This is a genomic window from Mycobacteroides abscessus ATCC 19977 (assembly GCF_000069185.1).
Classification (GTDB): domain Bacteria; phylum Actinomycetota; class Actinomycetes; order Mycobacteriales; family Mycobacteriaceae; genus Mycobacterium; species Mycobacterium abscessus.
Genome location: NC_010397.1, coordinates 3770700 through 4001385 on the forward strand (window position 1 = coordinate 3770700; position 230686 = coordinate 4001385).

The 230686-nt window shown below is 64.8% G+C and carries 241 protein-coding genes and 4 tRNA genes (2 of these 245 only partly in view); 79 read left to right on the top strand and 166 right to left on the bottom strand.

Annotated features, from left to right (window positions below; all coding sequences use genetic code 11):
* Positions 1–371 carry the start of an ATP-binding protein gene (locus MAB_RS18830; protein ID WP_021268753.1) on the bottom strand. It extends 907 nt beyond the left edge of the window, so the window shows 371 of its 1278 coding nt (coding positions 1–371); it begins with the start codon at positions 369–371; the stop codon falls past the left edge of the window.
* 84 nt (positions 372–455) lie between these two features.
* On the opposite strand from MAB_RS18830, the gene MAB_RS18835 reads away from it, so the two are divergent.
* Both MAB_RS18835 and MAB_RS18840 read left to right on the top strand, forming a co-directional pair.
* Positions 456–1625, top strand: coding sequence for a PspC domain-containing protein (locus MAB_RS18835; protein WP_005111981.1), 1170 nt, complete (start codon positions 456–458; stop codon positions 1623–1625).
* On the top strand, positions 1618–1911 hold the full coding sequence (locus MAB_RS18840; RefSeq protein ID WP_005091526.1) for a hypothetical protein: 294 nt from the start codon (positions 1618–1620) through the stop codon (positions 1909–1911). Before MAB_RS18835 ends, MAB_RS18840 begins: the two co-directional genes overlap by 8 nt.
* Before the next feature lie 4 nt (positions 1912–1915).
* On the opposite strand, the gene guaA is transcribed toward MAB_RS18840, so the two are convergent.
* The 4 genes from guaA to guaB form a co-directional block, all read right to left on the bottom strand.
* Complete coding sequence (gene guaA, locus MAB_RS18845; protein WP_005080654.1) at positions 1916–3496, bottom strand: glutamine-hydrolyzing GMP synthase; 1581 nt, start codon at positions 3494–3496, stop codon at positions 1916–1918.
* Between the two features lie 55 nt (positions 3497–3551).
* On the bottom strand, positions 3552–5309 hold the full coding sequence (locus MAB_RS18850) for an FAD-dependent oxidoreductase (protein ID WP_005080653.1): 1758 nt from the start codon (positions 5307–5309) through the stop codon (positions 3552–3554).
* Positions 5310–5402: 93 nt separating this feature from the next.
* Entirely contained in the window at positions 5403–6539 is a 1137-nt protein-coding gene (locus tag MAB_RS18855; RefSeq protein WP_005094436.1) for a GuaB3 family IMP dehydrogenase-related protein, read from the bottom strand.
* Positions 6540–6565: 26 nt separating this feature from the next.
* The gene (guaB, locus tag MAB_RS18860) at positions 6566–8089 is read right to left on the bottom strand and encodes an IMP dehydrogenase (protein ID WP_005080651.1); all 1524 of its coding nucleotides are present in this window, start codon (positions 8087–8089) and stop codon (positions 6566–6568) included.
* A 174-nt stretch (positions 8090–8263) separates the two neighbouring features.
* On the opposite strand from guaB, the gene MAB_RS18865 reads away from it, so the two are divergent.
* Complete coding sequence (locus tag MAB_RS18865) at positions 8264–8668, top strand: DUF5319 domain-containing protein (protein ID WP_005056069.1); 405 nt, start codon at positions 8264–8266, stop codon at positions 8666–8668.
* A gap of 27 nt (positions 8669–8695) precedes the next feature.
* Here the strand turns inward: MAB_RS18865 and MAB_RS18870 are convergent, their stop codons facing one another.
* From MAB_RS18870 to MAB_RS18880, 3 genes are all read right to left on the bottom strand, one after another.
* Entirely contained in the window at positions 8696–10060 is a 1365-nt protein-coding gene (locus MAB_RS18870; RefSeq protein ID WP_005080648.1) for an anti-sigma-D factor RsdA, read from the bottom strand.
* Positions 10053–10631: a sigma-70 family RNA polymerase sigma factor gene (locus MAB_RS18875; RefSeq protein WP_012296687.1), complete on the bottom strand. Its 579-nt coding sequence runs from the start codon at positions 10629–10631 to the stop codon at positions 10053–10055. Before MAB_RS18875 ends, MAB_RS18870 begins: the two co-directional genes overlap by 8 nt.
* Positions 10632–10720: 89 nt before the next feature.
* Positions 10721–11548, bottom strand: a complete 828-nt coding sequence (locus tag MAB_RS18880) for a hypothetical protein (protein WP_005080646.1) — start codon at positions 11546–11548, stop codon at positions 10721–10723.
* A gap of 360 nt (positions 11549–11908) precedes the next feature.
* Here MAB_RS18880 and MAB_RS18885 point away from each other — a divergent pair, with 360 nt between their 5' ends.
* Complete coding sequence (locus MAB_RS18885; protein WP_005056056.1) at positions 11909–12199, top strand: WhiB family transcriptional regulator; 291 nt, start codon at positions 11909–11911, stop codon at positions 12197–12199.
* Positions 12200–12267: 68 nt separating this feature from the next.
* Here the strand turns inward: MAB_RS18885 and MAB_RS18890 are convergent, their stop codons facing one another.
* The 17 genes from MAB_RS18890 to glmS all read right to left on the bottom strand — a co-directional run bounded on the left by MAB_RS18890 (position 12268) and on the right by glmS (position 28142).
* Positions 12268–12597, bottom strand: coding sequence for a DUF4333 domain-containing protein (locus MAB_RS18890; protein WP_005077518.1), 330 nt, complete (start codon positions 12595–12597; stop codon positions 12268–12270).
* 218 nt (positions 12598–12815) lie between these two features.
* Positions 12816–13262: a hypothetical protein gene (locus MAB_RS18895; protein WP_005098397.1), complete on the bottom strand. Its 447-nt coding sequence runs from the start codon at positions 13260–13262 to the stop codon at positions 12816–12818.
* A complete protein-coding gene (locus MAB_RS18900) occupies positions 13259–14449 on the bottom strand; it encodes a hypothetical protein (protein ID WP_005091538.1) in 1191 nt (396 codons plus the stop codon). Before MAB_RS18900 ends, MAB_RS18895 begins: the two co-directional genes overlap by 4 nt.
* Positions 14446–14745 (bottom strand): hypothetical protein, encoded by a 300-nt coding sequence (locus tag MAB_RS18905; protein ID WP_005094441.1) that lies wholly within the window; start codon positions 14743–14745, stop codon positions 14446–14448. Before MAB_RS18905 ends, MAB_RS18900 begins: the two co-directional genes overlap by 4 nt.
* Positions 14746–14867: 122 nt before the next feature.
* On the bottom strand, positions 14868–16487 hold the full coding sequence (groL, locus tag MAB_RS18910; RefSeq protein WP_005080608.1) for a chaperonin GroEL: 1620 nt from the start codon (positions 16485–16487) through the stop codon (positions 14868–14870).
* 107 nt (positions 16488–16594) lie between these two features.
* Positions 16595–16897, bottom strand: coding sequence for a co-chaperone GroES (gene groES, locus MAB_RS18915; RefSeq protein ID WP_032668542.1), 303 nt, complete (start codon positions 16895–16897; stop codon positions 16595–16597).
* Between the two features lie 180 nt (positions 16898–17077).
* Positions 17078–17533: a nuclear transport factor 2 family protein gene (locus tag MAB_RS18920; RefSeq protein WP_005080606.1), complete on the bottom strand. Its 456-nt coding sequence runs from the start codon at positions 17531–17533 to the stop codon at positions 17078–17080.
* The gene (gene tsaD, locus MAB_RS18925) at positions 17533–18567 is read right to left on the bottom strand and encodes a tRNA (adenosine(37)-N6)-threonylcarbamoyltransferase complex transferase subunit TsaD (RefSeq protein WP_005080603.1); all 1035 of its coding nucleotides are present in this window, start codon (positions 18565–18567) and stop codon (positions 17533–17535) included. Before tsaD ends, MAB_RS18920 begins: the two co-directional genes overlap by 1 nt.
* A 12-nt stretch (positions 18568–18579) precedes the next feature.
* Positions 18580–19047: a ribosomal protein S18-alanine N-acetyltransferase gene (gene rimI / locus MAB_RS18930; RefSeq protein WP_005056042.1), complete on the bottom strand. Its 468-nt coding sequence runs from the start codon at positions 19045–19047 to the stop codon at positions 18580–18582.
* Positions 19044–19667, bottom strand: a complete 624-nt coding sequence (gene tsaB / locus MAB_RS18935) for a tRNA (adenosine(37)-N6)-threonylcarbamoyltransferase complex dimerization subunit type 1 TsaB (protein ID WP_005094445.1) — start codon at positions 19665–19667, stop codon at positions 19044–19046. Before tsaB ends, rimI begins: the two co-directional genes overlap by 4 nt.
* Positions 19664–20131 (bottom strand): tRNA (adenosine(37)-N6)-threonylcarbamoyltransferase complex ATPase subunit type 1 TsaE, encoded by a 468-nt coding sequence (gene tsaE / locus MAB_RS18940; RefSeq protein WP_005080598.1) that lies wholly within the window; start codon positions 20129–20131, stop codon positions 19664–19666. The genes tsaB and tsaE overlap by 4 nt, the downstream gene beginning before the upstream one ends.
* Complete coding sequence (locus tag MAB_RS18945) at positions 20128–21219, bottom strand: alpha/beta fold hydrolase (RefSeq protein WP_005080596.1); 1092 nt, start codon at positions 21217–21219, stop codon at positions 20128–20130. Before MAB_RS18945 ends, tsaE begins: the two co-directional genes overlap by 4 nt.
* Complete coding sequence (alr, locus tag MAB_RS18950) at positions 21212–22429, bottom strand: alanine racemase (RefSeq protein ID WP_005091545.1); 1218 nt, start codon at positions 22427–22429, stop codon at positions 21212–21214. Before alr ends, MAB_RS18945 begins: the two co-directional genes overlap by 8 nt.
* Before the next feature lie 15 nt (positions 22430–22444).
* A complete protein-coding gene (locus tag MAB_RS18955; RefSeq protein ID WP_005123053.1) occupies positions 22445–23875 on the bottom strand; it encodes a glutamate decarboxylase in 1431 nt (476 codons plus the stop codon).
* Between the two features lie 10 nt (positions 23876–23885).
* Entirely contained in the window at positions 23886–25322 is a 1437-nt protein-coding gene (locus tag MAB_RS18960; RefSeq protein ID WP_005080591.1) for an NAD(P)H-hydrate dehydratase, read from the bottom strand.
* On the bottom strand, positions 25322–26254 hold the full coding sequence (locus MAB_RS18965; protein WP_005080589.1) for an alpha/beta fold hydrolase: 933 nt from the start codon (positions 26252–26254) through the stop codon (positions 25322–25324). Before MAB_RS18965 ends, MAB_RS18960 begins: the two co-directional genes overlap by 1 nt.
* A 22-nt stretch (positions 26255–26276) precedes the next feature.
* Entirely contained in the window at positions 26277–28142 is a 1866-nt protein-coding gene (gene glmS / locus MAB_RS18970; RefSeq protein WP_005077531.1) for a glutamine--fructose-6-phosphate transaminase (isomerizing), read from the bottom strand.
* A 65-nt stretch (positions 28143–28207) separates the two neighbouring features.
* On the opposite strand from glmS, the gene MAB_RS18975 reads away from it, so the two are divergent.
* Positions 28208–29074, top strand: coding sequence for a dienelactone hydrolase family protein (locus MAB_RS18975; RefSeq protein ID WP_005094450.1), 867 nt, complete (start codon positions 28208–28210; stop codon positions 29072–29074).
* Here MAB_RS18975 and MAB_RS18980 read toward each other — a convergent pair whose 3' ends face one another.
* Genes MAB_RS18980 through MAB_RS18990 form a run of 3 tightly spaced genes read right to left on the bottom strand, consistent with a single transcriptional unit; the run spans position 29075 to position 31240 of the window.
* Positions 29075–29305 carry a hypothetical protein gene (locus MAB_RS18980; protein ID WP_005077533.1) on the bottom strand — a complete coding sequence of 77 codons (231 nt, stop codon included), beginning with the start codon at positions 29303–29305 and terminating at the stop codon, positions 29075–29077.
* Positions 29302–30942 (bottom strand): hypothetical protein, encoded by a 1641-nt coding sequence (locus MAB_RS18985; protein WP_005111989.1) that lies wholly within the window; start codon positions 30940–30942, stop codon positions 29302–29304. The genes MAB_RS18980 and MAB_RS18985 overlap by 4 nt, the downstream gene beginning before the upstream one ends.
* Positions 30935–31240, bottom strand: a complete 306-nt coding sequence (locus MAB_RS18990) for a WXG100 family type VII secretion target (RefSeq protein ID WP_005070535.1) — start codon at positions 31238–31240, stop codon at positions 30935–30937. Before MAB_RS18990 ends, MAB_RS18985 begins: the two co-directional genes overlap by 8 nt.
* A 103-nt stretch (positions 31241–31343) precedes the next feature.
* Here MAB_RS18990 and MAB_RS18995 point away from each other — a divergent pair, with 103 nt between their 5' ends.
* A complete protein-coding gene (locus MAB_RS18995) occupies positions 31344–32381 on the top strand; it encodes an LLM class F420-dependent oxidoreductase (protein ID WP_005091562.1) in 1038 nt (345 codons plus the stop codon).
* Between the two features lie 60 nt (positions 32382–32441).
* Positions 32442–33956, top strand: coding sequence for an alkaline phosphatase D family protein (locus MAB_RS19000; protein ID WP_005111991.1), 1515 nt, complete (start codon positions 32442–32444; stop codon positions 33954–33956).
* Here the strand turns inward: MAB_RS19000 and glmM are convergent.
* The 7 genes from glmM to MAB_RS19035 all read right to left on the bottom strand — a co-directional run bounded on the left by glmM (position 33953) and on the right by MAB_RS19035 (position 42737).
* A complete protein-coding gene (glmM, locus tag MAB_RS19005; protein ID WP_005111993.1) occupies positions 33953–35269 on the bottom strand; it encodes a phosphoglucosamine mutase in 1317 nt (438 codons plus the stop codon). The two genes, MAB_RS19000 and glmM, sit on opposite strands and share 4 nt — an antisense overlap.
* A gap of 93 nt (positions 35270–35362) precedes the next feature.
* The gene (rpsI, locus tag MAB_RS19010) at positions 35363–35812 is read right to left on the bottom strand and encodes a 30S ribosomal protein S9 (RefSeq protein ID WP_425476061.1); all 450 of its coding nucleotides are present in this window, start codon (positions 35810–35812) and stop codon (positions 35363–35365) included.
* A gap of 74 nt (positions 35813–35886) precedes the next feature.
* Positions 35887–36330, bottom strand: a complete 444-nt coding sequence (gene rplM, locus MAB_RS19015) for a 50S ribosomal protein L13 (RefSeq protein WP_005056000.1) — start codon at positions 36328–36330, stop codon at positions 35887–35889.
* Positions 36331–36618: 288 nt separating this feature from the next.
* On the bottom strand, positions 36619–36909 hold the full coding sequence (locus MAB_RS19020) for a WXG100 family type VII secretion target (protein ID WP_005055998.1): 291 nt from the start codon (positions 36907–36909) through the stop codon (positions 36619–36621).
* Positions 36910–36962: 53 nt separating this feature from the next.
* On the bottom strand, positions 36963–37241 hold the full coding sequence (locus MAB_RS19025) for a WXG100 family type VII secretion target (protein ID WP_005055995.1): 279 nt from the start codon (positions 37239–37241) through the stop codon (positions 36963–36965).
* Positions 37242–37383: 142 nt separating this feature from the next.
* On the bottom strand, positions 37384–38757 hold the full coding sequence (locus MAB_RS19030; protein WP_005111994.1) for a type VII secretion-associated protein: 1374 nt from the start codon (positions 38755–38757) through the stop codon (positions 37384–37386).
* The gene (locus MAB_RS19035) at positions 38754–42737 is read right to left on the bottom strand and encodes a type VII secretion protein EccC (protein WP_005055990.1); all 3984 of its coding nucleotides are present in this window, start codon (positions 42735–42737) and stop codon (positions 38754–38756) included. The genes MAB_RS19030 and MAB_RS19035 overlap by 4 nt, the downstream gene beginning before the upstream one ends.
* A 280-nt stretch (positions 42738–43017) precedes the next feature.
* Between MAB_RS19035 and eccD the strand changes: the two genes are divergently transcribed.
* Both eccD and mycP read left to right on the top strand, forming a co-directional pair.
* Complete coding sequence (eccD, locus tag MAB_RS19040; RefSeq protein WP_005055988.1) at positions 43018–44553, top strand: type VII secretion integral membrane protein EccD; 1536 nt, start codon at positions 43018–43020, stop codon at positions 44551–44553.
* Positions 44550–45989 carry a type VII secretion-associated serine protease mycosin gene (mycP, locus tag MAB_RS19045; protein WP_005111995.1) on the top strand — a complete coding sequence of 480 codons (1440 nt, stop codon included), beginning with the start codon at positions 44550–44552 and terminating at the stop codon, positions 45987–45989. The genes eccD and mycP overlap by 4 nt, the downstream gene beginning before the upstream one ends.
* Before the next feature lie 39 nt (positions 45990–46028).
* Here mycP and eccB read toward each other — a convergent pair whose 3' ends face one another.
* Positions 46029–47510 carry a type VII secretion protein EccB gene (gene eccB, locus MAB_RS19050; protein ID WP_005077544.1) on the bottom strand — a complete coding sequence of 494 codons (1482 nt, stop codon included), beginning with the start codon at positions 47508–47510 and terminating at the stop codon, positions 46029–46031.
* A 219-nt stretch (positions 47511–47729) separates the two neighbouring features.
* On the opposite strand from eccB, the gene eccE reads away from it, so the two are divergent.
* Positions 47730–49364, top strand: coding sequence for a type VII secretion protein EccE (eccE, locus tag MAB_RS19055; RefSeq protein ID WP_005094468.1), 1635 nt, complete (start codon positions 47730–47732; stop codon positions 49362–49364).
* A 10-nt stretch (positions 49365–49374) separates the two neighbouring features.
* Here the strand turns inward: eccE and MAB_RS19060 are convergent, their stop codons facing one another.
* On the bottom strand, positions 49375–49929 hold the full coding sequence (locus tag MAB_RS19060) for a CGNR zinc finger domain-containing protein (protein ID WP_005080565.1): 555 nt from the start codon (positions 49927–49929) through the stop codon (positions 49375–49377).
* Positions 49930–50001: 72 nt separating this feature from the next.
* On the opposite strand from MAB_RS19060, the gene MAB_RS19065 reads away from it, so the two are divergent.
* The 5 genes from MAB_RS19065 (at position 50002) to MAB_RS19085 (ending at position 54146) form a co-directional block, all read left to right on the top strand.
* Entirely contained in the window at positions 50002–51054 is a 1053-nt protein-coding gene (locus tag MAB_RS19065; protein WP_005111996.1) for an EamA family transporter, read from the top strand.
* Between the two features lies 1 nt (position 51055).
* Positions 51056–51706, top strand: a complete 651-nt coding sequence (locus MAB_RS19070; RefSeq protein ID WP_005077548.1) for a cutinase family protein — start codon at positions 51056–51058, stop codon at positions 51704–51706.
* Between the two features lie 10 nt (positions 51707–51716).
* Complete coding sequence (locus tag MAB_RS19075) at positions 51717–52706, top strand: alpha/beta fold hydrolase (protein ID WP_005111998.1); 990 nt, start codon at positions 51717–51719, stop codon at positions 52704–52706.
* Between the two features lie 132 nt (positions 52707–52838).
* Positions 52839–53390 (top strand): cutinase family protein, encoded by a 552-nt coding sequence (locus tag MAB_RS19080; RefSeq protein ID WP_005080558.1) that lies wholly within the window; start codon positions 52839–52841, stop codon positions 53388–53390.
* A 42-nt stretch (positions 53391–53432) separates the two neighbouring features.
* Positions 53433–54146, top strand: coding sequence for a cutinase family protein (locus MAB_RS19085; protein ID WP_005091579.1), 714 nt, complete (start codon positions 53433–53435; stop codon positions 54144–54146).
* Positions 54147–54158: 12 nt separating this feature from the next.
* Here MAB_RS19085 and MAB_RS19090 read toward each other — a convergent pair whose 3' ends face one another.
* The 10 genes from MAB_RS19090 to MAB_RS19135 form a co-directional block, all read right to left on the bottom strand.
* A complete protein-coding gene (locus tag MAB_RS19090; RefSeq protein WP_005112000.1) occupies positions 54159–54860 on the bottom strand; it encodes a hypothetical protein in 702 nt (233 codons plus the stop codon).
* Between the two features lie 9 nt (positions 54861–54869).
* Positions 54870–55754 carry a tRNA pseudouridine(38-40) synthase TruA gene (gene truA, locus MAB_RS19095; protein WP_005112002.1) on the bottom strand — a complete coding sequence of 295 codons (885 nt, stop codon included), beginning with the start codon at positions 55752–55754 and terminating at the stop codon, positions 54870–54872.
* A 3-nt stretch (positions 55755–55757) separates the two neighbouring features.
* Positions 55758–56303, bottom strand: a complete 546-nt coding sequence (rplQ, locus tag MAB_RS19100) for a 50S ribosomal protein L17 (protein WP_005112004.1) — start codon at positions 56301–56303, stop codon at positions 55758–55760.
* Between the two features lie 101 nt (positions 56304–56404).
* Positions 56405–57457, bottom strand: a complete 1053-nt coding sequence (locus MAB_RS19105) for a DNA-directed RNA polymerase subunit alpha (protein WP_005055961.1) — start codon at positions 57455–57457, stop codon at positions 56405–56407.
* Between the two features lie 74 nt (positions 57458–57531).
* Positions 57532–58137, bottom strand: coding sequence for a 30S ribosomal protein S4 (gene rpsD / locus MAB_RS19110; protein WP_005080548.1), 606 nt, complete (start codon positions 58135–58137; stop codon positions 57532–57534).
* A gap of 27 nt (positions 58138–58164) precedes the next feature.
* Entirely contained in the window at positions 58165–58581 is a 417-nt protein-coding gene (rpsK, locus tag MAB_RS19115; protein ID WP_005055956.1) for a 30S ribosomal protein S11, read from the bottom strand.
* A 6-nt stretch (positions 58582–58587) separates the two neighbouring features.
* The gene (rpsM, locus tag MAB_RS19120; RefSeq protein WP_005055954.1) at positions 58588–58962 is read right to left on the bottom strand and encodes a 30S ribosomal protein S13; all 375 of its coding nucleotides are present in this window, start codon (positions 58960–58962) and stop codon (positions 58588–58590) included.
* A 171-nt stretch (positions 58963–59133) separates the two neighbouring features.
* Positions 59134–59247 (bottom strand): 50S ribosomal protein L36, encoded by a 114-nt coding sequence (gene rpmJ / locus MAB_RS19125; RefSeq protein WP_003886927.1) that lies wholly within the window; start codon positions 59245–59247, stop codon positions 59134–59136.
* 21 nt (positions 59248–59268) lie between these two features.
* The gene (gene infA / locus MAB_RS19130; RefSeq protein WP_003418601.1) at positions 59269–59490 is read right to left on the bottom strand and encodes a translation initiation factor IF-1; all 222 of its coding nucleotides are present in this window, start codon (positions 59488–59490) and stop codon (positions 59269–59271) included.
* 204 nt (positions 59491–59694) lie between these two features.
* Entirely contained in the window at positions 59695–60978 is a 1284-nt protein-coding gene (locus tag MAB_RS19135) for an FAD-dependent oxidoreductase (protein ID WP_005112008.1), read from the bottom strand.
* 138 nt (positions 60979–61116) lie between these two features.
* Here MAB_RS19135 and MAB_RS19140 point away from each other — a divergent pair, with 138 nt between their 5' ends.
* The 6 genes from MAB_RS19140 (at position 61117) to MAB_RS19165 (ending at position 66714) form a co-directional block, all read left to right on the top strand.
* Positions 61117–61653 (top strand): hypothetical protein, encoded by a 537-nt coding sequence (locus tag MAB_RS19140; RefSeq protein WP_005112010.1) that lies wholly within the window; start codon positions 61117–61119, stop codon positions 61651–61653.
* A 9-nt stretch (positions 61654–61662) separates the two neighbouring features.
* On the top strand, positions 61663–63207 hold the full coding sequence (locus MAB_RS19145; protein ID WP_012296689.1) for a flotillin family protein: 1545 nt from the start codon (positions 61663–61665) through the stop codon (positions 63205–63207).
* Positions 63208–63236: 29 nt separating this feature from the next.
* Positions 63237–64061 carry an LLM class F420-dependent oxidoreductase gene (locus MAB_RS19150; protein ID WP_005080538.1) on the top strand — a complete coding sequence of 275 codons (825 nt, stop codon included), beginning with the start codon at positions 63237–63239 and terminating at the stop codon, positions 64059–64061.
* A gap of 20 nt (positions 64062–64081) precedes the next feature.
* Positions 64082–65077 carry a dTDP-glucose 4,6-dehydratase gene (rfbB, locus tag MAB_RS19155; protein ID WP_005080535.1) on the top strand — a complete coding sequence of 332 codons (996 nt, stop codon included), beginning with the start codon at positions 64082–64084 and terminating at the stop codon, positions 65075–65077.
* Positions 65078–65172: 95 nt separating this feature from the next.
* Complete coding sequence (locus MAB_RS19160) at positions 65173–65790, top strand: dTDP-4-dehydrorhamnose 3,5-epimerase family protein (RefSeq protein WP_005080532.1); 618 nt, start codon at positions 65173–65175, stop codon at positions 65788–65790.
* A gap of 45 nt (positions 65791–65835) precedes the next feature.
* A complete protein-coding gene (locus MAB_RS19165; RefSeq protein ID WP_005114615.1) occupies positions 65836–66714 on the top strand; it encodes a DUF4190 domain-containing protein in 879 nt (292 codons plus the stop codon).
* On the opposite strand, the gene map is transcribed toward MAB_RS19165, so the two are convergent.
* The 5 genes from map to MAB_RS19190 form a co-directional block, all read right to left on the bottom strand.
* The gene (gene map / locus MAB_RS19170; protein WP_005112014.1) at positions 66715–67509 is read right to left on the bottom strand and encodes a type I methionyl aminopeptidase; all 795 of its coding nucleotides are present in this window, start codon (positions 67507–67509) and stop codon (positions 66715–66717) included. It lies immediately after the preceding gene.
* Between the two features lie 14 nt (positions 67510–67523).
* Positions 67524–68069: an adenylate kinase gene (locus tag MAB_RS19175; protein ID WP_005055741.1), complete on the bottom strand. Its 546-nt coding sequence runs from the start codon at positions 68067–68069 to the stop codon at positions 67524–67526.
* Positions 68066–69397, bottom strand: coding sequence for a preprotein translocase subunit SecY (secY, locus tag MAB_RS19180; RefSeq protein WP_005055739.1), 1332 nt, complete (start codon positions 69395–69397; stop codon positions 68066–68068). Before secY ends, MAB_RS19175 begins: the two co-directional genes overlap by 4 nt.
* 129 nt (positions 69398–69526) lie before the next feature.
* Complete coding sequence (locus MAB_RS19185; RefSeq protein ID WP_005112017.1) at positions 69527–70801, bottom strand: HAD family hydrolase; 1275 nt, start codon at positions 70799–70801, stop codon at positions 69527–69529.
* Complete coding sequence (locus tag MAB_RS19190; RefSeq protein ID WP_005080524.1) at positions 70798–71664, bottom strand: hypothetical protein; 867 nt, start codon at positions 71662–71664, stop codon at positions 70798–70800. Before MAB_RS19190 ends, MAB_RS19185 begins: the two co-directional genes overlap by 4 nt.
* A 169-nt stretch (positions 71665–71833) precedes the next feature.
* Here MAB_RS19190 and MAB_RS19195 point away from each other — a divergent pair, with 169 nt between their 5' ends.
* Entirely contained in the window at positions 71834–72751 is a 918-nt protein-coding gene (locus tag MAB_RS19195) for a class I SAM-dependent methyltransferase (RefSeq protein ID WP_005080522.1), read from the top strand.
* Here the strand turns inward: MAB_RS19195 and MAB_RS19200 are convergent.
* Entirely contained in the window at positions 72748–73887 is a 1140-nt protein-coding gene (locus MAB_RS19200) for an AI-2E family transporter (protein WP_005080520.1), read from the bottom strand. The genes MAB_RS19195 and MAB_RS19200 overlap by 4 nt on opposite strands.
* Positions 73888–73963: 76 nt before the next feature.
* Positions 73964–75715, bottom strand: coding sequence for a signal peptide peptidase SppA (gene sppA, locus MAB_RS19205; RefSeq protein WP_005080518.1), 1752 nt, complete (start codon positions 75713–75715; stop codon positions 73964–73966).
* Positions 75716–75820: 105 nt separating this feature from the next.
* Here sppA and MAB_RS19210 point away from each other — a divergent pair, with 105 nt between their 5' ends.
* Genes MAB_RS19210 through MAB_RS19220 form a run of 3 tightly spaced genes read left to right on the top strand, consistent with a single transcriptional unit; the run spans position 75821 to position 79161 of the window.
* Positions 75821–77404, top strand: coding sequence for a sensor domain-containing protein (locus MAB_RS19210; protein ID WP_005094503.1), 1584 nt, complete (start codon positions 75821–75823; stop codon positions 77402–77404).
* 7 nt (positions 77405–77411) lie between these two features.
* Positions 77412–78215 (top strand): hypothetical protein, encoded by an 804-nt coding sequence (locus MAB_RS19215; RefSeq protein WP_005080514.1) that lies wholly within the window; start codon positions 77412–77414, stop codon positions 78213–78215.
* 19 nt (positions 78216–78234) lie between these two features.
* Complete coding sequence (locus MAB_RS19220; RefSeq protein WP_005112020.1) at positions 78235–79161, top strand: LLM class flavin-dependent oxidoreductase; 927 nt, start codon at positions 78235–78237, stop codon at positions 79159–79161.
* Between the two features lie 120 nt (positions 79162–79281).
* Here MAB_RS19220 and rplO read toward each other — a convergent pair whose 3' ends face one another.
* From rplO to MAB_RS19305, 17 genes are all read right to left on the bottom strand, one after another.
* The gene (gene rplO, locus MAB_RS19225) at positions 79282–79722 is read right to left on the bottom strand and encodes a 50S ribosomal protein L15 (protein WP_005055720.1); all 441 of its coding nucleotides are present in this window, start codon (positions 79720–79722) and stop codon (positions 79282–79284) included.
* Positions 79722–79904, bottom strand: a complete 183-nt coding sequence (gene rpmD, locus MAB_RS19230) for a 50S ribosomal protein L30 (RefSeq protein WP_005055719.1) — start codon at positions 79902–79904, stop codon at positions 79722–79724. Before rpmD ends, rplO begins: the two co-directional genes overlap by 1 nt.
* Positions 79897–80562, bottom strand: coding sequence for a 30S ribosomal protein S5 (gene rpsE, locus MAB_RS19235; RefSeq protein WP_005055717.1), 666 nt, complete (start codon positions 80560–80562; stop codon positions 79897–79899). Before rpsE ends, rpmD begins: the two co-directional genes overlap by 8 nt.
* A gap of 37 nt (positions 80563–80599) precedes the next feature.
* Positions 80600–81007 (bottom strand): 50S ribosomal protein L18, encoded by a 408-nt coding sequence (gene rplR / locus MAB_RS19240; protein WP_005080509.1) that lies wholly within the window; start codon positions 81005–81007, stop codon positions 80600–80602.
* A gap of 2 nt (positions 81008–81009) precedes the next feature.
* Positions 81010–81549, bottom strand: a complete 540-nt coding sequence (gene rplF / locus MAB_RS19245) for a 50S ribosomal protein L6 (protein ID WP_005055712.1) — start codon at positions 81547–81549, stop codon at positions 81010–81012.
* Between the two features lie 13 nt (positions 81550–81562).
* Positions 81563–81961 carry a 30S ribosomal protein S8 gene (gene rpsH, locus MAB_RS19250; RefSeq protein ID WP_005055710.1) on the bottom strand — a complete coding sequence of 133 codons (399 nt, stop codon included), beginning with the start codon at positions 81959–81961 and terminating at the stop codon, positions 81563–81565.
* 279 nt (positions 81962–82240) lie between these two features.
* Entirely contained in the window at positions 82241–82732 is a 492-nt protein-coding gene (locus tag MAB_RS19255) for an MBOE_33420 family protein (RefSeq protein ID WP_005089050.1), read from the bottom strand.
* A gap of 55 nt (positions 82733–82787) precedes the next feature.
* Positions 82788–84140 carry an NADP-specific glutamate dehydrogenase gene (gene gdhA / locus MAB_RS19260; RefSeq protein WP_005080503.1) on the bottom strand — a complete coding sequence of 451 codons (1353 nt, stop codon included), beginning with the start codon at positions 84138–84140 and terminating at the stop codon, positions 82788–82790.
* Positions 84141–84196: 56 nt separating this feature from the next.
* Positions 84197–84724 (bottom strand): hypothetical protein, encoded by a 528-nt coding sequence (locus MAB_RS19265; protein WP_005094509.1) that lies wholly within the window; start codon positions 84722–84724, stop codon positions 84197–84199.
* A 335-nt stretch (positions 84725–85059) separates the two neighbouring features.
* A complete protein-coding gene (locus MAB_RS25430) occupies positions 85060–85506 on the bottom strand; it encodes a hypothetical protein (protein ID WP_005094512.1) in 447 nt (148 codons plus the stop codon).
* 125 nt (positions 85507–85631) lie between these two features.
* Positions 85632–87152 (bottom strand): carboxylesterase/lipase family protein, encoded by a 1521-nt coding sequence (locus MAB_RS19275; RefSeq protein WP_005080499.1) that lies wholly within the window; start codon positions 87150–87152, stop codon positions 85632–85634.
* 115 nt (positions 87153–87267) lie between these two features.
* Positions 87268–87453, bottom strand: a complete 186-nt coding sequence (locus MAB_RS19280; RefSeq protein WP_005055692.1) for a type Z 30S ribosomal protein S14 — start codon at positions 87451–87453, stop codon at positions 87268–87270.
* Position 87454: 1 nt separating this feature from the next.
* Positions 87455–88018 (bottom strand): 50S ribosomal protein L5, encoded by a 564-nt coding sequence (rplE, locus tag MAB_RS19285; RefSeq protein WP_005055683.1) that lies wholly within the window; start codon positions 88016–88018, stop codon positions 87455–87457.
* Positions 88018–88335, bottom strand: coding sequence for a 50S ribosomal protein L24 (rplX, locus tag MAB_RS19290; protein WP_005055682.1), 318 nt, complete (start codon positions 88333–88335; stop codon positions 88018–88020). The genes rplE and rplX overlap by 1 nt, the downstream gene beginning before the upstream one ends.
* Positions 88336–88704: a 50S ribosomal protein L14 gene (rplN, locus tag MAB_RS19295; protein WP_005055680.1), complete on the bottom strand. Its 369-nt coding sequence runs from the start codon at positions 88702–88704 to the stop codon at positions 88336–88338.
* A gap of 227 nt (positions 88705–88931) precedes the next feature.
* A complete protein-coding gene (locus MAB_RS19300) occupies positions 88932–90278 on the bottom strand; it encodes an MFS transporter (protein ID WP_005089046.1) in 1347 nt (448 codons plus the stop codon).
* A 6-nt stretch (positions 90279–90284) separates the two neighbouring features.
* Positions 90285–91286 carry a cutinase family protein gene (locus tag MAB_RS19305; RefSeq protein WP_005094516.1) on the bottom strand — a complete coding sequence of 334 codons (1002 nt, stop codon included), beginning with the start codon at positions 91284–91286 and terminating at the stop codon, positions 90285–90287.
* Between the two features lie 173 nt (positions 91287–91459).
* On the opposite strand from MAB_RS19305, the gene MAB_RS19310 reads away from it, so the two are divergent.
* Entirely contained in the window at positions 91460–92320 is an 861-nt protein-coding gene (locus MAB_RS19310; RefSeq protein ID WP_005055673.1) for an alpha/beta fold hydrolase, read from the top strand.
* 78 nt (positions 92321–92398) lie between these two features.
* Here the strand turns inward: MAB_RS19310 and rpsQ are convergent, their stop codons facing one another.
* From rpsQ to rpsJ, 11 genes are read right to left on the bottom strand one after another with little or no spacing between them, the layout of a single operon-like run.
* The gene (rpsQ, locus tag MAB_RS19315; protein WP_005055665.1) at positions 92399–92716 is read right to left on the bottom strand and encodes a 30S ribosomal protein S17; all 318 of its coding nucleotides are present in this window, start codon (positions 92714–92716) and stop codon (positions 92399–92401) included.
* A complete protein-coding gene (gene rpmC / locus MAB_RS19320) occupies positions 92713–92949 on the bottom strand; it encodes a 50S ribosomal protein L29 (protein WP_005080491.1) in 237 nt (78 codons plus the stop codon). Before rpmC ends, rpsQ begins: the two co-directional genes overlap by 4 nt.
* Entirely contained in the window at positions 92949–93365 is a 417-nt protein-coding gene (gene rplP, locus MAB_RS19325) for a 50S ribosomal protein L16 (RefSeq protein ID WP_005055656.1), read from the bottom strand. Before rplP ends, rpmC begins: the two co-directional genes overlap by 1 nt.
* A 2-nt stretch (positions 93366–93367) precedes the next feature.
* Positions 93368–94201, bottom strand: a complete 834-nt coding sequence (gene rpsC, locus MAB_RS19330) for a 30S ribosomal protein S3 (protein ID WP_005080488.1) — start codon at positions 94199–94201, stop codon at positions 93368–93370.
* A complete protein-coding gene (gene rplV / locus MAB_RS19335; protein ID WP_005055650.1) occupies positions 94201–94671 on the bottom strand; it encodes a 50S ribosomal protein L22 in 471 nt (156 codons plus the stop codon). Before rplV ends, rpsC begins: the two co-directional genes overlap by 1 nt.
* Positions 94668–94949: a 30S ribosomal protein S19 gene (gene rpsS / locus MAB_RS19340; protein WP_005055647.1), complete on the bottom strand. Its 282-nt coding sequence runs from the start codon at positions 94947–94949 to the stop codon at positions 94668–94670. The genes rplV and rpsS overlap by 4 nt, the downstream gene beginning before the upstream one ends.
* 9 nt (positions 94950–94958) lie before the next feature.
* Complete coding sequence (rplB, locus tag MAB_RS19345; RefSeq protein WP_005055646.1) at positions 94959–95795, bottom strand: 50S ribosomal protein L2; 837 nt, start codon at positions 95793–95795, stop codon at positions 94959–94961.
* 26 nt (positions 95796–95821) lie between these two features.
* Positions 95822–96124, bottom strand: a complete 303-nt coding sequence (gene rplW, locus MAB_RS19350) for a 50S ribosomal protein L23 (protein ID WP_005055645.1) — start codon at positions 96122–96124, stop codon at positions 95822–95824.
* Positions 96124–96765 (bottom strand): 50S ribosomal protein L4, encoded by a 642-nt coding sequence (gene rplD, locus MAB_RS19355; RefSeq protein ID WP_005077603.1) that lies wholly within the window; start codon positions 96763–96765, stop codon positions 96124–96126. Before rplD ends, rplW begins: the two co-directional genes overlap by 1 nt.
* Before the next feature lie 14 nt (positions 96766–96779).
* Positions 96780–97433 (bottom strand): 50S ribosomal protein L3, encoded by a 654-nt coding sequence (rplC, locus tag MAB_RS19360; protein ID WP_005055632.1) that lies wholly within the window; start codon positions 97431–97433, stop codon positions 96780–96782.
* Between the two features lie 14 nt (positions 97434–97447).
* On the bottom strand, positions 97448–97753 hold the full coding sequence (gene rpsJ / locus MAB_RS19365) for a 30S ribosomal protein S10 (protein WP_003883485.1): 306 nt from the start codon (positions 97751–97753) through the stop codon (positions 97448–97450).
* A gap of 387 nt (positions 97754–98140) precedes the next feature.
* Between rpsJ and MAB_RS19370 the strand changes: the two genes are divergently transcribed.
* From MAB_RS19370 to MAB_RS19380, 3 genes are all read left to right on the top strand, one after another.
* Complete coding sequence (locus MAB_RS19370; protein ID WP_005112028.1) at positions 98141–98809, top strand: pyridoxine/pyridoxamine 5'-phosphate oxidase; 669 nt, start codon at positions 98141–98143, stop codon at positions 98807–98809.
* A gap of 58 nt (positions 98810–98867) precedes the next feature.
* Entirely contained in the window at positions 98868–99338 is a 471-nt protein-coding gene (locus MAB_RS19375) for a hotdog fold domain-containing protein (protein ID WP_005055627.1), read from the top strand.
* A 68-nt stretch (positions 99339–99406) separates the two neighbouring features.
* Positions 99407–100663 carry a cytochrome P450 gene (locus MAB_RS19380; protein ID WP_005080481.1) on the top strand — a complete coding sequence of 419 codons (1257 nt, stop codon included), beginning with the start codon at positions 99407–99409 and terminating at the stop codon, positions 100661–100663.
* Between the two features lie 7 nt (positions 100664–100670).
* On the opposite strand, the gene MAB_RS19385 is transcribed toward MAB_RS19380, so the two are convergent.
* The 11 genes from MAB_RS19385 to mftA form a co-directional block, all read right to left on the bottom strand.
* Positions 100671–102173, bottom strand: a complete 1503-nt coding sequence (locus MAB_RS19385) for an acetyl-CoA acetyltransferase (protein WP_005112031.1) — start codon at positions 102171–102173, stop codon at positions 100671–100673.
* A 47-nt stretch (positions 102174–102220) separates the two neighbouring features.
* Complete coding sequence (eutC, locus tag MAB_RS19390) at positions 102221–103006, bottom strand: ethanolamine ammonia-lyase subunit EutC (protein ID WP_005114622.1); 786 nt, start codon at positions 103004–103006, stop codon at positions 102221–102223.
* Positions 103003–104406, bottom strand: a complete 1404-nt coding sequence (locus MAB_RS19395; protein ID WP_005112037.1) for an ethanolamine ammonia-lyase subunit EutB — start codon at positions 104404–104406, stop codon at positions 103003–103005. The genes eutC and MAB_RS19395 overlap by 4 nt, the downstream gene beginning before the upstream one ends.
* A gap of 7 nt (positions 104407–104413) precedes the next feature.
* Complete coding sequence (gene eat / locus MAB_RS19400; RefSeq protein ID WP_005112038.1) at positions 104414–105877, bottom strand: ethanolamine permease; 1464 nt, start codon at positions 105875–105877, stop codon at positions 104414–104416.
* A gap of 60 nt (positions 105878–105937) precedes the next feature.
* A complete protein-coding gene (mftG, locus tag MAB_RS19405; protein WP_423251348.1) occupies positions 105938–107353 on the bottom strand; it encodes a mycofactocin dehydrogenase MftG in 1416 nt (471 codons plus the stop codon).
* A gap of 8 nt (positions 107354–107361) precedes the next feature.
* The gene (mftF, locus tag MAB_RS19410; protein ID WP_005112043.1) at positions 107362–108810 is read right to left on the bottom strand and encodes a mycofactocin biosynthesis glycosyltransferase MftF; all 1449 of its coding nucleotides are present in this window, start codon (positions 108808–108810) and stop codon (positions 107362–107364) included.
* Positions 108807–109553: a mycofactocin biosynthesis peptidyl-dipeptidase MftE gene (mftE, locus tag MAB_RS19415; protein WP_005112045.1), complete on the bottom strand. Its 747-nt coding sequence runs from the start codon at positions 109551–109553 to the stop codon at positions 108807–108809. Before mftE ends, mftF begins: the two co-directional genes overlap by 4 nt.
* A gap of 158 nt (positions 109554–109711) precedes the next feature.
* Positions 109712–110890 (bottom strand): pre-mycofactocin synthase MftD, encoded by a 1179-nt coding sequence (gene mftD / locus MAB_RS19420; RefSeq protein WP_005112048.1) that lies wholly within the window; start codon positions 110888–110890, stop codon positions 109712–109714.
* A complete protein-coding gene (gene mftC / locus MAB_RS19425; protein WP_005112050.1) occupies positions 110891–112135 on the bottom strand; it encodes a mycofactocin radical SAM maturase in 1245 nt (414 codons plus the stop codon). It lies immediately after the preceding gene.
* The gene (gene mftB, locus MAB_RS19430; RefSeq protein WP_005077617.1) at positions 112132–112437 is read right to left on the bottom strand and encodes a mycofactocin biosynthesis chaperone MftB; all 306 of its coding nucleotides are present in this window, start codon (positions 112435–112437) and stop codon (positions 112132–112134) included. Before mftB ends, mftC begins: the two co-directional genes overlap by 4 nt.
* Before the next feature lie 14 nt (positions 112438–112451).
* Entirely contained in the window at positions 112452–112556 is a 105-nt protein-coding gene (gene mftA / locus MAB_RS19435) for a mycofactocin precursor MftA (RefSeq protein ID WP_100226026.1), read from the bottom strand.
* A gap of 104 nt (positions 112557–112660) precedes the next feature.
* Between mftA and mftR the strand changes: the two genes are divergently transcribed.
* On the top strand, positions 112661–113257 hold the full coding sequence (mftR, locus tag MAB_RS19440; protein WP_005112053.1) for a mycofactocin system transcriptional regulator: 597 nt from the start codon (positions 112661–112663) through the stop codon (positions 113255–113257).
* Positions 113258–113261: 4 nt separating this feature from the next.
* On the opposite strand, the gene MAB_RS19445 is transcribed toward mftR, so the two are convergent.
* Both MAB_RS19445 and MAB_RS19450 read right to left on the bottom strand, forming a co-directional pair.
* Positions 113262–114437 carry an NAD(P)/FAD-dependent oxidoreductase gene (locus MAB_RS19445; protein WP_005094533.1) on the bottom strand — a complete coding sequence of 392 codons (1176 nt, stop codon included), beginning with the start codon at positions 114435–114437 and terminating at the stop codon, positions 113262–113264.
* 64 nt (positions 114438–114501) lie between these two features.
* Positions 114502–114954, bottom strand: a complete 453-nt coding sequence (locus MAB_RS19450) for an Rv2324 family transcriptional regulator (RefSeq protein ID WP_005055607.1) — start codon at positions 114952–114954, stop codon at positions 114502–114504.
* A gap of 135 nt (positions 114955–115089) precedes the next feature.
* Between MAB_RS19450 and ddaH the strand changes: the two genes are divergently transcribed.
* Genes ddaH through MAB_RS19470 form a run of 4 tightly spaced genes read left to right on the top strand, consistent with a single transcriptional unit; the run spans position 115090 to position 119567 of the window.
* Positions 115090–115947, top strand: coding sequence for a dimethylargininase (gene ddaH / locus MAB_RS19455; protein WP_005089035.1), 858 nt, complete (start codon positions 115090–115092; stop codon positions 115945–115947).
* Positions 115948–115967: 20 nt separating this feature from the next.
* Complete coding sequence (rocD, locus tag MAB_RS19460) at positions 115968–117188, top strand: ornithine--oxo-acid transaminase (protein WP_005112056.1); 1221 nt, start codon at positions 115968–115970, stop codon at positions 117186–117188.
* A 25-nt stretch (positions 117189–117213) separates the two neighbouring features.
* Entirely contained in the window at positions 117214–118689 is a 1476-nt protein-coding gene (locus tag MAB_RS19465; protein WP_005080450.1) for an APC family permease, read from the top strand.
* Entirely contained in the window at positions 118686–119567 is an 882-nt protein-coding gene (locus MAB_RS19470) for a universal stress protein (RefSeq protein ID WP_005055603.1), read from the top strand. The genes MAB_RS19465 and MAB_RS19470 overlap by 4 nt, the downstream gene beginning before the upstream one ends.
* Positions 119568–119575: 8 nt before the next feature.
* On the opposite strand, the gene MAB_RS19475 is transcribed toward MAB_RS19470, so the two are convergent.
* Both MAB_RS19475 and MAB_RS19480 read right to left on the bottom strand, forming a co-directional pair.
* On the bottom strand, positions 119576–120397 hold the full coding sequence (locus MAB_RS19475; protein WP_005080449.1) for a mycofactocin-coupled SDR family oxidoreductase: 822 nt from the start codon (positions 120395–120397) through the stop codon (positions 119576–119578).
* A 128-nt stretch (positions 120398–120525) separates the two neighbouring features.
* Positions 120526–121326, bottom strand: a complete 801-nt coding sequence (locus MAB_RS19480) for a membrane protein (RefSeq protein ID WP_005112059.1) — start codon at positions 121324–121326, stop codon at positions 120526–120528.
* A gap of 111 nt (positions 121327–121437) precedes the next feature.
* On the opposite strand from MAB_RS19480, the gene MAB_RS19485 reads away from it, so the two are divergent.
* Positions 121438–122820: an oxygenase MpaB family protein gene (locus tag MAB_RS19485; RefSeq protein ID WP_005080445.1), complete on the top strand. Its 1383-nt coding sequence runs from the start codon at positions 121438–121440 to the stop codon at positions 122818–122820.
* A gap of 96 nt (positions 122821–122916) precedes the next feature.
* Positions 122917–124266: an oxygenase MpaB family protein gene (locus tag MAB_RS19490; RefSeq protein WP_005080443.1), complete on the top strand. Its 1350-nt coding sequence runs from the start codon at positions 122917–122919 to the stop codon at positions 124264–124266.
* A gap of 108 nt (positions 124267–124374) precedes the next feature.
* On the opposite strand, the gene tuf is transcribed toward MAB_RS19490, so the two are convergent.
* From tuf to MAB_RS19515, 5 genes are all read right to left on the bottom strand, one after another.
* The gene (gene tuf / locus MAB_RS19495) at positions 124375–125568 is read right to left on the bottom strand and encodes an elongation factor Tu (RefSeq protein WP_005055596.1); all 1194 of its coding nucleotides are present in this window, start codon (positions 125566–125568) and stop codon (positions 124375–124377) included.
* A gap of 101 nt (positions 125569–125669) precedes the next feature.
* Positions 125670–127775 (bottom strand): elongation factor G, encoded by a 2106-nt coding sequence (gene fusA / locus MAB_RS19500; protein WP_005055595.1) that lies wholly within the window; start codon positions 127773–127775, stop codon positions 125670–125672.
* Positions 127776–127850: 75 nt separating this feature from the next.
* Complete coding sequence (rpsG, locus tag MAB_RS19505) at positions 127851–128321, bottom strand: 30S ribosomal protein S7 (RefSeq protein WP_005055588.1); 471 nt, start codon at positions 128319–128321, stop codon at positions 127851–127853.
* The gene (gene rpsL / locus MAB_RS19510; RefSeq protein WP_003929602.1) at positions 128321–128695 is read right to left on the bottom strand and encodes a 30S ribosomal protein S12; all 375 of its coding nucleotides are present in this window, start codon (positions 128693–128695) and stop codon (positions 128321–128323) included. The genes rpsG and rpsL overlap by 1 nt, the downstream gene beginning before the upstream one ends.
* Positions 128696–129017: 322 nt before the next feature.
* Positions 129018–129626, bottom strand: a complete 609-nt coding sequence (locus tag MAB_RS19515) for a TetR/AcrR family transcriptional regulator (RefSeq protein WP_005055561.1) — start codon at positions 129624–129626, stop codon at positions 129018–129020.
* 207 nt (positions 129627–129833) lie between these two features.
* Between MAB_RS19515 and MAB_RS19520 the strand changes: the two genes are divergently transcribed.
* Together MAB_RS19520 and MAB_RS19525 are read left to right on the top strand one after the other, a co-directional pair.
* The gene (locus MAB_RS19520) at positions 129834–130214 is read left to right on the top strand and encodes a DUF3060 domain-containing protein (RefSeq protein WP_005080439.1); all 381 of its coding nucleotides are present in this window, start codon (positions 129834–129836) and stop codon (positions 130212–130214) included.
* A gap of 229 nt (positions 130215–130443) precedes the next feature.
* On the top strand, positions 130444–130905 hold the full coding sequence (locus MAB_RS19525; RefSeq protein ID WP_005089029.1) for a DUF3060 domain-containing protein: 462 nt from the start codon (positions 130444–130446) through the stop codon (positions 130903–130905).
* 7 nt (positions 130906–130912) lie between these two features.
* Here the strand turns inward: MAB_RS19525 and MAB_RS19530 are convergent, their stop codons facing one another.
* From MAB_RS19530 to MAB_RS19555, 6 genes are all read right to left on the bottom strand, one after another.
* On the bottom strand, positions 130913–131455 hold the full coding sequence (locus tag MAB_RS19530; protein WP_005080436.1) for a DUF3558 domain-containing protein: 543 nt from the start codon (positions 131453–131455) through the stop codon (positions 130913–130915).
* Complete coding sequence (locus MAB_RS19535; RefSeq protein ID WP_005080434.1) at positions 131452–132015, bottom strand: DUF3558 family protein; 564 nt, start codon at positions 132013–132015, stop codon at positions 131452–131454. The genes MAB_RS19530 and MAB_RS19535 overlap by 4 nt, the downstream gene beginning before the upstream one ends.
* Before the next feature lie 65 nt (positions 132016–132080).
* Entirely contained in the window at positions 132081–132857 is a 777-nt protein-coding gene (locus MAB_RS19540) for a crotonase/enoyl-CoA hydratase family protein (RefSeq protein WP_012296694.1), read from the bottom strand.
* Positions 132854–133597, bottom strand: coding sequence for a PaaX family transcriptional regulator C-terminal domain-containing protein (locus tag MAB_RS19545; RefSeq protein ID WP_005080431.1), 744 nt, complete (start codon positions 133595–133597; stop codon positions 132854–132856). Before MAB_RS19545 ends, MAB_RS19540 begins: the two co-directional genes overlap by 4 nt.
* Before the next feature lie 4 nt (positions 133598–133601).
* Positions 133602–134510, bottom strand: a complete 909-nt coding sequence (locus MAB_RS19550) for a crotonase/enoyl-CoA hydratase family protein (RefSeq protein ID WP_005080429.1) — start codon at positions 134508–134510, stop codon at positions 133602–133604.
* A complete protein-coding gene (locus MAB_RS19555; RefSeq protein ID WP_005112064.1) occupies positions 134510–136144 on the bottom strand; it encodes an acyl-CoA dehydrogenase family protein in 1635 nt (544 codons plus the stop codon). Before MAB_RS19555 ends, MAB_RS19550 begins: the two co-directional genes overlap by 1 nt.
* Positions 136145–136228: 84 nt before the next feature.
* Between MAB_RS19555 and MAB_RS19560 the strand changes: the two genes are divergently transcribed.
* The 3 genes from MAB_RS19560 to MAB_RS19570 all read left to right on the top strand — a co-directional run bounded on the left by MAB_RS19560 (position 136229) and on the right by MAB_RS19570 (position 137828).
* Positions 136229–136930 carry a hypothetical protein gene (locus MAB_RS19560; RefSeq protein ID WP_005089023.1) on the top strand — a complete coding sequence of 234 codons (702 nt, stop codon included), beginning with the start codon at positions 136229–136231 and terminating at the stop codon, positions 136928–136930.
* A gap of 67 nt (positions 136931–136997) precedes the next feature.
* Positions 136998–137339, top strand: a complete 342-nt coding sequence (locus MAB_RS19565; protein WP_005089022.1) for an ArsR/SmtB family transcription factor — start codon at positions 136998–137000, stop codon at positions 137337–137339.
* 3 nt (positions 137340–137342) lie between these two features.
* Positions 137343–137828: an SRPBCC family protein gene (locus tag MAB_RS19570; RefSeq protein WP_005112067.1), complete on the top strand. Its 486-nt coding sequence runs from the start codon at positions 137343–137345 to the stop codon at positions 137826–137828.
* On the opposite strand, the gene MAB_RS19575 is transcribed toward MAB_RS19570, so the two are convergent.
* Positions 137825–138646, bottom strand: a complete 822-nt coding sequence (locus tag MAB_RS19575; protein ID WP_005112070.1) for a hypothetical protein — start codon at positions 138644–138646, stop codon at positions 137825–137827. The two genes, MAB_RS19570 and MAB_RS19575, sit on opposite strands and share 4 nt — an antisense overlap.
* A gap of 58 nt (positions 138647–138704) precedes the next feature.
* Here MAB_RS19575 and MAB_RS19580 point away from each other — a divergent pair, with 58 nt between their 5' ends.
* Positions 138705–138995: a DUF1905 domain-containing protein gene (locus MAB_RS19580; protein ID WP_005080416.1), complete on the top strand. Its 291-nt coding sequence runs from the start codon at positions 138705–138707 to the stop codon at positions 138993–138995.
* Here the strand turns inward: MAB_RS19580 and MAB_RS19585 are convergent.
* Positions 138992–140395 (bottom strand): amino acid permease, encoded by a 1404-nt coding sequence (locus tag MAB_RS19585; RefSeq protein ID WP_005112071.1) that lies wholly within the window; start codon positions 140393–140395, stop codon positions 138992–138994. The genes MAB_RS19580 and MAB_RS19585 overlap by 4 nt on opposite strands.
* A 167-nt stretch (positions 140396–140562) precedes the next feature.
* Between MAB_RS19585 and MAB_RS19590 the strand changes: the two genes are divergently transcribed.
* The gene (locus MAB_RS19590; protein ID WP_005112073.1) at positions 140563–140961 is read left to right on the top strand and encodes a hypothetical protein; all 399 of its coding nucleotides are present in this window, start codon (positions 140563–140565) and stop codon (positions 140959–140961) included.
* Between the two features lie 85 nt (positions 140962–141046).
* On the opposite strand, the gene MAB_RS19595 is transcribed toward MAB_RS19590, so the two are convergent.
* The 7 genes from MAB_RS19595 to MAB_RS19625 form a co-directional block, all read right to left on the bottom strand.
* Entirely contained in the window at positions 141047–145006 is a 3960-nt protein-coding gene (locus MAB_RS19595; RefSeq protein ID WP_005077661.1) for a DNA-directed RNA polymerase subunit beta', read from the bottom strand.
* A 49-nt stretch (positions 145007–145055) separates the two neighbouring features.
* Entirely contained in the window at positions 145056–148571 is a 3516-nt protein-coding gene (rpoB, locus tag MAB_RS19600; RefSeq protein WP_012296696.1) for a DNA-directed RNA polymerase subunit beta, read from the bottom strand.
* A gap of 305 nt (positions 148572–148876) precedes the next feature.
* Entirely contained in the window at positions 148877–151057 is a 2181-nt protein-coding gene (locus tag MAB_RS19605) for a molybdopterin-dependent oxidoreductase (protein WP_005112075.1), read from the bottom strand.
* A gap of 92 nt (positions 151058–151149) precedes the next feature.
* Entirely contained in the window at positions 151150–152277 is a 1128-nt protein-coding gene (locus tag MAB_RS19610; protein ID WP_005055457.1) for an ABC transporter ATP-binding protein, read from the bottom strand.
* Between the two features lie 150 nt (positions 152278–152427).
* The gene (locus tag MAB_RS19615) at positions 152428–153807 is read right to left on the bottom strand and encodes an MFS transporter (RefSeq protein WP_005080404.1); all 1380 of its coding nucleotides are present in this window, start codon (positions 153805–153807) and stop codon (positions 152428–152430) included.
* 80 nt (positions 153808–153887) lie between these two features.
* Positions 153888–154484, bottom strand: a complete 597-nt coding sequence (locus MAB_RS19620) for a DUF4126 domain-containing protein (RefSeq protein ID WP_005080402.1) — start codon at positions 154482–154484, stop codon at positions 153888–153890.
* An 87-nt stretch (positions 154485–154571) separates the two neighbouring features.
* On the bottom strand, positions 154572–156083 hold the full coding sequence (locus MAB_RS19625; RefSeq protein WP_005080400.1) for a carotenoid oxygenase family protein: 1512 nt from the start codon (positions 156081–156083) through the stop codon (positions 154572–154574).
* 46 nt (positions 156084–156129) lie between these two features.
* On the opposite strand from MAB_RS19625, the gene MAB_RS19630 reads away from it, so the two are divergent.
* A complete protein-coding gene (locus MAB_RS19630) occupies positions 156130–156885 on the top strand; it encodes a TetR/AcrR family transcriptional regulator (RefSeq protein WP_005094569.1) in 756 nt (251 codons plus the stop codon).
* A gap of 172 nt (positions 156886–157057) precedes the next feature.
* On the opposite strand, the gene rplL is transcribed toward MAB_RS19630, so the two are convergent.
* The gene (gene rplL, locus MAB_RS19635; protein WP_005055422.1) at positions 157058–157447 is read right to left on the bottom strand and encodes a 50S ribosomal protein L7/L12; all 390 of its coding nucleotides are present in this window, start codon (positions 157445–157447) and stop codon (positions 157058–157060) included.
* 55 nt (positions 157448–157502) lie between these two features.
* Complete coding sequence (gene rplJ / locus MAB_RS19640) at positions 157503–158033, bottom strand: 50S ribosomal protein L10 (RefSeq protein WP_005055400.1); 531 nt, start codon at positions 158031–158033, stop codon at positions 157503–157505.
* Positions 158034–158320: 287 nt separating this feature from the next.
* Between rplJ and MAB_RS19645 the strand changes: the two genes are divergently transcribed.
* From MAB_RS19645 to MAB_RS19660, 4 genes are all read left to right on the top strand, one after another.
* Positions 158321–159253: an alpha/beta fold hydrolase gene (locus MAB_RS19645; RefSeq protein ID WP_005112079.1), complete on the top strand. Its 933-nt coding sequence runs from the start codon at positions 158321–158323 to the stop codon at positions 159251–159253.
* A gap of 141 nt (positions 159254–159394) precedes the next feature.
* The gene (locus tag MAB_RS19650; RefSeq protein WP_005089011.1) at positions 159395–160699 is read left to right on the top strand and encodes an ABC1 kinase family protein; all 1305 of its coding nucleotides are present in this window, start codon (positions 159395–159397) and stop codon (positions 160697–160699) included.
* A gap of 1 nt (position 160700) precedes the next feature.
* A complete protein-coding gene (locus tag MAB_RS19655) occupies positions 160701–161645 on the top strand; it encodes an alpha/beta fold hydrolase (protein WP_005080389.1) in 945 nt (314 codons plus the stop codon).
* 179 nt (positions 161646–161824) lie between these two features.
* Positions 161825–162685, top strand: a complete 861-nt coding sequence (locus MAB_RS19660) for a cyclopropane mycolic acid synthase family methyltransferase (RefSeq protein ID WP_005094575.1) — start codon at positions 161825–161827, stop codon at positions 162683–162685.
* Here MAB_RS19660 and MAB_RS19665 read toward each other — a convergent pair.
* On the bottom strand, positions 162664–164109 hold the full coding sequence (locus tag MAB_RS19665) for a glycerol-3-phosphate dehydrogenase/oxidase (protein ID WP_005094578.1): 1446 nt from the start codon (positions 164107–164109) through the stop codon (positions 162664–162666). The genes MAB_RS19660 and MAB_RS19665 overlap by 22 nt on opposite strands.
* A gap of 23 nt (positions 164110–164132) precedes the next feature.
* Complete coding sequence (locus MAB_RS19670) at positions 164133–164750, bottom strand: TetR/AcrR family transcriptional regulator (protein ID WP_005089008.1); 618 nt, start codon at positions 164748–164750, stop codon at positions 164133–164135.
* A gap of 46 nt (positions 164751–164796) precedes the next feature.
* Here MAB_RS19670 and MAB_RS19675 point away from each other — a divergent pair, with 46 nt between their 5' ends.
* Together MAB_RS19675 and MAB_RS19680 are read left to right on the top strand one after the other, a co-directional pair.
* Positions 164797–166389, top strand: coding sequence for an FAD-binding oxidoreductase (locus MAB_RS19675; RefSeq protein ID WP_012296700.1), 1593 nt, complete (start codon positions 164797–164799; stop codon positions 166387–166389).
* Between the two features lie 2 nt (positions 166390–166391).
* The gene (locus MAB_RS19680) at positions 166392–167270 is read left to right on the top strand and encodes a diacylglycerol kinase (protein ID WP_005112080.1); all 879 of its coding nucleotides are present in this window, start codon (positions 166392–166394) and stop codon (positions 167268–167270) included.
* Here the strand turns inward: MAB_RS19680 and MAB_RS19685 are convergent.
* Positions 167267–168211 carry a class I SAM-dependent methyltransferase gene (locus tag MAB_RS19685; RefSeq protein ID WP_005112081.1) on the bottom strand — a complete coding sequence of 315 codons (945 nt, stop codon included), beginning with the start codon at positions 168209–168211 and terminating at the stop codon, positions 167267–167269. The two genes, MAB_RS19680 and MAB_RS19685, sit on opposite strands and share 4 nt — an antisense overlap.
* A 145-nt stretch (positions 168212–168356) precedes the next feature.
* Between MAB_RS19685 and MAB_RS19690 the strand changes: the two genes are divergently transcribed.
* From MAB_RS19690 to MAB_RS19700, 3 genes are all read left to right on the top strand, one after another.
* A complete protein-coding gene (locus tag MAB_RS19690; protein WP_005077681.1) occupies positions 168357–169055 on the top strand; it encodes a YciI family protein in 699 nt (232 codons plus the stop codon).
* A gap of 6 nt (positions 169056–169061) precedes the next feature.
* The gene (locus MAB_RS19695; RefSeq protein WP_005089001.1) at positions 169062–170288 is read left to right on the top strand and encodes an RNA polymerase sigma factor; all 1227 of its coding nucleotides are present in this window, start codon (positions 169062–169064) and stop codon (positions 170286–170288) included.
* 488 nt (positions 170289–170776) lie between these two features.
* Positions 170777–172852 carry an esterase/lipase family protein gene (locus tag MAB_RS19700; protein WP_005112083.1) on the top strand — a complete coding sequence of 692 codons (2076 nt, stop codon included), beginning with the start codon at positions 170777–170779 and terminating at the stop codon, positions 172850–172852.
* A gap of 16 nt (positions 172853–172868) precedes the next feature.
* Here MAB_RS19700 and MAB_RS19705 read toward each other — a convergent pair whose 3' ends face one another.
* From MAB_RS19705 to MAB_RS19770, 14 genes are all read right to left on the bottom strand, one after another.
* Entirely contained in the window at positions 172869–174572 is a 1704-nt protein-coding gene (locus MAB_RS19705) for a sensor histidine kinase (RefSeq protein WP_005080372.1), read from the bottom strand.
* A 45-nt stretch (positions 174573–174617) separates the two neighbouring features.
* Positions 174618–175268: a response regulator transcription factor gene (locus tag MAB_RS19710; protein WP_005077716.1), complete on the bottom strand. Its 651-nt coding sequence runs from the start codon at positions 175266–175268 to the stop codon at positions 174618–174620.
* Positions 175269–175487: 219 nt separating this feature from the next.
* A complete protein-coding gene (rplA, locus tag MAB_RS19715) occupies positions 175488–176195 on the bottom strand; it encodes a 50S ribosomal protein L1 (protein WP_005061480.1) in 708 nt (235 codons plus the stop codon).
* A gap of 139 nt (positions 176196–176334) precedes the next feature.
* Positions 176335–176763, bottom strand: coding sequence for a 50S ribosomal protein L11 (rplK, locus tag MAB_RS19720; RefSeq protein ID WP_005061484.1), 429 nt, complete (start codon positions 176761–176763; stop codon positions 176335–176337).
* 83 nt (positions 176764–176846) lie between these two features.
* Positions 176847–177641, bottom strand: a complete 795-nt coding sequence (gene nusG, locus MAB_RS19725; protein ID WP_005080371.1) for a transcription termination/antitermination protein NusG — start codon at positions 177639–177641, stop codon at positions 176847–176849.
* Between the two features lie 38 nt (positions 177642–177679).
* Positions 177680–178099, bottom strand: a complete 420-nt coding sequence (secE, locus tag MAB_RS19730; protein ID WP_005061491.1) for a preprotein translocase subunit SecE — start codon at positions 178097–178099, stop codon at positions 177680–177682.
* Between the two features lie 48 nt (positions 178100–178147).
* Positions 178148–178220: transfer RNA gene (locus MAB_RS19735), tRNA-Trp, on the bottom strand.
* 160 nt (positions 178221–178380) lie between these two features.
* On the bottom strand, positions 178381–178851 hold the full coding sequence (locus MAB_RS19740; protein WP_005077718.1) for an FAS1-like dehydratase domain-containing protein: 471 nt from the start codon (positions 178849–178851) through the stop codon (positions 178381–178383).
* A 2-nt stretch (positions 178852–178853) separates the two neighbouring features.
* A complete protein-coding gene (hadB, locus tag MAB_RS19745; RefSeq protein WP_005061496.1) occupies positions 178854–179285 on the bottom strand; it encodes a (3R)-hydroxyacyl-ACP dehydratase subunit HadB in 432 nt (143 codons plus the stop codon).
* On the bottom strand, positions 179285–179755 hold the full coding sequence (gene hadA, locus MAB_RS19750) for a (3R)-hydroxyacyl-ACP dehydratase subunit HadA (protein ID WP_005061499.1): 471 nt from the start codon (positions 179753–179755) through the stop codon (positions 179285–179287). Before hadA ends, hadB begins: the two co-directional genes overlap by 1 nt.
* Before the next feature lie 87 nt (positions 179756–179842).
* Positions 179843–180010: a 50S ribosomal protein L33 gene (gene rpmG / locus MAB_RS19755; protein ID WP_005061501.1), complete on the bottom strand. Its 168-nt coding sequence runs from the start codon at positions 180008–180010 to the stop codon at positions 179843–179845.
* Positions 180011–180049: 39 nt separating this feature from the next.
* Positions 180050–180126 (bottom strand) — tRNA-Met (locus tag MAB_RS19760).
* Between the two features lie 38 nt (positions 180127–180164).
* Positions 180165–180237, bottom strand: a tRNA-Thr gene (locus MAB_RS19765).
* A gap of 104 nt (positions 180238–180341) precedes the next feature.
* Positions 180342–180899 (bottom strand): Dps family protein, encoded by a 558-nt coding sequence (locus tag MAB_RS19770; protein ID WP_005080369.1) that lies wholly within the window; start codon positions 180897–180899, stop codon positions 180342–180344.
* A gap of 154 nt (positions 180900–181053) precedes the next feature.
* On the opposite strand from MAB_RS19770, the gene MAB_RS19775 reads away from it, so the two are divergent.
* Positions 181054–181611: a type 1 glutamine amidotransferase domain-containing protein gene (locus MAB_RS19775; RefSeq protein WP_005112092.1), complete on the top strand. Its 558-nt coding sequence runs from the start codon at positions 181054–181056 to the stop codon at positions 181609–181611.
* A 1-nt stretch (position 181612) separates the two neighbouring features.
* On the opposite strand, the gene MAB_RS19780 is transcribed toward MAB_RS19775, so the two are convergent.
* Entirely contained in the window at positions 181613–183172 is a 1560-nt protein-coding gene (locus MAB_RS19780; RefSeq protein ID WP_005080367.1) for a bifunctional aminoglycoside phosphotransferase/ATP-binding protein, read from the bottom strand.
* Between the two features lie 174 nt (positions 183173–183346).
* On the opposite strand from MAB_RS19780, the gene MAB_RS19785 reads away from it, so the two are divergent.
* The 3 genes from MAB_RS19785 to MAB_RS19795 all read left to right on the top strand — a co-directional run bounded on the left by MAB_RS19785 (position 183347) and on the right by MAB_RS19795 (position 185634).
* Positions 183347–184339, top strand: coding sequence for an Acg family FMN-binding oxidoreductase (locus MAB_RS19785; RefSeq protein ID WP_005080366.1), 993 nt, complete (start codon positions 183347–183349; stop codon positions 184337–184339).
* 9 nt (positions 184340–184348) lie between these two features.
* Positions 184349–185206 (top strand): universal stress protein, encoded by an 858-nt coding sequence (locus MAB_RS19790; RefSeq protein ID WP_005080365.1) that lies wholly within the window; start codon positions 184349–184351, stop codon positions 185204–185206.
* 119 nt (positions 185207–185325) lie between these two features.
* A complete protein-coding gene (locus MAB_RS19795; RefSeq protein WP_005080364.1) occupies positions 185326–185634 on the top strand; it encodes a hypothetical protein in 309 nt (102 codons plus the stop codon).
* Positions 185635–185637: 3 nt separating this feature from the next.
* On the opposite strand, the gene MAB_RS19800 is transcribed toward MAB_RS19795, so the two are convergent.
* The 3 genes from MAB_RS19800 to MAB_RS19810 form a co-directional block, all read right to left on the bottom strand.
* A complete protein-coding gene (locus tag MAB_RS19800; protein ID WP_005080363.1) occupies positions 185638–185871 on the bottom strand; it encodes a hypothetical protein in 234 nt (77 codons plus the stop codon).
* 134 nt (positions 185872–186005) lie between these two features.
* The gene (locus tag MAB_RS19805; RefSeq protein ID WP_005070771.1) at positions 186006–188621 is read right to left on the bottom strand and encodes a LuxR C-terminal-related transcriptional regulator; all 2616 of its coding nucleotides are present in this window, start codon (positions 188619–188621) and stop codon (positions 186006–186008) included.
* Positions 188622–188712: 91 nt separating this feature from the next.
* Positions 188713–189837 carry a catalase family protein gene (locus tag MAB_RS19810; RefSeq protein WP_005061524.1) on the bottom strand — a complete coding sequence of 375 codons (1125 nt, stop codon included), beginning with the start codon at positions 189835–189837 and terminating at the stop codon, positions 188713–188715.
* A gap of 217 nt (positions 189838–190054) precedes the next feature.
* Here MAB_RS19810 and MAB_RS19815 point away from each other — a divergent pair, with 217 nt between their 5' ends.
* The 3 genes from MAB_RS19815 to MAB_RS19825 are packed head-to-tail and all read left to right on the top strand — an operon-like array spanning position 190055 to position 194647.
* The gene (locus tag MAB_RS19815) at positions 190055–191857 is read left to right on the top strand and encodes a peroxidase family protein (protein WP_005094611.1); all 1803 of its coding nucleotides are present in this window, start codon (positions 190055–190057) and stop codon (positions 191855–191857) included.
* Entirely contained in the window at positions 191854–193374 is a 1521-nt protein-coding gene (locus tag MAB_RS19820; protein ID WP_005094614.1) for a S8 family peptidase, read from the top strand. Before MAB_RS19815 ends, MAB_RS19820 begins: the two co-directional genes overlap by 4 nt.
* Before the next feature lie 16 nt (positions 193375–193390).
* A complete protein-coding gene (locus MAB_RS19825; RefSeq protein WP_005094616.1) occupies positions 193391–194647 on the top strand; it encodes a hypothetical protein in 1257 nt (418 codons plus the stop codon).
* Between the two features lie 72 nt (positions 194648–194719).
* On the opposite strand, the gene MAB_RS19830 is transcribed toward MAB_RS19825, so the two are convergent.
* A tRNA-Tyr gene (locus MAB_RS19830) sits at positions 194720–194802 on the bottom strand.
* 91 nt (positions 194803–194893) lie between these two features.
* Here MAB_RS19830 and MAB_RS19835 point away from each other — a divergent pair.
* Entirely contained in the window at positions 194894–195385 is a 492-nt protein-coding gene (locus MAB_RS19835) for a YajQ family cyclic di-GMP-binding protein (RefSeq protein ID WP_005077736.1), read from the top strand.
* A 12-nt stretch (positions 195386–195397) separates the two neighbouring features.
* The gene (locus MAB_RS19840; RefSeq protein WP_005080357.1) at positions 195398–196039 is read left to right on the top strand and encodes a LysE family translocator; all 642 of its coding nucleotides are present in this window, start codon (positions 195398–195400) and stop codon (positions 196037–196039) included.
* Positions 196040–196091: 52 nt separating this feature from the next.
* Here the strand turns inward: MAB_RS19840 and MAB_RS19845 are convergent, their stop codons facing one another.
* A complete protein-coding gene (locus tag MAB_RS19845) occupies positions 196092–197114 on the bottom strand; it encodes a TIGR03617 family F420-dependent LLM class oxidoreductase (RefSeq protein WP_005097227.1) in 1023 nt (340 codons plus the stop codon).
* A 57-nt stretch (positions 197115–197171) separates the two neighbouring features.
* On the opposite strand from MAB_RS19845, the gene MAB_RS19850 reads away from it, so the two are divergent.
* On the top strand, positions 197172–198194 hold the full coding sequence (locus MAB_RS19850) for an NAD(P)H-dependent glycerol-3-phosphate dehydrogenase (protein WP_005061547.1): 1023 nt from the start codon (positions 197172–197174) through the stop codon (positions 198192–198194).
* On the opposite strand, the gene MAB_RS19855 is transcribed toward MAB_RS19850, so the two are convergent.
* The 7 genes from MAB_RS19855 to MAB_RS19885 form a co-directional block, all read right to left on the bottom strand.
* Positions 198195–199001, bottom strand: a complete 807-nt coding sequence (locus tag MAB_RS19855; protein ID WP_005088986.1) for an RsiV family protein — start codon at positions 198999–199001, stop codon at positions 198195–198197.
* A gap of 21 nt (positions 199002–199022) precedes the next feature.
* Positions 199023–199514 (bottom strand): hypothetical protein, encoded by a 492-nt coding sequence (locus MAB_RS19860; protein WP_005061551.1) that lies wholly within the window; start codon positions 199512–199514, stop codon positions 199023–199025.
* Positions 199515–199549: 35 nt separating this feature from the next.
* Complete coding sequence (locus MAB_RS19865) at positions 199550–200617, bottom strand: ferredoxin--NADP reductase (protein ID WP_005088985.1); 1068 nt, start codon at positions 200615–200617, stop codon at positions 199550–199552.
* 10 nt (positions 200618–200627) lie between these two features.
* Positions 200628–201491: an SDR family NAD(P)-dependent oxidoreductase gene (locus MAB_RS19870; RefSeq protein ID WP_005061558.1), complete on the bottom strand. Its 864-nt coding sequence runs from the start codon at positions 201489–201491 to the stop codon at positions 200628–200630.
* Positions 201492–201517: 26 nt separating this feature from the next.
* Complete coding sequence (locus MAB_RS19875; protein ID WP_005080352.1) at positions 201518–203122, bottom strand: flavin-containing monooxygenase; 1605 nt, start codon at positions 203120–203122, stop codon at positions 201518–201520.
* A gap of 92 nt (positions 203123–203214) precedes the next feature.
* Positions 203215–204198, bottom strand: coding sequence for an AurF N-oxygenase family protein (locus MAB_RS19880; protein ID WP_005061562.1), 984 nt, complete (start codon positions 204196–204198; stop codon positions 203215–203217).
* 107 nt (positions 204199–204305) lie between these two features.
* Positions 204306–205289, bottom strand: coding sequence for a diiron oxygenase (locus tag MAB_RS19885; RefSeq protein WP_005112097.1), 984 nt, complete (start codon positions 205287–205289; stop codon positions 204306–204308).
* A gap of 135 nt (positions 205290–205424) precedes the next feature.
* Between MAB_RS19885 and MAB_RS19890 the strand changes: the two genes are divergently transcribed.
* Positions 205425–205790: a DUF4873 domain-containing protein gene (locus tag MAB_RS19890; RefSeq protein ID WP_005080347.1), complete on the top strand. Its 366-nt coding sequence runs from the start codon at positions 205425–205427 to the stop codon at positions 205788–205790.
* Between the two features lie 13 nt (positions 205791–205803).
* On the opposite strand, the gene MAB_RS19895 is transcribed toward MAB_RS19890, so the two are convergent.
* Complete coding sequence (locus MAB_RS19895; protein WP_005080346.1) at positions 205804–206403, bottom strand: TetR/AcrR family transcriptional regulator; 600 nt, start codon at positions 206401–206403, stop codon at positions 205804–205806.
* Between the two features lie 49 nt (positions 206404–206452).
* Between MAB_RS19895 and MAB_RS19900 the strand changes: the two genes are divergently transcribed.
* Both MAB_RS19900 and MAB_RS19905 read left to right on the top strand, forming a co-directional pair.
* Positions 206453–206893 carry a PaaI family thioesterase gene (locus MAB_RS19900; RefSeq protein ID WP_005061570.1) on the top strand — a complete coding sequence of 147 codons (441 nt, stop codon included), beginning with the start codon at positions 206453–206455 and terminating at the stop codon, positions 206891–206893.
* Positions 206894–206952: 59 nt separating this feature from the next.
* A complete protein-coding gene (locus tag MAB_RS19905) occupies positions 206953–207552 on the top strand; it encodes a TIGR03086 family metal-binding protein (RefSeq protein ID WP_050546857.1) in 600 nt (199 codons plus the stop codon).
* Between the two features lie 72 nt (positions 207553–207624).
* Here MAB_RS19905 and htpX read toward each other — a convergent pair whose 3' ends face one another.
* Both htpX and MAB_RS19915 read right to left on the bottom strand, forming a co-directional pair.
* A complete protein-coding gene (gene htpX / locus MAB_RS19910; protein ID WP_005094627.1) occupies positions 207625–208494 on the bottom strand; it encodes a zinc metalloprotease HtpX in 870 nt (289 codons plus the stop codon).
* A gap of 85 nt (positions 208495–208579) precedes the next feature.
* The gene (locus tag MAB_RS19915) at positions 208580–209566 is read right to left on the bottom strand and encodes a polyprenyl synthetase family protein (protein WP_005094629.1); all 987 of its coding nucleotides are present in this window, start codon (positions 209564–209566) and stop codon (positions 208580–208582) included.
* A gap of 38 nt (positions 209567–209604) precedes the next feature.
* Between MAB_RS19915 and MAB_RS19920 the strand changes: the two genes are divergently transcribed.
* Entirely contained in the window at positions 209605–210834 is a 1230-nt protein-coding gene (locus MAB_RS19920; protein WP_005112101.1) for a geranylgeranyl reductase family protein, read from the top strand.
* Between the two features lie 16 nt (positions 210835–210850).
* Here MAB_RS19920 and MAB_RS19925 read toward each other — a convergent pair whose 3' ends face one another.
* From MAB_RS19925 to MAB_RS19955, 7 genes are all read right to left on the bottom strand, one after another.
* On the bottom strand, positions 210851–211534 hold the full coding sequence (locus MAB_RS19925; RefSeq protein WP_005061581.1) for a demethylmenaquinone methyltransferase: 684 nt from the start codon (positions 211532–211534) through the stop codon (positions 210851–210853).
* A 109-nt stretch (positions 211535–211643) separates the two neighbouring features.
* Positions 211644–212786 carry a glycosyltransferase family 4 protein gene (locus tag MAB_RS19930; protein WP_005080341.1) on the bottom strand — a complete coding sequence of 381 codons (1143 nt, stop codon included), beginning with the start codon at positions 212784–212786 and terminating at the stop codon, positions 211644–211646.
* 61 nt (positions 212787–212847) lie between these two features.
* Positions 212848–213288, bottom strand: coding sequence for a DUF3592 domain-containing protein (locus tag MAB_RS19935; RefSeq protein ID WP_005061585.1), 441 nt, complete (start codon positions 213286–213288; stop codon positions 212848–212850).
* Positions 213285–214907, bottom strand: coding sequence for a 2-succinyl-5-enolpyruvyl-6-hydroxy-3-cyclohexene-1-carboxylic-acid synthase (gene menD, locus MAB_RS19940; RefSeq protein WP_005080340.1), 1623 nt, complete (start codon positions 214905–214907; stop codon positions 213285–213287). Before menD ends, MAB_RS19935 begins: the two co-directional genes overlap by 4 nt.
* 12 nt (positions 214908–214919) lie before the next feature.
* A complete protein-coding gene (locus tag MAB_RS19945; protein ID WP_005061589.1) occupies positions 214920–215756 on the bottom strand; it encodes an alpha/beta fold hydrolase in 837 nt (278 codons plus the stop codon).
* Between the two features lie 11 nt (positions 215757–215767).
* Complete coding sequence (locus MAB_RS19950; RefSeq protein ID WP_005080339.1) at positions 215768–216736, bottom strand: o-succinylbenzoate synthase; 969 nt, start codon at positions 216734–216736, stop codon at positions 215768–215770.
* Positions 216737–216754: 18 nt separating this feature from the next.
* Complete coding sequence (locus tag MAB_RS19955) at positions 216755–217393, bottom strand: histidine phosphatase family protein (protein WP_012296703.1); 639 nt, start codon at positions 217391–217393, stop codon at positions 216755–216757.
* Positions 217394–217531: 138 nt separating this feature from the next.
* Between MAB_RS19955 and MAB_RS19960 the strand changes: the two genes are divergently transcribed.
* The 3 genes from MAB_RS19960 to MAB_RS19970 are packed head-to-tail and all read left to right on the top strand — an operon-like array spanning position 217532 to position 219107.
* Positions 217532–217864: a hypothetical protein gene (locus MAB_RS19960; RefSeq protein WP_005080337.1), complete on the top strand. Its 333-nt coding sequence runs from the start codon at positions 217532–217534 to the stop codon at positions 217862–217864.
* Between the two features lie 59 nt (positions 217865–217923).
* A complete protein-coding gene (locus MAB_RS19965; RefSeq protein ID WP_005112104.1) occupies positions 217924–218625 on the top strand; it encodes a Clp protease N-terminal domain-containing protein in 702 nt (233 codons plus the stop codon).
* A 32-nt stretch (positions 218626–218657) separates the two neighbouring features.
* Positions 218658–219107: a nitroreductase/quinone reductase family protein gene (locus tag MAB_RS19970; RefSeq protein ID WP_005097236.1), complete on the top strand. Its 450-nt coding sequence runs from the start codon at positions 218658–218660 to the stop codon at positions 219105–219107.
* On the opposite strand, the gene MAB_RS19975 is transcribed toward MAB_RS19970, so the two are convergent.
* Positions 219104–220285: a GGDEF domain-containing protein gene (locus MAB_RS19975; protein ID WP_005112106.1), complete on the bottom strand. Its 1182-nt coding sequence runs from the start codon at positions 220283–220285 to the stop codon at positions 219104–219106. The genes MAB_RS19970 and MAB_RS19975 overlap by 4 nt on opposite strands.
* On the bottom strand, positions 220282–221298 hold the full coding sequence (locus tag MAB_RS19980; RefSeq protein ID WP_005094641.1) for a pirin family protein: 1017 nt from the start codon (positions 221296–221298) through the stop codon (positions 220282–220284). Before MAB_RS19980 ends, MAB_RS19975 begins: the two co-directional genes overlap by 4 nt.
* Before the next feature lie 49 nt (positions 221299–221347).
* Between MAB_RS19980 and MAB_RS19985 the strand changes: the two genes are divergently transcribed.
* From MAB_RS19985 to MAB_RS20000, 4 genes are all read left to right on the top strand, one after another.
* Positions 221348–221692, top strand: coding sequence for a GNAT family N-acetyltransferase (locus MAB_RS19985; protein WP_005094643.1), 345 nt, complete (start codon positions 221348–221350; stop codon positions 221690–221692).
* Positions 221689–222147 carry a carboxymuconolactone decarboxylase family protein gene (locus MAB_RS19990; protein ID WP_005080331.1) on the top strand — a complete coding sequence of 153 codons (459 nt, stop codon included), beginning with the start codon at positions 221689–221691 and terminating at the stop codon, positions 222145–222147. Before MAB_RS19985 ends, MAB_RS19990 begins: the two co-directional genes overlap by 4 nt.
* A 114-nt stretch (positions 222148–222261) precedes the next feature.
* Positions 222262–222948, top strand: coding sequence for a hypothetical protein (locus tag MAB_RS19995; RefSeq protein WP_434089298.1), 687 nt, complete (start codon positions 222262–222264; stop codon positions 222946–222948).
* Positions 222949–223003: 55 nt separating this feature from the next.
* Positions 223004–223948 (top strand): 1,4-dihydroxy-2-naphthoyl-CoA synthase, encoded by a 945-nt coding sequence (locus tag MAB_RS20000; protein WP_005094646.1) that lies wholly within the window; start codon positions 223004–223006, stop codon positions 223946–223948.
* Between the two features lie 91 nt (positions 223949–224039).
* On the opposite strand, the gene MAB_RS20005 is transcribed toward MAB_RS20000, so the two are convergent.
* Positions 224040–224870, bottom strand: coding sequence for an SDR family oxidoreductase (locus MAB_RS20005; protein ID WP_005080329.1), 831 nt, complete (start codon positions 224868–224870; stop codon positions 224040–224042).
* Between the two features lie 133 nt (positions 224871–225003).
* Here MAB_RS20005 and MAB_RS20010 point away from each other — a divergent pair, with 133 nt between their 5' ends.
* Entirely contained in the window at positions 225004–225891 is an 888-nt protein-coding gene (locus MAB_RS20010; protein ID WP_005061787.1) for an SDR family oxidoreductase, read from the top strand.
* 27 nt (positions 225892–225918) lie between these two features.
* Entirely contained in the window at positions 225919–226305 is a 387-nt protein-coding gene (locus tag MAB_RS20015; RefSeq protein WP_005080328.1) for a VOC family protein, read from the top strand.
* A gap of 30 nt (positions 226306–226335) precedes the next feature.
* On the opposite strand, the gene MAB_RS20020 is transcribed toward MAB_RS20015, so the two are convergent.
* Genes MAB_RS20020 through MAB_RS20030 form a run of 3 tightly spaced genes read right to left on the bottom strand, consistent with a single transcriptional unit; the run spans position 226336 to position 228166 of the window.
* Positions 226336–226617, bottom strand: coding sequence for a hypothetical protein (locus tag MAB_RS20020; protein ID WP_005077815.1), 282 nt, complete (start codon positions 226615–226617; stop codon positions 226336–226338).
* 29 nt (positions 226618–226646) lie between these two features.
* Positions 226647–227966, bottom strand: coding sequence for an inorganic phosphate transporter (locus MAB_RS20025; protein WP_005098430.1), 1320 nt, complete (start codon positions 227964–227966; stop codon positions 226647–226649).
* The gene (locus MAB_RS20030) at positions 227951–228166 is read right to left on the bottom strand and encodes a hypothetical protein (protein ID WP_005094654.1); all 216 of its coding nucleotides are present in this window, start codon (positions 228164–228166) and stop codon (positions 227951–227953) included. Before MAB_RS20030 ends, MAB_RS20025 begins: the two co-directional genes overlap by 16 nt.
* Before the next feature lie 63 nt (positions 228167–228229).
* On the opposite strand from MAB_RS20030, the gene MAB_RS20035 reads away from it, so the two are divergent.
* From MAB_RS20035 to MAB_RS20045, 3 genes are read left to right on the top strand one after another with little or no spacing between them, the layout of a single operon-like run.
* Entirely contained in the window at positions 228230–228571 is a 342-nt protein-coding gene (locus MAB_RS20035; RefSeq protein ID WP_005094656.1) for a DUF3349 domain-containing protein, read from the top strand.
* Positions 228568–229716 (top strand): o-succinylbenzoate--CoA ligase, encoded by a 1149-nt coding sequence (menE, locus tag MAB_RS20040; RefSeq protein ID WP_005098433.1) that lies wholly within the window; start codon positions 228568–228570, stop codon positions 229714–229716. Before MAB_RS20035 ends, menE begins: the two co-directional genes overlap by 4 nt.
* A 35-nt stretch (positions 229717–229751) precedes the next feature.
* Positions 229752–230270, top strand: a complete 519-nt coding sequence (locus tag MAB_RS20045; protein WP_005094660.1) for a cupin domain-containing protein — start codon at positions 229752–229754, stop codon at positions 230268–230270.
* On the opposite strand, the gene MAB_RS20050 is transcribed toward MAB_RS20045, so the two are convergent.
* Positions 230271–230686, bottom strand: partial view of an SRPBCC family protein gene (locus MAB_RS20050; RefSeq protein ID WP_005080323.1) — the 3' portion only. It continues 43 nt past the right edge of the window; only the last 416 of its 459 coding nucleotides appear in the window; its start codon lies beyond the right edge, outside the window; it ends in the stop codon at positions 230271–230273.

The following is a 230686-nucleotide window of genomic DNA, read 5'->3' on the forward strand; positions in this document are numbered from 1 at the left end:
GCCGAGCCGCTGACCGTCGACATCAGGATGATCAACGCGGCAAGGCTCAACAGCAACAGCCCGGTGGCCCGCCTGCGGTCGGTGGCGCTGACGGCGGCGACGTCGTCACCCGGCGGCATCAGCATCCACAGCAGTCCGTACGCCACGATGCCCATCCCGCTGGCGGCTCCCAGCACCGCGAAGGCCAACCGCACCCGGAACACCGGGACGTCGAGATGGTCGGCAAGCCCTCCGGCGACACCGGCCACCACTCGCCCACCGGTCCGCCGGCGTAACGGCGGCGCGGCGGTCAGCCGATTTCCGCCCGCGAAGGCATTCCGGAACCTGGGACTCACCTCTGCGATACTGCCATGGCAAAGCTCCCCCGGCATCGGGCTTGTCCCTGAAGCCCCTATTTCAAAGATCAGGGTGAATCCTGATGGCGGACATGCGCGCGGCTGGGCACCATAGCTTTCATGGACACGGATACCACCACCAAACGGACCCCGTCCTCCACGCTGTCAGACATGTGGCGGACTCGCCCGTTGCGGCTGCCCGGACACGGCAAGCTCGCCGGTATTGCCGCGGGAATCGGCTACCGCTACAACGTAGATCCGCTCCTGGTACGCGTAATTTTCGTGGTGACAACGATTTTCGGCGGCGCCGGCGCCATCATGTACGTAGCGTGCTGGCTGCTCATGCCCACCGCCCGCTACACCACCCCGTATCACGAGTCCAAGGTGAAGATGGTCTTCTGGATCATCGTCCTGCTGCTCATCGGCGGGCCCTTCATCGACCCCGACCGCGATCCGTGGGGATTCGTCAGCGCCGCAGTCCTGCTCGGAGGCTGGTATCTGCTCTACCAGCGCCAGACCGAGCCCCCGTCGGCTCCGCCGGTCGCCACTGACCAGCCTCCCGCCCCGGATGCCCAGCCGGACACCACGACAGCCCCGGTCGATGTGGGCAAACCGGAAACCGAACCGCTATCGGCGCCCTTGCCGCCGCCCCCGCCCACCTGGAGCCCACCGGGGATGTCACCCTTCACCTGGGATCTGCCCGACCCGACCCCGCTGCCGGCCCCACCGGCCAAACCCAAGTCACGCGTGGCCCCGGTAACCATCGGCGCCATGCTGATCGTCAGCGCCCTGCTCGTGGCTGTCGGGCTCCTGGGCGGCAGCTGGGTGACTCCGGTGGTGGTCGCCGCGGCGGCGCTGGTGATTGTCGGCATAGGGATGTTGGTGGGAGCGTGGTTTCGCAGTGGCTATTCGTTGCTCTTCCTGGCCGTGCCGCTGGCCGGATTCGTCATCGTCGCGTCCTCGATAGGGCCGTTGGAGGTGTCTCTCAACATCGGTGACCAAAGCTACCGCCCCACAGAGACTTCCGAGATCGATGACTATTACGAGGTCGGCATCGGCACCATAACTCTCGACCTGACCGGGGTCACGCTCACCAGCGACAAGACCGTGAACATCGATGCCGGGATGGGCGATATCGAGGTGCTGATTCCGTCGGCCATGAATGTGCGCACCAGATGCGAGGTGAGCGTCGGCAGCTTCGACTGCCTGCCCACGCCAGTCGGTACCGGTCCGGTGCTGACCATCAACGCCACGGCCAATGTAGGGAGTATTGAGGTGCGACGTGTCTGAGAACACCAACGAACCAGTGACCAACACCGACATCACCGGCATCGCCGCCGAGGCGGCAGATCAGACCGAATCCGCGCCCGAAACAGCCAGCGAGGAAAAGACCCGGCCCTCTGTTGTTCTTGCCCTATCCGGGCTGGTGGCCGTGCTGGTCGGAGGATGGGCCCTCACTGGCGAAGACTTCGTCGCATTGATACACAGCGACCTGCTGGGCTGGCTCGCGATCGCCATCGCTATCGCCATCGGCGTTGCGCTGGTGGCAGTTCCGACCAGGCGCGGCCGTAGCTAGTGGATCACTCCCATTCGATGGTGCCAGGCGGCTTGCTGGTGATGTCCAGCACCACCCGGTTCACCTCGGGGACCTCGTTGGTGATCCGCGTCGAAATCCGCTCCAGTACCTCGTAGGGCAACCGAGTCCAGTCGGCGGTCATCGCGTCCTCGCTGGACACCGGTCGCAGCACGATGGGATGTCCGTACGTGCGTCCGTCGCCCTGTACTCCGACCGAGCGCACATCGGCCAACAACACCACCGGGCACTGCCAGATATTGCGGTCCTGTCCCGCAGCGGTAAGTTCCTCGCGCGCAATGGCATCGGCGCGGCGCAGGGTGTCCAGCCGATCGGGCGTGACCTCGCCGACGATCCTGATGGCCAGGCCTGGTCCCGGGAAGGGCTGACGGCCGACGATTTCCTCGGGCAGCCCCAGTTCACGGCCCACCGCGCGGACCTCGTCCTTGAACAACAGCCGCAGCGGCTCCACGAGAGTGAAGGTCAGGTCTTCGGGCAACCCGCCCACATTGTGGTGGCTCTTGATGTTGGCCGTACCGCTGCCGCCGCCAGACTCGACGACATCCGGATACAGCGTGCCCTGGACCAAGAATTGGATACCCGCAGTGTCGTCGCGTCGCGAGTCGCCGACGACATCGGAGACCGCGCCCTCGAAGGACCGGATGAATTCGCGGCCAATGATTTTGCGTTTGGCCTCCGGATCGGTGACCCCGGCCAGCTCGCCCAGGAATGTCTCCGACGCGTCCACGGTCACCAACGTGGCGCCGGTCGCCGCCACGAAATCATGCTCGACCTGAGCCCGCTCACCACTGCGCAGCAGACCGTGATCAACAAATACACAGGTCAACCTGTCGCCGATGGCACGTTGCACCAAAGCCGCCGCCACCGCGGAATCGACCCCGCCCGACAACGCGCACAGCGCGCGTCCCTCACCGATCTGCGTGCGCACCTGCTCGACGAGTGTCTCGGCGATATTGGCTGCGGTCCATGCCGATTCGATGCCGGCGAACTCATGCAGAAAGCGGCTCAGCACCTGCTGTCCATGCGGCGAGTGCAGCACCTCGGGGTGGTACTGCACCCCGGCCAGCCGTCGTTCCCGATTCTCGAACGCCGCCACCGGGGCGCCCTCGCTGCTGGCGACGACGGTAAAACCCTGTGGTGCCTCGGTAACCGCGTCGCCATGGCTCATCCACACCGGCTGCACATCGGGCAGGCCTTCATGCAGGTCTCCGCCGGCGACCGTTAGCTCGGTACGGCCATACTCGCTGGTGCCGGTGTGCGCGACGGTTCCGCCGAGCACCTGCGCCATGGCCTGGAAGCCGTAGCAGATGCCGAAAACCGGGACATCCAAATCGAATACGCCGGGATCGAGCTGAGGCGCGCCCTCTTCGTAGACGCTCGACGGACCACCGGAGAGCACGATCGCCCGGGGGTTGCGTCCCTTGATCTCCTCGACACTCGCCGAATGCGGGATCACCTCAGAGAACACCCGCGCCTCACGCACGCGACGTGCGATCAGCTGCGCGTACTGTGCCCCGAAGTCGATGACCAGAACCGGTCTGTCGCCATGCTGCTCCGTTTGCGCCACCGGCTTAGCTTAGTGGTGCTGGGGGCACCTCCCACGTGGGGGGATTGGCCCGGATCTAACTGGCCGAGCTCACCGGTTCGATCGGCAGACGCCGCAGCGCCCCCGGGGCATCGGCGGGGACCACCGGGTGCACCGGGGGCACCGGGGCCATCCGCTGATACGGCAGGCCCTGCTCCGGACGCAGATCCGTCTCACCCTTGTTGGGCCACAACGACGCCGCACGCTCGGCCTGTGCGGTAATGCTCAGTGACGGGTTGACGCCCAGGTTGGCCGAGATCGACGCTCCGTCCACCACGTACATGGTCGGGTAGCCGTACACCCGGTGGTAGGGGTCGATGACGCCGTTCTCCGGGCTGGTACCGATCACGGCACCGCCCAGGAAGTGCGCGGTCAGCGGAATGTTGAACAGCTCGCCCCAGGTGCCGCCGGCAACGCCGTCGATCTTGGCGGCCAGGCGCCGCGTGGCCTCGTTACCCGCGGGAATCCAGGTGGGGTTGGGCTCCCCGTGGCCTTGCTTGCTGTCCAGACGCCGCCAGAACAACGTCTTCTTGGTGAAGGTGGTGATCGAGTTGTCCAGGTGCTGCATGACCAGCGCGATAACGGTGCGCTCGCTCCACTGCGTCACGTTGAACATCCGGAACGTGCCCCGCCAGTCGGCACGGGCGTTCTCAATAAGCTGGCGCCACCTCGACTTCGGCCCATCGCCGTCGGTCATCAGGGTCTGCAGCAGCCCCATCGCGTTGGAGCCCTTGCCGTAACGGACCGGCTCGATATGGGTGTCGCTGGTCGGGTGGAAGGAAGACGTGATGGCCACACCGTGGGTGAGGTCCAGGTCGTCCTTGTACTCCAACCGGCCCGCGCCGACGATGGATTCGGAGTTTGTGCGGGTCAGCACGCCCAGCCGCTGTGACAGCTTGGGCAGCAACCCCTTGTCCTTCATCTTGAACAGCAGGTTCTGCGTGCCCCAGGTGCCGGCGGCCAACACCACGTACTTGGCCGTGTAGGTCTTGCGCTGCTTACGCACCCAACGGCCGGTGGACTTGGTGGAGACGCGCCAGACACCGTCCGCGCCCTGCTGCACCGCGGTCACGGTGGTGAGCGGAATGACCTGGGCACCATTGGATTCAGCCAGTCCCAGGTAGTTCTTGACCAGAGTGTTCTTGGCGCCGACCCGGCAGCCGGTCATGCAGGATCCACACTCGGTGCAGCCCACCCGGTCGGGTCCGGCCCCGCCGAAGTATGGATCGGGAACTTTGACGCCAGGGGTCTTGGTGCCGTCGGGCCCGAAGTACACACCCACTGGTGTCGCGACAAAGGTGTCGCCGGCACCCATGTCGTCGGCAACCTCCTTGATGAGCCGGTCGGCGTCGGTGAAGGTGGGGTTCTTCACCACACCGAGCATCCGCTGGGCCTGCTCATAGTGGGGTGAGAGTTCGGCGCGCCAGTCGGTGATGCCCTTCCACTGCGGATCGTTGAAGAACGGGTCCGGTGGCACGTAGAGGGTGTTGGCGTAGTTCAGCGAGCCTCCACCCACCCCGGCACCGGCCAGGATCATGCAGTTGCTCAGCAGGTGGATCCGCTGGATGCCGAAGCACTTGAACATCGGCGCCCATAGGAACTTGCGCAGATCCCATGAGGTCTCGGCGAATTCCTCGTCCGCGAACCGTCGGCCCGCCTCCAGGACACCTACGCGATAACCCTTCTCGGTCAGGCGCATGGCGGTGACGCTTCCGCCGAATCCGGATCCGACGATCAGTACGTCAAAGTCGGTATCTGCTTCGGGCTTTACAGGGACTGCTGCCGGTGATGACATCGTTGGCCTACCTCCGCGTGGTCACGTTACCGACCAGTATGAAATACAACCAGGGGGGTATTGTAAATTAGGTCACCCTAAATAGACACATGTCTAAGAGTTGACGGTCAGTCCGACCTTCTGGAACTCCTTGAGATCGCAATATCCGGACTTGGCCATCGAACGGCGGAGCCCACCAACAAGATTCAAGGTGCCAAACGGATCGTCGGAGGGCCCCGCGAGTACCTCGCTCAATGGCGGCCGCTCCCCCACCGCCACCTGCAGCAGCGCGCCGCGCGGCAGGGATGGATGCGCGGCCGCGTTCGGCCAGAACCATCCGTCACCGGCGGCTTCCTGCGCCGCGGCCAGCGGGGTCCCCAGTACGACGGCATCGGCGCCACAGGCGATCGACTTGGCCAGGTCTCCAGAGGTGTGGATGTCACCGTCGGCCAACACGTGCACGTACCGGCCGCCGGTCTCATCGAGGTACTCGCGGCGGGCAGCAGCGGCATCGGCAATGGCGGTCGCCATGGCGACGCTGACGCCCAGCACCTCACTGCTGGTGGTCGCGCCCGCGGTCTGCCCATACCCGACGATGACGCCCGCGGCTCCGGTTCGCATCAGGTGCAGGGCCGTGCGGTGATCGATCACGCCACCGGCAACAACGGGGATATCCAGTTCGGAAATAAAGGTTTTCAGGTTCAGCGGCTCGCCGTCGCGGGCCACCCGCTCGGCCGACACGATGGTGCCGTGAATGACCAGCAGGTCGATGCCCGCGGCAATCAGATGCGGGGTGAGTAGCTGCGCGTTCTGCGGACTCACCCGCACCGCGGTGGTCACCCCGGCCCCGCGCACCTCGGCGATGGCCGCAGCCAATAGATCGGGATCGATTGGGGCCGAATGCAATTGCTGCAACAGGCGAATAGCGGCGGAGGGCTCCGGCTCCTTCTGCGCGACCTCGACCACCTCGGCGATACGGGCCTCGACATCGGCGTGCCGGCCCCACAGTCCCTCGCCGTTGATGACGCCGAGCCCGCCGGCCTTACCCAGTTCGATGGCAAAGCGCGGCGAAACCAGCGCATCGGTCGGATGCGCCACCACAGGAATCTCGAAACGGTAGGCATCGAGCTGCCACGCCGTCGACACGTCCTGCGAGGAACGCGTGCGGCGCGACGGGACGATGTTCACATCATCGAGTTCATAGGTGCGACGGGCGGTTCTGCCCATGCCGATTTCGACCAGGTCACGCATGTTGACTTCCTTTGCCGTGCCGACAGTTAACGCACGTAGTAGTTCGGCGCTTCGGCCGTCATGGTGATGTCATGCGGATGGCTCTCCTTGAGCCCCGCCGCGGTGATCTGTACGAACTGAGCGCGCTGCAGTTCCTCGATGCTCGACGCCCCGGTGTACCCCATGGCCGCGCGCAGACCGCCCGTCAGCTGATGCATGACGGTCGACAACGGACCACGGAAGGGAACCCGGCCCTCGATGCCCTCCGGCACCAGCTTGTCCTCGGACAGCACGTCGTCCTGGAAGTAGCGGTCCTTCGAATAGGACTTGGTCGCACCACGGCCCTGCATGGCACCCATGGACCCCATGCCGCGGTAGCTCTTGAACTGCTTGCCGTTGACAAAGATCAGCTCACCGGGCGACTCGGCCGTACCGGCCAGCAGCGACCCCAGCATCGTGGTGGACGCACCCGCCGCGAGCGCCTTGGCGATATCGCCCGAATACTGCATGCCGCCGTCGGCGATCACGGGAACACCGGCCGGATGACACACCGTCGCCGCCTCCAGGATCGCGGTGATCTGCGGTGCACCCACACCAGCAACCACACGCGTGGTGCAGATGGAGCCGGGGCCCACACCGACCTTCACCGCGTCGGCGCCCGCCTCGACCAGCGCGGCCGCCGCCGATCGGGTCGCCACATTTCCACCGACCACGTCGACGCGCTCGCCGACCTCGGCCTTGAGCTTGCCCACCATGTCGAGCACCTTGCGGTTATGCGCATGGGCGGTATCCACGATCAGCACGTCGACACCCGCGTCCACCAGCGACATGGCACGCGTCCAGGCATCTTCACCCACGCCGACCGCCGCACCGACCAGCAGGCGCCCGTCGCTGTCCTTGGTGGCGTTGGGGTGCTGCTCGGTCTTCGCGAAGTCCTTGACGGTGATCAGTCCGGTGAGCCGGCCCTCGCCATCGACGATGGGCAGCTTCTCGATCTTGTTGCGCCGCAACAGGCCCAGCGCCGCGTCCGCGGTGACACCTTCACGAGCGGTGATCAACGGAGCCTTGGTCATCACCTCGGCGACGGGCTTGGACAGGTCGGCCTCGAACCGCATATCGCGGTTGGTGATGATCCCCACGAGTGCGCCCTGCGCGTCCACCACCGGCAGGCCCGAAATACGGAACCGCGCGCACAGCGCGTCCACCTCGGCGAGGGTGTTCGCGGGCGAGCAGGTCACCGGGTTGGTCACCATCCCGGCCTCCGACCGCTTCACGGTCTCCACCTGGCCCGCCTGGTCTTCCACCGAGAGATTGCGGTGCAGCACACCCATGCCCCCGGCGCGAGCCATCGCGATGGCCATCCGCGCCTCGGTCACCGTGTCCATCGCCGAACTGACCAGCGGAACGTTCAGTCTGATCCGCTTGGTCAGTTGCGACGAGGTGTCCGCACCCGCCGGAAGCACATCCGATGCCGCCGGCAGCAACAGCACGTCGTCAAACGTCAACCCGAGCATCGCGACCTTGTGCGGGTCGTCGCCGCCGGTGTGGACGGACCCTGCCGCAATGGTCATTCACGCCTCCATGCCAGATAGCCGTCGGATACATCCCGGTGCGCAACGGGCGCGCAACGAGGAAGGAGTGCATCCATCCTATCGGCTCGCTGAGACTCCGATCGCCCGGATATGTGCTGGGACATGCCCCACGTGAGCTGGCGCGTGAACCGGCGAACTGCGTACTCTAAGAGTGTGCGCGACCACTTTCCGCCGGGACTGCCACCGGACCCGTTCGCCGATGACCCCCACGATCCATCGGCCGCGCTCGATGCTATCGAGCCGGGTCAGCCGCTCGACCCGCAGGAGCGGATCGCGGTCGAAGAGGATCTCGCCGACCTCGCGGTCTATGAGGCACTGCTGGCCCACAAGGGAATCCGCGGCCTCGTGGTTTGCTGTGATGAATGCCAGCAGGATCACTACCACGACTGGGACATGCTGCGCGCGAATCTGCTGCAGCTGCTGGTCGACGGTACGGTCCGACCGCATGAGCCGGCCTTCGATCCCGAGCCAGAGGCCTACGTGACCTGGGATTATTGCCGTGGCTATGCCGATGCCTCCCTCAACGAGGCGGCAACCGACCGCGACGGATTCCGCTGATTCCTCGTTTGATCTAGGCCTCTACGCCTACTCGTCGGTGTGCGAACCCGATCCGCTGCCCTGATTCGCCGACCCACTCCCCGGGTTGGCCGGTGCGACCGGAACCGACGTCATTGCCGGCATGTGCCGTGACGGTCCGTCCGACCCCGACCCCGCGTTTCCGCCACTGCCCGGATACCCGTGCAGGTTCCCCGACCCCGGGCTGTTGACGGGGGCCTGATACGCCGGCGCCGGATTGTCGGGGGTGCGGGTAATCGGCACCGGCGCTTCGATCGTCGTCGGCGCGGTGATCACGGGAGTGTTGACCACGCCGGGCCGAGTGGTGACGATGGTCACCCCTTCCGGAGTCGTGGGGACCGTCACGATGGACGCCGTCGGCGGCACTGTGGTGCTTGCCGTCACTCCCGGTACGGACGTGGTCGGTGCGGTGGACACGGACGGAGCGGTCGTCGTCTCCGTCGCGCTAGCCGGGGTCGAGGTGATCGTGGCGGCCGAGCTGGGCGGCGTCGTAGTGATCGTGACGGTGGTCGGTGTGGACGTCGGCACGGACGTCACGCTCGTCGACGCCGTCGCGCTCGTCGACGTGGAGCTGGACGTGCTCGGCGACGCCGACCCGCTTGTTTCGGTCGTGGATGTGGACGCGGACGTGCTGTCGGATGTGGTGGTCGATGCCGACGTCGTTGACGTGGTCGAGGTGGTGGTTGTGCTGGTGATGGGCGCAATCGATGGCGGCGACAACATGATTCGCGGTGTCTCGGTCACCATCTCCGGCGGTACCGTCGCCTGCGGATCCTTGGCGTCGATCCTGACTTCCGCCTGCTGCACACGGCTGGCCAGCTCGGCCTTCTGCTGGGCGTCGCCGACCTCGTTGACGCGCGCGGCAGCCACCCCCAGTTGCTGCTGCGCCTCTTCCCAATCCCCTTGGGAAATAAGCTTTTCCACCTGCGCGAGCTCGGTCTGCGCCGACAGCACCACCGGATCGGTACGCACCGCCGGGGGCGCCCCGAACAGCGACGTGCGCAGCCCGTAGAGGGCATCACCGGGATGCGACTGGTAGACGGCGGCACCGAACCCGCCGAACAACAGGGTTACCGCGGCCGCCGAGCCGACTGTTGTGGCCAGCATCCGTGACCGGCCGCCGCGATCGCGCAATGCGTTACGCGCTTGCCCGAGTGTGGGTTTGGCAGGCATCGGCTCGCGCCCCACGTCCTCGCGCCACGCCGCCAGCATCATCGCCACGGCGTACTCGTCCGAATCGGAGGTGGCCACCGGCAGATCCGCCGCGATGGCGTCGATCATCCGGTTGGTGCGCCGCAGTGCGGCCAGATCCTCCGGTCCCTCGTTCTCTTGCCAGCCACCCTGGCCGGGGAACCATCCGCGTCCATCAGCCACGGTAATCACCCGCCCGAGTCATCTCGGCCTTGAGTTTCTGAAGTGCCCGGTGCTGCGCCACCCGTACCGCGCCCGCGCTACTACCGACCGCATCGGCGGTTTCTTCCGCCGAGAGGCCCACCACGACGCGCAAGATCAGGATTTCGCGTTGCTTCTCGGGCAGTACTTCCAGCAGCGCTTGCATGCGCCGCGACGATTCGGAGTTCAGCGCCTCCTGCTCGGGCCCCGCATGGCGGTCCACCTGCTCGGGAAGGTTCTCGGCGGGATCGGACTTATCCCGAGCCATCGCACGATGCGCGTCGGCTACCTTGTGCGCGGCGATGCCGTACACAAATGCCAGGAACGGGCGTCCCTGATCTTGGTAGCGAGGCAGCGCTGCGATCACCGCGAGACACACCTCCTGCGCTACGTCGTCTGCGGAGAGACCACTTCTTTCCGCCGTTCCGACTCGAGCGCGGCAATATCGCACCACGACGGGCCGGATGGCACTAAGTACCTCGGAAAGCGCGTCGCGATCGCCTCTGACGGCAGCAGCAACGACGTCGTCGAGCCCGCTCTCCGTACTTGTCATCGACTGCGCATTCCCCAGTGTTACGTGTGGTGCACCGTGGTGGTGCTGTTACCAAGGACAATAGCGTTGGACGCCAACAGGCAGCTCATTTAGTCCACCACCTCCAAGCGCCACTCCCCGCCCGCGCGGGCAATCCACGCGGCACATTCACGGCGAACAGCAACGAGGTCTTCACCGCGCCGCCCCGCCTCATCAGGCGTCGGGAGACCGGCCAGCATCGCCGCCAGCGCCCAGCGCAGCGGCACCAGCTTATGGGCGCTCGCGGCCCGCAACCCGCGTGCGGCGACGACCGCCGACTTATCAAGATCACCGACGCTGCTGAGCGCCGCGGCCAGCACCATCGTCGTCTTGACCTGGTGCCTTACCGACGGCACGTCCTGCGCCAGCTCTTCGGCCGCGTGCGCATACCGCAGCGCGCGCTCACCGTCACCGGACACCATGGCCAGCTCGGCATGCACCCAGGCCAGCCGCAACGGCAGACGCCACGGCCAGCGGGCATCACCGCGCCCGGACAGCGGCTCGGCCTGTTCCAGTAACGCGTGAGCAAGCGGAAAACGCGCCAGGCCCAGCGCATCCGCGGCCAACCCGACAAGCGCGTCAGACCGCGCCTCGGCGTCGGAGCCGGCCAATGACAGCGCGCGGCCATCAAACCCGCGTGCGTGCGTATGCCAGGCGAGCTGACGCAGCAGTGAGGCGCGGGTGCTCAGGGCCAGAGAGGCCAGCCCGCCGGGGCGCGATGCCGGAATGGCGCTCAGTTCGGCGTGCGCGGCGGCATATCTTCCCGCTCCACCGAGCGCGATGGCGCGCAACCAGGCATCCTGAGGTGTCGAGGCGCATGGAAGCGGCCAAGTAGCTGGGCTGGCGCCGAAAGCGGCGTCGAGAAGCGTGATCGAGGCGGAGGCCGGGGAAGTCACCATGGGAGCGGCCACCGTACCAATTCCGTCAAATATGGCGTTAACAGTTGATGCAGCGGATGTTAAATCGACATCAACTGGAGCTGTGAACACTTCCCAAACTTCGCGTTAAGGAAACGGAAAACCCACGGCCAAAACCCGCTGACCATGCAGGTGAGCGACCGTTACGTACCAGGCATGAGCAAAGACGATGAACGTGATGTTAATTCTGGACCTAATGGTGTGATGTTGCCATGATCATCGCCTATTGACTGGATTTCTACCGCGCACCTACGTTGTTTACACCGCTTGTCATTGGCGACACGTCTGGTGCTACTTACTCACGCGCAGGTCGACTGCGCGCGCAGCGAGAGGGTTAACCACATGCCGCAGCCACAGCAATTGCCTGGGCCCAACGCAGATATTTGGGATTGGCAGATGAAGGGTGTTTGCCGAGGAGTCGATTCGTCGGTGTTCTTCCATCCCGACGGTGAACGCGGCCGCGCCCGCGCACAGCGTGAGATGAAGGCCAAGGAGATGTGCCGGGCCTGCCCGGTGCTGGTGCAGTGCCGCGCACACGCACTGGCTGTCGCCGAGCCGTACGGAATCTGGGGCGGGCTCTCCGAGTCTGAACGTGAACTGATTCTGCGCCGCGGAGTACGTCGTACCGCGTAATACGCATAGCAATGCGTCGGGCCCCCGCACCCAACCGGTGACCGGGGGCTCGACGTTTGCGGGGGCCTTTATGTGCTGGTGCTGGCCGGTTGGTCGTCGACCTTCCAGTTGAAGGAGATCTTCGTTCCCTCGACACCGGTCGCCGTCACGGTGACACCGATCGTCTTACCCTCGCCGTCGATGACGGCGCAGCGCTGTGTGGCACCCTTCTCCCCCTTCAACGGCCCGTCACAGCTGACGCTGGTGAGCGTGACACCGGTCTTCTCGGTGATCGCGTCCTTGAGCCCGGCCTCCAGCTTGGCCTTGGCGAGTTCAGGGGACGATGACCCCAGACTGAAATGGGCCTCGCAACCCGAGAGCAGCACCCCGGCCAGAGCGAGCGCGGCCAACCGCGACATGTGAGTAGCCATCCGCTAAGTAAACCCTGCGAAGACGAAAGCACCCCCGGTCCTATTGGGCAAGCTTGTCCACGATGCTGGGTCTCGGTCCTGTACGGCAGCCACCGAGAACAAGGGCGAACGCGGGCACCGACCCTACATAGAAGATCTGACAGCACACTTGCGGCAAGAACTGAACCTGGCCGCAAGCAGCTTCGGCTGACCTGCCAAAATAAGACTCACTGCGGCGTGTTCAGACCCCATTGCACATATGCCTTCCCCGACTCACAATCGGGTGTGACCGTAATCGACCGATGCGCGCGCTGACCGGTGTCGAGATACTGGATCTGGTCTCCCGCGATCCAGCTGGTCAACTTCACCCCAGTACGGGCAACGGGTAGGCACATCGCCGGAACTACATACTCGGTGGGATACGGAACTTCTTCGAACTGGTCCAACGGATACTTACTTGCGTAGTCGCGCCATTGATCATTCGGCATCAAGAATTGAATACGGTAGGGATCGATTTCAGCGATAACGCTGCTAGCCGATGCTGGCACCTCGACTTTGAGCGCATCTTTGGCACTCATGGGGTCGTTGCCCTCTTTGTGGTCAGTCCAGCCGGTCCCGCAGCCGCAGAGAAGGAGTACGCACGTAGCAAGGATGCCGATGAGGCGTGCGGTCATGGCCAGGTACTCCGCTGAGGACTGGAAGTGCCAAATGTTTCGAAGTTTTGTGCCCAGCCTGCGCGATGCAAATTGTTCAGATCCGATGGTTGCGGCCATGGGTGTTGGTCAGTGGTCTCAAAGTTGTAGTAGTCGTAGATGTTCACTTGCGACGAAACATCGTAGGTGCCGTTGCCATTAGGCATCGCTACACCGCTGGTCTGATAACTGAAGGAACCCAGTGCGGCGAACCAGTCTGGATTACTCGCTGCTTTCGGCCGCGCGGGGTCGCCATCTACCGAACCGTATCCGCTTTGAAAGGCCACCGGCCCCTCGTAACCTGGCGGCATCGACCGCATTGCCGCGTCCAAATTAGCTTTTGCCATAGCCGTAGAGTCTTGCTTGAACCACGACATGTCATGAAGCATATTGTCGACCGGCACCGTCGCAGGCTTGCCCGAACCATCAAGAAAATGTTGAAGCAAGTCCGGCGCGTACTGTTGCCCGGCCGCGCGAGTGCTACCGACCAGTCCCTCCGCCCACGCTCGCGTGGCCTGCAATCCGGCTTTGTCCAAAAAGCCTGGCTTGTCGATTCCGTACTGATCCGGTCCCGAACCATCCTTATTGGCATTGTCTTTCGAGAACGTTGGTGGTGTCGGGTGATCGGGTATCTGCGGCGCGAATGGACGATCTGAATCCTTTTCGCCTCGAAGCGCGTTCGTCGCCTGCCAGTCGTACTGCTGTCCTGCTACGTCAGCGGTTGCCAGTAACGCCCGCAACGCATGTTCGAATTCCGCGCGTCGCGTTTGGGCTGCCTCAACGTCTTTCGGAGACTTAAGAGTCGCCTGATACTCAGGCTTCAGGGTGACGCCACCATCGTCCGTGATGTTGAACATCTGTTGCACCGCAGGGTCGTCTACGCGTTTGAGAAGTTCATCGCGCAGTAGTCCCATCTGCTGGGCACCCTTATCGAGAACGGCAGCAGCATTATTCCACCGCTGCTTGCGCTGAAAGAACTCTTCCCCGTGGTCTTTGACCTTGACCGCGTAGGCGTCTCGGGCTTCGCCCTCCCAGTTGGTCGATACGCCATCCATGCCGTTGATCACCGTCAACGCATGCTCATCAAGCTGAGCAGCCCCGTTACGCAGACCGGTGGCAGTGTCGGTCAGATCGCTGAGGTGCCAACCGCGAACCTGCGAGATCTTCACAGTTGCTTGCCGGTGTCATCGAGCCGAGAAGCACTACGCGACTCAGTGCGACGGAACTCCTCGGCAGTGCGTTTCAACTCATCCACCAACCCATCCAGGCGCCGCGCGTGGTTGGTGACATGATCTTGCTGCTCAAAAGCATGCGCGCGAAGCCCCGACATAAGGGCAGTGCCTTCGCAAGCCCCGGCCCCTTGCAGCAGAACTGAATCCATCCGCAGTGCGGCCAGCTTGTCGCCGACGTGCCACACCGTCTTAGCGAAACCGTCAACGTCGTCAGGATTGACACTCAGACCCATAGAACCTCCCCGGCAGCGAATCTGCGTTAGCCAGCAATCCTCCCGGTAGGAGTTGAACCCACTTCCAAGACGAGAACACCCCCGGCCTCTACAGGACCAGGGGTGCTTTCGTTGCGCACAAACTAGTGGGCGTGACCGTGGTGGCCGTGCCCGTGGTCGGCCTCTTCGGCAGGCTTGTCCACGATGCTGGTCTCGGTCGTCAGGATCATGCGAGCCGCCGATGCCGCGTTGATGACGGCCGAGCGAGTCACCTTCACCGGATCGATGACGCCATCGGCAATCAGGTCGCCGTACTCCAGCGTCGCCGCGTTGAAGCCGTGCCCGGCGTCCAGCTCGGCCACCTTGCTCACCACCACGGCACCATCCAGGCCGGCGTTGGTGGCAATCCAGAACAGCGGAGCGGACAACGCGGCCTCGAACACGTCGACACCCTTGGCCTCGTCACCCTTCAGTTCGGCACGCAGACCGTCCAGCGCCGAACGGGCCTGCACCAGGGCGCTACCGCCACCGGCCACAATGCCCTCTTCCACGGCGGCCTTGGCCGCCGAGACGGCGTCCTCGACGCGATGCTTGCGCTCCTTGAGGGCGGTGTCGGTGGGGGCGCCCACCTTGATCACGGCAACGCCGCCGGCCAGCTTGGCCAGACGCTCCTGCAGCTTCTCGCGGTCCCAGTCCGAGTCGGTGGTTTCGATCTCCGCCTTCAACTGGGCGACACGTGCCTTGATGGCGTCCTCGGAACCGCCACCGTCGACGATGACCGTCTCGTCCTTGCTCACCACGACGCGGCGGGCGGTGCCCAGCACCTCGATACCCACCTCACGCAGCGACAGCCCCACATCCGGGTTGACCACCTGGGCGTTGGTGACGATGGCCAGGTCCTCCAGGAATGCCTTGCGGCGGTCACCGAAGAACGGCGCCTTGACGGCGACGGCCTTGAGGGTCTTGCGAATCGCGTTGACCACCAGGGTCGACAGTGGCTCACCCTCCACGTCTTCGGCCACGATCAGTAGCGGCTTGCCTTCCTTGGCCACCAGTTCCAGCAGCGGAAGCAGGTCGGGCAGCGAGCTGATCTTGTCGCGATGCAGCAGCACCAGTGCGTCCTCCAGAACCGCCTTCTGGTCGTCGAAGTCGGTCACGAAGTACTGCGACAGATAGCCCTTGTCGAACTGCACACCGTCGGTGATGACCAGCTCGGTGTTGATGGTCGAGGACTCCTCGACGCTAACGACACCGTCGCCACCCACCTTGGTCATGGCCTCGCCGACCAGCTCGCCGATCTCGGGATCGCGCGAAGATACGGTGGCCACCTGCGCAATGGCGTGCTCGCCGGCAACCGGCGCGGCGACCGTCAGCAGCCGCTCGGACACCGCGTCGGCGGCCCGGGAGATACCGGCACCGAGGGCGATCGGGTTGGCACCCGCGGCCACGTTGCGCAGGCCGGCTCTGACCAGTGCCTGAGCCAGCACGGTGGCGGTGGTGGTGCCGTCACCGGCAACGTCGTTGGTCTTGGTCGCCACCGACTTGACCAGCTGGGCGCCCAGGTTCTCGAACGGGTCTTCCAGGTCGATGTCACGAGCGATGGTGACACCGTCGTTGGTCACGGCGGGACCGCCGAATGCCTTGGCCAGCACCACGTGCCGTCCGCGGGGACCGAGCGTGACCTTGACCGCGTCGGCCAGCTTGTTGACCCCGGCTTCCAGGGCGCGGCGCGCGGTCTCGTTGAATTCGATCAGCTTGCTCATGTGTTCTCTCTAGTCGGCTTTATCAGCACCGGACAGGAATGGGTAAAACGCGCGCCGCCCCGGAAATCGCCTGCAACGCAGGTTCTTTCCGGGGCGGTCACACGGTGCTACTTGCTAACGACAGCCAGCACGTCGCGGGCCGACAGGATCAAGTACTCCTCGCCGTTGTACTTGATCTCGGTGCCGCCGTACTTGCTGTAGATGACCACGTCACCCTCGGACACGTCCAGGGGGATCCGCTTCTCGCCATCCTCATCCCAGCGGCCTGGGCCAACTGCGACGACGGTGCCTTCCTGCGGCTTCTCCTTGGCGGTGTCCGGGATAACCAGACCGGAAGCGGTCGTGGTCTCGGCCTCATTGGCCTGAACGAGGATCTTGTCCTCGAGTGGCTTGATGTTCACGGCCACAATGATCCCTTTCCCTCTCAGGGTGGCTCGGTGGGCCTGCTGCCCATGAGCCTGGATTGTCAACAGATGCTTCGGCGGCCGGATGAGTGTCGCGCCGTCGTCGCGGGTGCCGACACGACGTCAACCGATCGCCATCTAGCACTCTATACATGAGAGTGCTAGTGCTCAAGGGTGGGTTGGGCCTTAACCGCTCAAGGCTCCCGGATCCATCAGCAGATGGGCCGACACATCACCGACCATCTCGACATCCACCCGGCGCGAGCTGAAGTACCAGCCGTGCCCGTCCTGTCCGAAGGTGTCACGGTATCGGCCCACCACGATCGGCTGCAGCGGCAGCTGCTCGGTGGCCTGGACCACGCAAAACGTCGATCTGGCCGACGCGGTGCCGTCACCGGCGACCTCCACGACGGGGTTGAGCACCAGGTGCCTGGTACGGGGCGTACCTCCAGTCTCCCGGTAGCGGCGCGTGGTGGTGAAGAAAAGCTTGGTGATGGCGGAGGCCCCCGAGACACTCCCCTGCTCACCACCGAAGGAGCCGCGGCCCAGGAGCTCGCCGATCCCGTCGAAATCCCCCGCGTCCATCAGCTCGGCGTAGCGGTACAACAGATCGGTGATGGCCAGCCGATCAGCGAAGCTCATCAGTGCACTTGCCCCTTCACGACGGGGAGCCCGGGATCGGCCGCGGCCTGCAGCGAGGATGGCTGCGCGCCCGCGGCCACCAGATGTGCCGCGAACGAAGCGATCATCGCCCCGTTGTCGGTGCACAGCCGCAGCGGCGGCACCCGAAGTGTCAGACCCGTCTCCGCGCAACGCTGTTCGGCCAGCGCGCGCACCCTCGAGTTGGCGGCGACGCCGCCGGCGATCAGCAGGGTCGACACTCCCAGGTCTGTCGCCGCCCGCACGGCCTTCATGGTCAGTACGTCGGCCACCGCCTCCTGAAAACCCGCGGCCACATCGGCCGGAGAAAAATCGGCTTCTACACCGTGTTTTTCCAGGTACCGCGCCACCGCGGTCTTGAGCCCGGAGAAGCTGAAACTGTGTCGGGCATCGCGTGGACCCGTCATGCCCCGCGGGAACGGTACTGCCGACGAATCACCTTGTTGTGCAAGCTCGTCGAGCACCTTGCCACCCGGGTAGCCCAGCCCGAGCAGCCGGGCCACCTTGTCGTACGCCTCGCCGGCGGCATCATCGACGGTGGCGCCGAGCTCTTCGATGGGCTCGGCCAGCGATCGTACGTGCAGCAGGCTCGTGTGCCCGCCCGAGACCAGCAAGGCCACGCATTCGGGCAGCGGCCCGTTCTCGTAGACGTCGGCGGCGATATGTCCACCGAGATGGTTCACGCCGTAGAACGGCACGCCCCAGGCCAGTGCCAGCCCCTTGGCGGCCGACACCCCGACCAGGAGCGCGCCGGCCAGCCCGGGCCCGATGGTCGCCGCGACGACGTCGGGTCGCTGCACCCCGGCAAGGTCCAGCGCGCGCCGTGCGGTGACGCCCAGCGCTTCCAGGTGCGCGCGGGAAGCGATCTCCGGCACCACCCCGCCGAAACGCGCATGTTCCTCGACACTGGAGGCCACCTCGTCGGCCAGCAGCACCACCGACCCGTCGGGGGTCAGTTCGGCAATACCCACTCCGGTTTCGTCACACGAGCTTTCGATAGCGAGGATGACTGTCATGGCAGCATCAGCCTATTTCACCTCGCCGTGTGCGGGACGCTTCATGGTGAAGGCATCGGCACCGCTGCCGGGGTAGTACCGCTTGCGCAGCCCGACGGTCTCAAACCCGGCGCCCTGGTACAGAGCAATCGCCGCCGCATTATCGGTGCGTACCTCCAAAAAGACGGGTCCCGGATCCTGATCGGCGTGCGCGAGCAGCGCGTCCAACAGCCGCCGTCCCAGGCCCTGTTTCTGGTACGCGGGATCCACACCGATGGTGTGAATCTCGTACTCGGGCGCGTGACGCCCCAGCCGGGAAATGCCGCCGTATCCCACCAGCGTGTGTCCGTCCCTGGCCGCGAGGTAGTAGATATGCGATGAGGCGAGCTCGGCGAGGAAGGCCGACTCCGGCCAGGGGTCGTCGCCCTCGAAGAGCACCGCCTCAAGTTCGGCGCACCGGCGGGCGTCGCGCCGGCGAAGCGGTTTGAGCTCGATGGTCATCGGCGGGGTTCTTTGGCATCGGGGCGACGCAGATATAGCGGAGTCAACGCACCCGGCGGCTCGTCCCACCCCGCCACCTGCACCAGGCGGGACGGCGACGGGTAGTGACGATCCACCGCCGGAAGATCGAAAAGCGTTGTATGGTCCGGAGATCCGGCGACCTGGGTGTACCCGTCCAGCGACACGTCGGCGGGCGCGTCGACGGCAGGCCCGCTGACACGAACACCGTCGCTATAGCCGGCCCAATACACCTCACGCCGACGCGCGTCGGTGACGACCAGCACCCTCCCGGCGGTGCCATGGCCGATGGCATCCAGGGTGCACACGGGATACACCGGGATGTCCAGCGCCAGACCCATGGCCGCCGCGGTCGCCATGCCGACGCGCAGTCCGGTGAACGGGCCCGGGCCACAACCCACCACGATCGCACCGAGGTCGCCGACCGCGACACCGGCATCGGCACATGCCACCCCGATGTTCGGCGTGAGCGCCTCGGCATGCCCTTTGGCACCCATGGTGATTCGTTCAGCCAGCGGCTGCACCGATCCATCGGGCGCGCGCCGCACCAGGCCCGCCGTGATGGCGGCGGTCGCTGTGTCCAGGGCAAGTATCAGGGTCACGATTCGCGGCTCCAATGCCAGGTTGCGGTGCGTTCATCGGAGTCGGCGGCACGCTCCAGCCGGATGTCCAGATGGTGTTCCGAGAGCCGCTCGGCCAGGCCTTCTCCCCATTCGACGACAACCACCGAGTCATCCAGATCGGTGTCCAGATCCAGCGAGTCGAGTTCGCCCAGTAGATCAGCGCTTTGGTGTTCCAGCAGCCGGTAGACGTCCACATGCACCAGCGCCGGAGCTCCCGGCCGCCGCGCCTCGTGGACCCGCGCCAATACGTAGGACGGCGAGGTCACCGGGCCCTCGACATCCATGCCCTGGGCGATGCCCTTGGTCAATGCCGTCTTTCCGGCTCCCAGCGGACCGCTGAGCACCACGACGTCGCCCGCCGCAAGGCCTTGACCGATCCGTTTCCCGAACTCCAAGGTGTCCTGAGCCGTCGGCAGTGCCACGCTTCCCGATTCATCGATCACAGCCCGGTCCGATCACGCAGCCGCTGCTTGATCGCGGCGAAAAGTGGTGGTGTTGAACGCCTGACCAGCCGGTCGATGCCATCGTTGACGATCTCGGGGTGCTCAAGCTGCACCAGATGCCCGGATTCGCGCACCAGGATCAGCTCATTGTGACCGCTGGCTGCCAATCGTGCTGCCATCGACTCCGATTGCGTGTGCGGGGTCAGCATGTCGGTGTCGCCGCATATGACCAGGCTCGGCAGGGGCGCGATGGTCGGCAGCGCCGCCGTCTCGTCATGCTGCTCGAGTGCGCGCAGAAAATCCACGATGGTGGTGACCGGCGTCTGATGAATCATCCGCTCGCTGAACTTGACCAGCGTGGGACTGACCCGATGGCCACCATATGACGCCGCTTGCAGCACCGGGCCCACAAGCGATTTGATCGCGCCGCGCCCATGGTGGGCCGGCCCGGGCGCGTAATGCACGGCCGTGCGCAGCACGCGCAGCGCCGGATTACGCAATCCCTCGCCGATCGCGGTGTGTGAAAGCCCTTCGGCGGCACTGGCGATCAGACCGACTCCAACGATCCTGCGGCCGTACTGCTCAGGATGCCGCCTGGCGTGCGCCAGCACCGTCATACCGCCCATCGAGTGACCCACGAGGACGGCATTACCCCGCGGCACCAGCACGCGCAGCACCGACTCGAGGTCATCGCCGAGCTGCCCGACGGTGCACGACGCCGGAGCAGGTAGACCCGAGCGACCGTGTCCCCGTTGGTCATAGAAGACCATCCGGACGTTGTCGCCCCAGCGGCTCGCGAGCTCGCGGCGCTGGAAATGAAACGACGCCATCTGCAGGCAGAATCCGTGCACGAAGACGACGGTCAGCGGCGCGTTCGACGGACCGACTTCACGAACCGCGAGCGGCACCCCGTCGTCGGTCGTCACGATGCTGCCGCGGTCGGTCTGCAGCAGATCGAAGTTCTCTCCGCGATAAGGGTCGTCGAATCTGCGCCTGCCGATGGAGCGCGCGGTGCCGACACCGGCCACCGCAACCACCGCACCGAGCCCCGCGACACCGGCCAGCCAGGCGTTCGACTTATTACTCAACGGCCCTGGAATCCCGGTACGTCCGCACCACCCTGCCCCGCGGGCCGGTGACCACTTCGTAGGCGATGGTGTCGAGCAGCTCCGCCCAGTCCTGCGCGGTCGGCTCGCCGCCTGTTCCCGGCCCGAAAAGCGTTGCCACATCACCGGCTTGCACCCCGGCATCGTTGTCACCCAGGTCAACCACGAACTGGTCCATGCAAACCCGGCCGATATTGGGGTAGCGGCGTCCGCCGATGGCCACCTCGAATCGATTGCCCAGTGCGCGCACCACCCCGTCGGCGTAGCCGATTCCGATGAGTGCGGCGTTGGTGTCGCGTGGGGCGGTCCACACGTGCCCGTAGGACACACCCTCACCGGCCGACACCGGCTTGACCGAGGACACCGCGCAGGTCAGCGACATCGCCGGAATCAGGTCAAAGGAAGTCCGGCCGCGGTTGGATGTCGCCGACTCCGCGGCTCCAAGCGGGTTGATGCCGTATACCGCGATACCGGGGCGCACCATGTCGTACCGCGCATCGGGACGGGTGAGAGTGGCCGCCGAATTCGACAGGTGCGCCAGCTCATAACGCAATCCGAAGCCGCGTGCCAGCTCAAGTGCCTCGTTGAACCGCCCGATCTGCATGTCGACGGTGGGATGGCCCGGCTGGTCGGCATACGCGAAGTGGGACATGATGCCGCGCAACCGAATCGACTCCTCGGCCTGCGCCTTGGCCAACGCTTCGAAGAGATCGCGGGTGTACCCGGCAGGCACTCCATTGCGATTCAGTCCGGTATCCACCTTGATGGACGTGATCGCCTGGCGCCCGGTGGATCGCGCCGCCGCAAGCAGCTCACCGAGCTGTCCGAGCGAGGACACGGCCACCTCGACATCGGCATGCAGCGCGGCCGCATAGTCGGCTCCCGGCGCGTGCAGCCAGGCGAGCAGCGGTGCGTCGAGACCGGCCGCGCGAATCTGCAGCGCCTCGGCGATGGAGGTGACGCCAAGCTCGTCGGCACCGGCAGCGAGCGCGGCTCGTGCCACCCGAACCGCGCCGTGCCCGTAGCCGTCGGCCTTGACCACAGTCATGAGACGGGCCGTACCGGCGTGCTCACGCAGTAACTTGACGTTGTGCGCGATGGCGCCGAGGTCGATGACCGCTTGCGCGGTCGTCGCACCGGTGCTCGGCGGAAGGCCGTCGGTTGTCGTCGAAGTCGTGCTCACCGGCCCCATTGTCCCATCCGCACGCTAATGAGCGAACGGCTGCACCTCGTCGAAGTGTCCGTTCGGTTTCAGCTCGTCGAGTCCCTTGAGCACGGTGTTGAGATCATCGCGCAGCGCTCTGGCCAGATCTCCCGAGAAGCCCTCGCGCACAACCACTCGCAGTACGGCGATATCGGTGACGTCATCGGGCATGGTGTACGCAGGCACCTGCCAGCCAAATGCCCGCAACGAATGCGAGATGTCGAACTCGGTGTACGGCCGCTTGCCTTTGAGCCGGAACGACACCACCGGGATCGCCGACCCGTCGGTGATCACCTCGAAATGTTCACTCTTGCCGAGTTCGTCGCCGAACCAGCGTGCCGTCTCCGACAGACAGCGCATCACCTGTGCATATCCGGCCCGGCCCAGCCGCAAGAAGTTGTAGTACTGCCCCACCACCTGGTTGCCCGGGCGGGAAAAGTTCAGGGTGAAGGTCGGCATGTCGCCACCCAGGTAGTTGACCCGGAACACCAGGTCTTCGGGCAGATGCTCCTTGCCGCGCCACACCACAAAGCCGATCCCGGGATAGGTCAGCCCGTACTTGTGTCCGCTGACATTGATCGACACCACCCGCGGCAACCGGAAGTCCCAGTGCAGTTCGGGATGCAGGAAAGGCACCACGAAACCACCGCTGGCGGCATCGACGTGTACCGGCACATCGGGCTTGCCGGGTGTAGCAGCGAGCTTGTCCAGCGCCGCGCAGATCGCGGCGATCGGCTCCAGCTCTCCGGTGAACGTGGTGCCCAGGATCCCGACGACGCCGATGGTGTCCTCGTCGACCACCTCAAGCACCTGCTCGGGAGTGATCACGTACCGGCCCTTGGCCATCGGCAGGTATCGCGGTTCGACGTCGAAGTACCGGCAGAATTTTTCCCAGACCACCTGCACGTTGGAACCCATCACCAGGTTGGGTGTGCGCCCCTTCCAGCCGGTGCCGTCGGTACCGCCGATTTTCGTGCGCCAACGCCACTTGAGGGCCAGCCCGGCCAGCATGACCGCCTCACTCGATCCGATGGTCGACACCCCTACCGCCGAGGACGGATCCTCCGTGGACAAGTTGTCGGCATGGAACAGGTCGGCCACCATGGCCACACATCGCGACTCGATCGCGGCCGTCGCCGGATACTCGTCCTTGTCGATCATGTTCTTGTCGAACGTCTCGGCCATCAGCTTTTCGGCCTCGGGATCCATCCACGTCGTGACGAAGGTCGCCAAGTTCAGCCGCGAGCTGCCGTCGAGCATCAGCTCGTCGTGAATGAACCGATAGGCGGCCTGCGGATCCATCGGCTCGTCGGGCAGTCGCAGCGCCGGGACGGGTGCCGTGGACAGCCTGCCGGTGTACGCGGGGCTGAAGGCGGAGGCATTGATCTTTCCGGCATGCGCCGAGAGACGGAACTGATCACGGGATTTCGACATAAACCGATTCTCACCCTATTTCGGCGATCGCCCACCGCAGATGTCCAAGAAGACGAGAAGCCGAAATGGGCGCTTTACCCGGACCCGGGTCGGCGGCAGCAGCAGCGGCGGCACGGGCGTGCACATAGGCCCCCATCGCGGCGGCCTTGTCCGCCGCGATCCCGGCGGACAACAGCGCCCCAATGACACCGGCGAGCACGTCGCCCGAACCCGCGGTCGCGGCCCATGACCCGTGCGCGCGGTTCACATACGCGGTGCCGTCCGGCCGGGCGATGACGGTGACGTTGCCCTTGAGCAGGACCGTGGCCTTGAGCCGGACGGCCAGCGACCGTGCCGCATCGACGCGATCAGGTCCCGGTGGCCCACCCGCCAACCGCGCGAATTCACCGGCATGCGGGGTCAGGACCGTGGCGGCCGGGCGCGATGCCACCAGATCCGCCAGATCCGGATGCTCAGCCAGCATTGTCAGGGCGTCGGCGTCGACGAGGACGGGCAGGCTTGTCGAAAGAACTCGCCGCAGGGTTCTCGTCTGACGTTCGGCGGTGCCGTACCCGGGACCGATCACCCACGCCTGCACCCTGCCGGCGGCTTCCTCCGTCTGCGTGGCAATCACTTCCGGCCAGTGCGAAACCACTTCGGCAGCAGCTGTTCCCGCGTAGCGGACCATCCCCGATGTCGCCGCCACGGCCGCACCGGAACACAGCACTGCCGCTCCGGGATAGGTGCTCGATCCGGCCAGCACACCGGTGACGCCCTGGGTGTACTTATCATCGGCCGGCCCGGGAACGGGCCAGGCGGCCGCCACGTCGGAGGCGTCGAACTCCCGCAAAGCCGATTCGGGCAGCTCCAGCCCGATGTCGATGAGCCTCACATCACCGCAATCACCAAGGGCATGAACGGGTTTGTATCCGCCGAAGGTGACCGTGACCGCCGCGCGGAAGGCCGGGCCATCGACCGCCCCGGTGTGCACGTCGACGCCGCTGGGAATGTCCACCGCGATTACCGGTATGCCCTCGGCAGTGATCTTCTCGGCGATACCGGCGGCAGCGCCGGGCCGCAGCGGGCCAGTACCGGAGATTCCCACCACGCCGTCAACGACGAGGTCGGTGTCATCAGGCACAACCGACACCACCCTCCCGCCGGCCTTGCGGAAGGCGGCCAGTCCGGCGCGGTGGGCCCGTTCCGGGTTCAGCAGCACCGCACTGGCGGATACGCCACGCCGACGCAGGAAGGTCAACGCCCACAAGGCGTCTCCCCCGTTGTCTCCGGAACCCACGACACCACAGACACTCCGCCCGGCCACTACACCCGCACGCCGCGACAACTCATCCGCGATCACCGCGGCCAGTCCGTATGCGGCACGCCGCATCAACGCCCCGTCGGGCAGTGCGGCCAGCAGCGGCGCCTCGGCCTCCCTGATCTGTTGGGCGCTGTAGTAGTTCCGCATCAGGCGGCCTCCACCGTGTCCAGGAATTCGTGTGTCAGTTCAGAAATGCGTCCCGGGAACTCACCATTGAGCGCGTGCGAGGCGTCAGGCCAAACATGCACCCTGTTGTCCGGCACCGCGCTCCGCGCCCGCTGCGCGGCACGCCGGGCGTCGTGCACGATGGTGCGCCCGGCGATGACCGTCAGCACGGGCATGGACAGCCGGCGGAGTTGCTTGTCGCTGAAAACTTTTGGTGAGGGCAGGCAGATCCGGAAATCCCGTGCCGCCGCCGAGATCAACGCTGCTTCCGGGAGGGACTCGTCGACCTGTGCGCCGCCGGCCGACCAACTCAGTAGCCGATTTCGGATCGCCTGCGGCGTGCCCGGAATCACCGAGCCCAACGAGACGAGCACCATCTTCCAGGTGAGGGGCGCGAACGTCAGCGCCGGATCGAGCAAGACCAGTGATCGCACCCGGCACGGGTATCGAATCGCGTGATTCACCGCGGCCCAGCCGCCAATGGACAGCCCCACCACATGCACCGCGCCCAGGTTCAGCCCGGCCATCACGTCCTCTAGCCAGTCGGCGTGATCCTGCGGACCGGTAATCGGCTTGTCCTGCACGCTCATTCCGGGCTCCCCGAGAAGGTCGATGCAGTAGACGCTACGCCGCGACAGCAGGGACGTGAGGTTGGCGCGCCACAGCGGCGTTGATCCACCTCGCCCGGTCAACAGCAACAGCGGAACACCGCCGCACGCGCCGAACCGGTAGGCCCGCACGGAGCCCAGCCGGGTGGGGACATCAAAACTCCGGGCGATCTGCGGCAACCGCGCCATACCCGCCCGATAGGCTGCCACGAATCGCGCATACCCGGACGCATCGACGAAATGCCCCAACTTCTGCACAGCCCAATGCTTTCCGACACGATGCTCGGGTACCGCGACAGGGCTCATGCACTCGGCCTACGGCTGCCGCTTATTCGACGGTTACCGACTTGGCCAAGTTCCGCGGCTTATCCACGTCATAACCACGGGCCTGCGCCACGGCAGCGGCGAAGACCTGCATGGGAATCGTGGACAGCAGCGGTTGGTACAGCGTCGATACCGCGGGGATCTCGATGAGGTGGTCCGCGTAGGGCCGAATCGTCTCGTCGCCCTCTTCGGCGATGACGATCGTGCGTGCCCCGCGGGCCTGGATCTCGCGGATATTGCTGAGCAGCTTGGAGTGCAGCAGACCCATACCCTTGGGGGAGGGCATCACCACAATGACCGGCAATCCCTCCTCGATCAGCGCGATGGGGCCGTGCTTGAGCTCGCCGGCCGCGAAGCCCTCGGCGTGCATATAGGCCAGTTCCTTGAGCTTGAGCGCGCCTTCGAGCGCCACCGGGTAACCGACATGGCGTCCCAAGAACAGGATGCTGGAGGACTGCGCGTACTGCCGGGCAAGGTCGGCGACCGGATCCATCTGGGAGATGACGCGCTCGATCAGCTCCGGCATGGCCTCCAGCTCGTGGTACTCACGCGCCACCTCATCGGGGTACTTGGTCCCCCGAGCCTGGGCCAGGGCAAGGCCCACAATGTAATTGGCGGTCACCTGGGCCAGGAAGGTCTTCGTGGCGGCGACACCGATCTCCGGCCCGGCCCTGGTGTACAACACCGCATCGCACTCGCGGGGAATCTGCGAGCCATTGGTGTTGCAGACCGCCAGCACCTTGGCCTTCTGTTCCTTGGCGTGTCGCACCGCTTCCAACGTGTCGGCGGTCTCACCCGACTGGGAGATGGCCACCACCAGCGTGCTGCGATCCAAAACCGGGTCACGGTACCGGAATTCACTGGCGAGTTCGATCTCCACGGGCAGCCGCGTCCAGTGCTCAATGGCGTACTTGGCCAGCAGCCCGGAATGGAACGCGGTGCCACAGGCCACCACGAATACCTTGTCGATATCGCGCAGCTCCTGATCGGAGAGCCGCTGCTCGTCGAGCACTATCCGGTCGAGATCGAAGTGACCCAGCAAGGTGTCGGAAACCGCCGCCGGCTGTTCGGCGATCTCCTTGAGCATGAAGTACTCGTAACCGCCCTTTTCCGCGGCCGACAGATCCCAATCGATGGTGAACACCCGGGCGTTCCCGGTGTCGTCATTGCCCTCGAAATCGGTGATGCGGTATCCGTCCGCGGTGATGACGACGACCTGATCCTGCCCCAATTCGACAGCATCCCTGGTGTATTCGATGAACGCCGCGACGTCGGACCCGAGGAACATCTCGCCGTCACCGATGCCGACAACCAGCGGCGTAGACCGGCGCGCGGCCACGATGGTGCCCGGGTCGTCCGCGTGAGAGAAGACGAGAGTGAAATGCCCCTCCAGCCGACGCACGACGGACTGCACCGAGGCGACGAAGTCACCGGCGGTGTCGCCGGATTCGAACTGGCGCGACACCAGATGCACGGCCACCTCGGAGTCCGTGTCACTGGCGAATTCGACACCGGCCGACTCCAGCTCGGCGCGCAGTACCGCGAAGTTCTCGATGATCCCGTTATGGACCACCGCGACCTTGCCGGTGGCATCCTGATGCGGGTGGGCGTTGCGGTCGGTGGGCGCGCCGTGAGTGGCCCAGCGGGTATGTCCCATCCCGGTCGTGGCGGCGAAAGATTCCCCGGACTCGGCGATCGCAGATTCCAGATTCGCCAGTCGGCCCGCCTTGCGCTGCACCAGCAGCCCGCCGTGGCCATCGGCCAGCGCCACCCCGGCAGAGTCGTAGCCGCGGTATTCGAGCCGCCTCAGCGCCTCAAGGACGACACTGAGGGCGTCCCGGTGGCCGACGTACCCGACAATTCCGCACATAGCCCACCAGGGTAGTTCAGTTCCCGCTGAGGTCCACGGGCGCCGGTATCAGCTACGGTCATGCCATGGCGAGTACCCGCACGCTATTCAAAGCCCTGACCCGCCGTGGTCCGCACAAAGTGCTGCGCGGCGACCTGGCCTTCGCGGGAGTGACCGGCGTGGTCTACACACCGGAAGCGGGCTTCAACCTGCCTGCCGTGGCGTTTGGGCACGACTGGCTGACCGGTACGGACAAGTACCGGGCGACCCTGGAACATCTCGCGTCCTGGGGAATTGTCGCCGCCGCCCCCGACACCGAGAAGGGGTTGGTCCCGTCACACCTGAATCTGGCCGCCGACTTGGCCACAACGCTCGAGATTGTGACTCGGGTGCGCCTCGGCGACGGCAAGATCAGTGTGCATCCAAGCAAGCTGGCGCTCGTCGGCCACGGTCTGGGTGCCTCCGCGGCGGTTTTTGCGGCGACTCGCACGCCGGCCTTGGTGGACAAGAAGAACCGGCCGGTCGGCGCCAAGGCCGTGGTGACGCTTTTCCCCAGCTCGACTCAGCCGCCGGTTGAGGCCAGTGCGGTCGGCTTGACCATTCCCGGCCTGGTGGTGACGAGTGCCGAAGACGCACATTCACTCCGGTCCAATGCCGTGGCCCTCGCGCAGGCCTGGCCGGGCGCCGAGCTGCGGTACATCGCCAAGGCCAAGGCCGGGGGGCTGCCCGAGCACAGTTGGCTCCGCAGATTCGTCGGCCTGGGCGGTGCCAGCCGAACCACCCAGCGCAACACCAGGGCGCTGTTGACCGGCTACCTGCTGTCCCAGCTGGTCGGCGACAAGCGCTACCGGGATTTCGCGGACGCGGCGGCCGAACTGCCGAACACCTCGCTGCCGGCGGCCGACGGACGAGAGATCAGCGAGCTCGACCGCGTGCAATCGCTGCTGAAGTAGTCAGCGCCGCCACCGCTGCCAGCGGTAGACATCGTCCTCATCGAAATCCGCTTCGCTCATGTAGGTCTGTGACGGCATGCGAAATTCGTCGACCGGCTTCGCCGTCTTCGCCAGTTCCGATTCCCCGAGCACTGCTTCCCCACGCGCCGCCTCCGCCTCGTCGCGGAGCTGATCGAGGGTGCTCTCGAAATCCGCGACGATGCCTGCCAACGCTTCGGTGATATCGATCATCGCCCGGCCTTGGGCAGTTCGTCAGCGGCGATCTCACATGGGGTCTCCCCCGCCTCGGTCTTCGCCTCCTGGGGCTGTGCCGATGCATCGGTGGGTCCTACCGACGGCAACGGGGATGGCTGCCGGGCCGCGGCGGATTGCGGTTCGGGATGTTGGGGCACAGTGGGCGGCTGCGCCTGGACCGGATGCGGCGTCAACGAAGCCGACGAACCTGCGGGCTGTGCCGCCGACAGGCCTCCCGCGGCGGGCGGAATCGTGCCTGTCGGGGTCGCTCCGAGCGGCGCGCCCGGCGTGGTCTGGCCCGGAGCGGCGGTCGGCGTGGCCTCTAGCCCACCGGCACCCGCCAGCTGGATGCCCGGTGCCGGCTTGCCATCCGTAGCGAAGGTGGCACCGGAGTCGGCGCGCGCTTCTTCGATGGCAGCGTCTTTGGCCGCCGCCATCTTGGCGTCCGGATCCTTCTTGCCATCGGCGGCCGCCTCGTCCTTCTTGTCGGCGGCCTCGTCGGCTCTGCCGTCGAACTGGTCGTCGCCGAGGCCCTGCCCCATTTGGTCGAACGGAATGCTGGAGATGCCTTCGGTGATCGCACTGACGATTCCGCTTGCCGCCTGACCGATCGAGCTGAGCGCACCCGTCAGGGCGCCGGTCATGCCGCTGAGCATCTGGCTCGGATCCATGCCTTGCTGCCCCTGCCCGGCACCCTGCTGTTGCCCGGCGCCGGACAGCTGACCGCCCGCGTTACCCGTCGCGGACGCCGGCGTGGCCGTGCCCTGCATCCCGCCGCTCGCGGTACCGCCGCCAGCGCCGCTGTTCACCCCGGAGTTGCCGCTCTCGCCGCTCTCGCCGGAGGTTTCGCCGCCGTCCTTGTCGTCTTGCTTGCCTTTACCTTTGGTCGTCTTGGCGGGTTCATCGGTGGTGTCGTAGTCCGGGCCGAACACACCGGGTGGCAACTTGAAGTCGGGTGGAAGCTCCTGTTTCAGCCCGTTGATCAACGTGTCGTAGGCCCCGCCACCGGCGGACCACGCCTTCTTGAAGGCCGGCAGCAGCTGACCCTCGATGTTGTTCTTGACGTGGGGGCCGATCATCGTCGCGTTGGTCTCGTCTGCCTGGGACTTGTCGCCCATACCGGTTTTATAGGTCGCTACCGCACTGTCGAAATGCGTCCTGTCCGTTACCAGTCCGTCGACCATGGTCGACGCCTGCTTCTTCAGATCGACGATGTTCCACAGGGCGTTTCGCAGACCGTCCAGACCCGTCGACACCTTTCCGAATTCATCGGTAACCGCATCGGCCGTCGAATTGTGGGTCTTCAGAAAGTCATTCGCGGATTCGGAGCCCTTGCCCTCCCACAAGCCGATCAGCCGTTGCAGCTGTCCGTGCTGGCGTTCCGCTGCCGCCTTCATGGTGGCTGTCGCGTTCTTGAACAGTTCCAGGTCCCCGCCCAACGTGTTCAAGTCCATGCCGGCATCCATGTCGTACCAGTCGAACAACTGGCGCTCATTGGCTGTCAGGTCCGGATTGGTGATCGTGACGGGCGACTTGCCATTGCCGCGGATCGCGGCGGTGACATAGTTCTGCGAGTTGGCGATGGCCTGCAGCCCCTCACCACGCAGCGCCTCGATATCCCACTTGTTAGCCATAGACGCCTGTCACCTTCGCCGCTGTCTTACTCTCCCGTTCGGCATATCGCTGCGCGGTCGCACGGAGTTGTTCGGCGATTGCGGTGTTGGCGCGATGCCAGTCCTCGAGATGGGTCACCACTTCGCGTAATCCGCTTCTGACGTCATCGCCCTTGGCGGTGTGCCACCGACCGGCAGATGCCCCACCGAAAGACAATCCCCTCAGCTGCTCAATTGCTTTTTGCAGCTCACCGGCTATGTTGTCGAACTCACCGGCGACCCCCTGGACACCAGCGACGTCGATCCTGGTTTTTCCCATATTGACTACGACGGGTAGGTACCGATTCCGGTTCCATCTTTTTTCCCGATCCATGGATCACAGCACCTTCCCGTTCAACTACTTGGTCGGGTAGGGTCGCCGCATGCGCATTGGAACCACGCTGAGCTACGCCGGCGGATTCACCGAAGTGGTCGACGAACTCGCTGAGCTGGAGAAAATCGGTCTGGATATCGCGTTCGTCGCCGAGGCTTACTCGTATGACGCCGCAAGCCAGCTCGGATACCTCGCCGCCAAGACCTCCACCGTAAAGCTCGCGTCGGGCATCTTCCAGCTGTACACCCGCACCCCCACTCTGTTGGCCATGACCGCGGCCGGCCTGGACTACGTTTCGGGCGGCCGGTTCGTCCTCGGCATCGGCGCCTCGGGCCCCCAGGTGATCGAGGGGTTCCACGGCGTCAAGTACGACGCACCGCTGGGCCGCACCCGCGAGACCGTCGAGATCTGTCGCAAGGTGTGGCGCCGCGAGCGCCTCGAGTTCGAGGGCAAGTACTTCACCGTGCCGCTCCCCCCGGAGCAGGGCACCGGTCTCGGCAAGGCCCTGAAGCTGATCAACCACCCGGTGCGCGACCGCATCCCGGTACTGATCGCGGCGCTCGGCCCCAAGAACGTCGCGCTCACCGCCGAGATCGCCGAAGGCTGGCAGCCCATCTTCTTCCTGCCCGAGAAGGCCAATGACGTGTGGGGCGCGGCCCTGGCCGAGGGTAAGGCCAAGCGCGACCCGGCACTGGGCGACCTCGAGGTCTACGCAGGGCCCGCACTGGCGATCGGCGACGACGTCGAGGCACTGTACGGATTCGTCAAGCCGAGCCTCGCGCTGTACATCGGCGGTATGGGCGCCAAGGGCAAGAACTTCTACCACAACCTGGCCACTGCCTACGGGTTCGGCAAGGAAGCGGACACCATCCAGGAGCTGTACCTGTCCGGCAAGAAGGCCGAGGCTACCGATGCGGTACCCGACGAGCTGGTGAAGAACATCTCCCTCATCGGACCCAAGAGCTTTGTCGCCGAACGCGTCGCGGCCTTCAAGGAAGCCGGCGTGACGACCCTCAACGTGGCCCCGCTCGCCGCCGACGCCGCTGGCCGCATCAAGCATGTCGAGGCATTACGCGAACTGCTCTGATTCGCGCGCCGTTCGCTCTGCGTTCGACGTGTGTTCGCCTGCTGCCCTAAAGGTGGTGGGATGACAGCTTTTCCGCGCCGCACAGTGCTGCGGGCCGCTCTGCTCGGGCTCGCGGCGGTGCCGGTGGCCGCATGTGGGCCGGCGCTCGTGACAACGCGCCCGCGGTTGACCCACGGAGTCGCGAGCGGATTCCCGCGTACCGACGGCGCGGTGATCTGGGCCCGCTCGGATCGACCCGCCGCCCTGATCGTCGAAACCGCTGCCACCGAAAGTTTTTCGGACACAAGACGCTTCACCGGCCCGTTGCTTACTCCGGACGCGGACGGTACCGGCCGAATCCGCCTCACCGGCCTACCCGCGGATTCGGAGGTGCACTACCGGGTGACGCTCGACGCGGACGGGGCGCTCAGCGAGCCTGCCACCGGCGTCTTCCGAACCGCGCCGGCGACGGCCCGCGACGTCCGACTGATCTGGTCCGGCGACGTGGCGGGGCAGGGGTTCGGCATCAATCCCGACATCGGCGGAATGACGGTCTTCCGCACCATGGCCGAGCGAAATCCCCACTTCTTCATCCACAGTGGCGACACGGTGTACGCGGATGTCCCAATTCCCGAGACCCTGCCCCTGCCCGACGGACGGATCTGGCGCAACGAGATATCCGAGGCGAAAAGCGCTGTCGCGCAGACCCTTGACCAGTATCGCGGACAACACGCCTATAACCTCACCGATGCCAACTACCGGTACTTCAATGCCCACGTGCCTCAGCTTGTGCAGTGGGATGACCACGAGGTGATCAACAACTGGTACCCCGGCGAGGTGCTCGACAACGACAAGTACACCGAAAAGCGGGTCGACATACTCGCGCGGCACGGACATCGGGCATTCCATGAATGGCAACCGCTGGAAGCCCGCGAGGCCGTGGACGGACGTGTGTACCAAAGAGTCTCGTACGGCCCACTACTGGACGTGTTCCTGCTCGACATGCGGAGCTACAAGGATCCCAACTCCCCCAACCGTCAGCAACACGGCACCATCCTGGGTGCCCGCCAGGCCGGATGGCTCATCAACGAGATGGCCTCATCCACGGCCGTGTGGAAGGTCGTGGCCAATGACCTGCCCCTGGCACTGGTGGTCCCGGACGGAACAACGGACTTCGAGGCCGTCGCCAACGGCGACAACGACTTACCTCTCGGACGGGAAACCGAACTGGCACATATTCTCTCGCAGCTCAAGGCACGAAAGGTGCGCAACGTGGTATGGCTGACGGCCGACGTGCACTACACCGCGGCACACGAATACTCACCCGCCCGCGCCGCCTTCACCGACTTCGACCCGTTCTGGGAGTTCGTGTCGGGTCCGCTGAACGCGGGCGCCGGTAAAGAGTCGACTCTTGACGGAACCTTCGGTCCTCGTGCCGATTTCGTCCATGCGGCACCGCCCGGCAAGCAGTCACCACTGGACGGCTATCAACACTTCGGGCAGATCGACATCGACGGCGGCAGCGGCGACCTGACGGTCACACTGTGTGACGCGGCGGGCGCGGCCCTGTACACCCGCACCCTGGCGCGCATTTAGACCGCACCCACCACTTGGGCCACCCGCTCGGCGAGGCGCTGGGCGGTTGATTGCTCATCAGCTTCGACCATGACACGAACAAGCTGTTCGGTTCCGGAGGGCCGCAACAAGATTCGGCCATTACCGGCCAACTCTGACTCCACCGCGGCGACAGCGGCCAGCACCTCGGGCGCCTGCGCCACGGTGTGCTTGTTCGACACGGGCACATTGATGAGCGTCTGCGGCAGGCTGCGCATGGCAGAGGCCAGCTCGGCCAACGACTTGCCCGTCTGCGCCATGCGCGACATGAGACGCAGGCCAGTGACGATGCCGTCGCCGGTGGTGGCCAGGGAGGGCAGCACGATGTGACCGGATTGTTCGCCGCCCAGGGCGAATTGGCCCGCACGCAGCTCCTCCAGCACATACCGGTCGCCGACTCCGGTCACCTTCACGTCGATACCCGCTGCGCGCATGGCGATGTGCAAGCCCTGATTGCTCATCACCGTGGTGACCAGCGTGTTCGCGGTCAGCTCGCCGGCCTCGGCCATCGCCGCGGCCAGCACGACCATGATGGCGTCACCGTCGATGACGTTCCCGTCAGCGTCCACGGCCAGGCATCGATCCGCATCACCGTCGTGGGCGAGCCCCAGATGCGCACCGTGGGCGCGGACCGCCTCCTGCAGTGGACCGAGATGGGTTGACCCACAGCCGTCGTTGATGTTGAGCCCGTCGGGGTCGGCGTTGATATCGACCACGTGGGCGCCCGCCGCCCGGTAGGCCAGCGGTGCGGCATCGGAGGCCGCACCGTGTGCGCAATCGACCACGACGGTCACCCCGCTCAGCGGGTGAGTGCCGGCATTCTCGACATGATGCAGGTACCGATCGAGGGCGTCCACAGCGTCGCGCACCCGGCCGATTCCCCCGCCTGTCGGACGGATCGAAAGTGCCTCGAGCTGCGCCTCGATGGCCGCCTCGGCATCGTCATCGAGTTTGTGGCCGCCGACGCCAAAAATCTTGATCCCATTGTCCGGCATGGGGTTATGCGAGGCCGAGATCATGACACCGAAGGCCGCGCCGTATGCGCCCGTCAGATAGGCCACTGCCGGGGTGGGCAGCACACCGACCCGAAGCACGTCGACACCTTCGGCCGCGATACCCGCGACAACAGCGGCCTCGAGCATCTCGCCGCTGGCACGCGGATCGCGGCCCACCACGGCCACGGCGTGCGCGCGCCCGAGGGACCGGGCGGCGGCGGCGCCGAGGGCCATCGCGAGCTCTGCCGTCAGATCGGCATTCGCGACACCCCGTACGCCGTCAGTGCCAAACAAACCCATGCGCTTAACCTCTCACACCCAACTGGGCCCAATAACGCGATTGCGCCGACACACAGGTGTGTGCCGGCGCAATACGCGGACGAACAGTATCGATCAGCGCTTCGAGTACTGAGGCGCCTTACGGGCCTTCTTGAGACCGTACTTCTTACGCTCGATCGCACGCGGGTCGCGCGTCAGGAAGCCGGCCTTCTTCAGCACCGGACGGTCCTCGGGCTCCACGATGATGAGCGCACGGGCGATGGCCAGACGCAGCGCGCCGGCCTGGCCGGAGGGGCCACCACCGGTCAGGTGGGCGTAAATGTCCACGCTGTCCACGCGGTTCACCGAGACCAGCGGGGCCTTGATGAGCTGCTGGTGCACCTTGTTCGGGAAGTACTCCTCCAGGCTGCGGCCATCCAGGTGGAACTTGCCGGTGCCGGGCACGAGGCGGACGCGAACAACGGCTTCCTTGCGGCGGCCGACGGTCTGGATGGGCTTGTCGATGACGACGGGCCCGCGAGGAGCGGCCGCAGCGACAGTGTCGTCCGCGGATTCCTCGACCACGACCTCGGCGACCTCCTGGTCACCGTTGTCGGTGTTCGCAGCGTCTTCTGCGGGGGTCTGCTCTTCGATATCGGTCACTGAGCCACCTGCTTAATCTCGAACGGGATCGGCTGCTGCGCGGCGTGCGGGTGCTCTGCACCGGCGTACACCTTCAGCTTGCGCTCGATCTGACGGCCGAGCTTGTTCTTGGGCAGCATGCCCACGATCGCCTTCTCCACCGTGCGGGTGGGGAACTTCTCCAGCTGCTCACCGATGCTGCGCTTGCTCAGACCGCCCGGGAAACCCGAGTGACGGTAAGCGAACTTGTTGGTGAGCTTGTTGCCGCTGAGGGCGATCTTCTCTGCATTGATGATGATGACGAAATCGCCACCATCGACGTGCGGTGCGAAGGTCGGCTTGTGCTTGCCGCGCAGCAGATTTGCTGCCTGAACGGCAAGACGGCCGAGCACCACATCCGTGGCGTCGATGACGTACCAAGTCCTGGTGACGTCACCCGCCTTCGGGGTGTAGGTAGGCACAGTCTTTCCTTGTCTACTCGGGTGGATCCCCGGACGGTTTCAGCCGTTCGGGGCGCTGGTCGTGGTGCGCGGTGGAGGTTGATCTCGGCGACCAGTGGTGACCCGAGCCTCGTGTGCATGACGTACCGCACGCCAGCGGAGAAGCTTACCGGGCCACGTCACCGCAGGTCAAAACGCGGTCGAACGCAGCGACATCGTCACACCGTCAGCCACCCCAAAATAAACCGCGGGGCCTTGGTGGCTCTCCTCCACCAAGGCCCCGCAGGGTCTACAGATTGACCGGAAGGGTCAGTGGTGCCAGGCGCCGGCAGCGCTCTGGTCGGTGTGCTGTGCGTCCTGGTTGCCCTGGTCAACCTTGGCGTTGAGCTGGGTCAGGATCTGGTTCAGGTCCTCGGCGGACTGGTGCCAAGCCTTCTGGTACTCCTGGTACGCAGTGGCTTCCTGGCCTTCGGCCTGCTGCACCAGGGGCTGGATGTCGTGCTGCAGCTCCTCGAGGCCGGCCTGGAACTTGTTGATGATGCCCTTGACATCAGCAACCAGCGCGTCAATCTCGCCGTGGTTGTAAGTAATCTGGCTCATAGTTGGTCAATCCCCTTTGCTATGTGATGTCTTAGATGACTAGTACGAGACGCTTAGAAGGTCTGGCTCTCGTCCATCTCCTGGATGCGACGCTTGTTCGACTCCATGGTGTCGTGAATACCGATGAGCACCTTCTGGATGTCGCCCATCTCCTGGTCGAAGCGAGCCATCGCCTCGTCGAATGCGTGCCGCGCCTGCCCCTGCCAGGTGCTGGTGCCCACCGCTACGCGGTCCCGCAGCTGGGACTGCATCGCCGTGAACTCCTGGTACTTGCCGTCGATCTTCTTGGCAGTGGAATCGAGCAACGCCAGGTCATTCTGAAAAACAGCCACTTCAGTTCCTCCCTTGTCCCCAGGCCCGGCCAGTCACGGGTGTGACGTCCGGTTTCTGGCCGGTTTTGTCCTTACAACTAGATACGATGGCCCTACCGCCAGATCGGTTCCATCTTTTTTAAAGTTTTTTTCAGCAATCTTTCTAGCTACCCGACTTTACCGCATGCGCTGTGTGAATTGCTAGTTCACAAGCCTGACGAACATCTGCATAGCTATCTTTTTTGAACTGACAGCCAACTCCTATTCGCAGATCGCCGTCCAAAAGCACGGTCCAGGCGATGTCATGGCCCTCGCGCACCTCGGTGTAAGTAACCGCAGGCCGGTCCATCTTTCGGTCATCGGCCCGGAAATCGCTGAATGCTCCTTGAGGCTCCTTCTCCATGGCGGCGCGCAACGTCTCGGCCGTCGCCGCCAGCGTCTCTGCCGGCTTAACCCTCACCTGGGTCACGTGCACCACCGCCTCGGGATCCGCCGGCGAGATCACCTCAACCCGAGCCGACCCGGCTCCACCGGCAGGTATGCGCCGCACCGCCCATTCGGCGGGCACCATGAGTTGCACCCTTCCCTCCACCAGCAGCGAGGTCGCGATCGCTGGTGCCGGCTGCCTTGACCGGGTAGACGCCACGGTCAACACGACACCGGTGACGACGATCGCCGCCGCCAGGCCGATCGCGGCAGGAGGCCACCACCGAGGAAGCCGCGGTGTCGATCGGGCGGGCGCCCCCGGCGTCCATGCGGACACCGGCCTGGTTGCCACCGGCTCGACGACGCCTTGGTCGAGAAAGGCGGAGGTGCGGGCCGCCTGCCCCATCTCGCGAAACACCGAATCGACGGCGACCTGCGAAACCCCGGGCGTCAGACCGATCCGGTCGATCGCATCGACAATCGCCTCGCCCATATCTTTGTCGGCAGAGTCGACGAGAATCGCCGCCACTCCTGGACGTTCATCGCGGACTACCCGCTCAACAGCACACCCAACGGCGCGCGCCACGTCCGCCGCACTCCTGGTCTCCCAGGATCGATCCTCAAGGTGGCGAACCGTCGCAGCGGGTTCACCGTCGGACCCCGGCCCCACGACGGCGACGGCCACCTCTTTCGGCGATACCTCCACCACCACCAAGGAGCGACCGGACAAATCCGCGCGCACCCCGCGCTCGGCGAGTGCAAAGGCCCGCGACCGCACCGTCAACGTCGCAGCCATCATCCGCGCGGCGCTCGAGAGCAGGGTGCGCCGCGCCGGACCCCATGTGGTCGGATGAATCAGCACCAACGAGTCGAGACGAACCGGCGCATTCCGGTCGGTGAGCAGCGACTCGAACAACGCCGCCCACAGGGCGCGAGACGGGACCACCCGCCCCGGCAGCAGCGCCATGTCGTCATCGAGTGCGGCGACCGCAGACCGGACATCGGCGCGCCCGGCCTCCTGAATCCCCTCGTCGGTACGCGCCCGAACGGCGGTTTCGGTCACTTCGATCGCCACCCGCGCCCCTGTCTGCGGGTCGCGATCGAGAATCACTGTGGTTCACTCCAAGCGACCTGGATCAGTTGTTGACCACCCGAGCGCATGACCAGAGTTCCCCGGCCCGGCGGTTGCTCGCTCGGCCGAACCGTGCCGAGCAGCACGCCCTCGTCCTTATTGCCGCTCATCTGCAGACCGATGCAGGAGAGGTCCTTCATGCGCGCCATCATCGGCTCGAACATCGCCCGCGAGGCGCCGCTGGTACGCCGCGCGATAACGACGTGTAGGCCAATGTCCTTGGAGTGCGGCAGGTACTCGGCCAGCGGCAACAGCGGGTTCCCACTCGCCAGGGCCACCAGGTCGTAATCGTCGACCAAGATGTAGATCTCTGGGCCGGACCACCAGGACCTGTCGCGTAACTCCTGTTGTGTGACATCGGGTCCCGGCATCCGTGACTTGAGCAGTTCGATCAGCGCCGGCACCTCGTCAACCAGCGTGTTGCTCGACATCGCGTACTTGGCAAGGTGTTCGGTCTCGACTACACCGAGCAAGGTACGGCGATAGTCCACGATGAACAGCTGCGCCTGCTGCGGGGTGGTGGTGCGGACAATCTCGCGGCACATGGTGCGCAGGAGCGCGGTCTTGCCGCACTCGCTGTCGCCGAAAATCATCATGTGCGGCTGCTCGCCGAATTCCAGGAAAGTCGGAGCCAGCTCGGACTCGTTGATTCCCACGAGAATGCGCAAGTTCGGCTGATCGTTCTGCGGCGCCTGCGGAACCAGTGCGGCGTAATCGATCTTGTGCGGCAGCATGCGCACCTGGGGCGCCTCCACCGAGCTGCGCTGCCGCATGCTCGCGGCGGCCGCCGCGATGGCCTCACCCAGGTCCTGATTCGACGAGATGCTGTCCACACGCGGCAGTCCGATGAGCATGTGCCGCCGGTCGCGGGTGATACCGCGGCCGGGACGCCCATCCGGAACAAGCTGAGCCAGCTTGCGATCGAAGTCAGAGTCCAGCGGGTCACCGAGGCGAAGCTCGACGCGCGTGCCGATCTGGTCCTTCAGCGCAGGCCGGATCTCCGCCCAGCGTGACGCCGTGACCACGGTGTGCACGCCGAAACCGAGCCCCTGCGCCGCCAAGGCGGTGACCTGCGGCTCGAGGGCCTCGAATTCCTGACGGACGGTAGACCAGCCGTCGATGATGAAGAACACGTCGCCGAACGGATCGTTGGCAAGCTGGGGGTCGCCGGCACCCTTACGCCGCCGGTATTCGGCCATCGAGTCGATACCGTAGGCCCGGAAGGCATTTTCGCGAGACCGGACGATTGTGAGCATTTCGGCGAATGTGCGCCGGATCAGATCCGATTCCAATCGGCTGGCCACCGAGCCGACATGCGGTAGTTGAGCCAGGGAGGTGAGCGTGCCACCACCGAAGTCCAGGCAGTAGAACTGCACCTGCGCCGGACTGTGCGTCACCGCAAGCGAAGTCACCAAGGTGCGCACGGCCATCGACTTGCCCGACTGCGGCGCGCCCACGATGGCGACATTGCCCGCGGCAGCGGACAAATCGACGATGTACGGATCGCGTCGCTGCTCGTAGGGCCGGTCCACGATTCCGATCGGGACCGTCAAACTGCCGACCGCGTCGAAGCCGGCGCGGCCGTGACGAGGAATCAGATCACCGAGCGTGGGCGAATCGTCCAAAGGCGGCAACCACACCTCATGCGCCGGATTACCGTGCCCCTCAACACGATCGAGGATCGTGTCGATAACCGAGCGACCGGTGGCCTCGGACACTGCCGGCGAATCGTCCTCCACCACCTCGGCGGGTCGCATCTGTAGTGCCACCGGTGCCGCGGTGAACAGCCGCGGCGCCGCACCCCCGCCCCCGGACGAGACGGTGCGGCGTGCCGGCCCGTAAGGCACATACGGCCCGGACACGTACGAAGTCTGGAATCGTGTCAACTCCCCCGAGTCGTCCTTGAGGTAGCAAGACCCCGGGGTATTCGGCAGATGATAGGCATCCGGCACACCGATGGCAGCACGGGATTCGTTGGCGGAGAAGGTCTTCAAACAGAGTCGGTACGACAGGTGTGACTCGAGTCCACGCAGGCGCCCCTCGTCCAGACGCTGCGACGCCAGCAACAGGTGGACGTGCAGCGATCGGCCCAGACGGCCGATCGCCACGAACAGCTCCGCGAAATCCGGGTGCTGGCTCAGCAGTTCGGAAAACTCGTCGACGATGATGAAGAGTGCCGGCAGTGGAGAGAGGGACGCACCGGCGGCGCGGGCGCGCTCATACTCGGTGACATTCGCAAAATTGCCCGCGGCGCGCAGCAGCTCCTGACGCCGGTTCATCTCGCCGGCCAGCGCGTCCTTCATGCGGGACACCAGGTTTGCCTCTTCGGCGAGGTTGGTGATGATGGCCGCGACATGCTGCGCCCGATCCAGTCCGAGGAACGTCGCACCACCCTTGAAGTCCACGAGCACCAGGTTGAGCGCATCCGGCGAATGGGTAGCGATCATGCCGAGCGTCAAGGTGCGCAGGAATTCTGATTTACCCGAACCGGTCGCACCGATGCAGAGCCCGTGCGGGCCCATGCCGTTCTCTGCGGCTTCCTTGATATCCAGTTCCATCGGGGTGCCGTCCACCGCGATACCGATCGGCACCCGCAGCCTGTCGCGGCCAACCCGATTGCGCCACACCACCTCCGGGTTGAGCAACCCCGGGTCGCCGATTCCCACGATGTCGGACCAGCGCGTACTGACCTCGGTCTGGATCTGAACCTCATCACCGCTGCCGGTCAGAACTCGGTAGGGCGCCAGCCGCCGCGCACAGGCCATCGCCTCGGTGATGGTGAGGTGATCGGGATGCGCAAAGACCTCGGACCCGACATTGCCCTTGGCGCCGAGGCCACGTTCGGTCAACTCCAACTGCATACCGCGACGGGCGGCCAAGGGATCCACCCTGGTACCGATCTCGACGAGGGTCACCGAATCGATGCCGTGGTCCACGATGAGGCGTTCGGAACCGATCAGGGTGCCACTGTCGACGACGATGAGGATCTGCGGCCTATCGGGCGAGGGCTGCGCGGTGCGGGAGAACCGTTCACGCTCGGTGATCAGCGACGCCAGCGACTCCTCGACCTCGCCCAGCGAGTGGTAAACCAATCGGGATGTTCCGACCCCGTCGAAGGCGCTCGGATGCTGAGAGTGCGGAAGCCATTTGAGCCAGTCCCAGTGCGGTGCTGCATGCCGGTTGACCACCGCCGCGACCAGGAATTGGTCGGGCCCGTGGAACATCGCGAGCTGACAGATCATGGCACGCAGCATGCCTCGCGCAACTTCTGGGGATCCGTCGATGGTGACGGCGGCAAAACCCCTCAGGTTCAACGCGATCGGCAGCTCCGGAACCAGCGAGTGAGTGCGTACGAATCGCCGCAGCGCGACGGATGCGACAGGTTCCAACTCCTCGACGGGTCCGATCTCGGGCGCCACCAGCTGGGCGGCGAGTCGTTGATCACCGGTTCCGACGCGCACATGGCAGTAGTCACTATCGCCGGGGCGCCGCTCCCACATCCGCCGGCCACCAGCCAGCGTCCAGAGCGCGGACGGGTCCGGGTTGTTCCATAGCAGCGCCTTGCGCTGAGCAGCGCCGGTATCGGTGACATTCTTGCGGACCACTTCCAGATACCGCAGGTAATCCTTGCGGTCCTCGTTGATTTCGCTGGTCTTGGCGCCCTTACCCCCGCTATTGGACACCATGCTGACCATCGAGACCATCATCATGATCGGGAAGAGCATGAACATCGGGCTGCGCATCATGCCGCCGCCCGCGCCACCACCGAAACTGCCCGAGGTGACAAAGAAGGCGATCATGCCGACCATCGCCACCACCATGACCAGCGGCATGATCTTGGCGATGATGGGTGACGGCACCGGCCGCGGAATCTCCGGCGGCGGCTGCACATTGACCTCGCCACCCGGCACGCGCGGCACGGCAAGCCGGGGCCGCCGAATAAAGATTGTGGTGTTCACTCGGTGCTCACCCCTGGCCCTCCGCTTCCCCCGCGTCACGTCTCGTGGCTATCTGAAGCATTCACGCTACCGCCCAGCCCACGGCGGGCTACAGGATAGGGTCGTTATGTTCGCTGCCGCAACGAATTCGATCACAAGATCGCCACTACCGCTGGTCATACGGTTGACGGCCGCCCGGATGCGCCGAACCGCTGGCGGCGTTTAGTCGCGTTCGGCTAGTGTGCATGCGCAAAGATCAATGACGCAGGGGCCAGGCCGGGGGCCAGCTAGGGGGCACAGCATGACACATGCGCAGTCGGGCGCCGAGCAACGGTCGGCGGTTCTCGAACTGTGCCGCGTTTCCATTCAGGCTGAGCGAACCCAGGTAGACCTGGCGCTGCCGACGAGTGTTCCGCTGGCCCTCTTGGTGGGATCGATCGTCGACATCATCAACCAGCATGTCGGTGTCCCCGAGCTGACCAGCCCGGAGGATGCCGTGGAAACGCATTGGCGTTTGTCCCGGCCCGGCCAGCCACCCCTGCAGATGTCCAGCACCCTCGGCGAGCTGGAGGTTCGCGACGGCGATCTGCTGATTCTCACCCGGTCCGATGTCGCGGCGCCGGATCCGCTGTTCGACGATGTCTTTCTGGCGGTGTCGACCTTCCGTACCGTCTCGGCTCATCCGTGGAGCCGAAATGCCGCCCGCATCCTGGGTGCCTCGGTCTGCGGGCTCTCCGCATTATTGGGTGCCACCGCACTGCTGCGCGCCGGAGCCACCAATCCCGGTCTGCTCCTTCCCATCATCGCAGTGGCGATAGCGCTGGTCGCGATGACCGCGGCGGTGTTCGCGAACAGGGTCTATGACGATTCGCTCGCGTCGGTGATGCTCAGCCACTGCGCCGTGGGCTTTTCCGCCGTTGCGGGGGCGCTTTTCGTACCCGGCAAGTACGGCGCTCCCCACGCCATGTTGGCGCTCATGGTGGCGATGGTGGTGTCCATTCTCGCCATGCGGGCGACCGGCACCGGCACCACGTCACTGGTCGCGGTGGCCTCGGCATCGTTTCTGGGGTTCGCCGCGGCGCTGGGTTACGTGCTGTTCGAACCGCCGATTTACAGCCTCGGAGCCGTGCTCGGCTCCGTAGGGATCTGCGCGGTGGCCCTCTCACCGCGGGTCGCGATGGTCCTCGCCCGGCTGCCCCTGCCTCCGGTGCCCACCCAGGGTGCGCCATCTCGTCCCGAACATTCCACGGCACCAATCGAAGCCATCGAAGGTCTGGACGGACTTGATACCGAGGGTGACGACGTAGAGGACGCCACGGCACTGCCCCCGCTCCCCGACCTCCGCGAGAAAGCGCTACGGGCCCATGCCGTGCTGACCGGTTTGGTGTGCGGTACCTCGGCCGTCACCGCGGTGGGTGCCATGCTGGCGGCCCTGACCTTCTCCGGTGCGGGCGGACATCATCCCACCGGAGCCCATCGGTTGAGCGGCGTGGTGCTGGCCGGCCTAATCGCGCTGGCGATGATGCTCCGCGCACGTTCACATGCCGACCTGGCGCAGACCGTGGCCATCAACCTGGGCGGCATCGCCATTCCCGCGGCCGCATTCGCGTTCGTCGCGGTCGCGTACCCGACGGCCGCGGTGTTCACCACCGTGCTGGCGGCGATCGCGGCCGGATCGGCCATCGCGCTGGGCTTCCTGGTGTCGGCACGCAAGTACTCGCCCGTTGCCCGCCGCACGGTGGAGATCATCGAATACATCGCGCTGTCCCTGATTGTTCCGATCGCCGTCTGGGTGTGCGGTGTGTACAGCGCCGTGCGGGGATTGAACCTGCCATGAGCCTCGGCGTGGCCCGCCGTATCGCCACCGCTGGAGCCGTCGTGATGTTGGCGATGTCATCACAGCTGGCTACGGGCTCGATGCACGTAATGGCGACGGCACATGCCTTCGCACCGCTTCCGGTCGACCCGAGCATGCTTCCCGGCCCGCGTCCTCCCGCCCCGATCGAGCCCACCGAACAAAAGGAACTGTGCCGATTCCCTGGCATCGATCCCAAGCGCGACCTCAACAAGGTCCCCACACAGCAGCGCGGGCTCGACCTGCCGTTGGTCTGGCAGCTGTCGCGCGGCGCTGGTCAAACGGTCGCGGTGATCGACACCGGTGTCGCACGCAGCCCGCGACTGCCACCCCTCATCCCGGGCGGTGACTACGTTTTCGAGGGCGGCAACGGCACTCAGGACTGTGACGCGCACGGCACGATCGTCGCCGGAATCATCGCGGCCGCGCCAGATCCCACCGGGGCGAGCGCTTTCAGCGGTATCGCGCCGGACGTCAGTCTCATCACCATCCGTCAGTCCAGCGCGAAATTCGCCGTGAAGAACAAGGGCGGGAACGATCGCGACGATCCCTCCAAGATCAGCGGCGTCGGCAATGTGGACACCCTGGCGATGGCGGTGCGTACCGCCGCGGACATGGGCGCGACCGTCATCAACATCTCCGAGGTGGCCTGCGCGTCGGCCAAACAGTTCCTGGACGATCGGCCGCTGGGGGCCGCCCTGCAGTACGCCGTCGACGTCAAGAACGTCGTGGTGGTGGTGGCGGCAGGAAACGTTGGCGATGGACAGTGCAAGAGCCAGAATCCCCCGCCCGATCCGGCCCGGCCCAACACGCCGGATTGGGATTCCGTGCTGGAGACGGTCAGTCCGGCGTGGTATAACGACCTGGTCCTCACGGTCGGCTCGATCGGGCCGGACGGGCAACCGTCCAAGTTCAGTCTCGGCGGCCCCTGGGTCGACGTGTCCGCGCCCGGAGAAGACATCGTCTCGCTGGACCCCAACCGTGATGCGCTGACCAACGCCTACATGGGCGATCAGGGACCGGTCCCCATCCAGGGCACCAGCTTTTCCGCGCCGGTGGTCAGTGGCGTTGTCGCGCTGGTACGTTCACGTTTCCCTCAGCTGAGTGCGCGCGAGGTGATGGATCGCATCAAGAACACGGCGCATCGCCCGCCCGGCGGCTGGGACCCGTACCTCGGGTTCGGCGTGGTGGACGCACTCGCGGCGGTCAGCGACGATCTCGGCACCACCAGCGACCTTGCCCGTGCCAACGCGGCCAAGAAGCTCGTACTGCCACCCGCTCCCCCACCACCGGACCCACGGCCCCGACGCGTCGCACTCATCGGAATAGCGGTCTGCGCAGCATTTCTCGCCGCCGCGCTGGCGATGTTGGCACCGGTGCGCAGGCTCCGGCAAAGCCGCGAACATCCCGACGAGTAACCACGGCTGGCGTTCTGAACGGCTGTCAGGACCGGGCTGTCAGGACGGCGCCTGGGTGGCCGATGTCGACGGATTGATCGCCAAACCGGTCTTGTCCGGGGGCATTCCGTCATGGACGACGAGGGCGTCTTCCTTGCTCAGCCGGGGCCCGGGTGGCAGCAACCCGACGATGGGCCAGGGCGCTGGTACCGGTTCGACATTGAGCCCCAGGGCCTTTGCGGCCTCAAGGTTTCCGATACCGAAGCGCACGCCGGTATCGAGGATCAGGTACAGCGACTCCGCCCGGCCGGTGTCCCCGCCCAGACCGGTGGACCGCACGAATGCGCTACGGGCCGGCGGGATGTACGCGGTGTCGAGGTTGGGGCCTTCCTTGTCGGCCTGCGCCAACACCACCGGCACCTGATCGGTCTTCAGCGGCAACGAGCTACCCATCAAGAGCTTGGTGGAGGCATGCTCCTGGGTCTTCTCCTGGCCCGGCTTCCAGCTGCTGCACAGCACCGACTTTTCCGGGACATCCACGATCTTTCCCGCACGGTCCGGGAACGTTTGAACGGCAAGTAGATTGAGGCTGGGATGCCCCGCGATCACGTCTGGCGCGACGGTGACGATCTCCTGCGCACCCTGAGAATCCGAGAACCGGATCAAGTCCGCGGTCACCTCGTTGATGCGTTGCACACCGCCCGCGAGCACCACGTAGTACTCGGCGGAGTCGGCCCGGCTCATCTTGATGACCGACCCGACGCGAACCCCCGCGGTGGTGATGGGCGAGGCCGCCCCCGCATCGGGGATCGGCGGCGGCGCGATGGCCGGAACCTCGGGAATGGCGTTGAGCACATTCATCGAAATCGGCCGGGGTGTGACACCTTCCAGCCGCAGCGCACGGGTCACCGCGGGATTGGTCAGATCGACCGCGGCCCGCTTACCGTCGTACAGCAGATACATCTGGCTGTTCACGGTCACCAGCGCGTACCGATCCTTGGGCATCTCCTGGTTGCCGTTCTCCAGGGTGACCTTGCCCGCGATCACGGTGGTGGTGACGGTCGAGCTGGGCGGCGGCGTCGCGACATCGCACACCGTCCAGATGGTGTCGTCGCCGGTCAACGCGCCCGGAATCGAGGCCGGCGCGCCCGGTATCCCGACCAGCGGGCCGCGGCGTGCCTTGGCCAGCTCGGAGTCCTTGACCGGCTTCGGGTTCTCGTTGTTCCCGGAGATCAATCGCGCCGAAGCCAGGTTGAGCGCGGGATGCAGTGTGTCCTGGATCCGGACGTAGACCGCGCCGGTGTCCTTGCCCATGACGATGGGTTGATCACCCAGCGGCATATTCGGCCGGAAGAACGCCAAGATGGCGCACCCGGCGACCACAACGGTAGCCAGCACAATGCCGACCATCAGCGAGCTCGACTGCGACCGCATCGGGTCGTGGATCATTCGGACGTCGCGGCGAACCAGCGCGTGCTCCATGCGCCGCACCAGGAACCGGTACCCACTGACCTGCAGCCGGGTCGTCGGTTGTCGCGCCATCGTCCCCCCTCCAGGAAATACTGCGAAACTCGAATCTACGACCTAGCGATGCCTCCAGGCCGGCCCCCAGATCTTGTTAGATCCTACGTACCGGCCACACGGCCATGCAGCCTATTGCAATACTGGGCAACCACGATAGGTTGCGGGTGATGGCCGTAACGACCGACAAGGTTGTGAGGCGATATCCACCGCTGTCACGGTGGCAGAGAAGGGGGAAAGGTGACCTCGAGCGGGGCGGCTCCGGAACAGGTGCGTCGGGCGACGATGCCGATCCAGATCATGGTGATCTCGCAGTTGCTGGTTCTCGCCGCGGTGCTGATTTCCTTGCTGTTCGGCTGGCCATGGTGGGCCGCCCTCTTGATCGCGATCGTGTCACTGGCTCTCGTCCTGGGTCGCTGGGGTGGCCAGACCGTCAGGCATTGGGCAGTTACCGGATTCAAGTACCTGACGGGCCGCACCTATCGAAGCTCGGGCAGCATTGCCGACACCCCGAGCGGCCAGGACAGCTGGACGGGCACCCGTTGGGAAAACGGCAAACTCATCACGGTTCTGGAAATCAGCGCGACACAGCGCCATCCCTCGGTCATCACCCCGGACCACTGTGCCACCGACTCATTGGTGCCCTTGCGCGTGCTTCGGGAGTGCATGCATCAGAACGACATTGAGCTTGAAAGCATCGACGTCATCAGCAACGGCCAGCGCACGGCGCAGGGCACGGTCCTGCGCGGTGGCTACGACCGGCTGGTGGGGCCGCTGCCCGCCGTTGCCATTCGCACCGTGTGGGTGGTGCTGCGATTCGATCCGGGTGCGAACGTCGACGCGGTCTTCCGCCGCGGAGGCGGTAGGCGCGGGGCGGAAAGATGCGCCGTCATCGCCACGGCCCGAGTCCGGCGTGCCCTGGCGGCCGCCCATTGCGCCAGCACCATCTTGCAGGCCGGCCAGATTCACCGCATCAGCGCCGAAATGCTGCGGCAGTACGCGGGTGCACCCATGCATGAGGACTGGAGCGGCCTCACCCTGATCGATTCGTACAACGTGGCCATGGGAATTGATCCGTGGTACATCACCGACGCCACCCTGACGGGACTATGGGCCCGGCCCACGCTGGAAACCAGCGTGACGGTCCGGCTACGGCCCGCCGCCAAGGGGCGGACCTCGGTGGGCGCACTGGTGCGCTGGGCCACCGACGAACAACTACCGGTGCGCCATTCCACCGGAATGACCTCGCTCAACGGCAGCCAGCGCGATGCGTTCTTCGCCGGGCTTCCGGTGGGTGCGATCGGGCTGGAATATCTGACCCGCAGCATCGAGATGAGTAACGAGGAACTCGACGGTATCCACCTGCCCACCTCGGGCTGCGGGCAGCTGATCGGATCCGACATGTCGGGTCGCGCCATCGCGACACGGCTGTCCGGGCAAGGTGTGCACACCGTGGTGGTGCGCGCCGAACTCTACGTATGCCAGCAGGTGGTACTCCGGGCGGTCGCCATCGGGGCACTCGTTGTCGTCTATACCGACCGTCCACACATGTGGGATGTCATGGTGACCTCCATCGGCGACGCCAACCGCATTCAATTCGCCAGTGGCCCAGGGTTTATCGACCCTCGATGCACCCTGGCCGTGGTGGACGGCATGCAGCCGACCGCACTGCCGAGCAACTGCACCGCGCTGCACATCATCAGCAGTGAGTACGACGCGCTGCCGGCGCGACCCGACGTGATCATCGACCAGCCCAACGGATATGGCGATCACATCCTGCTGACCGCCGGCGGTGAGACCATCCAGGTCCGCCTCGTGACAGTGAGCGATGAGCTCGCCTACCTGGGCCGCCCGATACAGGCCTTCGCGCAGTAGCGCTTTCGCACTAGGCCTCGTCGCGCAGACGCTCGCGATAGGCGGCCACGTGCTGCCTGTTGCCGCAGTTTCCGGTGTCACAGAACATTCGGGACCTGTTGCGTGACAGATCAACCAGGACCGCATCGCAATCCGGGGCAGCACAGGTCTTCAACCGCCGCTGTTCCCCGGTACGCACCAAATCGGCAAATACCATGGCGGTCTCGGCACCCAGGCGGTCAGCCAGTGGCGCATCGCTGGCGGCCATGTGCAAGTGCCAGTCGGGTTCCTCGACATGCCGGGTCAGCCACGGCGACGCATGGGTGTCGGCAAGCAGGGCGTTGACCTGCCGGACCACGTACTCCTCGTCATTGATACGCGCCCAGATATCGCCCAGCCGGGCCCGCAAGGCCTTGACGGCCTCCAGTTCGGCGTCATCCCCGTCGCGCCGGCCCGTCCAGCCATACCGGTCCAGCAGCGGCGGCAACGCCGCCACGTCCGGGAGTAACTCCCGGTCATTGCGGCCGGTGTTGATCAGCTCGGCCGCCGACCGCAAACCTTGCTCCGTGTCATGAGTAAAAAGCATTTGACACCTGACACCCTTCGCCCTTACCGTCATGACCGTATCCAATTTTACTCATGACATGCGGGAGGTGCGATGAACGACAAGGCCAATTTCCGGGCCGGCGTGATTCTCGCCCTCGTGTCCGCCGCCACCTTCGGGTTCTCCGGGCCGTTCGCCAAATCGCTCATGGCGGCGGGGTGGTCCCTCACCGCCGTGGTCACCGCCCGCCTCGCGACCGGCGCCGCCGTCATGGTCGTGGCCGCCTGCATCGCGGCACCCGGATGGTTCTCCGAGGCCCGACGCCACGCCAAAGTTGTTGTGCTTTATGGAATCATTCCCGTCGCCGGCGCGCAGTTCTGCTACTTCGGCGCGGTCCGGCATATGTCGGTCGGGGTCGCGATGCTCCTGGAATTCCTGAGCCCCATCCTGGTGATCGCCTGGACGTGGATGATCACGCGGCACCGTCCCCACACTCGGGTACTTGCCGGCGCAACCCTCGCCTTGTCGGGAATGCTGTTGGTGCTCAACATCTTCAGCGGGGGACGCGTGGAGCCCGTGGGAATCGCCTGGGGCCTGGGGGCAGCGGTATGTGCCGCCTATTACTTCATCTCCTCACACCGGGCGGGCGGCAAGGCCGAAGAACTGCAACCCATCACGCTGGCAACGAGCGGGCTGCTCGTCGGAGCCGTCGCGGTGGGCGGCTTCGGGCTCACCGGGATCATGCCACTGACCTTCTCCACCCAGGATGTGCATGTCGCCGGCTGGAATACGCCGGTATACGTACCCATCCTCGTTCTCGGCGTGGTGACCACCGCGATCGCCTACATCACCGGTATCGCCGCCATCACCCGGCTCAGACCGAGCTACGCCTCATTGATAGCCCTTACCGAGGTGCTGTGCGCGGTGATCGCGGGGTGGGTACTCCTCGGAGAGACCATCGCGCCCATCCAGTACGCCGGGGCCGCAGTCATTCTCGCGGGGCTGATGTTGGCGCACCGAGGTTCGGATACACCCGGAGAGCCCGAATCCAGCGGAGCTGGACTCACGGCTTCGCTACCTGCGGGATTGAAATCACATGGCGATGACAGCGAATTATCCGTAACCTCAGTATGTGACGCTACAACCGAATCCACGCCCAGCCAGTAAATTGCTCACCGCCGCCGCCCGCGCGGCGGTTGTTTCGGTTGCGGCCATCATGTTGACCACCGGACTGGCGGTCGTCATCCCCGCCACCGCATCGGCGGCCTGCCCCAACGTCGAGGTGTCCTTCGCGCGCGGCCGCAGCCAGCCCCCCGGACTGGGCAATATCGGGGACGCGTTCGTCAGCGCCTTGCGCAACCGGGTGAAGAACCTCAGCGTGTACGCGGTGCGCTATGACGCCAACACCGACGTGGGTGGCGGCGCCAACGACCTGAGCGCGCACCTGCAGCAGACCGCCAACAACTGTCCCGACACCAAGCTGGTCGTCGGTGGCTACTCGCTGGGCGCGGGCGTTGTCGACACCGCGCTGGGAGTGCCCGGGCCCGTACAAATCGGCAACCTCTTCTCCTTCGACAACCCGGTACCGCCCGAGGTGGGCGACCACATCCGCGCGATCGTGACATTCGGCAACATCGTGAATCGCTTTGCCCCCGTGCAGAGTCTGGCCGGCGCCTATGGCGACCGAGTGCTGGATCTGTGCAACGACGGCGATCCCGTCTGCATGGACGGAAACCAGGACACCTGGAAGTCCCACACCTCGTACCCGCCGGCGCTGATCAACCAGGCTGCGGACTTCGCGGCCGCCCGGGTCAACTAGCCTCGCCCGGGTGACTGTTTCTCAGATCACCCACCGTCAGCTGTCGGTCAATGGAATCGACATGCACATCGCCGAGCAGGGCGAGGGACCTGCGGTGGTGCTGTGCCATGGCTTTCCCGGCCTCTGGTACACCTGGCGTCACCAACTGGCCGCGCTCTCGGCGGCCGGGTATCGGGCCATCGCACCGGATATGCGCGGCTACGGGCGCACGACGGCGCCGCGCGATGCCGCCGCATACGACCGTGGCACCACCGTCGGCGATCTAGTCGGCCTGCTGGACGCCCTGGAACTGCGCAAAGCGGTGTTCTGCGGGCACGATTTCGGGGCACATCTGGTCTGGGACATGCCCGCTTGGGCGGCGGACCGGGTCCTCGCGCTTATCCAGCTGTCGGTGCCCCGAACCCGCCGGCTACCGGTCAAACCAAGTGTGGGTTTCAACTACCTTGCCTCGCAGCACTTCACGCACCTGGAATACTTTCAGGAACCCGGCCTCGCCGAGCTCGAACTGGACGCGCAGCCAAAGGCGTTCCTGGCCGCGCTGTTCCATGCTCTCAGCGGCGCCAACCGCTATCTGGATTGCTGGGATCATCCGGCTCGGGTAAATGGGAAGCGCAACGGGTATCTGGACGTCCTTCCGAACCCCCCTGCCTTGCCGTGGAACTGGCTTTCCGAGCCGGATCTCGACTACTACGCGGCAGAATTCGCGCGGACGGGATTCACCGGCGGCCTCAATTGGTATCGGGCAGAAGATCTGGTGTGGGCGCAGAACGAAGATCTGCACGACCGGCCCGTCGAAGTACCGGTCGCCTTCATCGCCGGTGCCGCCGACCCGGTCCTGGAGATGCTGGGCCGCGACCCGATGACCGCCATGAGCGACCTGGTGCCGGGCCTGCGATCGGCCCTGATCGTCGAGGGCGCCGGACATTTCGTCCAGATGGAGCGCCCGGACGTGGTCAATCACGCGATGGTCGAGTTCCTCGACTCACTTCCGGGCAGGTGAGAATGCCCATACCGCACCGATATGACAACTAGGTTGACTTACCCGTAGCATTCGCCTGTGACGACGCACAGTGCTGTTTTACCTGCAACCTCGTACGTCCGGCGGCCCGGATATCTGCTTGCCGCCCTCCTGATGTTCGCCAGCCTGGTGGCCATGTCGCAGCCGGTACCCGCGGCCGCCGATCCGTGTGCGGCCGTGGACGTCTCCTTTGCCCGAGGGCGGGACGAACCGGTTGGTCTCGGCCGGGTGGGTGATGCGTTCGTCGGTGCCCTCCAAAACCGAGTCAGCAACATGAACGTCTACCCCGTGAACTACAGCGCGGGCCTGCTCTCCACCGGGGAAGGCGCCGACGATCTTCGCAACCACCTCAGCGAGGTCGCGTCATCCTGCCCCAACACCAAGTTCGTGATCGGTGGCTACTCGATGGGCGCCACCGTAGTGGACGATGTCGCGGGCAACCCTCCGCCGGATGTCGCCAGCCGCATCAGGGGCATCGCGACATTCGGGAACATCGACCGCCGCGGTGGCGGCATGACCGGCCCGCTGGCCGGGCGGTGGATCGACCAGTGCAACCCCGGCGACCCCGTGTGTCAGGAGGGCGGTCGCTCCTGGACCGCGCACACAAGCTACGAACAGACCAACCTGCCCGCGCAAGCGGCGTCTTTCGTGGCAGGCAAGCTCTAGAGAAAGCACGCACGGGAACCTGTGGACCCGTAACATCGTGCTGTGACCACGCATCAGCGGGGCACGAGGGTCGGCGTTGTCCTGAGTAGTTTTGTCGTCCTGACGGTGTTGGTGCTGTCTGCGGCCAGTGTTGTCGGGCCTGTCAGTGCGGTCCCCCGCGCGTCGGCGGATCCGTGTTCGGATGTCGATGTCTCTTTCGCGCGGGGACGCAAGGAGCCGGTCGGTTTGGGACGGGTCGGCGATGAATTCGTCGACTCCCTGACACCGCGCGTCCAGGCGACCGGCGCGACCATGAACGTCTACCCCGTCAACTACGACGCAGGCATCTTCTCGGCCGGTGGTGGGGCCAATGATCTGAGCAATCACCTGCAATCGGTCGCGGCGAGTTGCCCGCGGACCAAGCTCGTCATCGGCGGGTACTCCATGGGTGCGGAGGTAATCGACACCATCATCGGTGTTCCGAACGTGGGCATCGGGTTCAACCGCCCACTGCCGCCCACCGTGGGCGATCGCATCGTGGCGATCGCGACATTCGGCAACGCCACCCACCGAACCGGTGGGCCACTGAGCGGTATTGCCGGCGTATTCGGCTCGCGTGCAATCGATCTCTGCAACCAGGGAGATCCGATCTGCATGGCCGGGCCCAACAACAGCTGGGATGCGCACACGTCGTATGAGCGCACCGGGCTGCCCGCCGAGGCGGCGGCGTTCGTCGCCTCGAAACTGAACCGGCACGGTGAAAGCGAAGCCGAATAGCAGTCGCGCCGACTACCTCGCGGCGGCGACCTTATCGATCGAGGCCGTCACCAATTGATCGAACAGCGGACGATCCGGCGCATCGCCTCCCAGGGTCCTCATCCTCACCCATACGGCGTGCCCGGCCACACTCGCGTACGCGGTGTAGGCGTCCTGTTTCACCAGCACTCCGGGAACCTGTTCGTGGACGACTACCAGCTCGTCAGCCTTCGACCGCACGCCATCCAGCACGGTGTACGTGGTCTCGATCGAGGTACCGCCGTGCGTCTCGCGCACGGTCTTGCACGTGTCGAGGAATGTCCGCAGTTGCGCGACAGCAGGTCGCTGCGCCACCACAGCCTCGTTGAAATACCCACGGCCTGCTTCACCGACCACGACGCCCAACTTCGACGCGTCCACCGGCGCCGATGGTTCGAACATCGATGGCAACCGGCATTCGGCGGGGGTGAATGTCGCACCCTCATCGGCCGAGCCGGTGAGCTGGTCCAGAATCACCTGCTTCTCATCTGCTTCGATGGGCGTCACCGTCAGCCCCGGCGGCAGCTCCGCGGCGGTGAGCACCAGGTTCTGCACGGGCTTGGCCGGCGCAACCGCCCGAGTTTCAGACGAGCTGCCGATGCTCGGCGGAATCTCCGTTGTCGATCCGCCCCCGCACCCGGCAACGCACATCGCGCCCGCGACAGCGACCGCCCCGATCCAACGAACGTTCCTCATGCCGAAAGGCTAGCCGGACGGTCTGATACGCACGTCACGGGTGATCATCACCCGGGCCGCCATCTGGTCGTCCGGCGGATAATCAACCCCGACCAGGGTCAGCCCACGCGCCGGGGCCGCCGCGAAATCACTTGAGCGCCTTTCTTTATTCAGCAGGTCGACGCACCACTGCACCGGCCGCCTACCCTCCCCCACAGCCAGTACCGCGCCCACCAGCGAGCGCACCATGGACCAGCAGAAGGCGTCGGCGCTCACGTACGCGGTCAGTCGCTGCCCATCCACGCCCCAGTCGAAGCGCTGCAGCTCACGGATGGTCGTGGCGCCCTCGCGGTGGCGGCAGAAAGCCGCGAAATCGCGCAACCCCAACAAGTTCCGTGAGGCCTCGTTCATCGCATCGACATCCAGCGGACGATGCCAACCCACGACATCGTGACGCGCCAGTGGCAGCACCCCAAAAGATGCCGTGGACAACCGGTACTCATAATGCCGCCGCAGCGCCGAGAAACGCGCATCGAAATGTGCCGGAGCGCGCGAGATATCGAGCACGCGTACATCGCTGGGCAGGAAGCGTGACAGCCGCCGAACCAGCCTGTCGAATTCCGGTGCGCCCGCGGGGCGGTAGCGGCCGCGCAACCCGGGTAGGCAGGCGACCGGAACATCCAGGTGGGCAACCTGGCCCGTCGCGTGCACACCCGCGTCGGTACGTCCCGCGGCATAGAGCTGGACCGAATCACCCACGATGGTCGTGAATGCCTCGCCCAGCACCCCGGCGACCGTGCGCTGGTTTACCTGAGTGGCCCATCCCGCGAAATCGGTTCCGTCATAGGCGATATCGAGCCGCAAACGAACCAGCCCGCCATCAGGGATGGCGGGCTGGTCGTGAGATGTGACCAAAGGTCAGTCCTTCTTGTCTGCGTCCTCAGCCGCATCGGCGGTGTCTGCCGCGCCTTCGACCTCGGCGGCCGCGTCGTCGGCGGTATCGGCCTCGACCTCGACGACCTCTTCCACCTTCGCCTCTTCCGCGGGTGCTTCGGCCTTCTTCGTGGAGGCGACCCGGCGAGCGCGGTCGGCCTCGGAGGTAACCGTCTTCTCCTTCACCAGCTCGATGATCGCCATGGGCGCGTTGTCGCCCTTGCGGTTCTCGACCTTGATGATGCGGGTGTAGCCACCGTTGCGATCTGCGTAGAACGGGCCGATCTCCTCGAAGAGGGCGTGCACGACGTCCTTATCGCGGATCTTCTTGAGCACCTCGCGCCGGTTGTGCAGATCGCCCTTCTTGGCGTGGGTGATCAGCTTCTCGGCGTAGGGCCGCAATACGCGGGCCTTGGTCTCGGTGGTCTTGATCCGGCCGTGCTCGAAGAGCGCGGTGGCCAGGTTGGCCAGGATCGCCTTCTGGTGCGAAGACGACCCACCGAGGCGGGCACCCTTAGTGGGCTTGGGCATTGCGACTATCTCCTATTCGGGGCCGGCCCCCGTATCAGGTAGGGCCGGGACGGATCCGGGCGGGCCCCCGTATCAGGTAGGGGCGGGTCCGAATTGTTCTGTTAGAGCTGTTCGGTTTCGGCGAAGTCCTGATCGCCGTCGAAGTCATACGAGCCGGTGTCCGACCAGGTGCCGGTGGCGACGTCGTATCCAGCGACCTCTGAGGGATCAAAGCTGGTCGGGCTGTCCTTGAGCGACAGACCCAGCTGGTGCAGCTTGATTTTCACTTCGTCGATGGACTTCTGGCCGAAGTTGCGGATGTCCAGCAGGTCCGATTCGGTGCGGGCGACCAGCTCGCCGACGGTGTGCACACCCTCGCGCTTGAGGCAGTTGTACGAGCGGACGGTCAGGTCCAGATCCTCAATGGGCAGTGCGAACGAGGCGATGTGGTCGGCCTCGGCCGGTGACGGCCCGATCTCGATACCCTCGGCCTCGACGTTGAGCTCTCGTGCCAGACCGAACAGCTCGACCAGCGTCTTGCCGGCCGACGCCAGCGCGTCGCGTGGGCTGATCGAGTTCTTGGTCTCGACATCCAGCACCAGCTTGTCGAAGTCGGTGCGCTGCTCGACACGGGTGGCCTCAACGTTGTAGGTCACCTTGAGCACCGGCGAGTAGATGGAATCGACGGGGATACGACCGATCTCGGCACCCGAGGCCTTGTTCTGCACGGCCGGGACGTAACCGCGACCACGCTCGACAACGAGCTCGATCTCCAGCTTGCCCTTGTCGTTCAGCGTCGCGATGTGCATATCGGGGTTGTGCACGGTCACACCGGCGGGCGGCACGATGTCACCGGCGGTGACGGCACCCGGGCCCTGCTTGCGCAGGTACATGGTGACCGGCTCGTCCTCCTCCGAGGACACCACGAGGCTCTTGAGGTTCAGGATGATGTCGGTGACGTCTTCCTTCACCCCGGGAACGGTGGTGAACTCGTGCAGCACACCGTCGATACGGATGCTGGTGACGGCCGCGCCCGGGATGGACGACAACAGGGTGCGCCGCAGCGAGTTGCCCAGGGTGTAGCCGAATCCCGGCTCCAGGGGCTCGATGACGAAGCGCGACCGGTTCTCGGCCAGCGTCTCCTCGGACAGGGTGGGTCGCTGAGAAATCAGCATTCTTTTCTATCTCCTTCTCGGCACCCGCTATTTGATGCCGGTCAGTGGGCTTGTAGCAGGATCGCTACAAGCGGTTACTTCGAGTAGAACTCGACGATCAGCTGCTCGGCCAGCGGCACGTCGATCTGTGCACGCTCGGGGAGCTGGTGCACCAGGATGCGCTGACGCTCGCCGACCACCTGCAGCCAGCCCGGGATGGGGCGCTCGCCCGCGGTCTCGCGTGCGACCTCGAACGGCAGGGTGTTCAGCGACTTCGGCTTGATGTCGATGATGTCGTACTGCGACACCCGGTAGCTGGGCACATCGACCTTCACGTTGTTGACGGTGAAGTGGCCGTGGCTGACGAGCTGGCGGGCCATCCGGCGGGTCCGTGCCAGGCCGGCGCGGTACACCACGTTGTCGAGACGGCTTTCCAGGATCTGCAGCAGCTGCTCACCGGTCTTACCCGAGGAACGCACGGCCTCGGCGTAGTAACGACGGAACTGCTTCTCCATGACGCCGTAGGTGAAGCGAGCCTTCTGCTTCTCCTGCAGCTGCTGGCGGTATTCGCTCTCCTTGATCCGCGCGCGACCGTGCTGGCCGGGAGGGTAGGGACGCTTCTCGTACGCGCTGGAGCCACCGACCAGGTCGACACCCAGACGACGGGACTTGCGAGTGACGGGTCCGGTATAACGAGCCATTTTCTAAATCTTCCTCTCGACCCAGTCCTAGACCCGCCGCCGCTTGGGCGGACGGCAACCGTTGTGCGGCTGCGGAGTGACATCGGAAATCGCGCCCACCTCGAGGCCGGCGGCCTGCAGCGAGCGGATGGCGGTCTCGCGGCCGGAGCCGGGACCCTTGACGAACACGTCGACCTTCTTGACGCCGTGCTCCTGCGCCTTGCGGGCAGCGTTCTCGGCGGCCAGCTGCGCGGCGAACGGGGTCGACTTGCGCGAACCCTTGAAGCCGACGTGACCGGAGGACGCCCAGGAGATCACGTTGCCCTGGGGGTCGGTGATCGAGACGATCGTGTTGTTGAAGGTGCTCTTGATGTGAGCGGCGCCGTGCGGGACGTTCTTCTTTTCCCGGCGACGGGTCTTCTGTGCCTTCTTGGGCCCTGCGGCCCCTGGTTTCTTCGGTGCCATTGGGGGTTACCTGGCCTTCTTCTTGCCGGCGATGGTGCGCTTGGGTCCCTTGCGGGTGCGCGCATTGGTCTTGGTCCGCTGACCGCGCACCGGCAGGCCACGGCGGTGGCGCAGGCCCTGGTAGCAGCCGATCTCGATCTTGCGGCGAATGTCGGCCTGGACCTCGCGGCGCAGGTCACCCTCCACCTTGAGAGTGGCTTCGATGTATTCACGCAGCTGTGTCACCTGATCATCGGTCAGGTCCTTGCTGCGTTGCTCGGGGCTGATGCCCGTGGCGGCCAGGATCTCCTTGGAGCGGGTCCGGCCAATGCCATAGATATAGGTGAGCGCGATTTCCATACGCTTATCGCGCGGTAGGTCGACGCCTACTAGACGTGCCATGCGGCAGTTCCTCTTTCATTCAACGAAGGTCTGTTCCCAGTCCGCCCCCTCTAGGTTGGGGCCCCGGCCTCCGTTCCGGGGGTGGTCCGATTTCTCGGTAGCCGGCGTGTCCGACTATTGGAGCTGGGAGGTCATCATTCAGTTATGTAGCGGGCTTGGCCTGACGGCTTGTTAGCCCTGCCGCTGCTTGTGGCGGGGGTCCTGGCAGATCACCATGACCCGCCCGTGCCGGCGAATAACGCGGCACTTGTCGCAGATCGGCTTGACGCTCGGGTTGACCTTCACGTTCCCAATCCTGTTCTTCTGTTACTTGTACCGGTAAACGATCCGACCGCGGGACAGGTCGTAGGGAGACAACTCCACCACCACCCTGTCCTCAGGCAGGATGCGGATGTAGTGCTGCCGCATCTTGCCGCTGATGTGAGCGAGTACCTTGTGTCCGTTCTCCAGCTCAATGCGAAACATCGCATTGGGCAGGGGCTCGACCACCCGGCCCTCGACCTCGATGGCTCCGTCTTTCTTAGCCATATCCTCCGCGATTCTGATTGCCTGCTCCGGCTGTCGCCGGCTTGACGCAGCAAACTTAACCGACCCTTGAACGTGAGCCGGTGACAGGAAAATCCAGGACTGGGCACACAGATAGTCGGCACGTAAGCCGCACCGTTGGTCAAGGATACCCGCGTAGCGCCGCCAAACCAAACCGGCGAAGGGACCGCCGCTGCACCGGGCGCCTCAGGACCAGGTGACTCCCGACCTGCTGATATGTGGAATCGCCGTCGGTCGCACCAGACCCGCCGTCAACCAGGCGCCCGCGATCCAGACATGCGGTGCGGATTTGGCGGCCATGGTCCTTCTGGCCCGCATCGACACGTCCGACCCGTCGAGTACCCGTTGGGCACGGACGGACAGCATCCGGTTGCGCACTCCCGAGCGGCGCCGTTCGCGGGCGCTGCGGTTGATCGCCAGCCATGCCGCGGCCAGATCGCTGGGCTCGCTCAACGCTTCCGCGATGGCCTCGGCGGCCACGATCGCGTCCGCCACGCCCGAGTTGAGGCTGCGCCCGCCCAGCGGAGCGAACTGGTGGGCGGCTTCACCCGCCAGCAGCACACGCCGGTTGACGTCGGTATAGCTGGCGGCCACGCCCTGGATCGTCTGATGCACCTCGACCGACCTGATGTGGTCGGCATACCACTGGTCGCGGGTAAGTGCGGTGACCCAGGAACGCACCTGTTCGGTGGTCGGCGGCGCCTCGTCCTTGGGCAGGAATTGGACGTCGAGACGCAGACCATCGGGGTACGGCAGCCGAATGGCGTGCCGTCCGCCGAGATCAGGGTGGTGATACTGGATCTGCACGGGCAGATCGACCGTCGTGCCGTCGGGGTGTGGTTCGACATCGATGACCACGCATGACGGGGACGGCGGCCGCTCCGACATGCCGATGCGAAGCGCCTGACGAATGGCCGACTTGGTTCCGTCGGCGGCAATGACGTAGCTCGCGCGCACGCGTTCACCGCTGGCGAGCATGAGCCGCGCTCCGGTGTGGTCGGTACTGATGTCGGTAACGGCGGTCCCGGGGTGGTACTCCACGCCCAGCTCCAGCGCCTCGGTCAGCGTCTCGTCCTCAATGGTGCGCTGCGACAAGCTCATTCCCCAGGCCGCGGGGTTCCACGGGCCGGGAATCCGCGACGGCGCGTACGAGGACATGACGAAGACCGGCCTGCCCTGGTAGAAGGTCTGTACGCCGTGGACGGCAAGCGCTGATTCGCGCAGCCGCTTGCCCAGCCCGGGTGCCACCCGGTCATAGCGCCGCAGCGTCGAGTGCCCGACGAAGGTCGCGCAGTTGCGGTGCCGCTGCCGTTCTTTCGAGCCTGCCGCCTCCAGCACAACCACACGAATCCCCTGGCGGGCCAGCACGGTGGCGGCGAGCAACCCGACGGGACCGCCGCCGACGATCACGACGGCGTCGTCGGTGATGTCCCGGCGCGCATCGGCCGAAACTGCCGCGAGGTGAGCCACCCTATGACGGTACCGCGCCAGGTCAATCGGGCGCCTGTTCAGACCGGCAGACCGTAGCCAGCGGGACCGATTCGTGGTACCTATGTCGGTAATGGCGAGCATCGCCAGCAGCAACGGGGACATTGGGGAGGGGGCCGAGTGGACGGACTGATGGTCGGGTACCTCGCGGCCTTCGCGGTCGGGGGAATCGCGGTCCTCTCGGCACTGCTACTCACCGATATCGGGCACGGCGACGGGATGCCGTTTCTGAGCCTGACCTCCCTTTCTGCCGCGTTGACGGGTGCGGGGGCGGGCGGATTCGCAGCTTCGGCCCTGGGTGTCGCCGCGCTGCCGACGGCAATCATCGCGGCCGTCTGCGCGGTTGCGCTGGTGTCGGTCCTGCAACTTTTCCTGACGTATCTACGAGGCCAGCAAGCGAACTCTCACTCGGGGCGCGCGTCCTATATCGGACGACTGGGCACGGTGACCCTGGAATTGCCGGCCGGGGGCGGCTGGGGCGAAGTCGCGTTCACCGACGCCGACGGCAACCGGGTGCGCTCACGCGCGATCACCGACGAGCCCGCCGGGCTGGCCAAGAACGCCCCGGTCTACATCGCCGATGTGGACTCCGAATACCTGCACGTCGTCAGCATTCCCGACGCATCACCGGATGCGTCCGCCCCTTCCAACCAATAAGGAGCCCGCATGAGCTCGCTTGTCATCATCGTCATCATCGCCATCGCGGCGCTGGTGCTCTTCGTGGCGCTACCGCTCATCTACGTGCGCAACTACGTCAAGGTGCCGCCGAATGAGGTCGCGGTGTTCACCGGGCGCGGGCAGCCCAAGGTGGTGCGCGGCGGTGCGCGGTTCAAAATGCCGGGCATCGAGCGGGTGGACATCATGTCCCTGGAACCGTTCAACGTGAACATCAACTTGCAGAACGCGTTGTACAACAACGGTGTTCCGGTCAACGTCGAGGCCGTCGGGCTGGTACGCATCGGCTCCAACGACGAGGCCGTACAGACCGCAGTGCAACGCTTCCTGACCTCGGATCTATCGGAATTGCAGCGACAGATCAACGAGATCCTGGCGGGCAGCTTGCGCGGTATCACCGCGACCATGACCGTCGAGGATCTGAACTCCAACCGCGATTCGCTGGCCCGCAGCGTGGTCGAGGAGGCCGGCGGCGACCTCGCCCGGATCGGTATGGAGGTCGACGTGCTGAAGATCGCGGGCATCTCCGACCGCAACGGATACCTGGAATCGCTCGGTCAGCGCCGAATCGCGGAGGTGCGCCGGGACGCGACGGTCGGCACCGCCGAGGCCGAGCGGGACGCGCAGATCCAGTCCGCACAGGCTCGTCAGGCCGGCGCCATCGCCCAGGCCGAGGCCGATACCGCCATCGCCACCGCGACCCAGAAGCGCGATGTGGAGCTGGCCAGGCTGCGCGCGCAGACCGAGGCCGAGAACGCGCAGGCAGACCAGGCCGGTCCGCTCGCCCAGGCCCGCGCGGAAAAGGATGTGGGTATCGCACGCGAGCAGGCTGAGGCCGCGCGCGTGCAGGCTCGCACCGAGGTGGAACAGCGCCGCACCGAACAGGCCCAGGCCGCGCTGCAGGCCGACGTCATCGCGCCCGCCGAGGCCCGTCGTCAGGCCGACATCGCGATCGCCGAGGGCGCCCGTCAGGCCGCCATCCTCAAGGCCCAGTCCGATGCCGAGGCCGAGAGGCAGAAGGGCGCGGCCGAAGCCGATGCGCGTAAGGCGGCCGCCGACGCGTTCCGGGTGGAACAGCAGGCCGCTGCCGACGGCGCCAAGGCCAAGCTCATCGCGGAGGCCGACGGTACGAAGGCCAAGCTGCTCGCCGACGCCGAGGGCATCAAGGCCAAGCTGCTGGCCGAGGCCGACGGTAAGAAGGAAGTGGCCGCCGCGCTCAACGCCTACACGCCGGAAGCCGCGCGGCTGCTCACCCTGCCGGACATCCTCAATTCGGTGGTGCAGGCCACCGAGGCCGCCTCGAAACCGATCGGTGAGATCGAAAATCTGTCCATCATCGGCGGCGCGGGCGATGCCCAGGACGCGCTGGGCACCCTCTTCGGGGTAAGTCCGCAGGCCGTTGCGAAAGTAATTGAGAGTTTGCGGGTTTCGGGTATCGACGTGCCCGATCTCCTCAAGCGCACCCAACAGGCCGACGCACCCGCGTCCCCGGCCCCCGCGCCCGCGGTCCATCCGGAAGGATGGGTGCAGGAATAGCGACACCTCTGGCGAAGTTGGGACGCGGCATGGGCGAATCGAAGCTGAACCGGTACGGCGTGTGGAAGGGCGGCCCGGTAACGCCGGAGCAGGCCAGGACAATCGAAGATCTCGGCTATGGCTCGGTGTGGGTCGGCGGCGTGTTCACCGCCGACCTCGCCTACGTGGAGCCGCTACTGGCGGTAACGGAGAATCTCACGGTTGCCAGCGGCATCGTGAACATCTGGACTTCTCCTGTCGACGAGATAGCCGCGGCGTTTCATCGCATCGAGGCGGCCTACCCGGGCCGTTTCCTGCTCGGCGTGGGTGCCGGGCACCCCGAGGCCTCGGCCGAGTACCGCAAGCCCTACGACGCCCTCGTCGAATACCTGGACGGGCTCGATGCCGCGGGGGTGCCCAAGGAACGTCGCGTCCTGGCCGCGCTGGGCCCCAAGGTGCTGAAGCTGTCCGCGGATCGCACCGCCGGCGCACACCCCTACCTGACGACACCCGAGCACACCCGGCAGGCCCGCGAGATCATCGGCCCCGACGCACTGCTGGTTCCCGAGCACAAGGTGGTACTCAGCACCGATGCCCCCAGTGCGCGCGAGATCGGCCGACGCACCGTCGACTTCTATCTGACATTGAGCAACTACGTAAACAACTGGAAGAGGCTCGGTTTCAACGACGAGGACCTCACCTCTCCTGGCAGCGACGCGTTCATCGATGCGGTGGTGGCGCACGGCACCGCCGCGGAAATCGCCACACGCCTGAACGAACATCTTGACGCCGGCGCCGACCAGGTGCTGATTCAAGTACTCGGCGACAAGGGTTTGGTTGACACATTGACCTCGTTGGCGGACGCGCTCAGGTAGACGCCCACTAGGGTTATGCCATGCGAATTTTGGTGACCGGCGGCGCCGGTTTCATCGGAGCCAACTTCGTACACGCGACAGTCCGCGAGCGCCCCGACGTCTCGGTGACAGTCCTGGACGCGCTGACCTACGCGGGCAGCAGCGAATCACTGGCCCCCGTCGCCGCGGCGGTGCAGCTGGTGCAGGGCGATATCTGCGATCCCGATACGGTGGAGCGGCTGGTCGCCGACAGTGACGTGGTGGTGCATTTCGCCGCCGAAACACATAACGACAATTCGCTGGCCGACCCGTCACCGTTTTTGCGCAGCAACATCATTGGCACCTACACGCTGCTCGAGGCGGTGCGCCGCCATCAGGTGCGGCTGCACCACATTTCCACCGATGAGGTGTTCGGCGACCTTGAGCTCGATGACCCGAACCGGTTCACGGAGACCACCCCGTACAACCCGTCCAGCCCGTACTCGGCCACCAAGGCCTCGGCCGACCTGCTGGTGCGCGCATGGATCCGGTCGTTCGGAATCAGCGCCACAATCTCCAACTGCTCCAACAACTATGGGCCGTACCAGCATGTGGAGAAGTTCATTCCCCGGCAGATCACCAATATCCTGACCGGCCGCCGCCCACGCCTGTACGGGGCCGGTGCCAACGTACGGGACTGGATTCACGTCGACGACCACAACAGTGCGGTGTGGCGCATCATCGAGGCGGGCACCATCGGGCGCACGTATCTCATTGGTGCGGACGGAGAACGAGACAACCTGTCGGTGCTGCACACCATTCTCGAGCTCATGGGCAAGTCCTCGGATGACTTCGACCATGTCACCGATCGTGCCGGTCATGACCTGCGCTATGCCATTGACCCCACGCCGTTACGCGATGAATTGGGCTGGAAACCAACGCATAGCGACTTCACCGGAGGCCTGGCCGCCACCATCGACTGGTACCGGCGCAACGAAGAGTGGTGGCGCCCCATCAAGGACAACGTGGAATCTCAATACGCCGCGAGGGGACAGTGATGAGCGTTTACGCGAAGACAGAGGGCAGTGATGAGCGTTTACACGAAGACAGAGGGCAGTGATGAGCGTTTACGCGAAGAACAGAGGGCACTGACGTGAAGATCCGCGAACTTTCGGTGCCCGGTTCCTTCGAGATCACCCCGGTGCAGCATCACGACAGCCGCGGAGTTTTCCTCGAATTGTTCAAGGGCCCAGCGCTTGCCGAGGCCATCGGGCATCCGTTCGAGCTGCAGCAGGCCAACTGTTCGGTGTCGGCAGCCGGATCGCTGCGCGGCATCCATTTCGCCGACGTACCACCCGGCCAGGCCAAATACGTGACCTGTCTGACCGGTTCCGTGTACGACGTCGTGGTCGATATCCGTGTCGGCTCACCGACGTTCGGCGCTTGGGACGCCGTGCTTCTCGACCCTCGCGACCGGCGGGCCGTCTACGTTCCCGAGGGGGTGGGGCACGGTTTCCTCGCACTCGAGGATGACTCCACGGTGGTCTATCTCTGCTCCGCCGGATATGCCCCCGGCCGCGAGCACGGCATCGATCCGCTGGACCCAACAGTTGGGATCCAGTGGCCGACCCGTAGGCCCGACGGCACCGAGCTGTCACTACTCGTTTCCGAAAAGGACGGTGCTGCACCGTCATTGCTGGATGCCAGGGATTCGGGTCTACTGCCCGATGCCGCCGAAGTGCAGGCTTTCCTTGACGGCCTGTCCGGCTGATCGATCACGCCACCAACGCCACATCGTGTTTGCTAAAGTCCCTACATGACGCAACCGCCTGCAGGGCCTCCGCCACCGGATCCCGGGCAACCGGAGTTTCCGCCGTACCCGACGCCGACGAGCTCCGGGTACCCGCCGGTCGAGCCGTCGCCGGGCGCGTATCCACCCATCCCCCCGGCCGCCGGTCCCGGCGCCGAGCCGTATCCGCCCTATCCCCAGGCCAATCCGGCGGGCTACCCACCGCCACCGGGATATCCCCCACCGGCGTCACCGTACGGCGCCTATCCCGCGGCGGGTGCCTACCCGCCAGTGGAAAGCGCGCGGGGTACCAACGGATTCGCGATCGCCTCGCTGATCCTCGGTATCGTCCCCATCTGCGCCGGCATCTTCGGTGTCGTCTTCGGCTTCATCAGCCTGAATCAGATCAAGCGGACCGGCCAGAACGGCCGCGGCATGGCCATCGCAGGCATCGTGCTCGGCTTCATCTGGATGATCGTCCTTGCGGTCGTCGTCGCGGTGGGTGCCGGCAACTCCGCCAAACGCGACGAATCGGGGCACGTCACCCAATCGGGCGATATGGATGTCACCAAGTTGCGGGTGGGCGATTGCGTCGCCGATCTCGGCGAGAAGAGCTACTACACCACCACCAAGGCCATCCCGTGTGCACAGCCGCATAAGGCCGAGGTGTACGCGGTGTTACCGCTGTCGGGCAGTTCGTTGCCGTCACAGTCGGTGCTGGACGAAAAGGGCAACGAGGAGTGCGGCGCCGAACTCGAGAGCTACGCACCGAGCGCGTTCGACGACGACAGCGTGCAGATCACCTATCTGTATCCGACGAAACGTTCATGGGCTCAAGGGGATCGGGCGATCGCGTGCGTGGCCACCTTCGATACGCAGCGCACCGCCTCGATCAAGGGCAAATAGCTAGGGACGCATGGTGAGGATGCGGGGGCCGGCCTCGGTGACGGCCACCGTGTGCTCCCAGTGCGCGGCACGAGACCCGTCGGTGGTGACAACGGTCCAATCGTCGGCAAGCACCCGAGTCTGGGTGGTGCCGAGCGTGAGCATCGGTTCGATGGCGAGTACCGATCCCACCGCGAGTAGCGGGCCCTTACCGGGAGCTCCCTCGTTCGGCAGGAACGGATCCAGATGCATCGAGCGCCCGATGCCGTGCCCGCCGTAGCCGTCCACGATTCCGAACGCTCGGTCGAATTGCTTCTCGGCGGCGCGGGTGCCCAGTTCGATGGCGTGCGAGACATCGGTGAGCCGGTTACCCGGGATCATCGCCGCAATGCCCGCCTCCATCGACAAACGCGTCGCCTCGGACAGCGCTTCGTCACTGGGGATGACGGTGCCTACCGCGAACGTCCATGCGGAATCCCCGTGCCAGCCGTCCAGTATCGCGCCACAATCGATGGAGACAAGATCGCCGTCGGCAAGTACCGCTGTCGCGGAAGGTATTCCGTGCACCACCTGGTCGTTGACCGATGAGCAGATGGACGCCGGAAAGCCGTGGTAGCCCAGGAACGAGGGCACCGCTCCGGCCTCGCGGATCACGGACTCGGCGACCTGATCTAACTCCAGCGTCGACACCCCGGCCTTGGCGGCATCGCGCACCGCGACCAGCGCCGCCCCCACGATGGAGCCGGCAGCAGCCATGGCGTCGAGCTCACCGGGCGTGCGCTGTTCCACCGTCTTCTTACGGCCGAAGAGACCCACTAACGAACTCGCTACTACCGGCCCAGTGCCTGCGAGGTGCGCGCGAACACCTCGTCCACCGTGCCGACGGCATCGATGGTCTGCAGCACGTTCTGGTAGTACTCCAGCAGCGGCGCGGTCTCATCGCGGTAGACGTTGAGCCGGTTGCGGATGATGTCCTCGGTGTCATCGGCGCGGCCACGGCCCAGCAGGCGCTGCACGAGTTCCTCCACCGGCACCCGGAACTCCAGCACGGCATCGATCGTGACGCCACGGGCCTCCTCCATGGCAGCCAACGCATCGGCTTGGTCCACGGTGCGCGGGAAGCCGTCGAGAATGAACCCGGCCGCGGCGTCGGGCTCATCGAGACGCGCCTCGACCATCTTGTTGGTCACCTCGCTGGGCACCAGGTCGCCGGCATCCAGGTACTGCTTGGCCTGCAGGCCCAGCTCGGTGCCCTCGCTGATGTTCGAGCGGAACAGGTCGCCGGTGGAGATCTGCGGAATACCGAACTTCTCCGAAATCAGCTGCGCCTGCGTACCTTTGCCTGCCCCGGGCGGGCCGAGTAACACCACTCTCACTTCAGGAACCCTTCGTAGTTACGCTGCATCAACTGGCTTTCAATCTGCTTCACGGTATCGAGGCCCACGCCGATCATGATGAGTACCGCAGTTCCGCCGAACGGCAGGTTCTGTGCGCCTCCGGAGCTACCGATCTGCAGGAACAGGTTCGGCAGGATGGCGATGACGCCCAGGTAGATCGAGCCCGGCCACGTAATGCGGTTGAGCACATAGCGCAGGTAGTCGGCGGTGGCGCGCCCCGGACGAATGCCCGGGATAAAGCCGCCGAACTTGTTCATCTCGTCGGCGCGCTCATCGGGGTTGAAGGTGATCGACACGTAGAAGAACGTGAAGAACACGATGAGCGTGAAGTAAATGGCGATGTACCAGTAGTTGCTGGGATCGGTCAGATAGGTGCTGACGAACCGGTCCCACCAGCCCGTCTTCTCCTTATTGCCACCGCTGCGCACCAGCTGGGTGATCAAGCCGGGGATGTACAGCAGGGACGACGCGAAGATGACCGGGATAACGCCGGCCTGGTTGACCTTCAGCGGCAAGTAGGTGGAGGTGCCGCCGTACATCCGCCGACCCACCATGCGCTTGGCGTACTGGACGGGGATACGTCGCTGGCCCTGCTCGACGAACACGACACCGACCACGATCAGCAGCGCCGCCACACAGACGGCCGCGAAGGTGACCCCACCGCGGCTGTCCAGGATGGTCTTGCCCTCGGCCGGGATGCGCGCGGCGATACCGGCGAAGATCAGCAGCGACATGCCGTTTCCGATGCCGCGCTCGGTGACCATTTCACCGAGCCACATCACCAGGGTGGATCCAGCGGTCATCACCAGCACCATCACCGACAGCGCGAAGATCGACTGGTCGGCCACAATCTCGTCCTTGCGGTCACAGCCCTGCAAGAGGTTTCCACTGGCGCCGAGAGCGACGATCGAGGTGGACTGCAGCAGTGCCAGCGCCACCGAGAGGTAGCGGGTGTACTGCGTCATCTTGGCCTGGCCGGATTGACCTTCCTTGCGCAACTGCTCGAACCGGGGAATGACGACGGTGAGCAGCTGAACGATGATGCTGGCGGTGATGTACGGCATCACGCCGACCGCGAACACCGACAGCTGCAGCAACGCGCCACCGGAGAACAGGTTGATCAGGGAGTAGATCTGTGCGGAGTCGCCGCTGCTGACCTGCTCGACGCAGTACTTCACGTTGGCGTAGTTCACGCCGGGAGACGGCAGGGTGGCGCCGACCCGATACAGGACCACGATCCCGATCGTGAAGAGGATCTTCCGCCTCAGGTCAGCTGTCCTGAGAGCAGAGACAAAAGCGGAAAGCACACATCCTCCTGCGCATCCTGCAGCTCGCCATGTGATCTGCTAGATGAATCAGCTGGTGATCCCAGCGTTGGGTAACCGTTTCGGCGGCCGTCAGGGCACGCCCGGGCCGCGTACGAGACTAACAGTTCGCTACATACCCGTGGAAAAGACGGTGTCCTTCTGGTCCGGGACCACGCTGCCATCGGAACGTAACAGCGGTCCGGTGCTGCCGTCGGGGTTGGTCCGGCCATCGGTCGCACACGGATACGGGTCCATCCGCTGCGGGTCGGGATCGATGAACATCGGGGTGATCAGCCATTTGCCGTCCGCGTTGTCGTAGGCCCGGCACATGAGTTCGGTCTTGTTCCGGTTGATGACGAGGTGCGCCGCGGTGGCGTCGTCGACGAAGGTTACGTCGGTGGTCGAGTCCCCCGCGGCGAGAATCTGCCGTTTGTTCACGTCATAGGGCTCGAACGCGGCCGGCCCCTGCACCCCGAAGACCACCTGGTTGGCCCAGCATCGTTTGCCGTCGACATAGGTGATGACGGTGTCGGCGCCGTCGGGCTGCCCACCGCAGCCCTGCACATGTGGAGTCTGCCGTCCGTTGGCGTCGTAGACGCTGCGCACGCCGATAACCTGTGTGGTCGGGATCCCGATTTCCGGCGACCACACCTTGGCGATCACCTCCGAGGATGCCGAGATGACCCAGGTGCTGACGCCGTGAGCCTGCAGGGTGGCAATGAGGTCCTTGATCTGCGGATAGACCCGCACATAGCCGGGCACCGTGGTGCTGCCGATCCTCTGGGTGGCCCCGACGGGAGCGGCGAGGTTCTCGCGCTTGGCGGCCTGCGCGAATCCGGCGACCTCGCCTGCGGTATAGCCGGAGGTCAACGCGACGGTCCAGACGTAGGCGCCGTTGCTCCAACGCTGGTTGTAACCGGTGAACGCTTCCTGTTCGTCATGGGTCTTGCCCTCGCGGACCGCCAGGATCTCGTCGGCGCACGCGGCATTGGCCGACGTGAGCAGCGGTCGCCCGGCGGGCGTGTCGGTGCCGCACGCCGTACGCAACGCGGCGGCGGCGGCCTCGGTGATGTGGCGGCTGGTGGCATGCCAATCGGCCGGCTGCAGGACCTTGTCGTGCCGCAGCATCCACGCCAGGGTGGCATCGGCGATGTCGTTCTTGACCTCGGTGTTGTCCCAGTCGAACAACGCGACCGCTTTGGTGGATCGCTTCCACGTCCCGGTACAGGTGCTGTTGGCGTCGATCGCGGCCTGCAGTCGCTGCCGGACATCGCCGTACCACGGCAGGGCCGAGTCCAGTTGGCGGCACCCGGGCGCCGCCTGCACAGCGGGAGCGCCCGCGTTCCAGGCCACCGGGGCCAGCACCAGGGAAAATACGATGACAAGCCAACCCGTTGCCCTCACCGCCCGAAAGTACCACCGCGCGTCCGCGATTCGGGGCCCGTCAGCACTGCCTCATCGGCGGTTTCGAGATACTGGCGACGAATCTGCGCGGCCCGCGCCCAAATGGCCTCCCGCAGTTGCTGTCTGTCCGCGGGGTGCGGCCCGTCGAGGACGTCTGCGCGCGCCCGCCGGGCGATTCGGACCTCGCGGTGATAATTCCGGAAAATCTGAATCTCCCCTTCCCTGTCGGCGAGATATTCGTAGTCCGTGTCCCAGGGCGCGGTGATTCGCATCAGTTCGGCATGCACGGCCCATTGCCGCAGGGTTTGTGGGCCGCCCGCCAACACCAACAGTCCGCCGACACGCGCGACGGTCTGCCAGCCGGTGGGTTCGGGGATGAACGGATATTCGCGTTGGCCGATCGGAGTGTCCCGCCACTCGTGAAATTCGGCGGCCCGGGTGTCGAGGCCGTGCGTGCGCCAGCGCACGGTGCCGTCGGGATTGGTCCATGACAGCCGGCGCAGCGACCGGGCGGCCTGCCGGGTGAGCACTGTCAGATGAGACGGCAGTAGCACGATCGGATCCGTGGGTTCGGCGTCGAACGGATTGGTGTCCAGATGCCGACCATCGATCAGCACCAGCGTGCCAGGGAGCCGCTGGTAGGCCAGGCCCCACAGCAGACGTGCCAGCGTCTTGGCGCCCGGCTCATCGGAGATCACATGCCAGGTTTCATGAAAATTGTTGGTAGAGAACCTCACATGGGCGTCGGCTCGCAACCTGATGATGGTGTATGGCCTTGCGTCGAGCACCACGGAGTGCCGGTGCAGCTTCATCACGCTGCCTCCGGTGGCGGCCGCTCGCGACCGCACGTGCGACTCGGCCATATTCACCTCCTGACATCTGGGCCGCCCCCTGCGCCCGAAAAGCAAACACCTCGATCCGAGTCCCGCGCAACCGAATTTGCGCAGGCCACGGCCCCAAGGGTGCGCGATCACGAACGGCGGCGCACTATGGTCGGGGCACTGGCGACCCCCTACCAACAAGGAGCCCGGAATGGCGCGGACCGATGACGACAGCTGGGATCTGGCCTCAAGCGTCGGAGCAACGGCAACGATGGTGGCCGCGCAGCGCGCACTGGCCAGCCACGTGCCCAACCCTCTCATCAACGATCCGTACGCGGAGCCGCTGGTGCGCGCCGTCGGCATCGAGTACTTCACCAAGTTGGCGTCGGGCGCTTTCGATCCCGAGCAGATGGCGGGACTGGTGCAGCTAGGCATCACCGCCGATGGCATGGCCAACGGAATGGCAAGTCGCACCTGGTACTACGACACGGCATTTGAATCGTCGACAGCCGCGGGGGTGCGCCAGGCAGTGATCCTCGCGTCGGGCCTCGACACTCGCGCCTATCGCCTGACGTGGCCCGCGGGCACCACCGTGTACGAGCTCGACCAGCCGGAGGTGATCACGTTCAAGACCGACACCCTGGCCGAGTTGGGAGCCTCGCCGAGTGCCGAGCGCCGCACCGTCGCGATCGATCTGCGCGAGGACTGGCCCGCCGCGCTGCAGGCTGCCGGTTTCGACCCCGAACAGCCGACGGTGTGGTCCGCCGAGGGGCTGTTGATCTACCTACCTCCCGAGGCTCAGGACCGGCTGTTCGCCTCGATCACCGAGTTGAGCGCCCCCGGCAGCCGCCTGGTATGCGAACAAGTTCCCGGACTGGAAACCGCCGACTTCTCCAAGGCCCGCGAGCTCACCCGCCAATTCGCTGGAGAGACACTGGATTTGGACCTGGAATCGCTTGTCTATACCCAAGAACGCCAGATGGCCGCGGACTGGCTGGCCGAACATGGCTGGACGGTGATCACCGAGGAGAACGACGAGCTTTACGCGCGACTCAACCTGGACCCACCGAACCCTTTGCTGCGCAGCATATTTCCTAATATCGTGTATGTAGACGCCACTCTCGGCTAGCCGGTCGCGCCCGAGCGCCACCGCTTCCACCAGGGGCGCCCGGGCGTCTCGGGCTCGTCGGCATCTCCACCTTCCAGCGGAACCCCCTTGTAGACGGCCAGGTAGACGTCGATCGTGGTCACGATGACGATCATCAACACCGGGCCCAGCACGATTCCCCAGAAACCGAAGGCGGCAATCCCAGAAAATACCGCCAACAGCATCAGCGCCGGGTCCAGACGTGCTCCGCGAGGTACCAGGAAGGGACGCAACACGTTATCGATATTGGAGACCACCAGCAGGTGCCAGGCGATGACGAACAGCCCGCCGACCGGGTGGCCGAAGAGAATCATGCCGATACCAAACGGAATGGTCACTATGCCGCCGCCGAGCGGGATGATCGACAATGCGGTCAGCAGGATCGCGAAGAAGAAGAAACCCTGCCGGAAGCCGGCGACGTAGACCGACGCGGCACCGGCAATGCCCTGTGCCATCGCAATCACGAACTGGCCCTTGACCGTTCCACGCACCATTGCGCCGATCTTGTCGAGATACAGATCGGTGATCTCCTCCCCCAGCGGATTCAGCTGGCGCAGCAGGGTGAGCACCTTGTCCTGTTTGACCAGCAATGAGACGAACACGTACAGGAAGATGATGCAGGCGGCCACCGCAGCCGCGACACTGCCGACGGTGCTCTGCAGCACCTGCAGTAGCCCGTGTCCCACGTTCTCCGTCAACGACCCGATCGATTGCCGCAACGTATCCGGCGTCAGCTGGACATGGACGAACGGGATCCTGGCCAGGACACTGTTGACCACGTCGAACGCCTTCTGCCCGAGTGCGGTCATATCGGTGCCCTCCACCCAGCTGGAGACATCATCGACCATCCGGGTGATCTGAAGAGTCGCAACGTAAACCAGCGCGCCGACGGGAATCACCACCGCACCCAACGCACACAGCAAGGTGAGCGTGGCGGCAATACCGGATCCGAATCGCTTCCCCAGTCGCCGATACAGCGGGCTGAACAGGTACGCGGCCACCCCGGCTACCACAATCAATATCAGGTAGTCACGCAGGAAGTAGATGCCGAAGGCGATACCAACACCCGTGAGAACCGCCAGCACCCGCTTCTGAAATACGGTCAGTTCGGTGTTCACGCCACGCCCCTTCTGCCGCCTGCACACGACACGTTAGCGGGTGCGGGCCCCCGCCCAGGCGAAACGCGCTGGGGCACTAAAAGCGGTAGTCGCCCAACATCATCGCCTGCGCGCTGCCGAGGGTTCGCTGAGCACGCTGCACCGTCTCCACCGCCAGCTGCGCCACCCGGCCCAGTACCGCGTCAGTGACGGCCGCCGCGGCCGGCTGCGACGATGACCGCTGCCGCAGCAGCGACGACAGCGGCGAGCTCGGGAAGTTCGCGATCCGGACATTGTCGTCGGCACCGATGTCCGCGAGCTGCTTGGCCTTTGCCACTGCCTCCCGGAAGCCGCCGAGCTCGTCGACCAATCCGTGCTCCAACGCGTCCTTGCCAGACCAGATCCTGCCCTGGGCAACTGCTTTGACGGCATCGACGGTCAGATTGCGTCCGTCGGCGACCCGCTGCACGAAGTCTTCGTAATGCATGTCGATCTCGGCCTCGACAAGATCGCGCTGCTCGTCGGTGAACGGTTCGTTACTCGACCATGCGTCGGCATTGGCGTTGGTGCGCAAGCTGTCCGAACCGACGCCGAGCTTCTCCTTGAGACCCTTGGTGATGAACTTTCCGGTCAGCACGCCGATGGACCCGGTGACGGTACCCGGGTTGGCGATGATCGCATCGGCTGACATGGCGACGTAGTAACCGCCCGAACCCGCCACCGAACCCATGGACACCACGACAGGTTTACCCGCCTCACGCGCGCGGACTACCTCCCGCCAAATGGTTTCCGAACCGTTGACCGAACCGCCGGGACTGTCTACCCGCAGCACTATGGCGGCGACCGAATCGTCGGCGACGGCATCGCGGAGCGCCTCGGCAATCACATCACCACCACTGGCCGGTCCCGGTGGAAAAAGCCGTGGGCCGCTGCGGCCGCTCACGATGGGGCCCGCCAGCGTCACTACGCCGATGGCCGGCCGCGACGGGCGCCCCGGGAGCGACGACAGGCTGGGTACTTGCGGCTTGGTGGCACGGGCGTAACGCGCCAAATACAGCAGCGGAGGATCCCTGTCATCTTGCAGGCCGATGAGCTCACCAATACGCGCGTAGGCCTCATCGCGATAGCCGATGCGGTCTACCAATCCACCGGCGACCGCATCGGTACGACGCAGCGGCGCCCGGTCCGCCAGGGCATCCACTTCGGCGGGGTCGAGCTTGCGCGACACCGCCACACTGTCCCGAACCTGTTCCGACAGGCTCTCCAGCAATCGTCCATCGGCCTCCCGCTGCGCGTCGGTGTAGCCGTCTTCGGTGAAAAGATTTGCCGCCGACTTGTATTGGCCACGGGTGAGGAACTGTGCCTCTACGCCGGCCTTGTCGAGCGCACCGCGCAGGAACGTGCCCTTGGCCGCGAATCCGATGAGCCCCACCGTTCCGGACGGTTGCATCCACACCTCGCCGAACGCCGACGCAAGGTAATAGGCAAGCGTGCTCGGATACGTCTCTGACCATGCCAGGCTGGGTTTGACGGCGCTGAACGCCTCGATAGCGGCCCGCAACTCCTGGACGGCGCCAGCCGCGGCCGGCGGTATCTGTACCCGAGCGATCAGCCCAGCCACCCGCGGATCCTCGATGGCGCGGTGGATGGCGGCGATGGTGTGCCGCAGCGACAGTGGTCTGCTCCCACCCGAGAGCACCAGACCCAACGGGTCGAGGTGGACCGACTCCGGCGGCACCTCAAGCAGGTCTAGCTCCAGAATGCAGTCCCTCGGCACTCCCCGATGACGTGCGGTGTCGACCTTGGCCAGCAGGTCGTGGACGTCTGTGGGCGTGGTGAACGCAAACATGTCTTGAGCGTACCGACGAATGCGGTAATCCCGCCGACCACAAATCCGTGCTCCCGTACCACGCGGCGCGTAGGGTCGGAACCATTCGCTGGCGGAGGGGCAACGATGACACGTGCAGACAAGACGACGGTCCGGAAGGCGGCCCACCTGGCGGCGCTACTCGCGCTGACCGTGGCACCTGCGATGTCCGGGTGCCTGGATACGTCCGGCTCACGCGAGCTGACACCGTCGCAATCGACGTCGTCGACGGCCGCGACGCCCACTCGTAGCTATCCCGCGCTGCCGCCGGAGTATCGCGGCAAGTTCCATCCCAACCACACGGATCTGGGTGGACGAAACAACGCCGAGCTCGCCAGTCTGCTGCCGACGGCCGCCGACTTCCCTGGCCCCGGCGAGACTCGTGCTCCCGATATCGCCTCCGACGACGGTTCCGGGCTAGGCATGCACGGCCAAACCGACGGTGAGACACGTCCGCCCGAATGCCTGTATGCCCCTTTCTCCAAGTCGTTTTCGAGAACCCCCGACGGGTCGGACTGGAACCTGTACTACGCGGCCTCGACCTACCACGAGGCCGAACCCCCCGGTAACCACATCACCGTCACGGTGAACCGGGAACGCGAGAACGCCGACGTGTTCGCCCTGACCGCCGACTGGATCAAGAAATGCGGTCAGTACGACAGGGCGTTTCCGGCCTTCGCCAAGCCGGAGGTGCGCAACCGGCACGTCACCGACACCTTCGGCCCCGGCCCGACGGTCGACGGCGTACAGACCTACGTCTACACGACCGCGAGCACGGATCTCGATGACACATCCGCCGACAAGCAACCGTCCGGGGTTCGCGGACAGCGCATCGTGCTGGCCCGGGTGCGCTCGCTGGTGTTCGAGGTCGCGGGCACCGACCAGGTGGATGGCGGCTTGTTGGACCAACTGTTGGCCATCACCATCACCAACGCCAAGCACGCACCGCCGCCACCGGACCAAAACGCCGCGCGCTTGGCCGGGCTTCCCACCTGCGACACCATCGCACCGCAGCCCATGAATGGGCAACCGGATCCGGCGCTGGACTGCACCATCCATACCTCGGATGGCAGCGGCGTGGTCTTCGAGGTACTCGGCACGCCCGCCGGGACCATACGTGTGTTCAACGGAAATGGCGCGCAGCTGCAGTCCATCAGGGTGCCCAATCCGATCTTCCAGCAGCGCCTTCCGTTCCTGCAGGATCTCGACCAGGACAAGCGCGAGGAACTGCTGGTCGTCACCGCCACCGGCAACCCGGCGGGCGACCTTATGGATGTGTGGCGCGCTCGTCCCAACTCCGATCAATTCGATATGACCGGAACGATTTTCGGCGTTCCCCGATTCTGGATGACCTCCGATCGATTCATCGGACTCTTCTCGCGCAACGGCAACGATGCCGGCGTGGCGGCGCTGTTCCGGTTCGTCGACAACAAGCTAGCCGTACTGGCGCTACTGGACACCGAAAGACGGGTCGACAACAAGCCACTCGATCCGAAGTGGCGCCTCAACGCCAACGTCAAATGCGCCATGAACCTGTCCGATGATCCGCCGGGGGCACTGGGAGCACGCATGGACGCATTACGCGCGGCGGGTGTAGATCAGACGAACGCCGAGGAGCACTTCTGCCTGCAGCCGTGGGTAGCCACCTTGTACCGGCAGGGCACGCGGTGAGAAATCCATGAAAACCCGATACGCCGCAACTTTTTTCGCCGTAGGCATGGCACTGACGGCATGTAACCACGGCGGTATCCACCGGACCGCCACCTCGACGAGCCCCGCGCCAAGCCGCCTGGACTCACTGCCATCGTGCTTCTCGATCAAGCCGCAGGCCATCGAGCCCGATCCGGATCCCACGCTGGACTGTGTGTTGCGGTCGAATGATCCGGCCAAACTGACGTTCGAAGCGTTGGGCACGCCGCCCATCACCATCAAGGTGTATGAGCCCAATGGCATTATGCGCCAGAGCTTTACCGTCCCGGTTAACAAACCGGAGCGCACCGCACCCTTGCTCGCCGACCTCGATAGAGATGGTCGCGACGAACTGATCGTCGTCAGTGACGTGGGTTCTGCCGGCGACACCCTCGACATCTGGCGGGCACAGCAGGATTCGGGCCGGTTCGTCTCGGCAGGTCAGATGTCCGGTTATCCAGATTTCCGGATAACCGACGAGCGCTTCACCGCGTTGTACGCCAGTACCGGTGCCGGATCGGGGCGTGTTTCCCTCTACCGATTTGTCGACGACAAAGTGGTCGAGGTCGGCTCCCTCTTCGTACAGGCCGCCGACTGGCCGGATCCGCCCGATCCCGCCCGCATCTGGTACACCAACGGAAACACGCTGTGCTCCTTCGATTACGACGACAGCCCACCTGGCCGCGCGGCCGCGCGCAATCAGGCGCTGACCGATGCGGGCATCGATCCGCCGTCCGCGCAGGACAGATTTTGCCAGCAGACCTGGGTCGCCGACGTCTACCGGAAACGCTAGCCACACGTACCGTGGTGGCATGCGCTTCTCGATCTCCATACCCCAGTTCGACACCGGCAGCTTCGACGGCGACGGCGTTCGCGACTATCTGGCGCGCGCCGAAGAGCTTGGCTTCGCCGGCGGCTGGACACTGGAACAGACCGTCGGATCTTCACCGATCATCGCGCCGCTGGAACTGCTCGCCTACGCCGCGGCCTGTACCACCCGCTTGCGTCTGGGGGTAGCGGTACTCGTTGCCTCGCAACATGACCCGCTGCAGTTGGCCGCAGCCGTCACCGCCGTCGATCGCCTGAGCCATGGGCGCCTGGACGTCGGCGTCGCCCCGGGCGGCGGGGCCCGGAATTTCGCGGCGTTCGGCGTGGACAAGCAGACCTTCATCGCACGCTTCACCGAGGGACTGGATCTGATGAAGCTGGCCTGGTCTGACGAGGAACGCATCACCTTTCGCGGGCGCTTCCGCGACGTGGCCGATCTGGCATTCCAGCCCAAACCCGTGCAACGCCCGCATCCACCCATCTGGTTCGGCGGGCATGCGCCGGCCGCGCTGGCCCGTGCGGTGCGTTTTGGCGACGCATTCCTGGGCGCAGGCTCCTCCACGACAGCGGCGTTCGCCGAAGAGGTGACGACCATTCACCGCGAGTTGGCGATCCAGGGTAAGGACCCGGCCCGGTTCACTATCGGCAAACGGGTCTACCTGATGATCGACGACGACCGGGATCGCGCCCATACTCGGGTGCAGACGGGACTGCGCCGGATCTATGGCGAGATGAAGGGCATCGACGCGGTACCGGTGTCGGGTCCTCCGGAAGAGGTGGCGGCAGGCCTGCGTGCGGTGGCCGACGCGGGCGCGGAAATGATCCTGCTCAACCCCGTCGGCAAGGATGTCGCCGAGGACCGTGAGCAGATGGAACGCCTTGCCGCCGAGGTTATCCCGCAGCTGGCCTGATACCGAGTGTGAAGCTATTGCGAGATTTCTCCGGATTTCCCGCAATAGCTTCACACTCGGCGCAGCCGAAAGAGAAAGGGCGCCCACCCGAAGGTGGACGCCCTTTCGTGAAAGCGGTTACTAGACCTCGTTGATCGATCCGCCTGCGGCGGTGATCTTCTCGCGGGCCGAGTCGCTGAACTTGTTGGCCGAGACCGACACCTTGACCTTGAGGTCGCCGTTGCCGAGCACCTTGACCAGCTCGTTCTTGCGAACCGCACCCTTGGCAACCAGGGCCTCGATAGTGACGTCGCCACCCTCGGGGAACAGCCGCTCGATGTCGGCCACGTTCACTACCTGGTATTCAGTGCGGAAGCGGTTCTTGAAGCCCTTGAGCTTCGGGAGCCGCATGTGGATGGGCATCTGCCCACCCTCGAAGGTCACCGGCACGTTCTTGCGTGCCTTGGTGCCCTTGGTACCGCGACCCGCGGTCTTACCCTTGGACCCCTCACCGCGACCGACGCGGGTGCGCTCGGTCTTGGAGCCCGGGGCCGGGCGTAGGTGGTGCAATTTGATGGTCATTACTTCACATCCTCGACGGTGACCAGGTGGCGAACCACCTGGAGCAGGCCGCGGGTCTGCGCGTTGTCCTCACGGACAACGGTCTGGCGAATCTTGCGCAGACCCAGTGTCTTCAGACTTTCGCGCTGCTTCCACCGGGCTCCGATGGTGCTGCGCACCTGGGTGATCTTCACGTCAGCCATGGCTGCCTCCCTGTGCTGCCGCAGCTGCGAACTCGGCGCGGGCCCGGAGCATGCCGGCCGGTGCCACATCCTCGATGGGCAGACCACGCCGGGCCGCAACCTCTTCCGGACGCTGCAGCTGCTTGAGCGCCGCGACGGTTGCGTGAACCACGTTGATGGCGTTGTCGCTACCCAGCGACTTGGCCAGGATGTCGTGCACACCAGCGCATTCCAGCACCGCACGGGCAGCACCACCGGCGATCACACCGGTACCGGCCGAGGCCGGACGCAGCATGACGACACCGGCCGAATCCTCGCCCTGAACCGGGTGGGTGATGGTGCCGCCGATGAGCGGAACACGGAAGAAGTTCTTGCGAGCCTCATCCACACCCTTGGCGATGGCGGCCGGAACTTCCTTGGCCTTGCCGTAGCCGACGCCCACCAGACCGTGGCCGTCGCCGACGATCACCAGCGCGGTGAAGCTGAACCGGCGACCACCCTTGACAACCTTGGAGACACGGTTGATGGTGACCACGCGCTCCAGGTAGTTGCTCTTCTCGGCGTTGTCACGCCCACCACGACGGTCGTCGCGGTTGTCACGGCGTCCACGGCCGCCCTCGCGACCGTCGTTGGAGCCGCCTGCATTGTCGGGAGCGCCCGAATTGCGCTGCGCCATCATGCTGTCCCTTCTTGGAAAATCCGAGCAAGTCCGAACATCAGAACACCAGCCCGTTCTCGCGGGCGGCGTCGGCGAGTGCGGCAATCCGGCCGCCGTAGGTGTAGCCACCGCGGTCGAACACCACGGTGTCCACGCCCGCGGCCTTCGCACGCTCGGCGATCAGCTGGCCGACCCGGGCACTGCGTGCCTTCTTGTCGCCGTCCACTGCCTGCACGTCGGCCTCGATGGACGACGCCGCAGCCAGGGTGGTACCGGTGAGATCGTTGACCAGCTGCACATGGATGTGGCGGGCCGAACGATTGACGACCAGACGCGGCCGCGCGTCCGTACCGGACACCTTCTTGCGCAGACGTGCGTGACGGCGGATCCGGGCGACGCGACGCGTCTCGGAGATGTTCTTGCCGACGGGCTCGTGCTGCTTCGCTTCTGTCTTCGTTTGAGCCATGGTCACTTACCTGTCTTTCCGACCTTGCGGCGGATCTGCTCACCCTCGTAGCGAATGCCCTTGCCCTTGTACGGGTCGGGACGACGCAGGCGGCGGATGTTGGCCGAGATCTGGCCAACCTTCTGCTTGTCGATTCCGCTGATCGAGAACTTGGTGGGGGTCTCGACCGCGAACGTGATGCCCTCGGGCGCTTCGATCAGCACCGGGTGGCTGTAGCCAAGCGCGAACTCCAGGTTCGATCCCTTGGCCACCACGCGGTAACCGACGCCGAAGATCTCCATCTTGGTGGTGTAACCCTGGGTCACACCGGTCACCAGGTTGGCGATCAGCGTGCGGGACAGGCCGTGCAGCGAGCGGTTGCGCCGCTCGTCGTCCGGACGGGTCACCACGATGGCGCCATCGTCGTTGCGCGACACCGAGATCGGCTCGCTCACTGTCAGCTCGAGGGTGCCCTTGGAGCCCTTCACGGAGATGTTCTGGCCGTCGATGTTGACGTCCACTCCGGCGGGAACCGGCACTGGCTGCTTACCAATACGCGACATGTTTAGTCCTCCCCTACCAGACGTACGCGAGGACTTCGCCGCCCACGCCCTGTCGGGCTGCCTGGCGGTCGGTGAGCAGGCCAGTGGACGTGGAGATGATCGCCACGCCGAGGCCACCGAGAACCTTGGGCAGATTGGTGGATTTTGCGTACACACGCAGACCGGGCTTCGACACGCGGCGCAGACCGGCGATGCTGCGCTCACGGCTGGGGCCGTACTTGAGCGAGACAACCAGGTTCTTGCCCACGCGGGCGTCCTCGGTGCGGTAATCGGTGATGTAGCCCTCGCGCTTGAGGATCTCGGCGATGTTGGCCTTGATCTTCGAGTGCGGAAGGGTCACCTCATCGTGGTATGCCGAGTTGGCATTGCGCAGACGTGTCAGAAAGTCTGCGATCGGATCGGTCATAGTCATGACAGAGTCCATCAACCTTTCTCGCCGCGGTTCCCATGCAGCATGCTTGCGCCGGTTCCCGTTCCCTGTTTCCAGCGGAGGGCCTGGCACATCGCATCGTGGGCCTACTGCGAAGTGATCTTCCGTATCTGACCGGGTTCGGTCAGGGGTCGTGCATCAGCAGTGCGATCAGATCCATCTGGAAGCACTTGCCGACCGGCCGTGAGCATGACAAGCCCAGGCAACCGGTCAAGTGTAGGTGACCTGGACGTACGGACCAAATCGGCGAGAGAAGTCTCCTCAACTCGTCGGCGTGAGCGTGAAGGGCAGCCAGTAGGTGCCCGGACCGTCCCCCGGGCAGCCCGGCGCTCCCACCGTGAACGTCCGCTCTCCCGAGAAGCTGCCGTCACCGTTCGGGATCAGGAAATCGGACCTGGCGGCCGTCACCGTGCCGCCCGCACCACAGTGGAACGGATAGTCTGCCGACGATTCCCACCGATCACCGTTCCATCGGTAGTCGAACAGTGCGGGGGCATGGGGGTTGTCGGATAGCTCGGCCACCCGCAACCAATGTGCGACGCATCCCTGTGCTGTACAGGTGGTGGTGAAGCTCGCCGCCTGCGTCGACGGGGCCGAAGGGTCCGGCCTGCCCTCGAACGTCTGCCGCGCATGGTCCAGATACGTGTCGTAGGCGCCGTACAGCGGCACCGGCTCGGGCCGGTCCGCACGTGCCGCCCAGGCACCCGTCAGTGCCCCGATCGCTGCCAGCGCCGCAGCGCCGCACCTGCGCATACGTCACAGATAACACAGCCTCGGCGCGCTCGGCGCCGAAAGGCGAACAACGCCCTCAGATGACGCCGAGGGCGACCATCGCGTCGGCTACCCGGGTATATCCGGCGAGGTTGGCGCCGGTGACGTAGTTCCCCGGGTCCCCATAGTGATCAGCGGTCTCGATACAGGTGGTGTGGATGGACCGCATGATCGACCGCAGACGCGTTTCGGTCTGTTCAAAGGACCACGAATCGCGGCTGGCGTTCTGCTGCATCTCCAGCGCACTCGTGGCCACGCCACCGGCATTGGATGCCTTGCCCGGCGCATACAGCACACCGGAGTCCTGGAAGTACTTCACCGCCTCCGGCGTGCACGGCATGTTGGCGCCCTCGGCGACCAATTGCACACCGTTCTCGATCAGCCTGCGGGCGTCCTTGCCGTCAAGCTCGTTCTGGGTTGCGCACGGCAACGCGACCTGGCACGGCACCTCCCAGAGGTTGCCATCGGTGACCTGGCGAGCTCCCCCGCCGTGTTCTTCGACGTACTCCGAGAGCCGGCCCCGCCGAACCTCCTTGATTTCCTTGAGCAGTTCCAGGTTCAGGCCGCGTTCGTCGACGATGTAACCGTCGCTGTCCGAGCAGGCGATGACCCTGGCACCCAGCTGCTGCGCCTTCTCGACGGCATAGATCGCGACGTTGCCCGCACCGGACACCACCACCGTCTTGCCGTCCAGTGACTGTGCACGGGTCGCCAGCATCTCCTGCGCGAAGAGCACGACGCCGTATCCGGTGGCTTCCGTGCGCACCTGAGATCCGCCCCAGGGCAACCCCTTACCGGTGAGCACGCCGGACTCATAGCGATTGGTAACGCGCTTGTACTGCCCGAAGAGGTATCCGATCTCGCGCTGTCCCACACCGATATCACCGGCCGGCACATCGGTGTATTCGCCGATGTGCCGGTACAACTCGGTCATGAAGGACTGACAGAAGCGCATGATCTCGGCATCTGAGCGGCCCTTGGGGTCGAAATCGGAGCCGCCCTTGCCGCCGCCGATCGGGAGCCCGGTGAGCGCGTTCTTGAACATCTGCTCGAAGCCGAGGAACTTGATGATCGACAGGCTCACGCTCGGGTGAAAGCGCAGGCCGCCCTTGTACGGGCCGAGCGCGGAGTTGAACTCCACCCGGTAACCGCGGTTGATCTCGACGGCGCCGTCGTCCCTGATCCACGGGACGCGGAAGATGATCTGCCGCTCAGGTTCGCAGATGCGTTCCAGGATCGACCAGCGGTCGTAGTCCGGGGTCTTGCCAACCAGAGGCGTCAAACTGGCCATCACCTCGAAGACGGCCTGATGAAACTCCGCCTCCCCGGGGTTACGTGCGAGAACGGTCTCGAAGCGTGACTGGAAGACGGGATGCAAGGCCTCTGGCATACCTAATAGAGTGCACCACAGCACATTTGGCTAACGACGCGGCATCAGACCCGCGATTAGGCAGCGGGAGCCGGCGCGGGCGCCAAAGCGTTGCCCTTGATGACGTAGAAGACGGTGCCCTGCTCGGTATCGGCCTTGATCAGTCCGGGTCCGGCACTTTCCGGATGTCCGTCCACCACGCCCACGCGCGACAGCTTCGGGTTGCTGCCGACCGCGTGCCAGATGGCCCACTTGCCGTCTTTCACGCGGGCGTCGACCTGAACCAGCAGATCGTCGCGTCCGTCCTGATCGATGTCGAGCAACTCAACGGCGGCACCGCCGAGCCAGCCCTTGAACGGCTCCGAGATCGTCTGCACGACCTTGCCGTCGCCGGTGCGCACCGTGACGGTGGTGGTGGCACCTTCCGGCTGAGGCGTACTGGACTTCTCGAAGCGCAAGCCGAGCTGATCGTTGGACTGCAGCACCTCGGGGTCTGCGCCGGCCACACCGGGTAGAGCCACCAGCGCCAGCGCTGTGAGCGCCGCCACGCCGGTTGCGCGCACGCGCGCCTTGCTGATTCCTCGTCGACCCTGCGAGACCTGCATCGGTGTGTCCATTCGTCAAAATTTGCTCAGACATGAATTCATCGACGACCCCCGTCACCTGACGCTCTAGATCAGCGAGTTTGTCGAGCCACTGCCGGACTATCAGCAATGCGGCATCACAACGGTATACCAGCCGGACGGCTGCCGCTAACTCAGCCATCCGTTGCGCGATCCGCGACAGTGACACAGACAACTCCAGCACAGACAACGGCGCGGGAACTTTTCCAGCCTGATGAAGCGATCAAGCTGCTGAATAGATAGCAAAGTATCCAACCGCATCGTGGCGAATCGATCCGAGCACACGGGAGCTCCAACCGGACGCCTCTGGCACAGTCTCAAAGGTTGCTGATCCGGGTCCCCCACCCGGCCCGGCAAGGGCGCCGACGCGCGCCCCGAAGGGGTACCCGCAGAACGCACGGGCAGGTGTGCTCAGCGATGAGACGCACGATTCCGGCTGTAGCCATTGAGATTCGCCCGCGGCGAGGTGTCATCGCGGAGGCGATAACCACCGAACCGGACCTGACATCGGCGGCGGGAATGCTGGTCGAACCCCGCATGAAATCGATGCCACCAGGTAACACGGGGCACAGGACCAGCTCACCACAGGAACGCGCGGTGTTCGTCGCGAGAATCACCACTCGGTTTTGCTGTACGGCCACGAGGATGCATGTCCCGGCGAACTGTCCGGCGTGGGCATCCGCGACCGGAACCACCGACCCCGAACCCCCTTTCGCCCCCGCGGCTACATGATGGCGCAGTAGGGTCTTTTCGCGGTCGGGCATGTTGCCATTGCAACCTCTGTCCACATCGACGTGGGCGGCCCGGTGCGCCTACCTCGCAGCTCCCCGGCGTGGCTATCTGGGGTATGTCACGCGCCGCCTGCCGCACGCACACAACCATGAGACGGCTACCGCCAGTAACCGCATTGGTGCCTACTGGCGAAGCCGCCCTCGGATCTGGGCGCCGGCGGGGCCAGGCGCTGGAACGCTCCCCCGGATATATATGCGGGCCATTCGGGCTGGCCCTCAACATTGGGATTCCCGGTCTTCACGAACTGCGCCCAGTATCTGGTCATCTGCGTGGACAAGGCCGCCGATTCCGGATTCATGGTCCTGGACAGGTCGAACAGGTACCCCAGTTCCGAACCGTGTGAGGCGCCCAGCGGCAAGGGCGCGTCACGATACTGCTGTTCCACCGGCGCGACCGGGTCGGCGAATTCGTAGGCGTACACCGGCGCCCTTCGGGCCAGCGCCTCCGCCATCGCGAAGGTTGGGCACGCGTAGCTGTTGTCGGTATCAATGGCCGCGAGCGCGCCGAGCACATTTCCGTCGAAATCCGCGAGCGGATATCGCCGTCCCAGCTCAGTTGCGCGTGTCCCGTACTTGCTTTCGAGCACACTCTGATATTCCTCGGCGGTGCGGGGCACGGGTCTGTGCTGGTACTGCTTGGCCTCAAACACCGTGGCCTCGTTGGCATTACTGCCGATGAGCACGGGCACGGGCGACGCCGCGAGGCCACTGGTAAAGGCATCCAAGGGCGCCGCCGGAAGCTCAGGCGTGCCTATCACCGGACTCACCGGAAGACCGATACCGGTGAATTGCGGGGAATCCCGCAGTGCATCGACCGACAGCGCGCGCAGGCAGCGCGCCATGTCGGGTCCGGCGGGGCACCCTACCTCCGCCGCGTAGGCGGTGCTGTCGCGCACGGCGGAGGAAACCGGCGCTTGTGCCTGACAAGGCGCGCTTTCCATGATCGCCGACCGAAACAGACCGCTGGCCTGGGGCGAGACCATCAGGTCGCACACCGATACCCCGCCCGCCGATTGGCCGGCAATGGTTACTCGTGCGGGGTCACCCCCGAACTCGGCGATGTTGTCCCGCACCCAGCGCAGTGCCGCTTCCTGGTCCAGTAGCCCGTAGTTGCCGATCCCTCCGGACAGGCCCGGAGCGGCCAAGAACCCCAACGTCCCCAACCGATAGTTGAACGTCACGACGGCAATTCCGCCCTGGGCGGCCAACTTCCGTGCGTTGTAGTCGACGCCGTTCCCGGCGATGAAAGCGCCGCCGTGTATCCACACCAGCACCGGCACCTTCCCCTGGGTGTGGCGGGGCATGGTCACCGTGAGTAGCAGACAGTCCTCGGTCTGCGGCAGGTTGCTTTCTTGCCCCGGCTGCGGACATTCGACACCGGGACCCGTCGCGTCACGCGTGTCCGGCCACGGCGTGACGGGGCCCGGCTCGGCGAAGCGTCGCGGACCCACCGGCGGTGCCGCATACGGGATGGCGGCGAAAACGCGCACCTGGTCATCGATGTGCCCTCGAACAGCACCCGCACGAGTGGTGACGACCGTCGGATCCGCCGCCTTGGTGGGGCTGCATGACACGGCTGCCGCGAGGACAACCAACACGGCCACCAGCAGCCGGGTCATGTTCCGTTTCTGGTGCACGCGCGCAAGCGTAATGGTCCTGGGGCCCAATGGGCTCCAGACGACGATAGGCCGGGACTCGTTGAGTCCCGGCCTATCGTGCCGAACGTGTGCTGGCTTACCAGCTGCTCTTGTGGATGCCTGGCAGCTCACCCGCGTGGGCCATCTCCCGCAGGCAGATTCGGCACAGGCCGAACTTGCGGAACACGGCGTGCGGACGGCCACACCGGTTGCACCGGGTGTACGCGCGCACGGCGAACTTGGGCTTCTTGGCGGCCTTGTTGACCAGAGCCTTCTTTGCCATATCAGTTCTCCTTGAAGGGGAAGCCGAGCTGGCGCAGCAGGGCTCGTCCCTCGTCGTCGGTGGTCGCCGAGGTGACGACGGTGATGTCCATGCCCCGCGGGCGGTCGATGGAGTCCACGTCGATCTCGTGGAACATCGACTGCTCGGTGAGACCGAAGGTGTAGTTGCCCTTGCCGTCGAACTGCTTGGGCGACAGGCCGCGGAAGTCGCGGATACGCGGCAGTGCGATCGAAACCAGGCGGTCCAGGAACTCCCACATGCGGTCGCCGCGCAGCGTGACGCGGGCACCGATCGGCATGCCTTCACGCAGCTTGAACTGCGCGATGGACTTGCGGGCCTTACGGATTTCCGGCTTCTGACCGGTGATCAGCGCCAGGTCGGTGACGGCGCCGTTGATGAGCTTGGCGTCGCGAGCGGCGTCGCCGACACCCATGTTGACGACGACCTTCACCACGCCCGGGATCTGCATCACGTTGGCGTACTTGAACTCGTCGTTCAGCGCGGTCTTGATCTCCTCGCGGTAGCGAGTCTTCAGACGAGGCTGAGCATTTTCTGTGGTGGTCATCAGATGTCCTTCCCGTTGCGGCGGGAGATTCGGACCTTCTTGCCGGTCTCTTCGTCGACGCGGTAGCCGATGCGGGTCGGCTGGCCGTCGGAGTCGATCACCATCACGTTCGAGACGTGAATGGGGGCCTCCTGCGTAACAATGCCGCCGGAGGATGCGCCGCGCTCGTTGGCCGACTGGGGGGTGTGCTTCTTGATCCGGTTGACGCCCTCGACGAGGACACGGCTGCGCTCGGGGTAGGCCGCGATGACCTTGCCCTTGGCGCCCTTGTCCTTACCGGCGATGACGAGAACGGTGTCGCCCTTGTGCACCTTCATTTACAGCACCTCCGGGGCGAGCGAGACGATCTTCATGAACTTCTTGTCGCGCAGCTCGCGACCGACGGGCCCGAAGATGCGGGTGCCACGCGGGTCGTTGTCGGCCTTGATGATGACGGCGGCGTTCTCATCGAACTTGATGTAGCTGCCATCGGGGCGGCGACGCTCTTTGACGGTGCGGACTACGACGGCCTTGACGACGTCACCACGCTTGACGGTGCCTCCGGGGATGGCGTCCTTGACGGTCGCCACAATGATGTCCCCGATCCCGGCATAGCGTCGCGACGAGCCACCGAGCACGCGGATGCACAAGATTTCCTTGGCACCGGTGTTGTCGGCGACCTTCAGCCGTGACTCCTGCTGAATCACTGGTCTCTCCTACGTGACCTGGAAGTGGATGTGCGGCGGATTCCGACCCGACGCACGCGGTCATGCCGCCTGCGGTGGCTGGCCACCGCAGACAACCGGCCCAGTGTAGGCGAACACGCAGGTGAAACCCAAATCGCGCCTCCGGGCGCTCTTTTACTCCGCCGACACGCCGCATTGTGCGTCACCCACTCGCACGATGCATCAGAAACCGTAGTTTCGATGCCGGGCTATCGGTTGAAGGCCGAGCCCTGCTCGCGGTCCAGGTAGGTCTGCGACTTGTTCTTGAGGAAGAACAGGTAGACCACCAGCGAGATCGCGATGCACACCGTCACATACCCGATGAATAGCGGAACCTGATCGTGCTCCTTGAGCGCCTGATAGATCAGCGGCGCTGTCCCGCCGAACACCGAGTTGGCCAGCGCATAGCCCACACCCACACCCAGTGCGCGCACATGCGACGGAAACAGCTCGGACTTCACCAGAGCGTTGATCGAGGTGTAGCCGGTCAGGAGCACATAGGAGACGGCGACCAGGAGAAAGGACACGATCGGCGCATGCACCTGCGGCAGATAGGTGATGAGGACATAGGTGTAGACGACACCGCCAAAGCCGAAAAACAGCAGCAGCGGCTTGCGCCCCACCTTGTCACTGATGATGCCGCCGACGGGCTGCAGCAGCATCAGGAAAATCAGCCCTGCCAAGTTGATCCAGGTGGCCGTCATCGCCTGGTCCTTATAGGCGGCCTTCACGATGGCCGGCGCGTTGACGCTGTAGGTGTAGAAGGCGAGAGTGCCCCCCATGGTGATCAGGAAGCACAGCAACAGCGGTTTCCGGTACCGGGTGAGTAGCTCACGCATAGATCCCGAGCTGGTGTCGGCGCCCGCCTTGATGGCGGCCAATTGCTCCTCGCTCAGCGATTCATCCATGGTGCGCCGCAGCCAGTACACGACGATCGCGGCCACGCCTCCCGTGGCAAAGGCTATGCGCCAACCGAATTCGTGAACCTGCGCGGTATCGAAGACTGTCAGGATGATCAGCAGGGTGAATTGGGCGAGCACGTGGCCACCCACCAGGGTCACGTATTGGAACGACGAGAAGAACCCACGACGCTCGCGGGTGGCGGCCTCGGACATGTAGGTGGCCGAGGTGCCGTACTCCCCGCCCGTCGCGAATCCCTGAACCAGCCGGCACAGGATCAACACGATCGGTGCGGCCATGCCGATGCTGCCGCGCGAGGGCACCAGCGCAATGACCATCGAGCAGGCCGCCATCAGCGAGACGCTGAGAGTCAGCGCGGCGCGGCGGCCGTTCCGGTCGGCGAAGCGGCCGAAGAACCACGATCCCAAGGGCCGGGTGATGAAGGTGACCGCGAAGATCGCGTACACGTAGACCGTCGAGTTCTGATCCGAGTCGTCGAAGAATTGCTTCTCGAAGTACATCGCGAAGACGGTGTAGACGTAGACGTCGTACCACTCGACCAGGTTTCCGGACGACCCCCTGATGGTGTTCCAAATCGCGCGGCGCGTCTGCGCGCGTCCCGACGGAGTCGACGTGTCAGCAGCAGAAACAGCCATGCAGGATTACTGACCACCCGGACCCGGCAGTGGACCGTGGCGCGCCGGGTCAGGAGCGGGGATGGTGCTGGTCACCGCGGCGGGAACTTCGGCTGCTGGTGCGTCGGTGGCCGGCATCATCCAGGCGGGCACCCGCCGGGACGTCGAAGCCGCAACGGGTTTCGGCGTGGAGGACGAGGGCGACGACGCCGGTGCCGGTGACGCGGAGGTCGGTGCGGGCGCCGTCGTAGCGCTCAGCGGATTGGCGCTCTTGGACGTCGACGCCGGGACACCCGAGGCCGTCGTGGAGGTGCTACTGGAGGCGGCCGCGGCACTGCTGCTGGCGGCAACGGCAGCCAGCCGGCCAGCGACGAAGTCGGCCGCCTTGTCAGCCGATCCGTCGGACTTGTACTGCATGTGCGGACCCAGACCACCGCCGTTCGGATCGCAGATCCCGTCGCCCGGATTGCAGATGTCGATGATCTTGCTGCGCTGGTCGTCCCTGATCGACAGGTCCAGATTCATGCCGGCGACCTGCCAGTTCTTCGGGTTCCCGATCAATACGATTGCGGCAACACGCTTTTCGAGATCCGTCGGCAGCGGGTTGTTGAAGGTGAGCCCCGTCCCGTTCGTGCCGAACAGCACGTCCACGACGGCAGCGCCCTGCGAAAACCCACCGAGCACGAACTGTGTGTTCGGGCAGTTTCTGGCCACTTCCTGGACGTGATAGCTCATGTCGTTCGCGCCGTCGCCGGCCCGCACCCAGTCAAAGCTCGCGGGGTAATTCACCGCGTAGATGTCGACGGACTTACCGGCCAGCCGGTCGGTGAGTTCGTCGGTGAAGGCCTTCCCCACGTCGCCCAGCCCCGGCGAATCATTGGTGCCGCGGGCGAAGGACACATCCACATCCGGGCAACCCGCCGCCGCGGCGATCGCAGAGTTCTCCGATGGGTTGGCGAGCACCGCGGCCGCCGCGGATACCGCGAAAATTGAAACCCCGACCGATCCACGCTTGACGTATCGGTTCATTCATCCAGCGTAGACAGGTCGGCCTCCACATTCACAGTCTTGAAGCGATCCGAAACGACTCTTACCGCGCCCTTACTCGTGCCTAATCCGAGTGTCCGAACCGGCGGGCGCGCCCTACCCACTCAGTGGACACCGGCGTCGCCCGAAACTGAAACACGTTCTACTCTTGTCTGGTGGACGTGACATACGAGGGCACCAAGAGAGAACTGGCCACCGACGAGGGGACGCTGCGCTACCACGAAGCGGGCACAGCCGGCGAGGGCGAGCCGCTGATCCTGCTGCACGGGTCCGGCCCCGGCGTGACCGGTTGGCGCAACTATCGCGGAAACCTCGGGGTCTTCGCCAAGCATTTCCACACCTACGTTCTGGAATTTCCCGGCTTCGGCGTGAGCGACGCAGTGCCGGGACACCCGGTCCTGACGGCTGGTGCCTCGGTGATCCGCTTCATGGACGGCCTCGGCATCTCCTCGGCCGCCGTCGTCGGCAACTCGATGGGCGGTGTCGTCGGCATCAACCTGGCGATCAAGCACCCCGACCGCATCACCAAACTCGTCACCATCGGTGGTGTCGGACCGAATATCTTCAGCCCCAGCCCGAGCGAGGGCCTGCGCCTGCTGCAGGAGTTCACCGATAACCCGGATCGCGACAAGCTGATCCGCTGGCTCAACTCCATGGTGTGGGATCCCGCCGTCGTCACCGACGAGCTCATCGAGGAGCGTTGGGAGGCCGCGATCAACCCGGACGCGCACAAGACCGCGCAATTGATGTACGGCTCCAAAGCCTTTGCGATGCAACAGCAGTTCCTCGCGAATGCCGACATCCCGCCGTACTGGGCGATGATGCACAAGATCAAGTGCCCGACACTGCTGACCTGGGGGCGCGACGACAGGGTCAGCCCACCGGATATGGCGATCGTGCCCATGCGGCTCATTCCCAACGCCGAATTGCACATCTTCCCCAACAGTGGGCATTGGGTGATGATCGAGGCCAAGCAGGCCTTCGAGCAGACGGTCGTCGACTTTTTGCGGCGCTAATCCTCGAATCCTGCGCTGCCAACGCGAAAGCGCGCCGCCCCTTTCGGGAGCGGCGCGCTTTGTGCGTATGACGCGGTCTTACTTGGCCTTCTCGAGGACCTCGACCAGACGCCACCGCTTGGTGGCGGAGGTCGGACGGGTCTCCATCAGCGAGACGCGGTCGCCGACACCGGCGTCGCCGTTCTCGTCGTGGGCCTTGACCTTCGACGTGGTGCGGATGATCTTGCCGTACAGCGAGTGCCGGTTACGGGACTCGAGCTCGACCACGATGGTCTTCTGCATCTTGTCCGAAACTACGTAACCGATGGCGGTCTTACGACGCCCACGCGGCTGCTCGGTGGCCGGGGTGTGCCGTGGTCCTGGGGCTGCCCCGGCGCTCGTCTTCTTCTCGCTCACTTGCTGTCCTCGCTATCGGGTCCTGCGGCCAATCCGAGCTCGCGCTCACGCATCACCGTGTAGATGCGCGCGATCTCCTGGCGCACCGCACGCAGCCGACGGTTGTTGGCGAGCTGACCGGTGGCCATCTGGAAGCGCAGGTTGAACAGCTCTTCCTTGGACTCACGGAGCTTGGTGATCAGCTCTTCCTCGGTGCTTTCCCGCAGTTCGCCAGCGGAAATTCCCACTGTCATCAGAACTGCTCCTCTCGTGTGATGATGCGCGCCTTGATCGGCAGCTTGTGGATCGCGCGCGTCAGAGCCTGACGGGCGGTCTCCTCGTTCGGGTAGCTCAACTCGAACAGCACACGACCGGGCTTGACGTTCGCAACCCACCACTCCGGCGAACCCTTACCGGAACCCATGCGGGTTTCGGCGGGCTTCTTGGTCAGCGGGCGGTCCGGGAAGATGTTGATCCACACCTTGCCGCCACGCTTGATGTGCCGGTTGATGGCGATACGAGCGGACTCGATCTGCCGGTTGGTGATGTATGCATGGCCCAGCGCCTGAATGCCGTAATCACCGAAGGCGACGGTGGTACCGCCCGAGGCGGTGCCCTTCTTCTTCGGGTGATGCTGCTTGCGGTGCTTGACCTTACGGGGAATCAGCATGTTCAGCTCTCCGTGGTTTCTGCGGACGGTGCGCTCGCACCGTCCGAGGCAGGGGTCTCTGCGGCGGCACGGCCGGCCTCGGTGCTCGTCGCGGTGGTACCCGAGGATCCGCTGCGACGCGGACGAGTACCGGCCGGACGCTCACGGCGCGGACGGTCGGGAGCGCCGCGGCCAGCCTCAACTCCGGCGGCGGCGAGCTCACGCTTACCACCGACGATGTCGCCCTTGTAGATCCACACCTTCACGCCGATCCGGCCGAAGGTGGTCTTGGCCTCGTACAGGCCGTAGTCGATGTCGGCACGCAGCGTGTGCAGCGGCACCCGACCTTCGCGGTAGAACTCCGAGCGGCTCATCTCAGCACCGCCAAGGCGGCCGGAGCACTGCACCCGGATGCCCTTGACGTTCGGCTGACGCATGGCCGACTGGATGGCCTTGCGCATCGCACGGCGGAATGCCACACGATTCGAGAGCTGCTCGGCGACACCCTGGGCAACCAGCTGTGCCTCGGCCTCGGGGTTCTTCACCTCAAGGATGTTCAGCTGGACCTGCTTGCCGGTCAGCTTCTCCAGGTCGGCGCGGATGCGGTCGGCCTCGGTGCCACGACGGCCGATGACGATGCCGGGACGCGCGGTGTGGATATCGACTCGGACCCTGTCGCGAGTCCTTTCGATCTCCACCTTGGCGATACCGGCACGCTCCAGGCCGGTGGCCAGCAGACGGCGGATCGCCACATCTTCCTTGACATAGTCCGCATACTGCTTGTCGGCGTACCAGCGGGACTTCCAGTCGGTGGTGATACCGAGCCGGAAGCCGTGCGGATTGATCTTCTGGCCCACTAGCTGGTGCCTCCCTTTGACTCAGTCTTCTTGGCGGCGGCGGCCTTGGAACCCTGCGCGCGCGCAGCGCGGGACGAAGCCTTGGATGCTCCGGCCTTGCCGCCCTTCTCCTGCTTCGGACGGCTTTCGACGACCACGGTGATGTGGCTGGTGCGCTTGCGGATCCGGAACGCGCGACCCTGCGCGCGGGGACGGATGCGCTTGGCGGTCGGGCCTTCGTCGGCGAAGATCTCCGACACCACAAGGGTGGAGGGATCCAGGCCATCGTTGTTCTGCGCGTTGGCAGCAGCGCTGGCGATGACCTTGGCCACCGGCTCGCTGGCTGCCTGCGGCGCCCACCGCAGGATGTCGATCGCGTCATTCACCGACTTGCCGCGCACCAGGTCGATGACCCGGCGTGCCTTGGTCGGCGAGACCCGCACGAAGCGGGCCTTGGCTGTCGCCGAAGGAAATTCGGTAGTAGTGGTCATCGCCGCTTGCTCTTTCGGTCGTCCTTGATGTGACCCTTGAAGGTGCGCGTCGGGGCAAACTCGCCCAGCTTGTGACCGACCATCGATTCGGTGACGAAGACGGGCACGTGCTTACGCCCGTCGTGCACCGCGAAGGTGTGGCCGATGAAGTCGGGGATGATGGTCGACCGACGCGACCAGGTCTTGATGACCTGCTTGGTGTTCTTCTCGTTCTGCACGTCGACCTTCTTGAGCAGATGGTCGTCGATGAACGGGCCCTTCTTGAGGCTGCGTGGCATCGCTTACTCCTAGCGCTTCTTGCCGGTGCGCCGGCGACGGACGATGAGCTTGTCGCTCGCCTTGTTCGGCTTGCGGGTGCGGCCTTCCGGCTTGCCCCACGGGCTCACCGGGTGACGACCACCAGAGGTCTTACCTTCACCACCACCATGCGGGTGGTCGACCGGGTTCATCACGACACCACGGACGGTGGGGCGCTTGCCCTTCCACCGCATACGGCCGGCCTTACCCCAGTTGATGTTGGCCTGCTCGGCGTTGCCGACCTCGCCGACGGTGGCGCGGCAGCGCACGTCGACGCGACGGATCTCACCGCTGGGCATGCGCAGGGAGGCGTAGGCGCCTTCCTTACCCAGCAGCTGGATACCGGAACCGGCAGAGCGAGCCAGCTTGGCGCCACCGCCCGGACGCAGCTCGACGGCGTGCACCGTGGTACCCGTCGGGATGTTGCGCAGCGGCAGGTTGTTACCCGGCTTGATGTCGGCGTTGGCGCCCGACTCCACCACGTCACCTTGCGACAGCCCGACCGGCGCGATGATGTACCGCTTCTCGCCATCCAGGAAATGCAGCAGCGCGATGCGCGCGGTGCGGTTGGGGTCGTACTCGATGTGCGCGACCTTGGCGTTGACGCCGTCCTTGTCGTGGCGACGGAAATCGATCAGCCGGTAGGCACGCTTGTGACCGCCACCCTTGTGGCGAGTGGTGATGCGGCCGTGGGCGTTACGTCCACCGGTGCCGTGCAGCGGGCGGATGAGCGACTTCTCGGGAGTCGAGCGAGTGATCTCCGAGAAATCGGCGACGCTCGAGCCGCGGCGACCGGGGGTCGTCGGCTTGTACTTGCGAATAGCCATGTCTTCTCTAGTCCTCTACTCCCCGACTACGCGGGGGCTCCAAACAGGTCGATCGGCTTGCTGCCCGGTGCCAGGGTGACGATGGCGCGCTTGGTGCTCTTGCGCTGTCCGAAACCGGTGCGGGTGCGCTTGCGCTTGCCCTGACGGTTCGCGGTGTTCACCGAGGAGACCTTGACGCTGAAGATCTGCTCGATGGCGATCTTGATCTGCGTCTTGTTCGAGTCCGGGTGGACGATGAAGGTGTACACGTTGTCTTCGATCAACGAGTACGACTTCTCCGAGATCACCGGGGCCAGGATGATGTCGCGGGGGTCAGCGATGGTTGCCATCAGGCCGACACCTCCTCTTTCTTCTTGGCGTTGATGAAGCCGTTGAGTGCCTCGACGCTGAACACAACGTCATCGGCCTTCAACACGTCATAGGTGTTGAGCTGGTCGTAGGCCAGCACGTGCACGTTCGGCAGGTTCCGGACGCTCTTGACCGAAGCCAGATCGTCGCGGCCCAGCACCACCAGCAGCTGCTTGCGGTCGGTGATCTCGCCCAGGAACGACTTGGCGCTCTTGGTCGAGGGCTCCTGTCCGGCAACCAGTTCGGTGACGGCGTGAATCCGGCCGTTGCGAGCCCGGTCGGACAGCGCACCGCGCAGGGCGGCGGCGATCATCTTCTTGGGGGTCCGCTGGCTGTAGTCACGCGGCTGCGGGCCGTGGACGATGCCACCACCGGTGAACTGCGGTGCGCGGGTCGAGCCCTGGCGGGCACGTCCGGTTCCCTTCTGCCGGTACGGCTTCTTGCCACCACCGGACACCAGGCCACGCGTCTTGGTGGAGTGGGTGCCCTGACGGCCTGCGGCCAGCTGAGCGGTCACCACCTGGTGCAGCAACGCGATGTTGGCTGGGGCGTCGAACAATTCGGCCGGCAGCTCGATGGAGCCGTCCGTCTTGCCGCCCGGAGCCTTGACTGCGATCTTCAAAAAATCCTCAGACACTACTTCTCACCTCGCTTGACAGCGGTGCGGACCACAACCAAGCCACCCTTACGTCCGGGGATGGCACCCTTGATCAGCAGTACGCCGTTCTCGGCATCGACCTTGTGCACCACCAGGTTCTGAGTGGTGACGCGATCGCTACCCATACGTCCGGACATCCGGGTGCCCTTGAAGACACGGCCCGGGGTGGCGCAGCCACCGATCGAACCGGGACGACGGTGCACGGCCTGCGCACCGTGGCTGGCGCCCTGGCCGCGGAAGCCGTGACGCTTCATGGTTCCGGCGAAGCCCTTACCCTTCGAGGTCCCGGTGACGTCGACGTAGGCGCCGTCACTGAAGATCTCGGCAGTCAGCTCCTGGCCGACCTCGTACTCGGCAGCGGCAGCCTCATCGTCCAGCCGCAGCTCGGCCAGGTGACGGCGCGGGTTGATGCCCGCGGCGGCGAACTGACCGGTGACCGGCTTGGTCACCTTGCGGGGGCTGATCTCGCCATACGCGAGCTGCACGGCGCTGTAGCCGTCCTGCTCGGTGGTCCGGATGCGGGTCACCACATTGGGGCCGGCCTTGACGACGGTTACCGGGACAACCCGGTTGTTGTCGTCGAACACCTGCGTCATACCCAGCTTGGTGCCCAGAATTCCTTTTCTTGCCATGGTTTCTGGTTCTCCTACTGGATGTTCACGTCGACGCTGGCCGGCAGGTCGATGCGCATGAGCGCGTCAACCGTCTTCGGCGTCGGGTCGAGGATGTCGATGAGCCGCTTGTGGGTACGCATCTCGAAGTGCTCGCGCGAGTCCTTGTACTTGTGCGGCGACCGGATAACGCAGTACACGTTCTTTTCCGTCGGCAGCGGCACAGGTCCAACGACACTCGCGCCGGTACGGGTCACCGTCTCTACAATCTTGCGCGCCGAAGCGTCAATCGCCTCATGGTCGTAGGCCTTGAGCCTGATGCGGATCTTCTGTCCCGCCACGCTTCCTACCTCTACTGTCACTGGTCCGGAGCACGCCGAAGCGCGCAACCCGATACCGCCGCTGTTTACCTGTCGTAGTTCACCGACCCCCGCGGTCGGGCGTGTCGCCCTCACGCGCAGTCGTCCGCGGCGAAAATTCTCGTCGCATGGACTGGGCCGACGCGCCCGCAAGGGCGCTGGTGGTTCGCCGTCCCCGTCCGCAGCGCGTCAAGGGGACACCCCAAGGCACTGCAACCGGTTCACGGCAACCCGAACAGTATGCCTTATCCAGCGGCTGCGGCCAAATCCCCGCGGTAGCCCCCTCGGGGTGGCGAGAGGAACCCGGTGACCTGCGGTTCCGGGAGCATGTGGAACGGTAATACACGATCCACATGAGGAGGTTGTGCGGTGCGCTGGCTCGATGCCGACGGAGGGCGTTCTTTTCTACGGGCACTGCCCGTTCTGTCCGGCAACGCACCGCCCTTTGACATCGCCTCCGCCCCCGCCGAACCGCTTCGCTTGTTCATCGAATGGATCGAGCAGGCCGCGCAGGCCGGGGTGCAGGAACCGCACGCGATGACCATTTCGACCGTCGACAACGCGGGGATGCCGCGTGCACGGGTGCTGATCCTCAAAGCCATCGACCAGGATGGCTGGCATTTCGCGGCGAGCTCGGTGAGTCAGAAGGGGCGCGATCTGTCCGCTAACCCCGCCGCCGCGCTGACCTTCCATTGGCCCGAGGTAGTGCGACAGGTGCGAGTGGTGGGCGCGGTGGTGGACGACGGCGACCAGGTAAGCGCCGCCGACTTCCTCGGCAGACCCGTCGGATCGCGGGCGATGGCGTTGACACTGCGCCAGAGCCAGCCGCTGGTGGATCCGGCGGAAATCGACGCGGAGATCGAGAAGGCCCACCGGAAGTTGGCCGACGACCCCGAACTGGTGCCGGACGAGTGGGTCTCGTATGCCCTGCGGCCGGCGCAGATCGAGTTTTGGCAAGGCTCCCCCGATCGCAAGCACCAGCGTCTCAGTTATCAGTGGGTTGGAGACGGCTGGGAGCGCACGCAGCTCTGGCCGTAGCCCGGGCGAGTTCGCGGCAGTATTCGCGCTGATCTTACTTTCGAGTAAGGTACGCACCGTGAGCGCATCTCCGACCTACAAGATCTGGCAGCGTCTGCAGAACAAGCCCGGCGGTTCCGCCCTGTTCTCCGCCGCCATGATGGCCCGTGTCCCCTACTTCGCCTCGGTGGTGCCGCATGTGCACCGGATGGAGCCGGGCTATTGCGAGGTGACCGCCCCCAAGTGGTACTTCGTCTACAACCACATCAAGACCTTCCACGCGATCGCCGCGTGCAACCTGGCCGAGGTCGCCATGGGCATGTTGATGGAGGCCACCACCCCGTCCTCGCACCGTTGGATTCCCAAGGCGATGAACGTCCAGTACCTGGGCAAGGCCACCACTTCGCTGCGTGCGATCGCCACGCTGGAGGGCATCGATTTCGCGTCGATCACCGAGGGCACCGACGTCGTCGTGCCGATCAGCATCACCGATCGCGACGGCAAGGAAGTGGTCAAGGCCGAGATCACCACCTGGGTGACCCCCGCTTAGGCACGCACCGGCGGCCGAATTCGGCCGTTGTAGACAAATCTATGGTGTGACGCGCGCACACTCCGGCTATGGCCACCGCACTGTCAGAAATCGAAGAGGCCGGCCGCGTACTGGCCGACCCCGCCGCCTACGCCGACGAACTCCGCTTGCATGCCGCGATGACGCTGCTACGGCGCGAACAACCCGTCACGAAGGTGATTACCGACGACTATCGACCGTTCTGGGCGGTCACCAAGCACGACGACATCATGGCCGTCGAGCGTGACAACGCGCTCTGGATCAATGAACCGCGCCCGCTGCTGATGAATCTCGAGCAGGAGGCCGAACTGGACAAACAGGCGGCCATGGGGATCGAGCTCAAGACGCTCGTGCATATCGATGACCCCAAGCACCGCGTACTGCGCGCCATCGGCGCCGACTGGTTCCGGCCGAAAGCCATGCGCGACATGAAGCTGCGCACCGACGAGCTTGCGAACAGATACGTCAACAAGCTCCTGGAGGCCGGCGGCAGCTGCGATTTCGCGCAGGACATCGCGGTGCATTTCCCCCTCTACGTCATCATGTCGCTGCTCGGCATCCCCGAGTCGGACTTCGACCGAATGCTCAAACTCACCCAAGAGCTCTTCGGCGGTGACGACTCCGAATTCCAGCGTGGTACCACCCCGGAGGAACAGCTGATGGCGCTGCTGGACTTCTTCGGATACTTCAGTGGGCTCACCGCATCACGGCGCCAGCACCCCACGGACGACTTGGCCTCCACCATCGCCAACGCACGGGTCGACGGGGAGCTGTTGAGCGACGTGGACACCGCGTCGTACTACACGATCATCGCCACCGCGGGGCATGACACCACCAGCGCCACCATCGCCGGAGGACTCGAAGCTCTGCTGGAGCATCCCGATCAGCTGGCCCGGCTCCGCGAGAACCCCGGCCTCATGCCGTTGGCGGTCGACGAGATGATCCGTTGGGTGACACCGGTCAAGGAGTTCATGCGAACGGCGACCGCCGACACCGAGATTCGCGGCGTGCCCATCACCGAGGGAGAATCGGTGCTGCTGTCCTATCCGTCGGGTAACCGCGACGAGGACATCTTCACCGACCCGTTCACCTTCGATATCGCCCGAGACCCCAACAAGCACTTGGCATTCGGCTTCGGTGTGCATTTCTGCTTGGGAGCGGCGCTGGCCCGGATGGAGGTCAACAGCTTCTTCTCGGCGCTGTTGCCTCGCCTGGAGTCCATCGAGGTCGACGGAAACATCGAGCGGACGTCCACCATCTTCGTCGGTGGCATCAAGCACCTACCGATCCGCTACACCTTGCGATAGCGGCCTATCAGTTGAGGCGCGCGGATCCGTCCGCCGCCACTTCGATTGAGGCGCCAGCGATATCGGTATCCGCGATGTGCGCGGAGGCGTCTCGGTCATCGATCTTGGCAAAGGTGCGCGCTCCTGTCGGCGTGCGCACACTGACGAACGTCTGGAACGGCGATCCGTCCCGTCCGTAGTTGACGGTCCATGCCTCCACGGCTGCCGTACCGGTATAGCCGTCGGCGGCCTCGGTCCGGGGTTCTTGATCGACGTCGGCCTGTACATCCTCATATGCGAATCCGGATGCAGGCGGCTCGGTTCCGTAGATTCCGAAGGCGTGCTTGGTGAGATATCCACCGTTGGCGGTGATCAGGCCCTTCGCCCCCGGACGCTCGCGCAGCCGCTCCGCCATGGTGGCGATGGAGTGGGTGACGTAGTTGCACCAGGGCCCACCGGCGAAGGTGAGACCACCGGTGACTGTCAGCGGCCGCGCCGGGTCATCGAGTGCCAGCCCTAGTTCTGCGGCGGCGACCTGCACCGCCGACGGGAAGCACGAGTAGATGTCGACCAGCTCGACATCGTCGGTGCCCAGTCCGGCGATCTCGAATGCGCGTCTGCCCGCCAGCCGGATGGCCGGCGACCGGTGCAATTCATGGCGTTCACTGAGGGCGAAGGTGTCGTTGGCCTGCGCACCGGCGAGCGGAAATATCCAGCGGTCCTTGGAGATTCCTAGCCGCAGCGCAGTCTCCACGGAGGTCAACAACACCACTGCGCCCTGCTCGACCATATTGTTCGAATTCATCAGCTTGGTATACGGAGAACTGATCCATCGATTGTCGGGGCCGGGGGTGGCGATCTCCTCGGCGGTGTACGCGTCGTTGGACCAGGCATGGCCATTGGTGACCGCTACCGCGTTGAACCGCTGCCACAGTTGCGACATCGCGGCGCGGTGGTCGGCGATGGACACACCCCCGGCGATCCGTATCGCCTCCTCGAAGAGCGGGTAGACGTGGCCCGGCGAGATGAGGCCGATGGCGGTTTCCGCGCCACCGACTTGATCCATGCGGCCACCGAGAACTGTTGCCTCGGCTACGGACTCATCCTGGATGGTCCAGGTGGGCTGTACGCCGGTGGCCATCATCTTGTTGCGTGAACGCCACATCTCCGCGCCACCGATGAGCACCACGTCAGCATCCCCGGCCAGGATGTCGGCGGCCGCGTGATTGACCAACAACTGCGGCGAGTTGCCGCTGGGGCCCGTGTAAAAGGTGCGCTTGGGCACCGCGCCCAGGCGCTCACCAAGCAGCACTCCGGGGTCGCGGTACCTCCACGAGAAGATGTTCGCCACCGATATCGTGTCGATCGCGCCGAGCAGCTCGGTCGCTCCCGCGTCACCGGCCGCCAGGCGCGCCGCCTGCTCCATGAGATCGATGGGTTCGGGGATCTCCGAGAACGGAGTGTCCGCGTCTGTCCGCTGGTTGACCTGCCCGGTACCGACGAGGACCGGCGTGCGAGGGTCGAAGGCCATTTTCCGATGGTAACCAACCACCTGGTTGGCCCCCGCAGGTCGTCCCGTTAGGTGGGCAGGGCGGGCCCGGCGCCCTCGATCTGATTGCCCGCGCCGGTCATGTCCTTGAGGTCGACGCCGGACCGGCCGATCTGACGGGCGCCCGCCACCAGAGCAGCGACGACCTGCGCGGCCTGGTCGTAGCCGAGGCCTTCGGGAGGGTGGATGTTGGACACGCAATTACGTTGGGCATCAGTACATCCGACGACGGGATTGTGCGTGAGATATATCCCGACACTATCCGCGACCGACAGACCCGGACGTTCTCCGATCAGGACAAGCACGGTATCGACCCCGAGGGCGGCTCCGATGTGGTCGCCCAGGGCCACCCGAGCCTGTGTCGCAACGACGAGCGGCGCGATCGCATACCCACGAAGCCGCCGGTGCAATGCCTGCAGCAGCGGCACGCCGTGGTCGTCGAGTGCGCGCGGCGACAACCCGTCGGCCAGCACGATGCCGATGTCGCCGCCGGAGCCGGGCAACACATCCAGCGCACCGTCGGCGGGCGCACGCCCGAGATCGGGCCTGCGCAGGTATTCGGACCGATCGGTCGCGCGGCTCGTCACCAGTAGCGGCGCACCTAATCCGAGCCCGTCTATTCGGCCCGCCAGCGCCTGGGCGTCCAACGGCGTGTGCACCGCGTCGCGAGCGGCGGCATGCGCGGTACCGAACTCCAGCACCCGCGTGGTGGGCAGCGCATCGCCGCTGCGCCCCAAGCCGATCCGAGACTGCGTGGACCGACGCAAGGTATCCCAAATATTTTGTGCGGCAACATTATTAGCAATATGACTCATATCAGCGCACGCAAGGGTGAGTCGCTGACTGCGATTTCACGCAGTCCTCCATCGCGTTCCAGCATGCCCATGCGTTCAAGCCAGTCGTTGAACTCCGGGGCCGGCCGCAGACCGAAGGTCCGGCGCGCGAACAGCGCGTCGTGGAAAGATAGGCTCTGATATCCGAGCATGACATCGTCGGCACCCGGCACCGCGATCACAAAAGCGACGCCCGCGGCGGTGAGCACGGTGAGCAGCACGTCCATATCATCGGAGTCGGCTTCGGCATGGTTGGTGTAGCAGACGTCCACTCCCATCGGCAGTCCCAATAACTTGCCGCAGAAATGATCTTCCAGCCCGGCCCTGATGATCTGCTTTCCATCGTAAAGATATTCCGGCCCAATGAATCCCACGACGGTATTGACCAGGAGCGGCTCCACCTCACGCGCGACCGCGTAGGCACGGGCCTCCAGAGTCTGCTGATCCACCGCGACACCGCCAACCCCTAGATGCGCGCCCGCCGACAGTGCCGATCCCTGGCCCGTCTCCAGGTACATGACGTTGTTACCGACGGTGCCGCGGCTCAGGGAGCGCCCGGCTTCATTCGCCTCACGCAGCAGTGCCAAGTTGACCCCAAAACTCTCGTTGGCCCCCTCGGTACCGGCGATCGACTGGAACACCAAGTCCACCGGGAGGTTTCGTTCGATGAGTTCGATCGTGGTGGTGACATGCGCGAGCACACACGACTGCGTGGGAATGTCGAATCTCAGCCGGATGTCGTCGATCAGGCGCAACAGGTCACCCGCGGCATGCGGGGAATCCGTCGCCGGGTTGATGCCGATGACGGCGTCACCACAACCCAGCAGCAGGCCATCGAGCGTGGCTGCCGCGATACCGCGGGCGTCGTCGGTGGGATGATTGGGTTGCAGCCGGGTCGCCAGGGTGCCCGGCAGGCCAATGGTGGTGCGGAAGGCGCTGTGGTTACGCACCGCGGCACCGACCGCGATGAGGTCTTGATTGCGCATCAGCTTGCTCACCGCCGCGACCATCTCCGGCGTAAGCCCCGGGGAGACTTCCTTGAGGATTTGCGCCCCATGGGGTTTGGTGATTGTCTCCAGCAGCCAGTCCCGAAAGTCACCGACCGTCAGATGTGAGATGACGGCAAAGGCCGCCGCATCATGACTGTCCAGGATGAGTCGGGTCACCTCGTCGGTGTCATACGGGACGATCTCCTCGGTCAGGAATGCCGCCAGCGGCACCTCGGCGAGGACCCAGCGCGCGGCGGCACGCTCGGCGTCGGAATGCGCAGCGCAGCCCGCGAGCTCGTCGCCGGACCGTGGCGGTGAGGCCTTGGCGAGAACTTCCGCGAGCGATCCGAACTGGTAGGTCACCGGTCCGGCGATATGACGAAAAGTGCTCATAATGTGCCTATTTCAGTTCGTTCTCGGCTTCGGCAAGCGCCGCGAACTCCTCGTCTGGCGAGTTCGCAACCAAATGGTGTCGGCTATACAACCCAAAGTACGCCATAAACAGCACAAACACACCAAACGTGGCGAACGCCGCGGTGGTATCGACAATGAATGTTGCCACGACAGCAACACAGGCGATCACCAGCGCGAAACCACTTGTCGCGATGCCACCGGGTGTCCGGTACGGCCGCTCCATCTCCGGTTCGCGAATGCGCAGCACGATGTGGCTCACCATCATGAGCACATAACTCAGGGCAGCACCGAAGACCGCCATGTTGAGCAACATGGCGCCTTCACCGGTGAGCGACAACAGGAACCCGACGATTCCCGGCACGATCAGCGCCAGCACAGGCGCCTTGCGACCGTTGGTGACCGACAGTCCGGTCGGCAGATATCCAGCCCGGGACAACGCGAAGGTCTGCCGGCTGTAGGCGTAGACAATCGAGAAGAAACTGGCGATGAGCCCGGACAGCCCGATGTAGTTGACCACCTTGGCGACCGTGGCCGTACCCAGCGCTTCCACCAGAGGGTTTCCCGACTCCCCCATTTCCTGGGCTCCCCCGACCCCCGGAACCAGTAACAACACGGCCGTGCCGGTGATGACGAGCACCAGCATCGCCATCAGAATTCCACGCGGGATGTTCTTGGCCGGTTCACGAGCCTCCTCTGCCGCGAGCGGAACACCTTCGATCGCCAGGAACAGCCAGATGGCGAACGGCACCGCCGCCCAGATGCCCAAGTACCCGTACGGCAGGAACGCCGATGCACCCCTCGCACTTTCGTCGACAGGGATATTGGTGAGGTTGTGCACGTCGAATCGGCCAACGGCCCCGATCGTGAAGATGACCAGACCAACCAGCGCCACCCCGGTGATGATGAACATCGTCCGAAGTGCCTCACCGGCTCCACTGAGATGGATACCGATAAAGACTGCGTAAACCGCCAGGTAGATCCACCACCCATCGGCGAGGCCGGGCAGGTGCAGCGATTCGACATAGCTTCCGATGAAGGTCGCGATGGCGGCCGGAGCGATGGCATACTCAATGAGAATCGCCGTCCCAGTGGCGAATCCACCCCACGGGCCCAGCGCCCTCCGGGCAAAGGTGTAGCCCCCGCCGGCCGTGGGCAACGCGGACGACATCTCCGCCATGCTCAGCACCATCGACAGATACATCGCGGCGATGATGACCGCCGCGATGGCCAGACCACCGAACCCACCCTTGCTCAGGCCGGTGTTCCAGCCCGCGTAGTCACCGGAGATGACATAGCTGACTCCCAGGCCTGCCAGTAATACCCAGCCCGCGGTGCCCGACCTCAGCTGCCGTCGCGCGAGATAGTCCGCGCCCTCAAGATGAGATTGGACGCCAGCGTGATCATGGGATGCTTCCGGGGGCGAGCTGGCGGCATCATCGGAAGTTGACATCGTCCAATTGTGCGACCGATGGTCTGCACGCGTGGGTTAGACGACGAGATTCATATTCCGTTACGACCACGCAACAAACTGCGCGGCCCGGTGTCCGATCATGGCGATGGTGGCCGCGGGGCCGCGACTCGGAATGGTTGGCAGGATCGATCCGTCGATGACAAACAGCCCGTCGATTCCCCTGACGCGGCAGTACTTGTCGACAACAGCATGCTTGTCGCGGTCATTTCCCAAGGGCGCCGTGCCACACAGGTGCTGCGACGTCGACCATCGCGGGCCGCCAAAGCGGCGCCCATACAGTTCAGACACCAGGTGCACCCCGTCGCGCAAGCGATCCATATCGGCGGTCTCGCTGTCGTACCTCAGATCGATGTAGACCGGCGCTGCCGGATCGGTCGATCGCAGCTCGAGACGGCCGCGACACTGTGGCGTCATCAACGCCACACCGATCTGCCGGGCGTCCGCCCCATCTGCTACGACTCCGGCCATCGCGGCGAATCCTGTTGTATAGGGCCGTATTTCAAGACACATCGGGTGATCGGTATGTAAGACGGTGTCCAGGACCGGATGGCCCTGCTGCCCTTGCTCACCGGTATCGAGTACCCATTCGGCGTGGTCCATCACCCGCGTGCCCACGCCCGGCAGATCGACAACGGGCTGCACCCCCACCGCACGCAGTTCATCTGCCGGGCCCAGCCCCGACAGCAACAGCAGCTTTGCGCTCTCGATAGCCCCCGCGCTCAGAATGATCCGATCGGCGGTGAGGGTTCGCACCGAATTGCCCACCGCCACCTGCACTCCGGTTGCCTTTCCGCCGCTGCACAGCACTCGCAGCACTCGGGTGCCGGAATACACGGCGAGATTGGGACGCCACACCGCGCTCTCCAGGTAGGCGCGTGCGGGCCCGACCCTGATGCCGGAGTCGATGTTGAGCGGTACCAATCCCACTCCGGCACCGGCCGAGCCGTTGAGATCAGCGACCACCGGGTACCCCCGATTGACGGCAAGGTCCATCAATTCTGTTCCAGCGCTGCTCTGTTCGTGCCTACGGCCAACAGGTATGGGCCCCTGCGATCCGTGCAGCGGATCGTCGCGAAAATCGTGGTCGGTTTCTATCGCCCGGAAGTGATCGCGCACCTCCGCCCAGGACCATCCCGATACCGCCCATCCATCGAAGTCCGCCGGCCGGCCCCGCACGAAGTACCCGCCATTGATAGCCCCCGAGCCCCCCACCACGGATCCGCGTACCAGTTCGGCCTGATCGCCGGTGGACGTCAATGTCGCCCAGTAGTAGGTAGCTATCTGACTGCCGGGCCCAATCGGCAGGCGGTACCCGTTCCGTACCCCGGCCTCGTCCGCCGACGACACCGGCCCCGCCTCGACGAGCACCACTCGAAACGACGGGTCTTCAGAAAGGCGGCCTGCCAGAATCGAACCCGCGCTTCCTGCGCCCACGATGAGCGCATCGGCGTGGATCGGCCTACTCAGGGCCGTAGTTCCGGTCGGAGCGCACCGAGATCACGCTCCCGCACGATTCCGGACCACAGCCCAATCCCGTAGGCAATATCGTCCAGGCGCTTCAGCAGTACGTACTCGATAAGACCGATGCGGTCATCGGGAGAGGCCGAACTGTCGTTGCGTTTCATCCAGTCCACGACGCCGTCGACAATGGCGGCAACCACCAGTACCTGCCTGCTGCGCCGCGACAGCGCGGCCGCGAACAACGCCAACGGCCAATAGTGACGACACAGCGCGGACGCGATCTGCAGCGCGGCGCCGCCCACTCCTTGAGCGGCCACCCGAACTACGTCACGTGGCGGGGTATCCACGCCTCGCAGGGTCCGGGCCACTCTCCCGGCCGCCAATGCGGCCATGCCCACCGCGGCCAGGTAGCCCATTCCCGACCCCACCGCCGCGAGGATCCATACCAGCAGTGTCCATCGGGAGATGACCATCGGCGCCACCTTGTCGGGATGACGGGTCGACAGCGGGGCCGCGCTCTTTCCGTAGAAGGCCTTGCGCGCAAACCATTCTCGGAGAGTGAGCCGATGGTCGTGGGCCACATGAGACACCGGCTCATACCGAAGCCGCGAGCCCGCCTCGATCAGCCGCCAGCACAGGTCCACGTCCTCACCGCACTGCAGCGCTTCGTCGAATCCGCCTATCTCGTTGATCGCGGACCGCCGGACCACAATCGCCGCACTCGGGACGTACGACACCGGACCGTACGGCACCACAGGAGCCTCCCGCAGGCCGAGATCCAGCGAGGAACGTACCGCCTCGTACCGGGCAATAGCGTTGTCACTCAACACCAATCCCACGATGCGCGGCGCGACCAAGGCCACCGCCGGATCACTGAAGTGCCCCAACAGCGCCTCGAGCCAACCGCGCCGTGGCACCACATCCGAATCGAGGAACGCAACGAAGTCCGTCGTCGCGAGCTTCAGACCGGTGTTGCGAGCCGCCGCCGGACCTTGACTGTCGGCGTGGCGCACCACCTCCACGTGACAATGCATGCCTTCTAGATCGCTCTCGACGATCGGGATGGTGGAGCCGTCGTCGACGACGATCACCCGCATGCCACGCAGCGCCCGCAACAGGCGGCGTAGCCCAAAGCCATTGTCTCGACATGGAATAACAACAGTCACGTCACGGTAGCCGGGCCCGCCCACCGGGCGGGGATGCGCCACGGTGGCATCCAGTAGCGTCCGCGCCAACTGCGCGCTGGTCGCGTCACGGACCTCGAGCCGTCCACCGGACAGCAGTGTCCGCGCCGCCGGAGCCAACCGCAGCAGCCGGGTCGGAGAGCCGCCCAGCAGCGCCGAACCCTCGTCGAGCACGCGGACTCGACGGTCCACCTGAACCGCGAATCCGTCGGGTAGCCGCTCCTGCGATGGAGCCGCGTGCTGCGCCTGCTCGTCGCTCGTGGTCATACCAGCCGCCCGTCGGCATCAGGTGTCCACCGCCGCACCGCGTCGGCGCATTGTCGAGTCATCGTTTCCAGCATCCGTGCGCCGTCCTGGCTGCTGGCCGTGGTCGGATCGCCGAGTACGCCGATGGCGCTCACCGCGGCCACACCTCCCGCTCGCATGGGCGCCATCAGCTCGTGCAGCGGCGCCACATTACCGGCGAGCACTTCCTCACGACGCACTACATCCGGCGAGATATGTAGTAACAGAGACGTTTCCACGTGCCCGGCATGAGCGTCGCCGCCTTCGACAGCGCACGCCCACCACGCCACGTCGCGGCCCTCCGAACGCAGCAGCCGAACCGCCGAGACCAGCCCCTGGATATTGCCGCCATGACCGTTCACGATGACGATGCGCCGGCACCACTGAATAGCAGATCTGGCGTACTCCACCAGGAGCCGGCCGAGCACCTCGGTACCGATCGAGATGGTCCCAGCGAAGGACTGATGCTCCCCACTCGCCCCGTACGCGATGGCCGGGGCGAGGGCCGTGCGGCCATCACCGCCATCGGCAGCCAGCTCCGCAGCAGCACCGGTTGCCACGGCACCGGCGATCCGGGTGTCGGTATCCAGCGGCAAGTGCGGCCCGTGCTGTTCCGTTGAGCCGAGCGGAGTGAACAGAGTGATGGCCTCATCTGAGAGCTCCGGGGAGATGGCGGTGCTCAAAACAGTCGGAACAGCCACCCGCCGATGGTAGGCCGAATTCACGTCAAATGCATCCAAAGTTGGCGCACCCAACGGAGGTCTTTGCATCCTTGCTGGCCGTCGGCTTTTGCGAAGGGGGCTATTTCGCCCCGATTTTCACGCCAGTCCCTGCCGCCACACCCACTCTGCCGGACACCGTGTTCAATTCGCAGTGCGCCGAACTAGTGCCTGCCGAGGCCCCGGGCAAACCCCTCCGGGATCAAAAGATCATCTGGGGATAGCTCGTGCACAGACTTCTTTCCGAGCCCCATCAGCGCGGAGTCGATGCCGCCGCGCATGATGTCCAGAACGTTCTCGACGCCCGCCTGCCCGGAGGCCGCCAGACCCCACAGGTAGGCCCGCCCGATCATCACCGCGCGGGCGCCCAGGGCCAGTGCCTTGACAACATCGCTGCCCCGACGGATACCGCCATCCAGCAGCACCTCGATATCGTGTCCGACGGCGTCGGCGATGCCGGGCAACGCACGGATGGACGCGGGGGTGCCATCAAGGTTGTTACCCCCGTGGTTCGACACCGAAATCGCCGAGACTCCGCAATCCACAGCACGTTTGGCGTCATCGATGCGCATCACGCCCTTGAGCATGAACGGACCGTCCCACTGCTCGCGCATCCAGCGCACGTCATCCCAGGTGGGCGCCGGGGTCCCCATCCACTGCCCATAGGCGTCGAAGAACGGTGGGCCGGCCTCGCCGCGGGCCGCCTGGTTGGGCACCCGTAGGTCCGGGATGTTCATTCCCTTGCCGAACGACCACAGCCAGCTGGGCTTGGTGACGACTTCGGGCGCCAACCGAATCATCGATCGCAGGTCCATTTTCTCGGGTATGGCGGGACTGCCCCAGTCACGCCCGTGCGAGAAGCTCCAATCGAGGGTGGCGATAAGACCCACAGCTCCAGCGTCTTTGGCGCGCTGGATGCGCTGTGCGACATCGTCGCGGCCACCCAGCCAATAGATTTGGAAGTGGGTCTTGGGGTTCGCGGCCACCACATCCTCGATGGGCTTGCTCGCGAACGAGGACAGACCCATAGCCGTGCCGCGTGCGGCCGCGGCCCTCGCCACGGCAACCTCGCCGTCAGGATCGACGGCCTGCACCCCGGTGGGAGAAATCATGACCGGCAATGAAATATCTTGCCCTAGAACGGTTGTCGAGAGCTCCCGATCCGGCTGGATGCCGACGACATGCGGCTCGAACCCGAGCTCGCCGAACGCCTCGACATTGTCGCTGACAGTCAGGCCCTTTTCACTGGCCGAGATCAGCGAGCTGTAGACGGACTTCGGCAACCGCTTCTTGGCCCGCTGCTGGGCTATCGCGACCGTCTCGAACCATTTGTTGCGGGCCATCTACCGTCCTGCTCGTAGGGTGGAAAGAGGGTTCTCATCGCATGCGCGCGAGGGCGGTCGACGCGTCAGCGTCAGCGCGACCGGACCCGTGGCGGGGCCACGCTTGCTCTTCGAATGCGAGTGGTCACCACTGGGTTTGGGGACCACTCGGTCGGCAGCAAGGGCCGCCTCGCCGTAGCCCTGCACGCATTCCGGGTCGGGCCCGTCCATCGGGAGCCCGGTGAAGAACTTGGCAGCCATGCAACCGCCACGGCAGCTGTCGTAGTGTCCGCAGCTGCCACAGGCACCTGCGGACTGCGGCTCACGCAGCTCGCTGAACAACTGCGAGTGCTTCCATACCTGGTCAAATCCATTGTCGGACAACACATTGCCAGCAAGGAACCGATCGTGGATCGCGAACGGGCAGGCATATACATCACCCACCGGGTCGATCAGGCACACCACCCGGCCCGCGCCGCACATGTTGAGGCCCGGCAAACCACCGGACCCGTCGCCATAGGCCGAGAGGTGGAAGAAGGAGTCGCCTGTGAGCACCCGCTCGCCGTTGCGCACCAGCCAGTCGTATAACTGGCGCTGCTGCGCCGCAGTCGGATGCAGTTCGTCCCACACGTCGGCGCCGCGACCCGACGGACGTAACCGCGTGATCCGCAGTGTCGCACCGTATCTTGCTGCCAGGGAGGCGAACTCATCGAGCTGGTCCACGTTGTGGCGAGTGACCACCACTGAGATCTTCGCGTCTTTGAATCCGGCTGCCGCCAGGTTCTCCAACGCGCGCACCGCCATGTCGAACGAGCCCGCGCCACGCACCGCATCGTTCACCTCCGCGGTCGCGCCATCCAGCGATATCTGAACGTCTACGTAGTCGCTCGCCGCTAGCCGGGCTGCAACCTCTTCGGTGATGCGCACACCGTTGGTCGAGAACTTGACTCCCACATGGTGCTCGGTTGCGTAATCGACAAGCTCCCAAAAGTCCGACCGCACAGTGGGTTCCCCGCCGCCGATGTTCACGTAGAACACCTGCATGCGCTCGAGCTCGTCGATGATGTCCTTGCACTGCTGCGTGGACAGCTCGCGCGGGTCGCGCTTGCCCGACGAAGACAGGCAGTGCACACAAGACAAGTTGCAGGCGTAGGTCAGTTCCCAGGTGAGGCAGATCGGGGCATCCAGCCCCTGCTCGAACTGATCCACCAGTTTCGGAGCCGCAACGGCGGCGACATTGAGGCGGGGTACTGCGGGAGCGCTCATGAGGCGTCCTCTCGGGTCACGATCATCTGGGAATCCGCCAGCACCGTCAGGGCCTGTTGGTAGGCGCTGACCTGGCCGTCGGCGACACCGGCGGCCAGCCAGGCGCTCTCGGCACTGCGGTGCTCAGCGAGGGACTGCACGATCTGCAGCAGAGTGCGGTTCTTCAGAAAGGAGAGCTTGCGAGTCCCGAAGTGATAGAGCAGCGCCCCAAACGGTTCCGGGCGCAGCGATACCTGGGAATGCAACTGCCAGGGCCGAGTCCAGTCGAAACCGGTGGGCGCCTCGTCGATCATGGCGCTCATCGCGATGGGGCGTCTCAGTAGACGCCGCACATTCCGTCGATCGACACCTCTTCAACCAGTGATTCCTGCACCAATTCGGTGTCGTTGTGCTGTCCGGCGACAGTGGTGGGCTCGGCCATCTTGTTCACTCCCTTGTGAGTCTGGACTGTGGCGACGGTCACGATAATAATGGCATCGAGTGCAGAAAGGGAAGAGGGTGTCAGAAAATGGCAGACTCCTCGGCATGAACGCGCAGCCGGCGCGCGTAGGACGACGCCCTTCGACGACCCGCGATGAGATCACCGCGGTGGCTATGACGCTGTTCGCGCAGCATGGCTTCGACGAGGTGAGCGTCGACGATATCGCCGCGGCGGCCGGAATCGCCCGGCGTACGGTATTTCGGTATTACAGCTCGAAGAACGCAATCGTGTGGGGAGACTTCGACTCTCACCTCGGGGTGATGCGCGCACTCTTGGATGAGACAGCGGACACGGTGGACACCAGTACCGCGTTGCGTCAAGCCGTGTTGACGTTCAACGACTTTCCGGTCGATGAGACTCCACGACACCGCATGCGGATGCGGATGATCCTGGAAGTCCCGGCATTACAGGCATATTCGATGCTGATGTACACCGGATGGCGCGATGTGATCGCACAATTCGTGGCCCGACGCAGCGGTACAGATCCCGGCTCGCTGCTGCCGCAGACCGTGGCCTGGACCCTGCTGGGCGTGGCGCTCGCGGCGTATGAACAATGGCTCGCCGACGAGTCCTCGAAGCTCACCACGCTGCTCGGCAAGGGCTTCGATGCCGCCGAGGTGGGGCTGCGCGCCCTGCGCTAATCCCCTAAGACCCCGCGAGTACCTCGGCGATCGGTGTTCCGGCCGCGATCTTGGCCCGCATCTTCATCACCGGGCCTGCCATGCCGCAGCCCACGACCCCGGTCAGCACGCCGTCGCGTTCCAAATAGGCCAGGAACTTCCGGCCGTCATCGGAGATCAGGTGCACGGTGTCGGAGCTTCCGAGGTGCCCGAGCGACTGAATCTTGACGTCGTACTGGTCACTCCAAAAATAGGGCACTGCAACCGTATTGGCAGACGTTTCTTGCCCCAGCAGGGCCGGAACCAGCGCACGCACCTGATCGGCGACATTGCTCCAGTGCTCCACCCGGTTCGGCCGCCCGTCGGCGCCCGCCCAGGCGGCGACATCACCCAGCGCCCACACATGCGGAGTACCGGTGGCGCCCACCGCGTCACACACCACGCCGTTGTCCACCGCCACGCCAGACCCGTCCAGCCAATCGATCGCGGGGCGGCTCCCGATACCCAGGACGACTAGGTCGGTGTCCAGGCGCGTCCCATCCGACAAGGTGACGGACTGGACCCGGTCCTGTCCTTCCACGGCGTCCACGCCGACGCCCACCCGAACGTCCACACCCTCGTTGCGGTGCAGCCGGGCCACCAGATCCCCGAGCTGCTGGCCGATAGCCGCCAACAGCGGCGCCGGCTGCGGCTCCACCAGGACCACCTCAACTCCGTTGGCCCGCAGGGTGGCCGCCACCTCGCAGCCGATGAAACCTGCCCCGACGACGACCGCCCGCCGCGCGTTCTCGGCGTCGCCACGCAGCGCGAAGCTGTCGTCGGCCGTGCGCAGTACATGAACACCAGCCAAGTCTGGGAAAGTAGGAATGCGACGGGGCACCAAACCGGTCGCGATGATCACCTCTCCGTACTCCAAGGTGCCGCCGTCACTCAGGGTGACCGTGCGGGCCACCGGGTCCAGCGCGGTGACCTCGGAGCCGAGACGCAACTCAATCTGCTTCTCGTCGTAAAACTCTCGCGGTTTGAGCACCACAGCGTCGATCGTCTTCTCCGCGTCACGCAGGACATCCTTGGAGAGCGGCGGCCGGTCGTACGGCAGATGGGTCTCACTACTGACGATGGTGATTGGCCCGGTGAACTCCGCACGGCGCAACTGTTCGGCGGTTCGTACCGCGCCCAGCCCACCACCGATGATCAGCACTCCACGTTCCGCGTCGGTCATGGGTTTCTTCATACACGACTGGACACGCGCGATGTCAGCCCTATCACCCCTGCACCTGCGCCCGGTCCACCAGGTTGGAAAGCACCACGATGCTCTCGGTGCGGTCGATATCCCCGCTGGCGCGGATGCGTTCCAGTGCCCGTTCCAGGTGCTGGATATCGCGTGCCAAGACCCTGAGCATCGCGTCCGAGGTTCCGGTCACCGTCGCCGCGCTCACCACCTCTGGAATATCGATCCACGCGCGCCGCAAGGCTTCCGGAGTGATAGTGCCCTGGCAGTAGACCTGGACATAGGCCTCGGTGTTCCAGCCGACAGCCGCGCGGTCCACCACGGTGGTGAAGCCCTTGATGACTCCCGTCCCGACCAGCCGGTCAACCCGTCGTTTGACCGCGGGAGCCGAAAGGTTGACCTCCTCCCCTATTTCGGCGAATGTCGCCCGGGCGTTGCGCATCAACAGGGTCACGATCCGCTCGTCGGTGGCGTCCAGCTCTGCCATGGGAGTCCTTCCTTCAATGATCCCGCGCGATTCTGCAATAGACTGCCAAATTCCTCGCCTAGACGCAATGAATCGAACACTGCCGCGCAATGGATAAAGATTGATTGCAGGATTCAGCGCTTCTACGCTCGGTACATGACCGCTGTGCACCAGGGTGGACACCCGGCCGATTCCCCGATCCAACAACCAGACAGAACGCCGACGACGCGTCACTACGTGATGGTGCCGCCGACGCACTACGCCGTCGAATACGCGATCAATCCCTGGATGGACACCTCCAATCCGGTGGATGCGACGCTCGCCACCGCCCAGTGGGATGCGTTGCGCGCCACCTATGAACGACTGGGCCACAGGGTGGACATCTTGCCTCCTGTCGCGGGCTTACCCGACATGGTGTACGCGGCCAACGGCGGAATCGTGTTGCGTGGCAACGCCGTTGTCGCCCGGTTCACCCACGCCGAACGCGCCGGGGAATCCGATGCCCACGCCGCCTGGATGCGTCAGCATGGGTTGCGCCCCATGCACTCGCGCTACACCAATGAGGGACAGGGCGACTTCCTGCTGGCAGGCGACATCATGTTGGCAGGCACAGGCTTTCGAACCGACGTCAGATCGCATACCGAGATCGCCAGAATGCTGGACATTCCAGTGGTGACTCTGGAGCTTGTCGATCCACGGTTCTACCACCTGGACACCGCACTCGCCGTGCTGGATCCACAGACAGTGGCGTACTACCCGCCGGCATTCAGCGAGGCCTCCCGAGCGCGACTGCGGTGCATGTACCCCAATGCCATCATCGCCAGTTCCACCGACGCCTACGTCCTCGGCATGAACGCGGTCTCCGACGGTCGCCACGTCATGCTGCCCGCCGCGGCGACCGGGTTCGCCGAACAGCTCCGCGACTCCGGGTTCGAACCGATCGGCATCGATCTTTCCGAACTCCTCAAGGGTGGCGGATCGGTCAAATGCTGCACACTGGAGCTGCACTCGTGACCGTCACGGAGGCCCCCGGCATGTCGCCCGATTCATACAAGAGCGCTGAGTACATCGAGTTGGCCGAGCAATACGGCGCGCACAACTATGCGCCACTACCGGTCGTCGCCCACCGGGCCGAGGGCGCGTGGATCGAGGATGTGGACGGTAAGCGATACCTGGACTGTCTGGCCGCCTACTCGGCCGTGAACTTCGGCCACGGGAATCCCGAAATCCTCGCGACCTCGCACGCCCAGCTCGACACGGTGACACTGGTGAGCCGGGCGTTTCATTCGGATCGCCTCGGTAGGTTCTGCCGCGACCTCGCCCGGCTCTGCGGCAAGGGCATGGTGCTGCCGATGAACACCGGGGCCGAGGCCGTCGAGAGCGGTATCAAGGTGGCCCGTAAATGGGGCACCGACGTCAAGGGCGTGCCGGTGGATCAGGCCAATATCGTGGTGGCACACAATAACTTCCACGGTCGAACCATCAGCATCGTGAGCTTCTCCTCCGATGAGACCGCGCGCGGCGGATTCGGACCGTTCACTCCCGGATTCCGCATCGTGCCATTCGGCGATGCCGCCGCCCTGGAGCGGGCGATCGACGGCAACACCGTCGCCGTCCTGCTGGAGCCCGTTCAGGGCGAGGCCGGCATCGTCATCCCGCCGGACGACTACCTGCCCGCCGTCCGCGCACTGTGCACCGAGAACAATGTTCTGTTCATCGCCGACGAAATCCAGGCGGGTCTCGCCCGCACCGGACGAATGTTTGCCTGCGACCACTGGAACGTTGTTCCCGACGTCTATCTGTTGGGCAAGGCACTCGGTGGTGGCGTGGTTCCCGTCTCGGCGGTAGTAGCCGATGCCGATGTGCTCGGCGTGCTGCATCCCGGCGAGCACGGCTCCACCTTCGGTGGAAATCCTTTGGGCGCAGCCATCGGATCTACCGTTGTGGCAATCCTTGAACGCGGCGAATTCCAGCGCCGGGCTTCCGTTCTGGGGCGGCACCTACGCACCCGCCTAGATGCTCTGATCGGCCACGGCGTCACCGAGGTACGCTCGCTAGGGCTGTGGGCAGGAGTCGACATAGACCCGAATCTGGCAACGGGAAGACAAATCGGTCTGCGCATGGCAGAGTTTGGCGTCTTAGTGAAGGACACGCACGGTGCGACGCTCCGGTTCGCGCCACCCCTTGTCATCACCGAGGGCGAAATCGATTGGGCGGTAGACCAGTTCGCTGATGCGCTGGCCAGCTTCCGGTAGCTTTCGCCCCGCCACAGGAGGCAACATGGCACCTTCGTCACCCAGCCTTGCCCAGCAACTGCTGCGGCGCCGTCCGACCTCGGGTGCTCCCACCGCCCACGGCGCCGGAGGGCACCTCAAGCAGTCGATGGGAACCTTCCAGCTGACCATGATCGGTGTCGGTGCCACGGTGGGCACCGGTATCTTCTTCATCCTCGCCGAATCAGTGCCCAAGGCGGGTCCTGCGGTGATGGCCTCGTTCCTGGTCGCCGGCCTCGCCGCCGGACTAGCCGCACTCTGTTACGCCGAGCTAGCCTCCGCAGTACCGGTATCGGGTTCCTCGTTCTCCTACGCCTACACAACCTTGGGTGAGCTGGCGGCGATGGTAGTGGCAGCCTGCCTGCTGTTGGAATATGGGGTGTCGGCCGCGGCGGTCGCCGTCGGCTGGAGCCAGTACCTTGACAAGCTCTTGGTCAATCTCTTCGGATGGCATCTGCCGCATGCGATCAGCGCCGCGCCTTGGGACAGCGCCGATCCCGCGGCACCGCATCCCTGGCTCAATCTTCCCGCGGTCCTGCTCATCATCATGTGCGCAATCCTGCTCATTCGCGGCACCAGCGAATCCGCGCTGGTCAACACCGTCATGGTGCTGCTTAAACTCGCCGTCCTTTCCGTGTTCGCGATCATCGCGTTCACCGCATTCCACGCCGGCAACTTCTCCGACTTCGCACCGTTCGGGGTCAGTGGGATCGGGGCCGCGGCGGGGACGATCTTCTTCACCTATGTGGGGCTCGATACGGTGTCCACTGCGGGGGAGGAAGTGAAGGATCCGCAGCGGACCATGCCGCGCGCGCTGATCGCAGCCCTGCTCATCGTCACTGCCTTCTACCTCGTCGTCGCGCTCGCCGCGCTGGGTGCGCAACCCTGGAAAGAGTTCGAGGGGCAGTCCGCCGGCCTGGCCCTGATTTTGGACAAGGTCACCGGAAGCACCTCTGCCAGTACATTCCTCGCGGCGGGCGCGGTGATTTCGATTTTCTCGATCACCCTGGTCTCGATGTACGGCCAGACACGCATTCTCTTCGCGATCGGCCGCGACGGCCTGCTCCCGTCGGTCTTCGCACAGGTCAACCCCCGCACGCTGACCCCGGTGAACAACACGATCATCGTCGCCGTGGTGGTGGGCTTCATGGCCGCCTTCGTACCCCTGGACAGCCTGGCGAACATGGTGTCGATCGGAACACTTACCGCCTTCATCGTCGTATCGATCGGCGTCATCATCCTGCGGGTGCGTGAACCCGAGTTGCCGCGCGCCTTCCGTGTTCCGGGCTATCCGGTGACTCCTGTCCTGTCCGTCATCGCCTGCGGGTACATCCTGTTCAGCCTGCCCTGGATCACCTGGATTGCCTTCGGCGCCTGGGTTGCCATCGTGCTGGTGTTCTATTTGGTGTGGGGCCGGCACCACAGCGCGCTGAACGACCTGCCCAGCGACCCAGCAGAATTATCGGAGAAGGAACCGGTATGACCGTCGTCGTCGGATACCTTTCGGGCAAGGGCGGCAAGGGCGCCCTGCACCTGGCGGTCGAATCTGCTCGTGTACTGGAAACCTCGCTCACTGTCACCACCGTGGTACCGAAGCCGTGGACCACATTGTCCAAGGCCAAGATCGACGCCGAGTACGCACAATGGGCACAGAAGCTTTCCGACGATTCCAAGTCCGAGGCCACTGCCTACCTTGAAAAGATCGGTGCCGGAATCGATGTCACCTTCCACAATGTGGCGCACCGCTCGGTGTCCGGCGGCCTGCTGGAGGCTGTCGAAGCATCCGATGCCGACGTGCTAGTCGTCGGCTCGGCTTCCGAGGGACGCCTGGGGCAAGTGGTTCTGGGATCCACCGGAGACCGGCTGCTGCACTCCTCCCCGGTCCCGCTGGCCATCAGCCCGCGTGGCTACCGCGGGTCGAGGGCCGGTACCGTCAGCCGGGTCACGTGTGGATATCCCGGCACAGAAGATGCGGTCGACGTTGTGCAACAAGCAGTTCGGCTGACCCAGCGCCTACATGCGCCGCTGCGCGTGGTCACCTTCGCGGTACGTGGGCGCACCATGCTCACCGCCGGCGTCGGTCCCGAAGCCGAGGATGCGGTGCTCGCAAGCTGGGTCACCCAGTCCGAGGAAGCATTGTCGGAACTGCGCCAAGCCGGCATCGTCACGGCCGATGTGGAGCTGAAGGTCGTCACCGGCGATACCTGGGATGACGCGCTGGACAACGCCGAATGGAACGATGGCGAGCTGTTGGTTCTCGGCAGCCGGCCACACAGCGCCGTGGCCCGCGTCTTCCTGGGGTCCCGTGCGACGAAGATCGTCAGGCACAGCCCGGTCCCTGTCGTGGTGATGCCGGGCTAGCCCAGGCGTCAGTACGTCAGGTGTCCCTTGTCCACTGGTACCTGGGCACCGGCCAGCGTGCCCGACGCGTCGCTGGCCAGCCACAGCACCACATCGGAGATCTCATCCGGTTCGAGCATCTTGGTGGGTGACAACGGCATTGGCGCAATACTGGGCAGATAGTTGGGATGCTCGGCGAGAATCTTCATCATGGCGTCACCGGTGATCATCGGAGTGGTCACCCCGTACGGATGGATCGAGTTGACCCGGATGCCGTATTCGGCGAGTTCGATCGTCAACGACTTGGTGAGACCGGTGAGGCCGAATTTCGAGGCGACATAGGCGCCGTTGCCCGGCGTCCCCTTGAGTCCGGACACCGAACTCACGATGACGATCGAGCCGCCGTTTCCGGCCTCGATCATCGTGGGCACAACGGCTTTCACGGTCTTCCAGGTACCAGTGAGGTTGGTGTCGATGATGTCTTCCCACTGCTGGTCCGACATCTCCCATAGTCGGCCCCAGCTGAGCACTCCGGCGTTGGCGATCAGGATATCGATGTGGCCGAACTGTGCGACCGCTTCCTCGACCACGCTCTGCAGCGCGGCCCCGTTTCGGACATCGGCCTGCTCAGCGATGATCTTGCGCCCGGCCGCCTCGACGAGCCTGACGGTTTCCTTGAGGTCTTCGGGTGTCGCCGCCTCGTATCCGGCGTACTCCGATACGGGAGCGCAGGCGTCGATCGCGACGACGTCCGCGCCGGCTTGAGCCAGCCGCACGGCGTGCTGCCGTCCCTGTCCACGAGCCGCACCGGTTACAAAGGCCACTTTTCCGGCCAGGGGCTGATCCGCCATGTAACTTGCTCCTTTGCAGTCCAACCCAGGCTAGCAGCATTTCTAGAACGTGTTCCAGATTGAATGCCCGCTCAGTGGGCGCAAATAGGCTCGGTCACCGCTCTCATCGAAAAAGCCGCGCAATCGGTCTAGAGATCGCGCAGGATCTCCGTGCGCTTGTCGCCGTACTCGGCCTCGGATATCAGCGATGCCAGCTTGAGCCGATCGAGCTCCGCAAGCCGGTCGGCCACCGAACCACCGTTACCCGTCTCGGCACCCATCGATCGCTCGCCCGCCTCGGTTTTCCGCAGAATCGCATCGATCTGTTGACGGGCAACCGGATTCGATCGGATGTCGATCACACCATCGCTGCCGATGCCGTTGGCCTTGAGCACCTTCATGATCTCGAAGAGCGGGCCCGCCTGCCCGGTGAGGTCGTACTCACGCCCCTGGGACGAGCTGGTGAACTTGGCCGGCACCTGTCCATTGAGCAATGCGCTGCGCTGCCAATCGATCTGAAATTGCTCGGTGCCAGGAGCTACGAGTACGACCAGCTTTCCGCGCGAGAGGGTCGGCACCTGCAGTACCGATACCCGGGCCCGCGTCTCGGCGCGGAACGGGCTGATCCCGTCCCCGTGCACCTGCAGCGTCAGCTTGATCACCGGCTGATCATTGACGGTCATTCCCGTTTCATTGGCGGCCATCACATCGGCAAGCGCGAGAATGCCGTTGGCCTCCAACAACTTGCGCGCCTCCTCGTTCTTGGTGAAGAGCAGCGTCAACACGAAAGCCAAAACCACGATCCCGATGGTGATGCCGATACCGCTGTACAACATCCAGCTCGTCGCAGGTTCGTCGATCACGTAATACATCACGATGAAAATCGGCCCGACGATCCCGCACAGCAGCGAAAAGGCCAGGATTTTGAGGAAGCGCGCGACCACGTTCATGGGGATCATCATCCTCCAGTTGCCCGGTGTCTTGTGCCCGATCGACGCAGCACCTAAAATTGGCAATGGATGTTGTCAACGATGCCGGCACCACCGACAGGAGGCACTCGCATGCCCAAGCTCACCGCAGTCGATCGACCGCTCCCCGGCAAGCCACACCCATACGACTACTACTACCGGCCAGGGATGGATCTGCGGCCGATTCCCGAGGGCAAGAACGAGTTCGGCTGGATTTGGCGCCATTGCCGACACGTCCTGTTCGATGATTGGTTCGATGTCGAGGACCACGTCACCCCGACCCCGCTCACACGCATTTTCGACGACCACATGTGGCAAGGCGACGAGTTGATGGATGCCGTGGTGGTCATGTTCGAACGGCTCGGATCCGCGCAGGCACGGCCCCTTTTCGAACGGGCCATCACCGACGGCATCGAGTCCCTGGACGACCCTCCGGAAGAGCTGCGCGTCCTCCTGGAGGACGCATACCGGGTCCCGGCTTGGTGGGATCCGGCCAAGGCAGAGCGCGGGCGCGTGCGCCTCAATCAAATGTCCGCACCCACAATGCTTTTGATGACATCCTTCGGCGTCTTCGACACCGTGATGAACTCGGACGTATCGGCCACCACCGGCGCCTCCGGCCGCTTCCGGGACCAGGGTCAACAACGCCTCCTCGAGACGGCGCGCTTCTTCGCGGCACTGCGTGACCGTGATGCCATGCGGCCCGGCTCATGGCAGATGCAGATGACATTGCGAGTGCGCCTCGTACATTCCCTGGCCCGCAAAGGCCTTCGTTCCGCCTGGGGGCCGGATAATTTCGCCGACTTCGGTGTGCCCATCTCCAACTCGTCAATGTGCGGATTCATCGAGGCCGAATCACTGGGGCAGATGCTCATCGAGCATCGGTTCGGACGGCCGTGCACCCTCGACGAGCTCGATGACGCCTGGCATTACATGACGCGCTGGGCATTACTCTTCGGCATCACCGAGCAGATGTGCCCCAAGACCGGCGCGGACGCCATGCGCAATCTCGACTACCTGCTGGCGCGCTCGGGAGATGCCTCACGCTGGCGCGTTGAACTCGTCGAAGTGCTGTCCGCACTGCCCTCGGCCGTCATCGCCCCCGTGCCCATGGAGCGTTTCCGGAAGCTGCTCAGCGACGTGATGTTCGTGGCAGGAATTGGCGCACCCGGTTGGGTCCTCTTGGGCCCCAAGGCGATGGATGAATTCGTCCGCGGCACCAGCTATGAGCGGCTCCCCCGCAGGCTCCCCGGCATGGCCCTACACGCCGCGATGTCCGCGGCTGCCCGACTGGCCGCGGTCCGCGATCGGGTGCCCGGCACGCACCTGGCCCGCAGGATCGTCTACGGGACACTGCTCCCCAACCCGAGCACCATGATGAATCCGGCGTTCGGCCTCCTCGAGCGGCTCAACAGGGTGAACTCGACCTACACCATGCACGACAACAACACGGCCGGGCACGCCTTTGCCCGCTAGACCGGAACCTCACCTCTTGTGAGCCCCTCTCCGGCGGCCTAATATTGACAATGCACGTTGTCAATGATGTCAACGTAAATCTCAGGAGGCGCTCGGATGCCCAAGCTCATCGTGGTCGACGAACCACAGTCAGGCGATCCGCACCCGTTCGACTATTACTACCGCCCGGGAATGGACCTACGGCCGATCCCCGAGGGCAAGAACGAGTTCGGCTGGATATGGAGCCACTGTCGGCACTACCTGTTCGACCCCTGGTTCGACGTCGAAGACGAGGTGACCCCCACCCCTGCGACTCGCATGTTCGACGATCACATGTGGCAGGGCGACGAGCTGATGGATGCCGTCGTGGAGCTGTTCCACGAACTCGGTTCCGCCGAGGCCCGCGCGTTGTTCGAGCAGGCCGTCGAGCACGGCATCGATAGCCTGGGCGACCCTCCCGAGGCACTGCGGGCACTGTTCGCCGACGCCTATCGCGTCCCGCCGTGGTGGGATCCCGAGAAGGCGGAGCGAGGCCGGCAGCGCGCACGGCAGGTGACAACGGCGACTACCGCCGTCATGGCGACCTTCGCGGTCTTCGACACCGTGATGAACTCGGACGTGTCGGCGGCGACCGGAGCCACCGGCCGATTCCGCTATCAAAGCGCCCAGCGGTTGGCCGAGACCAACCGGTTCTTCTCGATGATCTTCGATCGCGACGGCCTGGTCCCCGGTTCCGAACAGATCAAGCTGACCATGCGGGTGCGGCTCGTGCACTCGCTAGCTCGGCGAGGTCTGCGCAGCGCGTGGGGTGAGGACAATTTCGCCCAGTTCGGTGCACCCATCTCGAACGCCTCCATGTGCGGCTTCATCGAGGCGATGCTCGGGGCGCTCCTTGTCGACTACCGCCTCGGAAGGTCGTGCACGCTCCGGGAGATCGATGATGTGTGGCACTACCTGCTGCGGTGGGCACTGATGTTCGGTGTCACCGAGGACCTGCTGCCCCGGACCGGTATCGACGCCATGCGCAATCTCGACTACCTGCTGGCACGCTCCGGCGACGCCTCGCGCTGGCGCGTCGAGCTGGTCGAGGCGTTGGCCACCGGGATGTCCGGCGCGCGCACGGGCCCGGTCCGGCGTCTCTTCGCCGAGGTGATCGCCGGTCCGGGCTCCATGTTGATGGGGCCGGCGGCGATGGACGAATTCTTCCGCGACACCACCTTCGCGGGCGTCAATCATCGGCTCTCGGGCTGGCTGTTCAGCAGGGCGGCCACGGTCAACGCCAACGCGACCTCGGTGGTGGATAGGCTCCCCGGCATCGGTCTGGTGCGTCGTCAACTGGATGCCCTCAACCCCAACCCCAGCAGGGTGAACAATCTTTTGTCCGAGTTGATCGAGAAACGTGCCAAGGTCAGCTCGACGTACACCATGCACGACAACAACACCGCAGGGCACGCCTTTGCGCGCTGAGGGACCCCGCCCGACGCCGACTTTGCGAGGTTGGCACACCACGAAAAACGGCGCCCACCCCGAAGGGTGAGCGCCGTTTTCTTGGCGTTCCTTAGAGCGACCAGATGATCACTTGATGATCTTGGTGACGCGACCCGCGCCGACGGTGCGACCGCCCTCACGGATGGCGAAACGCAGACCCTCGTCCATGGCGACCGGCTGGATCAGCTTGACGGAGATGTCGGTGTTGTCACCGGGCATAACCATCTCGGTACCTTCCGGCAGCGTCACAACACCGGTCACGTCGGTGGTGCGGAAGTAGAACTGCGGACGGTAGTTGTTGAAGAACGGCGTGTGGCGGCCACCCTCGTCCTTGGACAGGATGTAGACGCTGCCCTCGAACTCGGTGTGCGGGGTGGTGGTGCCGGGCTTGACCACAACCTGGCCACGCTCGACGTCCTCACGCTTCACACCACGAACCAGCAGACCGACGTTGTCGCCGGCCTGGCCCTGGTCCAGCAGCTTGCGGAACATCTCAACACCGGTGACCGTGGTCTTGGTGGTGGTGTCCTTGATGCCGACGATCTCGACATCCTCGTTCACGTTGATCACGCCGCGCTCGACGCGACCGGTCACCACGGTGCCACGACCGGTGATGGTGAACACGTCCTCGACGGGCATCAGGAACGGCTTCTCGGTCTCGCGAACCGGATCCGGGATGGACTCGTCAACCGCATCCATCAGGTCGGCAACGGTCTTGCCCCACTCGGCGTCGCCCTCGAGCGCCTTCAGCGCCGAGACACGCACGACGGGAGCGTTGTCGCCGTCGAAGTCCTGGCTGCTCAGCAGTTCCCGGACCTCCATCTCGACGAGCTCCAGGAGCTCCTCGTCGTCCACCATGTCGGACTTGTTCAGCGCGACGAGGATGTAGGGCACACCCACCTGACGGGCGAGCAGCACGTGCTCGCGGGTCTGCGGCATGGGACCGTCGGTCGCGGCAACCACCAGGATCGCGCCGTCCATCTGGGCGGCACCGGTGATCATGTTCTTGATGTAGTCAGCGTGACCGGGGGCGTCGACGTGTGCGTAGTGACGCTTCTCGGTCTGGTACTCCACGTGCGAGATGTTGATCGTGATACCACGAGCCTTCTCTTCGGGAGCGTTGTCGATCTGGTCGAAGGCCGACGCCTCGTTCAAATCGGGGTACTTGTCATGCAGCACCTTGGTGATAGCTGCAGTGAGAGTGGTCTTGCCGTGGTCAACGTGACCGATGGTCCCGATGTTGACGTGCGGCTTCGTCCGCTCGAACTTCGCCTTCGCCACTTGTGTCCTCCTGGACTCTTGTTGTTGTTACTTACAGTTTTGCGCCAGGGGCGCGATCTTAGGACCTACTCGCGCAAGCCCAATTGGGTCGTTCGCTTCGCTTACTCCCCGGTCGCCTTCGCGATGATCTCCTTCGACACGTTCGCCGGAACCTCGGCGTACGAGTCAAACACCATGGAGTAGTTTGCCCGGCCCTGAGTCTTCGACCGCAGGTCGCCGACGTAGCCGAACATCTCCGACAACGGAACCTGTGCCTTGACGACACGAGCACCGCTGCGCTCCTCCATAGCCTGGATCTGGCCACGGCGGGAGTTCAGGTCGCCGATCACGTCGCCCATGTAGTCCTCGGGCGTGATGACCTCGACAGCCATGAGGGGTTCGAGGATGACCGGCTGCGCGGCCTGCGCGGCCTTCTTCAGTGCCTGCGAGCCCGCAATCTTGAATGCCATTTCCGACGAGTCAACATCGTGGTACGCACCGTCGAGCAGCGTGACCTTGATGTTCACCAGCGGGTAGCCGGCCAGGATGCCGTACTGCATGGCGTCCTGGGCACCGGCGTCGACCGACGGGATGTACTCGCGGGGCACGCGTCCACCGGTGACCTTGTTCTCGAACTCGTAGGTGGCGCCGTCCTCGGCATCCACCAGCGGTTCGACGGTGACGATGACCTTTGCGAACTGGCCCGATCCACCCGTCTGCTTCTTGTGGGTGAACTCGACGTTCTCGACCTTCTTGCGGATGGTCTCGCGGTAGGCCACCTGTGGCTTACCGACGTTGGCCTCAACCTTGAACTCGCGGCGCATGCGGTCCACCAGGATGTCCAGGTGAAGCTCGCCCATGCCGCCGATGACGGTCTGGCCGGTCTCCTGGTCCAGCTTCACCTTGAAGGTGGGGTCCTCTTCGGCGAGCTTCTGGATGGCAGTACCCAGCTTCTCCTGATCGGTCTTCGTCTTGGGCTCGATGGCCACCTCGATAACCGGGTCCGGGAAGGTCATGGACTCCAGCACGATCTGGCTGTTCGGATCGCACAGGGTGTCACCGGTGGTGGTGTCCTTGAGGCCGATGACCGCGTAGATGTGACCCGCGGCGGCCGTCTCGACCGGGTTTTCTTTGTTGGCGTGCATCTGGAACAGCTTGCCCAGACGTTCCTTCTTGCCCTTGGTGGCATTGACGACCTGCGCGCCGGACTCGATCTTGCCCGAGTACACACGCACGTAGGTGAGCTTGCCAAAGAACGGGTGCACGGCGATCTTGAAAGCCAGCGCAGAGAACGGCTCGTCCGTCGAAGGCTTGCGTTCGATCTCCTGGTCTTCGTGACCAGGAACGTGCCCCTTGACCGACTCGACGTCCAGCGGCGACGGCAGGTAGTCGATGACCGCGTCGAGCATGGGCTGCACACCCTTGTTCTTGAACGCGCTACCGCACAGCACCGGGTACAGCTCGCTGGCGACGGTGAGTTTACGGATACCGGCCTTGATCTCATCGATGCTGAGTTCCTCGCCACCGAGGTACTTCTCCAGCAGCGCCTCATCCGATTCCGCAACGGTCTCAAGCAGCTCGTTGCGGTACTCGGCGGCCTTGTCGGCGAGGTCGGCGGGGATCTCGACGGTCTCGTAGCTCTCGCCGAGCTTGGTCTCGCCACGCCACACCTTGGCGTTCATCTCGACCAGGTCGATGATGCCCTCGAAGTCGTTCTCCGCGCCGATCGGCAGCTGAATGACCAGCGGCTTGGCACCCAACCGATCCTTGATGGTCTGAACGGTGAAGTAGAAGTCGGCGCCCAGCTTGTCCATCTTGTTGACGAAACAGATACGCGGCACGTCGTACTTGTCGGCCTGACGCCACACCTGCTCGGACTGCGGCTCAACGCCCTCTTTACCGTCGAAGACGGCAACGGCACCGTCGAGCACACGCAGGCTGCGCTCCACCTCTACGGTGAAGTCGACGTGCCCGGGGGTGTCGATGATGTTGATCTGGTTGCCGTTCCAGAAGCAGGTGACGGCAGCGGACGTGATCGTGATGCCGCGTTCCTGCTCCTGCTCCATCCAGTCGGTGGTCGAGGCACCGTCGTGGGTTTCACCGATCTTGTAGTTCACACCGGTGTAGTAGAGGATGCGCTCGGTCGTGGTGGTCTTGCCGGCATCGATGTGCGCCATGATGCCGATATTGCGAACCTTGTTCAGGTCGGTAAGCACGTCCTGTGCCACAGAAGTTTCCGCTCTTTCGCTTCGGATGGATTGTCTATAGACGGTCCAGGCCCCGGGTTTTCCGCGGCCCCGGAATCACCAGCGGTAGTGCGCGAACGCCCGGTTGGCCTCGGCCATCTTGTGGGTGTCCTCGCGACGCTTCACCGAGGCGCCCAGACCATTGCTGGCGTCCAGGATCTCGTTGGCGAGACGCTCAACCATGGTCTTCTCACGGCGAGCGCGCGAGAAGGTCACCAGCCAGCGCAGGGCCAAAGTGGTGGAGCGATCGGGGCGGACCTCGACCGGCACCTGGTAGGTGGCACCACCGACGCGGCGGCTACGCACCTCGAGGGCGGGCTTGACGTTGTCCATGGCGCGCTTGAGCGTCACGACCGGATCGGTACCGGTCTTGTCGCGAGCCTGCTCCAGAGCGCCGTACACGATGCGCTCGGCAATGGACTTCTTGCCGTCGAGCAGCACCTTGTTGACCAGCTGTGTTACCAGCTGCGAACCGTACACCGGGTCGTTGACCAGGGGACGTGAGGGCGCGGGTCCCTTACGTGGCATTAGCTCTTCTCCTTCTTGGCGCCGTAGCGGCTGCGAGCCTGCTTGCGGTTCTTGACTCCCTGGGTGTCCAGCGAGCCGCGGATGATCTTGTAGCGCACACCGGGGAGGTCCTTCACACGACCGCCGCGCACGAGCACCATCGAGTGCTCCTGCAGGTTGTGACCCTCACCCGGGATGTAAGCGGTGACCTCCACCGCGCTGGTCAGGCGCACACGGGCCACCTTCCGGAGCGCCGAGTTCGGCTTCTTCGGAGTGGTGGTGTAGACGCGGGTGCAGACGCCACGGCGCTGCGGGCTGCCCTTCAGGGCCGCGGTCTTCACCTTGGCGATCTTGTCCCGGCGACCCTTACGGACCAGCTGGTTGATGGTTGGCATGTACCGGCTTTCTTCTCTAGCTACTACTGGGCTCTAGCACTGTGAGCCCATCTAAAGGCCCTGTTGTCCTGCGTTTTTCGCCCAGTTCGGTATCCCGAGGCCGGGCGTGTCGCACGCACCGCGGCCGCGAAGAAAAACTCCTTCACCCTCTGGGCATGCGAATTGACCTGGCGCCTTATTTGACCCTCACCGGCGCTACCAGCGGTGGCCATTGGCCAGGCACAGCGCCCTACCATACCAGGGCTGATCACAGTGAGACAAACTCGCCTACCAGCGACAAAGCGCTGGTAGGCGGCGGCTCACCAACACCCGAGCAACATGGCTATTTACGTTCGGCCAGACCCGAGGCGAAGCGGTGCACCATCTCCGCGAACGCGGTATCGGGATCCATCTCGATACCGGCCATGAATCCGGTCATCTCCAGCATCACGAAACCGTGCATCGCCGCCCACAGCTCGACACCGGCGTGGAAGGCCGTGTCCTCGTTCAGCCCGTAGACACCGATGGCCTCGGTCGCCGGCTTGGCCAGCTCGCGCGCGTCGATGGTCGGGCGGTTCACGGCATCGAGGAACGGCATCCGCGTCAACGCGGCATATCGGCCGGGATGGTGGTGCGCGTAGCTGCGGTATGCGCCGGCCATCGCCAGAATCGCGTCCTCGCTGCTGCGCCCCGAGCTCACGGTGTGGAGCATGCCGACAATCTCGGCCAGCACCCGGTCGCGGACCTCGTGCCGCAGATCATCGAGGCTGTCCACGTGGTTGTAGAGCGACGGCCCCTTGGTCCCGAGCTCGACGGCCAGCGCGTTGATGGTCAGCGCATCCCAGCCCGCCCGATCCAGGAACGACAGTGCGGCGTTGACGACGGCGTCCCGGTTAAGCCTCGTTGCCCGCGCAGGGGTTCTGCGGTGCGCGGTTGCGGGCTCGGTCGTCACGTGGGGCCGCCTTCGGGGGTGAGTCGTTCTAGTCCAGGACTAACTGATGCGGCCTTCCGGGCAGATGGCCTGCTATGACCCTATCTCCCCCACCACCACCTTTGCGTTTGTCTGCCCATCGAACCTGCTGTGGCGTGCCGTGGCTTATTCTCATCGGGTGATCAGGACCGTGAAATGAAACACGTTCTAGTTTCTGCGGGGCGGCCGATGCTGGTCGGCGTCCTGGTGACTGCGGGTATCGCCGCATTGACGGGCTCACACACCATTGGCCCGGATCTCGCCGACAACATCCGACTGGCCAAGAACGGCGACACCCACATCACTCAATACGGCTTGGTCACCACCATCGACTGCAATGACTCCACGGTCTTTGTGAACGGATCACAGAACGTCATCACCGCCCTGGGCAGCTGCTATGCCATCTCGGTACAGGGCTCGCACAACACGATCATCGCCGACAACGTGGTCAACGACATCACCGTCTACGGCTTCAACCAGAAGGTGCTCTACAAGTCCGGCGAACCCGCGATCATCGACCGCGGGCGCGAGCTGGGCATGATGAATTTCATCGACCGCGTGCCCGGCTGACCCTGCCACACTCCCTACTCCCCGCTCCCCGCTCCCCGCGCTCCCCGCTCCCCGCTCCCCGCTCCCCGCTCCCCGCTCCCCGCGCGAGCATGCTCAAATGTGCCGTAAATGCGCCCAAAACCGCATATTTGGGCATGTTCGCGCGGGGATTTACCGGGATACACGGGATACGCGGGGATTCACGGGGATTCGCGGGGATACTTGAGAGTTCGCCGGGATACTTGAGAGCATGTACCGCACTCGCCCGACCCTTGTCGCCCTAGCCGTCGCCGTTACCGCCGTCGGGCTGGCCGGCTGCGGCATCATCAAACCGGGCTCAAGTAATCCGACGCCCGGCACCTGGACCCCGCCGTCCACCAGCACTAGCACCAGCACCTCGCCGAGCGCCAGCACCCCCACGTCGGCGAAGGTCAACATCGGGGACGAGACCGTCATCGGGTACTTCGGCCAGACCACGACCGCGACCTGCGAAGCGGGCAAAAGCCTCAATATCACCGGCGCCAACAACACATTGACCATCACCGGGCCCTGCGAGACGGTCACCGTCTCGGGCTTCTCGAACACGGTGACGTTCGGCGAACTGAAAACCGAGGTAACGGTCACCGGCTACGGGAACAAGCTCACGTACAAGACAGGCGAACCCAAGGTCAACAACTACGGAAGCAACAACACCATTCAGAAGGCTTCCTAGCTCTGGCTCACAACACCGTCTGCACGATGTGTTCGACCAGCTGGCGCGCGGCGGCACAGCTGTCTCCGCCCTTGCGGTACTGAACCCACCAGGTCAGCGAACCGGTTCCGGCCGGCACTGTGACACCGCAGCCCGAACCGGGGCCGCTGCTGGTGAATCCCTTGCGGCTGTTGATGGTGATGTCGGCGGTCTTCTGCCCCATACCGTCGGCGGACGTGCGATCACGTTCGACGTCGCCGCCCTCGTAGTACGCGTACAACAGGTCGATGAGGTTTCCGGCATCGTCTGCCGCAACCCAATAGCACAGTGCACCAAAGAAATTCTGGTAGATCTGGGCGGCCTTCACGGTCTCGACAATGGTCTTCTCGTCGAGGGGACCACACTGGCCGTTGGCGAATCCGTACGGATCCAGCTTGTCGTTCTCGCCCCGCTCGTTGGACGACAGTCCCTCGCCCGGGGCCACGGCGGTACCGTCCACCGTGTGTGCGCAGCCGGTAGGTGCCGCCAGCAATAGCAGCACAGCAGCCAGGGTGCCGAAGATCTTTCTCATTGCTTACCCACCTTGCCGAGCAGTGAGTCCATCAGGGTCTCGACGGCCTTACACGGATCATTTTTGACCGCGCTCGATTGCAGCGACCAGTGCAGGAAATCCGGTCCCGACCCCGCAGACAGCTCGCACAACCCAACGTTGCTGACCCGGTAGCCGGGGTAGGACTTGGTGGTCACCGCTTCGACGGTATGTCCGAGATTTCGCGCGACCGAAGCCTCCTTCTGGGCCGAGCTACCCCGGTACCAGTACAGCGAGATGGATGTGTCGCCGGTTCCCGGCCCGGTGGACCACCGGCAGCCCAGCAGACTGTCCACATCGCGCTTGAGGCCCGGAACACCCACCGCCGCATTGACTTCCGCATCGGTCATACCGCCGCAGTCTCCGAGTTTGAAACCCTTGCCGGGACCGTTGTTCACCTCGGGCACCGTGGTCACCTGGGCGTCGGGCGAGCCGCCGTCGCCGTCGCCATCGGATGAGGGCCGGGACGAACATCCGACCAGCACCGCTGCGGCGATGACCAGGGCCGAAACCGGGAGCATCCGCACAGTCACGGTGTCCACAGTACGTCCGCGTCTTGCGCGTCACCGATATGTGCGAAGTGTGTCGGTGCCTGGAGCCGGGTGTGTCAGACCCCGGCTCCATGCCGGCCCTCACCCGCGGCGAACCGACCCGCACCCTCCAGCGCCTCCGTTGCGACGCGCTCGATGCTGCCAAACTCGTTGTCCAGTGCCGCTTCCTCGGCCATCCCCCACTGCGCGATGGCCGAATCACGGTCGGCACGCACGCACTGTTGCGGGAAGGCAGCGATCTCGGCAGCCAGTGTCTCGGCAGCCTCACGCGCCTGACCACGCGCGACCACGCGGTTGACGAGCCCGATGTCCAGCGCCTCATTCGCGTGGACGGGACGCCCGGTCAGGATGAGATCCATCGCACGCGAGTGCCCGATCAGCCGCGGCAGCCTGATCGTGCCACCGTCGATGAGCGGAACGCCCCAACGCCGGCAGAACACACCCAGCACGGCGTCCTCCTCGACCACCCGAAGGTCGCACCACAACGCGAGCTCGATCCCGCCGGCGACGGCGTGCCCCGATATCGCCGCGATCACCGGTTTGGACAGCCGCAACCGCGAAGGGCCCATCGGACCTGGGCCATGCGGGTGCAGTTCGTTACCGCGGTCGGTCCCCATCGCCTTGAGATCAGCTCCAGCACAGAAGGTTCCGTTGTCACCCCACAGCACCGCCACCGACGCCTCGGGATCCGCGTCGAACTCGGTGAACGCCGCGAGCAGCGCCGCCGCGGTCGGCCCGTCGACGGCGTTGCGCGCATGCGGCCGATTGAGAATGACCGTTGTCACCGGGCCCGCCTTCTCCACCCGGACCGCCGGCTGCATCTCTTCACTCATAGCGAGGCTTCTTCCATCTCGGCGGTATCCCGCAGGGTCACTAGCTCATCCTTGAATTCCCGGTAACGGGCACGCATTTCGTCAGCAGGCCAATCAGCCGGCAAGAGCTCGTCCGGCAATACCGGATCAGCCAGCAGATGCCGCACCATCGCAGCGGCCAGCACGAATCGCGCCGGGATCGCCTCGGCCTGGTCCCACCACCGCAATAGCGCCGTCGCGTACGTGGACCACCCGGTCAGATCCCACAGCTGCGCGGCCAACACTTCCGGACGGTCGGTCCTGGTGTGCAGAATCCACACATGGTCGGTGACCGACGGCGGCAGATCCACCTCCAGATTCTCCGGGCGCAACCACACACCCTCCCGGAATTCTCCGAAACGGCTCTGCCGCAGGGTGGTTCGCAAATCATTGCGGTCGCGGGCATCACGGCCCACGCTGGTGATCACCAGCTGCTTCCAGGTGCCGTCCCATGAGCCCCGATGCGGATCACACGCCTCGTCCTGCCGAAGCTGACGGGCCTGTAGGCGTTCAGCAAGCCGGTATCCGGCTTCGGTTCTGACAAGATCCCCGGCGGCGACCATGCGGGTGAGCGCCACCCGCACAGTGGTGTCGCTGATACCGAACAAGGTTGTCAATGCCCGGATTTCACGCACCGATAGCTCCGCAGGGTGCGCGCCCAGCAGCAGGCTCAGGATGACCGAACGTGCGGTCATCGGGTGATGATCGACCGGGTTGTCCATCTCGCTACAGTTCGGTGGGCTTACGCCCGTAATCGCCAAACGGCTCATCCCGGTGCCGGACCGCTTGCCGATAGCCGTTGGCAATGGCGTCTGCCGTGAACGCGTGAGCCTCCGGTGTATGCCGGGAGATACCGTCAAAAACTGTGCCGATCATGGCGCTGTTGGCAATCCCCTGATTGATGAGTACAGAGTTGCAGGCCAGCTTGATCATCATCAGCTGGTTCAACGGCATCGCGGCGATCCGCTCGACCAGCCGCTCGGTGCGCTCGTCCAACTCGTCGGGCTCGGGTGCCTCGACCGCCAGACCCCAGTCGTAGGCTTGCCTGCCCGACAGGCAATCACCAGTCAGTAGAAGGCGTTTCGCACGCTGATCACCGAGCTTGTGCGCCCATAGTCCGGTGGCGGGCACACCCCACACCCGCGTAGGCGGGTATCCGATCTTGGCATCAGCGGCGACGATCAACTGGTCGGCGTGTAATGCGATATCCGTTCCGCCCGCCACGCAATAGCCGTGCACCTTCACCACGGTGGGCTTGTTGGCATGCAATAGCGAGGAGAAGCCGCGCGTGAACCGGCTCATCATCTGATAGTCGAGCATCGGATCCCAATTGATGTTGGGCAGGTGGTTGCGCAGCTGCACCTGCCCGTCCAGCGCGGTACCTGAATACCGCACCGACCCTTCGTCATTGGCCTCGGCATAGGCACTGAGGTCGAAGCCGCCACAGAACCCGTCCCCCCGGCCGGATACCAGGATCACGTGCACCTGAGGATCCAGATCGGCACGTTCAACGAGTGCCGCCAGTTCCAGCGGAGTGTCGGCGATGATGGCGTTGCCCTGCTCGGGCCGGTTGAAGGTGATGCGCGCGACTCGATCGGTGACCTCGTAGGTCATCGTCTTCAAGGTGTCCACCATCAGTCGCCCGACTTGACGGTGGCGCGCTCCAGGATCGGGGAAAGGTCCAGCCCTGTGGGCAGAGTCCCGAATGCCCCACCCCAATCACCGGCCAGACGGGTGGCCAGGAACGCCTGGGCGACGGCCGGATGGCCATGACGGACCAGTAGCGCCCCCTGCAGCGCCAGACAGATGTCCTCGGCGACCTTGCGGGCACGATACGTCACCGATTCCAGATCGCTGAGCTGCGAATGCAATCCATTGATGTGGCGATCCAGACGCTCGTCCTGCCCCTGGGCCAGGGCAAGCTCCTTGAATAGCACCTCGACACATTCGGGCTTGGTGGCCATGGCCCGCAGCGTGTCCAGCGCGCTCACATTGCCGGACCCCTCCCAGATCCCCATCAGCGGAGCCTCACGATAGAGACGCGGCAGCCCCGAGTCCTCGACGTAGCCGTTGCCGCCGAGGCATTCCATCGCTTCGCCGGCATGCGGGGTGGCGCGCTTGCATACCCAATACTTGCTGGCGGCCAAGCCGATACGCCGCAGCAGTGACTCGGTCTCGTCGCCGCGAGTAGCACGGTCGGTGGCGCCTGCCATCCGCATGGCAACCATGGTTGCCGCCTCGGCCTCTATCGCCAGATCGGCGAGCACGTTGCGCATGAGGGGCTGATCGATCAAGTACTCGCCGAAGGCCTTGCGGTGCTGGGCGTGATGCATGGCCAGCGCGACACCCGTACGCATGCTGGTGGCTGATCCGAGCGTGCAGTCCAGGCGCGTCATGTTGACCATTTCGATGATGGTCTTGACGCCCTTGCCCTCTTCACCAACCAGCCACGCGGTCGCCTCGTCGTACTCAACTTCGGAGGACGCGTTCGAGTGGTTGCCAAGCTTGTCCTTCAAGCGCTGCAACCGCATCCGGTTACGGCTGCCGTCGGGCAACACTCGCGGCAGGAAGAAACATGACAGGCCTCCCGGCGCCTGGGCGAGCACCAGGAACACGTCGCACATTGGCGCCGAGGTGAACCACTTGTGTCCGACCAGCGTGTAGCTGCCGTCGGCGCTCGGCGTGGCGGTGGTGGTTCCCGCACGCACGTCCGAGCCGCCCTGTTTCTCGGTCATCGACATGCCCGCCGTCAGACCTGCCTTGGCAGTGGGCACCGCCAACACCGGGTCATATACCCGACTAGACAGCAACGGCTCATAGACGGCGGCAAGTTCGGGGTTCGCACGCAGCGCCGGAACCACCGCGTAGGTCATGGAAATCGGACACATGTGGCCGGGATCGGCCGTCCACACACCGGTCTTCGCGGCGCGTACCACGTGGGCGCCCGGACGCTCGTCGGCCCAGGGCGCGCCATGCAGCCCATGGGCGACAGCCTCCCGCATGAGCTCGTGATAGGCCGGGTCGAACTCGATTTCGTCGACGCGGTGGCCCCATCGGTCATGCGTGTGCAGCACCGGGCGGTTCCGGTTTGCCAACTCCCCGGCGCGCTGCATCCGGTCAGTGCCATTGAGCGCACCCACCTCTAGCACCTCGTCGACACCCCACTGACCACCCTCACGAATGAGTGCTTCCATCAACACGGGACTGGTCGCGGCGTTGTAGTCGCGCAGCGCGGGAACCTGGTTGGTGACGACATGCGTATCGGCCATGTATTCAGTGTTACATTTCCACGACAACTGCACAAGATCTGTTCACATAGCCTTCTCCCAGGGACCATGAAGTAGAAAGAAGTCGTGGAGAAGGTCGTCTTCGTGCTGCGCCAACCGCCCGATGCCACCACCGACGCGTGGGCCGAGCGATTGCGGACGGCGGCCATCGACAAGATCCCGGCGGCGGGTGTGCACGGCCTGAGCGTGTGCGTGCACGACGGCTCCGTAAGGGCGGCGAACCTGCGCCTAGTAACCCTGGATCCTCCGTTCGCCGCAGCAGTCAGCGTGTGGGTTCAGCAGTCGTACGGACCCGAGATACGCGAGATTGCCACGGTTCTATCCCGAACCTCTGCGGCAGTGCACGGATACCTCGTTACCGAATCGGTGCCTCTCCCCTCTCCGGACACCGAAAATGACACGCGATCAACAGGTTTCACCAACATTGCGCTGCTGCGCAGGCCCACCGACATGTCATTCGATCGCTGGCGCCAGCAGTGGCAGGGCGTGCACACGCAGAATGCGCTCGACCTACAGTCGACGATCGGGTATGAACAGAATCTGGTGGTGCGGGCCATTACCCCCGAAGCACCCGTGATCTCGGCCATCGTATTCGAGCAGTTCCCGATCTCCGCTCTCACCGATCCGCTGGCCTGGTATGGCGCCTCAGATCAACAACAGCTGAGCGAGCGCGTGATAGCGATGCTCGACAGCGTCAAAGCCTTTGGCGCCGATACCAACATCGACACGGTCGCGACCAGTAGGTATGACATAGTCCGGCCGTTCTAGTCGCACATTCCATATGCCGGCGGTTCCAGCCGATTGACATACAACCAAATGGTTGTATATTTGAGGTGTGACCGACGCGGATGAGGACAAGGCCGACGCCATGTTCCATGCGCTCTCCGACCGCACCCGGCGCGACATCCTGCGGCGCGTATTGGCCGGTGAACACTCGGTTTCGACGCTCGCGGCGAACTACGACATGAGCTTCGCCGCCGTGCAAAAGCACGTCGCCGTGCTGGAAAAGGCCGGGCTGCTCACGAAGCGGCGCAACGGCCGGGAACAGCTGGCCAGCGGTGACGTGGAAGCCGTCCGTTCTGTCGGCGCCATGCTTTCCGAGCTGGAACAGCTCTGGCGCGGCAGGATCGCCCGGATCGATGAACTCATAGCCCGCGACAGACCATCAAAGGATTGAATCATGCCTGTTACCAACGTAACCCACGATATCGATACTCGTACCATCGTCATCAACGCCGAATTCGAGGCACCCATCCAGCGGATATGGCAGATCTATGCGGATCCTCGCCAGCTCGAAAAGGTTTGGGGCCCTCCGAGTTGCCCCGCGACATTCGTCGACCACAACTTCAAGCCAGGCGGCCGCGCGAACTACTACATGACCGGACCGGACGGCGAACGATACGCGGGCTGGTGGGAGATCATCGCCATCTACGAACCTAACAGCTTGGAGTTTATCGACGGCTTCTCCGACGACAAGCTGAATCCCGTTGACAATATGCCTACTTCGAGAAATGTGTACACATTCGTCGAGAAGGATGGCCGTACCCTGGCGACCTATGTCAGCACCTTCGAGACTGCCGAGGCACTGCAGCAGGTACTGGATATGGGTGTCATCGAGGGAGCTTCCTCAGCGATCAACCAGATCGACGAGCTGGTGCGCTCCTAAAACGCGGTGTCACCGTCGGCGTGGCCGAGGATCAGAGCGTTGACATCCTCGGCCGCTCTGCGTTGATGCAAGCGCGCTATCAACATCGGATCATGCTGCAGGCCAACAACTACCACATGCAACGGTAGTGCCGCAGGTTCGGTGGACAGCGCAAGCTGCGCGCCGTCCCGGCCCAGGACGCCGTACCTGACACGACTTCGGGTTCGGTCCGTTTCGCTGACACCACCTAACTCCGTCCACGACAAGACCTGCTGCCCCGGCACCCACAAGCCCTCATGCGATAGCAGCACACTGCGCCTCGGTACCGGCAGATCGATCAGAAACTTCGCCGCCCCACCCAGCGCGACAATGCCGAAGGCCAGACTGCCGTAGAAGGCCACCGCATAGGCCGTACCCTCCTTGGGCGTATGCGCACCGGTTGCCGGATGTGCGAAGACATCACCGTCAGCGGCGACGCGCATCACGACGGGAGCCAGCAGGGCCAGACCGACGGCTGCGAGCACGGCAATCCCGAGAGGACCCGGGCTGTACCGCAACGGTATACGGACACCCGAGTGATCGCGGCCATCTACACGCCACTGCCACGGCGCGGCCATCCAGTATTCGGCCGGTGGGTTCCGGCGGTAGGCAGGCAGGTCTCCGTTGCGCAGCGTCACAAGCCAGCCAAGGCCGAAAAACACCGTACAGAACAACGAGAACCAGACGGGGCTATTGGTCACCCACGGGCCCAGTACCAACAGCGGCGTGAACAGCAACACGAAAAGGCGACGAAAATCGAACTTAGGTGTGTTGCGCGTTCTCCCCGACATGATCATCACTATATGAAACGCGCGAACCAATAGTTTGCTGTGGCCCGGACGGCCTACGCTCGGTCCCATGGTGGACTATCGCGACCCCGGTGCCATCACGTTTGAGGCGACGATCGAGAAGCCCGAGGGCCCCGGCGCCTACGTGGAATTCCCGTACTCCGCATTCGACAGCTTCGGCGTCAGGATCAGAGTGCCGGTACATGTCATGTTCGATGGCTCGGTTCCCTATACGGGATCCCTGGCACCGTATGGAGGCCGACATGTGCTCGGAGTACGCAAGGACATTCAGGCTCAGCTGGGCAAGGGGCCCGGTGATCGGGTGATGGTCGAAGTCAGGCTCGATATTGACCGCGCCTAGGCGTCCTGTGTTTCCCGATGCGCTGGCTCACCGTGGTGCACGAAGTAGCCGAGCACCACGATGATGAACCACACCACGCCCACCAAGATGGCGGTTCGGCCGTCCTCGGTGAAGAACAAGAGCAATACCACCAGCGCCAGAAAGCCAAGCGCCAGGATATTGGTCACCGGCGCACCGGGCAGTTTGTAGTCCGACGCGGGCAGTAGTCCGTCGGCAACACGCTTCCGATAGATCATGTGAGAAACCAGGATTGAACCCCACACAAAGATGATGCCGATAGTCGACACCGACGTGATGTAGGCGAATGCCTTGTCCGGCGAGAGCCAGTTGACGAATACCCCGATACCCATCGCCAGCGCCGAGAAGCAGATGGCAAGCATCGGGACGTGGCGCGAACTCAATGCCTGCAGGCCCGCGGGGGCATCACCGCGCTGGGCGAGGCTGCGGACCATGCGGCCGGTCGAGTAGATACCGGAATTACAGGAAGATAGCGCGGCCGTCAGCAAGATGAAGTTCACGATGTTCGCAGCCTGCGGAATGTTGAGGTATTCGAATACGGCAACAAAGGGGCTCTCGCCCTTGTGATAGTTCCGCCAGCCCTGGATCGACAGAATGACGATCAGCGCGCCCACGTAGAACAACCCGATGCGGAAGGGCAGTGTATTGATCGCCTTGCGCAGCGTAACTTTCGGGTTCTCCGCCTCCCCTGCCGTTACGCCGACGAGCTCGACACCGACATATGCGAACACCACGATCTGCAGACTCAACAGTGCCTGGCTGAAGCCTGTCGGAAACACGCCACCGTCATTCCATAGGTTCGCGACGGAGGGACCCGTCTCCGGCCCCAAGCCCGAAATGGGCAGTAGTACACCGACGCCGATGATGATCATGCCCAGGATCGCCGTCACCTTGATCATCGAGAACCAGAATTCGGCCTCACCGAAGATTTTCACCGATATCAGGTTGGCCCCGAACAGGATCAGCAGGACGACCAGCGCGGTCACCCACTGTGGAATGCCCGGCCACCACCGTTGGATATACACACCTGCGACGGTTATTTCGGCCATACATGTGGTGGCCCATACCGCCCAGTAGGTCCAGCCGTTGGCGAATCCGGCGAAACGTCCCATGAATTCCTCGGCGTATTCGGAGATGCTGCCCGAGACCGGCCGGTAGACCAGCAATTCACCCAGTGCACGCATGATCACGAATATCGCCAGGCCGGCGACCAGATAGGTCAGGATGAGCCCCGGTCCGGCCTTCTCGATCGCGCCGCCGGCGCCGTAGAAGAGGCCGGTACCGATGGCACCGCCGATGGCGATCATCTGCACCGTGCGGGCAGACAGGCCCCGCGAGTATCCGGCGTCGGGCGTCTCGGATTCGGAATTGGCAACGGTCATCCGGACATCATCGCGTGAGCGGACAGTTATTGCACAGGAAACCCCGGACAGCGAGGCTCATATCGGTCGGTCAGCACCCGAACGGTCGGATACGCACGTGAAATTGCGGACTCCCGGTAGGTAGTTGTGCGCTGAACCGACTTCGCTTACGTCAATAGGCTTCTGAGATGATCAACCGACAGTCCATCGGAGACGTGGCGTTGCCAACTCTGAGCATCATGTTGCCGTTCGCGATCATCGTTGGTCAGCTCGGTTTCGATCCCTGTCGCTGGTGGATCGTGTACTGCACCGCTGCCGCCGTGGCAATCGGGCTGGCCGTCGGCACCTCGCGGATGCGCAAGACGAGCGGCGCCCGACCGACAACAAGCCCGCCGTGGACATTCTTCTGGATTGGCCTGGCGGCTCTGACGGCAGTACAGGGCGGCTTCTACTCGCAGTTCCGAAATCAATGCCCGGTTGTCGGACCCATCATCCCCATCGACATGTTCCTGGAGTGGATCGTCGCACCGACAGTGCTCGTAGCGGCGGCTCTCAGCGTATGCCGACGCGGGCGGGCCCACATATAGGTCTCGGGGCGCACAAGTCTGTGGAAGCAGAAAGGCCCCCGGGACGTACCCGGGGGCCTTTCGTGCTTGCGTTGGAAGGACGCGGCTAGCGGTAGTCGCTGTAGCCGTAGTCGTCCAGCGGCACCGCAGCACCGGTGTTGGAACCGAAGTCGGGGCTGTAGTACTGATCCTCGTAGGACGGGATCGTGTACGCGGCGGCCCGCGCCTCTTCGGTCGGCTGCACCGAAATGTTGCGGTAGCGGTTGATGCCGGTACCAGCCGGGATCAACTTACCGATGATGACGTTCTCCTTCAGACCATTCAGCTTGTCGCTGCGGCAGTTGATGGCCGCATCGGTCAGCACGCGAGTGGTCTCCTGGAAGGACGCCGCCGACAGCCACGAATCGGTGGCCAGCGATGCCTTGGTGATACCCATCAGCACCGGACGGCCGGCCGCGGGCTCGCCGCCCTCGGCCACCACGCGACGGTTCTCCGACTCGAACTCGGCACGCTCGGTGAGCGAGCCGGGCAGGAATTCCGTTGCGCCCGAATCGATGATCGTCACGCGACGCAGCATCTGTCGCACGATGACCTCGATGTGCTTGTCGTGGATCGACACACCCTGGCTGCGGTACACCTCCTGGACCTCGTTGACCAAGTGCACCTGCACCTGACGCGGACCCATGACGCGGAGCACCTCGTGCGGATCTGCCGCACCTTCCATGAGCTGCTGTCCGACCTCGACGTGGTCACCGTCGGCCAGCGGACGCTCGGACCCGTCCTCATGCTTGAAGACGCGCAGGCGCTGACGCTTGGAGAGCTTGTCGTAGACAACTTCCTCACCGCCGTCGTCCGGGACGATGGTGATCTTGTAGAAGCGCTCGCCCTCTTCCAGGCGCACCCGTCCGGTGACATCGGCAATCGGGGCCTTGCCCTTGGGAACACGCGCCTCGAACAGCTCGGTGACACGCGGCAGACCACCGGTGATGTCGTCACCGACGCCACCCTGGTGGAAGGTACGCATGGTCAGCTGAGTACCGGGCTCACCGATCGACTGCGCGGCCACGATGCCCGCCGCCTCGCCGATGTCGACAAGCTTGCCGGTCGCCATCGAGCGGCCGTAGCACATCGCACAGACCCCGGTACCGGTGGTGCAGGTCAGCACCGACCGAACCTTGACCGTCGTGACGCCCGCGGCAAGCAGCTTCTCGATCGCCGGGTCGCCCAGGTCATGTCCACGCTCCACCAGCACATTGCCATCGGCATCCACCGCGTCAGCGGCGAGAGTCCGTGCGTAGGCGGAGGTTTCGATGTGCGCATCGCGGATCAGCGTTGCCTTGCCATCGGGCCCAGTCTGCTTCTCCGCAATAACCACGTTGATGCCACGTTCGGTGCCGCAGTCGTGCTCACGGACGATGACGTCCTGCGAGACGTCGACCAGACGACGGGTCAGGTAACCCGAGTCCGCGGTACGAAGCGCGGTGTCCGCCAGGCCCTTACGAGCGCCGTGCGTGTTGATGAAGTACTCGAGAACGGTCAGGCCCTCACGGAAGGAGGACTTGATCGGACGCGGGATGTACTCACCCTTCGGGTTGGTAACCAGACCCTTCATGCCGGCCAGGTTGCGCACCTGCGTCATGTTTCCGGTAGCACCGGACTTGGGCAGCAAGGTGATCGGGTTGTCGGCCGGGTAGTGCTCCTCCAGCGCCTTACCGACCTCGTCGGTGGCCTCCTGCCAGATCTTGACCAGCGCGTCGCGACGCTCCTGCTGGTTCAAAGCACCACGCTGGTACTGCTTTTCGATCCGCTCCGCTTCCTTCTCGTAGCGGTCCAGGATCTCCGCCTTCTGCGGCGGCACCAGCACGTCGGCCATCGAAACCGTGACACCCGAACGCGTGGCCCAGTGGAAGCCGGCGTCCTTCAGCTTGTCGACGGTCTGCGCGACCACGATCATCGGGAACCGCTCGGCGAGGTCGTTGATGATCGCCGACTGCACCTTCTTGTGCATCTGCTTGTTCACGAACGGATACCCATGGGGCAGCAGCTCGTTGAACAGAACGCGGCCCAGGGTGGTCTCGGCGACCCAGGCATCGCCTGGCTGCCAACCGTTTTCGAACAGCTCGGCCTCGACCTCGGCCGGCGGACGCTGCTGCGTCAGCCGCACGCGGATGGGTGCACGGACACTCAGCGCACCGCGGTCCATCGCCATGATGGCCTCGGCGGGCGAGCTGTACACGCCGACCTCCGGCTGATCCTTGCCGGCCGGTGCGTGCGCACCGATGTCGCCGGGGATCTCGGTGGTCAGGAAGTACAGACCGGTCACCATGTCCAGACGGGGCATGGCCAGCGGGCGGCCCGACGCGGGCGACAGGATGTTGTTCGAGGACAGCATCAGGATGCGAGCCTCGGCCTGCGCCTCCGCCGACAGCGGGAGGTGCACGGCCATCTGGTCACCGTCGAAGTCGGCGTTGAACGCCTCACACACGAGCGGGTGCAGCTGAATTGCCTTGCCTTCCACCAGCTGCGGCTCGAAGGCCTGGATACCCAGGCGGTGCAGGGTTGGTGCACGGTTCAGCAGCACCGGGTGCTCGGCGATGACCTCTTCGAGGACGTCCCACACCTGGGCACGCTGACGCTCCACCATCCGCTTGGCGCTCTTGATGTTCTGCGCGTGGTTCAGGTCGACCAGACGCTTCATCACGAACGGCTTGAACAGCTCGAGAGCCATCAGCTTGGGCAGACCACACTGGTGCAGCTTGAGCTGCGGACCGACCACGATGACCGAACGGCCCGAGTAGTCGACGCGCTTACCGAGCAGGTTCTGACGGAACCGGCCCTGCTTGCCCTTGAGCAGATCGGACAGCGACTTGAGCGGGCGGTTGCCCGGCCCTGTAACAGGCCTGCCCCGGCGCCCATTGTCGAACAACGCGTCCACGGACTCCTGCAGCATCCGCTTCTCGTTGTTGACGATGATCTCGGGCGCACCCAGATCGATCAGTCGCTTGAGGCGGTTGTTGCGGTTGATCACGCGGCGGTACAGGTCGTTCAGGTCGGAGGTCGCGAAGCGGCCACCGTCGAGCTGAACCATCGGGCGCAGTTCCGGTGGGATCACCGGCACCGCGTCCAGCACCATGCCACCGGGTGAGTTGGTGGAGTTCTGGAACGCCGCCACCACCTTCAGGCGCTTGAGGGCACGAAGCTTCTTCTGCCCCTTGCCGCTGCGGATGGTCTCGCGCAGATTCTCGGCCTCGGCATCGAGATCGAAGTTCTGGATCAGCTTCTGCACGGCCTCGGCGCCCATGGCACCGGTGAAGTACTCGCCGTAGCGGTCGACGAGCTCACGGTAGAGCACCTCGTCGACGATCAGCTGCTTGGGAGCCAACTTGGTGAAGGTGGTCCAGATTTCGTCGAGCCGGTCCAGCTCACGCTGCGACCGATCGCGAAGCTGACGCATCTCGCGCTCGCCACCGTCGCGCACCTTGCGGCGCACGTCGGACTTGGCACCCTCGGCCTCCAGCTCGGCCAGGTCGGCCTCGAGCTTCTGGGCACGGGCCTCCAGGTCGGCATCGCGCTGATCGGCGACGGCCTTCTTCTCGACCTCCATCTCGGCCTCGAGCGTCGAGAGCTCGTTATGACGGAGCTCGTCGTCGACCGCGGTGATGACGTAGGCGGCGAAGTAGATGATCTTTTCGAGATCCTTCGGTGCCAGGTCGAGCAGGTAGCCGAGGCGCGACGGAACGCCCTTGAAGTACCAGATGTGCGTGACCGGGGCGGCCAGTTCGATGTGGCCCATCCGCTCACGGCGCACCTTGGCGCGGGTCACCTCGACGCCGCAGCGCTCACAGATGATGCCCTTGAAGCGCACGCGCTTGTACTTGCCGCAGTAGCACTCCCAGTCGCGAGTAGGTCCGAAGATCTTCTCGCAGAACAGGCCGTCCTTCTCGGGCTTGAGCGTGCGGTAGTTGATGGTCTCCGGCTTCTTGACTTCGCCGAAGGACCAGTTTCGGATGTCATCCGCCGACGCGAGGCCGATACGGAGTTCATCGAAGAAGTTGACGTCGAGCACGTAAACTCCCTTTCCCCTTGCGGGATAGATGTTCGGTCAGTGGGGCTGGTTAGGCGAAGTCCTCTATCGAAGCAGATTCATTGCGGGACAGGTTGATTCCCAGGTTCGCGGCAGCGCGCTCCAGGTCCTCGTCGTCGCCGTCGCGCATCTCGATGGCGGCGCCGTCCTTGGACAGCACCTCCACGTTGAGGCACAGCGACTGGAGTTCCTTGAGCAGAACCTTGAACGATTCGGGGATACCCGGCTCGGGGATGTTCTCGCCCTTGACGATCGCCTCGTAGACCTTCACGCGACCGACGGTGTCGTCGGACTTGATGGTCAACAGCTCCTGCAGCGTGTACGCCGCACCGTAGGCCTGCATGGCCCAGCACTCCATCTCACCGAACCGCTGGCCACCGAACTGCGCCTTACCACCGAGCGGCTGCTGGGTGATCATCGAGTACGGGCCGGTCGAACGCGCGTGGATCTTGTCGTCGACCAAGTGGTGCAGCTTCAGGATGTACATGTAACCGACGGTCACCGGGTACGGGAACGGCTCGCCGCTCCGGCCGTCGAACAACCGCGCCTTGCCGTCACCATCCACCATGACCTCGCCGTCCCGGTTGGGCAGCGTCGAGGACAGCAGTCCGGTCAGCTCCTCCTCGCGGGCACCGTCGAACACCGGGGTGGCCGTGCGGGTATCGGCCGGCGCAGAGGTGAGGTCTGCAGGCAGATTGGCCGCCCACTCGGGCTCACCCTCGATGTTCCAGCCGGTCTTGGCAATCCACCCGAGGTGGGTTTCCAAGATCTGGCCGATGTTCATACGGCGTGGCACACCGTGGGTGTTCAGGATGATGTCCACCGGGGTGCCATCGGGCAGGAACGGCATGTCCTCGACGGGCAGGATCTTGCCGATGACGCCCTTGTTGCCGTGGCGTCCGGCCAGCTTGTCACCGTCGGAGATCTTGCGCTTCTGCGCCACGTACACGCGAACGAGCTCATTCACGCCGGCAGGCAGATCGTCGTCGTCATCACGCGAGAACACGCGGATGCCGATGACCTTTCCGGACTCGCCGTGCGGCACCTTCAGGGAGGTGTCGCGGACCTCGCGAGCCTTCTCACCGAAGATGGCACGCAGCAGGCGCTCCTCGGGGGTCAGCTCGGTCTCACCCTTCGGGGTGACCTTGCCGACGAGGATGTCGCCGTCGCGGACCTCGGCGCCGATGCGGACGATGCCACGCTCGTCGAGATCTGCCAGCACCTCATCGGAGACGTTCGGGATGTCCCGGGTGATCTCCTCGGCGCCCAGCTTGGTGTCGCGCGCATCGATTTCGTGCTCTTCGATGTGAATCGAGGTGAGCACGTCCTCTTCCACCAGACGGTTGGACAGGATGATGGCGTCCTCGTAGTTGTGGCCTTCCCACGGCATGACTGCCACGAGCAGGTTCTTACCGAGGGCCATTTCGCCGTTCTCGGTGCAGGGACCGTCGGCGATGACCTGACCGGCCTCGACCCGCTGCCCCTCGTCCACGATGGGCTTCTGGTTGGCGCAGGTGCCGTGGTTGGAGCGGGCGAACTTGCGCAACCGGTAGCTCTGCCGGGTGCCGTCGTCGGCCATCACGGTGACGTAGTCGGCAGACACCTCTTCGATGACACCGGCCTTCTCCGCGACGACGACGTCTCCGGCGTCGATGGCGGCACGCAATTCCATACCGGTACCGACCAGCGGAGCCTCGCTACGCACCAGCGGAACCGCCTGGCGCTGCATGTTGGCACCCATGAGGGCACGGTTGGCGTCGTCGTGCTCGAGGAACGGGATCATGGCGGTCGCGACCGACACCATCTGGCGCGGCGAGACATCCATGTAGTCGACCTCGGTCGCCGACACGAACTCCACCTCGCCGCCCTTGCGGCGAACCAGGATCTTCTCCTCGGTGAAGCGGCCGTTGGCGTCCACGGGCGAGTTGGCCTGCGCCACCACGTGGCGGTCCTCTTCGTCGGCCGTCAGGTAGTGGATGTCGTCGGTGACAACTCCGTCCGAGACCTTCCGGTAAGGCGTCTCGATGAAACCGAACGGGTTGACCCGCGCGTACACCGACAGCGAGCCGATCAGGCCGATGTTCGGGCCTTCCGGGGTCTCGATCGGGCACATGCGGCCGTAGTGCGAGGGGTGCACGTCGCGGACCTCGAGGCCGGCGCGGTCACGGGTCAGACCACCGGGGCCCAGCGCCGACAGACGACGCTTGTGGGTCAGGCCCGACAGCGGGTTGTTCTGGTCCATGAACTGCGACAGCTGGCTGGTTCCGAAGAACTCCTTGATCGCCGCCACGACGGGACGGATGTTGATCAGGGTCTGCGGGGTGATCGCCTCGACGTCCTGCGTGGTCATGCGCTCACGCACGACGCGCTCCATACGGGACAGGCCGACCCGGATCTGGTTCTGAATCAGCTCGCCGACGGTACGCAGGCGACGGTTACCGAAGTGGTCGATGTCGTCCACATCCACCGGCACCTCGACGCCACCGGGGGCGGTCATCGTGGTCTGGCCCTCGTGCAGGCGCACCAGGTACTCGATGGTGGCGACGACGTCTTCCTCGGTGAGGGTGGTGGTGGTCACCTGAGCCGGATTGGTGCCGCCCAGGCCCAGCTTCTTGTTCACCTTGTACCGACCCACGCGGGCCAGGTCGTAACGCTTCTCCTTGAAGAACAGGTTCTCCAGCAGGGCCTGCGCCGACTCCTTGGTCGGCGGCTCGCCCGGGCGCAGCTTGCGGTAGATGTCCAGCAACGCCTCGTCGGGACCGGCGATGTTGTCCTTCTCCAGGGTGCCCATCATGATCTCGGAGAACCCGAAGCGCTCGACGATCTGCTCGTTGGTCCAGCCCAGCGCCTTCAGCAGCACGGTGACCGGCTGGCGGCGCTTGCGGTCGATGCGGACGCCGACGGTGTCGCGCTTGTCGACGTCGAACTCGAGCCAGGCACCGCGGCCGGGGATGACCTTGACGCTATGCAGGGTCTTCTCGGTCGACTTGTCGATGCTCTCGTCGAAGTAGACACCCGGCGAACGGACGAGCTGCGACACGACCACGCGCTCGGTGCCGTTGATGATGAAGGTGCCCATATCGGTCATCATCGGGAAATCACCCATGAAGACCGTCTGGCTCTTGATCTCACCGGTGTTGTTGTTGATGAACTCGGCCGTGACGAACAGCGGGGCCGCGTACGTCATGTCCTTGTCTTTGCACTCGTCGACGGGCGCCTTGACCTCGTCGAAGCGCGGGTCGCTGAACGACAGCGACATCGAGCCGGAGAAGTCTTCGATCGGCGAAAGCTCCGTGAGGATCTCCTCAAGGCCGCCGGTCGGGTTCACCTCACCGCGTGCAGTCGCAACCTCACGCCAGCGCGGCGATCCAACCAGCCATTCAAAGGACTCCGTCTGCACATCGAGCAGGCCGGGAACCGCAAGCGGTTCACGCAGCTTGGCGAAGGAAAGTCGGCTAGGGGCCCCAGGTACGGAGTTAGTAGTTGCGTTATCGGTCTTAGTCTGGCGAGAGACTGCCAAGATCGGTCCTCCAGTGTTGCCGCGCATCTGCGATGTTTTGCGCAAGCAAACGACCAAACACACACCCGATCGATCACAACAAAAATCAACACCGTCGTGGCGAGGGAAGGTGGGCAGGAGGCAGCCAGCGCAACGTCTAACGATAGCGTACTATCGCGCAGCCTTCAACTGCCCGGTCAATTCTGCGGATCAGCGCTGGCTGGCGGCCTCGCTGAAATCACATGCGTCCGTGCTGCCAAACAGATTGACGCCTCACACGCCCTCCGTCAAGAGATAGCGCCAGTATTTTCGGCGTTTCTTTCCCGCAACGCCCAGTGCCATTCCCCGCCCCGTCACGCGCGCTGCACCCTGACCGGCACTCCGTTGAGATGCGCCATCCCGGCGAGTGCCTCCAGGTCCTCCGGCCGGCTGGACATCAACAAATTCACGTTGGCGCCCGGGTTGGCGTTCGCGGTACTCCAGCCCGCCCGCCGACGGTGCCCCCAGCCGTGTGGCACGGCCACAACCCCCGGCAGGATGTCCTTGCTGACCTGAGCGGGCAGCTCGATCTCACCGTGCGGCGAGGTGATGGCCAGGAGATCGTCGGTGGTGACCCCAAGTTGGTCAGCGTCATAGGCATGGATGAGCGCGCGCTGCACGCGCCCGCCCCGCATGAGCATCGGCACGTTGTGCATCCACGAATTCTCCGAGCGGGCCTCTCGCATGCCGATCAGGCGCATCGGAAAGCGAGGATCGTGTTCACGCGCCGCCAGCGAGGCCACCTCGGACTCAATATCCTTGTGCTCCAAACGCATCCGGCCATCGAGGTAAGAAACCGATCGCGACAAGGGCACCTCCGGCAGATGCTCGGCGAGCACCTTGCCGTGCGGATAGTCACGGGTAAGCCGGTCGAAGGTCAGTCCTTGACGGCGCAGCCGGAACAGGTCGCCGCCGGCAGACATCCTGATCAGGGCATCGGCGAGCAGACGCGGCTGAAGTCGCGCGCCGAACAGCGCTACCGTTCTGCGCAAGCCCTCGATAAACCGCAGGCCTGGGGTGAGATTCCACAGCCTGCTGGTCAGGTCCTCGATAATCTGCCACTCCTGCCGGGCTTGGCCCGCCGGAGCCACCACCGCCTCGGTGGCCTGCCGGTACGGTGCGGGCCGCAGTGTGGCGAAGGGAATCATGAAATCGTCCCGCTCGTACATGGTGGTCGCGGGCAACACATAGTGGCAGTGCGCCAACGTCTCGTTGAGATAGAGGTCTATCCCCACCATGAGGTCCAGCTGCTCGCACGCGGCCTCCAGCTCGTCACCATTGGGCACCGACAGCACGGGGTTGCCCGCGCCGACGAACAGCGCCCGGATCTGGCCCCGGCCCGGCGTGGTGATTTCTTTGGCCATGATGCCTGCAGGTTCCGAGCCGAGGACCGAAGGGAACCCCCCGACGCGAGAGCGCCGCCGCCGGTACACCGCGCCCAGCAGCGCACCTACCGCCTTCATGGCGAACCGCTCGCCGGGTATGCCGAACGATCCGAACATCGAGCCACCCACCCGGCCCAGATGACCCGCGACGAGATTGACAACATCGAGCAAATACGTTGTCAACGTTCCATTTTGGCCAAGGCAAGTGCCTACCCGCCCATACACCACCGCGCGATCGGCGCCGGCCAGATCACGGGCCAGCTGGCGCACCACGCCGGGATCCACACCCGTCTGGGCCTGGGTCGACTCCGGGGTGAACGGCCTCACCAGCCCCTCGAGCCAGGCGACACCGCGAGCGTGCTGGGCAACCAGCGCCCTGTCCACCAGATTCTCCGTAAACATCACCTGTAGCAGCGACAACAGCAGGAAGGCATCGCCGTCCGGGGCAATGCCGAGCCATTCGAAATCCGCCGCGGTCTCCGTCTTGCGCGGATCGATCACCAACACCCGTCCGCCGCGCTTGACCACCGCCTTCATGTGCTCCCGTATTCGCGGCATGGTGACGCCCGAGCCATGGGACACGACGGGGTTGGCCCCGATGACCACCAACAAGTCGGTGCGGGGAATGTCCGGGACGGGCATTGTCGCGGAGTTCCCGTAGAGGAGCTGGCTGGCGACAAAACGGCTGTTGATGTCCTGCGAACCCGCGGTGAATAGGTGCAGCCGGGAGCCAAATCCCATGCTCAGCAGCAGCAGCCAGAGCACGTGCGAGTAGCTGAACGCGCCCGGGTTGCCGAAGTACCAGCCGATGGCCCCGGAGCCATGCATCCGGTGGATGGCGCGCACGCGCTCGGCGATATCGGCCATCGCCGTATCCCACTCGACCGGCTCGAACTCGCCGGACACCGTACGGCGCATGGGAGTGGTCAGCCGGTCGGGATCGTTGTGCACATCGGCAAAGGCGATGCCCTTCTGACACGAGAACCCCGACGATGCCGGGTTGTCCTTATCGGGACGCAGTGAGAGCAGCTTGCCGCCCTCGACGGTTGCGACCATGCCGCACAACGGCTCGCAGATACGGCAGAACGTCGTTTTCGTCTCGACTGTCATAGTCGGCACCGCTTCCATGCGCATCAACAGGGCTGACCCCTATTTGATAACGCGTGTTCGCAAACATCAACCCCTGTTCGACAGGGGCGTCACTACCCCCGTACTGGCGGGATCTGCCCCGTCGGGGTGTCGTCGTCGCTCGTGTCGATGCTCTGCGTGGGCTGCTCGGCCTGCGGCGGTGCCAGCGTCGCCGTGGTGACACCGGTCGGCTCGTCACCGAAGTCGTGCACCCGGTACTGGTGGGTTCCGGCGAAGCTGTCCTGAATCGCGGCCTGCGCGTTCGGGGGCAGCTGGTGCATGATCTCGCGCACGCGCGCCTGGCGGCGGCCGACCGCCTTGCGCTCGGGCATACCCGGGGTGGCCTGAATCTGCGGGGGCACACCCTCGATCTCCTCGACACCACCGTCGTGGTGTCCGGCGTCCAGGTGCGCCTGCTCCTCGGCCATGGTGGCCTCGTCCTTTTCCTCCGACATACCGATCGGGCCGATACGACGGCCGTTGAGGAACTGCTTGATGACCGGCTCGTCACTGGTCAGCAGCACCTCGCGCGGACCAAACATCACCAGGTTGCGGCGGTACAGCATGCCCATGTTGTCCGGGACGGTGCGGGCGATGTTGATGTTGTGCGTGACGATCAGGATGGTGGCGTCGATCTGTGCGTTGATGTCGATGAGCAGCTGACTCAGGTAGGCGGTACGCACCGGGTCCAGACCGGAGTCCGGCTCGTCGCAGAGGATGATCTGCGGGTCCAGCACCAGCGAGCGGGCCAGGCCGGCACGCTTGCGCATACCACCGGAGATCTCGCCGGGGAACTTGGTCTCATGGCCGGTCAGACCCACCACGTCAAGCTTCTGCATGACGATGTCGCGAATCTCGGATTCCTTCTTCTTGGTGTGCTCACGCAAGGGGAAGGCGGTGTTGTCGTACAGGTTCATCGAGCCGAACAGCGCGCCGTCCTGGAACATGACGCCGAACAGCTTGCGGATCTCGTACAGCTCTTTGGATGAGCACTCCATGATGTTGGTGCCGTCGATGTAGATGGCGCCCTGTTCGGGCCGCAGCAGACCGATCAACGACTTCAGGAACACCGACTTGCCGGTACCCGACGGGCCCAGCAGCACGCTGACTTCACCGGGCGGCAGGGACAGGGTGACGTTCTCCCAGATTCGTTGTGAACCAAAGGACTTAGTCAAACCCTCGACGGAGACTTCTGCACCCACCAGGCGTTCCTTCCGCAACACGCACACTTCGCCACCAACCCGGCCAGGCTGTGGTTCGGATCACTTTAGCGCATGGCCCAGAACTGCATCGCGTTTGCGTCCATACCAGGCGCATTGACTGGCTAACTGTGATAACCAGCCACTACGCCCCTAGTCCGACGTGGATTCGGCGGGTGTCGCGGCGGCCGAGCTACCGCGCCGGCGCTCCACGATGAGCAATGCTCCGGCCAACAGCGCGACAAGCACGACAATCAGCCCGACGATATCGGCGAAGACACTCGGGTGCCCGAGGCCATACCCGGTCAGCAGGTCTATCTCCGCGCGCTGCCGGACGAACTCACCCAGCACCACTCCGAGCGCGGACGCCGTCACCGCCAAGCCACCCACCACGGTCAGCTGCACAGGAGAGACCCCGTGGAACACGGCATAGAACAGGTAGACGGCCAGCGTGGAGATGCCGGCCCCGGACAGCAGCAGGCCCAATATCAAGCCGCTCTCTGTGCTGGCGGCATGCAGTTCGATCACGGTCGCCGCCACGCCGGCCACCAGTAGCACCGTGCCCAGCACCGCGATGAGCGTGCGTTTTCCCGCGTCGATGAGGTAACCGGCGAGCGGGGCGAAGACCAGTCCAGCGGCAAAAAGCGCTACCGGCGGTGCATCTGAGGGCGCCAACTCACGATCGATGGACCACCACATGGCCGCGTGGTCGAAGTCCGCGAACCGCACCAGGAATGTCAGCACGGTGATCGCCAGCAGCGCCGCCAACACGACGGGGCGGGTGAGTACGTCGATGGCGATCAGCGCGGCCGAGCCCCTGCGCCGGGTCTGCGCGAAGAGCCCGCCGAAGGCGCTCAATGCGATGATCCCGAGAATGACCGCCCGCGCCGGCGATGAGTCGTCGACCAGGAGCCATGCCAGCGCGGAGACACCGACCAGCCACAGCAGCGCACCGACGAGGTCGAATGTGTCGAAGGTGCCCACGAACTCGCGATGCGGCTGGGTGAGGACCACCACCAGCACCACGACGGTCGCGGCAAGGATTCCGTACGTGATCGAGCGCCAATTCTGCGGCGAATTGATGTCGAGTATCTGGCCGGCGAGCATCGCCAGCGGGTACATCGCCACCCAAAACCCCAGCGAGAACCCACGTCCCTGTCTCGGCGTCGAATGCAGGACGATCAGCATGGAGGCCACCATGGTCAGTCCGGCGCCCAGCGCCGAGACCAACATCACCCAGGCAAGCAACGTCGCCGATCCCGGTATGAGTGACCCGGCCGTCGACAGGCCCAGAATCACCAGGCCGGTAGCCAAGAAGGTGGTGGGGCGGAAATGATTGCCCAGGCGGGCGAACACGAGCAATGTCACCACGGCGACTATGTCGCCTGCGACGGTCGCCCATTCGATCGTGCCGAGGGCGTCTTCACCTCGGTCGACTCCCCACACCGCAGCCAGACCATGGTCCAGCATGGTCAGCCTCGCCACGAACAATGCAGTGCACGCGATTACCACGTGCCGTACGGCCAGATTCATGTCACCTTCACCCTCTCGTGAGGTCACTCTATGGGCCCCAGCCACATTCGTCCTGCGATAGCGGTGATCGCCGGGGCAACCTACCCGTCGGTAGCGTCGCTTTCCCGTCTGCCACGCGCCCACCGGATCGCCCGGTAAGTCAGCCATCCGAGCCCCGCCAAAAGCACCAGGACCACGAGGAACGCCAGAATCGGCACTGCCAGCGCGAGAATCGTCAACACCAGCGAGGTGCCGTCCTCGGCGGTCGAGACCACGGGATTACCCACGCCGGCAGTGGTTCCGGTCACGAAGGGGCGCGCCACGGTTCGGCTGGCATGCACACCGCCCGCGGTGATCGCCCCCAGGATCGCGGCCACCGCAGGCGGCAGATTCGACGAGAGACTTGTTTCGGCGGTGAACAGAACGGCTCCCGACGCCGGGGCGATGAATGCGCCGATCGCATGCAGAACGGAATCGAGGGCGGGAACCTTGTCACCGATCAGGTCGAGCACAAAGACGACCGCCAGGACTACCAGCGCCGGGGTCGACGACAACCAGCCGTAGGACGGTCCGAGCTCTATCCACCCGAGGCGGTCGGCGGCACCCACCGCCAGCAACGGCAACCAGGCGTTCAGCCCGGCGGCACCTGAAAGCCCGAACGCCCCGAGTATGGCGCTGATGGCCGACGTGATCTCCATGCCACGAGTGTGACGGCCGCCGACGAGTTTCCGCGACGATTTACCGACAGCCCCGTGCCTGAAGTGTCACCAGGACCGATCACGATCTCAGCGCGGAGCCCAGTTGCCGTGGAAGCCTGCCGGAACTCGCTGCGGCAGATGGACGGTGGCCATGAGATCCAGGCTGGTCGCATCGAGCAGCAGCAACTGCCCCTCATCGGACCGGCGGTCGACGGCAAACCCGATGAGCACACCGTCGTCCTCGGCGGCACACGTCGGATTCGGCACGAATGACATCTCCCCCAGCACGATTGCGGGGTCCAGCCGGCTTGAGAGGGTAGATCCGGTCTCGTAGTCGTATTTGACGATGCTCGCCCCCGCCGCTTCTCCGGAGCCGAAGAAGTTCTCGACATCCGGCAGATAGCCGTAGCGGTGCTTCTTGCCCGTGAAAGTCTCGTTGATTCGCGGGAATTCCAGGTGCCTGTCGTCCTTGCGTTCCATATGCACGGTGCCCTTGGCGAGGTCGATCGTCCAGCGATCCAACTGACCCTTGGCATCGCTGGGTCCCAGCACGTCCTGGGAGAACATCGAGTCATACCGCACGAGGTCGATCACGATGACCTCCGCACCGTTGCGCATTTCGGAGTACCCGTTGAGCGGATGGAAGACGTAGCACGGGTCGATCTCGAACCAGCGCACGGGGGCGTGCCGGGAGGCGTCATCGCCCTCGCGCGGCATGACACCGATTCTGGCCGGGTACTTGGGGTTCCACGAATACGGAATGGACGGCGACTTGCCCGAGTACTGACTGGCCTTGGCCGCGATGGGGCCGGGAATCTTAACCTTGCCGATAAGCGAGTTCATCACGATCTGAGCGGGCTTGCGCAGCAGCCGTGGCACTGGCACCGACTGGCTGATCATCGACATGTCCAAGGTGACCGGCAGATCGTAGAAAACGACGTACTTCTCGGTGAGGGTGAAGTCATGCATCATCGGCGCGCCGTGCACCGGGATGTCGACAGTGCGGCGGGCACGGCCATGGGCGTCGATCACCGAGTACTGAACCGTGCTGCCACGGGCGAAAGAGTATGAGACGGCGTGCATTTCACCGGTATCTGGATCGGTGTGCGGGTGGGCGGTGTACCCGCCGGGGAGGGTGCCATCGAAATCGCAGGTTCCGATGGTGTCGAGGTCTTCGGTGAGTTCGTAATTGGCGATCCCCCCTTCGACGAGGGCGAGCGTGCGTCCGGCGTGGCCCAGCACGTTGGTGTTCGGCCCGATGACTCCCATGCCCGCATTCGCGCTGATAGCGGCCGGACGGGTCTCACCCAACGTCTTACTCACCGATGGGGTGCGCACCCAGCGGTTGCGGTACCACTGCGCCTTGCCCTCGCGCAGCGACAACCCGTGCACCATGGCATCGCCACTGAAGAGGTGATACGTGGCCGGGTCGACCTCTGCCGCCGGGTTGGGGCCGTTGCGCAGATATCTGCCATCCAGATGCGCGGGCAAGGTGCCGGTCACCTCGAGGTCGACGCTGTCCATTTCCTGCTGGACAGGCTCCCAGATCCCGGACAAGTACGGGCTTGTGCTGGCGGCTGGTTGAGCTGTGGCGGTCATCGCGTCCTCCAAGAGCTGGCTGGCATAACACTGTTATTACAGTGTTATGGTGAACGTACTCCCGTTGTGCGAACATGGCAAGACCATGAGTTCATCTGCCAGACGAAATAGTGAGGGAACCGACCGGGCGGTGGTCCGCAATCCTCGGGTCGATCTTGTCTCCGCGGCCGTGCGGCTTCTCAACGAACAAGGCCCCGACGCACTGCAGACACGCAAGATCGCTGCCGCGGCGGGCACCTCCACCATGGCGGTCTACACATATTTCGGTGGCATGCGCGAGCTGATCGCAGAGGTAGCCGAGGCCGGACTGCGCCAGTTCGCCGAGGCGCAGGCCGCCGTCGAGCAGTCCGACGATGTGATCGCCGACTTCATGTTGACGGGTATGGCCTACCGCCAGTTCGCGATCGACTACCCCCATATGTATCGGCTGATGTTCGGCGTGACGAGTGCGCACGGCGTCAACGCGCCCCGCAGGAACATGTTCGACACCTCGCACGTGACACCCGAGCACCCGAGCGCGGCCTACCTATTCCGTTGCGTTCAGCGGGCAATGGCGGCCGGACGCATCGACGGCTCCCCCGAGGACGCCGCGAAGGTGGCCGCCACCGCCGCCAAGTTCTGGACGGTCATGCACGGGTTTGTGATGTTGGAGCTGGCCGGATTCTGGGGTGAGGACGGTGCGGCGGTCGGTCCGGTGCTGGCCTCTATGACCACGGACCTTCTTGTCGCCCTGGGTGATACACCCGAGCGATTGAACAGTTCGGCAGCCGCGGCCGCGGCGCGGCTCGCGCCATCGGCCTGAGGCTCACGAAAGCCGTCGTACCCGAAGGGCCGAACCAGATGACGGTCACGTCGTCGAATGTGCCGATTGTGTCGATTCTGCGCAGATTCTCGACCGGATTCGCACACTCGCGCATAGCAACTGGCCCCGGACGTCCGTGGACGTCCGGGGCCAGTTTGTAAGGTACTGCGAACTACTTGACGGTGACCGTCGCGCCGGCGGCCTCGAGCTTGGCCTTGGCGTCGTCGGCAGCCTCCTTAGCGACCTTCTCCAGCAGCGGCTTGGGGGCGCCGTCGACCAGGTCCTTGGCTTCCTTCAGGCCCAGGCCGGAGACGATCTCGCGTACAACCTTGATGACGCCGATCTTCTTGTCGCCGGCGCTCTCCAGGATGACGTCGAACTCGCTCTGCTCTTCGGCAGCGTCAGCGGCGGCCGGGGCAGCGCCACCGACAGCGGCAACGGCGACCGGAGCGGCAGCGGTGACCTCGAACTTCTCCTCGAACGCCTTGACGAACTCGGACAGCTCGAGCAGGGTCAGCTCGGCGAACGCGTCAAGCAGTTCCTCGGTGCTCAGCTTTGCCATAATTTTGGTTCCTTCCTTGATTTACAACAGGTTTGGGTTTGGGTTACGCGAACGCTTACGCGGCGCTCTCTTCGCCGGCCTTCTTCTCCTGAAGAGCGGCGGCCAGGCGTGCAACCTGAGACGCCGGGGCGGCGAACAGCCCGGCAGCCTTGTTGAGGTTGCCCTTCATCGCGCCGGCCAGCTTGGCCAGCAGCACCTCGCGCGATTCCAGATCTGCGATGCGCTCAACCTCGGCAACTGACAGAGCGCGGCCATCCATGTAGCCGCCCTTGATGATCAGTGCCTTGTTGTCCTTCGCGAAGGTCTTGATGGCCTTCGCTGCGTCCACGGGCTCACCCTTGATGAACGCGATTGCCGTTGGGCCGGCGAACAACTCGTCCAGACCCTCCACACCGGCGTCCGCAGCCGCACGCTTGACCAGCGTGTTCTTGGCAACGGCGTAGGTGGCGGAAGCTCCGAGGGAGCGGCGGAGGGTGGCCAGAGCGGACACCGACAAGCCGCGGTACTCGGTGATCACGGTCGCAGTCGAATCCTTGAACTGCTCGGTGATCTCGGCAACGGCGGTGACCTTGTCAGTCTTGGCCATGTATTGCCTCCTCATCTCGTTTCGGTCGCTACACCTGGGACAAGACGGTCCGAAGATCGAGAAGGCATCTGAAACGACAAACGCCCCGACGCAGACAGGTCGGGGCGTGAAGAACTACGGACTTTTGATCCACAGGTCGTACCTCGTCCTCCTGCGTGGGCCGTCAGGACGAATCCTGAACCTTCAACCTCTGACGAGGTGACCGACGGTCTTCGGTGGAGCTGGATTAGGTTACCGCAGATGAGGGCGATCATCCAAAACGGCCCAAACTCCCGTGGTATCCAGGAATGGTGCCGCTGTCCTCCGAAGTTCCCACCCGATCGGGCATCGCACGCAACGGCGATGTCGAACTCTTCTACGAAGACCTGGGCAACCCCGGCGATCCCGCCGTCGTCCTTGTCATGGGAGTGGCGGCCCAGCTCCCCATGTGGCCGGACGGGTTCTGCCGTCAGCTTCTTGACCAGGGCTACCGGGTGATCCGGTTCGACAATCGCGATTGCGGACTGTCCACCAAGCTGGACGGGCAGAAAGCGCCCGGGTCGGTGCAGCGCCGGGTTGTGCGCTACGCCCTCGGCATGGGCAGCAAGGTGCCCTACACCCTGATCGATATGGCCGAGGATGTCCGCAGCCTGGTGGACCACCTGGGACTGGAGAAGGTGCACATCGCTGGTGCCTCGATGGGCGGCATGATCGTGCAGGTCTTCGCCGGTACCTACCCCGAGCGCGTCCATTCGGTGGGAATCATCTATTCGGCGACCGGGCGCCCCTTCTCACGGCTGCCATCCTGGGAGTTGATCAAGACGGCCCTGAACGCCCCCGGGAAGAACGCCACTGCCGAGGAATGGCTTGAGTTCGAGGTGAACAACGGCATCGTCTACAACGGGCCCGACAATCTGCCCTCTCGGGAGCAGCTGCGGCAACGCATCCTCGATCACCGCGCTCGCAGCGACTACAAAATCGGCACCGTACGCCAATTCGACGCCATTCTGGGGACCGGCAGCCTGCTGCGCTTCACCCGCGCCGTCGTCGCGCCGGCGGTCGTCATCCATGGCCGCAACGACCCCCTGGTGCCGTATCAGAACGGACGGGTGGTGGCCAAGAACATGCGCAACGCTCGTTTCGCCCTCATCGAGAGGATGGGACACGATCTCCCCGAACCCGTCTGGAAGCCCGTGACCAGTGAGTTATTGACAACTTTTGAGTGTGCCGTACAGGACTGACTAGGGCCATGCGGGCATGATGCGGCACACTTGCATTTCATGACTGCGCAAGAACGGTCCGGCAGGAGTGCCGGTGAGGGCCGCGGAGCCGCAGGGCCGGCGGCATCGAGCCGAGGACGTCAGGTAGCGCCACTCGGGCGCGTGGCCCTGCTCTCCGAGGCCGCACGGCTGGGCACCACCGGCTGGCAGGTCGCCCGCACCGCCGGACGCGTGCTGGGCAAGCTCACCAAGAAGGGCAGCCTCGAACAGAAGTTCATCGCCGAGCTCCCGCAGACCTTCTCCGATCTGGGGCCCACCTACGTCAAGCTCGGTCAAATCATCGCCTCCAGCCCGGGTGCCTTCGGCGAGCCGCTGTCTCGGGAGTTCCGTGGGTTGCTGGATCGCGTGCCACCCGCGGACCCCGCAGCGGTCCGTGAGCTCATCATCGCCGAGCTGGGATCCGAACCGGAGAAGCTGTTCGCCTCCTTCGACACCGAACCGTTCGCGTCTGCCTCGATCGCCCAAGTGCATTACGCCACGCTGCATTCCGGCGAGGAGGTGGTGGTCAAGATCCAGCGTCCGGGAATTCGCAAGCGGGTGGCGGCAGACCTGCAAATCATGAAGCGCGGCGCCGCGCTACTGGAACTGGGCAAGGTGGGCCGAATGCTCTCGGCCCGCGATGTGGTGGACGACTTCTCCGGGAACCTCTCCGAGGAACTCGATTTCCTTGCCGAGGGTCAGGCCATGCAGACCTGGGTAGAGCACTTGCACACCTCGTCTCTCGGCAAGAATATCCGGGTTCCGGATGTGCATTGGCACTACACGACGTCCAAGGTGCTCACCATGGAGCGGGTACACGGCATCCGCATCGACGACGCACCGGCGATTCGCAAGGCGGGATTCGACGGCACCGAGTTGGTCAAGTCGCTGTTGTTCTCGGTCTTCGAGTCCGGTTTGCGCCAAGGCTTGTTCCACGGCGACTTGCACGCGGGCAATCTTCTGGTCGACGACGAAGGCCGAATCGTGTTCCTGGACTTCGGCATCGTCGGCTTCATCGATCCCCGGACCCGCTGGCTGCTACGCGAATTGATCCACGCGCTGCTGGTGAAGAAGGACCATCGCGCCGCAGGCAAGATCGTGGTGATGCTGGGCGCCGTCGGCAATCCCGGAGATGCCGAGCAGGGCACTCAGGACATCCAGGCCTTCGCTACTCCCCTGACCATGAAATCGCTTGGGGACATGTCTTATTCAGAGATCGGCAAGCAACTCTCCACGCTGGCCGAGCAGTATGACGTCAAGTTGCCGCGCGAGCTGGTGCTCATCGGCAAGCAATTCCTGTATGTCGAGCGCTACATGAAGCTGCTGGCGCCACGCTGGCAGATGATGGACGATCCGGAACTCAAGGGCTACTTCGGCAATTTCATAGTCGACATCAGCCGTGAGCACAACCGCGAGGGAGATATCTGAGATGACGGCCAGCACCGCCACGGTCGGCGATATCGAGCTGTGCTACGAGGAGTTCGGCAATCCGGCCGATCCCGCGGTGTTGCTCATCATGGGCATCGGGGCCCAGATGGTGTTCTGGCGCCCCGAGTTCTGCCAGCAGCTCGCCGATCAAGGCTATCGGGTGATCCGGTTCGACAACCGGGACTGCGGCCTGTCCACCAAACTGGACGGTGTACGCGCCGGCGGCGGCTCACTCATTCCCAGTATGGCGAAATTCCTTGCCGGAGTGAAGATCACGGGCACCGCGTACACACTGGTGGATATGGCCGGCGATGCTGCCGGGTTGCTCGATCATCTGGGCATCGAGCAGGCACACATCGTCGGCGCCTCGATGGGCGGCATGATCGCACAGGTGTTCGCCGCGGAGCATCCCGACCGGACCGCGACCGTCTCCATCATCATGTCAAGCAATAACCAGCCGTTCCTGCCGCCACCCGGCCCCCGCCAACTGATGGCCCTGCTGAAGCCGCCGCCCGAAGGCGCCAGCCGCGAGCAGATAATCGCCAATAGCGTGCAGGTCGGCCGGATCATCGGTAGCCCGAAATACCGCCAGTCTCAATCAAAGTCATATCTACACGCCGCCGAGTACTATGACCGCAGCTACTACCCCAAGGGGTTCTCCCGGCAATTCGCCGCGATCATGGGAACCGGTAGCCTTGCGCCATTCGACAACCGAATCACTGCTCCCGCATTGGTTTTGCATGGCAAGGCCGATAAGCTGATGCGTCCGTCGGGCGCCCGCGCCATCGCCCGGGCCATTCCCGGTTCACGCCTGGCACTGATCGACGGGATGGGCCACGATCTGCCTGAGCCGCTCTGGAACCACATCATCACCAAGCTGACCGAGAACTTCGCTCGATCGGAGCCGGCAGCGGAAACACCCGAATCCGAAGCCGCGGGCCGCTAATTAGCTCCCGTAGGGAACGATTTTCGCGCGCTCACATCGCTTGTTAATTCTGCACGGATTCCTTGTCGCTGCCGTGATCGTGCTCTAGCCTCTGCACGAGACACACAGCCACATCAAGATCCAATACTCGCCCGCGCGCCGTTCGGGGCTCCGCGCCATCTCTCTCGAGAGGCCGTCGCATGTCAAAACTGACTCCAAAGTTCTCGGACGTACAGGCCCACTACGACCTGTCCGATGACTTCTTCGCACTGTTCCTCGACCCCAGCAGGACGTACAGCTGCGCGTATTTCGAGCCAGAGACCCTCACGCTGGAACAAGCCCAGCAGGCCAAGATCGATCTCGCGCTCGGAAAACTGAACCTGGAACCCGGTATGACGCTGCTGGACGTGGGGTGCGGCTGGGGTTCGACCATGAAACGCGCACTTGAGCACTACGACGTGAACGTCATCGGCCTGACCCTCAGCAAGAACCAGTTCGCATACGTCAATACCCTGCTGGACTCCGCCGGCAGTTCGCGCAACTACGAGGTCCGGCTGGCCGGCTGGGAGGAATTTGAGGGCACCGTCGATCGAATCGTCAGCATCGGCGCCTTCGAACACTTCGGCCATGAACGGTATGACAGCTTCTTCGCGATGGCGCACCGCGTGCTGCCGTCCGACGGAAAGATGTTGTTACACACCATTGTCAGCCACCACCCGGACGAGTGGAAACGCATGGGGATTCCCCTGCTGATGTCACGAGTCCGGTTCATCTACTTCATCGGTACTGAGATATTCCCTGGTGGGCGTTTACCTTCCGTACCCATGGTGGATAAACACGCGGCATTGGCGGGCTTCCACATCACTCGTCATCACTCGCTGCAGCCCCACTACGCCCGAACCCTGGACTGCTGGGCCACGAATCTGGCGGCTCATGAGGACGAAGCCATTTCGGTTCAGTCCCAAGAGGTTTACGACCGATACATCAAGTACCTGACCGGGTGCGCCGAGGGTTTCCGGGAAGGCTGGATCGACGTGGTTCAGTTCACCTGCGAAAAGTAGGAATCGACCAGGCGTTGTACCGCGCCGATCGCCTGGTTCTTGTCGACAGGTACCAGCCCGATCCGGGTGCGCCGGTCCAGGATGTCGTCGGCGTCGAGGGCACCCTCATGGGTGAGCGCGAATTCGACCTGCTCACGGGTGATGTCCACGCCTTCGACCAGTCCGGCACCGGCGGCACCCGGCCAATCGTCCACCACGGCCAGATTCTGTGTCACGCACTCCGAAGCCGCCAGCGGGCGGCGCTGAAGTCCAGCGTCGAGCGCGTCCTGGGCCATCTTGCGATAGGTGGTCAACTTGCCACCCACCACGCTGACCACCCCGGACTCCGACACGCGCACCGCGTGCTTGCGGGAGAGATCGGCAGTGGCGGAATCATCACCGTCGAGCAGCGGCCGCAGCCCCGCGAAACGACCCACCACGTCCGTCTCGGACAACGACGTCTGCAGCACGGTGTTCGCGGTGTCGAGGAGGAACCGCTCCTCGGCGGCAGAGGGTTCGGCCACATCGGGCACCGGGCCGGGCGCCGGCTCGTCGGTGAGCCCGAGGTACACCCGGTCGTGGATGGCGGGCAACGCGAACACGAACCGGTTGATGGTGCCGGGTACCGGAACGGTGAGCGCCGCGGAGAGACCACCGAAGCTCGCCGCCCGAAACACCAGATGTGTCCCGCGACTGGGCCGCAGTTTGATTTCGCGATCAACCTGTCCCGCCCATACGCCGGCCGCGTTGATCACCAGCCCCGCCCGCACCCGGATGGCATTGCCGGTCAGCCTATCTCGCAGCACCGCGCCATCGCCGGTGACCTGCTCGGCCGCCACCCGGGTGAGAATGCGGGCTCCCAGCCCGGCCGCCGTACGCGCGATCGACACCACCAATCGCGCGTCGTCGACGAGTTGCCCGTCGAAGGCCATGAGCCCGCCGCGCAGTCCGTTGCGCCGCACCGTTGGAGCGCGGCGAATCACCTCACCGGCATTAATGGCGCGCGAACGCGGCAGCACCTCGGCCGAGGTATGCGCGAGCTTGCGCAGCCCATCTCCGGCAATGAAGCCCACCCGCACCAGCGTGCGACTGAACATGCTCACCGCCGGGTGCAACGGAACAACCTGAGCGAGTGGGTGAATCAGATGCGGGGCGGTACGGGTCATCAAAATGTGTCGCTCCACCGCGCTCTCCCGCGCGACACCCACTTGCCCCGAGGCCAGGTAGCGCAATCCGCCGTGCACCAGCTTCGAGCTGAATCGGCTTGTCCCGAAGGCCAAGTCGTGCTTTTCGACCAGCGTGACGCGCAGACCGCGACTTGCCGCGTCAAGTGCCACCCCGACCCCGGTGATGCCGCCGCCGATGACCAGAACGTCGATCGGTGCGCCGCCGGACAGCGCGTCAAGGTCGGCACTGCGGCGGGTGCTGTTGAGCTGGGTTGTCATGAATCCTCCTAGCGGGGGGCAGATCAAGCTTTGAGATATCCGTCGATGGCGGTAGCCAATTCATCCACCAGCTCGTCCGGCGACAGAATGTCGGCGACGATGCGCGCGGACTGCAACACCGACTGGCCGATGAGAAGCACCATCGCCGCCATCTGCTCTGGGATCCCGGCGCGAATCGATCCATCGGCCTGCCCCTCGACGATGAGCATCGCGGTCCAGCCGATGAGCGCGCGCTGACTGGTCCCCAATCGCTGCACGATGTAGGTCAAGAGCAACTCGGGGTCGGATCGCAGGATCGCTGCGAATATCGAGTGTTCACGCACCTGTGTCACCAGGCCGGTCACCGACCGGACCAACCGCTCGCGCGCACACCCCCGACCGGTCGCGGGCAGGATCGAGCCCATCTCCCGGGTGAGCAGTTCGGCAACCAGGGTGCGCACGTCGGGCCAGCGCCGATACACCGACGGACGGCTGACCCCAGCACGCTTGGCGACCTCCACCAGGGTGGTGCGGCGCACCCCGAATTCGGTGACACACGACAGTGCGGCATCCAGGATGCGTTCGGTCACGGGATCGGCCGAGGCCTGCGCGTCCATCGCCTGAACCGTCACGCCACCTCCCGCATCCACCAGTGGAGCCACAACAAACCTGCGTTACAACTTGTCATCGTATGTAATACTGTAACGCATGATGGAGTGGGACGCCTGGGGCGTAGCCGAAAAACGACAGACTCTCTCACCACAGGTGAAGGCGCTCTTGGCCTCGGCGCTTGGCATTCCCGAGCGCGAACCCGTCCATCGCGACGAATCACACGTCACTCTCACGCCCAACTCCCTTACCGATGCCCAACGCGCCGCGCTCGGCGGTCTGCTCGGCGCGGAGCATGTCAGCACAGACCACGGCGCCCGGCTACGGCATTCGGGAGGTAAGAGCACCCCGGATCTGTTGCGGCGCCGCTCCACTGGCGTTCAGAACGCCCCCGACGCCATCGTCTACCCGGCCTCGCATGATGAGGTGTCCGCCCTGCTGACACTCTGCGAAGAGCAGGGCATCGCCGTCGTGCCGTTCGGTGGGGGCACCAGTGTGGTGGGCGGGCTGGACCCCGAGCGCGGTGCGTTCGGGGCCGTCATCGCTATCGATCTACGCCGCATGTCGGGCCTGCTCTCCCTGGACGAGGTGTCGGGTACCGCCGTGCTACTACCGGGCACCACCGGCCCCGAAGCCGAAGAGCTCCTTGGTGCTCAAGGGTTTTCACTCGGACACTTCCCGCAGAGTTTCCGATTCGCAAGCATCGGCGGATTCGCCGCCACGCGCTCGTCCGGCCAGGCCTCCAGTGGCTATGGACGCTTCGACGCCATGGTGGATGCCGTGCGGATCGCGACTCCTCGTGGCGACCTCAACCTCGGCAGGGCCCCCGCGTCTGCGGCCGGGCCGGATCTACGCCAGCTCTTCCTGGGCTCCGAAGGCGCACTGGGCATCATCACCGAGGTGACGCTGCGCGTGCACCGGCTGCCCGAGGAAACCTGGTACCAGGGTTGGTCCTTCCCCTCCTTCGAGGCCGGTGCGCAGGCCCTGCGCACCCTCGTCCAGTCCGACGCCGCACCCACCGTGCTGCGACTTTCCGACGAGGCCGAGAGCGGACTGAACCTTGCTCTCGCCAAGGACATTGGCGGCAAGAACCCGGCCGCCGGGGTATTGGCGATCACCACCGTCGAGGGCACTCACGGGCACGTTGCGGCCCGGTCAGCCGAGGTGGCGGCGGTGCTCTCCGCGGCGGGCGGCACCGCCCTCGGCGATGAGCCCGCCAAGGCCTGGGACCATGGCCGCTTCGACGCACCGTACCTTCGCGATGCACTGATCGACGCCGGCGCCGTGGTGGAAACGCTCGAGACCGCGACATCGTGGCAGAACCTCGCCAACCTACGCACGGCCGTCACCACGGCACTCGCCGAGACGCTTGGTGCACAGGGCACTCCCCCACTGGTTTTGTGCCACATCTCGCACACCTACCGCACCGGGGCGTCGCTGTACTTCACCGTGGTGTGCGCGGCCGCCGAGGATGCGCTGACTCAATGGGGCCGGGCGAAGCAGGCCGCGGGCGACGCCATCGTCGCGGCCGGTGGCACCATCACACACCATCACGCTGTCGGGCGTGACCACCAGCCGTGGCTTGCCGACGAGGTCGGCGAACTCGGCATCGAGATCCTGCAAGCGGTCAAACGCACCGTCGATCCGCGGGGAATCCTCAATCCCGGCAAGCTGATTCCCGTGCAGGGGTAGCAGTGACACACCTGACCGTTCTGACCAATCCCACCGCGGGACACGGCGCGGCACAGGCCGCCGAGGCTGCCATCGCGCATTTGCGTGCACGCGGACTCACCGTGACGCACCACGCCGCCACGTCCGCGGCGGAATCGCATGCGCTCGCGCAGGAGGCCGCCCGCACGGGTGCCCGCGGAATCGTCGCCGCCGGCGGCGACGGTCTGGTGAGCATCGCGCTGCAAGCGGTGGCGGCCACCCCGGTGGCGCTCGGGGTCATCCCCATCGGCACCGGAAACGACTGTGCCCGCATGCTGGATATCCCGCTGAGCGACCCGGTCGCCGCCGCCGAGGTGATCGCCGCCGGCAGGATCCGGGTCATCGACGCCGGACGCATCCAATACCACGGGGATACCACGTGGTTCGCCACCGTGGTGGCGTCCGGGTTCGACTCGCTGGTCAACGATCGAGCCAATCGGATGCGCTGGCCTCGCGGCCGCCGCCGCTACGACATCGCCATGGCGCTGGAGGCCGCCAAGCTGCGGCCGCTGCCGTTCCGCATCGAGCTGGACGACCAGGTGATCGATACCGATGTCACGCTCGTCGCGGTGGGAAACGGAACCTCGTACGGCGGCGGCATGCGCATCTGCCCGGGAGCCATTCTGGACGACGGCCTACTGGATATCACGGTGGTCGCCGCCGGCGGGCGGCTGCGGCTGTTGCGGTTGTCCCCCACCGTCTACAAGGGCACCCATGTCGACCTACCCGAGGTGAGCACCTTCCGGTCACGACGGGTCCGGCTCTCCGCCGCCGATATCACCGCCTACGCCGATGGCGACCCCGTCGCCCCGCTGCCGGTCGATATCGATGTGGTGCCCGGCGCCCTGAGCGTCTTCGCCTAGTCCGCCTTCTGCGCGAACAGGAATGCCGAGTTCGGCGTCGCGTCGGGCAGATCTGCCGGTATGTCACGCCCGTGACGTCCCAGGAGGGCCACTGCCGTCTCACTGGTCACCCGCCACCCACGGCCGGCCAGAAATTCTCCGGCGTCGGTGCGTTCCTCCAGATACCACAGGTCGGCGACGTCCGGAATGTCTTGGCCCTGCATTTCCTCGGCCACGCGCCGGAACGCCTGCCCACGTTCACGTTGCCGTGCAAGGGTTTCCGGGTTGAAGAAGTCCTCACCGAAGTTCTCCACCGCAATGCGGCTGCCCGGTGCACTCAGCGTGTCGATACGTTCGAAAAGCAAATCCTGCGCGGCGGGCGGCAGATACGGCAATAGGCCCTCGGCGATCCAGGCAGCGGGCCGTCCGACATCAAACCCGCCGGCCCGCAACGCCGCAGGCCAATCATCACGCAGATCGACCGCTACCGGAACATGACGAATTCGCGGCGTGGCGCCCTGCTTGTCCAGGGTCTCGGCCTTGAAGGCCAATACCCTGGGCAGGTCCAGTTCGAAGAGCACCGCATCGCGCGGCCAATCGAGCCGCCATGCGCGGGCGTCGAGCCCGGACGCCAGGATCACCGCTTGGCGGATTCCGGACGTGCTGGCGTCGCCGAAGAAATCGTCAAAGAACTTGGTTCGGCACGCAACATAGGACCGCATCGCGTCAATGCGTTCCACCAGCCGGGGCTCGGCCTCCACCAGGGCGGCGGGCGGTTCCCCGTCGAAGCGATACGCGTTCCAGGCGCCGTCACCCGCCGCGGCCAAAAAGTGACCGGCGTACGGGTCACTGATCAACGGATTCGGGCTGCGGGTCTCCGCATCCCGTGCACTGGCCACTCCCAGAGCGGTGGTACCCACACTCTCGGTGATTTCCCAGCTGTCTCCGTCACGTCGCGCCATGAGTTCCTTTGTACGCCGCCTCGATGCAGGCGGGCACACGTCCTTATCGCCCGCAAGATGTCGGATCGATGATGCGCTGTTCGTCAGACAGGTAGAGAGTGGATCGCAGAGTTCCGCTCACCGAACACAGACGGAGGGCTTCACCATGTACTACCTCGCATTGCTCATCGGCCCGCAGCAGGAGCGCACACCCGACGAGGCTGCTCAGGAACTGACCGACTACCTGAACTTCCAGGCCAAGGCGGCATCGTCCATCCGCGCCGGAGATGCCCTGTATCCGGAGGCCGATAGCGTCCGTGTCACCGGCGGACCCGATGCTCCGGTCATCACCGATGGCCCGTTCGCCGAGGGCGCCGAAGTTGCGAACGGCTACTACGTGTTGGAAGCGGACAATCTTGATGACGCCCTGGCACTGGCCCGCGATATCCCGGAAGCCAAGCGCGGTGCTGTCGAGGTATGGCCGCTGGTCGACTGCTCACGGGAATTCGGCGGAAAGGGCTCCACGAGCTGGCTCGCGCTGCTGCTGGAGCCCGCAGACCGCGCGTATGTGCCGGGCAGCCCGGAATGGGAAGCCGTGGCGGCCCGGCATGGCGTGTTCGGCGAGAAGGCAAGTGGGCATATCAAAATCGCCGGACCGCTGCACCCCCCGTCGACGGCTACCACGATCCGGGTGCGTGACGGCGAGGCCGTTCTCACCGACGGCCCGTACATCGAGGGAACCGAGATCGCGAACGGCTTCTATGTCATCACCACCGATGACCGCGACAGCGCCATCCGGCTGGCCTCGCAGATACCCGCATCGGCCGTGCAACTGCGGCAGCTCACCGGCGTCTCTGGCTTTTAGCACCACATGATCGAACTGGAGGGCGTCTTTCGGCGCGAGTGGGGCCCCACCGTCGCCGCCATCGCACGATGGTCCGGGGACCTCACCGTTGCCGAGGACGCCGTCCAGGAGGCGTGCGCCGACGCACTGCGCACCTGGCCGCGCGACGGCATACCCGATACCCCGGGCGGTTGGTTGTTGACGGCCGCGCGGAACCGGGCACGTGATCGATTGCGGCGTGAAACCCTACGTCCGGGAAAGGAACTGGCCGCCGTGGTCGATGACATCACCGCCCGGACCGACGTCGCCGATCCTCACCCTGTGCGCGATGACGAACTGCGCATGATGTTCACCTGCGCCCACCCCGCTTTGGAGCGCACATCGCAGCTGGCCCTGACGTTGCGGCTGGTGTCGGGCCTGACTGTCGCTGAGATCGCCCGTGCCCTGCTGCACAGCGAGGCGGCGATCGGTCAACGAATCACACGCGCCAAAGCCAAGATCCGCACCGCCAATATCCCCCTTCGGGTACCACCGGCCGAGTTGTTGCCCGAACGCACGCCCCACGTGCTCAGCTGCATCTACTCGGTCTTCACCGAGGGCTACTGGTCCACCGGTGGCCCGTCGGCCATCCGCGACGAATTGTGCGACGAGGGTGTGCGGCTGGCCGGAGAACTCTGCCGGCTCATGCCGCAGGAGCGGGAGGCCAATGCGCTGGCCGCACTTGTCCTGCTCCACGATTCGAGACGGCTGGAACGGATGGACAGCGCTGGCGCACTGGTTCCGTTGGAGGAACAGGACCGCACGCGGTGGGATCATGGGCGCATTTCCCGCGGGCTAAGCCAGCTACGGCTGGCCGCGGGGTCTACCGGGCCCTACTTGCCGCAGGCTGTCATCGCCGCCCTGCACGCCACCGCCGCGTCCTGGGAGGAGACCGATTGGCATGCCATCTGCCTGGCCTATGACCGGCTGCTGACCATGACGGATTCGCCGGTGGTGCTGGTGAATCGGGCATTGGCCATCGGACTGCGCGATGCCCCGGAGGCGGGATTGGCTGCCCTGGAGAAGGTCGCCCACGATCCGCGCCTGGCCAGATCCAATCTCGCGGCCACTGTCCGGGCCGATCTACTGCGGCGCGCCGGGCGCTATGACGAGGCGATCGACTGGTATCGAACAGCGCTGTCCGCCAACGGCTCCGACCCGGGGCGGGACTTTCTGCGGCGCCGCATCGCCGAGTGCCTTAACAACTCCGGCTAGGGCGGCCAGCACTATCTGCTGTGGCGCTACCGGATTGCTGGTCAGCGTGGGATGCGATGTCATATCCAGCCACTGACTAAATGTGAACGGTGCATAAATCGCTCGCCGATAATCGATGACCAATCCAATAAGAATGCGCATCAGCACGGCGGACCGCGACTCGACGCAGACGCCATTAGCCCCGTACACACCGCGGAAACGCGGTTATCCCGTCAATACGAAAATACATTTCCGTATTGCGAACCCGCCCCAGATAGTATTTGCTTTCCCTAATTCGTAGGTCCTGGTAGCAGTTCAGCAACGGCGTTGAATTGCGCTCACAAGACGGCGTCTCAATTAGTTGGGGAATCATGATTAAACGAGGTCTTGCGTTAGCGGCTGTTACAGCACTCACCGTGGCAGGGTTAAACAGTAGCCAAGTAGTTGCCGGCTACGGCGACGTCACTCAGATCTCCGCAACGCCACGCACAGTTACAGCCCGTTTCTCGTTGACTGTCAACTCGGGGGTTCTTGCGATCTCCCCCGACGGCAACACGACAATCTATGAAAATCCCGGCAACGCGCTGTCGGTAACCGCAGATCCAGCCGGTCTGGCCACGGCCGGCGCGATCAGTCATAACGCCGCAACCTCTGCCGCACAGGCACTGTCAACCACATCGGCTGTTTCCGGTGTTGCACCGTCAGCACCGGGACCCACGCTGGTAGTAGTAGATCCCCAGCGCCGCACCGACACGAGCCCCACCCCTTCCGCCGGTACAGCACAGGCCGCAGGCTCGGCACGATACTTACCGGTCATTCTGGTTCACGGCACGTGGGGCAGCACAGCCCGCGAATTCGCTCCCACCTTGTTGCCGGCACTTGCGGCCGCTGGAATTCAGGCGTTCACCTACGATTACGGCCGGATTCCGTGGCTGCCCATCAATTTGGTGGAACCGTACGATGCCGGAGGCGAAGTCCCCGTCCAGCAGTCAACACAACGGCTCTCCGAGGAGATCACCAGGGTTCTGAACGTGACCGGCGCCCCACAGGTCAACCTCGTCGGCGCCTCGCAGGGCGGGCTGGTCATCAAGAATTATCTGGCCCAGGTCACCGGTGATTCGGTTGCCAATGTCGTTGACATCAATGCCACCAACCATGGCACTACGTTAGGCGGAATCGCCAAGCTGATTGACCCAGCCATCGTCGATGAGGCATTCGCCCCGATCCACACGGTCATCACCAGTGCGACGCAGTCCGCAAAAGACCTGTTAGGGCGCGCGGGCCCGCTTCAGGTCTTACAGAGCCCCGTGGCGCTGGTGGGTTCGGCAGCGCACCTCGCTGTTGATGTAGCCCAGGCTGCCGTTAGAGTCGTCGTCACCGCCATACAGCGGGTCGTCCGTGTGGGGCTCAGTCTGGCGATGGGACCCGCCGGCGTCCAGCAGGCCGTCGGCAGCGACTTTCTGAATCGCCTCAACAAAACTCCCGATACCCGTCCCGGGGTCAACTATCTGGTTTTGGGCTCAAAGAATGACACCACGGCGACACCCTACGAATCCACCTTCTTGAAGGCAGGTCCTGGCTCCGCAGTTTTCAACGTTGAAGAGCACTCCCTACCCGGAGCCAAGCCAACCGACGTCATCAAACATGTTGACACGCCACAACCCGTTGTGGACGCCATTGTCCGATTCCTCATCTCGGCAGACACCAACCCCCACATTGATTCCAAGATCGACCGTTCGCGCGGCGTCACCGCAACCCAAGACAGCGGAAACACCACCATCCGCTCCGGCGAGAACAACGTCCTCTATCAAGGAACCTCAAGTAACGGTGCGGCAATCAAGCAAGCGATCGGACAAGCCATCGACACGACCGCCACATCCGGTAGCACAACGTCAATGCCTACAAAACCCACGGCGCTGGCGAGCACACCCGAAACAGATAGGACGCTGGCCCCCGCGAAAGCCAGTTCGTCTCTCAACGTTCTAGTAGCTGCCGCCCCCACAATCCCGACTCCACAATCAGCCGCCGCCGAAGCCACGGCCGCCAGCGCTTCGCCCGTCAATTCGAACCATGACGCCGAGAAAACAACAAAGACAGCTGTCGGACAGATAACGGACGCCGGCACCAACAGCGCCGCCTCCTCAAACCGTGCAACAGCGCAGACCCAGACCGCGACAACATCGGACACCTCGCCCAACACTCAGGCAAAACAACGGACAAACCTCGGCGCGATCTCTTCAGGAGGCCATTCTCCAACCGCACCCGAGTCAAAAGAGTCCGCGGCCACCATCACCTCTAATGCTACGAGCGGAACATCAGTAACCAAGTCTGACAAGACTTCTCAGGTAAACGCCAAGGGCTCACCGGCGGTCGCCGAGCCCAAAACATCGGTAGCCAAGGCCGATATGCACCACACCGACACGGCCGCCTCGAAACCCGATAACACGACGCACCGAACCAAAGGAGCATCCACTTCCGCCGAGCACTCCTCATCGGGGGAATCGTCGCGTGCTGGCCAATCCAGCGCAGGATCCGCTCACGAGCGGACCGCCCGACACAGCAAGGCTGCGCGATCGAGTGAATGACCTGAACGAGTCGCGGCTAGGGCAGCGGCGCCGACCACACCAGCCGGGTACCGCCGGTGTCCATCGCCGAGACACTGAAGGTGCCGCCGGATTGCGCGGCCCGGTTGGCGAGCCCGCTGAGGCCGCTGCGGGCCACCACGTCGGGTATCCCGATGCCGTCGTCGACCACCTCAATCACGAGCTCGTCGTCGACGGACACCGTGACCGAAAGCTCCCGGGCTCGCGCATGCCTGACCACATTGCTCACGGCCTCACGCACCACGGCCTCCGCATCGCCTGATGTGCTGGCGGGCACCACATCCAGCGGTCCACTCATGCGCACAGACACGCGCAGGCCGGTCTCGGCCGTGAGTTCGTTGATGGTGGATCGCAGTGTGGCACGCAGAGATTCATCGTTGGTGTGCAGATCGAAGATCGCCGTCCGGATCTCCTGGATCACCTCATGCAGCTGATCGATATGGTCGGCCAGCCGGGCCGCCACCGTCGGATCGACTGACCGCCGATGAGTGCTCTGCATCGCCAGGCCTACGGCGAACAATCGCTGAATGACGTGATCGTGTAGATCACGGGCGATGCGGTCCCGGTCGGCCAATACGTCCAATTCGTGTTTGGCCAAACGGACCTCGGCCTGCTCCAGGGCCAGCGCCGCCTGCCCCGCAAAGGATGCCGCCATATCGAGCTGTTCCTCATCGAAGGCGATTGCTCCCACCGTGCGCAGCAGGATGAGCACACCTGCCGTCGACTCCCCTCCGCCCAGCGGCAACACCAGGGCGGGCCCGAACGCCAAATCCGTCCCTTCTGCCAGATTCACCGCGAGCCGCCCCACGTTTCGTGGTTCATGGTCGATGAAGGTGCTTCCGGAAGTTGAGCCATCGATGGGAATCAGCTTGTCGTTCAGAACTTCTGCGCCCTTGCCCTCACACACCGCCACCACCAGTTCGGCGGTGTCCTCTTCGTCGCCGGCGGGCAGCGCAATGAACGCGAAGTCGGCCTCGGCGAGCAGTGCCGCACTGGATGCCACCAGATGCAACGCCTTGCCCGGATCGACCCCGCCGAGCAGTTCCGCGGTGATGTCGGCTGTGGCGCGCTGCCATTGCTCGCGGCGGCGCGCATGCTGATAGAGGCGGGCATTCTCTATCGCAATGCCGGCCGCACCCGCGAGCGCACGCACCACCACCTCGTCGTCCTCGGTGAACTCCTGCCCGTCAAGCTTTTCGGTGAGGTACAGGCGTCCGAACACCTCACCGCGCACCTGCACGGGCACGCCCAGAAAGGTCCGCATCGGCGGATGGTTCGCGGGGAATCCGACAGAAGCCGGGTGCGCGGCGATATCCCGCAGCCGCAGCGGCTTGGCCTCATCGATCACCACACCCAGTACGCCATGCCCCGTGGGCAACGGGCCGATCAGGTCGCGGGTGGCCTCGTCGATGCCCTCGTATACGAACTCGGCCAACTTCTCGTCCGAACCCACCACACCCAATGCGCCGTACCGGGCGCTGACGAGCTCCGATGCCGCACAGACGATCTCCCGCAAGGTCGCATCCAACTCCAGCCCGGAGCTGACTGCCATGACGGCATCCAACAGCGCGTCCATGCGTCCGCGGGTACCGTCGACAATCTGCTCGATCCGGCCCTGCACTTCCGCGAGCAATTCACGCAGCTGCAGGTGGGCAAGCTCAGCCGTCACCCGATTGGGTTGCGCACCAACATCCTCGACCACAATTCAACTTTCGCACACCTTGACCGCGGGTGAGTACCAACCCTGTCAGCCGTGCAGCCCCTGGTTTTCGCGCGCAAGTTTGGTGGCCAGCACCGCGACCTGCGTGCGGCGCTCGAGGTCCAGTTTGGTGAGCAGACGCGAGACATAGTTTTTAACCGTCTTCTCTGCCAGAAACATTCGCTCCGCAATCTGACGGTTAGTCAGTCCCTCCCCGATCAGCTCCAACAGGGTGCGTTCCTGTGCGGTGAGTCCCGCCAACGGCGACGGATTGTCCGCCGCCGCACGCAACCTGTTCATCAACGCAGCAGCGGCCCGGTTGTCCAGCAGCGAGCGTCCGGCCCCGACGGTCCGGACCGCGGAGATGAGCTCCATCCCCTTGATGTCCTTGATGACGTAACCGCCTGCCCCCGCCATGATCGCGTCCAGCATGGCGTGTTCATCGGTGAAGGAGGTGAGCATCAGACAGTTCAGATTCGGAAGTTTGGATCGTAGTTCACGGCACAGCTCCACCCCATTGCCGTCGGGCAGCCGAATGTCCAGCACCGCGATGTCGGGCTGCAGGGCGGGAATGCGCGCCATCGCCTCGGCGACCGAGGAGGCCTGCCCGATCACCGAGAAATCCGCTTCCTCTTCGAGCAGATCCGCCAGGCCACGACGCACTACCTCGTGGTCATCGACCAGGAACACTGTGATCATGTCCGTTTTCCTTCCACCCGCCCCCAGTGTGGCACCGGCAGAACGCACCGACATGGCATTCCTTCCTGTCGCACCCCGCTGGCTCCACGATAGGACAGGGCCGCTCCTGGTTACTACGGTCTTTGGTCCCTAGTACCGGCGCGGCAACGACAAGAGCCCCCATCTCCGGCTCGATGCCGGGAAGATGAGGGCTCTCGCCTCACGCGTTCGCGAAGGCTCTTAGGCCTCCAAGAAGTTTCGGGTCACACCCGGGTCGACCTGGATGCCCGGGCCGGTGGTGGTGCTGACGACGACCTTCTTCAGGTAGCGCCCCTTGGCCGAAGACGGCTTGGCACGCAGGATCTCGTCGAGCACCGCTCCGTAGTTCTCCGTCAGCTTCTCGGCGTCGAAGGACGCCTTGCCGATGATCAGGTGGAGGTTGGAGTGCTTGTCGACGCGGAAGTTGATCTTTCCGCCCTTGATATCGGTGACGGCCTTGGCCACATCGGGGGTCACGGTGCCGGTCTTGGGGTTCGGCATCAGACCACGCGGGCCCAGCACGCGAGCGATACGGCCAACCTTGGCCATCTGGTCCGGGGTGGCGATGGCGGCGTCGAAATCCACCCAGCCGCCCTGGATCCGCTCGATCAGGTCGTCACTACCGACAACATCGGCGCCGGCAGCGGCGGCTGCTTCGGCCTTGTCGCCCACCGCGAAGACGATGACGCGGGCGGTCTTACCGGTACCGTGCGGAAGGTTCACGGTGCCGCGGACCATCTGGTCAGCCTTGCGGGGGTCGACGCCGAGGCGCATCGCGACCTCGACAGTGGCGTCGTACTTCTTCGAAGAGGTCTCTTTGGCCAACTTTGTGGCCTCAAGAGGGGTGTACAGCTTCTCGCGGTCCACCTTTTCGGCGGCCTCGCGATATGCCTTGCTGTTCTTGCTCATTGGAATCCAATCTATTAATGGAGTCGTGGTTTGCGATGAACCTCTCGGGTGAAGAGCTTCAAACGCTGCAGGCCGAAGCGGGCCTTCCCACTGAAAATTCGTGTTATTCGACTTCTCTTGATGGCCGATTAGCCTTCGGCTACTCGACCGTGATCCCCATCGAGCGCGCGGTGCCGGCGATGATCTTGGCGGCGGCGTCGATGTCGTTGGCGTTGAGGTCTTCCTTCTTCGTCTCGGCGATCTCACGCACCTGATCCCAGCTCACCTTGGCGACCTTGGTCTTGTGCGGCTCACCGGACCCCTTGGGCACACCGGCGGCCTTCAACAGCAGCTTGGCGGCGGGAGGGGTCTTGAGTGCGAAGGTGAAGCTGCGGTCCTCGTAGACGCTGATCTCCACGGGGATGACGTTGCCGCGCTGCGACTCCGTCGCGGCGTTGTACGCCTTGCAGAACTCCATGATGTTGACGCCGTGCTGACCGAGCGCGGGACCGACCGGAGGCGCGGGATTGGCTTCGCCGGCCTTGATCTGCAGCTTGATCAGCCCGACGACCTTTTTCTTCGGGGCCATTGGGTGTTTCCTTACTTTCCTTCCGTGTTCCGGCCGTTATTCGACCGGAGGTTCTGCGGACCGTTACGCGGTCCGAAGTCTTGTTAGAGCTTCTCCACCTGAGTGAAGTTGAGCTCGACCGGAGTCTCGCGGCCGAAGATGGACACCAGCACCTTGAGGCGCTGTTGTTCGGCGTTGACCTCGCTGATGCTGGCGGGCAGCGTCGCGAACGGACCGTCCGTGACGGTGACCGACTCGCCCACCTCGAAGTCGACCTCGATGACCGGACGCTCCAGACCACCGGGCTCCGAGGACGATGCCGTCGCGGCGTCCGCCGAGGCAGCACCCTTGGCCGGCTTCTTGGCCGGGGCCTGCGGAAGCAGGAATTTGACCACGTCGTCGAGCGACAGCGGCGACGGACGCGAGGTCGCGCCGACAAATCCGGTGACGCCGGGGGTGTTGCGGACCGCACCCCAGGACTCGTCGTTCAGTTCCATTCGGACCAGGATGTAGCCGGGCAGCACCTTCCGGTTGACCTGCTTGCGCTGACCATTCTTGATCTCGGTGACCTCTTCGGTGGGCACCTCGATCTGGAAGATGTAGTCGCCGACGTCCAGGTTCTGCACACGGGTCTGCAGGTTCGCCTTGACCTTGTTCTCGTATCCGGCATACGAGTGGATGACGTACCACTCGCCGGGCTCGCGGCGCAGCTGAGCCTTCAGCGTGGCCGCCGGGTCGGCATCCTCGTCGGCCTCTACCTCGGCGCCCGACTCTTCCGAAGACGACTCGGTCGGCTCAGGCGCAACGTCGGTGTCGGACTCGTCGATCACGTCAACCGACGCAGCCGTGTCAGCGGTGTCTTCTGGCTCGCTCGCAGCGTCGCCGTCGAAGGTCGTCACCGTTCGTCCTCTCTTGTTTCTTGCGTCTCGTCGGTCTACTACCCGAATACCAGCATGACCAGCCGGGCCAGGCCCAGGTCAATCACACCGATCAGGGTGACCATGAACACCAGGAAGACCAGCACCACCGAGGTGTAGCTGACCATCTGCTTGCGGTTCGGCCAGATGACCTTGCGCAGCTCAGCGACCACCTGCTGGAGGAATACCCACAGCTGGACCAGCGGGTTGCGCGACGGCCCCGACTTGTCCTTCTTGTTCGCCGGTTTCCGGCTCTTCTTCCCGGCCTTCTTCTTGACCTCGCCGGTCTCGGAGGCAGAAGCTTCGCTGCCCTCGGTGACCGCCTCGGTGGCGTCAGCACGGCGGGTCCGCTTACCCGTCGGGCGAAGCGGCTTGGTCGAGGTGACGGCCCGGTCGCTGTCGGCAGTGCCGATATCGGGCTCGTCTAGCTCGTCGCTCATTCCCTTCCGTACCTCTCTGTTTCCCTAGTGCTTAACTCCAGGGTGTTGCAGGGGTGACAGGACTTGAACCTGCAACCTGCGGTTTTGGAGACCGCTGCTCTGCCAGTTGAGCTACACCCCTAAGGCTGGCACGCCAACCTGGTGGCCAGGGCCCTCACACAACACACGCGCCTCCCGAGTAGCCGACAGGCGCGTTGTGGTGGGAAAACCCCGAATCTCGAGTGTACCCCGAGGTCAGCTCCAGACTGAAATTGCCCCGGCCCGGCGAAGGCCGCACCAACTCAGATGAGCTTGATATCGGCCATCCGGTCCGAATCGCGGCCCATCAGCGTGGTGAACGCCTCCAGGACGACCTCTCCGGTCTGATCCCGCACGACGTTCCGCGTGGTGACGATGTCGACCCCAAAGGACTCCTTGTGCGATTCCACCTCGAAGTCGCAGGACAGCTCGTCGCCCTCCTTCAGCGGCCGGTGGTAAACGAACTTCTGGTCGGTCTGAACAATCTGCATGGTCTCCATGCCGACGTCATAGGTACGGAAGAATTCCTTCTGCACCAGCAGCGCCATCACGGCGGGAAAGGTGAGCGAGGCAACCAGCCCGTCGTGGCCCAGCGCCGTGGCCGCCGCGACATCGTGGCTGGCCGGCGACTCACACTTGATGGATTTGGCGAATTCGCGAATCTTCTCCCGACCAACGACATAGGTCTGGGAGTACTTATGCGTCATTCCGACGACGTCAAGACTCAGCGCCATGATTACGCCAACGTCGCAGACGCAACGGCTCGCCCGAAAATCTTCTTGCCGTTGGTGGTGGCGGTCAGCGCGATGGTCACGGACTTGGCGTCGGCATCGACCGACTTGACGCGGCCGCTGAAGACGATCTCCGCGCCGACACCGTCGTTGGGAACGGTGACGAAGCTGGTGAAACGCACGTTGTACTCGGTCACCGCCGCCGGGTCGCCGATCCACTCGGTCAGGTAGCCGCCGCCGAGCCCCATGGTGAGCATGCCGTGCGCGATGGCGCCGTCTTCCAGGCCCACGAGCTTGGCGGTCTCGTCGTCCCAATGGATGGGGTTGAGGTCGCCCGAGACCCCGGCGTAATTGACCAGATCCTGCCGGGTGAGCTGAATCGTCTTCTCTGGCAGCTGGTCTCCTACGTTGACCGAGCTGAATTCACGCAATGCCATCAGTTGAATCCGCCTTCTTCTCCGTCGTCTTCGGCGCGTCCGGCCAGAGTGGTGTACGACTCCGTGACGAACTCGCCCTTGTCATTGGTGATGATGTTCTTGATGACGATGATGTCGGTACCGAACGATCGGCGGATCGAGTCCACGTACACATCGCAGTAGAGAGTGTCGCCGGATCGCACCGGGCGGATGTACTTGAAGGCCTGATCGACCTGGACGATCTTCTCGTCCTTGATGCCGATATTGGCGTCTTCGAAGAATGCGGACTGCGCGGTATATCCGAACACGGCCAGGAAGGTCGGAGGCGCTACCAGCGCGCTGTGTCCGAGCTCCGCGGCTCCGGCCTCATCGTGGTGAGCCGGGTGATGGCACTTGACCGCCTCCGCGTGCTCGCGGATCTTCTCTCGCCCAACCACATAGTGATCCGGGTATCGGTAATGCGTTCCGACGAGATCTTGCGATAAAGCCACGGCCGGAATTTACCTACTGAAGTCGATCGATACCAAGTAAGGCTTGCCTACTCGTGTCGCCTGGCGGCGGCCCGAAGCGCCTTTTGGCTAGCGCGATTCCTTGTGCGGCTGGTGCGACCCGCAGTTCGGGCAGAACTTCTTGATTTCCAGCCGATCTGGGTCGTTGCGCCGGTTCTTCTTGGTGATGTAGTTACGGTGCTTGCACGTCTCACAAGCCAAGGTGATCTTGGGCCGGACGTCTGTGCTGGAGGCCACTGCAGTTGCCCTCTTTCGTTCGTTGTCTCTATGTTCGGGTGGTAGCGGTGGGGAGGCTCGATCTCCCGACCTCACGATTATGAGTCGTGCGCTCTAACCAGCTGAGCTACACCGCCCCGCAGACAGGGCCGGCGTTTCCGCCTGCCGTCTACCGAGCCCCCTAACGGAATCGAACCGTTGACCTTTTCCTTACCATGGAAACGCTCTGCCGACTGAGCTAAGGGGGCATTAAAGCCCTCACGAGGGTACCCGCTCACGTCGGTGGAACCAAAACGGCTTATCGGGGCGGGTTCACGGGCTTGGACACCCCCGCACCCCGGCCGCGCGCGCCCTACTTCACGGGCGACTTCTTCTTGGCCCGGGCGGCTGCCCCCTTCTCGGTCAGCGCATCCCGGTTGGACAGCTGACCTCCCGAATTCTCCAGATGCGCGCGGACGAACCACTGGAACTTCTCCAGCTCGCCGGAGTGACCGATCAGCAGGTCCTGGGATACCAGGTCGAGCTCGTCAAGTTGTTCGATGGCCTTGCGGGTGTCTCCTATCACTCCGGAATACACCAGATCCAGCGCGGCCAGGTGAGCCTGCACCGTGTCACGGCCCACCGAGTAGTCGTCCCATGTGCGGTCCTTGAGAATCGCCCCAGGCGTGCCCTGCGGAGACCTTCCGAGTGCGGCGATGCGTTCGGCCACCGCGTCCGCATACCCCCGGACGAGCTCGACCTGCGGATCGAGCATCTCGTGCACTCCAATGAAGTTGGGCCCCACAACATTCCAATGCACGTGCTTGAGGGTCAGATGCAGATCGTTGTACGTACTCAGTTGACTCTGCAGGAGATCGGCGATCTTGCGGCTCTGGGTGTCGGTCAGGCCGGGGATGGTGAATTCGGTCATCAGCTGCTCCTTGGATGTGTTGGGTCCACACAGCGCTTACCCGTTGCGGACCGAGCCAAACCAGAACCCCGAGCACCGGCACGATGCATAACCGGACGCAAAGCGGGTACGCGCACCTCCGGAATCCGTCTACCCGGAATGATCGGAGGCAAACATGAGTGATTCCCTTGAGGGACAAGTTGTTGCGATACTCGCCGCGGACGGTGTCGAGCGCGTGGAACTAGAGAAACCGCGGGAAGCGATTCCGGCCGCGGGCGGCCGGGTGGAAGTGCTCTCGCCGCGGCCCGGCGAAATCCAGGCTCGTGATCACGATCTGGTGCCGGCAGGAACCGTACGGGTGGACCGTGCGGTGGGCACGGCTTCGGTCGACGACTACGCCGGACTGATCCTTCCCGGCGGCACGGTGAATCCCGACAAACTCCGGATCGACCCCGGCGCGGTGCGGTTCGTGCACGAGTTCGTGGTTTCCGGCAAGCCGGTGGCCGCGATCTGTCACGGTCCGTGGACGCTGGTGGAGGCACGCGTGCTGGCGGGCCGCACGGTGACGTCATTTCCCAGCATCCGTACCGATCTCCGCAATGCCGGCGCCTCGGTGCTCGACGAGGAGGTGGTCATCGACCACAACCTCATCACCAGCCGATCCCCCGACGATCTACCGGCGTTTTGTCAGGCCCTCGTGGACAACTTGGCGGCCGCGCGCATCCAGCGCTGAGTCATCGCGGGTGACACGGCACCGGGGCGTACAGGGCCTGCCTGCACAACTCCTCCGCCTCGGCGGTAGACCGGTCCAGCGGCAGCCGGGTATCGATCACGTGAGCCTCGCCCCACCCTCGGTCGGGGCCGGCGAATTCGGCGCCGAGTGCCGCCGCGATATCGCCGGTGGCATCCGATACCCCGTCATGACGAGCGGCAACCCGGTGCTGCGCCGTGACCAGCGGCGCCAAGCAGAGGAACTCCACCATCGGCGCGCCCGCCTCGTAGGCGAGTTGATGTGCGCGCAACCGGTGCCGCGGGCTGCGCCAGGTTCCGTCCAGGATGACGGTGTGGCCGCCCGCCAAGGCCAGACGCGCGCGCCGCAACACCGCGTCGTACACGGCACCCACGTTCTCCGTGGAGTAGAGACCGGCATCCAGCACACCCTTACCGCCGGATATCACTCCGAGCCGATGCAGCTGCTGGCGCACCTCATCCGTTGAAATAACCTGTGCGCCAATATCTTCTGATATACGACGAGCCAAGGTGCTCTTACCGGCACCCGGGCCGCCGCCGACGAGCACCAGGCGCACCGTGGCGGCACCCAGGTGACTCAGCGCCATCGCCACGTGCTTGGCGGCGCGCCCCGCCGCCGACCGCTGCCCCTGCGTGAACCGGATGCAGTCCACCTTGGCGCGAACCAGCGCCCGGTAGGCGATGTAGAAGTGCCGCAGGGGCTCCGGCGCGGTGTCCGCGGATAATTCCACGTAACGGTTCATGAAGTAGTCGCCCAGATCGGGGCGACCCAGAAACTCCAGATCCATCGCCAGGAACGCCGCGTCGTCGAGACCGTCCACGTGACGCAGCCGGTCGTCGAACTCCAGGCAGTCCAGCAGTACCGGCCCGTTGGGCAGGCAAAAAATGTCGCTGGCCAACAGGTCGCCGTGCCCGTCGATGATTCTCCCGTCGGCTACACGCTGCGCGAACAGCACCGCGCGACCGGAGATGAACTGGGTCGCAAGCGTTCGGACCAACCGCACATCGTCCGCCGCCAGTACCGTTCCCGCGTATTTCTCCAAGGCGGTCAGGGTGTCGTCCCATCGATCGACGATGGCATCCAGGGATCCGGCTTCGTCGATCGACGGACTGCGGTCGGCACGTTTGTGAAATCCCGCCAGCACCTCCGCGATCGCATCCAGGTGTGCCTTGGTCACCCGCTTGGACTTGGCCATCGCCGACAGCCGCGCGGCGTCCGGGTAACGCCGCATCACCACGACCGGCTCACCGGATCCGCCGTCGGGGTCGGTCAGATGCGAGACACCGAGATAGCTGTCCTGCGAGATGCGGCTGTTCAGGGCCACCTCACGGGCACACGCCCTTTCGCGAAGCTCGGGAGTGCTGAAGTCCAAGAAGTTCGTGATGACGGGCTTCTTGATCTTATAGGCCATCCCTCCGACCAAAATCACGATGCCCGTGTGAGTTTCGCGTATCTCCGCGCCAACGGAGGTGGGGCTTAAGGTCGACCGTAGTGAGCGCATGACCTCATCGTTGCGGGGCGGAAGCTGCGGACATCCGGTCATGGGCCCCCAATCCGTGGGACCGAAGTCACCAGTTCCTCCGCCCGCGGGGCACGATGGGCGCTCCGCACCGCGCCACAGCGGTGACTTCGGGCCCCTGTCCGGTGACCAAGGGCCCTGTCCGCGTGCCGGTAGTTCACCAAGAGTCGATATCACCACCAGCCGAGCGGAGCCAACATGCCCAAGACCATGGTTCACATCGACGTCATCCAGACCGCTATCCAACTTGCCTGCCGTGCACCGTCTTTGCACAACACCCAGCCATGGCGCTGGATCGTCGACCTCGGGGCAAGTGCGGGTGATCTGCACCTGTATCTGGACCGCACCCGATGCGTCACGCGGACCGATGGTGCTGGACGCGAGGCCATCATCAGTTGCGGGGCGGCACTGGACCATTTCCGTGTCGCGATGGCCTCCGCCGGGTGGATGACTCGCATAGAAAGAATCCCCGACCCCGACAATCCCGATCATCTGGCCGCCATCACCTTCTCCCCCAGGACCGTGGTGGTGGTTGGCGATCGCCGGCGCGCGGACGCCATCCTGCAGCGGCGCACCGATCGCCTGCCCTTCGAAACCCCACCGAACTGGTCGCAGTTCGCTCGCATGCTCAATACGGTGATCGCCGACAGGGCGGTACTGCTCGACGTGATCGATGACGTCATGCGCCCGAAGTTGGCCGACGCCTCGGCGCTCAGCGACGCGCTACGCATCTACGACTCCGCATACCAGACCGAACTCGATTGGTGGACAGCTCCGTTCACCTTGGAAGACGGGGTTCCACGCAGTGCGCTGGTCTCGGCCGCAGACAGCGATCGTGTCGACATCGGCCGCACCTTCCCCGTGGTGGCCGAACGGGCCTCGCGCCCAGGGTTGCAGGAGGACCAGGCGAAAGTGCTGGCTTTGTCCACGGCGCGAGACACTCCTAAGAACCTCTTGCGCTGCGGCGAGCTGCTTTCCGAGGTTCTGTTGGAAGCGACACTCGCGGGCATGGCGACCTGCACCATCACCCACATGCTGGAGCTGACTGCGAGCCGCGAGGTGGTCGGTGCCGCCATCGGCCGCTCTCACCCGCAGGCCTTGATCAGGGTGGGGCTGGCGCCGACGTTCGGCCGCATCCCACCACCGACACCGCGCCGGTCGCTTGCCGACGTATTCGAGATTCGCAGTTAGGGCTGGATCATGAACGAGATTCGTACCCCCGGTCCCGCAGTGCTGGTCGGCATCGATGGGTCACGATCGGCGGTCCGTGCCGCGCTCTGGGCGGTCGATGAGGCATTGCACCGCGAGCTGCCGCTGCGTCTGGTACATGTGACACCTCAGACGGAATTCCCTGAGTTCAGCGACGAACGCAGTCCTGCCGGGACTGCGGTGCGCCATGCGTTCCGCCAGATCGGCGCCACTCACAAGCCGGTGAAGGTGGAGGCCGAAATCCGGCATGGCCGGGTGGCCGACGTGCTGTTGGATGCGTCGCGCAGCGCGGTGATGCTCTGCGTGGGAGCAATCGGTATCAGCGGCGCGGATACCCGCAAAGTCGGTTCCACCGCGGCCGAAGTTCTCCGATCGGTGCGCTGCCCGGTCGCCGTGATCCGTGACGACCCGTCATCGCTGCGTGGGACCTCGGCGGTGGTGGTCGAAATCGATGAATCCCATGAGTCTGTGACTCCCCTGGAGCTGGCCGCGCACGAGGCGCGACTGCGCGCAGCACCGCTGCGGGTACTGCTACGCCATCGGCCGATCAGCCTGTCCGGCCAGCGGGTCGCCACCCTCACTCGCGTGGACCGCCGGGTGGCGGCGGTCCACGTGGAACGACGCCTTGCACCCCTGCGGGTGCGGTATCCCGACCTGGACATCCGCGCATTGGATCCCGTGGGCGGCACGCTGGATTACCTTGAACGCCACGGGCACACCGTTCAGCTGGTCGTCGTGGGCGCGGGTGATGCGGCCCATGTGCAGGAACTGGTCGGCCCGAACGGTTGCGGCGTCCTGGGCAGAACGCACTGTTCGGTGCTCATCGCAGAACGTCAGCGGCTGCTGTAGCGCCGCTGCTCCGGCGGGCGGCTTTGAGGTAGCCCGTTACTCGCGTCACCCATCCCTGAACCGGCGCACCCTTGTGATCGTGCATAAAGAGTGCACGTCGCCCCAGGGAGGAGACCGCCATGACGATTCAGACGCCCGCAGGCAACGCAGGGCCCGAAATCGATCTGATCCTGCTGGTCGAGGCCGGGCCCGCACGTGATCTGAGGGAACAACCGAGCGGCCGGAACTCCGCGACGCCGATCGCGCAGGCCGTCGCGTCCGCGGGCCACCGCATCGTGCCGCTCTACACGAATCCAGACCGAGTGCCCCCGGAACTCCGGTCTATCTTTGTGGTCACCGCGCCCGCCAGCCCCGAATTCAGCGACTTCGCCGAACGGCTGCGCACCCTGCCCGGTGTGACGTCGGCCTACCTGGATTCGGCGGCCTGACGCTCATCGGCCGCCGTCTGACCGCCTGACCGTGCGGGGAGCCGGCATCGGGCGTGCGGACTCCACCCCCATCACGCCCGGAATGCCCACCAGCGCATCGGGATTGACGATCTCCCCGGCGACCACCCCGAGCTCTTCGTATTCCCGGATATTGGTCATGCCTGCGGCCCGCATCGCTGTCACCGTGGCATCGAAATGGCGTTCCATCACCGTGACCAGGACACGTTGTGTGGGCATCCGGCGGCCGTCCTTCCTGATATCACAGGCCCGCGTCGGTTGCGGTATCTGACGCGAAACATGGAGATGACAGCCATTATTCGAGCGATTGGTGAGCTTGCGCGTGAGTGGTCCGGTACCTGATTCGCAGAACGCTAGGAGGCCTCGGGTGGTTTGAGGTCACTGCCCACGATTTTGGCGAATTCCTCACGATCGTCGGCATCGAGCTTCATCCGCGCGCGATAGATATGGCCTTCTACCGTGCGCACGGACAGCTGCAGTCGGGTCGCGATATCTTTGTCCGACAATCCTTCCCCGATGAGAACGGCGATCTCCCGTTCGCGTGAGGAGATAGGCAGTGGTTTGGCGGCGGCCAGGATCGCAGGCGTGACCACTCCGCCGCACCTGTCGGCCATCCGCAGCACCCGCGCCGCGGCGTCAGAGCCCTTGCCGCGGTCTCCGGCGCGCATCCGGAGCGCCACCGCCTGGGCGGCGGCATCGGCAGCCGAAAGTAACAAGCCGGCCGCTTCAAAATCGGCGCTGACCGCTTCCAGCCCCGTGATATCGGAATGGGCGACGGCCAGGGCGTGCCGCGCGTACAAGCCGGTCAACGGGCCGTGCACCCGGGTGCACAGGGATTCGATCCGGCGACCCACGGTGCGATCCCCGAACCGGGCGGCGTGGTGCAGCGCCTCCGCTTCCAAGGCGTACTGGCCCGCGGAGTGCGCGGCGTCGGCCGCACGCCGGGCGGCGTCAACGGCACCTCGATCGGAGCCGCGGGCGGCGACGAGCCACGCCTTGGCCAACATCATCTGCGGCATATGGATGGCTACGTGCGGGCCCGAATGTTCTCGGGCCTCGTCCAGCACCCGCTCGCCGTCGACGGCCCGGCCGAGCGCGGCGTAGGCGCGTGCCAGCAGCAGCCGGGCCGGAAGCTGCCACGGCAGCGGCCGATCGGCCCGCTGCGCGGCAAGCGCCTGCTCGAATGCCTCGATCGCCTCACGGAAAAGCCCGCGCTGGGTGGCCACTACTCCGGCCATGATGCGGGCGATCGCCCAGGCGAGAAATTGTCCGGCAGAAGAGAACTTGGTGTACTCGGCAACCCGTTCCTCGGCGAGATCCAGCTGCCCGGTGTACGTCAGGGCCAACACGTCGCAGTAGCGGACCATCGCCGCGATGAGCCCATCGGTGGTCCGCTTCTTATCGTCACGGCACCGCTGCGCAATCGGCTCGAACTCATGGCCGCGACCGGCGACCGGCAGCGTAAGTCCCACCCCGAACGCGGCGAACTCCACGGCCTGCTTGGGTGCCACCGGATCCGACAACACCGCGTGTGCCCTAGCAAGACCCTCGTCGAATCTGTTCTCGTGGAGTGCGATAGCCGCATCGGTGGCGTCGACCACCGGCTTGAGGATGTGGTGCCGCACGCGCTCATGCAACAACGCCAACAGCTCGTGCGCACGCTCGTTCTCCCCCATCGACCAGAATGCGATGGAGATACGGGGAATGCCCCACAGCACCAGGGATAGCTCGTCAAGATCGTCGGGGTCGAAGGCAGCCAATATTTCCTCGGCCTGTTCGGGGCGTCCCTGCCACAGCAGCGAGCGAGACAACATGGCGGCAGCCTGTAGGCCCCCGCCCCCGTCCACGGCCGCACGCGCGAGTTCCTCGCCCAGCGGAAGGTTGGAAAGATAGACCGCGTCCTTGGCGGCAGTCACCAGCAAATCGACGTCGACGGGTTCGTCGCAGTCAATCGAGAGCCGCGCCAGCCTGATGCGGTTCGAGGCAGTACCGAGGTCCCGGTCGCGCAGCACCCGCACCAGCTTGCCGCGTAGCCTGCGTCCCGACGCGGTGCCCACCCGGCGGCGCACCGCTTCCCCGAACATGGGATGACTGAACCGCACGACCGTGCGCACGCCGTCGCGTTCCACTCGGATCAGATCCGCTATCTCCGCGGCGTCCACCGCCTCATCGCTGGCGATCTCGCACAGGGTATCGATATCCAGGGGTTCGCACATCGACAGGACCTTGAGAGCGCTGAACACGGTGTCGTCGACATGTTCGAGTCGATCCCCGATCAGGGTATCCAGTCCGGAGGGCACCACCGCGTCCCCGCGCAGCTGCCACACCCCGTTCACCTCGGTGAGTGAACCCGCTTGCATCGAGCCCTCGACGAGGTGCCGCAGGAACAAAGGGTTGCCGCGCGACGATCGCCACATCACGTCGGCGCTGAGGCCCTCGAGCGGGCCGCCCAGCACCTTCTCCACGAGCGCGATGCTCTGCCGTTGCGTCAAGGGATCGAGTTCGAACCGCTGCAGATAGTTGTCCTTCCACAACGCGGTCACCGCGTCCGGGACCGGCTCGCCGCTGCGAACGGTGGCGACCACGTGCCCCACGTGATCCACCGCGATCTGGTGCAGCAACGTCGCCGAGAGATCGTCCAGTAGGTGGGCGTCGTCAATTCCGATAATCGGATTCGCCGTCGACACAATCGATTCGCGCGCGGCAGCGATCAACGCGGTGGGATCGCGTGACCCGCTGGCCTGAATCCAGTGCGCGAACACTCCCAAGGGGATGCTGCGCGACGATTCGGTACAGGCGACCCACCGCACGTCCGCGTCCAGCGACTTGGTGACCGCGCGCGCCAGCGTCGTCTTGCCGACGCCCGCGGCACCGACCAGTACCGCGCCGCAGGTCGAATCGTCGGCCATAGCCGAGCGGACGGCGCCGAATTCTGTTTGGCGGTCAAGCAACTGCCAGCTGCGCGCCATGGGATAGGAGTGTAGATCCGGATGCACCTTCGCGGGCGATAGTCGAGGGGCTTGTCCACGCCCATCGATCGTGCCGGTTGTCGTGGTCATCTCAGTCCGGAATCTCCTCGGCGCGGGCCGGCTCCACCCGCGGAACCATGTTCTTGTCATGCCGGAAATTGCTGGACGCCTCATACACCCGGAGTTTGAGCCGGTTGATGGATCCCAGTGGGCGGTGCGCTTCCAACGCTCGCCACGAGTTGTACGACAGGACATCGTCCCCGTACGCCCGGCGCTGGGCGGAGTATGAATCCTGCACGGGGAACGTAATCTTGGCGATCGGGCGATGCGGTGACAGCTCTTCGGGCCAGGCGACGGTGGCATCCTCCAGAGGCATTTTCTTCACGTCAGTACATAGCTGAGCCTGTAATTCATACTCAGCGCTGTGCGTGCGGAAGAACTCGGCGATCATGTGACGGAAAACGTCATCGTCGACATCGTCCGACAGCGGTTTGTCCTTCAGCTCGGCAACCGACGGCGACAGCGGCACGTACTGCAACTTGGCCACGTAGTCGCCAAAACGCAGCGGCGCAGACGAATAGAACGTGTCTCCGAGAATATGCACATTGGGCCGAACAAACACCGTCACCGTTTCGGGAATCGAAATCCCAATACGCGATAGACATTTCGCGATAGCGCCGAGCACCCGGGCACCGCCGGCAAGAGCGGTGTCGGAGAGCCGGGCGATCAGCCAGGCCGTCGGCATGCCCTTACGCAGGTACTCGCGCGCGTCCGCGAAGAGAAACTCGCGGTGGGTCACCATGACGAAATCCTGTGTGGTCGCGTCGTCGTCCGGCAGCGTACGAGGACCGTCCACCCCGAGCACCTTGATGCCCAGACCCCGGACCCCACGCACTTTGTCGCTGCGCAGCGCACCCGAAGTACTAGATAGCCGGACCACCACCGGATAGGTGCCCGGAGTCGCGAACATGCCCTGGCGCAGCTCCGGTTCCAGGTCCGGGTACACCGTCAATTCACCACGTAACACCGCGTGGCTCTTGGCGTGCGCGTCACGCACGCCATGGCGGTATTTCTGGTACGCACGTTCGTTGTTCTTGTGCAAGACCCTGATGATCCTGTCGATGACTTCTTCCTCGCCTGGCGGCGCGACAGCCATATCGTCGCGGTACCGCAGATAGCTGCGTTGGGCATCGAGCAATTCACCGGATTCGGACATCGCGGTCAAGTCCTCCCGAATAGGTCTTGTCGGTGTTCACAGTGTGATGACCACCGGCCATCCGCGCATGAGTACGGCACTACTCGATCTCGCCGTGAAGCTCCGCCGATTCCGGACGCGAGCAGGTGATCACACCCTGTTCGAGCCATCACGCACGAGCCAGAACAAGTAATGCAGTACGCATGTCGGCGCAGGCCAAATTTGTCAGCATTACCCCATGACGGAAAAGGCCGTTCCGACGCGGTTGGCTTCGTGGTTCGGGACGCAAATCGACCGATTCATCGGGTGGCCACGGCTACCCAAAATGGCAGGGATCGCGGTGCTGTACACGTTGCGCCGTGCGCTGCAGTCGGACAACCTGTTCGACTCCGGACGCGGGGCACTCGACGCACCACAGCACGACCCAGGTGTCGCTGATCATCGCGCTGCCCGCACGATTGACGGCACCTACAACAATCTCGATGACCCACTCATGGGGTCTGTGGGCAGCCGATTCGGACGCAATGCACCGCTGGATCAGACCTTTCCGGAACCACCCGATCGCCTGATGGAGCCCAACCCGCGGTCGGTTAGCCGTCGTTTGCTCACCCGAGACGAATTCGTACCGGCGACAACCCTCAACGCACTTGCGGCGGCGTGGATTCAGTTCGAGGTGCACGACTGGTTCAGCCATGGGACGACCGACAGTCAACCGTGGGACGTGCCCCTGGAATCAGATGACCCGTGGCCACAGGAGCAGATGCGGATTCGCCGGACGCCGCCGGATCCATCTGCCGACGCCTCAGGCCCGCCCACCTACGTCAGCCAGGACACGCATTGGTGGGACGGCTCTCAGCTCTACGGCAGCAATCGGGTTTTCGCCGACGCCTTGCGCACCGGGCAGGGCGGACGGCTGCGCCTGGACCGGCTCGGCCTGCCTCCCGAAGACGTCGAGAAGATCGCCAGCCAATCCGAGACAGCCGCCAACTTCTGGGTGGGCCTGGCGATCCTGCACTCGCTGTTCATGCGCGAACACAACACCATCTGCGACCATCTGGGCACCGCCCACCCGGACATGTCGGATCAGCAGCTGTACGACACGGCCCGGCTGGTCAATACGGCGGTGATGGCGAAGATCCACACGGTGGACTGGACACCGGCGATCATCGGTCACCCCACCACCGTGTACGCCATGCATGCCAATTGGTTTGGCCTGTTTGGCGAACGTGTCGCCGAGTTCCTGCGGCGCGGGACTCGCAACGCATTGATATGCGGCATTCCCGGCTCTCCGACCAACCTGCATGATGTCCCGTACTCGCTCACCGAAGAATTTGTGGCGGTGTACCGCATGCATCCACTCATTCCCGATGACTTCGTGTTCCGTTCGGCCACCGACGATTCTGTGATCGCGGAGCACACGTTGCCGGGATTGGCGATGCAGCATGTGCGCACCCGGTTCCGTGAGATGTCAATCGAGGATCTGGCCTACTCCTTCGGCCGCGCCCACCCGGGTGCGCTGACATTGCACAACTACCCCAGGCATCTTCAAATTCTCGAACGCCCCGATGGATCGGTGCTGGACCTGGCTTCGATCGATGTGCTGCGGGTGCGTGAACGAGGCGTGCCGCGCTACAACGACTTCCGGCGAATGCTGCGGCTGCGGCCGGCCTCGGATTTCAACGACCTCACCGACAACCCGGTGTGGGCTCGCGAACTCGCCGCCGTCTATGGCGATGTGGAGCGCGTCGACCTGATGGTAGGGCTATACGCCGAGCCCAAGCCGAAGGGTTTCGGCTTCAGCGACACCGCCTTTCGGATATTCGTCCTCATGGCTACCCGGCGCCTGGAGGCCGACCGGTTCTTCACCACCGATTTCCGCCCTGAGGTATACACCCCCGAGGGCTTCGCGTGGGTCAGATCCAATTCGATGCGCACGGTGCTGCTACGGCACTGCCCGTCCTTGGCACCGGCACTGGACGGTGTGACGAATCCCTTCGCGCCCTGGAGACCGGTGCGGACGTCGAACAGGAGTGCACGATGAGTGATCCGGCACCGCGTGGACCGAAGCGGCCATCCGTGATCAGCCCGATGGTGCTGGCACCTGCCGGGACCACCGAGGCCAAGGCGCTGGCCACCGACGCCGCCGATCACGAGCGCCGGCTGGTGTTGATCGAGTTGCGTCTCGACGGGGGAATGGATCCCAACGAGGTGCGTGCCGATTTTCTGCGCCTGTTCCGTCGCGCGCTCGGCGGCGTGCCGCCGGCGCCGACCCCCATCGCCGGGCACTATGTGCGGTGCAGTCTGACCGCCGACGAGGTCAAGCTGCTCGTCAACGGCGGGTCGAAATCCGGCGGGACCAAAAGCGCGCAACGCGCCCTACAACTGATATACCGGGTGTGGCCCGACCTTCGGGTCAAGCCACACCTGGACAAGTCCGTGGCCACCATCAAAGCCGATGCCGCCCTACGCACCTACGGCTCCGGCGGTTCGGGAATCGTCTGGGGAGTTCTGGATTCGGGAATCGAGGCCAGCCACCCGCATTTCGCCAAGAATGGCAACCTGACCGGGGACGCGGTCTCATCGCTGCATAAGGACTTCTCGCTGTCACAGCATCCTTCGACCGGCCCCCTCGTCGACATGCAGGGCCACGGAACGCACGTGGCCGGGATCATCGCCGGAGAGTGTCCCGATCCCACGAATGTCGTGATCGCCTCGACCCAGCCCACCGCCGAAGGCTTCCCGGAGTGGATTCCGCGGACGCTGGCACCCGGTTCCAGACTATCCGGGGTGGCACCCCAGGCCGGGCTGGTGAGCCTGAAGGTACTCAACGACGAGGGCACCACCGTGGAGAGCGTCCTCATCGACGCGCTGCACTACGTTCGTGAGCGCAACAGCTACGGCAACGAGCTGAGAATCCACGGAGTCAACCTTTCCCTCGGATGTGACTGGATTCCAAGGTATTACGCAGCCGGCCAGAGCCCGCTATGCAGAGAGCTGGACCTGCTGACCGACTCCGGAGTGGTCACGGTGGTCAGCGCCGGAAACATGGGGGCCGGCACCGACACCGGCGGCCTCAGCGGCGGCATCGTCGGACCACAGGCCGGTGTCTATGGCCAGCTGTCCACCATCACCGATCCGGGAAACGCGGCCAGCGCCATCACCGTCGGTTCGACTCATCGCTCCCGTCCACACACCAGTGGGGTCACGTACGACTCGTCGAAGGGGCCGACCTTGGACGGCCGGACCAAACCGGATCTGGTGGCACCGGGAGAACGCATCACCTCTGCCGCCGCCGGGCAGATGGCCGAGGCATTTGAAATGTTGACGCGCGGTGCCACCGGCAATGAGGCCCGCTACGTAGAAGACAGCGGAACATCGATGGCCGCCGCCCACGTCTCGGGCGCCATTGCCGCATTCCTTTCCGCGCGCAACGAATTCATCGGCGAGCCGGAACGGGTCAAGGAGATCTTCCGTAAGGCGGCCATCGATTTGGGCCGCCATGAATTCTTTCAGGGCTCTGGTCTGGTCAATCTCATGCAAGCACTGTCCGACGTCTAACAACTCAGGAGATCTCATGGAACCCATCAACGGGCTTCGACGCTTCGAGGTTCAGTTCAACGCGGACGGGTCGTTCAACACCGAGGACGGTGGCGACGGAGGACTCGCCGCGGCCGTCGCCACGGGAGGCATCACCGACCTGTACGTGATGGCACACGGCTGGAACAACGGCATGGCGTCCGCCCGCGCCCTCTACGACGCGATGTTCGGATTGCTCGCCGGCCAGCTGGGCGACCGCCGGGCGACCTCGGCCGCCGTCGGGATCATCTGGCCGTCCATCTTGTTCCCCGACGATGACCCGGCCACGGCGTCCGCACAGCCGGCCTCGCCCACTCAGGTGACCGCCGCGCTGGCCGCCACAATGCCCGACCAGAAGCGCACACTCGACGAGTTGGGCCGGCAACTGGAGATCCAGCCGCAGGACCCGGTCGAGCTGAAGAAGTTCGTCACGCTGGCGACCGGCCTGGTCACCACCGCGCCGCAATCCGAGGAGGACAGCGGTGAGGCAGCGATCCTGGACAGCGACGCCATGAAGGTGCTCGGGCATGCCGCCACCCTGGCCCCGAGGCCCACCGGAAACGCTCAGGGATCGGGCAATCCCTTCACCAGGCTGTGGTCCGGTGCCCGGGAGCTGCTGCGGACCATGAGCTATTACGAGATGAAGAACCGCGCCGGCGTGGTCGGCGAACGCGGCCTCGGGCCCCTGCTGGGGTCGCTGTCGGGTCCCGACGGCCCGCCGCGCATCCACTTGATCGGCCACAGCTTCGGCGCCCGGTTGGTGTCCTATGCGCTGGCCGGGCTGCCCGCGACGGGGACCAGCCCGGTGAAATCCCTCACCCTGATCCAGGGCGCCTTTTCCCACTTCGCCTTCGCCCACTCGCTGCCGTTCGACATCGACCGGCACGGCGGGCTCTCCGGACTGGAAGCACGGGTCGACGGGCCGCTGCTGGCCACGTTCACGGCCGCGGATCGCGCCGTCGGCTGGTGGTATCCCGCCGCCAGTGCGTTGGCGCGCCAGGACAGCCAGGCCGCTCAGGAGCTGACATTCCGCTGGGGCGCGATGGGGCATGACGGCTACCAACAAGACCCGGCGGCGACCACGGTCATGCTGAAGGAGGCGGGCAAGCCCTATGCGTTTGAGCGAGGCCGTTTCTACGCGCTCGATGCGAACGCGGTCATCGCCGCGGACGAGTCGCCGTTCAGCGGCGCGCACAGCGATATCAAACATCCGGAGGTGACGTGGGCGATCGCCGCGGCCGCGCAGGCCGCCTGACCGATCGCGCGCTGACGAACTCGCCCTCGGTGGGAATAGGTCAGGCCCCCTCGAGAGGGGGCCTGACCGCTGTGGCGGGTGCAGGATTCGAACCTGCGTAGGCGTAAGCCGACGGATTTACAGTCCGCTCCCATTGGCCGCTCGGGCAACCCGCCTTATCAGACGATGCAGGATACAACGATAGGGTCGGGCCAACGCAAACCGACTGGATACGGAACATACGAAGACCAGAAAGAGGGAGCAGTCATGGCTGATTCATCATTCGACATCGTGAGCAAGATCGACCGCCAGGAGGTCGACAACGCGCTGAACCAGGCCGCCAAGGAGCTGGCCACTCGCTTCGACTTCCGTGGCACCGACACCACGATCGCCTGGAAGGGCGATGAGGCCATCGAGCTCGTCAGCTCCACCGAGGAGCGCCTGAAGGCGGCCGTCGACGTCTTCAAGGAGAAGCTGGTGCGCCGCGACATCAGCATGAAAGCTTTCGACGCGGGAGACCCGCAACCCAGCGGCAAGACCTACCGGCTCACCGGCACCCTCAAGCAGGGCATCGACACCGAGAACGCCAAGAAGATCAACAAGATCATTCGCGACGAGGGCCCCAAGGGCGTCAAGTCGCAGGTGCAGGGCGACGAGATCCGGGTGTCCAGCAAGAAGCGCGACGATCTGCAGGCCATTATCGCGTTGCTGAAGGGCTCCGACCTGGATATTGCGTTGCAGTTCGTCAACTACCGGTAGGACGATGGTCCGATGCTTCCTGCCGTCTCACCAACGCATCTGATCGGATTCGCTGTCGCGGCGTACGCGCTCATCGTGATCCCCGGCCCCAGCGTCCTGTTCGCGGTGGGACGCTCGCTGAGCCTCGGCCGCAGGTCGGGACTGGTCACGGTGCTCGGCAACACGACCGGCACCGTGGTGCCCCTGGTACTGACGACGGCGGGCCTTGGTGCGGTGCTGGCCGCATCCACCTGGGCGCTGACGGTGGTCAAGCTCGTCGGCGCAGCGTATCTGATCTACCTTGGGGCACAGGCGATTCGGAATCGCAAGTCGCTTGTCACCGCGCTGGATGCCGCTGCGCCGGCAGTGGGTTCGCAGCGCGTCTTCCGGCAGGGGTTCGTCGTCGGCATGACGAATCCGAAGACGGCGCTGTTCTTCGCCGCGGTACTGCCGCAGTTCGCCGACCCCGCAGTGGGATCGGTGCCCATGCAGATGGCGGTCTTCGGTGCGATTTTCGTGCTGATAGCCCTGGTATCCGACAGTGTGTGGGCGGTGCTGGCCAGCACCGCGCGCAATTGGTTTGCCCGCTCCCCCAAACGTCTTGAAGCCGTCGGGGCCACGGGTGGGTGGATGATCGTCGGGTTGGGCGCCGGTGTCGCGGTCAGCTCCCCTTAGCTCCGAGATGACATTGGCGCACGCCCCTACTCGCGAAATCCGTTCGTAGATGTCATCTCGTCGGGAAGGCGGCCAGCAACTCGGGCAGTAGCGCACGGTCCGGCCGGTACGGGGTGTTGAAGCCCAACCGGTGCACCAGATCGCCGTAGCGTTCCTGTAGTTCCCGCGCCCCCTGGCCAGGGTCGGTGACGGTAACGGCCGCCGTGTCGACGAAGTCGTCGTCGACCAGGGCGGCCATGGCCTCCCACTCACCTTGTTTGGAACGCTCTTTCAGTTCCGGGCCCATCTCTGCTCTGCCGTGCAGTTCCAGGATCGGCCAGTACGCCGGCGTGGACCCGTAGAACGCGAGCTGCTTGCGCACCGCGGCACGCGCACTCGCCAGCTCGGCGTCATCGCGTCCGATGATGATCATCGGAGAATGGTGGATCTGGATGTCGGCGAGCGCTTTTCCTGATTTCAGGGCTCCCCGGCCCAGCGCTGGCCGGGTCACCTGCGCGAGGTAGTCGGGCGTGCAGAACGGGTGCGACATGAACCCATCGGCCACCTCCCCGGCCACCTCGGTCATTCCCGTGCCGACACCGGCCAGCCAGATCGGCGGCGGGCCAAAGGCACTCACCTCTGCCGGGTCCGGCATGAACATCGGTGTCATGAGGGTGTTCTGGTAGAAGTCGCCGCGGTAGTCCAATGCTCCGCGCTCCTGCCACGACTGCCAAATGGCGCGCACCGCGAGCACCATGTCTCGCATCCGTGCGGCGGGACTGCTCCACGGCATGTCGAACCGGCGGGTGATGTGGGGTTTGATCTGCGTGCCCAGCCCCAAGATGAACCGGCCGCCCGAGTAGGCCTGCAGGTCCCAACCAATAGTGGCCAGCAGCATCGGGTTTCGTGCGAACGCCACGGCGATCGAGGTGCCGAGCATGACGTTCTTGGTGTGCTCGGCGGCCAGCAGTAACGGCAGGAAAGGATCGTGCGCACCCTCGAAGGTCCAGATTCCGGCATATCCGGATTCCTCGGCCTCGGCGGCCTCGGCGGCCATGGTGTTCAACCCGGTAGTGAGCGTCACATCGATCAACACCCCCTCATATTGCCGAAGTGCATATTCGCGGCGCATCGGGCCCATACCCTGGCGAGCATGGCAGCACTTCGTGAACCGCAAGTCGTCGTCCTCGGTGGCGGATCCTGGGGCACCACGGTGGCCTCGATTGTGGCGCGGCGCAGCCCCACCCTGCAGTGGGCGCGCTCCCCCGAGACTGTCGCGGATATCAATGAGCGGCACCGTAATTCGCGGTACCTGAGCGATGAGGTGGAGCTAACCGAGAGCCTGCGCGCCACCTCTGATCTGCACGAGGCCGTCGAGCAGGCCGATGTGGTGATCATGGGGGTGCCCTCGCACAGCTTTCGCGAGGTGCTCACCGAGATCGGTCAGTCCCTGCGCCCGTGGGTCCCCATCGTCTCCTTGGTGAAGGGCCTTGAGCAGGGGTCACGAATGCGGATGTCACAGATCATCGAGGAAGTCCTGCCCGGGCACCCCGCGGGCATACTGGCCGGCCCCAACATCGCCAAGGAGGTGGCGCGCGGATACGCGGCCGCCGGTGTAGTCGCGATGCCCGATCAGCACCAGGCGGCCCGCCTCGGCGAGCTCTTCCGCACCTCTCGTTTCCGCGTGTACAGCACCAACGATGTGGTGGGCGTCGAGATGGCGGGTGCGCTCAAGAACGTCTTCGCCATCGCCAGCGGCATGGGCTACGCGATCGGTATCGGCGAGAACACCCGCGCCATGGTGATCGCGCGGGCGCTGCGGGAGATGACCAAACTCGGTGTGGCCATGGGCGGCAATCCCGAGACCTTTCCCGGCCTGGCGGGCCTGGGCGACCTCATTGTCACCTGCACGAGTTCCAGCAGCCGCAACCGGCACGTGGGCGAAGAGATCGGCAAGGGCAAGACCATCGACGAGATCATCACATCGATGAACCAGGTGGCCGAGGGCGTGAAGGCCTCGTCGGTGGTGATGACCCTTGCCGACGAATACGGCATCCAGATGCCGATCGCCCGCGAGGTCGACGGGGTGATCAATCAGGGCTCCACGGTGGAGCAGGCCTACCGGGGGCTCATGGCCGAGACACCCGGGCACGAAGTGCACGGCACCGGATTCTGATCAGGCCGGCAGGTACTCGGGTTTCACCACATCACGCAGCTCGGATAGCGCTATCCGGCTCTGCATAGGCCCCTCGGCGTATGCGGCCACCCGATAGGGCTCGAAGGAGAACAGCAGCGCGTCGCCGTCCAGCGAGAAATCTTTGAAATTGCCCGGCTCCGGCACCGTTCCGGTATCGACGAATTCCGCGCCCACACCACCGAGCTGCGCCCGCAGGTCGGTGCGCACCAGCGCGGAGATCTTGGGCAGCGCGGTCGCAGGATCGATCAACAGCGTGTCCAGGGTGATGGCCTGCCTGGAGGTCCGATCAAAGGCAAGGGTACGAAACGCGAATCCGGGGTGATAGCCCCCGAGGGACTCGCTGATCGAAAACCGCACGCTGTCGGAGGGGTGCGCACCCTTGCCCTGATATGTCTCAAAGCTGACCTGAAGCGCCCAGGGCTTACCCTCGGGTGGCGCGCCGGCACGCTCGACGGACTTGCGGAAGTTGGCGCGAATATCGGCCACCGTGCCGTCGACCGCCTGCTGTAACTCGGGGAATGACGAATCCCACTGCACCGGGACCACCAGGTGTTGCGTCGCCTGCGGCGTGGCCTCGTCGATGACGCATCCCTGCCCGGCGTCCCAGCGGCCGCCATGTTTGGGGCATGCCGCCTGAACGCCGGGATCGGCAGTCACCGCAGGCGCCGACGTCGTCGTCGCGTCGGCCGATTCCGGGGCCGCGGTCTCCGAAGGGACTTCACCCCGACCACAACCGGCAAGGACGACACCGCACACGGCGGCGATCAGCAGGTACCCGACACGCATGGAAACCAATCTAACCGGCCGCTAGGTGGTGTAGCTGCCACCTGGCCCAACCACGAATCCGTTCTGCCAGCGGTTGTTGACACAGGTCAGCGTGCCGCCGCTGTCCAGGCCACAACTCACTTCGCGGTAGCTCAGGCGGGACCCCGGCGGCAGCGGCTTGAACGGCTCGCCGCCCATGCCGTAGATCGGCCGATCGGTGGTGGCGAAACCTGGAGCGTTGCTACCGCTGACGAGGTTCGCGCCGTCGGGGGCGCCGGGCAGCGGGCCGCTGCAGCCATAGCTGGCATCGGCGCGCTTGATCAGGCACGAGATCCCGCCGGGGATGGTGAAGCCATAGGCCGTGTCCGCCAAGGTGCTGTACTCCAGCGGCGACACCGGCGTGAGCCCGTTGACGTTCGGAAGACCGGACGGATCAAGCGGATTCGGAGTATCCGGGTCGGCCGAGGCCACACCCGCCAGCATCACGGCAACGACGGCGCTGGCCACGGCGCCAAGGATGGGCAGAATTCGCATCCTGTGACCCTATCCAAGTTCACGCGATGGCGCGTCTACTGGTCAAAGGCGATATCGACGCTGTCCGTGACCGGAACGGCCTGACAGGCCAGGGTCAATCCCATCGCGAGATCAGCGTCGACCAGCGTGTCGTTGCGCAGCATCCGCACTTCGCCACGGCGCACCGTACAGGCACACGCGCTGCACGCGCCCTCGCGGCACGAGTACGGCGCATCGATGCCCCGAGCAAGCAGCACATCGAGCAGCGGGGTGTTCCTGGGCCATTCGACGGTGACCCGGGTACCGTCGAGTTCCACCGTCGCCTGGGCCGCGTCGGCGCCGCCCTGCGGGATCACGATGTCCGCGAACGGATCGCCGGACAGCGACTGGTAGTGCTCGAGGTGAATATGATTGGCGGGCATCCCCACAGCCGACAGCGCGGCACGCGCCTCCTCCATGAAGGGCGCCGGTCCGCACAGGTACGTGCTGTAGCGCGTGTAGGCCGCAAACAGCTCGGACATGGCGTCGCGGGTGGGCAGACCACGCTCGGCCTCCAGCCAGTGCACCACCCGCAGCCGATCGGGGAACTCCACCATGATGTCATCGATCTCGGCCCCGAAGATCACGCTCTGCGCATCGCGATTCGCGTAGAACAGATACACCGTTCCGGCACCACCGAGCAGCACCGACTTGGCGATGGACAGCATCGGTGTGATGCCGCTGCCCGCGGCGATCAGCAGGAAATCACTGTCCAGCGAGCGCGGTACGAATACACCGGAGGGGGTGAGCACCGTGATGTGGTCCCCGACGCCCACGTTGTCACACAGCCAGTTCGACGCGTACCCGCCATCCGTGCGTTTAACCGTGACCACGAGGTCGTCGTCAAGATGAGGGGAACTGGACAACGAATAGCAGCGGGCCACCGAGCCCGTCTGTTCGCTCGGGATTTTCAGGGTGAGAAACTGGCCCGGCCGGTAGCGGAACGCATCGACCAGCGCGTCGGGCACCTCGAATACCAGAGATACGGCATCGCCTGTCTCCCTGATGATCTCGACGACCTCCAGCGAGTGAACATGAGGGTTGCCGGTCACTCGCGGCGTATCGGGCAAGACAGAATCTGTCATGGGCCGCCGCCTACAACTCGATACCGAAGCGGCCCGCGATCTTCTTACCGATCCCGTACCTGCCCATTCCGTAGAAGGGCGCCATCAGGTCCTCGTAGCGCGGCCCGATGATGCGCGGGATGGCATCGAACACGCGTGCGTCGGGACCGATGAGAACCCGTGGACGGTTCTTTTCGACACCCCGCAGAATGATCCGTGCCGCCGAGTCCGGCCGGGTGATGGCCATCAGCTGGAACCCCTTGCGGACGGTCTCTCGATCCACTCCGTCGGGGATACCGCGCGCGCTGGAGGCGATGTTGGTCTTGATGCCCCCGGGGTGCACACAGGTGACACCGACCGGGAACTTGGCCGCCCGAATCTCCTGGCGCAGCGATTCGGTGAAACCGCGGACTGCGAATTTGGCCGCGTTGTAGGCACTTTGAGAGGGTATGCCCATCAAACCGAACACCGACGACACATTGACGATATGGCCGTCGCCCGATTCGATCAGGTGTGGCAGGAATGCCTTGGTGCCGTGTGCCACACCCCAGAAGTTGATATTCATCAACCAGTCGAAGTCATCCCATTCCATGTCCTTGACATCGGCCGAAAGTGCCACCCCGGCATTGTTGAACACCAGATTGACCTGCCCGAACTCATTCTTGACGTCGGCGGCATGGGCATAGACGGCGGCGCGATCGGCCACGTCGAGCTCGAAGGGGATGGCGGTCGCGCCCGCCTTCTCGCAGCGCCCGGCGGTATCGGCCACCCCGGCGGTATCGATGTCCGAAAGTGCCAAGCGCGCACCACGCTGCGCCAACGCCAACGCCAGGCTGCGGCCGATACCTGAACCGGCACCGGTGATTACGGCAACCTTGTTGTCGAAGTTCTTCATCGTTTCTCGCTTCTACTCGGGCGAAACTACTGTGCGGCCATACTTGGCGACTTCTGCCGGGGCCCGTCCGCACGGGGGATGGTCCGGCGCACCGCTGGCCGCACCGCCCCCTCGAACTCGTATTCGGAAGGGTCGACTTTTCTTGTCTGCGACCAGTATTCGAATGTGAATCCGGACCACAAGGTGCGGTTCTTGCCGTGCTCGTCCAGGTACCAGCTCTGGCAGCCGCCGCTGTTCCACACCGACCCCTGCAGTTTGCGCTGCACCTCGGCGTTGAAACGGTCCTGCGCCTCACGCGTGGGCACAAGCGCCTGAGCGTAGGCCGCATCGACCTGCTTGATCGCCTCGGTGACGTAGTGGATCTGCGACTCGATCATGAAGACGATCGAGTTGTGGCCCAGGCCGGTATTGGGTCCCAGCAAGAAGAACAGGTTGGGCATGCCCGCGATGGTGATGCCTCGGTGCGCGGTAACGCCCTGGCTTGACCAGCGCTCACCGAGATCCTCGCCGCCTTGTCCCTTGAGGTCCAGATACTTATATGAATCGGTGACGTGGAAGCCGGTGCCGAAGATGATGGCGTCGACCTTGCGTTCGATTCCGTCGCTGGTGACGACACCGTCGGTGGTGACGCGCGTGATGGCTTCGGTGACCAATTCGGTCTTCCGGTTCTCGATGGCCTTGTAATAGGTAGCCGATCCCAGCAGACGTTTACATCCGGCCCGGTAGTCGGGCGTCACCTTGCGACGCACCTCTGGATCCGAGATCTGACTCTTGATGTACGCGCGGCCCAGGAGCTCAATGCCTTTCAGCAGGGCCGGACGCCGGTTCATCGCGTATGCGCCGGCTTCGGCGCCGAAATACATGCCGCTGCGGAACAGCGCACGCAACCCGGGTACGCCGGCGAAAGCACGTTTGGCCAGCGCACCGAACTCGACATTGGTCCGCGGCAGCACCCATGGCGGCGTGCGCTGGAACAGCTTGAGTTCCCCGACCTTCCCGACGATCTCCGGAACGAACTGAATGGCGCTGGCACCCGTGCCGATAACGGCGACCTTCTTGCCCGTCAGGTCGTAGTCGTGATTCCACTGTGCGGAGTGAAAGACGGGGCCCTCGAAGCGATCCAGGCCTTCGATCTCCGGAATGCTCGGAATATGCAGGGCACCCACCCCGGAGATGAGGAACTGGCAGATGTACTCCTGTCCCCCGTCTGTGAACACATGCCAGCGATATTCGTCCTCGTCCCAGTAGCCACGGGTAACGCGCGTGTTGAAGGTGACATGCCGGTACAGCCCGTACTTGGCACCGACCTCCTTGAGGTAATCAAAGATCTCGGGCTGCTGGGAGAACAGCCGGTCCCAGGTGGATCTCGGCTCGAAGGAAAAGGAGTACAAGTGGGTGGGCACATCACAGGCCGCACCGGGATAGGTGTTGTCGCGCCAGGTCCCGCCCATTTCGCCGGCCTTTTCGAGAATGTGGAACGGCACGCCCATCTTCTGCAGGGCGATGCCGGCCCCGATGCCCGAGAAGCCGGTGCCGACAATCAGCGCACGGATGCGGATGGGCTCCGATGAGCCGCCGTCGCCCACGGTGTCGGGCCGCTGCTCTTCGTGTGATGTCTCGGTAACAGTCATGTGGCGCAATCTCTTTCTATTTCACTGGTGGATCCTTGGCATGGCTGAACTGGCCCATTGCACCGGCAATGAGCCAGTTCCCGTGCCGCGCTTTAGCGCGCCTTGATCTCGGCCAAAATGTCTTCCGGCATCGCACGCGACATCCGTAGCAGTCGCCCGGTGAATTTCCCGTCCAGAAAACCGATCTCATGCATGAAACGCATCAGCGGCTCAGAAACCCAGGTCGCGTTCTCGCGATAGTGAGGCGATGTCAGGAAGGCGAAAAATCCGCGCAACGGGTGGATACCCACCGCACGGTAAGCCTTCGGGTTGAAGAGCACCGGATAAATACCGATCACCGCCAGGGCGAAGATCGCGCGGTGAATCGCGTTGGATACCGGCCCCCGCTCGGCGATCTGCCGCACCAATTCCTCACGCGCGTACGTGATGTGCCGTGCTTCTTCGAGCACGTGAATCTTCATGAGCTGGCGGGCATGCGGCTGCACCGTCTCGTCCATCATGGTCTCGCGTTGTGCGCGGTCGAGCACCTCCTCGACCAGCAGCAGGCCCCCGAGGCCCGACGGTCCCAGCGGCACCAGGCCGAGGAGCCGGATGACGCGGGTCGCGAACTTGGGATAGGTGTATGGCTCGACACCCATCTTGTTCACCAGCCGGCCGAACATCGTGGAGTGCCGGGCTTCTTCACTCACCTCGGTCAGCGCGTAGCGGCCGTGATCGGTCGCTCCCCCGTTCTGTTCCACCACCTGCCGCCACAGCATGGCGCTGAGCCCGGTCTCGACGTAAATACCGAAGCTCAATATCGATCCGAGCTCGTGCCGGGTCAGCTCGATGCGCTGCTCCTGGGTCAGCTTGTCCCACAGCTTGGTTCCGTACAGCGACGTGCGGCGCGGCGTCGCCCAGTACAGACCGGGCACCGGCGGGGCATCCCAGTCGATGTCCACCTCACCGTCGTAGGCCCGTTCCGCCGCCGAACGCAGCAACCGTTGCGCCGTCTTCTCCCGATCTCCAACGGACTTACCGCGCACCGACGAGGCTCCGGCCTCGTGGAGCGCCCTTGGCTGGTCGATGGTCGTCATTGATCCCGCCCTCCAATTTTGTGCATTACTTAAAGTACCCGTTACTTCTAATACCGTTAATTGAGTCTCATCCCCGCGCGCTGGTTTGTCAATCCCCACGGGCAACATCAAAGAAGTCCACGACCTCTGAGAATCGCTCGCGCAGCTCCGGTTCTGAACATGCCCGCGTCCTCGGCGATGTCGAAGTATCCCCGCAGCAATACCGAGTTCCGGTGGCGAAGGTTCTCGCTCCGCGCAGCGGCGCGGCGCCCCTTGCGCGGCGTCAGACCCACACCGGCATACACCTGCGGCCGCACTATCAATGACGTCGCCAACACCGTCAGGAGCGCAAGCGATACATCCGCCCAGGCCGCCGGGAGGTATTTACGGGCGTCTACCGCCCGGTACAGCTCATCCTCGGCGAACTCGAGTTGGCGGCGGCTGACCAGAACGCAGATCTTCGCGACCTGGCGAACCACGGGCTGCGCCAGCCCGTCGGCCTCAAGCTCGGACATCAGCTGATGAATCAGCTTGTGCAACAACAGGATGAAGCCGCGCCCCAGGGGCCCGTGCGGGATGGCCGGAACGCCGAAGCGCTGCAGCCGCTGCACCGCCATCGGGGCGGGCTGTAGTTCCAGCCCCGTCTTATTGATCAGCCGGCCCACCATGGTGGCATTACGGCTGATATCTCGAACACTGGCCAGCTGAAAGCGCGTGTAGTCGTCAGCCAGGGTGTTGCCCTCGATGACGTCACGGAACATCAGCGACGCCAGCGCACCCTGGGCATCCATGACGAAACTGAGCAGACTGACCAGTTCGCGGCACGCCAACTCGCCGCGCTGCGCGTCCGAAAGCATGTCCCACTCCTGGGTGCCAAAGAGCGAAAGCCGATGTGCGGCCAGCCAATGCTTGCCCGAGTCCAGGGGCGCATCCCAATCGATGTCGAGCTCGGGGTCGTAGCTGAGTTCGGTCGCCTCGAAGAGCAACCGGCGCGCCGTCTTGAGTCGATCCCCCACCCGCCGGCGCCGGGTGGGCATATCGCCTCCCACGGTGGTGGCCGGGGTGAATTCGTAGTCGGCGTAGTTGATGTCTTTGTAGCTGCTGGACGTCACGTCACTGCCTTCTGATCAGCCAAGATTAAGTATCCGTACCACAAAGTATGGGGTACTGTCTGTTACGACTATGCGAGCGAGTCTGTCGGGACGGTGTCCCGATTGTCAAGAGGCAACCGAGCCGGACGGAGAGTCATGAGCCTTCCCCACCAGGAGGACACCAACAGTGTCTTCACCCACAGCCCACACGACGATTCGGACTACATCGGCGAAGCGACGGTCACCGTGCGCGGCACCGACATCCCCGTCGAGTTGGAATTGAAGGGCTACAGCGAGCCAATCGACGGCGTCTTCCGCTGGATCGGCCGCATCAGGCCGAACGAGCAATTGACCGCGATCGTCGGCGACGAGGCCCGCGTCAAGGCCACCATCCGCACCACGCACAGCGCCCGGGACGCGTTCATCGGCGATCCCGACCCATGGAACCGATACCGGGTGATCGGAAAGAGCACCCCGCCGTTCCATGTGGCTACCGACCTCTCGGAAGTCGAGGCGGAGTAAGGGCTTTCGCCCCTTACTCCGCCCGTGCGCGGATGAGCGCGATCAGCTCACGCTCGACCTCGCGTAAGGGCTGCACCGAGCGGGCAGCCTGCGCCTGCAGCAGTGCACCTTCGATGGCGCTGACGGTGAGCGACGCCAGGCTGTCGACATCGTGCGCCACCCCTGAGTCACGGAAGGACTCCGCCAGCCGGGTGCGCATCCCGATGAAAGCGTCGTGGGCCGCGGCCCGGATCTGCTCCTCCCCCGGGCCGGCGAGCGCGGCTGCGGCATGCGGGCACCCGGTGTCGAAGTCATGCGCCTCGAGCTGATTGACCCACCACGCGATGAACCTGGTGAGCAGGTATTCCGCATCGCCACGGGCGCGCAGCGCGTCGAGAAACCCATTGGCAAGATCCGACGCCTCTCGCTCTGCCGCGGCGATGAGTTCGGCCTTGCCCTCCGGAAAGTGCTGATAGATGGAGTTGCGCGCGGTGCCGCTGCGTTTAAGCAGGTCAGCCAGGCCGGTGGCATGCACACCACGCTCGCGCATCATGGCGATCGCGCTGTCGATCAGCCGTTGCCGTGGACCCGACGCCACCTCGCCCTCCTCACCCACATAGACCAATCGGTCCATCTGCTGCTACCGTCGGCATGGACCAATCAGTCTACGCGGAAGGGTGGCCATGACCACGGAAATCGAGAACCTGTCGGGGCTGGAACTGCTGCGCAGCATGGGTGGGACGGCCGACGGGATGCCGCCCATCGCCCGTCTACTCGGGATGCAGCTGGAGGACATCGAGTTCGGGACGGTGTCGTTCAGCGTGGTCACCCGCCCCGAGTTCGCCAACCCGTTGGGCACGTTGCACGGCGGCATCTGTGCGACGCTGCTCGACTCGGTGTTGGGCTGCGCGGTGCACTCCACCCTGGAACCCGGAATCGGTTACGGCACACTCGAACTCAAGGTGAACTACGTCCGCACCGTCCCGGTCGATGGCGAGCGCTTGGTGGCCACGGGCACGGTGTTGCACCCCGGCCGCCGGGTGGCGACCGCCGAGGGCAAGGTTGTCGACTCGCAGGGCAGGCTGGTGGCGCACGGCACCACCACCGTCATGGTGTACCGCTGATGAGCGCGAGCGAAGAAGGCCAGGCACTGATGAGCGCGAGCGAAGAAGGCCGGGCACTGATGAGCGCGAGCGAAGAAGGCCGGGCACTGATGAGCGCGAGCGAAGAAGGCCGGGCAGCGACGAGCGGCGCGAGTGCCGAGGACTTCGCGCGCGCCTCGGATGCCATCGAGGCGTTGCTGGCGGCGGTGCGCCCGGATCAGTGGGATGCCGCCACACCGTGCGAGGAATGGAATCTGCGGCAGTTGGCGGACCATCTCGTCGAGGTGAACTACTCACTGGCCGGGCGCTTCGGCGGGCTCAGCAGCGGTACCGCCGCCGACCCGGTGGCGGCGTATCGGCTGTCCGCCCAGGCGTTGCGTGACGCGCTGGCGCTGCCCGGCGTGCTGGACCAGACCTATCCCGGCCCGTTCGCGCACACCACCGGCGCCAACCAACTTCAGGTCCGCATGGCCGATCTGCTGACCCACGGCTGGGATCTGGCGCGAGCCACCGGCGCGTCCGCCGACCTGCCGGTAGATCTCACCGAAAACGCGCTCGGCTTCGTGCAGAAACTTGCCGGGGCGTTCGCACGATCGGGGAAGTTCGGCGCCCCGCAGCCCGTGGCCGAGGATGCCCCGGCACTCGACCGGCTGGCTGCGATGACCGGCCGGGTGGTCTAGCACTTCCCCGAGGGTGAAGCCAGTGCGGAATCTCAGCCGATTTCCTGCACTGGTTTCACGGTCGGCGATTACTCAGAAGCGGGCCATATTCTCTAGGCGCGCAATGCGGTCCGCCATCGGCGGATGCGTCGAGAACAGCGAGGCGACCCGATCGCTGGCCCGGAACGGGTTGGCGATCATCAGATGTGACTGGCTGGCCAGCTGCGGCTCGGGCGGCAACGGCGCCGCCTGCACCCCACCGGAGATCTTGCGTAACGCCGAGGCCAGCGCCAGCGGATCACCGGTCAGTTCGGCACCGGACTGATCGGCCTGGTACTCCCGGGAACGAGACACCGCCATCTTCACCACCGTGGCGGCAATGGGCCCCAGCATCGACACCAGGAAAAGCGCAAAGGGGTTGGGGCGGTTCTCGTCACCGCCGCCGAAAAAATTCAGGAACATCGCCATATTGGCCAGGCCCGAGATCACGGCGGCGAGGGCACCGGCGACACTGGAGATCAGGATGTCGCGGTTGTACACGTGCGAGAGCTCGTGTCCCAGCACCGCGCGCAGTTCGCGCTCGCTGAGCAAGTCCAGGATGCCGGTGGTGCAACACACCGCGGCGTTGCGAGGATTGCGGCCCGTGGCAAAGGCATTAGGGGCGTTGGTATCGCTGATGTACAACCGGGGCATGGGTTGACGGGCGACGGTCGCCAGCTCCCGCACAATCCGGTACATGGCGGGCTGCTGCAACTCGGTGACCGGCTGGGCGTGCATGGCGCGCAGCGCCAAGGTGTCGCTCTTGAAGTACACGTACGCGTTCATGCCGACGGCGAACACAATGGCCAGCAGCAAGATGCTCTTGCTGTGGAACAGCGAGCCGATGAACACGATCATCGCCGACATGCCGCCCAGCAGCAGCACTGTCTTGAGTCCGTTGGCGTGGCTGGGTACCGCTGGCATGATCATCCTCCTCGTTCGCTCGACGGGTGTTACCAGGTGTCACTCAAGCTAACGAAGAAAGATCTAGCAGGGTTCCGCCGCGCGCTTATCCGTGGCGGCGCACGGTGTACTCGATGAGTACGCCCAGAGCGTCACGAGCATCACCCGGTGGCAACTCCACCAGCTCGGCCTTGGCCCGATCGGCGTAGTCGATGACGACGGACTTGGCCTGCGCCAGTCCCTCGGAGGCGCGCAATAGGGCGAGCGCCTCTTCCACCTCGGCGTCGTCGGTGATCGGCGCGGCCAGCAGGACGCGCAGCCGGTCCGCGTCGGGGCCGGTATCGCGCAGGGCGTACAACATCGGAAGGGTGTGCACTCCCTCGCGCAGGTCCGTGCCCGGTGTCTTGCCCGATTCGTCGGTGAGGCTCTCGATGTCGATGATGTCGTCGGAGATCTGGAAGGCAGTGCCGACGATGGCGCCCAGGCGGCTCAGCCGTTCGATCTGATCGTCGTCGCAGCGCGACGTCATGGCGCCGAAACGGCCCGCCGCCGCGATCAACGATCCGGTCTTCTCGTGGATCACCTTGAGGTAGTGCTCGGTCTCGTCGCCGCCCTCGGGCACCCCGACGGTTTCCCGCATCTGCCCGGTGACCAGCTCGGCGAAGGTCTCCGCGACGATCCGCACGGCCGTGGGGCCCAGCCGCGACACCAACCGCGAGGCCGTGGCCAGCAGATAGTCCCCGGCCAGAATCGCCACGTTGTTACCCCAACGGGCATTGGCGCTGGGCACCCCGCGACGCTTCTGCGCCTCGTCCATGACGTCGTCGTGGTACAGCGTGGCCAGGTGGATGAGCTCGCACACCGCACCCGCGAGGATCACCTCGTCGTTGTCCGGATCGGGTCCGGTCTGTGCGGCCAGCACCGTGAACAGCGGGCGGAAGCGCTTCCCACCGGCGTGGAAAAGGTGCAGCACAGACTCCGTCAACAGCGGGTCGGACTGCCCCAGCTCGGACACGATGAGGGTTTCGATGGCGGCCAAATGGTCGCGCACCTTGGCGGCGAATACGGGATCACCGAGGTCAACTCCGGCCACCGTGGTCGAGTTACTCACCGGTCCAACATACTGGGAAGGTGCAGACCTCAGCGGACCTGGTCGTCGTCGGTGCCGGCCCAGCCGGATCGGCGGCCGCGGCGTGGGCCGCACGCTCGGGGCGCGAGGTGGTCCTGGTCGATTCGGCGGTGTTCCCCCGAGACAAGACGTGCGGCGACGGACTGACCCCGCGCGCCGTCGAACAACTCGAGTTGCTGGGCCTGCGCCCCTGGCTCGACGAGCACATCCGATACCGGGGTCTGCGCCTGCACGGATTTGGCGGAAATCTCGAAGTGCCATGGCCCGGAACGTCTTTCGGTGGCACCGGGAGCGCGGTGCGCCGCACCGAGCTGGACGACAAGATCCGTCAGGTCGCCGTCGACTCCGGGGCCAAGATGGCCGAGTCCACCAAGGCCGTTGACGTCGAGCGTGACTCGGCGGGCCGGATCACCTCGGTGCGGGTGCTCGACGACAACGGTCCCGGCGAGATCGCGTGCAAGGCCGTCATCGTCGCCGACGGGGTGCGTTCGACGCTCGGAAAGATCCTCGGACGCGAGTGGCACAAGGACACCGTGTACGCCGTCGCGGGCCGCGCGTACATCGAGTCGGCCCGCGGTGACGAAGAATGGATGACCTCACACCTGGAGCTGCGCTCCCCCGAGGGTGATGTGTTGCCCGGATACGGCTGGATCTTCCCGTTGGGCGGCGGACAGATCAACATCGGTGTGGGTGCGCTGGCCACGTCGAAACGCCCCGCCGACGCAGCGCTGCGCCCGCTCATCGAGTACTACACCGAGCTGCGGCGCGAGGACTTCGGGCTCACCGGACGGCTGCAATCGATCGCGTCGGCACTGCTGCCGATGGGCGGTGCGGTATCCGGCGTCGCGGGCCCCAACTGGATGCTCATCGGCGACGCGGCGGCCTGCGTCAATCCGCTCAATGGCGAGGGTATCGACTACGGGCTGGAAACCGGCCACCTGGCCGCCGAGGTGCTGGACGCCGGCGATTACTCGCAGCTGTGGCCACAGCTGCTACGGGACCGCTACGGCCGTTCGTTCTCGATCGCACGGCGACTCGCGGCGCTGCTCACGTTGCCCCGCTTCCTGCCCGTGATGGGACCGGTGGGCATGCACTCGGCGGTATTGATGCGAATTGCCGTGCGGCTCATGGGAAACCTGGTAACCGACGACGATCAGGACATGATCGCGCGGGCCTGGCGAGTGGCTGGCGGCGGATCACGACGCCTGGACTCCCGTCCGCCGTTCAGCTGATTTCTCCCGCGAGCAGTTACAAAGTGGCGATGTGGAGGGCGACGATGCCACCGGTGAGATTGCGCCACCGCACATTTGACCACCCTGCCGAGGCGATCTGGTGGGCCAGCGCCTCCTGATCGGGCCACGCCCGGATGGACTCGGCCAGGTACACGTAGGCATCCGGATTGCTGCTGACGGCGCGCGCCACCTCGGGCAGCGTCTTCATCAGATATTCCATGTACAGCGTGCGAAACGGCCGGTTGACCGGCGTCGAGAACTCGCATACCGCAAGGCGGCCACCGGGTTTGGTGACACGAGCCATTTCCCGCAGCCCTTCGACGTGATCGACGACATTACGCAGCCCAAAGCTGATGGTCACCGCGTCGAACGAGTGATCCGCGAACGGCAGCCGCGTGGCGTCCCCGGCCACCTTCGGCACGTCGCGACGGGCACCGGCCTTGAGCATGCCGACCGAGAAGTCCGCGGCCACGCACCACGCACCGGACTGGGTGAGTTCGGCGGTCGAGACCGCGGTTCCCGCGGCGATGTCGAGCACCTTGTCGCCGGGCTTGAGCCTGAGGGCCTCGCGGGTGGCGCGGCGCCAAAAGCGGTCCCGGCCGAAGGAGAGCACGGTATTGGTGATGTCATACCTACGGGCCACCGCGTCGAACATGGACGCGACCTCGTGCGGGTCCTTTTCCAGGGTGGCGCGGTTCATACCGTGACGGTACAGGGCAGCCCGCCCGGACGCCGACACGCCGTGTTCTGATGCGTTCACCGAGTCATTGCCACCGAATGCGGCGTGTCGACGCGGGGGGTGGGGCGGATCAGGCGGTCATGATGCCGCGGCCCAGGGTGGTGCCCGCCGCCGCGGCGTAGTGCTCCAGCAGCTCATCGCAGATCGCGGGCCAGGTGCGTGCAAGTACTCCCCGGCGTGCGGCCGCCGAGAAGCGGCTGCGGGTGGCCGGCTGTACCAAGTGGTCGACCGCCATACCCAGTCGCGCCTCGAAGTCGGCGACCGGCAACAGCATGCCGTTGCGCCCGGGAATCACCAGATCACGAGGCCCGCCGGCATCCGGAGCGATGGACGGCACGCCACTGGCCAGTGCTTCCTGTACCGCCTGGCAGAACGTTTCGTGCTCGCCCGGGTGGATGAAGACGTCGAGACTGGCGTAGGCCCGCGACAGTGCCGACCCGGTCAGTTCGCCGGTGAAAACCGCTGTCGGCATCAGCTTTTCGAGTGCTTCGCGTTCGACACCGCCGCCCACGATGACAAGCTGAAGATCATCGCGCCCGGCCAGCACCGCGAGGCGCTCCACATGCTTTTCCGGAGCGAGACGCCCGACGAACCCGATGATCGGCTTGCCCTTGGGCGACCAGGCCCGGCGCAGCTCATCGTCGCGTGCCGAGGGGGCGAAACGCTCGATATCCACGCCACGCGACCACCGGAACACCCGCGGGATTCCATGCATGGCAAGGTCTTCCATCGCGGACGACGACGGTGCCAAGGTACGGTCGGCACGGCCGTGCAAATGCTTGGTCCAGCGCCAGGCGGCACGTGCGGCGAAACCGGCGCCGTAGCTGTCGGCGAATCCCGCCACATCGGTTTGATAGACGGCGACCACGGGCACATCAAGGTGCTGCGCGGCGCGCAGTCCGCCATATCCCAGCACGAACGGCGAAGCCAGGTGCACCACGTCGGGGGCGAACTCGCGGAAGATCCGGACCATGCGCGGCTGCGGAACTCCCAGCGGAAGCGTGCTCACCTTCGGGAACATGATGGCCGGTACCCGGTGCACGGGCACTCCGGCGTACTCGGTAGCGGCGGGGGCCTGTCCGCGCGGGGTGTCGGGCGCGATGACGATGGCCTCGTGCCCGGTGCGGCGGAAGTGCTCCAGCACCCGCAACACCGAATTGGACACTCCGTTGACGTTCGGCAAGAACGACTCGGCGACGATCGCGATGCGCACATCGACAGCATGTCAGGATCAACTGGCAGTTAGGTTGCCCCCAGGCATACGTCACGCAAACTTAAGCGTGAGCAGGGGCCGGGCCTCGGCGCCGCAGCCAGGCGAGCCCCAGCAGCACGGTTCCGGTGACCGTCCACACCACCACGATGATAGAGCCTGCCGGGATGATCGACAGCGATGCGTTACGCCCTTGTACCCGAACCAGATCCGGGTTGGACTTGTCATACTCGACATAGATCCGCATGCCCGGACTGAGCTCGGACGGATAGAGGACACCCAATTCCGGCCGGTACGTGACTCGTTCGGGTGTGACGAACTCGATGGTGGATCGTCGCGGGCCCGCGCTGAGCACCTCGGCCAGCGCGACGCCCATATCCCGTTCGATTGCCTTGTCGTTGCGCCAGGCGCCGGCGACCAACAGCAGTGACTGCAGGGTCATCAGGCCCGCCAGGATCAGCACTCCGATCCTGACTCTCGTGATGACGCGGGCGCGCCGGTTCACAGGGCCGCCCTGATGGCGGCATGTAGCTCGCGCAGAGTTGAGCGATCAGCCTTGACCTCCAGAACCCTGATACCCCTGGCCGGTTCGTCCAGGGCGGGACCAAGCTCCTCGACCGAAATCGACTGTGAATCCACATGATAAGCCCGGCACAGCGCCGCAATATCGACATCGTGCGGGGTACCGAAGATGCGCGAGGAGACATCGTGGAAGCGCGGGTCGCCCTGCTCCAGCAGTTCGAAAATTCCGCCGCCGTTGTCATTTGAGACCACGATGGTCAGATTCTCGGGCCGGGGCTCGGTAGGGCCGATCAATAGACCCGAACTGTCGTGCACAAAGGTGAGATCGCCGATCAACGCCACCGTGCGACCACCCCGGTGCGCCAATGCCGCGCCGATCGCGGTGGATACGGTGCCGTCGATGCCGGCCACTCCCCGATTGGAGCGCACACGAACGTCCTTGGCGCCCCACGGAACAAGAGCGGCGTCGCGTACCGGGTTGGACGCGCCGAGCACCAGCTGATCGCCGTCGCGCAGCGACCCACACACGTGCGCCGCCACATGCAGGCCCGTGGTGAGGGGGTGCGTGCTCAGCTGTCCGCGCACCGCGTCGAGCGCCTTGTGATGCGCATGGGCGCACCGCTGCAGCCACGCCGGGTCGGGGCTTCCGGAGGTGACCGCACGGGTGCCGGTGGCCTGCGAGTTACCGGATACGTCGGGCCAGCGTGGCCCGGTAGTCAACGCGTACACCGGAATCCGGCTGTCCGCCAACAACGAGGAAACCTGCCGATGCAACGTCGGGCGCCCCAACATGATCACCTGCTGCGGGTGCAGCAGCGTGAGCGCCAGCGGATGTACCGGGTTATCGGGCTGTGGCGCAGTCGGTTCGGCCACGGTGGGCAGCATCGAAAGATTTGGGTGGGTGGCCGCGCCGTGCCCCGCTATCACCACGGTGTCCGCAGTCAGATCGATCTCGACGGGTTCGTCGAATGTCACGTCCGGGGTGTAGGTCCATGGGGCGCCGCCAGGGCGTCCGGCGGGTATCGGTCCGCCGTCACGATCGGGCACGAGTGGTTCCCGCAGCGGGATGTCGAACTGCACAGGTCCCGCATTGGCGGTACGAGATCCCTTGGCGGCAGCCAAGACCCGGCAAGTCGCCGAGCGCCAGTGCGGGTTCTGGGCCTCGATCTTCTCCGAGCCCTCTTCTGCCAGACCGATGCTGATCGCCGCACGAACCTGAGTGCCGAAGTAGCCGAGCTGCTCCATGGTCTGGTTGGCTCCGGTGCCCAGCAATTCGTAGGGCCGGTTGGCCGACAGCACGATCAGCGGCACCCGCGCATAGTTGGCCTCCACCACCGCCGGGCCCAGGTTGGCTACCGCCGTCCCGGATGTCATCGCCACCGGCACCGGGGAGCCACTGGCGGCGGCCAGCCCGACGGCCAGGAAGCCGGCGGTGCGTTCGTCGATGCGCACGTGCAGTCGCAGCCGGCCGGCCTTGTCGGCGTCGTGCAGCGCAAAGGCCAGCGGCGCGTTACGCGAACCTGGGCACAACACCACATCGCGGACGCCGCCGCGGATCAGCTCGTCGACGACGGCGTGGGCCTGTGCGGTCGACGGGTTCATGCCATCAGGGTGTCATACCGTCTGAGCGGTACTCGCAAAGAACTCCAGGATCACGCGGTTGACCTCGTCCGGGCGCTCGATGAAGCCCAGGTGCCCGGCATCGGAGATCTCGACATACTGGCCGCCGGGGATCGCATCGGCCACCTCTTTGCCGAGGTAGGGCGGCAGGGTCATGTCGTCGGTGAACCCGATGACCAGCGACGGAACCTTGATGTCCGCATAGGCGCCGGGCCGGTCCGGGGCGGGTATGGCGCTGCGCTGATGGTCGATGCCACCCGAGGCCGGTTCCGGCCACAGCGTGAACATGTCGATCCAGTCCTTGATCGCCGCATCGTTGTTGAGGGTCTTCGGCGAAAAGTTCAGCAGCAGCCGCATCGCGGCCTGGTACGCCGCCGGCACCTCGACACCCGAGGCGGATAGTTCGAGTTCTGCCTTGCGGAAGAACGAGCGCGTGGCGTCCTCGCGTCCGCGAGTGCCCATGAACACCGCGGCGGTCACCAATTCGGGGCGGGTGAGCGTGAGTTCCTGCGCGATGAGGGCACCCATGGAGAACCCCACCAGCCGGGCCGGAGCGGCGCCGAGTTGCTCGATGAGCGCCGCGGTGTCGTCCACCATGTCTTGAAGGGTGAAGCCGTCCGCTGACTCGGTGGTCGGCGGTATGCCGCGGTTGTTGAAGGTGATGGTGCGATAGCCCGCGGCACGGAACGCCGGCACCTGGTGCAGGTGCCAGCTGCGGCCGGCGCCACCACGCCCGGAGATAAAGACGACGGGGTCGCCCGAGGCGCCGAGCGCCAGGGGCCCGCGGTCGTCATAACTGATCTGGATGCCGTTGATGTTCGCGAGAGGCACGGTGATTGAACCTACCGGTTGAGCAGCGCGTGGCAGTCGGCTACTCGGCGGCGCCACCGATCCAGCCGGTCAGCGGGCACGGCGAGCGCGGCCAGCCGAGCCGGGTCGGGGGTGCACGACGTGACGGGCAGGTGGCCGTCCACCACAGGCGGCACATCCGCTACATCGGCCAAGAAAAATCCTCCGGTACCCAGGCCACAGGCGTGATCCAGCTCCGGCAGCGCCGCCGCCGCACGCAGACCGATGCCGATGCCCACCGCGCTGTCCAGTGCGCTGGAGATCACCGCCGGCATCCCGATACGCGCGGCGATCTCCAACAAGGCGTGCACGCCACCAAGGGGCGCCACCTTGAGCACCGCGATATCGGCCGCCCGCGCTTGCGCGACACGAAGTGGATCACTTGCGCGCCGGATGCTTTCGTCTGCAGCGATCGGCACTCCGGGGAGCCGCCGGCGCAGTTCGGCCAGTTCTTCCACGGTGGCGCATGGCTGTTCGGCGTACTCGAGAGCGCCGTCGCGGGTCAGCGCGGTCAGCGCGTGGACTGCCTGCGCGACAGTCCAGCCGCCGTTGGCATCGACCCGCACCGTGCGGATCCGAGCGCGCACCGCCTCGACCCGAGCGACATCCTCGTCAAGCGTTTGTCCCGGCTCGGCCACTTTGACCTTCGCGGTCTGGGCGCCCGGGAATCGGGACAGCACCTCGGGTACATCGGCGGCGGTCACCGCGGGCACCGTCGCGTTGACCGGGATGCGGTCACGGCGCGGCGTGGGCAGCGCGCGGTACGCGGCCTCGATGGCGGCGGACAGCCACGCGGAGGCCTCGGCCGGTTGATACTCGGGAAACGCACCGAACTCGCCCCAGCCCGCCGGGCCGTCGATCAACGCGACTTCCCGGGTGGTGATGCCGCGAAATCGCACCCGCATGGGCAGCGCGACAACATGCAGCCGGTCGAGCACGTCGTCTAATACGGGCAGCTCCACATCTGCGATCGTCGCATGCTAGACCGACCGGAGGTGATCGATGCTGCCCAGTTCGGTAACCGCGCGATTGTGGAAGTAGTCGTCTTCACTGAGCACGCTGATGCTGCCCGCCGGGGCCCGGAAGGATACGTAACCCGTCGAAGCGACGGGCATCTTGATCCATGCGGATACGACAAACGTCAGCGCACCACCGTGCGTCACGATGACCTGGTGACGGCAACGGCTTTCTACGATATCGCTCATTGCGTCGTAAATGCGTTGCGCAAAAACGATTTTCGTCTCCGCACCGCTAATCCCTTCATCGTGGGCCATCCGCTCGCCCACCGCGGGCGGCGGCACAAACCTTTGATCAAGCCACTCCTGAGGCCTGCCACCGGCCTCCCCGTACGACTTCTCGCGCAATCGCACATCGACAATGGGCGCGACACCCAGGGCATCGCCGATCGCGTCGGCCGTGTGCGCCGCACGAACCAGATCCGAGGTGTACACCTCGACCTCGCTGCCGCCGGGAACGCGGGTGCGCAATGACGAGGCGATCGCCCGGGCCGCGCGTCGGCCCGCCGCGGTTAATGCGGAGTCGTACCACCCACCGACCAGCCCATCCACGTGATGAGTCGACTCCGGATGCGTCACAACGTATAGGCGACGCAGCTCCACATCTGCGATCGTCGCATGCTGCCCGGCGGACCGTCCGCGGCAGCCTCACCGGGCGCCCGAAAGTGACTTTCGGTTCTAGTGCGTCCCACGACCGAATGCCAATCTGCCCAGTGCAAAGGAAGCAAAGAAGGAGAGGGCATGACAACGGCTCACGGTGTCGCGGGATTTCAATCGGGTTGCCGGTGCCCAGGTTGCTCCACGGCCGAGGCACGACGGCTGCGGCGGATCGGCGACCTGGAACGGGAACGGTGGGAGCCCATCAATCAGCGTGCTACCCGGCGCACCGAGCACTACTTCGCCGAGGCCTCCGATCATCCGCTGAATTGGCAGAAGCCCTGGACCAAGGAAGAGATCAGCACCGTACTCGATTCGTCATCCACGGCCGCGCAAGTCGCGACGCGACTTGGACGCTCGGTGGGGGCCATTCACGCGGCGCGGCGACGATTCCGTGCACGGCCCTGCCGGAATTAGCACACCATCTGGTCAACTTTTAGTTGACAACTACCATATCGTCAACCTAATGTTGACACATGGCCGCATTTCCCATCTCCTTGGACAACCTGATCGAGTCCGTACGCGGGATGCATCCCGACGGCACCGCGCTGGATCACCTTTCCGATGCCATGCTGCTGGCCGGGCGGTTGTCCGATCATGCCGACGCGTTGATCGGACACTTTGTCGACCAGGCCCGTCGCTCCGGCGCCTCCTGGAGCGAAATCGGTTCCAGCATGGGCGTATCCAAGCAAGCGGCACAGAAACGCTTCGTGCCGTCGGTACGGATGTTTTCTCGCTTCACCGATCGTGCCAGGCGATCTGTCGTCGGTGCGGCAGGCTTTGCGCTGGCAGACGGCACGCCGATCACCGTTGACCACCTCCTGGCCGGAGCCATCAGCGATCCGAAGGGGCTTGCCGCAGTCATCGTCGCGCAGGCCGGGATAACCGCCGACGCACTCGGAATCCCGGAGCGGCCTGCCCCCGATTACGATGCGGTGGCACCGACGCTGTCGACCGCGGAATTCGACGGTGACGCACAGGAGGCCCTGGAGGCCACGCTGCACATCGCACTGCGCTTGGGGCACAACTTCATTGGCACCGAGCACCTGCTACTGGCCATCTTGTCCGGCCACACCGACACCTCCCGCCGACTCTCCGAGCTAGGTCTCAATGCCGTCGTGGCCGAGGAGCAGGTGACCCGCCTGCTCGGTGAGATCTTGCAGGGCAGGACCCCCTAGCCAGCAGGCCCCCGAAGGCGTACCTTAATGTCATGCCAGTTGACATAAAACCCGTACCCAAGTGGCTTAAATACTTCAATAAGGTCGTCATCGGCGGGCACAAGGTGGGCCTCAAATTGCCGATGATGGTCCTGACGGTGCCGGGCGCCAAGTCTGGTAAGCCACGGTCCACCCCCATCACCCCCTTCACACTCGACGGGCAGCGCTATGCCGTTGGCGGAGTGCCGGGCTCGGCCTGGATCACCAACGCGCGCAAGGCCAAAACGGGCACCCTAACGCGGGGACGCCACAGCGAGCAGGTCCGCATCATCGAGCTGTCTCCGCAGGACTCCCGGCCGGTGCTACGCGCATTTCCCATCGAGGTGCCCGCCGGGGTCGGCTTCATCAGAAACGCCGGACTGGTCACAGAGGGAACTCCCGACGAGTTCGAGGCACTAGCCGGGATTGCCGCTGTGTTCCGGTTCGATCCGCTGAACGGCTAGGCGCCCGAACGCCACAAATATCGCCCCTCGGAATCGTCATCCGCGTGCAAGATCCGGGACTGATCTCCCCCATCGTGCTTGGCCTCATACATGGCGCGGTCCGCACAGGCCGTGAGCACCTCGATCGCCTCCTGCGACGTCGCCGATACCACTCGTGAGACCGCCTGAGCCGCCACACCCACGCTCGCGGTCACGGCGATACCGGCCGGCATCGAGGCCGTGACGGCTTGCCGCAACCGAGTGGCGAATTCGGCAACGGCGGACGCCGGGCACACCGTCACCACAAGAAACTCCTCGCCCCCGGAGCGGCCGACCACACTCGTTCCGGTCGTCCCACATGTGAGCGCATGGGCCACGTCGATGAGCACCCGGTCGCCGGTGCCATGGCCATACCGGTCATTGATGGACTTGAACCTGTCGATATCGACGATGGCCGCGGCGGTCACCTGATCACCGTCCAGCGGCTGCTCGCGCCGCAGTTCGCCGTAAAGCCGCTGCCACTCGGCGTAGATACCGCGCCGGTTGAGCAGCCCTGTCAGCGGATCACGCTGCGCGGCAAGTGCGTCCCATCGCACCACCGCAATCCCGAATTGAATGACCGCCGGGATCAGCACCACGACCAACAGCATGCTGGTCACCTTCACCAGCGCGGTCATCGCAGCGCCGACGGTACCCTCGGCGAACAGGCGAGACGACAGCGCGATGATCATCGGCGCGCACCAGGCGACGTGGGCCACCAGCAGCCGGTTCGCCAGGAAGAAGCTCACGTAGGCGCCGACGGGCGTGAAAAGCACCGTGCCCACCAAGCCCGCGAGTGGATCGGAGTCCTGCCAGCAAGCCACCGCGATGCCGATATCGGCAAAGGCGACGAATGCCACCGCCTCACGTAGGGACGGCCACGGCCCCACCGCCCAACGCAACGCCCACCCCAATGAGCCGACCGCGCACAGCCCGACGATGACGCGACCGATCATGCTGCGCGGACCGGTATCGCTGAACTGAACGGCAATGCAGATCGCGGCGAAAATCAGCGCGTATCCGCCGATGAGGTTGCGGACGGTCCGGTCCAGCTTGCGCGCATGAAGGAAGCCGCGCAGCCAACCCGTCGGCACCGGTTCGGTCCACCATTGACGCAGAAAGCCCATCCACGCGGTGGACCGGATATACGAAACGATCACGGCGTCGCGTAGCCAGGATTGGCGGTCGGAGCATTGCGCCGGGGCACCATCCGCACCCTGGGCAGTGGCGGCGCGGGCAAGCGAGGCACCGCGCCCTGGTAGCCCTCTACTCGCCCGAAGCGCTCGGACTCGGCCTGCCATTCCTCCCGGAAGGCCGCGATCTCGTCATGGTCGCGGCCGACGAAGTTCCACCACATGACGATCTGCTCACCGAACGGTTTGCCACCCAACAGAATCGCCCGGGCCGTTGTCTCCGTCGGATTCGTCACGGTGAGTTGCTCCACTCCGGTGCCCACATATCCCAGCTCACCGCGAGTCAGCCGGCTACCGGAAAACTCGATGGCCTCGGTATCCACCAGCAGCCCATGCTCGAATCCGGCATCAACATCGAATCGCGCCGTACTGTGCGGTTCCAGCAGCAATTCCGCGCCGAGCAGCGGAGTCGCGGTACGCACCGGCGACACCTGTCCGGCCAACGTGCCCAGGAACACCCGCAGACTCACCCCGCCTGCCACCACGGCGTCGGGGGCGTAATGCTGGAAATCGCGAGCCGCGTCCCGAGATTCATCCGGCAACGCGACCCACAACTGCACCCCGTGCAACGTAGTGGTCTGTGCCGTCGACACCTCCGAGTGGCAAATGCCGCGGCCACCCGTCATCAGGTTGAGCTCTCCCGGCCGCACCATCGCATGCACGCCACTGCTGTCGCGGTGCTCGATCTCTCCGGTGAACAGCCAGCTCACCGTCTGCAGGCCGGTATGCGGGTGCGGCGCGACATCCATGCCACCGGTCTGCCCGATATCGTCGGGCCCGTAGTGATCGGCAAAGCACCACGCCCCGATCAGTGATCGCTGCGCCTGAGGCAAAGTGCGCAGCACCGTCATGGCACGCGGCCCTCCGAGCGGAACCTCTCGGGGAGTGAGGATCTCGACGACGGGCCGTCCGGCATCGTCCAGCGGGCACGGGCCGCCCTCGCATCGGGTCTCCGTCGGCGTGGTCTCGGTATTGCTCATGCCTTCATCATCGGCCGAATTCACCACATGTGCGGCATAGTTGGTCACCATGGATGAATCCGACGTCACGGTCGCCGACGCACCCGACAACCACCGATTCGAGATAACCGCAGACGGTGAGCTCGCCGGGTTCACCGAATACCTGGATACCTCGCTGGACGGCACCGCGGTACGGATCTTCTTTCATACGGAGATCGACGAAAAGTTCGGCGGGCGCGGCCTGGCCGGGACGTTGGTGCAGTCTGCCCTGACCACTTCGCGGGGCACCGGCCGCAAGATCGTGCCGGTATGCCCCTACGTCAAGAAGTTCGTCGGCAAGCACCACGAGTTCGACGACATCGTCACCCCGGTGACCCGGGACGCACTGGCCGCGGTCGAGGCACGTCAGGGATGAGCGAGCACCGCGTCTACATCGACAAACAGACCCCCTCCGTCTATCAGGGACTGAGCAAGACCGCCGCCGAACTTCGCGCCCGGGCCGCCGACACGGGACTCTCACGAACCACGTTGGAACTGGTCAATATTCGGGTGTCGCAGCTCAATCGCTGCCTGTTTTGCCTGGACCTACACACGCGCGTCGCGTTGGAAGAGGGTGAGTCAGCACAGCGGATCGCCGTATTGCCGGTGTGGCAGGAAGCCGAACTGTTCAGCGATGTGGAGCGCGCCGCCCTGACCATCGCCGAGGCCGTGACGGAAGTCACCGACCACCACCTCACCGACGAGCAGTACACGGCGGTGCGCGAGCATCTGTCCGACGATCAGGTATCCGTGCTGGTCTGGTCGGCGATCATGATCAACACCTTCAATCGGATCTCGATTCTGAGCCGACACCCGATCAAGCGCCGCTGATACGGCGGCAGGGCCGGGAATACAGCCGCATCACCATGAGTTAGATTTCTTAAGCCAGACTAATTACCTGGTGAAGGACATATCTCACGGGGAAGGTATTCGACGATGCCTCAGGTGCGTGCCATACGTTTCGGCAGGAGAACGCGCTCGCTAGTGGTGGCGGCGGCACTTGCCACCGCGCTATCCGGGTGCACCGTCTACCAGACGCTCACCAAGCCCACCGAAATTCCCCAGACCACAACGGCCCCCACCGTCAGTGACCAGGAACAGATCCGTCAGGTCACGGCCCAAATGGGCAAGGCCCTCGGCAGCCTCGACTTGGATGCCGGTAATGCCCTGACCTGCCCGCGCTATCAGGTGTCGAGCCGCACCGCCGACGAGAAACTCGTCCCGTCGATCAATTCGTGGCAGGGCGCCGAGCAGGCGCTCATGTACGGCGATACCTCCACCCTGGCCAGTGCTGTCGCACAACAGTTCCCCAGCGCCGGCAGCGGCGAGCGCGCGAGCCTGGTAAGGGCGATCGTGAACCGTGACCAGTTCTCCTACACGACCGGCGTGCTGCAGATCCTGCGTGAATCCACCACCGTGGAGAAGTTCGCGATCGACAACATCAAAATCGTCGGCGACAGCGCCACGGGCGACATCACCGCGACGTACAGCTTCGGCGGCGCCGGCACCCAGACCCAGGTCAAGCCGAACCAGTTCCGCAAGGAAGGCGGCAAGTGGGCGTGGTGCCAGCAGCCGCCCCCGGGACTCTTCACCCAGTGGACGACGTCCTCGGCGGCACAAGCCTCGGCGTAGTCGTACCCGGTGGCTTCGACCGACCGCATAGCGGGTGGCCTCTAGAGTCGGAGCCATGACCCAAGACGACGGGCAGACCGCCAATCCCTTTGACCCGACGCGCTGGCAACCGGTACCGGGGTTCGAGGACCTGACCGACATCACCTATCACCGGAACGTCGAACACGGATCTAATGGGGCTCGCCAGACGGGCACCGTACGGATCGCGTTCGACCGCCCTGAGGTGCGCAACGCCTTCCGCCCGCACACCGTGGACGAGCTGTACCGCGCCCTGGATCACGCACGGATGACGTCCGACGTGGGTGCGGTGCTACTCACCGGAAACGGTCCCAGCCCCAAGGACGGCGGCTGGGCATTCTGCTCCGGCGGCGACCAGCGCATCAGGGGGCGCACCGGCTATCAGTACGCCGGGGGCGAGACCGCCGAGACGGTGGATCCGGGGCGCGCGGGCCGGCTGCACATCCTGGAAGTGCAGCGCCTCATCCGCTTTATGCCAAAGGTGGTGATCGCCTTGGTGAATGGCTGGGCCGCCGGCGGCGGACACAGCCTGCATGTGGTGTGCGACCTGACTTTGGCGAGCCGCGAGCACGCGCGCTTCAAGCAGACCGACGCCGACGTGGGCAGTTTCGACGGCGGGTACGGCAGCGCGTACCTGGCCAAGATGGTCGGCCAGAAGTTCGCGCGCGAAATCTTCTTCCTGGGCCGGCCCTACACCGCCGAGCAGATGCACCACATGGGTGCCGTCAACGAGGTCGTCGACCACGCCGAGTTGGAGAATGTCGCACTCGAGTGGGCCGCCGCGATCAACGGCAAATCGCCGCAGGCGCAACGCATGCTGAAATACGCCTTCAACCTCACCGATGACGGCCTGGTGGGCCAGCAGCTGTTCGCCGGGGAGGCAACACGATTGGCCTACATGACCGATGAGGCCGTAGAGGGCCGCGACTCATTCCTGCAGAAGCGCGAGCCGGACTGGTCGCCCTACCCCTGGCACTACTAGCCCGGGTCGGCAATCCCCGGACGGCGAGCATGCCCAAATGTGCCGAATTTGGGCGTAACAAGGCACATTTCAGCATGCTCGCCAAGAGAAGCTAGGCGCGCTCCATCCAGAAGTCGAGCTCCAGGTCCTCCTCGGCGCACTCACGATACTGAGAGAAGTCGGTGACGCCCGCCTCGCGGAGCACCTCGTCGTCGATGAAGCAGTTCCCGCTGACCTCACGACTGGGCTTGGTCAAGATCTCGTACGCGGCGTCGGCCATGATCTGCGCCGAACGACAACGGGCAACCAGCTCTGCACCCAGGATGTTCCGGATGGCCGCGGTGTCGATCGTGGTGCGCGGCCACAAGGCATTCGACGCGATCCCATATTGACGCAGTTCGGCGGCCAGTCCGATGGCCACCAGACTCATGGAGAACTTCGAGATGGTGTAGGCGGTGGTGGTCCGCTCGAACCACTTGGGCTCCAAGGTGATCGGCGGCGACAACGTCAGGATGTGGGGATTGTCGGCCTCCTTGAGCGCCCCGATCGCCGACGTGGACAGCGAGAACGAGCCGCGCGCGTTGATGTCCTGCATCAGGTCGTAGGCCTTCATCGAAATCGATTCCGAAGGAGCAAGATTCAGCGCGCTGGCGTTGTTGACCACGATGTCGATTCCACCGAACTTCTCGACAGTCTGGGCCACCGCCGACGCGACGACCTCGTCGTCACGGACGTCTCCCAGCAGGGGCAGGGCGTGACCACCCGCGGCCTCGATCTCCTCGGCGGCGGTGTAGATGGTGCCGGGGAGCTTGGGGTGCGGTTCGGCGGTCTTGGCCATGATCGCCACATTGGCACCGTCCCGCGCCGCCCGGAGCGCGATGGCCAGCCCGATACCGCGGCTGCCTCCCGACATGATGATGGTCTTACCCGCCAGCGATCCCATTAGCCACGTCCTTGTCGTCATAGGGTTGAGTGAGGCCAGCGTAGGACACCACCGGTGGCCGAAACCGGGCGAGACATACGTCACCGGGACCCAACATTTCGCACGCATCGAAAGAGGCATACAGTTCTTACTCGTGAGTAAGAACTCGTTCGGCAAGCGCGTGAGTACGACGCTCGCGCGCGCGGCCATGCAGCCATTCCCCAGCCTCCCTCTGGTTCGGGCTCGGCTCGATCCCAACTATGGGGCCCCGATCAAGGGCAAGCGCGTGCTCATCACGGGCGCATCGTCCGGCATCGGCGAGGAGGCGGCCTACCAGTTCGGCAAGCTCGGCGCCAAGGTCATCGTGGTGGCACGACGCGAAGATCTACTGGCCGAGGTGGCAGCACGCATCATCGCCGAGGGCGGCGAGGCGGAGGCCATCGCGTGCGACTTGTCCGACCTCGACGCCATCGACAAACTCGTCGAGACCGTCAACGAGAAGCACGGCGGCGTCGACATTCTGGTGAACAATGCCGGGCGCTCCATTCGCCGTAAGACCTACGAATCCCTGGATCGCTGGCACGACGCCGAGCGGACCATGCAGCTCAACTACTTCTCGCCGCTGCGACTGATCCGTGGGTTCGCCCCTGGCATGGTGGAGCGCCGAAGCGGTCACATCATCAACGTGGCGACGTGGGGTGTGCTCACGGACGTGGTGCCTCAATTCGCGGTGTACAACGCGTCGAAGGCGGCACTGTCGACGGTGAGCCGAATCGTGGACGCCGAGTATGGGAAGTACAACGTGCACACCACCACGCTGTACTTCCCGCTGGTCCGCACCCCGATGATCGCCCCGACCGAGGCTTACACCAATGCGGCCGCGCTGACCTCTGCCGAGGCCGCTGAATGGATGGTCCTGGCGGCGCGGACTCGCGTGGTGCGCATCGCACCCAGAATCTCGGTGATGTCAGCTGCCACCAACGCGGTAGCCCCCGACCTTGTCACACGAGTCGCCCGAAACGGTCGCGAAACGCTCGGATAGCCCGGCTTGCCGTGGTAGACACGGCTCATGGAGATCTTGTCCAGCCGAATACTGTTGCGGCCTAAGGACTATGACGCGACATTAGCCTTCTATCGCGATACCTTGGGACTGGCCGTCGCCCGCGACTACGGGGCGGGCATGGTGTTCTTCGCCGGACAGTCACTCATCGAGATCGCCGGACACGGTCGTCCAGACGGACCGCTGACCGCATTTCCGGGCGCGCTGTGGCTCCAGGTACGCGACGTCTACGAGACCCAGACCGAGCTGGAAAGCCGTGGGGCGTCGATATCCCGCGCCGCACGGCAGGAGCCATGGGGCCTGCATGAAATGCACGTCGCGGCGCCCGACGGCGTCACGCTGATCTTCGTGCAGATTCCCCCGGATCACCCGTTACGCAAAGACACCCGGCGGTAGCTACCGCCGGGTGTCTTTGAGATGTCTTGGCTACTTCTTCAGGAACGGGAAGAAGTCGACGCCGGTGTGGTGAATGATCGTGGTCCGGGTGATCCACAGCAGCGCGAGGACAACAACCGCGCCGACCAGAGTGAACAGCGCCAGCCCCAGGAACTTCACCGCCGGGTTCGGAGCGACCACGGTGCCGTCGTCATGGGTGCCACCGGCACCCGACGAGTAGGCGACCAGACCCGCCGCGAAGACGGCCGGCAGACCCGCACCGAGGATGAGCCCGACCACGAGCACCTTGCCGATGGCTTCCAAGTAGTTCATCGAGGATTCCTTCTCTTCGCTGGTGTGGGCTAGACCGAAGCCGTGTCGTTGGCGGAGTCCTTCTTAGGAGCCTCCTTGTTCGCGGCCTCCTTGTTCGGGGCCTGCTTGTTTGGGGCCTCGACGGGGGCTTCGGCCCTCGACTCACGAACATCGGCGGGCACCACCGAGTTGGTGGAGTCGTCCCACTCGGCGTTGACATTGCTGGAATCGACCTTCTCCTGCTGCGCGCGCCACCACATGTAACCGGAGAGCACGACCAGCAGGGCGAAGATGATCAAGTCGCCGACCATCGGGGTGGTGAGGTTTCCGACCAGGTGCGACAGCCAGTAGGACAGCGCACCGACGATGCCCGCGGCCGGCAGAGTCACCAGCCAGGCCAGCACCATCCGGCCGGCGACGGCCCAGCGCACCTCGGCGCCCGGCTTGCCAACGCCGGTACCGAGGATCGAACCGGTCGCGACGTGAGTGGTGGACAGCGCCATTCCGGCGGCGCTCGAGCTCAAGATGATCGCGGCCGAGGACGCTTCGGCAGCCAACCCCTGCGGAGACTCAATCTCGACAAGGCCCTTACCCAGGGTGCGGATGACCCGCCATCCGCCGAGGTACGTACCCAGGCCGATGGCGAGCGCGCAGCTGGCGATGATCCAGAACGGCAGCCCGGTCTCCTTGACATTGCCGGTCAGGTGGCCGGTGGTGATGAGCGCAAGGGCGATGACACCCATGGTCTTCTGCGCGTCGTTGGTTCCGTGGGACAGCGCGACCAGGGACGCGGTCGCGATCTGACCCCAGCGGAAACCTTCCTCGCGACGCTTCTTCACGACGTTGCGAGTGATTCGGTAAACCAGCCAGGTGCCTGCGGCGGCGACCAGGCCCGCGATCAGCGGGGCGGCCACGGCCGGGATGATCACCTTCTGCAGGATGCCGTCCCACTTGACGCCCGAGGTTCCGATCGCGGCGAGCGCGGCACCGATCAGGCCGCCGAAAAGCGCGTGCGACGAGCTGGACGGGATGCCGAACAGCCAGGTCAGCAGGTTCCACAGGATGCCGCCGATGAGCCCCGCGAAGATGATAGTCAGACCCATGGACGGGGTGATGTTGGGCAGCAGATGGCCCGTCTTGCTGTCTTGCACCTTGATGACCGACGTGGTCACGGTGACGGCGACCTCGACCGAGAGGAAGGCGCCGACCAGGTTCAGAATGCCGGCCAGTAGGACTGCGGTCTTGGGCTTGAGGGCGCCCGTTGCGATGGACGTGGCCATGGCGTTACCGGTGTCATGGAAACCGTTGGTGAAGTCGAAGGCCAGTGCTGTTGCGATCAACAGCACCAGGATGATCATGGTTGCGTCCATGGCGCTAATTCTGGGGTAAAGGCCTTGACTTTGACCAGCTGATGACGGACGAAGTTTGGGCGCTGACCGGCCAGTTTGATATTTCCCGCAAGGAGTTCACATTCCGTTAACCTTTTGGGTGCGGACTGTTCGGACTGCTTGTGAGTTTCGGCACCCGATACCGCTAGGTTTTGGCTGGCGACAACGGGCAGCAACAGCACTACGATCGCTATTCAGTCGACAAGATCCAGGACGGCCGCCCGTCCCTACAGGAGTTAGAGGCCGTGAACGCATTTCTCAACAAGATCGTCACCTGGCTTCGGGCGGGGTACCCCGAGGGTGTCCCGCCGCCCGACTATGTCCCGCTGCTGGCACTGCTGGGCCGCCGCCTCTCGAATGACGAGGTCAAGACGGTGGCCCGGGAGCTCATGGCCCGCGGCGATTTCGACAACATCGATATCGGGGTCCTCATCACCCAGATCACCGATGAGCTGCCCACCGGCGAAGACATCGAGCGCATCCGCGAGCGGCTGGCGAAAAAGGGCTGGCCCCTTGATGATCCGCGCGAGCCCGCCGACCACGGCGAGGAGCCGGGTTCTGGTCAGGCCACCGATCACCCCGCGTGACGCGGCTACTACGCGCATTGCCCGTACCCAGCGGGCAAACGGTGCTCGGCCTGCTACCCCGCCTGGCTGAGCTGCTCGATGGCCGCGGCGACGCGGTCTTGCCGGTTCCTGCCGACGACGCCGATCACGCGCATTTCCTGGCCTCCGAGCTCTCCGCCGACGAACCCATCGCAGACGATGTCGCGGTGGTGATCTCGACCTCCGGCACTACCGGAAAACCCAAGGGCGCCATGCTCACCGGCCAGGCCCTGACCGCCAGCGGCACGGCCACAGCGACACGCCTGGGTGGTCCGGGCCAATGGCTGCTGGCGCTGCCGCCCCATCACATCGCCGGAATGCAGGTACTGCTGCGCAGCATCCAGGCCGGAAGCGACCCCGTGGTGCTCGATGTCTCGACCGGCTTCTCCGTGCCCGACTTTGTGCGAGCAGTCGCCGAGATGACCGGGAGCCGGCGATACATCTCCCTGGTGGCAACACAATTGGTAAAAGCTCTGGGCGATGCGGAGGCATCGGAAGCGCTGGCCTCGTTTGACGCCGTCCTCTTGGGCGGAGGACCGTTGCCCGCCACCGTCGCCATCAGGGCCGCGCAGGCCCGCGTGCCGGTGGTCCGCACCTACGGAATGAGCGAGACCTGCGGAGGGTGCGTTTACGACGGGGTTGCCCTCGACGGGGTCGAGGTGCGCATCGGCCCGGAGGGACGGATCAGCCTTGGCGGTGCCACCGTGGCCACCGGGTATCGAAACATACCCGAGCACAAGGCCTTCGCCGAACACGGCTGGTTCCACACTGACGATTTCGGTGAGCTCGATGAGGGCCGGCTGCGGGTGCTGGGACGCTTGGACGAGGCCATCAGCACCGGCGGGCTCACCGTGGTCCCGCAGGTGGTGGAGGCCGCACTCGGCGCCCATCCGCTGGTCGCCGACTGCGCCGTCTTCGGTGTACCCGATGACCGGCTCGGCCAACGTGTCGCCGCCGCAGTGGTGCCGTCGGCGGCGGGAGCCCCGACCCTGGAAGATTTACGGGAGCATGTCACCGCGGCGCTGGACGGCACGGCGGCACCGCGCGAGCTACACCTGCTTGACGAACTCCCCCGTCGCGGTATCGGGAAATTGGACCGCCGTGCACTTGTCAAACGCTTCTCTTGACCTCAAGCTCACTTGAGATCGTACGGTCAAACACCATGACACGCGAACAGTTTGCCCCGGGATCGGCACCCCTGGTCCGGGACAGGGACCGGGAGATCGTCAGCACCGCCACCGGAAACAGGACCGGGTTGGTGCTGGATTCCGATGCGACCGGCGGTGCGGTAAGCGTGCTCAGCGTCTACCTCCCGCAGGGCGCCAACGGGGCGGCGCCGCATTTACATACCCGCTCCACCGAGCTCTTCTACGTGGTGTCAGGGCGGCTGGAGATCCTGGCCGGAGACCGCATCGAGATCCTGGAGCAGGGCGACACCCTGCTGGTACCACGGCTGATGCCGCACGCGTTCGGTGCCACCGGCAATAGTGATGTGAACGTCCTCACGGTGCTCTCCCCCGGTGTGCAGCGCTTCGACTACTTCCGGCTATTGGACCGAATCGTGCACCAGCAGGCCGATATCAGCGAGCTACAGGCGGCCCAGGAGACCTATGACAACCACTTTGTCGAGAGCGCTGTGTGGGCACAGGGGCGGGGGCTCTCGGCGCTGGACGCCCGGTAGTCACGGCGCCTCGGCAACCGCCTTGATCCGATTCAGGGTCTCACGCATGCCGTTGCGGTTGGTGCGTCCGCGCGCCCAGCCGAGCAATGCCCAATAGATACGCAACGGCAATGTCGGTGCCAGCTCGAAGGATTCGGTGACGTCGGTGCCGTCGCCCGCCGGTTCGAAGCGGTAGCGCCAGGTGTTCACCGTCTTTCCGTTAGGCCACAGCACGGCGAAACCGAAGGAGCGACCGCGCTCACATTCGACGACTCGGCACACCGTCCAGTACACGGGGCCCTTCTGATTGCGCTTCACGTGACCACGAAAGCGCACTCCCACCGCCGGCTCGGTGGCGCCGTCGAGCCACTCGGCCTCGAAGGTCTCCGGGCTGAACTTGCCTGTGTTGGTGATATCGCTGACCAGCGCCCAGATCT

Bases quoted from the DNA above. Each gene is read 5' to 3' on its own strand.
- MAB_RS18850 (WP_005080653.1), bottom strand. From the start codon at position 5,309: ATGTCATCACCGGCAGCAGTCCCTGTAAAGCCCGAAGCAGATACCGAC.
- gdhA (WP_005080503.1), bottom strand. From the start codon at position 84,140: ATGCCAGAGGCCTTGCATCCCGTCTTCCAGTCACGCTTCGAGACCGTT.
- rplR (WP_005080509.1), bottom strand. From the start codon at position 81,007: ATGGCTCAAACGAAGACAGAAGCGAAGCAGCACGAGCCCGTCGGCAAG.
- MAB_RS19470 (WP_005055603.1), top strand. From the start codon at position 118,686: ATGACCGTCGTCGTCGGATACCTTTCGGGCAAGGGCGGCAAGGGCGCC.
- rpsS (WP_005055647.1), bottom strand. From the start codon at position 94,949: ATGCCACGCAGCCTCAAGAAGGGCCCGTTCATCGACGACCATCTGCTC.
- MAB_RS19900 (WP_005061570.1), top strand. From the start codon at position 206,453: ATGACCACGGAAATCGAGAACCTGTCGGGGCTGGAACTGCTGCGCAGC.
- MAB_RS19980 (WP_005094641.1), bottom strand. From the start codon at position 221,298: ATGAGCAATACCGAGACCACGCCGACGGAGACCCGATGCGAGGGCGGC.
- tsaD (WP_005080603.1), bottom strand. From the start codon at position 18,567: ATGACAGTCATCCTCGCTATCGAAAGCTCGTGTGACGAAACCGGAGTG.
- rplB (WP_005055646.1), bottom strand. From the start codon at position 95,795: ATGGCTATTCGCAAGTACAAGCCGACGACCCCCGGTCGCCGCGGCTCG.
- MAB_RS19870 (WP_005061558.1), bottom strand. From the start codon at position 201,491: ATGAAGAACTTCGACAACAAGGTTGCCGTAATCACCGGTGCCGGTTCA.
- infA (WP_003418601.1), bottom strand. From the start codon at position 59,490: ATGGCTAAGAAAGACGGAGCCATCGAGGTCGAGGGCCGGGTGGTCGAG.
- rpsH (WP_005055710.1), bottom strand. From the start codon at position 81,961: ATGACTATGACCGATCCGATCGCAGACTTTCTGACACGTCTGCGCAAT.
- MAB_RS25430 (WP_005094512.1), bottom strand. From the start codon at position 85,506: ATGCCCGACCGCGAAAAGACCCTACTGCGCCATCATGTAGCCGCGGGG.
- MAB_RS19540 (WP_012296694.1), bottom strand. From the start codon at position 132,857: ATGAGTGAAGAGATGCAGCCGGCGGTCCGGGTGGAGAAGGCGGGCCCG.
- MAB_RS19475 (WP_005080449.1), bottom strand. From the start codon at position 120,397: ATGGCGGATCAGCCCCTGGCCGGAAAAGTGGCCTTTGTAACCGGTGCG.
- MAB_RS19490 (WP_005080443.1), top strand. From the start codon at position 122,917: ATGCCCAAGCTCATCGTGGTCGACGAACCACAGTCAGGCGATCCGCAC.
- mftC (WP_005112050.1), bottom strand. From the start codon at position 112,135: ATGAGCGCTCCCGCAGTACCCCGCCTCAATGTCGCCGCCGTTGCGGCT.
- MAB_RS19385 (WP_005112031.1), bottom strand. From the start codon at position 102,173: ATGGCCTTCGACCCTCGCACGCCGGTCCTCGTCGGTACCGGGCAGGTC.
- mftF (WP_005112043.1), bottom strand. From the start codon at position 108,810: ATGACCACGAGCGACGAGCAGGCGCAGCACGCGGCTCCATCGCAGGAG.
- MAB_RS19300 (WP_005089046.1), bottom strand. From the start codon at position 90,278: ATGGCTGTTTCTGCTGCTGACACGTCGACTCCGTCGGGACGCGCGCAG.
- MAB_RS18875 (WP_012296687.1), bottom strand. From the start codon at position 10,631: ATGACAAGTACGGAGAGCGGGCTCGACGACGTCGTTGCTGCTGCCGTC.
- rplP (WP_005055656.1), bottom strand. From the start codon at position 93,365: ATGCTGATTCCCCGTAAGGTCAAGCACCGCAAGCAGCATCACCCGAAG.
- MAB_RS18955 (WP_005123053.1), bottom strand. From the start codon at position 23,875: ATGTCGAAATCCCGTGATCAGTTCCGTCTCTCGGCGCATGCCGGAAAG.
- MAB_RS20005 (WP_005080329.1), bottom strand. From the start codon at position 224,870: ATGGGATCGCTGGCGGGTAAGACCATCATCATGTCGGGAGGCAGCCGC.
- MAB_RS19165 (WP_005114615.1), top strand. From the start codon at position 65,836: ATGACGCAACCGCCTGCAGGGCCTCCGCCACCGGATCCCGGGCAACCG.
- MAB_RS20045 (WP_005094660.1), top strand. From the start codon at position 229,752: ATGACACGCGAACAGTTTGCCCCGGGATCGGCACCCCTGGTCCGGGAC.
- rplA (WP_005061480.1), bottom strand. From the start codon at position 176,195: ATGAGCAAGAACAGCAAGGCATATCGCGAGGCCGCCGAAAAGGTGGAC.
- MAB_RS18895 (WP_005098397.1), bottom strand. From the start codon at position 13,262: ATGACCGCACGCCTCATCGGCATCCTTGCTACGTGCGTACTCCTTCTC.
- MAB_RS19800 (WP_005080363.1), bottom strand. From the start codon at position 185,871: ATGCCCACACAACGTGTCCTGGTCACGGTGATGGAACGCCATTTCGAT.
- rplJ (WP_005055400.1), bottom strand. From the start codon at position 158,033: ATGGCCAAGACTGACAAGGTCACCGCCGTTGCCGAGATCACCGAGCAG.
- mycP (WP_005111995.1), top strand. From the start codon at position 44,550: ATGAGCCTCGGCGTGGCCCGCCGTATCGCCACCGCTGGAGCCGTCGTG.
- MAB_RS19480 (WP_005112059.1), bottom strand. From the start codon at position 121,326: ATGAACGTGGTCGCGCGCTTCCTCAAAATCCTGGCCTTTTCGCTGCTG.
- rpsL (WP_003929602.1), bottom strand. From the start codon at position 128,695: ATGCCAACCATCAACCAGCTGGTCCGTAAGGGTCGCCGGGACAAGATC.
- alr (WP_005091545.1), bottom strand. From the start codon at position 22,429: ATGGGGCCGGTGAGCACGACTTCGACGACAACCGACGGCCTTCCGCCG.
- rpmC (WP_005080491.1), bottom strand. From the start codon at position 92,949: ATGACAGTGGGAATTTCCGCTGGCGAACTGCGGGAAAGCACCGAGGAA.
- mftD (WP_005112048.1), bottom strand. From the start codon at position 110,890: ATGGCCCGCAACAAATGGTTCGAGACGGTCGCGATAGCCCAGCAGCGG.
- MAB_RS19520 (WP_005080439.1), top strand. From the start codon at position 129,834: ATGCTGGTCGGCGTCCTGGTGACTGCGGGTATCGCCGCATTGACGGGC.
- MAB_RS19665 (WP_005094578.1), bottom strand. From the start codon at position 164,109: ATGACAACCCAGCTCAACAGCACCCGCCGCAGTGCCGACCTTGACGCG.
- MAB_RS19785 (WP_005080366.1), top strand. From the start codon at position 183,347: ATGCCCAAGACCATGGTTCACATCGACGTCATCCAGACCGCTATCCAA.
- rplO (WP_005055720.1), bottom strand. From the start codon at position 79,722: ATGACCATCAAATTGCACCACCTACGCCCGGCCCCGGGCTCCAAGACC.
- MAB_RS19450 (WP_005055607.1), bottom strand. From the start codon at position 114,954: ATGGCAGAGCTGGACGCCACCGACGAGCGGATCGTGACCCTGTTGATG.
- guaB (WP_005080651.1), bottom strand. From the start codon at position 8,089: ATGACCATTGCGGCAGGGTCCGTCCACACCGGCGGCGACGACCCGCAC.
- MAB_RS19825 (WP_005094616.1), top strand. From the start codon at position 193,391: ATGGAACCCATCAACGGGCTTCGACGCTTCGAGGTTCAGTTCAACGCG.
- MAB_RS19550 (WP_005080429.1), bottom strand. From the start codon at position 134,510: ATGGTGGACACCTTGAAGACGATGACCTACGAGGTCACCGATCGAGTC.
- MAB_RS19985 (WP_005094643.1), top strand. From the start codon at position 221,348: ATGGATGAATCCGACGTCACGGTCGCCGACGCACCCGACAACCACCGA.
- MAB_RS19655 (WP_005080389.1), top strand. From the start codon at position 160,701: ATGACGGCCAGCACCGCCACGGTCGGCGATATCGAGCTGTGCTACGAG.
- rpsM (WP_005055954.1), bottom strand. From the start codon at position 58,962: ATGGCACGTCTAGTAGGCGTCGACCTACCGCGCGATAAGCGTATGGAA.
- eccB (WP_005077544.1), bottom strand. From the start codon at position 47,510: ATGGCGCGACAACCGACGACCCGGCTGCAGGTCAGTGGGTACCGGTTC.
- glmM (WP_005111993.1), bottom strand. From the start codon at position 35,269: ATGGGTTTGTTTGGCACTGACGGCGTACGGGGTGTCGCGAATGCCGAT.
- MAB_RS19620 (WP_005080402.1), bottom strand. From the start codon at position 154,484: ATGGAGATCACGTCGGCCATCAGCGCCATACTCGGGGCGTTCGGGCTT.
- MAB_RS19675 (WP_012296700.1), top strand. From the start codon at position 164,797: ATGATGGAGTGGGACGCCTGGGGCGTAGCCGAAAAACGACAGACTCTC.
- MAB_RS19570 (WP_005112067.1), top strand. From the start codon at position 137,343: ATGCCTGTTACCAACGTAACCCACGATATCGATACTCGTACCATCGTC.
- glmS (WP_005077531.1), bottom strand. From the start codon at position 28,142: ATGTGCGGAATTGTCGGGTACGTCGGCCACCGGGACGCCCTCAGTGTC.
- MAB_RS20015 (WP_005080328.1), top strand. From the start codon at position 225,919: ATGGAGATCTTGTCCAGCCGAATACTGTTGCGGCCTAAGGACTATGAC.
- MAB_RS19835 (WP_005077736.1), top strand. From the start codon at position 194,894: ATGGCTGATTCATCATTCGACATCGTGAGCAAGATCGACCGCCAGGAG.
- sppA (WP_005080518.1), bottom strand. From the start codon at position 75,715: ATGTTTGCGTTCACCACGCCCACAGACGTCCACGACCTGCTGGCCAAG.
- MAB_RS19605 (WP_005112075.1), bottom strand. From the start codon at position 151,057: ATGACAGTCGAGACGAAAACGACGTTCTGCCGTATCTGCGAGCCGTTG.
- MAB_RS19695 (WP_005089001.1), top strand. From the start codon at position 169,062: ATGATCGAACTGGAGGGCGTCTTTCGGCGCGAGTGGGGCCCCACCGTC.
- MAB_RS19820 (WP_005094614.1), top strand. From the start codon at position 191,854: ATGAGTGATCCGGCACCGCGTGGACCGAAGCGGCCATCCGTGATCAGC.
- MAB_RS19905 (WP_050546857.1), top strand. From the start codon at position 206,953: ATGAGCGCGAGCGAAGAAGGCCGGGCACTGATGAGCGCGAGCGAAGAA.
- MAB_RS18855 (WP_005094436.1), bottom strand. From the start codon at position 6,539: ATGCGTGACCTGGTCGAAATCGGCATGGGCAGAACCGCCCGTCGCACC.
- MAB_RS19190 (WP_005080524.1), bottom strand. From the start codon at position 71,664: ATGGCCGAGTCGCACGTGCGGTCGCGAGCGGCCGCCACCGGAGGCAGC.
- mftR (WP_005112053.1), top strand. From the start codon at position 112,661: ATGAACGCGCAGCCGGCGCGCGTAGGACGACGCCCTTCGACGACCCGC.
- MAB_RS19215 (WP_005080514.1), top strand. From the start codon at position 77,412: ATGAAAACCCGATACGCCGCAACTTTTTTCGCCGTAGGCATGGCACTG.
- rpoB (WP_012296696.1), bottom strand. From the start codon at position 148,571: ATGCGCGGCAACACTGGAGGACCGATCTTGGCAGTCTCTCGCCAGACT.
- MAB_RS19395 (WP_005112037.1), bottom strand. From the start codon at position 104,406: ATGAGCACTTTTCGTCATATCGCCGGACCGGTGACCTACCAGTTCGGA.
- MAB_RS19280 (WP_005055692.1), bottom strand. From the start codon at position 87,453: ATGGCAAAGAAGGCTCTGGTCAACAAGGCCGCCAAGAAGCCCAAGTTC.
- MAB_RS19465 (WP_005080450.1), top strand. From the start codon at position 117,214: ATGGCACCTTCGTCACCCAGCCTTGCCCAGCAACTGCTGCGGCGCCGT.
- rfbB (WP_005080535.1), top strand. From the start codon at position 64,082: ATGCGAATTTTGGTGACCGGCGGCGCCGGTTTCATCGGAGCCAACTTC.
- rplC (WP_005055632.1), bottom strand. From the start codon at position 97,433: ATGGCAAGAAAAGGAATTCTGGGCACCAAGCTGGGTATGACGCAGGTG.
- MAB_RS19060 (WP_005080565.1), bottom strand. From the start codon at position 49,929: ATGCTTTTTACTCATGACACGGAGCAAGGTTTGCGGTCGGCGGCCGAG.
- MAB_RS19305 (WP_005094516.1), bottom strand. From the start codon at position 91,286: ATGAACCGATACGTCAAGCGTGGATCGGTCGGGGTTTCAATTTTCGCG.
- MAB_RS19145 (WP_012296689.1), top strand. From the start codon at position 61,663: ATGAGCTCGCTTGTCATCATCGTCATCATCGCCATCGCGGCGCTGGTG.
- MAB_RS19265 (WP_005094509.1), bottom strand. From the start codon at position 84,724: ATGCAGGTCTCGCAGGGTCGACGAGGAATCAGCAAGGCGCGCGTGCGC.
- htpX (WP_005094627.1), bottom strand. From the start codon at position 208,494: ATGCCAGCGGTACCCAGCCACGCCAACGGACTCAAGACAGTGCTGCTG.
- rplE (WP_005055683.1), bottom strand. From the start codon at position 88,018: ATGACCACCACAGAAAATGCTCAGCCTCGTCTGAAGACTCGCTACCGC.
- MAB_RS19645 (WP_005112079.1), top strand. From the start codon at position 158,321: ATGGTGCCGCTGTCCTCCGAAGTTCCCACCCGATCGGGCATCGCACGC.
- MAB_RS18990 (WP_005070535.1), bottom strand. From the start codon at position 31,240: ATGGGAAAAACCAGGATCGACGTCGCTGGTGTCCAGGGGGTCGCCGGT.
- MAB_RS19740 (WP_005077718.1), bottom strand. From the start codon at position 178,851: ATGGCGCTGAGTCTTGACGTCGTCGGAATGACGCATAAGTACTCCCAG.
- MAB_RS19795 (WP_005080364.1), top strand. From the start codon at position 185,326: ATGACGATTCAGACGCCCGCAGGCAACGCAGGGCCCGAAATCGATCTG.
- MAB_RS18835 (WP_005111981.1), top strand. From the start codon at position 456: ATGGACACGGATACCACCACCAAACGGACCCCGTCCTCCACGCTGTCA.
- MAB_RS19875 (WP_005080352.1), bottom strand. From the start codon at position 203,122: ATGACTGTTACCGAGACATCACACGAAGAGCAGCGGCCCGACACCGTG.
- menD (WP_005080340.1), bottom strand. From the start codon at position 214,907: ATGAACCCGTCGACCGCACAGGCCCACGCCGTCGTCGACGAGCTGATC.
- rpsD (WP_005080548.1), bottom strand. From the start codon at position 58,137: ATGGCTCGTTATACCGGACCCGTCACTCGCAAGTCCCGTCGTCTGGGT.
- MAB_RS19530 (WP_005080436.1), bottom strand. From the start codon at position 131,455: ATGAGAAAGATCTTCGGCACCCTGGCTGCTGTGCTGCTATTGCTGGCG.
- rplW (WP_005055645.1), bottom strand. From the start codon at position 96,124: ATGGCAACCATCGCTGACCCCCGCGACATCATCCTGGCCCCGGTGATC.
- MAB_RS19150 (WP_005080538.1), top strand. From the start codon at position 63,237: ATGGGCGAATCGAAGCTGAACCGGTACGGCGTGTGGAAGGGCGGCCCG.
- MAB_RS19860 (WP_005061551.1), bottom strand. From the start codon at position 199,514: ATGCGAATTCTGCCCATCCTTGGCGCCGTGGCCAGCGCCGTCGTTGCC.
- rplQ (WP_005112004.1), bottom strand. From the start codon at position 56,303: ATGCCCAAGCCCACTAAGGGTGCCCGCCTCGGTGGGTCGTCTTCGCAC.
- MAB_RS19890 (WP_005080347.1), top strand. From the start codon at position 205,425: ATGAGCCTTCCCCACCAGGAGGACACCAACAGTGTCTTCACCCACAGC.
- MAB_RS19630 (WP_005094569.1), top strand. From the start codon at position 156,130: ATGGTGAACGTACTCCCGTTGTGCGAACATGGCAAGACCATGAGTTCA.
- MAB_RS19840 (WP_005080357.1), top strand. From the start codon at position 195,398: ATGCTTCCTGCCGTCTCACCAACGCATCTGATCGGATTCGCTGTCGCG.
- MAB_RS19960 (WP_005080337.1), top strand. From the start codon at position 217,532: ATGACAACGGCTCACGGTGTCGCGGGATTTCAATCGGGTTGCCGGTGC.
- MAB_RS19615 (WP_005080404.1), bottom strand. From the start codon at position 153,807: ATGAATCTGGCCGTACGGCACGTGGTAATCGCGTGCACTGCATTGTTC.
- MAB_RS19020 (WP_005055998.1), bottom strand. From the start codon at position 36,909: ATGAGCCAGATTACTTACAACCACGGCGAGATTGACGCGCTGGTTGCT.
- rpmD (WP_005055719.1), bottom strand. From the start codon at position 79,904: ATGGCTGACGTGAAGATCACCCAGGTGCGCAGCACCATCGGAGCCCGG.
- MAB_RS19580 (WP_005080416.1), top strand. From the start codon at position 138,705: ATGGTGGACTATCGCGACCCCGGTGCCATCACGTTTGAGGCGACGATC.
- MAB_RS19810 (WP_005061524.1), bottom strand. From the start codon at position 189,837: ATGTCCGAATCCGGTGAATTGCTCGATGCCCAACGCAGCTATCTGCGG.
- ddaH (WP_005089035.1), top strand. From the start codon at position 115,090: ATGACCGCTGTGCACCAGGGTGGACACCCGGCCGATTCCCCGATCCAA.
- MAB_RS19555 (WP_005112064.1), bottom strand. From the start codon at position 136,144: ATGGCCGATACGCATGTCGTCACCAACCAGGTTCCCGCGCTGCGCGAC.
- eat (WP_005112038.1), bottom strand. From the start codon at position 105,877: ATGTCAACTTCCGATGATGCCGCCAGCTCGCCCCCGGAAGCATCCCAT.
- MAB_RS19990 (WP_005080331.1), top strand. From the start codon at position 221,689: ATGAGCGAGCACCGCGTCTACATCGACAAACAGACCCCCTCCGTCTAT.
- MAB_RS19625 (WP_005080400.1), bottom strand. From the start codon at position 156,083: ATGACCGCCACAGCTCAACCAGCCGCCAGCACAAGCCCGTACTTGTCC.
- MAB_RS18880 (WP_005080646.1), bottom strand. From the start codon at position 11,548: ATGGTGACTTCCCCGGCCTCCGCCTCGATCACGCTTCTCGACGCCGCT.
- eccD (WP_005055988.1), top strand. From the start codon at position 43,018: ATGACACATGCGCAGTCGGGCGCCGAGCAACGGTCGGCGGTTCTCGAA.
- MAB_RS19000 (WP_005111991.1), top strand. From the start codon at position 32,442: ATGACAGCTTTTCCGCGCCGCACAGTGCTGCGGGCCGCTCTGCTCGGG.
- MAB_RS19255 (WP_005089050.1), bottom strand. From the start codon at position 82,732: ATGCGCAGGTGCGGCGCTGCGGCGCTGGCAGCGATCGGGGCACTGACG.
- MAB_RS19850 (WP_005061547.1), top strand. From the start codon at position 197,172: ATGGCAGCACTTCGTGAACCGCAAGTCGTCGTCCTCGGTGGCGGATCC.
- MAB_RS19545 (WP_005080431.1), bottom strand. From the start codon at position 133,597: ATGGACAACCCGGTCGATCATCACCCGATGACCGCACGTTCGGTCATC.
- MAB_RS19485 (WP_005080445.1), top strand. From the start codon at position 121,438: ATGCCCAAGCTCACCGCAGTCGATCGACCGCTCCCCGGCAAGCCACAC.
- MAB_RS19090 (WP_005112000.1), bottom strand. From the start codon at position 54,860: ATGAGGAACGTTCGTTGGATCGGGGCGGTCGCTGTCGCGGGCGCGATG.
- MAB_RS19855 (WP_005088986.1), bottom strand. From the start codon at position 199,001: ATGCGTGTCGGGTACCTGCTGATCGCCGCCGTGTGCGGTGTCGTCCTT.
- MAB_RS19710 (WP_005077716.1), bottom strand. From the start codon at position 175,268: ATGATCACAGTGTTCCTGGTCGATGACCACGAGGTAGTGCGTCGTGGC.
- MAB_RS19880 (WP_005061562.1), bottom strand. From the start codon at position 204,198: ATGACGACCATCGACCAGCCAAGGGCGCTCCACGAGGCCGGAGCCTCG.
- MAB_RS19685 (WP_005112081.1), bottom strand. From the start codon at position 168,211: ATGGCGCGACGTGACGGAGACAGCTGGGAAATCACCGAGAGTGTGGGT.
- MAB_RS19275 (WP_005080499.1), bottom strand. From the start codon at position 87,152: ATGACCCGGCTGCTGGTGGCCGTGTTGGTTGTCCTCGCGGCAGCCGTG.
- MAB_RS19895 (WP_005080346.1), bottom strand. From the start codon at position 206,403: ATGGACCGATTGGTCTATGTGGGTGAGGAGGGCGAGGTGGCGTCGGGT.
- eutC (WP_005114622.1), bottom strand. From the start codon at position 103,006: ATGAGTCATATTGCTAATAATGTTGCCGCACAAAATATTTGGGATACC.
- MAB_RS19195 (WP_005080522.1), top strand. From the start codon at position 71,834: ATGGCGCGGACCGATGACGACAGCTGGGATCTGGCCTCAAGCGTCGGA.
- MAB_RS19965 (WP_005112104.1), top strand. From the start codon at position 217,924: ATGGCCGCATTTCCCATCTCCTTGGACAACCTGATCGAGTCCGTACGC.
- MAB_RS18905 (WP_005094441.1), bottom strand. From the start codon at position 14,745: ATGGGTCTGAGTGTCAATCCTGACGACGTTGACGGTTTCGCTAAGACG.
- MAB_RS19525 (WP_005089029.1), top strand. From the start codon at position 130,444: ATGTACCGCACTCGCCCGACCCTTGTCGCCCTAGCCGTCGCCGTTACC.
- rplX (WP_005055682.1), bottom strand. From the start codon at position 88,335: ATGAAGGTGCACAAGGGCGACACCGTTCTCGTCATCGCCGGTAAGGAC.
- MAB_RS18965 (WP_005080589.1), bottom strand. From the start codon at position 26,254: ATGAGCCCTGTCGCGGTACCCGAGCATCGTGTCGGAAAGCATTGGGCT.
- MAB_RS19690 (WP_005077681.1), top strand. From the start codon at position 168,357: ATGTACTACCTCGCATTGCTCATCGGCCCGCAGCAGGAGCGCACACCC.
- MAB_RS18920 (WP_005080606.1), bottom strand. From the start codon at position 17,533: ATGAGCTTCGCTGATCGGCTGGCCATCACCGATCTGTTGTACCGCTAC.
- rpsG (WP_005055588.1), bottom strand. From the start codon at position 128,321: ATGCCACGTAAGGGACCCGCGCCCTCACGTCCCCTGGTCAACGACCCG.
- rplK (WP_005061484.1), bottom strand. From the start codon at position 176,763: ATGGCCCCGAAGAAAAAGGTCGTCGGGCTGATCAAGCTGCAGATCAAG.
- MAB_RS18885 (WP_005056056.1), top strand. From the start codon at position 11,909: ATGCCGCAGCCACAGCAATTGCCTGGGCCCAACGCAGATATTTGGGAT.
- hadB (WP_005061496.1), bottom strand. From the start codon at position 179,285: ATGGCATTGCGTGAATTCAGCTCGGTCAACGTAGGAGACCAGCTGCCA.
- MAB_RS18980 (WP_005077533.1), bottom strand. From the start codon at position 29,305: ATGATCGATATCACCGAAGCGTTGGCAGGCATCGTCGCGGATTTCGAG.
- MAB_RS19775 (WP_005112092.1), top strand. From the start codon at position 181,054: ATGAGTGATTCCCTTGAGGGACAAGTTGTTGCGATACTCGCCGCGGAC.
- MAB_RS18995 (WP_005091562.1), top strand. From the start codon at position 31,344: ATGCGCATTGGAACCACGCTGAGCTACGCCGGCGGATTCACCGAAGTG.
- MAB_RS18960 (WP_005080591.1), bottom strand. From the start codon at position 25,322: ATGCGGAACTACTACAGCGCCCAACAGATCAGGGAGGCCGAGGCGCCG.
- MAB_RS19590 (WP_005112073.1), top strand. From the start codon at position 140,563: ATGATCAACCGACAGTCCATCGGAGACGTGGCGTTGCCAACTCTGAGC.
- MAB_RS18975 (WP_005094450.1), top strand. From the start codon at position 28,208: ATGGCGAGTACCCGCACGCTATTCAAAGCCCTGACCCGCCGTGGTCCG.
- rplL (WP_005055422.1), bottom strand. From the start codon at position 157,447: ATGGCAAAGCTGAGCACCGAGGAACTGCTTGACGCGTTCGCCGAGCTG.
- MAB_RS19770 (WP_005080369.1), bottom strand. From the start codon at position 180,899: ATGACCGAATTCACCATCCCCGGCCTGACCGACACCCAGAGCCGCAAG.
- MAB_RS20000 (WP_005094646.1), top strand. From the start codon at position 223,004: ATGACCCAAGACGACGGGCAGACCGCCAATCCCTTTGACCCGACGCGC.
- rplV (WP_005055650.1), bottom strand. From the start codon at position 94,671: ATGACCACTACTACCGAATTTCCTTCGGCGACAGCCAAGGCCCGCTTC.
- rpsE (WP_005055717.1), bottom strand. From the start codon at position 80,562: ATGATGGCGCAGCGCAATTCGGGCGCTCCCGACAATGCAGGCGGCTCC.
- MAB_RS19380 (WP_005080481.1), top strand. From the start codon at position 99,407: ATGGCCACCGCACTGTCAGAAATCGAAGAGGCCGGCCGCGTACTGGCC.
- MAB_RS19925 (WP_005061581.1), bottom strand. From the start codon at position 211,534: ATGAACCGCGCCACCCTGGAAAAGGACCCGCACGAGGTCGCGTCCATG.
- secE (WP_005061491.1), bottom strand. From the start codon at position 178,099: ATGAGCGACGAGCTAGACGAGCCCGATATCGGCACTGCCGACAGCGAC.
- MAB_RS18985 (WP_005111989.1), bottom strand. From the start codon at position 30,942: ATGGCTAACAAGTGGGATATCGAGGCGCTGCGTGGTGAGGGGCTGCAG.
- MAB_RS19080 (WP_005080558.1), top strand. From the start codon at position 52,839: ATGTTCGCCAGCCTGGTGGCCATGTCGCAGCCGGTACCCGCGGCCGCC.
- rimI (WP_005056042.1), bottom strand. From the start codon at position 19,047: ATGACCATCGAGCTCAAACCGCTTCGCCGGCGCGACGCCCGCCGGTGC.
- rplF (WP_005055712.1), bottom strand. From the start codon at position 81,549: ATGTCGCGTATTGGTAAGCAGCCAGTGCCGGTTCCCGCCGGAGTGGAC.
- rocD (WP_005112056.1), top strand. From the start codon at position 115,968: ATGTCGCCCGATTCATACAAGAGCGCTGAGTACATCGAGTTGGCCGAG.
- MAB_RS19970 (WP_005097236.1), top strand. From the start codon at position 218,658: ATGCCAGTTGACATAAAACCCGTACCCAAGTGGCTTAAATACTTCAAT.
- MAB_RS19065 (WP_005111996.1), top strand. From the start codon at position 50,002: ATGAACGACAAGGCCAATTTCCGGGCCGGCGTGATTCTCGCCCTCGTG.
- MAB_RS19105 (WP_005055961.1), bottom strand. From the start codon at position 57,457: ATGCTGATTTCTCAGCGACCCACCCTGTCCGAGGAGACGCTGGCCGAG.
- rpsK (WP_005055956.1), bottom strand. From the start codon at position 58,581: ATGGCACCGAAGAAACCAGGGGCCGCAGGGCCCAAGAAGGCACAGAAG.
- MAB_RS19210 (WP_005094503.1), top strand. From the start codon at position 75,821: ATGACACGTGCAGACAAGACGACGGTCCGGAAGGCGGCCCACCTGGCG.
- mftA (WP_100226026.1), bottom strand. From the start codon at position 112,556: ATGGCCGAGCCCACCACTGTCGCCGGACAGCACAACGACACCGAATTG.
- MAB_RS19815 (WP_005094611.1), top strand. From the start codon at position 190,055: ATGACGGAAAAGGCCGTTCCGACGCGGTTGGCTTCGTGGTTCGGGACG.
- MAB_RS18890 (WP_005077518.1), bottom strand. From the start codon at position 12,597: ATGTCGCGGTTGGCCGCGCTCGCTCTGGCCGGGGTGCTGCTCTCGGGT.
- MAB_RS19660 (WP_005094575.1), top strand. From the start codon at position 161,825: ATGTCAAAACTGACTCCAAAGTTCTCGGACGTACAGGCCCACTACGAC.
- MAB_RS20025 (WP_005098430.1), bottom strand. From the start codon at position 227,966: ATGGACGCAACCATGATCATCCTGGTGCTGTTGATCGCAACAGCACTG.
- MAB_RS19865 (WP_005088985.1), bottom strand. From the start codon at position 200,617: ATGACAGATTCTGTCTTGCCCGATACGCCGCGAGTGACCGGCAACCCT.
- mftB (WP_005077617.1), bottom strand. From the start codon at position 112,437: ATGAGCGCCATGATCGACGAGGCGCCCACCGGTTTCGACTGGACTCGG.
- MAB_RS19780 (WP_005080367.1), bottom strand. From the start codon at position 183,172: ATGACCGGATGTCCGCAGCTTCCGCCCCGCAACGATGAGGTCATGCGC.
- MAB_RS19805 (WP_005070771.1), bottom strand. From the start codon at position 188,621: ATGGCGCGCAGCTGGCAGTTGCTTGACCGCCAAACAGAATTCGGCGCC.
- MAB_RS19585 (WP_005112071.1), bottom strand. From the start codon at position 140,395: ATGACCGTTGCCAATTCCGAATCCGAGACGCCCGACGCCGGATACTCG.
- MAB_RS19790 (WP_005080365.1), top strand. From the start codon at position 184,349: ATGAACGAGATTCGTACCCCCGGTCCCGCAGTGCTGGTCGGCATCGAT.
- groL (WP_005080608.1), bottom strand. From the start codon at position 16,487: ATGAGCAAGCTGATCGAATTCAACGAGACCGCGCGCCGCGCCCTGGAA.
- MAB_RS20020 (WP_005077815.1), bottom strand. From the start codon at position 226,617: ATGAACTACTTGGAAGCCATCGGCAAGGTGCTCGTGGTCGGGCTCATC.
- MAB_RS19220 (WP_005112020.1), top strand. From the start codon at position 78,235: ATGCGCTTCTCGATCTCCATACCCCAGTTCGACACCGGCAGCTTCGAC.